This is a genomic window from Corynebacterium antarcticum (genome assembly GCF_016595285.2).
In the GTDB taxonomy this organism is placed as follows: Bacteria; Actinomycetota; Actinomycetes; order Mycobacteriales; family Mycobacteriaceae; genus Corynebacterium; species Corynebacterium antarcticum.
On the sequence record NZ_JAENIP020000004.1, the window covers coordinates 1 to 230,686 of the forward strand.

The 230,686-nt window shown below is 68.0% G+C and carries 196 protein-coding genes, 1 tRNA gene and 1 pseudogene (1 of these 198 cut by a window edge); 72 read left to right on the forward strand and 126 right to left on the reverse strand.

Annotated features, from left to right (window positions below; genetic code table 11):
* Together JIM95_RS09655 and JIM95_RS09660 are read right to left on the reverse strand one after the other, a co-directional pair.
* The coding region (locus JIM95_RS09655; protein ID WP_248702961.1) for a hypothetical protein at positions 1-684 on the reverse strand (684 nt) is incomplete at its 3' end.
* A gap of 763 nt (positions 685-1,447) precedes the next feature.
* Positions 1,448-2,974 carry an acetyl-CoA hydrolase/transferase family protein gene (locus tag JIM95_RS09660; protein ID WP_198739413.1) on the reverse strand — a complete coding sequence of 509 codons (1,527 nt, stop codon included), beginning with the start codon at positions 2,972-2,974 and terminating at the stop codon, positions 1,448-1,450.
* Between the two features lie 330 nt (positions 2,975-3,304).
* Between JIM95_RS09660 and dusB the strand changes: the two genes are divergently transcribed.
* Positions 3,305-4,468 carry a tRNA dihydrouridine synthase DusB gene (gene dusB / locus JIM95_RS09665; RefSeq protein WP_267164898.1) on the forward strand — a complete coding sequence of 388 codons (1,164 nt, stop codon included), beginning with the start codon at positions 3,305-3,307 and terminating at the stop codon, positions 4,466-4,468.
* A gap of 85 nt (positions 4,469-4,553) precedes the next feature.
* Positions 4,554-5,291 carry a phosphate signaling complex protein PhoU gene (gene phoU / locus JIM95_RS09670; RefSeq protein WP_200256718.1) on the forward strand — a complete coding sequence of 246 codons (738 nt, stop codon included), beginning with the start codon at positions 4,554-4,556 and terminating at the stop codon, positions 5,289-5,291.
* A gap of 88 nt (positions 5,292-5,379) precedes the next feature.
* Here phoU and pstB read toward each other — a convergent pair whose 3' ends face one another.
* The 5 genes from pstB to mshD all read right to left on the reverse strand — a co-directional run bounded on the left by pstB (position 5,380) and on the right by mshD (position 10,633).
* The gene (gene pstB / locus JIM95_RS09675) at positions 5,380-6,156 is read right to left on the reverse strand and encodes a phosphate ABC transporter ATP-binding protein PstB (RefSeq protein ID WP_198739411.1); all 777 of its coding nucleotides are present in this window, start codon (positions 6,154-6,156) and stop codon (positions 5,380-5,382) included.
* Between the two features lie 60 nt (positions 6,157-6,216).
* Positions 6,217-7,152, reverse strand: coding sequence for a phosphate ABC transporter permease PstA (pstA, locus tag JIM95_RS09680; RefSeq protein ID WP_200256717.1), 936 nt, complete (start codon positions 7,150-7,152; stop codon positions 6,217-6,219).
* Positions 7,152-8,219, reverse strand: a complete 1,068-nt coding sequence (gene pstC / locus JIM95_RS09685; protein ID WP_200256716.1) for a phosphate ABC transporter permease subunit PstC — start codon at positions 8,217-8,219, stop codon at positions 7,152-7,154. Before pstC ends, pstA begins: the two co-directional genes overlap by 1 nt.
* A 75-nt stretch (positions 8,220-8,294) precedes the next feature.
* A complete protein-coding gene (gene pstS / locus JIM95_RS09690; protein WP_200256764.1) occupies positions 8,295-9,407 on the reverse strand; it encodes a phosphate ABC transporter substrate-binding protein PstS in 1,113 nt (370 codons plus the stop codon).
* A 278-nt stretch (positions 9,408-9,685) separates the two neighbouring features.
* Complete coding sequence (mshD, locus tag JIM95_RS09695; RefSeq protein ID WP_200256715.1) at positions 9,686-10,633, reverse strand: mycothiol synthase; 948 nt, start codon at positions 10,631-10,633, stop codon at positions 9,686-9,688.
* 55 nt (positions 10,634-10,688) lie between these two features.
* Here mshD and JIM95_RS09700 point away from each other — a divergent pair, with 55 nt between their 5' ends.
* Complete coding sequence (locus tag JIM95_RS09700; RefSeq protein ID WP_200256714.1) at positions 10,689-11,468, forward strand: LmeA family phospholipid-binding protein; 780 nt, start codon at positions 10,689-10,691, stop codon at positions 11,466-11,468.
* A gap of 52 nt (positions 11,469-11,520) precedes the next feature.
* Positions 11,521-12,222 carry a heme-binding beta-barrel domain-containing protein gene (locus JIM95_RS09705; protein ID WP_200256713.1) on the forward strand — a complete coding sequence of 234 codons (702 nt, stop codon included), beginning with the start codon at positions 11,521-11,523 and terminating at the stop codon, positions 12,220-12,222.
* Positions 12,223-12,229: 7 nt separating this feature from the next.
* Here the strand turns inward: JIM95_RS09705 and JIM95_RS09710 are convergent, their stop codons facing one another.
* Positions 12,230-13,132, reverse strand: coding sequence for an aminodeoxychorismate lyase (locus JIM95_RS09710; protein WP_200256711.1), 903 nt, complete (start codon positions 13,130-13,132; stop codon positions 12,230-12,232).
* A 66-nt stretch (positions 13,133-13,198) separates the two neighbouring features.
* Between JIM95_RS09710 and ygfZ the strand changes: the two genes are divergently transcribed.
* Positions 13,199-14,308 (forward strand): CAF17-like 4Fe-4S cluster assembly/insertion protein YgfZ, encoded by a 1,110-nt coding sequence (gene ygfZ, locus JIM95_RS09715; RefSeq protein ID WP_200256709.1) that lies wholly within the window; start codon positions 13,199-13,201, stop codon positions 14,306-14,308.
* A 228-nt stretch (positions 14,309-14,536) separates the two neighbouring features.
* On the forward strand, positions 14,537-14,758 hold the full coding sequence (locus JIM95_RS09720; RefSeq protein ID WP_200256707.1) for a DUF3073 domain-containing protein: 222 nt from the start codon (positions 14,537-14,539) through the stop codon (positions 14,756-14,758).
* A 250-nt stretch (positions 14,759-15,008) separates the two neighbouring features.
* Here the strand turns inward: JIM95_RS09720 and purM are convergent, their stop codons facing one another.
* The 3 genes from purM to JIM95_RS09735 all read right to left on the reverse strand — a co-directional run bounded on the left by purM (position 15,009) and on the right by JIM95_RS09735 (position 18,230).
* The gene (gene purM, locus JIM95_RS09725; RefSeq protein ID WP_200256705.1) at positions 15,009-16,073 is read right to left on the reverse strand and encodes a phosphoribosylformylglycinamidine cyclo-ligase; all 1,065 of its coding nucleotides are present in this window, start codon (positions 16,071-16,073) and stop codon (positions 15,009-15,011) included.
* 144 nt (positions 16,074-16,217) lie between these two features.
* On the reverse strand, positions 16,218-17,735 hold the full coding sequence (gene purF / locus JIM95_RS09730; protein WP_200256762.1) for an amidophosphoribosyltransferase: 1,518 nt from the start codon (positions 17,733-17,735) through the stop codon (positions 16,218-16,220).
* A gap of 87 nt (positions 17,736-17,822) precedes the next feature.
* Entirely contained in the window at positions 17,823-18,230 is a 408-nt protein-coding gene (locus tag JIM95_RS09735) for a sterol carrier family protein (RefSeq protein WP_200256703.1), read from the reverse strand.
* Positions 18,231-18,390: 160 nt separating this feature from the next.
* Between JIM95_RS09735 and JIM95_RS09740 the strand changes: the two genes are divergently transcribed.
* Positions 18,391-19,356: an acyl-CoA thioesterase gene (locus tag JIM95_RS09740; protein WP_200256701.1), complete on the forward strand. Its 966-nt coding sequence runs from the start codon at positions 18,391-18,393 to the stop codon at positions 19,354-19,356.
* A 16-nt stretch (positions 19,357-19,372) separates the two neighbouring features.
* Here the strand turns inward: JIM95_RS09740 and trhA are convergent, their stop codons facing one another.
* Positions 19,373-20,056 (reverse strand): PAQR family membrane homeostasis protein TrhA, encoded by a 684-nt coding sequence (gene trhA / locus JIM95_RS09745; protein ID WP_234034447.1) that lies wholly within the window; start codon positions 20,054-20,056, stop codon positions 19,373-19,375.
* Positions 20,057-20,304: 248 nt separating this feature from the next.
* The gene (locus JIM95_RS09750; RefSeq protein ID WP_200256697.1) at positions 20,305-21,015 is read right to left on the reverse strand and encodes a DUF2334 domain-containing protein; all 711 of its coding nucleotides are present in this window, start codon (positions 21,013-21,015) and stop codon (positions 20,305-20,307) included.
* Positions 21,016-21,157: 142 nt separating this feature from the next.
* On the opposite strand from JIM95_RS09750, the gene JIM95_RS09755 reads away from it, so the two are divergent.
* Positions 21,158-21,445, forward strand: coding sequence for a hypothetical protein (locus tag JIM95_RS09755; RefSeq protein WP_200256695.1), 288 nt, complete (start codon positions 21,158-21,160; stop codon positions 21,443-21,445).
* Here the strand turns inward: JIM95_RS09755 and JIM95_RS09760 are convergent.
* The 12 genes from JIM95_RS09760 to JIM95_RS09815 form a co-directional block, all read right to left on the reverse strand.
* Positions 21,442-22,755, reverse strand: a complete 1,314-nt coding sequence (locus JIM95_RS09760) for a DUF2254 domain-containing protein (protein WP_200256693.1) — start codon at positions 22,753-22,755, stop codon at positions 21,442-21,444. The two genes, JIM95_RS09755 and JIM95_RS09760, sit on opposite strands and share 4 nt — an antisense overlap.
* Before the next feature lie 146 nt (positions 22,756-22,901).
* Positions 22,902-25,235 (reverse strand): phosphoribosylformylglycinamidine synthase subunit PurL, encoded by a 2,334-nt coding sequence (gene purL, locus JIM95_RS09765; protein ID WP_200256691.1) that lies wholly within the window; start codon positions 25,233-25,235, stop codon positions 22,902-22,904.
* Between the two features lie 37 nt (positions 25,236-25,272).
* Complete coding sequence (gene purQ / locus JIM95_RS09770; protein WP_200256690.1) at positions 25,273-25,944, reverse strand: phosphoribosylformylglycinamidine synthase subunit PurQ; 672 nt, start codon at positions 25,942-25,944, stop codon at positions 25,273-25,275.
* A gap of 5 nt (positions 25,945-25,949) precedes the next feature.
* Complete coding sequence (gene purS / locus JIM95_RS09775) at positions 25,950-26,189, reverse strand: phosphoribosylformylglycinamidine synthase subunit PurS (RefSeq protein ID WP_198736569.1); 240 nt, start codon at positions 26,187-26,189, stop codon at positions 25,950-25,952.
* Positions 26,190-26,436: 247 nt separating this feature from the next.
* Positions 26,437-26,892 (reverse strand): hypothetical protein, encoded by a 456-nt coding sequence (locus tag JIM95_RS09780; RefSeq protein WP_200256689.1) that lies wholly within the window; start codon positions 26,890-26,892, stop codon positions 26,437-26,439.
* Positions 26,802-30,038 (reverse strand): hypothetical protein, encoded by a 3,237-nt coding sequence (locus JIM95_RS09785; protein ID WP_200256688.1) that lies wholly within the window; start codon positions 30,036-30,038, stop codon positions 26,802-26,804. The genes JIM95_RS09780 and JIM95_RS09785 overlap by 91 nt, the downstream gene beginning before the upstream one ends.
* The gene (locus JIM95_RS09790) at positions 29,948-30,487 is read right to left on the reverse strand and encodes a hypothetical protein (RefSeq protein WP_200256687.1); all 540 of its coding nucleotides are present in this window, start codon (positions 30,485-30,487) and stop codon (positions 29,948-29,950) included. The genes JIM95_RS09785 and JIM95_RS09790 overlap by 91 nt, the downstream gene beginning before the upstream one ends.
* A 339-nt stretch (positions 30,488-30,826) precedes the next feature.
* The gene (locus JIM95_RS09795) at positions 30,827-31,699 is read right to left on the reverse strand and encodes a DUF4132 domain-containing protein (protein WP_200256686.1); all 873 of its coding nucleotides are present in this window, start codon (positions 31,697-31,699) and stop codon (positions 30,827-30,829) included.
* 144 nt (positions 31,700-31,843) lie between these two features.
* Positions 31,844-33,634, reverse strand: coding sequence for an alkaline phosphatase D family protein (locus tag JIM95_RS09800; protein WP_200256685.1), 1,791 nt, complete (start codon positions 33,632-33,634; stop codon positions 31,844-31,846).
* A gap of 273 nt (positions 33,635-33,907) precedes the next feature.
* Positions 33,908-34,387 carry a glutathione peroxidase gene (locus JIM95_RS09805; protein ID WP_200256683.1) on the reverse strand — a complete coding sequence of 160 codons (480 nt, stop codon included), beginning with the start codon at positions 34,385-34,387 and terminating at the stop codon, positions 33,908-33,910.
* Positions 34,388-34,398: 11 nt separating this feature from the next.
* A complete protein-coding gene (locus JIM95_RS09810; RefSeq protein WP_200256682.1) occupies positions 34,399-35,844 on the reverse strand; it encodes a cation:dicarboxylate symporter family transporter in 1,446 nt (481 codons plus the stop codon).
* Positions 35,845-36,168: 324 nt separating this feature from the next.
* The gene (locus JIM95_RS09815; protein WP_200256681.1) at positions 36,169-38,328 is read right to left on the reverse strand and encodes a S9 family peptidase; all 2,160 of its coding nucleotides are present in this window, start codon (positions 38,326-38,328) and stop codon (positions 36,169-36,171) included.
* Positions 38,329-38,742: 414 nt separating this feature from the next.
* On the opposite strand from JIM95_RS09815, the gene JIM95_RS09820 reads away from it, so the two are divergent.
* Positions 38,743-40,437 (forward strand): SLC13 family permease, encoded by a 1,695-nt coding sequence (locus tag JIM95_RS09820; protein WP_200256680.1) that lies wholly within the window; start codon positions 38,743-38,745, stop codon positions 40,435-40,437.
* Between the two features lie 117 nt (positions 40,438-40,554).
* Here the strand turns inward: JIM95_RS09820 and JIM95_RS09825 are convergent, their stop codons facing one another.
* The 10 genes from JIM95_RS09825 to purD all read right to left on the reverse strand — a co-directional run bounded on the left by JIM95_RS09825 (position 40,555) and on the right by purD (position 53,536).
* The gene (locus JIM95_RS09825) at positions 40,555-41,349 is read right to left on the reverse strand and encodes an ABC transporter ATP-binding protein (RefSeq protein WP_410170781.1); all 795 of its coding nucleotides are present in this window, start codon (positions 41,347-41,349) and stop codon (positions 40,555-40,557) included.
* Entirely contained in the window at positions 41,343-42,326 is a 984-nt protein-coding gene (locus JIM95_RS09830; protein WP_370625842.1) for a FecCD family ABC transporter permease, read from the reverse strand. Before JIM95_RS09830 ends, JIM95_RS09825 begins: the two co-directional genes overlap by 7 nt.
* A gap of 158 nt (positions 42,327-42,484) precedes the next feature.
* Positions 42,485-43,714, reverse strand: a complete 1,230-nt coding sequence (locus JIM95_RS09835) for an ABC transporter substrate-binding protein (RefSeq protein ID WP_200256670.1) — start codon at positions 43,712-43,714, stop codon at positions 42,485-42,487.
* 232 nt (positions 43,715-43,946) lie between these two features.
* Positions 43,947-44,840, reverse strand: a complete 894-nt coding sequence (locus JIM95_RS09840) for a phosphoribosylaminoimidazolesuccinocarboxamide synthase (protein WP_200256668.1) — start codon at positions 44,838-44,840, stop codon at positions 43,947-43,949.
* A gap of 11 nt (positions 44,841-44,851) precedes the next feature.
* Positions 44,852-47,278, reverse strand: coding sequence for a bifunctional lysylphosphatidylglycerol flippase/synthetase MprF (locus tag JIM95_RS11520; protein WP_200256666.1), 2,427 nt, complete (start codon positions 47,276-47,278; stop codon positions 44,852-44,854).
* A gap of 68 nt (positions 47,279-47,346) precedes the next feature.
* Complete coding sequence (locus JIM95_RS09850) at positions 47,347-48,612, reverse strand: alpha/beta hydrolase (protein ID WP_200256664.1); 1,266 nt, start codon at positions 48,610-48,612, stop codon at positions 47,347-47,349.
* 81 nt (positions 48,613-48,693) lie between these two features.
* The gene (purB, locus tag JIM95_RS09855; RefSeq protein WP_200256662.1) at positions 48,694-50,124 is read right to left on the reverse strand and encodes an adenylosuccinate lyase; all 1,431 of its coding nucleotides are present in this window, start codon (positions 50,122-50,124) and stop codon (positions 48,694-48,696) included.
* A 57-nt stretch (positions 50,125-50,181) separates the two neighbouring features.
* On the reverse strand, positions 50,182-50,844 hold the full coding sequence (locus JIM95_RS09860) for a potassium channel family protein (protein WP_200256660.1): 663 nt from the start codon (positions 50,842-50,844) through the stop codon (positions 50,182-50,184).
* The gene (locus tag JIM95_RS09865) at positions 50,837-52,219 is read right to left on the reverse strand and encodes a TrkH family potassium uptake protein (RefSeq protein WP_248113993.1); all 1,383 of its coding nucleotides are present in this window, start codon (positions 52,217-52,219) and stop codon (positions 50,837-50,839) included. Before JIM95_RS09865 ends, JIM95_RS09860 begins: the two co-directional genes overlap by 8 nt.
* 36 nt (positions 52,220-52,255) lie before the next feature.
* Positions 52,256-53,536, reverse strand: a complete 1,281-nt coding sequence (gene purD / locus JIM95_RS09870; RefSeq protein ID WP_200256658.1) for a phosphoribosylamine--glycine ligase — start codon at positions 53,534-53,536, stop codon at positions 52,256-52,258.
* 96 nt (positions 53,537-53,632) lie between these two features.
* On the opposite strand from purD, the gene JIM95_RS09875 reads away from it, so the two are divergent.
* The 4 genes from JIM95_RS09875 to JIM95_RS11530 are packed head-to-tail and all read left to right on the forward strand — an operon-like array spanning position 53,633 to position 55,905.
* On the forward strand, positions 53,633-54,058 hold the full coding sequence (locus JIM95_RS09875; protein WP_200256657.1) for an HIT family protein: 426 nt from the start codon (positions 53,633-53,635) through the stop codon (positions 54,056-54,058).
* Positions 54,055-54,867, forward strand: a complete 813-nt coding sequence (locus JIM95_RS09880; RefSeq protein WP_234034389.1) for an esterase/lipase family protein — start codon at positions 54,055-54,057, stop codon at positions 54,865-54,867. Before JIM95_RS09875 ends, JIM95_RS09880 begins: the two co-directional genes overlap by 4 nt.
* A gap of 10 nt (positions 54,868-54,877) precedes the next feature.
* Positions 54,878-55,603, forward strand: coding sequence for an esterase/lipase family protein (locus JIM95_RS11525; protein ID WP_248232587.1), 726 nt, complete (start codon positions 54,878-54,880; stop codon positions 55,601-55,603).
* A complete protein-coding gene (locus JIM95_RS11530; protein WP_248114035.1) occupies positions 55,600-55,905 on the forward strand; it encodes a 2Fe-2S iron-sulfur cluster-binding protein in 306 nt (101 codons plus the stop codon). Before JIM95_RS11525 ends, JIM95_RS11530 begins: the two co-directional genes overlap by 4 nt.
* Before the next feature lie 55 nt (positions 55,906-55,960).
* Here the strand turns inward: JIM95_RS11530 and JIM95_RS09895 are convergent, their stop codons facing one another.
* Entirely contained in the window at positions 55,961-57,346 is a 1,386-nt protein-coding gene (locus JIM95_RS09895; RefSeq protein WP_200256656.1) for a sensor histidine kinase, read from the reverse strand.
* Positions 57,343-58,053 (reverse strand): response regulator transcription factor, encoded by a 711-nt coding sequence (locus JIM95_RS09900; protein ID WP_200256655.1) that lies wholly within the window; start codon positions 58,051-58,053, stop codon positions 57,343-57,345. The genes JIM95_RS09895 and JIM95_RS09900 overlap by 4 nt, the downstream gene beginning before the upstream one ends.
* Before the next feature lie 542 nt (positions 58,054-58,595).
* On the opposite strand from JIM95_RS09900, the gene JIM95_RS09905 reads away from it, so the two are divergent.
* Positions 58,596-60,143 (forward strand): extracellular solute-binding protein, encoded by a 1,548-nt coding sequence (locus JIM95_RS09905; protein ID WP_200256654.1) that lies wholly within the window; start codon positions 58,596-58,598, stop codon positions 60,141-60,143.
* Positions 60,144-60,223: 80 nt separating this feature from the next.
* Here the strand turns inward: JIM95_RS09905 and JIM95_RS09910 are convergent, their stop codons facing one another.
* From JIM95_RS09910 to JIM95_RS09920, 3 genes are all read right to left on the reverse strand, one after another.
* The gene (locus tag JIM95_RS09910; RefSeq protein ID WP_200256647.1) at positions 60,224-60,982 is read right to left on the reverse strand and encodes a MerR family transcriptional regulator; all 759 of its coding nucleotides are present in this window, start codon (positions 60,980-60,982) and stop codon (positions 60,224-60,226) included.
* 51 nt (positions 60,983-61,033) lie between these two features.
* On the reverse strand, positions 61,034-62,773 hold the full coding sequence (locus JIM95_RS09915; protein ID WP_200256645.1) for a pyruvate dehydrogenase: 1,740 nt from the start codon (positions 62,771-62,773) through the stop codon (positions 61,034-61,036).
* 1,358 nt (positions 62,774-64,131) lie between these two features.
* Positions 64,132-64,204: transfer RNA gene (locus JIM95_RS09920), tRNA-Thr, on the reverse strand.
* Positions 64,205-64,382: 178 nt separating this feature from the next.
* Here JIM95_RS09920 and thrE point away from each other — a divergent pair.
* From thrE to otsB, 5 genes are all read left to right on the forward strand, one after another.
* Positions 64,383-65,981: a threonine/serine exporter ThrE gene (thrE, locus tag JIM95_RS09925; protein ID WP_248113984.1), complete on the forward strand. Its 1,599-nt coding sequence runs from the start codon at positions 64,383-64,385 to the stop codon at positions 65,979-65,981.
* A gap of 102 nt (positions 65,982-66,083) precedes the next feature.
* Positions 66,084-66,461: a hypothetical protein gene (locus tag JIM95_RS09930; RefSeq protein WP_200256642.1), complete on the forward strand. Its 378-nt coding sequence runs from the start codon at positions 66,084-66,086 to the stop codon at positions 66,459-66,461.
* A gap of 2 nt (positions 66,462-66,463) precedes the next feature.
* On the forward strand, positions 66,464-67,936 hold the full coding sequence (locus tag JIM95_RS09935; protein WP_248232584.1) for an alpha,alpha-trehalose-phosphate synthase (UDP-forming): 1,473 nt from the start codon (positions 66,464-66,466) through the stop codon (positions 67,934-67,936).
* Positions 67,936-68,427 carry a hypothetical protein gene (locus JIM95_RS09940; protein WP_200256640.1) on the forward strand — a complete coding sequence of 164 codons (492 nt, stop codon included), beginning with the start codon at positions 67,936-67,938 and terminating at the stop codon, positions 68,425-68,427. Before JIM95_RS09935 ends, JIM95_RS09940 begins: the two co-directional genes overlap by 1 nt.
* 31 nt (positions 68,428-68,458) lie before the next feature.
* On the forward strand, positions 68,459-69,220 hold the full coding sequence (gene otsB / locus JIM95_RS09945) for a trehalose-phosphatase (RefSeq protein ID WP_200256638.1): 762 nt from the start codon (positions 68,459-68,461) through the stop codon (positions 69,218-69,220).
* Positions 69,221-69,229: 9 nt separating this feature from the next.
* On the opposite strand, the gene JIM95_RS09950 is transcribed toward otsB, so the two are convergent.
* Positions 69,230-70,351 (reverse strand): LacI family DNA-binding transcriptional regulator, encoded by a 1,122-nt coding sequence (locus JIM95_RS09950; protein WP_200256637.1) that lies wholly within the window; start codon positions 70,349-70,351, stop codon positions 69,230-69,232.
* 122 nt (positions 70,352-70,473) lie between these two features.
* Here JIM95_RS09950 and JIM95_RS09955 point away from each other — a divergent pair, with 122 nt between their 5' ends.
* From JIM95_RS09955 to JIM95_RS09965, 3 genes are all read left to right on the forward strand, one after another.
* A complete protein-coding gene (locus JIM95_RS09955) occupies positions 70,474-71,568 on the forward strand; it encodes a metal ABC transporter solute-binding protein, Zn/Mn family (RefSeq protein ID WP_200256635.1) in 1,095 nt (364 codons plus the stop codon).
* A gap of 117 nt (positions 71,569-71,685) precedes the next feature.
* Positions 71,686-72,387, forward strand: a complete 702-nt coding sequence (locus JIM95_RS09960; protein WP_200256632.1) for a metal ABC transporter ATP-binding protein — start codon at positions 71,686-71,688, stop codon at positions 72,385-72,387.
* A gap of 37 nt (positions 72,388-72,424) precedes the next feature.
* On the forward strand, positions 72,425-73,351 hold the full coding sequence (locus JIM95_RS09965; protein ID WP_200256631.1) for a metal ABC transporter permease: 927 nt from the start codon (positions 72,425-72,427) through the stop codon (positions 73,349-73,351).
* A gap of 82 nt (positions 73,352-73,433) precedes the next feature.
* Here the strand turns inward: JIM95_RS09965 and rlmB are convergent, their stop codons facing one another.
* Genes rlmB through JIM95_RS09990 form a run of 5 tightly spaced genes read right to left on the reverse strand, consistent with a single transcriptional unit; the run spans position 73,434 to position 77,698 of the window.
* Positions 73,434-74,381: a 23S rRNA (guanosine(2251)-2'-O)-methyltransferase RlmB gene (gene rlmB / locus JIM95_RS09970; protein ID WP_200256629.1), complete on the reverse strand. Its 948-nt coding sequence runs from the start codon at positions 74,379-74,381 to the stop codon at positions 73,434-73,436.
* A gap of 15 nt (positions 74,382-74,396) precedes the next feature.
* The gene (gene cysS, locus JIM95_RS09975) at positions 74,397-75,800 is read right to left on the reverse strand and encodes a cysteine--tRNA ligase (RefSeq protein ID WP_200256627.1); all 1,404 of its coding nucleotides are present in this window, start codon (positions 75,798-75,800) and stop codon (positions 74,397-74,399) included.
* A gap of 51 nt (positions 75,801-75,851) precedes the next feature.
* Entirely contained in the window at positions 75,852-76,340 is a 489-nt protein-coding gene (gene ispF, locus JIM95_RS09980) for a 2-C-methyl-D-erythritol 2,4-cyclodiphosphate synthase (RefSeq protein WP_200256620.1), read from the reverse strand.
* Positions 76,333-77,088, reverse strand: a complete 756-nt coding sequence (ispD, locus tag JIM95_RS09985) for a 2-C-methyl-D-erythritol 4-phosphate cytidylyltransferase (RefSeq protein ID WP_410170780.1) — start codon at positions 77,086-77,088, stop codon at positions 76,333-76,335. Before ispD ends, ispF begins: the two co-directional genes overlap by 8 nt.
* Before the next feature lie 13 nt (positions 77,089-77,101).
* Positions 77,102-77,698, reverse strand: coding sequence for a CarD family transcriptional regulator (locus JIM95_RS09990; protein WP_200256617.1), 597 nt, complete (start codon positions 77,696-77,698; stop codon positions 77,102-77,104).
* A 312-nt stretch (positions 77,699-78,010) separates the two neighbouring features.
* On the opposite strand from JIM95_RS09990, the gene JIM95_RS09995 reads away from it, so the two are divergent.
* Together JIM95_RS09995 and radA are read left to right on the forward strand one after the other, a co-directional pair.
* Positions 78,011-78,586: a hypothetical protein gene (locus JIM95_RS09995; RefSeq protein WP_200256615.1), complete on the forward strand. Its 576-nt coding sequence runs from the start codon at positions 78,011-78,013 to the stop codon at positions 78,584-78,586.
* Positions 78,587-78,705: 119 nt separating this feature from the next.
* Positions 78,706-80,115 carry a DNA repair protein RadA gene (radA, locus tag JIM95_RS10000; protein ID WP_200256613.1) on the forward strand — a complete coding sequence of 470 codons (1,410 nt, stop codon included), beginning with the start codon at positions 78,706-78,708 and terminating at the stop codon, positions 80,113-80,115.
* An 11-nt stretch (positions 80,116-80,126) separates the two neighbouring features.
* Here radA and JIM95_RS10005 read toward each other — a convergent pair whose 3' ends face one another.
* Both JIM95_RS10005 and JIM95_RS10010 read right to left on the reverse strand, forming a co-directional pair.
* On the reverse strand, positions 80,127-80,873 hold the full coding sequence (locus JIM95_RS10005; protein WP_200256611.1) for a hypothetical protein: 747 nt from the start codon (positions 80,871-80,873) through the stop codon (positions 80,127-80,129).
* A 67-nt stretch (positions 80,874-80,940) separates the two neighbouring features.
* On the reverse strand, positions 80,941-81,588 hold the full coding sequence (locus JIM95_RS10010; RefSeq protein ID WP_198739354.1) for a carbonic anhydrase: 648 nt from the start codon (positions 81,586-81,588) through the stop codon (positions 80,941-80,943).
* A gap of 87 nt (positions 81,589-81,675) precedes the next feature.
* On the opposite strand from JIM95_RS10010, the gene JIM95_RS10015 reads away from it, so the two are divergent.
* Complete coding sequence (locus tag JIM95_RS10015; RefSeq protein ID WP_248702962.1) at positions 81,676-82,572, forward strand: HhH-GPD family protein; 897 nt, start codon at positions 81,676-81,678, stop codon at positions 82,570-82,572.
* On the opposite strand, the gene JIM95_RS10020 is transcribed toward JIM95_RS10015, so the two are convergent.
* The 3 genes from JIM95_RS10020 to JIM95_RS10030 all read right to left on the reverse strand — a co-directional run bounded on the left by JIM95_RS10020 (position 82,496) and on the right by JIM95_RS10030 (position 87,357).
* A complete protein-coding gene (locus JIM95_RS10020; RefSeq protein WP_198739454.1) occupies positions 82,496-83,821 on the reverse strand; it encodes a threonine/serine exporter family protein in 1,326 nt (441 codons plus the stop codon). The genes JIM95_RS10015 and JIM95_RS10020 overlap by 77 nt on opposite strands.
* Before the next feature lie 122 nt (positions 83,822-83,943).
* On the reverse strand, positions 83,944-84,114 hold the full coding sequence (locus tag JIM95_RS10025) for a DUF4236 domain-containing protein (protein ID WP_200253495.1): 171 nt from the start codon (positions 84,112-84,114) through the stop codon (positions 83,944-83,946).
* 450 nt (positions 84,115-84,564) lie between these two features.
* Entirely contained in the window at positions 84,565-87,357 is a 2,793-nt protein-coding gene (locus tag JIM95_RS10030) for an ATP-dependent Clp protease ATP-binding subunit (protein WP_200256605.1), read from the reverse strand.
* A 263-nt stretch (positions 87,358-87,620) separates the two neighbouring features.
* Between JIM95_RS10030 and JIM95_RS10035 the strand changes: the two genes are divergently transcribed.
* Complete coding sequence (locus JIM95_RS10035; protein WP_200256603.1) at positions 87,621-88,319, forward strand: Pr6Pr family membrane protein; 699 nt, start codon at positions 87,621-87,623, stop codon at positions 88,317-88,319.
* A 68-nt stretch (positions 88,320-88,387) separates the two neighbouring features.
* Here the strand turns inward: JIM95_RS10035 and lysS are convergent, their stop codons facing one another.
* The 14 genes from lysS to dacB all read right to left on the reverse strand — a co-directional run bounded on the left by lysS (position 88,388) and on the right by dacB (position 102,967).
* Positions 88,388-89,998 carry a lysine--tRNA ligase gene (lysS, locus tag JIM95_RS10040; RefSeq protein WP_248702963.1) on the reverse strand — a complete coding sequence of 537 codons (1,611 nt, stop codon included), beginning with the start codon at positions 89,996-89,998 and terminating at the stop codon, positions 88,388-88,390.
* Positions 89,999-90,048: 50 nt separating this feature from the next.
* The gene (locus JIM95_RS10045; protein ID WP_200256601.1) at positions 90,049-91,218 is read right to left on the reverse strand and encodes a globin domain-containing protein; all 1,170 of its coding nucleotides are present in this window, start codon (positions 91,216-91,218) and stop codon (positions 90,049-90,051) included.
* 64 nt (positions 91,219-91,282) lie between these two features.
* Positions 91,283-91,741, reverse strand: coding sequence for an RrF2 family transcriptional regulator (locus JIM95_RS10050; protein ID WP_200256599.1), 459 nt, complete (start codon positions 91,739-91,741; stop codon positions 91,283-91,285).
* A 209-nt stretch (positions 91,742-91,950) separates the two neighbouring features.
* Entirely contained in the window at positions 91,951-92,856 is a 906-nt protein-coding gene (locus JIM95_RS10055) for a DUF2520 domain-containing protein (RefSeq protein WP_200256597.1), read from the reverse strand.
* Complete coding sequence (locus JIM95_RS10060) at positions 92,853-94,226, reverse strand: DUF6779 domain-containing protein (RefSeq protein WP_200256595.1); 1,374 nt, start codon at positions 94,224-94,226, stop codon at positions 92,853-92,855. Before JIM95_RS10060 ends, JIM95_RS10055 begins: the two co-directional genes overlap by 4 nt.
* 83 nt (positions 94,227-94,309) lie before the next feature.
* Complete coding sequence (locus tag JIM95_RS10065; protein WP_200256593.1) at positions 94,310-94,783, reverse strand: DUF3180 domain-containing protein; 474 nt, start codon at positions 94,781-94,783, stop codon at positions 94,310-94,312.
* Entirely contained in the window at positions 94,780-95,277 is a 498-nt protein-coding gene (gene folK, locus JIM95_RS10070; RefSeq protein WP_200256591.1) for a 2-amino-4-hydroxy-6-hydroxymethyldihydropteridine diphosphokinase, read from the reverse strand. Before folK ends, JIM95_RS10065 begins: the two co-directional genes overlap by 4 nt.
* On the reverse strand, positions 95,277-95,663 hold the full coding sequence (gene folB, locus JIM95_RS10075; protein ID WP_200256589.1) for a dihydroneopterin aldolase: 387 nt from the start codon (positions 95,661-95,663) through the stop codon (positions 95,277-95,279). The genes folK and folB overlap by 1 nt, the downstream gene beginning before the upstream one ends.
* Complete coding sequence (gene folP, locus JIM95_RS10080) at positions 95,656-96,498, reverse strand: dihydropteroate synthase (protein ID WP_200256587.1); 843 nt, start codon at positions 96,496-96,498, stop codon at positions 95,656-95,658. Before folP ends, folB begins: the two co-directional genes overlap by 8 nt.
* Positions 96,499-96,569: 71 nt before the next feature.
* On the reverse strand, positions 96,570-97,148 hold the full coding sequence (folE, locus tag JIM95_RS10085) for a GTP cyclohydrolase I FolE (protein WP_200256585.1): 579 nt from the start codon (positions 97,146-97,148) through the stop codon (positions 96,570-96,572).
* On the reverse strand, positions 97,132-99,795 hold the full coding sequence (gene ftsH / locus JIM95_RS10090; protein ID WP_200256583.1) for an ATP-dependent zinc metalloprotease FtsH: 2,664 nt from the start codon (positions 99,793-99,795) through the stop codon (positions 97,132-97,134). The genes folE and ftsH overlap by 17 nt, the downstream gene beginning before the upstream one ends.
* A gap of 188 nt (positions 99,796-99,983) precedes the next feature.
* Complete coding sequence (gene hpt, locus JIM95_RS10095) at positions 99,984-100,568, reverse strand: hypoxanthine phosphoribosyltransferase (RefSeq protein WP_200256746.1); 585 nt, start codon at positions 100,566-100,568, stop codon at positions 99,984-99,986.
* Positions 100,569-100,632: 64 nt separating this feature from the next.
* Positions 100,633-101,649: a tRNA lysidine(34) synthetase TilS gene (tilS, locus tag JIM95_RS10100; RefSeq protein ID WP_200256575.1), complete on the reverse strand. Its 1,017-nt coding sequence runs from the start codon at positions 101,647-101,649 to the stop codon at positions 100,633-100,635.
* 7 nt (positions 101,650-101,656) lie between these two features.
* Positions 101,657-102,967 carry a D-alanyl-D-alanine carboxypeptidase/D-alanyl-D-alanine endopeptidase gene (gene dacB / locus JIM95_RS10105; RefSeq protein WP_200256562.1) on the reverse strand — a complete coding sequence of 437 codons (1,311 nt, stop codon included), beginning with the start codon at positions 102,965-102,967 and terminating at the stop codon, positions 101,657-101,659.
* 245 nt (positions 102,968-103,212) lie between these two features.
* On the opposite strand from dacB, the gene JIM95_RS10110 reads away from it, so the two are divergent.
* Together JIM95_RS10110 and JIM95_RS10115 are read left to right on the forward strand one after the other, a co-directional pair.
* Positions 103,213-103,689 (forward strand): inorganic diphosphatase, encoded by a 477-nt coding sequence (locus tag JIM95_RS10110; RefSeq protein WP_200256558.1) that lies wholly within the window; start codon positions 103,213-103,215, stop codon positions 103,687-103,689.
* Positions 103,690-103,716: 27 nt separating this feature from the next.
* The gene (locus JIM95_RS10115; protein WP_200256557.1) at positions 103,717-104,694 is read left to right on the forward strand and encodes a potassium channel family protein; all 978 of its coding nucleotides are present in this window, start codon (positions 103,717-103,719) and stop codon (positions 104,692-104,694) included.
* A 114-nt stretch (positions 104,695-104,808) separates the two neighbouring features.
* Here JIM95_RS10115 and JIM95_RS10120 read toward each other — a convergent pair whose 3' ends face one another.
* Positions 104,809-105,612 carry an ABC transporter permease gene (locus JIM95_RS10120; protein ID WP_200256556.1) on the reverse strand — a complete coding sequence of 268 codons (804 nt, stop codon included), beginning with the start codon at positions 105,610-105,612 and terminating at the stop codon, positions 104,809-104,811.
* Positions 105,613-105,810: 198 nt separating this feature from the next.
* Between JIM95_RS10120 and JIM95_RS10125 the strand changes: the two genes are divergently transcribed.
* The 3 genes from JIM95_RS10125 to JIM95_RS10135 all read left to right on the forward strand — a co-directional run bounded on the left by JIM95_RS10125 (position 105,811) and on the right by JIM95_RS10135 (position 110,567).
* Complete coding sequence (locus JIM95_RS10125; RefSeq protein ID WP_200256554.1) at positions 105,811-106,110, forward strand: rhodanese-like domain-containing protein; 300 nt, start codon at positions 105,811-105,813, stop codon at positions 106,108-106,110.
* Positions 106,111-106,197: 87 nt separating this feature from the next.
* Entirely contained in the window at positions 106,198-106,644 is a 447-nt protein-coding gene (locus JIM95_RS10130; protein ID WP_200256552.1) for a MarR family winged helix-turn-helix transcriptional regulator, read from the forward strand.
* Positions 106,645-106,682: 38 nt separating this feature from the next.
* Positions 106,683-110,567, forward strand: coding sequence for a Pls/PosA family non-ribosomal peptide synthetase (locus JIM95_RS10135; protein ID WP_200256550.1), 3,885 nt, complete (start codon positions 106,683-106,685; stop codon positions 110,565-110,567).
* A 33-nt stretch (positions 110,568-110,600) separates the two neighbouring features.
* Here the strand turns inward: JIM95_RS10135 and ppk2 are convergent, their stop codons facing one another.
* The 6 genes from ppk2 to JIM95_RS10165 all read right to left on the reverse strand — a co-directional run bounded on the left by ppk2 (position 110,601) and on the right by JIM95_RS10165 (position 116,026).
* Positions 110,601-111,500, reverse strand: coding sequence for a polyphosphate kinase 2 (ppk2, locus tag JIM95_RS10140; protein ID WP_200256548.1), 900 nt, complete (start codon positions 111,498-111,500; stop codon positions 110,601-110,603).
* A 229-nt stretch (positions 111,501-111,729) separates the two neighbouring features.
* The gene (locus JIM95_RS10145) at positions 111,730-111,882 is read right to left on the reverse strand and encodes a hypothetical protein (protein WP_200256546.1); all 153 of its coding nucleotides are present in this window, start codon (positions 111,880-111,882) and stop codon (positions 111,730-111,732) included.
* Between the two features lie 38 nt (positions 111,883-111,920).
* Complete coding sequence (locus JIM95_RS10150; protein WP_200256544.1) at positions 111,921-112,106, reverse strand: hypothetical protein; 186 nt, start codon at positions 112,104-112,106, stop codon at positions 111,921-111,923.
* Between the two features lie 1,563 nt (positions 112,107-113,669).
* The gene (gene panC / locus JIM95_RS10155; protein WP_200256542.1) at positions 113,670-114,704 is read right to left on the reverse strand and encodes a pantoate--beta-alanine ligase; all 1,035 of its coding nucleotides are present in this window, start codon (positions 114,702-114,704) and stop codon (positions 113,670-113,672) included.
* Between the two features lie 62 nt (positions 114,705-114,766).
* Positions 114,767-115,150: a GntR family transcriptional regulator gene (locus tag JIM95_RS10160; RefSeq protein ID WP_200256540.1), complete on the reverse strand. Its 384-nt coding sequence runs from the start codon at positions 115,148-115,150 to the stop codon at positions 114,767-114,769.
* A gap of 6 nt (positions 115,151-115,156) precedes the next feature.
* Positions 115,157-116,026, reverse strand: coding sequence for a hypothetical protein (locus JIM95_RS10165; protein WP_200256536.1), 870 nt, complete (start codon positions 116,024-116,026; stop codon positions 115,157-115,159).
* A 157-nt stretch (positions 116,027-116,183) separates the two neighbouring features.
* Between JIM95_RS10165 and JIM95_RS10170 the strand changes: the two genes are divergently transcribed.
* On the forward strand, positions 116,184-116,660 hold the full coding sequence (locus tag JIM95_RS10170; protein ID WP_200256534.1) for a hypothetical protein: 477 nt from the start codon (positions 116,184-116,186) through the stop codon (positions 116,658-116,660).
* Positions 116,661-116,761: 101 nt separating this feature from the next.
* Here JIM95_RS10170 and groL read toward each other — a convergent pair whose 3' ends face one another.
* A complete protein-coding gene (gene groL / locus JIM95_RS10175) occupies positions 116,762-118,405 on the reverse strand; it encodes a chaperonin GroEL (protein WP_200256532.1) in 1,644 nt (547 codons plus the stop codon).
* A 204-nt stretch (positions 118,406-118,609) separates the two neighbouring features.
* On the opposite strand from groL, the gene JIM95_RS10180 reads away from it, so the two are divergent.
* The 9 genes from JIM95_RS10180 (at position 118,610) to JIM95_RS10220 (ending at position 128,491) form a co-directional block, all read left to right on the forward strand.
* Positions 118,610-119,974 carry a dipeptidase gene (locus tag JIM95_RS10180; RefSeq protein ID WP_200256525.1) on the forward strand — a complete coding sequence of 455 codons (1,365 nt, stop codon included), beginning with the start codon at positions 118,610-118,612 and terminating at the stop codon, positions 119,972-119,974.
* A 420-nt stretch (positions 119,975-120,394) separates the two neighbouring features.
* Entirely contained in the window at positions 120,395-121,006 is a 612-nt protein-coding gene (locus JIM95_RS10185; RefSeq protein WP_200256518.1) for an acetyl-CoA acetyltransferase, read from the forward strand.
* A 317-nt stretch (positions 121,007-121,323) separates the two neighbouring features.
* The gene (locus tag JIM95_RS10190; RefSeq protein WP_200256744.1) at positions 121,324-124,275 is read left to right on the forward strand and encodes a Na+/H+ antiporter subunit A; all 2,952 of its coding nucleotides are present in this window, start codon (positions 121,324-121,326) and stop codon (positions 124,273-124,275) included.
* Positions 124,272-124,754 (forward strand): Na(+)/H(+) antiporter subunit C, encoded by a 483-nt coding sequence (locus JIM95_RS10195; protein ID WP_200256516.1) that lies wholly within the window; start codon positions 124,272-124,274, stop codon positions 124,752-124,754. The genes JIM95_RS10190 and JIM95_RS10195 overlap by 4 nt, the downstream gene beginning before the upstream one ends.
* Positions 124,754-126,505 carry a Na+/H+ antiporter subunit D gene (locus tag JIM95_RS10200; RefSeq protein ID WP_200256515.1) on the forward strand — a complete coding sequence of 584 codons (1,752 nt, stop codon included), beginning with the start codon at positions 124,754-124,756 and terminating at the stop codon, positions 126,503-126,505. Before JIM95_RS10195 ends, JIM95_RS10200 begins: the two co-directional genes overlap by 1 nt.
* Positions 126,505-127,017: a Na+/H+ antiporter subunit E gene (locus tag JIM95_RS10205; RefSeq protein WP_200256513.1), complete on the forward strand. Its 513-nt coding sequence runs from the start codon at positions 126,505-126,507 to the stop codon at positions 127,015-127,017. The genes JIM95_RS10200 and JIM95_RS10205 overlap by 1 nt, the downstream gene beginning before the upstream one ends.
* The gene (locus JIM95_RS10210; protein ID WP_200256511.1) at positions 127,017-127,295 is read left to right on the forward strand and encodes a monovalent cation/H+ antiporter complex subunit F; all 279 of its coding nucleotides are present in this window, start codon (positions 127,017-127,019) and stop codon (positions 127,293-127,295) included. The genes JIM95_RS10205 and JIM95_RS10210 overlap by 1 nt, the downstream gene beginning before the upstream one ends.
* Positions 127,292-127,657: a monovalent cation/H(+) antiporter subunit G gene (locus tag JIM95_RS10215; protein ID WP_200256509.1), complete on the forward strand. Its 366-nt coding sequence runs from the start codon at positions 127,292-127,294 to the stop codon at positions 127,655-127,657. Before JIM95_RS10210 ends, JIM95_RS10215 begins: the two co-directional genes overlap by 4 nt.
* 198 nt (positions 127,658-127,855) lie before the next feature.
* Positions 127,856-128,491: a CAP domain-containing protein gene (locus JIM95_RS10220; RefSeq protein ID WP_200256507.1), complete on the forward strand. Its 636-nt coding sequence runs from the start codon at positions 127,856-127,858 to the stop codon at positions 128,489-128,491.
* A gap of 88 nt (positions 128,492-128,579) precedes the next feature.
* On the opposite strand, the gene JIM95_RS10225 is transcribed toward JIM95_RS10220, so the two are convergent.
* The 4 genes from JIM95_RS10225 to JIM95_RS10240 all read right to left on the reverse strand — a co-directional run bounded on the left by JIM95_RS10225 (position 128,580) and on the right by JIM95_RS10240 (position 131,143).
* Complete coding sequence (locus JIM95_RS10225; RefSeq protein WP_200256505.1) at positions 128,580-128,783, reverse strand: hypothetical protein; 204 nt, start codon at positions 128,781-128,783, stop codon at positions 128,580-128,582.
* A 244-nt stretch (positions 128,784-129,027) separates the two neighbouring features.
* Positions 129,028-130,158 (reverse strand): glutamate--cysteine ligase, encoded by a 1,131-nt coding sequence (locus tag JIM95_RS10230; RefSeq protein ID WP_200256503.1) that lies wholly within the window; start codon positions 130,156-130,158, stop codon positions 129,028-129,030.
* 41 nt (positions 130,159-130,199) lie between these two features.
* Entirely contained in the window at positions 130,200-130,877 is a 678-nt protein-coding gene (locus JIM95_RS10235; protein ID WP_200256501.1) for a LytR C-terminal domain-containing protein, read from the reverse strand.
* Between the two features lie 11 nt (positions 130,878-130,888).
* The gene (locus JIM95_RS10240; RefSeq protein ID WP_200256499.1) at positions 130,889-131,143 is read right to left on the reverse strand and encodes a DUF3263 domain-containing protein; all 255 of its coding nucleotides are present in this window, start codon (positions 131,141-131,143) and stop codon (positions 130,889-130,891) included.
* 35 nt (positions 131,144-131,178) lie between these two features.
* Between JIM95_RS10240 and JIM95_RS10245 the strand changes: the two genes are divergently transcribed.
* Positions 131,179-131,862: a peptide deformylase gene (locus JIM95_RS10245; RefSeq protein WP_200256497.1), complete on the forward strand. Its 684-nt coding sequence runs from the start codon at positions 131,179-131,181 to the stop codon at positions 131,860-131,862.
* Between the two features lie 2 nt (positions 131,863-131,864).
* A complete protein-coding gene (locus JIM95_RS10250; protein WP_410170779.1) occupies positions 131,865-132,866 on the forward strand; it encodes an N-acetylglutamate synthase, CG3035 family in 1,002 nt (333 codons plus the stop codon).
* Here JIM95_RS10250 and JIM95_RS10255 read toward each other — a convergent pair.
* Positions 132,850-133,383: an RDD family protein gene (locus tag JIM95_RS10255; RefSeq protein WP_200256495.1), complete on the reverse strand. Its 534-nt coding sequence runs from the start codon at positions 133,381-133,383 to the stop codon at positions 132,850-132,852. The two genes, JIM95_RS10250 and JIM95_RS10255, sit on opposite strands and share 17 nt — an antisense overlap.
* Before the next feature lie 178 nt (positions 133,384-133,561).
* Here JIM95_RS10255 and JIM95_RS10260 point away from each other — a divergent pair, with 178 nt between their 5' ends.
* Both JIM95_RS10260 and JIM95_RS10265 read left to right on the forward strand, forming a co-directional pair.
* Entirely contained in the window at positions 133,562-134,368 is an 807-nt protein-coding gene (locus JIM95_RS10260) for an exodeoxyribonuclease III (protein ID WP_200256493.1), read from the forward strand.
* 5 nt (positions 134,369-134,373) lie between these two features.
* On the forward strand, positions 134,374-135,855 hold the full coding sequence (locus tag JIM95_RS10265) for a phospholipase D-like domain-containing protein (RefSeq protein WP_200256490.1): 1,482 nt from the start codon (positions 134,374-134,376) through the stop codon (positions 135,853-135,855).
* Here JIM95_RS10265 and JIM95_RS10270 read toward each other — a convergent pair.
* Entirely contained in the window at positions 135,836-137,056 is a 1,221-nt protein-coding gene (locus JIM95_RS10270; protein ID WP_200256488.1) for a multidrug effflux MFS transporter, read from the reverse strand. The two genes, JIM95_RS10265 and JIM95_RS10270, sit on opposite strands and share 20 nt — an antisense overlap.
* A 533-nt stretch (positions 137,057-137,589) precedes the next feature.
* On the opposite strand from JIM95_RS10270, the gene thiC reads away from it, so the two are divergent.
* The 3 genes from thiC (at position 137,590) to JIM95_RS10285 (ending at position 139,865) form a co-directional block, all read left to right on the forward strand.
* The gene (gene thiC, locus JIM95_RS10275) at positions 137,590-139,293 is read left to right on the forward strand and encodes a phosphomethylpyrimidine synthase ThiC (RefSeq protein ID WP_200256486.1); all 1,704 of its coding nucleotides are present in this window, start codon (positions 137,590-137,592) and stop codon (positions 139,291-139,293) included.
* Positions 139,294-139,429: 136 nt separating this feature from the next.
* Positions 139,430-139,630, forward strand: coding sequence for a hypothetical protein (locus JIM95_RS10280; RefSeq protein ID WP_200256484.1), 201 nt, complete (start codon positions 139,430-139,432; stop codon positions 139,628-139,630).
* Positions 139,623-139,865, forward strand: coding sequence for a hypothetical protein (locus JIM95_RS10285; protein ID WP_200256482.1), 243 nt, complete (start codon positions 139,623-139,625; stop codon positions 139,863-139,865). The genes JIM95_RS10280 and JIM95_RS10285 overlap by 8 nt, the downstream gene beginning before the upstream one ends.
* Positions 139,866-140,335: 470 nt before the next feature.
* Here JIM95_RS10285 and JIM95_RS10290 read toward each other — a convergent pair whose 3' ends face one another.
* From JIM95_RS10290 to JIM95_RS10325, 8 genes are all read right to left on the reverse strand, one after another.
* Complete coding sequence (locus JIM95_RS10290; RefSeq protein ID WP_200256480.1) at positions 140,336-140,536, reverse strand: hypothetical protein; 201 nt, start codon at positions 140,534-140,536, stop codon at positions 140,336-140,338.
* Positions 140,537-140,673: 137 nt separating this feature from the next.
* Complete coding sequence (locus JIM95_RS10295) at positions 140,674-141,438, reverse strand: multidrug ABC transporter permease (protein WP_200256478.1); 765 nt, start codon at positions 141,436-141,438, stop codon at positions 140,674-140,676.
* A 3-nt stretch (positions 141,439-141,441) separates the two neighbouring features.
* Entirely contained in the window at positions 141,442-142,428 is a 987-nt protein-coding gene (locus JIM95_RS10300; RefSeq protein ID WP_200256476.1) for an ABC transporter ATP-binding protein, read from the reverse strand.
* Between the two features lie 450 nt (positions 142,429-142,878).
* Complete coding sequence (gene thiG / locus JIM95_RS10305; protein WP_200256474.1) at positions 142,879-143,643, reverse strand: thiazole synthase; 765 nt, start codon at positions 143,641-143,643, stop codon at positions 142,879-142,881.
* Between the two features lie 2 nt (positions 143,644-143,645).
* Positions 143,646-143,891: a sulfur carrier protein ThiS gene (gene thiS, locus JIM95_RS10310; RefSeq protein WP_200256472.1), complete on the reverse strand. Its 246-nt coding sequence runs from the start codon at positions 143,889-143,891 to the stop codon at positions 143,646-143,648.
* A 9-nt stretch (positions 143,892-143,900) separates the two neighbouring features.
* A complete protein-coding gene (thiO, locus tag JIM95_RS10315) occupies positions 143,901-144,980 on the reverse strand; it encodes a glycine oxidase ThiO (protein ID WP_200256470.1) in 1,080 nt (359 codons plus the stop codon).
* A complete protein-coding gene (gene thiE, locus JIM95_RS10320) occupies positions 144,977-145,624 on the reverse strand; it encodes a thiamine phosphate synthase (protein WP_200256468.1) in 648 nt (215 codons plus the stop codon). Before thiE ends, thiO begins: the two co-directional genes overlap by 4 nt.
* On the reverse strand, positions 145,621-146,157 hold the full coding sequence (locus tag JIM95_RS10325; RefSeq protein WP_200256466.1) for an NUDIX hydrolase: 537 nt from the start codon (positions 146,155-146,157) through the stop codon (positions 145,621-145,623). Before JIM95_RS10325 ends, thiE begins: the two co-directional genes overlap by 4 nt.
* A 99-nt stretch (positions 146,158-146,256) precedes the next feature.
* Between JIM95_RS10325 and JIM95_RS10330 the strand changes: the two genes are divergently transcribed.
* From JIM95_RS10330 to JIM95_RS10340, 3 genes are read left to right on the forward strand one after another with little or no spacing between them, the layout of a single operon-like run.
* The gene (locus JIM95_RS10330; protein ID WP_200256463.1) at positions 146,257-147,693 is read left to right on the forward strand and encodes a hypothetical protein; all 1,437 of its coding nucleotides are present in this window, start codon (positions 146,257-146,259) and stop codon (positions 147,691-147,693) included.
* Entirely contained in the window at positions 147,693-148,718 is a 1,026-nt protein-coding gene (locus tag JIM95_RS10335) for a glutamate ABC transporter substrate-binding protein (RefSeq protein WP_200256461.1), read from the forward strand. The genes JIM95_RS10330 and JIM95_RS10335 overlap by 1 nt, the downstream gene beginning before the upstream one ends.
* 2 nt (positions 148,719-148,720) lie before the next feature.
* Entirely contained in the window at positions 148,721-151,111 is a 2,391-nt protein-coding gene (locus JIM95_RS10340) for a serine/threonine protein kinase (RefSeq protein WP_200256459.1), read from the forward strand.
* Between the two features lie 312 nt (positions 151,112-151,423).
* On the opposite strand, the gene JIM95_RS10345 is transcribed toward JIM95_RS10340, so the two are convergent.
* From JIM95_RS10345 to JIM95_RS10360, 4 genes are all read right to left on the reverse strand, one after another.
* Positions 151,424-152,515, reverse strand: coding sequence for a permease (locus JIM95_RS10345; RefSeq protein ID WP_200256457.1), 1,092 nt, complete (start codon positions 152,513-152,515; stop codon positions 151,424-151,426).
* Complete coding sequence (locus JIM95_RS10350) at positions 152,512-153,357, reverse strand: TIGR03943 family putative permease subunit (RefSeq protein WP_200256456.1); 846 nt, start codon at positions 153,355-153,357, stop codon at positions 152,512-152,514. The genes JIM95_RS10345 and JIM95_RS10350 overlap by 4 nt, the downstream gene beginning before the upstream one ends.
* A gap of 12 nt (positions 153,358-153,369) precedes the next feature.
* Complete coding sequence (phoA, locus tag JIM95_RS10355; RefSeq protein WP_200256455.1) at positions 153,370-156,633, reverse strand: alkaline phosphatase; 3,264 nt, start codon at positions 156,631-156,633, stop codon at positions 153,370-153,372.
* Between the two features lie 297 nt (positions 156,634-156,930).
* Positions 156,931-158,403: a helix-turn-helix transcriptional regulator gene (locus JIM95_RS10360; RefSeq protein ID WP_200256454.1), complete on the reverse strand. Its 1,473-nt coding sequence runs from the start codon at positions 158,401-158,403 to the stop codon at positions 156,931-156,933.
* Between the two features lie 245 nt (positions 158,404-158,648).
* Between JIM95_RS10360 and fepB the strand changes: the two genes are divergently transcribed.
* From fepB to JIM95_RS10385, 5 genes are all read left to right on the forward strand, one after another.
* A complete protein-coding gene (gene fepB / locus JIM95_RS10365) occupies positions 158,649-159,680 on the forward strand; it encodes a Fe2+-enterobactin ABC transporter substrate-binding protein (protein ID WP_200256453.1) in 1,032 nt (343 codons plus the stop codon).
* Positions 159,681-159,696: 16 nt separating this feature from the next.
* A complete protein-coding gene (locus JIM95_RS10370; protein ID WP_200256452.1) occupies positions 159,697-160,731 on the forward strand; it encodes a FecCD family ABC transporter permease in 1,035 nt (344 codons plus the stop codon).
* The gene (locus JIM95_RS10375; RefSeq protein WP_200256451.1) at positions 160,728-161,786 is read left to right on the forward strand and encodes a FecCD family ABC transporter permease; all 1,059 of its coding nucleotides are present in this window, start codon (positions 160,728-160,730) and stop codon (positions 161,784-161,786) included. Before JIM95_RS10370 ends, JIM95_RS10375 begins: the two co-directional genes overlap by 4 nt.
* A gap of 4 nt (positions 161,787-161,790) precedes the next feature.
* On the forward strand, positions 161,791-162,687 hold the full coding sequence (locus tag JIM95_RS10380; RefSeq protein ID WP_200256449.1) for an ABC transporter ATP-binding protein: 897 nt from the start codon (positions 161,791-161,793) through the stop codon (positions 162,685-162,687).
* A 74-nt stretch (positions 162,688-162,761) separates the two neighbouring features.
* Positions 162,762-163,670 (forward strand): siderophore-interacting protein, encoded by a 909-nt coding sequence (locus JIM95_RS10385; protein ID WP_200256447.1) that lies wholly within the window; start codon positions 162,762-162,764, stop codon positions 163,668-163,670.
* A 204-nt stretch (positions 163,671-163,874) separates the two neighbouring features.
* Here JIM95_RS10385 and JIM95_RS10390 read toward each other — a convergent pair whose 3' ends face one another.
* Both JIM95_RS10390 and pta read right to left on the reverse strand, forming a co-directional pair.
* Entirely contained in the window at positions 163,875-165,083 is a 1,209-nt protein-coding gene (locus tag JIM95_RS10390; RefSeq protein WP_200256445.1) for an acetate kinase, read from the reverse strand.
* A complete protein-coding gene (gene pta, locus JIM95_RS10395; RefSeq protein WP_410170881.1) occupies positions 165,083-166,459 on the reverse strand; it encodes a phosphate acetyltransferase in 1,377 nt (458 codons plus the stop codon). The genes JIM95_RS10390 and pta overlap by 1 nt, the downstream gene beginning before the upstream one ends.
* A 481-nt stretch (positions 166,460-166,940) precedes the next feature.
* Here pta and JIM95_RS10400 point away from each other — a divergent pair, with 481 nt between their 5' ends.
* Both JIM95_RS10400 and JIM95_RS10405 read left to right on the forward strand, forming a co-directional pair.
* Positions 166,941-168,305, forward strand: coding sequence for an FAD-dependent oxidoreductase (locus tag JIM95_RS10400; protein ID WP_200256441.1), 1,365 nt, complete (start codon positions 166,941-166,943; stop codon positions 168,303-168,305).
* 130 nt (positions 168,306-168,435) lie between these two features.
* Complete coding sequence (locus JIM95_RS10405; protein WP_200256439.1) at positions 168,436-168,942, forward strand: GNAT family N-acetyltransferase; 507 nt, start codon at positions 168,436-168,438, stop codon at positions 168,940-168,942.
* A 142-nt stretch (positions 168,943-169,084) separates the two neighbouring features.
* Here JIM95_RS10405 and JIM95_RS10410 read toward each other — a convergent pair whose 3' ends face one another.
* Together JIM95_RS10410 and purT are read right to left on the reverse strand one after the other, a co-directional pair.
* Positions 169,085-170,455 (reverse strand): glutamate decarboxylase, encoded by a 1,371-nt coding sequence (locus JIM95_RS10410; protein ID WP_200256437.1) that lies wholly within the window; start codon positions 170,453-170,455, stop codon positions 169,085-169,087.
* Positions 170,456-170,581: 126 nt separating this feature from the next.
* Complete coding sequence (purT, locus tag JIM95_RS10415; protein WP_200256435.1) at positions 170,582-171,808, reverse strand: formate-dependent phosphoribosylglycinamide formyltransferase; 1,227 nt, start codon at positions 171,806-171,808, stop codon at positions 170,582-170,584.
* 157 nt (positions 171,809-171,965) lie between these two features.
* Here purT and JIM95_RS10420 point away from each other — a divergent pair, with 157 nt between their 5' ends.
* The 3 genes from JIM95_RS10420 to JIM95_RS10430 all read left to right on the forward strand — a co-directional run bounded on the left by JIM95_RS10420 (position 171,966) and on the right by JIM95_RS10430 (position 175,010).
* Complete coding sequence (locus JIM95_RS10420) at positions 171,966-172,478, forward strand: phosphoribosyltransferase (protein ID WP_200256433.1); 513 nt, start codon at positions 171,966-171,968, stop codon at positions 172,476-172,478.
* A gap of 97 nt (positions 172,479-172,575) precedes the next feature.
* Complete coding sequence (locus JIM95_RS10425) at positions 172,576-173,436, forward strand: ABC transporter ATP-binding protein (RefSeq protein ID WP_200256431.1); 861 nt, start codon at positions 172,576-172,578, stop codon at positions 173,434-173,436.
* Positions 173,433-175,010 carry a hypothetical protein gene (locus JIM95_RS10430; RefSeq protein WP_200256429.1) on the forward strand — a complete coding sequence of 526 codons (1,578 nt, stop codon included), beginning with the start codon at positions 173,433-173,435 and terminating at the stop codon, positions 175,008-175,010. Before JIM95_RS10425 ends, JIM95_RS10430 begins: the two co-directional genes overlap by 4 nt.
* 59 nt (positions 175,011-175,069) lie before the next feature.
* Here JIM95_RS10430 and JIM95_RS10435 read toward each other — a convergent pair whose 3' ends face one another.
* Together JIM95_RS10435 and JIM95_RS10440 are read right to left on the reverse strand one after the other, a co-directional pair.
* A complete protein-coding gene (locus tag JIM95_RS10435; protein ID WP_200256427.1) occupies positions 175,070-175,504 on the reverse strand; it encodes a DoxX family protein in 435 nt (144 codons plus the stop codon).
* Between the two features lie 214 nt (positions 175,505-175,718).
* Positions 175,719-177,008: an adenylosuccinate synthase gene (locus JIM95_RS10440; protein ID WP_200256425.1), complete on the reverse strand. Its 1,290-nt coding sequence runs from the start codon at positions 177,006-177,008 to the stop codon at positions 175,719-175,721.
* A gap of 106 nt (positions 177,009-177,114) precedes the next feature.
* Here JIM95_RS10440 and JIM95_RS10445 point away from each other — a divergent pair, with 106 nt between their 5' ends.
* The gene (locus JIM95_RS10445) at positions 177,115-178,017 is read left to right on the forward strand and encodes a diacylglycerol kinase catalytic domain-containing protein (protein ID WP_200256423.1); all 903 of its coding nucleotides are present in this window, start codon (positions 177,115-177,117) and stop codon (positions 178,015-178,017) included.
* Positions 178,018-178,132: 115 nt separating this feature from the next.
* Here the strand turns inward: JIM95_RS10445 and JIM95_RS10450 are convergent, their stop codons facing one another.
* The 13 genes from JIM95_RS10450 to JIM95_RS10510 all read right to left on the reverse strand — a co-directional run bounded on the left by JIM95_RS10450 (position 178,133) and on the right by JIM95_RS10510 (position 200,164).
* Entirely contained in the window at positions 178,133-178,324 is a 192-nt protein-coding gene (locus JIM95_RS10450) for a hypothetical protein (RefSeq protein ID WP_200256421.1), read from the reverse strand.
* Positions 178,325-178,537: 213 nt separating this feature from the next.
* Positions 178,538-179,692 (reverse strand): FUSC family protein, encoded by a 1,155-nt coding sequence (locus tag JIM95_RS10455; RefSeq protein ID WP_200256420.1) that lies wholly within the window; start codon positions 179,690-179,692, stop codon positions 178,538-178,540.
* Positions 179,693-179,857: 165 nt separating this feature from the next.
* A complete protein-coding gene (locus tag JIM95_RS10460) occupies positions 179,858-180,649 on the reverse strand; it encodes an ABC transporter permease (RefSeq protein WP_200256419.1) in 792 nt (263 codons plus the stop codon).
* 3 nt (positions 180,650-180,652) lie between these two features.
* On the reverse strand, positions 180,653-181,723 hold the full coding sequence (locus JIM95_RS10465; RefSeq protein WP_200256418.1) for an ABC transporter substrate-binding protein: 1,071 nt from the start codon (positions 181,721-181,723) through the stop codon (positions 180,653-180,655).
* Complete coding sequence (locus tag JIM95_RS10470; protein WP_200256417.1) at positions 181,720-182,397, reverse strand: ABC transporter ATP-binding protein; 678 nt, start codon at positions 182,395-182,397, stop codon at positions 181,720-181,722. Before JIM95_RS10470 ends, JIM95_RS10465 begins: the two co-directional genes overlap by 4 nt.
* A 228-nt stretch (positions 182,398-182,625) precedes the next feature.
* Positions 182,626-183,660: a class II fructose-bisphosphate aldolase gene (fbaA, locus tag JIM95_RS10475; RefSeq protein ID WP_200256416.1), complete on the reverse strand. Its 1,035-nt coding sequence runs from the start codon at positions 183,658-183,660 to the stop codon at positions 182,626-182,628.
* 335 nt (positions 183,661-183,995) lie between these two features.
* Positions 183,996-185,195: a glycoside hydrolase family 76 protein gene (locus JIM95_RS10480; protein WP_200256415.1), complete on the reverse strand. Its 1,200-nt coding sequence runs from the start codon at positions 185,193-185,195 to the stop codon at positions 183,996-183,998.
* Between the two features lie 90 nt (positions 185,196-185,285).
* Positions 185,286-185,984 carry a TrmH family RNA methyltransferase gene (locus tag JIM95_RS10485; RefSeq protein WP_410170777.1) on the reverse strand — a complete coding sequence of 233 codons (699 nt, stop codon included), beginning with the start codon at positions 185,982-185,984 and terminating at the stop codon, positions 185,286-185,288.
* Positions 185,977-186,525 carry an orotate phosphoribosyltransferase gene (pyrE, locus tag JIM95_RS10490; RefSeq protein WP_200256413.1) on the reverse strand — a complete coding sequence of 183 codons (549 nt, stop codon included), beginning with the start codon at positions 186,523-186,525 and terminating at the stop codon, positions 185,977-185,979. Before pyrE ends, JIM95_RS10485 begins: the two co-directional genes overlap by 8 nt.
* Positions 186,526-186,531: 6 nt before the next feature.
* Positions 186,532-187,920, reverse strand: a complete 1,389-nt coding sequence (locus tag JIM95_RS10495) for a type III secretion system chaperone family protein (RefSeq protein WP_200256411.1) — start codon at positions 187,918-187,920, stop codon at positions 186,532-186,534.
* Positions 187,921-188,069: 149 nt separating this feature from the next.
* Complete coding sequence (locus tag JIM95_RS10500; RefSeq protein ID WP_200256409.1) at positions 188,070-196,619, reverse strand: DUF7507 domain-containing protein; 8,550 nt, start codon at positions 196,617-196,619, stop codon at positions 188,070-188,072.
* A gap of 691 nt (positions 196,620-197,310) precedes the next feature.
* The gene (locus JIM95_RS10505; RefSeq protein ID WP_200256407.1) at positions 197,311-198,144 is read right to left on the reverse strand and encodes a sulfurtransferase; all 834 of its coding nucleotides are present in this window, start codon (positions 198,142-198,144) and stop codon (positions 197,311-197,313) included.
* A 166-nt stretch (positions 198,145-198,310) separates the two neighbouring features.
* The gene (locus JIM95_RS10510) at positions 198,311-200,164 is read right to left on the reverse strand and encodes a pentapeptide repeat-containing protein (protein ID WP_200256406.1); all 1,854 of its coding nucleotides are present in this window, start codon (positions 200,162-200,164) and stop codon (positions 198,311-198,313) included.
* A 749-nt stretch (positions 200,165-200,913) separates the two neighbouring features.
* Here JIM95_RS10510 and JIM95_RS10515 point away from each other — a divergent pair.
* Positions 200,914-201,684, forward strand: a complete 771-nt coding sequence (locus JIM95_RS10515) for a hypothetical protein (protein WP_200256404.1) — start codon at positions 200,914-200,916, stop codon at positions 201,682-201,684.
* A gap of 266 nt (positions 201,685-201,950) precedes the next feature.
* Here the strand turns inward: JIM95_RS10515 and clpB are convergent, their stop codons facing one another.
* On the reverse strand, positions 201,951-204,512 hold the full coding sequence (clpB, locus tag JIM95_RS10520) for an ATP-dependent chaperone ClpB (RefSeq protein WP_200256402.1): 2,562 nt from the start codon (positions 204,510-204,512) through the stop codon (positions 201,951-201,953).
* Between the two features lie 376 nt (positions 204,513-204,888).
* On the opposite strand from clpB, the gene JIM95_RS10525 reads away from it, so the two are divergent.
* Both JIM95_RS10525 and JIM95_RS10530 read left to right on the forward strand, forming a co-directional pair.
* On the forward strand, positions 204,889-205,671 hold the full coding sequence (locus JIM95_RS10525) for an L-threonylcarbamoyladenylate synthase (protein ID WP_200256400.1): 783 nt from the start codon (positions 204,889-204,891) through the stop codon (positions 205,669-205,671).
* A 91-nt stretch (positions 205,672-205,762) separates the two neighbouring features.
* Positions 205,763-206,917 (forward strand): monooxygenase, encoded by a 1,155-nt coding sequence (locus JIM95_RS10530; RefSeq protein WP_200256393.1) that lies wholly within the window; start codon positions 205,763-205,765, stop codon positions 206,915-206,917.
* Between the two features lie 4 nt (positions 206,918-206,921).
* Here the strand turns inward: JIM95_RS10530 and JIM95_RS10535 are convergent, their stop codons facing one another.
* Positions 206,922-207,746 (reverse strand): carbon-nitrogen hydrolase family protein, encoded by an 825-nt coding sequence (locus JIM95_RS10535; RefSeq protein WP_200256392.1) that lies wholly within the window; start codon positions 207,744-207,746, stop codon positions 206,922-206,924.
* 191 nt (positions 207,747-207,937) lie between these two features.
* On the opposite strand from JIM95_RS10535, the gene JIM95_RS10540 reads away from it, so the two are divergent.
* Positions 207,938-208,198, forward strand: coding sequence for a hypothetical protein (locus JIM95_RS10540; RefSeq protein ID WP_200256390.1), 261 nt, complete (start codon positions 207,938-207,940; stop codon positions 208,196-208,198).
* Entirely contained in the window at positions 208,191-209,480 is a 1,290-nt protein-coding gene (locus JIM95_RS10545; protein ID WP_200256388.1) for an alpha/beta hydrolase, read from the forward strand. Before JIM95_RS10540 ends, JIM95_RS10545 begins: the two co-directional genes overlap by 8 nt.
* A 109-nt stretch (positions 209,481-209,589) precedes the next feature.
* Here the strand turns inward: JIM95_RS10545 and adhP are convergent, their stop codons facing one another.
* From adhP to dnaK, 7 genes are all read right to left on the reverse strand, one after another.
* Positions 209,590-210,624, reverse strand: a complete 1,035-nt coding sequence (adhP, locus tag JIM95_RS10550) for an alcohol dehydrogenase AdhP (RefSeq protein WP_200256387.1) — start codon at positions 210,622-210,624, stop codon at positions 209,590-209,592.
* A 196-nt stretch (positions 210,625-210,820) separates the two neighbouring features.
* On the reverse strand, positions 210,821-212,338 hold the full coding sequence (gene exaC / locus JIM95_RS10555; protein WP_200256386.1) for an acetaldehyde dehydrogenase ExaC: 1,518 nt from the start codon (positions 212,336-212,338) through the stop codon (positions 210,821-210,823).
* A gap of 407 nt (positions 212,339-212,745) precedes the next feature.
* Positions 212,746-213,201: a heat shock protein transcriptional repressor HspR gene (locus tag JIM95_RS10560; protein ID WP_200256385.1), complete on the reverse strand. Its 456-nt coding sequence runs from the start codon at positions 213,199-213,201 to the stop codon at positions 212,746-212,748.
* A gap of 111 nt (positions 213,202-213,312) precedes the next feature.
* Entirely contained in the window at positions 213,313-214,494 is a 1,182-nt protein-coding gene (gene dnaJ, locus JIM95_RS10565; RefSeq protein ID WP_200256384.1) for a molecular chaperone DnaJ, read from the reverse strand.
* Positions 214,495-214,616: 122 nt separating this feature from the next.
* Positions 214,617-215,300 carry a nucleotide exchange factor GrpE gene (grpE, locus tag JIM95_RS10570; RefSeq protein ID WP_200256383.1) on the reverse strand — a complete coding sequence of 228 codons (684 nt, stop codon included), beginning with the start codon at positions 215,298-215,300 and terminating at the stop codon, positions 214,617-214,619.
* On the reverse strand, positions 215,297-215,467 hold the full coding sequence (locus JIM95_RS10575) for a hypothetical protein (protein ID WP_200256382.1): 171 nt from the start codon (positions 215,465-215,467) through the stop codon (positions 215,297-215,299). Before JIM95_RS10575 ends, grpE begins: the two co-directional genes overlap by 4 nt.
* Positions 215,468-217,303: a molecular chaperone DnaK gene (gene dnaK / locus JIM95_RS10580; RefSeq protein ID WP_200256381.1), complete on the reverse strand. Its 1,836-nt coding sequence runs from the start codon at positions 217,301-217,303 to the stop codon at positions 215,468-215,470.
* Positions 217,304-218,182: 879 nt separating this feature from the next.
* On the opposite strand from dnaK, the gene JIM95_RS10585 reads away from it, so the two are divergent.
* Positions 218,183-221,659: a proline dehydrogenase family protein gene (locus JIM95_RS10585; RefSeq protein WP_200256377.1), complete on the forward strand. Its 3,477-nt coding sequence runs from the start codon at positions 218,183-218,185 to the stop codon at positions 221,657-221,659.
* A gap of 113 nt (positions 221,660-221,772) precedes the next feature.
* Positions 221,773-223,188 (forward strand): AI-2E family transporter, encoded by a 1,416-nt coding sequence (locus JIM95_RS10590; RefSeq protein ID WP_200256375.1) that lies wholly within the window; start codon positions 221,773-221,775, stop codon positions 223,186-223,188.
* A 67-nt stretch (positions 223,189-223,255) separates the two neighbouring features.
* On the opposite strand, the gene JIM95_RS10595 is transcribed toward JIM95_RS10590, so the two are convergent.
* The gene (locus tag JIM95_RS10595; protein WP_200256373.1) at positions 223,256-223,897 is read right to left on the reverse strand and encodes a nucleosidase; all 642 of its coding nucleotides are present in this window, start codon (positions 223,895-223,897) and stop codon (positions 223,256-223,258) included.
* A gap of 90 nt (positions 223,898-223,987) precedes the next feature.
* Between JIM95_RS10595 and JIM95_RS10600 the strand changes: the two genes are divergently transcribed.
* The 3 genes and pseudogenes from JIM95_RS10600 to JIM95_RS10610 all read left to right on the forward strand — a co-directional run bounded on the left by JIM95_RS10600 (position 223,988) and on the right by JIM95_RS10610 (position 225,678).
* Complete coding sequence (locus tag JIM95_RS10600; RefSeq protein WP_200256371.1) at positions 223,988-224,641, forward strand: hypothetical protein; 654 nt, start codon at positions 223,988-223,990, stop codon at positions 224,639-224,641.
* Positions 224,642-225,189: 548 nt separating this feature from the next.
* Positions 225,190-225,282 (forward strand): annotated as a pseudogene (locus JIM95_RS10605) (DUF3887 domain-containing protein); the annotation flags it as partial.
* Between the two features lie 30 nt (positions 225,283-225,312).
* A complete protein-coding gene (locus JIM95_RS10610; RefSeq protein ID WP_234034418.1) occupies positions 225,313-225,678 on the forward strand; it encodes a DUF3887 domain-containing protein in 366 nt (121 codons plus the stop codon).
* A 124-nt stretch (positions 225,679-225,802) separates the two neighbouring features.
* Here the strand turns inward: JIM95_RS10610 and JIM95_RS10615 are convergent, their stop codons facing one another.
* The 6 genes in view from JIM95_RS10615 to JIM95_RS10640 are tightly spaced (each overlapping or abutting the next) and all read right to left on the reverse strand, a layout consistent with a single transcriptional unit that may run on beyond the window.
* The gene (locus JIM95_RS10615) at positions 225,803-226,753 is read right to left on the reverse strand and encodes a sulfite exporter TauE/SafE family protein (RefSeq protein WP_200256366.1); all 951 of its coding nucleotides are present in this window, start codon (positions 226,751-226,753) and stop codon (positions 225,803-225,805) included.
* Positions 226,741-227,481, reverse strand: coding sequence for a sirohydrochlorin chelatase (locus JIM95_RS10620; RefSeq protein WP_200256364.1), 741 nt, complete (start codon positions 227,479-227,481; stop codon positions 226,741-226,743). Before JIM95_RS10620 ends, JIM95_RS10615 begins: the two co-directional genes overlap by 13 nt.
* On the reverse strand, positions 227,474-228,784 hold the full coding sequence (locus JIM95_RS10625; RefSeq protein ID WP_200256362.1) for a sulfate adenylyltransferase subunit 1: 1,311 nt from the start codon (positions 228,782-228,784) through the stop codon (positions 227,474-227,476). Before JIM95_RS10625 ends, JIM95_RS10620 begins: the two co-directional genes overlap by 8 nt.
* Entirely contained in the window at positions 228,784-229,737 is a 954-nt protein-coding gene (cysD, locus tag JIM95_RS10630; protein ID WP_232958464.1) for a sulfate adenylyltransferase subunit CysD, read from the reverse strand. Before cysD ends, JIM95_RS10625 begins: the two co-directional genes overlap by 1 nt.
* Positions 229,734-230,513 carry a phosphoadenylyl-sulfate reductase gene (locus JIM95_RS10635; RefSeq protein WP_248702964.1) on the reverse strand — a complete coding sequence of 260 codons (780 nt, stop codon included), beginning with the start codon at positions 230,511-230,513 and terminating at the stop codon, positions 229,734-229,736. The genes cysD and JIM95_RS10635 overlap by 4 nt, the downstream gene beginning before the upstream one ends.
* Positions 230,510-230,686, reverse strand: partial view of a hypothetical protein gene (locus JIM95_RS10640; RefSeq protein ID WP_248113870.1) — the 3' portion only. The gene runs 81 nt beyond the window's last position; the window shows 177 of its 258 coding nt (coding positions 82-258); its start codon lies beyond the right edge, outside the window; it ends in the stop codon at positions 230,510-230,512. The genes JIM95_RS10635 and JIM95_RS10640 overlap by 4 nt, the downstream gene beginning before the upstream one ends.

Genomic DNA, 230,686 nt, shown 5'->3' on the forward strand with positions numbered 1-230,686 from the left:
CATAAAATTCTGGTACAAGGAATTATTCCCCTGATAAAAAACAATAACCACATTCGATGGGGCAGATGGCGGATTCTTTTTAAACGCCTGATTAACTGCGCTAACGATCCGATCTCCAGTAGCTTTGTCATTTTCCTTTAGGAAAGAAAGGTTCTTCTCGATAACTGTATCGACGGTTTTTCCGCCAGGCGAATCACTGCCAAGCTTCCAGCTCACGTACTGCGTGATACCGTAGACATAATCCGAGTGGTAGTCCAATGTCGACCAGTCCAGCAGGCCATCAAGTTGAACCCGGTCATTTACCGGCTTACTCAGCTCTCGAGTAATCGCGATAGCTAGACCAACCTTCCGTGCCTGCTCCACCCCCAGAAGGCCCAAGGGGTGATTGACGTCGTCGATGCCGTACTGGGTCTTAACGTAAGACACCCTCGGAGTTTCGTTTACTTTGAACTTTCCAGGCGCCGCCGGCTCCAAGTCAACACAGTACACATGCTGGTCACTGTCAGAGACGCTTCTCCGTTCAAACGGTTTGCTAGACCAACCGACACCGCGCGATTGTTCCCTTAGGTAGACCTCCCACTTATTTTCATCCGCTCCAGCGGTTGCCGGTGCGACGACAAGTGCCGTCGCGATAAGGAATATCGCGAACAGCACCGCCCCCGCACGGCTCAGTTGTCTTGTCATTGATTCCTCTCGATTCATGAACGGTTGAGCCCAAGGCTCCTACCAACGTCAACCCGCCAAGAGCAGACCCAGCAGGCCAGCCACACGGCAGATCTATGTGACGATCGTAACCACCCCGGTACCAGATTGAAACCGACCACCCCCCAATTCCTTAAGGTTCCTCACATCTTTCAGCCTCTCATCAGATTCACCCTCCGCGACCAGCGAATTCAAGGAGGCGCACCGGAGGGGCTGCACATCACGACACCCGCAGCCACCCCCGCACACCCTCTACCCGCCCCGCCGCACCACCACCGCAACCCCATCACCGGAAGCGGGTAACAGCCCCCCACCTGCACCCATGCCCGGCCCCTCCTAGACAGAGATGACCCACACAACGCGGTCCCCCGTGGAGAACCCAGGCTTTCCGACCGCCATGGTTATCAGCGATCAAAATCGGTGTCGCCGAATTATTTTTGTTTCTGTCTAAATATTTCAGTTAGTTTCGGGATAGAGATAATCTCTTATGAAGGCTGCGATTCGATCTCATTTTTATTACTCCCTCAGGCTCGGGCGCGGACGATCGACGCCGCCTCCGTCAATCAGATTCCGTGGTAGTGCCCCGGAGAATCGACGGGCATTCAGTGGGATACATCACCGACACGACGGACGCCCCCGGGCCCCCATCCGATGGTTCGGTGGGCCCGGGGGCGTGCGTCCGGTCCCCGCGGTCACCGCGATCCCGACTGGCTCAGGCTCGCGGCGCACGGTTGTGTGCCGGTGGCTACTTCTTGGAGGTCTTCTTCATGGAGCCGGTCTCCAGGAAACGCTGGTGGAAGCTCAGGGCCTCGGAGAGGACGTGCGGGGTGTGCATCATCTTCTTCTCCTTGGCCAGGTGCAGCGCCTTGTCGTAGTACTCCTGGAGGAGCGGACGGTAGTCCGGGTGCGCCAGGGCGATCATCTTGTCCACACGCTGACGCGGTGCGAGGCCGCGGAGATCGGCGTAGCCGTACTCGGTGATGATGACCTTGACATCCTGCTCGGTGTGGTCGATGTGGGAGGCGAACGGCACGATGGCGGAGATGTCTCCACCCTTGGCCTCGGACGGGGTGATGAAGGAGGAGATGTAGCCGTTACGCGTGAAGTCCGCGGAACCGCCGACACCGTTCATCATCCGGGAGCCGGTGACATTGGTGGAGTTGACGTTGCCGTAGATGTCGGCCTCGACCAGTCCGTTGGTGCAGATGAGGCCGAGTCGACGGACGACCTCGGGGTGGTTGGAGACCGACTGCGGACGCAGGATGATGGTGTTGCGGTAGCGCTTGGCGTCCTCGTTCATCTTCTCGGCGTACTCGGGGGAGAGCGAGAACGACGTCGCGGAGGCGACGGTCATCTTGCCTGCGTCGATCAGGTCGACCATGCCGTCCTGGATGACCTCGGTGTAGGCCTTGATGTTCTCGAACTTGGAGTCGAGCAGACCCGCCATGACAGCGTTCGGGACGTTGCCGACACCGGACTGCATGACGTAGCCGTCGTAGGTCAGACGGCCGGCACGGACCTCGCCCTCGAGGAAGTCGAGGAAGTTGCCGGCGATCTTCTGCGAGATCTCGTCGGCGGGCTTGAAGGGGGCGTTGCGGTCGGGGGCGTCGGTCTCGACGACCGCGACAACCTTGTTCGGGTCGATGTCGATGTAGGTCTTGCCGATGCGCTGGCCGGCCTCGGTCAGCGGGATCGGGACGCGGTTCGGCAGGGACGGCATCCGCCAGATGTCGGCCATGCCCTCGAGCTCCACGGACTGCCAGGAGTTGACCTCGATGATGATCTTCTCGGCGGCGTCCAGGTACTCGACGTTGTTGCCGACGGAGGAGGACGGCACGATGTGGCCCTCATCGGTGATGCGGGTGGCCTCGACGATGGCCACGTTCATCTGACCGAAGAACCCCTGCTCGACGTACATGCCCGACTCGGACAGGTGGTAGTCGGCGTAGAAGGTGGTGCCGTCGTTGATCTTGTTCCGCAGGGTCGGGTCGGACTGGTAGGGGGTGCGGAACCGGATTGCGTCGGCCTCAGCCAGGATCCCGTCGCAGTCATCGGCGGTGGAGGCGCCGGTGAACAGATCGATCATGTAGCTGTTCCCCTTGGCGTGCTCCTCCTTGGCACGCTCGGCGATGGCCTTGGGGAGGGCCTTCGGGTAGCCGGCGCCGGTGAAGCCGGAGATACCGACCTTGTCTCCGTCGTTGACGAACTGGGCGGCCTCTTCGGCCGACATGATCTTGCCCTTGAGCTGAGCGTTTGCGATCCGGTCAGACATTAATTTCCTCCTGGGTGTCTGGCAGCCGACGAGCGGCATCCAGAGATGCGGTCTGCCGTGCGAACAGGGTGAAAGCTTGTGATCTCCCCGCTCCGCCGGCGTTTTAGTTACGTGGCCCACGATACATCGCCGCCCCCCACGTCGCCCCCATACTCCACTATTTTCCTGCTACAACCTGGATGATTGCACCCCCAAACCCCCCTCTGATGGCGTCGGATGGTGGCTCAGATCACTCCCGGCTGCCGCTCCCGGACACTCCCGTCCCGCTGTCCCGAGGTTCGGGGTGATTCCGGTTTGTCCCCAGGGGGTTCGACCGTCGACAATGGGCGCGTGACTGACGCTTCCGCCCCCGCCCTGACCATCGGCCCCCTGTCCCTCGGTTCCCCGGTGGTGCTCGCCCCGATGGCCGGGGTCACCAACGTCGCCTTCCGGACGCTGTGCCGGGAGCAGGAACGGTCGAAGATGGGCAGCGTCGCAGGTCTCTACGTGTGTGAGATGGTCACCGCCAGGGCGCTCGTGGAGGGTAACGAGAAGACCCTCCACATGACGACGTTCGCCCCGGACGAGAACCCGCGGTCCCTGCAGCTGTTCACCACGGACCCCGAATACACCTACCGGGCGGCCCGGATGATCGTGGACCGTGACATGGCGGACCACATCGACCTCAACTTCGGGTGCCCGGTACCGAAGGTCACCCGGCGGGGCGGAGGTGCCGCGCTCCCCTACAAACGACGGCTCTTCGGCAACATCGTCTCCGCGGCAGTCCGTGCGACCGAGGGCACGGACATACCCGTGACCGTCAAGTTCCGGGTCGGCATCGACGCCGAGCACCTCACGCACCTCGACGCCGGCCGGATCGCCGTGGATTCCGGTGCCCGGGCCGTCGCGCTCCACGGCAGGACAGCGGCCGAACGCTATTCCGGGCACGCGGACTGGTCGCGTATCGCCGAGCTCAAGGAGCACCTCTCCGACACGGACGTACCCGTGCTGGGCAACGGTGACATCTTCGCGGCGTCCGATGCGCGGAGGATGATGGACGAGACCGGCTGTAACGGCGTCGTCATCGGCCGGGGTTGTCTCGGCCGGCCCTGGTTGTTCGCGGAGTTGTCCGCCGAGTTGACCGGGCGTCCGCTCCCCCCGCAACCGACGCTCGGCGAGGTCGCGACGATCATCCGCAGGCACGCGGAGCTCCTCGTGGAGCACGACGGGGAGACCAAGGGATGCCGCGACCTGCGCAAGCACGTCGGCTGGTACTTCCGCGGCTACCCCGTCGGCGGTGACGTCCGACGGGCACTGGCCGGGGTGGCGTCCCTTGCGGAGCTGGACTCCCATCTCGAACCACTCTTCGGCTCGGACGCGCTGCCGGATGACGCGGACGGGCCCCGCGGCCGCCAGGGTTCACCCGGCAAGGTGGTTCTTCCCGAGGGCTGGCTCGATGATCCCGAGGATGAGACCGTTCCGGTCGGTGCCGACATCGACAACTCCGGCGGATAGCTTCTCCGCAGCGCACGGTTGACCGCGTTGGATCGGCCCACCGGTCGGCGGGCGGACCGGTGTCGATACCTCTATAGTGGCAGTTATGCGCACCTCATACCGGGAACACCTCGACGCCTTCGCCCATGACCTCATCATCATGTGTGACCAGGTCCATTCTGTCATGAGCAATGCGTCCGACGCCCTGCTCAAACAGGATCTGCAGTCCGCTGAGAAGGCCCTGTCCCTCATCGACGATCTCGAGGTGGTCCGACTCCGCTGCGAGGAACGCGCGGTGCAGCTGCTCGCCCTCGAGGGCCCGCTGGCGCGGGATCTCCGCCAGGTGGTCTCCTCCATCTACATCGTCGAGGACATGTACCGGATGGGTGTCCTGGCGAAGCACGTCGCCCGGACAGCCCGCCGTCGGCACCCGGAACCTGCGGTACCCGGGCCCCTGACCGGCTACTTCGAGGAGATGTCCCGCGTCACGCTGGAGATGAGCGCCAAGGTACGTGAGATCCTGATCGACCCGGACGTCGATGTCGCCCTCGTCTTCGGCGCCGATGACGACGCCGTCGACGACCTCCACGAGCACCTGTTCACTGTTCTGACGAAGCGGGACTGGCCGTACTCCACCACGGCGGCGGTGGACGTCACCCTGTTGAGCCGCTACTACGAGCGGTACGCGGACCACGCGGTGAATGTCGCCAGCCGTATCGTCTACCTGTCCACCGGTCTGATGCCGCGGGACTACATGGCGAAGCGCCGCGAGGATGAGGCGGAGGCCGACATCGAGCGCCGCTTCGAGGAACTGGAGCGGCGTTTCTCCCGGGGCGGTCACTGACGGTCCACGCTCACGGTCGACGTTGCACGACGAGAGACCCGGGCCACCCACATGACGGTGGGTGGCCCGGGTCTCTCGTCGGTCGGGGCTATCCGAAGCGACCGGAGATGTAGTCCTCGGTCTCCTTCTCCTGCGGATTCTCGAAGATCCGGTTGGTCGGGCCGACCTCGACGAGGCGACCCGGCTTGCCGGTGGCCTCGAGGGAGAAGAACGCCGTCTGGTCGGACACACGCGCGGCCTGCTGCATGTTGTGGGTCACGATGACGATGGTGTAGTCCTGCTTCAGCTCGTCGATGAGCTCCTCCACCGCGAGGGTGGAGATGGGGTCGAGGGCGGAGCAGGGCTCGTCCATCAGGAGGACGGCGGGTTCGACGGCGATGGCACGGGCGATGCACAGGCGCTGCTGCTGTCCACCGGAGAGGCCGGAACCGGGCTTGTCCAGGCGGTCCTTGACCTCCTCCCAGAGGTTCGCGCCGCGCAGGGAGCGCTCGGCGACCTCCTTGAGCTTGGTCTTGTTGCGCTCACCGGCGAGCTTGAGGCCGGCGACGACGTTCTCCTCGATGCTCATCGTCGGGAACGGGTTCGGCTTCTGGAAGACCATGCCGATGGTGCTGCGGACGGCGACCGGGTCGACGTTCGGTGCGTAGATGTCCTCACCGTCGAGGAGGATCTCACCCTTGACCGTCGCGCCCGGGGTGACTTCGTGCATCCGGTTGAGTGTGCGCAGCACCGTGGACTTGCCGCAGCCGGAGGGGCCGATGAACGCGGTGACCGCGTTCGGCGGCACTTTGAGGGAGACATTCTGCACGGCGTGGAAATCGCCGTAGTAGATGTTGACGTCCTTGAGATCGAGGCGCTTGGCCATTTTGTAGTGTGTCCTTCTGTTCCAGGATGTGCGGAGCTGGGTGCGGGGCCGGAGGCCGGGTTACTTCTTCTTTCCGGTGACCCGGATGGAGAGGATGCGGGCGGTGATGGTGAGTACCGCGATGAGGACGACGAGGGTGAGCGCCGCTCCCCACATCTTGTCGACGACGGCCGGCGAGGTACCGGCGCGGTACATGTCGAGCATCATCAGCGGGAGGGAGGACTGCGAGTTCCCGGTCGGGTCCCAGTTGATGCCCTGCGTCGATCCGACGAGGATCAGGACGGGGGCGGACTCACCCATGATCCGGGCGATGGCGAGCATGATGCCGGTGACGATGCCGGACCACGCGGTCGGCAGCACGATCTTGACGATGGTCTTCCACCGCGGCACACCCAGTGCGTAGGACGCCTCGCGGAGATCCTGGGGGACGATGCGGAGCATTTCCTCGGTCGTCCTCACGACGACGGGCACCATGAGGAGCACGAGGGCGAGGGACACGGCGAAACCGGACCGGTTGAACCCGAACAGGGCGATCCACACCGAGTAGATGAACAGCGCGGCGACGATCGAGGGGACACCGGTGAGGATGTCGACCATGAACGTGGTGATCCTCGAGAGCCTGTTGTTCGCGCCGTACTCGACGAGGTACACGGCGGTGAACACGCCGATCGGGATGGAGAACACGGAGGCGACGCCACACTGCACCAGGGTGCCGATGATGGCGTGGACCATGCCGCCGCCCGGCTCGGTGTAGAGCACACCGAGCTGCGACTTCGTCCACCAGTCGAGGGTGAGTGTGACCTTCAGGCCCTTGATGAGGACATCGGCGAGGATCCAGACGAGGGGGATCAGGGCGGTGACCATGCAGACCCGGATGATCCACTTGGAGACCGCGTTGGCGTTGCGCCGCGACGAGGAGAGCCTGGGGAAGGTGGGCGTTGTGCCGATGACGTCGTGCCCGGCTGCGTTGTCCTGGGAGAGGGAGGTTGCATTCATCAGGACATGCTCCTGTTCTTGATCACGGCGCGCGCACCTGCGTTGACCACGAAGGTCAGGAGGAACAGCACCAGGCCGGCCGCGATGTAGGCGCCCGCCTTGAGGTTGTCGTTGAATTCCGGGGCGGCGTTCGCGATGGCGGTGGCGAAGGTCGTACCGCCGTCGAACAGGGAGGCACGGAAGGCGGAGGACGGGGAGACCACGAGATAGAGGGCCATGGTCTCACCGAGGGCTCGGCCGAGGCCCAGCATGGATCCCGAGATGTAGCCGGAGAAACCGAAGGGGAGGACGGTCATCTTCACGACCTCCCAGCGGGTGGCGCCGAGGGCGAGGGCGGATTCCTTGTGCCCGGCCGGCGTCTGGACGAACACCTCGCGGGCGGTGGCTGCGATGACCGGCAGGATCATGATGGCGAGCACGACACCACCGGTGAGCACGTTGCGGGAGGTGGAGAATGCCGGGGAGTTGGCGTAGTGCCGGAAGAGGAAGAAGCTGTCCGCGTGGGCGTTGATCCACTCGAACACCCCACCGAGTGCCGGGCCGAGGACCGCGGCACCCCAGAGGCCGTAGACGATGGACGGGACCGCGGCGAGGAGATCGACGAGGAATCCGAGGGGCTTCCGCAGGCGTTCGGGCGCGTAGGCGGAGAGGTAGAGGGCGACGCCGAGGGCGACCGGCATCGCGAGGGCCAGGGCGACGAGCGAGACGGTCACCGTGACGGCGAGGAGGTTCGGGATACCGAACAGCATCGCGCTGGTGTCGCTGGTGTTCCAGTCACCGCCGTAGGTGAAGAATCCGGTGAGGCCCTCGGCGTTGTTCATCAGTGCGGGGACCGCACGCCAGAGCAGGAAGAAGCCGATGGCCGCGATCAGGACCGTGATGGTGGCCGCCGAGGTGGTGGCGATCCCCTTGAAGATCCGGTCGTTGCGCCGGTGTGCCGTGCCTGCTGCGTGGATTTTGTCGCTACCGGATCCGACCGGGGTGTCGGCGATGGTCGGTTCCACCGTGTCCGCGTCCCCTCGGGTACCCGGTCGGCTACGCCCCGAAGTGGAGAGTGGCTTCGTCATGTCTGATGTGTGTCCTCGTGAGATGTGAAGAAAGGGGCTCGTGCCCCGGGGTGACCGGGGCACGAGGTGGGGGTCTTACTGGATCGCGTCGACCGCGTCCTTGAGCTTCTTGGCGTAGTCACCGGAGACCGGGATGTAGCCCTGCTTCTCGAGGCGCTCGTTCTGCGTGTTCAGGGCGACGTTGAGGAAGTCCTTGACCATCTTGGAGGTCTCCTCGTCGTAGCCGGCGGAGCAGACGATCTCGTAGGTGGTCAGGACGAGCGGGTAGGCGCCCTCCTGCTTCATCTCGAACAGCTTCGTGGAGTCGACGACCATGTTGTGGCCCTCGGTCTTGTAGGTGAGGTTGTCCAGTGCCTTGCCGACGCTCTTCTCGTTGAGCTCGACGGCGCCCTCACCGAAGTCGATCTGGGCGATGTTCAGGCCCTGCTCGGTGGCGAAGCCGGCCTCGACGTAGGTGATGCCGCCGTCGGTCCTGGAGACCTCGGTCACGACACCGTTGGAGCCGTTGGCGCCGGCGCCGGTGGCGGAGGGGAAGGACTTGCCGGTGGTGTCCCACTCGCCCGGGGCGGAGGCCTTCAGGAACTTCTGGAAATTGTCGGAGGTACCGGACTCCTCGGAGCGGTAGACAACATTGATGGCGGTGTCGGGAAGATCGACGCCGTCATTCAGCTTGGCGATGGCCGGATCGTTCCAGGAGCTGATCCTGCCGCTGAAGATCTTGGCGATGACCTCGGGGGAGAGGACGATGTCGTCGCTGACGCCCTCCAGGTGGTAGGCGACGGCCACGGGGCCGATGACCAGGGGAAGGTGCCACGCCTCGTTGCCGCCACAGCGCTTCGCGGCGTCCGGGACCTGCTCATCGGAGAGCGGGGAGTCGGATCCACCGAAGGCGACCTGGCCGGCGATGAACTGCTTCTGGCCCGAACCGGAGCCGGAGGCGGTGTAGTTGAACTGGGCGCCGGGGACCTGCTGCTGGTACACGGTGCCGAAGAGGTCCATGGCCTTCTGCTGCGACGAGGCGCCCTCTGCCGACAGCGTTCCGGTGGTACCGGACAGGCCCTCGACTGCTGCGGAGCCTTCTCCGCCGCCGGTGACGGTGGTGTCAGCGGACTCGGAGCAGGCGGTCGCTGCGAGCGAGACGACGGCGATGCCACCGAGAAGGGCGGCGCGACGGGAACGGTTGCGGATCACTGTGGAATTCCTCCATGGGTGTGGTTGGGCTGTTCGCGGCAGCTTTCCCTGGTGATGCCGCGAAAAGAAACTTCACGGCGGAAAAAATGAACCACACCGTCCGGCCGGGGCAGGGGTGTGGTCCGCTTGCCTCATCCATGAAGCTAGAGGGTGCAGGTGTCCCGGCCGGGCCTTGTCGGTGAACAGGAGGTTAATTCGGACGGAAAGCTGCGGGAACTACCCCGGGGCTCCCCCATTGTTCCCAGGTCACCACTAATGTTGTCACCCCGTGTGCGCTACTCCGGCGAGCCGTAGGCGACATGACGTTCGCGCACGCCGAAACCGAGGCGTTCGTACGCGGCCACGGCGGCGGTGTTGTCCGCCTCCACGTAGAGGATCACCTCGTCGGCCCCCCTGTCCGCCAGGTGGTGGAGACCGGATGAGATCAGCGGCCCACCGAGGCCCCGCCCGCGGAACCCGTCGGCGAGGCCGACGACGTAGACCTCGCCGACCGATGTCCCCGTACCGTCCCCACCGTGCCATTTGGTCCAGTGGAACCCCGCCAGCTCAGGTGCCGGACCTCCGTCGCCGGAACCGTCCGCGCCACTCCAGAACAGCAGCACGCCCTCCGGGTCGAACCAGTCGGTGTCCTGGCCGCGGGCGAGCCGGTCGGCATCCCATCCGCCCTGCTCCGGGTGCCAGCTGAACGCCTCGTTGTTCACGCGCAGCCATTCACCGTCGACGTGGTCCGCACCGTAGACCCGGCGGGAGCGGTCCAGATCCATGACGTGGAAGCCCTCCCGCTCCACGGCCCCGGCGGCCGCGGCCAGATCCCGGCCCCCGACCCCCATCACCAGCAGCTCCCGGACCGGTTCGAGCCCCCGACTCCGGCACCATCCGACGGCCGGGGGGAGATTTCCGTGGGCCCAGACGGTGTCCACCCCCGCCCCGTTGACGAGGACCCGGTACAGGGCGGTGCCCACACCACGACGACGGTGTCCCGGTTCCACCATCAGCTCGGCCGTGGAACCGTCGGAGGCCGCCGCCCCGACGAGGTCCCCGTTACCGGTGCGGGCGATCACGTGCCGGTGACCCCGCTCGCCGCCGTCGTCGAGCCCGAGGAGGAACTGTTCCGAGAACGGTTCGATCCCGTCGTGAGCGGCGGCGGCGGAGTTGAGCCGCCGGATCTCCGCGGCGGGTGTGGGGGCGGCTGAATCGGTGGGTGTCGTCGTACTGATCTCCATGGGTTCCCAGGCTAGTGAAAACCCCGCGGGACCACGTGCGGTAAACCTTGGAGGTGTGAAACCATCCCTGCTTCGCCGACTTCTGCTGTCCGCGGTGGTACTCCTCGCCGTGCCCTGGGCCGTCGACACCGGCGCGGCGGTGCACGCCGAGCGACGGATCTCCGGGGAGATCCGCACGGATGAGGACCTCGACCAGAGCCCACGGGTGACGGTCGGCGGTCTCCCCTATCTCGGGGCGCTGGTGACGCACGTGGTGCCGATGGTCGTCGTCGAGGCGGGCGACGTACAGGTCGAGGGGATCGGTACGGCCAACCTGCGCACCGAGATCCGTGATCTCGAGCTCCCCCGCGACCGGGTGCTCAGCGGCGGGATCACCGGCGCCCCCGCATCGGTCATCGCCCGGACGGTGCGCCTCGACGGCGTCGCCCTCGGGACACGGATCGGGGTCACGGACCTCGACATCGCGCATCCGACCGACATCTCGCCCGCGGCGCAGCCTGCCACAGAGGCGCGCCTGACCGGTACACCACCCGGTTTCGACCGGCCGGTGACGGTCTACGTGCGGCTGCGGATCAAGGGTCCGGATCTGACGATGACCCCGTACCGGCTCGTGGGCGTCCCCGAGGACCGCGCGGACGAGATCCGCTCGATCTTCACCTGGCGGCTCCGGACGGAGGATCTCCCGCTGCCCACCCGGGTGGACAAGGTCTTCTGCTCCGGTGGCTCCATCTACCTGGAGTCCCGGCAACGGAACGTCGTGGTCGGAGAGACGCCGATCCTGCCGGTCGGCCCGGAACGGGAGGCGCTCCCGGGGACCGGGGCGCCGCTCACCTGACCGGGGACACCGGCGGGACACGGCGGTGGCCGGGCCGCTAGGCTTGGTGCCCATGGATGACTCGACGAAACCCACCCCGGACAGCCCCCGACCCGACACCCCCGCCGACGCAGCCGCCGCGGGACAGTCCGGCCCCGGCGCGCCACTGAACGGGAACGACGCCGTGTATCTGGCCGCGGAGCAGGCGCAACAGACCGCGGGCCGGAACATACCGGGTCTCGGTGATCTCCCGGTACCCGACGACACGGCCAACCTGCGCCAGGGCCCGAGCCTGCACGACGGACTCCTCGCGCTGCTGCCGTTGATCGGGGTGTGGCGTGGTGAGGGCCAGGCGGACACCGCCACCGATGGTCAGTACAACTTCGGCCAGCAGCTCACCTTCGCGCACGACGGCGAGAACTACATCTCCTACGAGTCGAGGATCTGGAAACTCGATGATGAGGGGAATCCCGCCGGTGCCGATCAGCGGGAGACCGGTTTCCTCCGGATCAGCGAGAAGGACGAGATCGAGCTGATCTGCTGCCACTCCACCGGCGTCGTGGAGATCCTGTACGGCGAGCCGATCACCGAGCGTGCCTGGCAGCTGGAGAGCGCCTCGACCATGGTGACGGCGACGGGTCCGACGACCCTCGGGCCGGGCAAGCGCCTCTACGGTCTGCTGCCCAACAACGATCTGGGATGGGTCGACGAGCGCCTCGTCGACGGCGCCCTGCATCCCCGGATGTCCGCCCAGCTCAAGCGCTTCATGGGCTGACTCCCGCTCAGCTGAGCGCAGCCGTCAACAGCTCCCGGACCCCGGCCACCGCGGCCGTCTCCGGGAGCTGTCTGTCGTTGATGCGGACCACCCTCACCGCGAGGCGCACGGAACTGCACAGCCACACGCTGTCGGCGGACAGCAGATCGGTGACGTCCACGGGTTCCTCGAGGCAGGTCCATCCGTGGGCCCCGGCGTAGCTGAAGAGCGCAGCCTGCGTGGTGCCGGGCAGCAGGTCCCGCCCCGGGGGCGGGGTTCGCAGCGTCTTCCCGGTCACCGTGACCACCGTCGACGTCGCCCCCTCCAGGACCCGCCCGTCGTCGGTGAAGATGACGTCGTCGAAGCCCTTGGCCGCCGCGTACCGGAGGGCCGCCATGTTCGCCGCGTAGTTCAGTGTCTTGGCGCCGGCGACCAGCCAGGGTGGCGTCTCGCCGTCACCGGCGCCCCGCTCCGGGAGCGTCGGGGTGACCGAGTATCCGCGCGGCGTCGTCAGCACGGACACCCCCTCGTCCCGCTGCCGGAGAACCTTCTCGGAGACGGGTTTGACGGTGATCCAGCCGGTCGGACGCCCCGTCGACTCGCGGCCCCGCGTGTACGTCCAGACGCACGCCGCCTCGCCGCCGCCGGCCTCCTCCCAGTCGGCGACGGCCTCCGCCGTCGCCCTCGCCCACTGCGCGGCGTTCGGCTCGGGGAGGCTCAGCATCCGCGCGGAGGCGACGAACCTGTCGAGGTGACGCTCCAGGTTCCGTGCCGAGCCGTCCCGGACCAGGAGGGTCTCGAAGATGCCGTCTCCTCTGGTCACACCCAGATCGTCGGCGTAGATCATCGCGAGTTCCGGGTTGTGGCGCCTGCTCGACCCCCCGGAGGGTTCCACGATGAGGATGACGGGACCGGGGCGAGTGCTGCTCATGCACACAGCCTATCGCTGAAGCGGCGACCTCCGGCGGAGGGCACCCGACCGGGTGCAGGTACTAGCATGCGTGGTGTGGACTCCGACAACAGCAGCTACCGCTCCATCCTCCTCGACCGCCCGGGGGCACAACCTGCACTCGGTCCCGATACCGCGGCCGACACCGCCGGCGTCGCCTGGCACTACGGCGGTCCGCTGGTGGAGCAACGCGCGGTGGAGGGCCCCGGCGCCCTGGTGGACCGGTCCCACCGCACCGTGATCGCGGTCAGTGGCCCCGATGCCGCCGACTACCTGAATAAACTGCTGTCACAGAAGCTCGACGACGTCGCCGACGGTTACAGCGCCGCGGCGCTCGACCTCGACGCGCAGGGCCGGATCCTCCACCACGCGGATCTGACGGTGTCCGACGGCGTGTTCCACCTGGATCTCCCCGCCGCCTCCGCGACGACCCTCGTGGAGTACCTGGAACGGATGAAGTTCTGGTCCGAGGTCGAGATCGAGGTGACCGATCTCGCGATCCTCACGGTCCTCGGCGCGACTCCCCCTCCGCCCCCGGAGGCCGCTTTCGTCCGGGACGTCGACTGGCGCGGCCCCGCCCGGAGGGACATCGCCGTCCCCCGCCCCCTGATCGGCACCGTCGTCGACTCTCTCTGCACCCCCGGGGACGGGGAGGACGGGCTGCGGCTCGCGGGACTGATGGCGTGGACCGCGGAACGGGTCAGGGCCCTCGAACCTGAGGTGGCCGCGGATCTCGACCCGCGGTCCATCCCCCACGAGATCCCCCACTGGATCGGTGGGGAGGGGCACCCGGGGGCCGTCCATCTGGTCAAGGGCTGCTACCGGGGGCAGGAGACCGTCTCCCGGGTCCACAACCTCGGACGCTCCCCGCGCTCCCTGGTGCTGCTCCACCTCGACGGCTCGGCACCTGAGCTCCCGGTCACCGGGGACCCGGTGGTCGATCGTGGTCGTACCGTCGGCAGGGTCGGCACCGTCGTCCACGACCGCGACTACGGCCCCATCGCGCTCGCGCTGGTCAAGCGGAGCGCGCAGAAGTCGGCGGGCCTCACCGTGGGTGACGGGGTCGCCGTGTCCGTGGATCCCGACTCCATCGAGCGGGAGCGGGGCGTGCAGCCCGGGCGGGCGGCGATCAACCGGCTCAAGGGGATCAGCGACTGAGGCCCTCCACCCGGGGTGGCGCCGCGGAAAGTCCCCTCGGCCGGCACCCGCGCGGACGTCGTGCTGACGCCACGGTGGGCGGGGTTGAACGGAAACCGAGGTCACGGGCCAAAAGCGGAAAAATCCCCCGGTTCCGGCTATCCTGTCTAACAGGAATACACTGAACTAGAAACACGCCCCGGGGCGGCGCATACGTGTGCGCCCCGATCACTCCAAGGGGGTCAGACCATGGGTCGCGGCCGTGCCAAGGCAAAACAAGCCAAGGTTGCTCGTCAACTGAAGTACAACATCCCGGACATGGACCTGGACTCGCTCCAGCGCGAACTGTCCGGACGGGATGAGGGGAGCCACCACTCCGAGGAGGACCACGGCGAAGACCCGTACGACCAGTGGGCCGACTGGTCCGAGGACGACGGCGCTGACGACGACAGCGCCTCCAGATGGCGCTGACCGGATGATGCGGGACCACCCCGGTGGTCCCCCTCTTTTTCTCTCCCGCACCCGGGCGCGTCGCATCTGAACCCGCCCTCCCCGCACCGGCAGGTGACGTGGAGGGCGGTTTTCGGCGATTCATGCACCAATCCACCACGGCACCGCCGGTCACGGGACTCCCCGGCCCGCACCCGAATGAGACGCCCCCGGGTCTCCCTCCGCGACGGAGGGACACCCCGGGGGCGCCGGGTTCACCGTTGGCGTGAAACTACTGGTAGCTGCCCTTCAGGAGCACCGGATCGGTGTCCGCCCCGGTGCGGGAGCGGACTGTGCCGAGCTCCCAGCAGTCGATGTGGCGGGCGGTGAGCATGGCCAGCGCCCGGTCCCTGTCCTGCGGGGCGACGACGGCGACCATGCCGACTCCCATGTTGAAGGTCTTCTCCATCTCGTCCTGCGGCACCTTGCCGAGGTCCGCGATGGTGCGGAAGATCTGCGGCGGGGCCCACGTTCCGCGGAACAGCTCGGCGGTGAGGCCCTCCGGGATGACGCGGGCCAGGTTGCCCGCCAGTCCGCCACCGGTGACGTGGCAGAAGGTGTGCACGTCGCATTCCGCGGCGAGGGCCAGGCAGTCCCGCGCGTAGATGCGGGTGGGCTCCAGCAGCTCCTCCCCCAGGGTCCGGCCGAGCTCCTCGATGTGCCCGTCGAGCGGCAGCGCGGCCTTCTCCAGCAGGACGTGGCGCGCCAGCGAGTAGCCGTTGGAGTGCAGCCCGGACGATGCCATGGCGATGACGACGTCGCCGGTCCGGACCCGTTCGGGACCGAGCACCCGGTCGGCCTCGACGACGCCGACGGCGGTGGCGGAGACGTCGTAGTGTCCGGGCTCCATGACACCGGGATGCTCCGCGGTCTCGCCGCCGAGCAGGGCACATCCGGCCTGGACGCATCCCTCGGCGATGCCCGACACGATCTGTGCCACGTGCTCGGGGACGACCTTGCCGATCGCGATGTAGTCCTGGAGGAACAGCGGCTCGGCACCGCAGACGACGAGATCGTCGACGCACATGGCGACGAGATCGATGCCGATGGTGTCGTGGACGTCCATCGCCTGGGCCACCGCGAGCTTGGTGCCCACGCCGTCGGACCCGGCTGCGAGGAGGGGGTTCTCGTACTTGCCGAGGGCGAACAGCCCGGCGAAACCGCCGATTCCCCCGCGCACCTCGGGCCGGGTGGCCCGACGGGCCAGCGGGGCGATGAGCTCCACCGCCCGGTCGCCGGCGGCTATGTCGACTCCGGCTGCGGCATAGGAGGCGCCTTGCTCGTCGTGTGGGCTCATGGTGTTTCGTCTCTCCTGGACTAGGTACGTACTCGGTGAAGGTGTGTGTATGCGGGTGGTGCACGGGGCCGGTCGCCGGCCGGTGGCGCATCACCTTTCCGGAGCCGATCGTAGAGGAAGCGGACCCGGGCGGGGGTGCACGGATCAGTTCAGCGCCGGTTCCCCCGCGGGGTTCTGCAGTCGCCGGACCAGATCCGCGTTGGGGTTCCCCTCGGGCAGGCCGAGCGGATAGTGCCCGTCGAAACAGGCGCAGCAGAGCTGGGTGTAGTCCTGCCTGGAGGCTTCGACCATGCGCTCGACGGAGACGTAGCCGAGAGAGTCCGCGCCGATCGCGGTGCGCACGGCGTCGATCATCTGCTCCTCGTTGTCTCCCTCGACGCAGTTCGCGAGGAGCTCACCCGGGCTGGCGAAGTCGATGCCGTAGAAACAGGGCCACTTGACGGGCGGGGACGCGATCCGGACGTGGACCTCACGGGCCCCGGCCTCCCGCAGCATGCGGATCAGCGCGCGCTGGGTGTTGCCACGGACGATGGAGTCGTCGACGACGACGAGCGAACGCCCGGCGATGACCTCGCGCAGGGGGTTGAGCTTCAACCGGATACCGAGCTGCCGGATCGTCTGGGAGGGCTGGATGAAGGTCCGGCCGACGTAGGCGTTCTTCATCAGACCCTGGGCGAACGGGATACCGGACGCCTCCGCGTAGCCGACAGCCGCCGGCGTGCCGGATTCGGGCACGGGCATGACGATGTCCGCGCCGTCAGCCGGGTGGTCCGCGGCCAGCAGTCGGCCGATCTCGACCCGGGTGGCGTTGACGTTGCGGCCCCTGATCGTGGAGTCGGGTCGGGCCAGGTAGACGTACTCGAAGACACAGCCCTTGTGGTTCACCGGGGCGAAGTGCTCGCTGCGGACCCCGGAGGCATCGATGGTGACCATCTCGCCCGGCTCGATGTCACGGACGAAGGACGCGCCGACGATGTCGAGGGCCGCGGTCTCGCTCGCGACGACCCAGCCGTTGTCCAGCCGGCCGAGCGACAACGGCCGGACGCCGTTGCGGTCGCGGGCCGCGTAGAGGGTGTTTCCGTCGGTGAACACGAGGCAGAAGGCACCCTCGATGCGCGGCAGCAGTTCCCGGGCGGAGTCCAGCATGGTGCGCCCCGACCCGATCCGGTGCGCGAGCAGTGCCGTCATCACATCGGAGTCACTCGGCGCGGTCTCCGGGTTGACGAGTTTCTTCGCCGCCGCCTCGTCGAGCAGCTGGAGGTAGTTGACGATGTTGCCGTTGTGCCCGAGGGCCACGTCCGTGTCGTCCTGGGCCATGCGGAACATGGGTTGGGCGTTCTCCCAGCAGGCGCCGCCCGCCGTGGAGTAGCGCGTGTGCCCGATCGCCAGGTCACCCTTGAGCGCCTCGAGGGACTGTTCGTCGAACACCTGCGACACGAGCCCGAGGTCCTTGAACACCACGATCTGGTCGCCGTCGCCGACGGCGATGCCCGCGGCCTCCTGGCCGCGGTGCTGCAACGCGTAGAGACCGTAGTAGGTGAGTTTCGCGACGTCCTCGCCGGGCGCCCACACCCCGAATACCCCGCATTCCTCGCGGGGTGGATTCTCCCCGTGGTCATCGAGATCGACCCTGCGGTTTCCGCTGGGCCTGTCGTCCGTCATCTCCGGCTTTTCACTGACTGCCACATCGCATCATGCTAGCCGTCGCGCCGTACAACCCCCAATAATCGGGGGCGTCGGTGCCGCCGCTCATTCCCCCGGGCGGGGAAGGTGGAGCACCGGCAGCCACCGGGTGATCTCGTGGGCCCTGGTCCCCGAGACCTCGATCCCGCGGCTGCCGCGCAGCTCATCGAGGGTGACCAGGCCGCAGGCGAGCCGGAGCCAGCTGTGGGGATCGCACTCGACCACGTTCGGCGGGGTGCCCCGCGTGTGCCGGAGCCCCTCGACGCACTGCACGGCGACGAACGGCGGGACCCGGACCTCCACGCTCTTGCCCGGCGCATCCGCCGCGAGCGCCCGTGCGGTCAGCCGGACGGCGTCGGCCAGTGCACCCCGGGACGGGCGGGGGACACCGGCATCGGGGTCCTCCGCGCGGATCCAGTCGGCGACGGCGGTGACGGCCGCGTGGACCGCCGCCGGGTCGGGTATCCTGGTCATGGTCTCCGACTCTAACGCGCGGGGCACAGCCCGCGCGACACACCCGGGGCGGGGACCGCACCCCCTCCCGGACGATGGAACGGCTTTTCCGCCGGGCGGCGTCGGGTGGTTAGAGTTCAGATAGCTCATCCGTCACCCGATCCGAGGACGAACACAACCCATGCCGACCCCCTCCCCCTCCGTCACGCTCCGCTTCCTGGCCAGCCCCACCGACGTCATCACCGCGGGTGCCCACGGTGTCGACGGTGGCCGGGTGCTGGAGTGGATCGACAAGGCCGCCTACGCGTGTGCGACCGCGTGGTCCGGCACGTACTGCGTGACCGCGTACGTCGGGCACATCCACTTCGCCCGTCCGATCCCCTCCGGCCACATGGTCGAGGTGCGTTCCCGGATCGCGATGACGGGGCGGAGTTCGATGCACATCATCAACGAGGTGTTCTCCGCCGATCCCCGCGAGGGCGTCTACACCCGCGCCTGCGACTGCCTGGTCATCTTCGTCGCGCGGGACGCGTCGACCGGGCGGTCGCAGAAGGTCCCGGAGTTCGTTCCGGGCACGGAGCACGAGAAGCAGGTGCACGCCGCGGCGTTGTCCCGCATCGAGCTGCGCAAGGCCATCGAGGAGGAGATGTCCAAGCAGACCTACGACGGTCCGAGCGAGGCACCGAGGATGATCACGCGATTTCTGGCGAAGCCGACGGACGTGAACTGGGGCGGCAAGGTGCACGGCGGCACCGCGATGGAGTGGATCAACGAGTCGGCGACCGCCTGCACGATGGAGTGGTCGGGCGAGTACACAGTCGCGGTCTACGCGGGCGGGATCCGGTTCTACCGTCCGATCAACATCGGCGATCTGATCGAGGTGGACACACGGCTGATGCGCACCGACGCCCGGTCCATGCAGACGTCGGTGCACCTGCGCGCCGGTTCACCGCGTGGGGGTCGGGGCAGCCTCGAGACGGCGATACACGCCACGGTGACCTACATCGGTGTCGACATCGACGGCAACCCCCTGCCCGCCCGGCAGTTCACGCCCCGCACGACGGAGGATATCCGGCTCGCCGAACACGCGGCGACCCTGCGGGAGCTGCGGGCGAAGTACCGCCCGCTGCCGCTGATCAGGCGCTGACGCCCGGGCGGACCCGTCAGGGGGCGGCCTGGGCGACGACGATCCACACGGCGACGAGATGCGCGACGGCAGCGATGACGGTCGCGAGGTGGAACCACTCGTGGTACCCCATCCAGCGCGCTTCGCGGCCCGGCCACTGGAAGGCGTAGATCAGCGCGCCGACGGTGTACACGATCCCGCCCGCGAACAGCAGCCACACGACGGCCGCCCCGGCTGACGTCCACAGTTGCGGGACGACCGGCACGATCAGCCACCCGAGAGCGAGATAGACCAGGACCCCGAGCCACCGCGGGTGGTCGATCCAGGCGAGGTTCATCACGACTGACAGGAGCGCACCACCCCAGGCGACGGCGAGCACCCACCTGGCGGTCTCCGGGGGCAGGGCGATCAGACAGAACGGAGTGTACGTCGCGGCGATGAACACGGCGATCGTGGAGTGGTCGGCCCGACGCCACCAGAGGACGGTGGAGGCCCGCTTCCACGGACCCAGGTGATACGCGGCGGAGACCCCGAAGAGTATGACGACGCCGACGGCGTACACCATCACACCGAGCGCCTGCCACCACGGCAGGCGGATCCAGGAGTAGGTGGCGAGGACGGAACCCGAAAACACGGCGAGGATCGCCGCGAAGAAGTGGATCCAGCCGCGACTGCCCGGGCGGGGACCCCGGTCCGTACGCCAGACCGTGCGGGCGATCATCCCGTCCGCCCTGACGGAGGCGGTGTTCCGTTCGATGATCTCCTCTTCGGTGGTACTGGTCTCCCCGTGCAGTGTCGAACGACGTCCGCCCCGGTGCATGTGAGTGCTCCTCGTGTTCGTCTCTTCATCGTGTGCGGGAAACGGCATCCCCCGGGCCGGACGCCAGGCGGACATCCGAGAGGTACCGGTCCAGAATCAACGCTACGCCGACGGGGTGGGCGGGCGCCAAACGTGCTGTTCCACGGTTCTCAGACCTTCGGGCCGTCCGCCAGGACATCCGAGATCCGGTTCGCCGGGGCGTACCCGGCGGCGAGCGCGGAGTGCACCACGGTCAGCAGACTGTCCCGGACATCGTCCTCCGCCAGCCTGCACGCCGCGGTGGACAACCGGATGCTGTGACCGGTGGCTATCTGGCGCGCACCGACCTTCCGGACGCTCCTGCGCCACCACCGCGCCGCGCCGAACCCCTCGCCGAATGCGAGAACCGGTACGGCCGCGACGTCCCCGGTGCGCAGATCCTGCACCCCGTTGAGATCGGACAGGACGGCGAAGCCGAGTTCCGGGAGGACGCGCCGGGTTCCCTCGGACAGGATCCACCTGGGGGGAGAGAACACGTCGGTCGTCAGATCCATGGCGGCCATCTGGCGGCACGCCGCGGTGAGCCGGAGCCGGGCCTCGTGGGCGGGGAGCTCGGCGAACTCGGAGCGCCTGCCCCGGACTGACTCGTCGAAACCGGCGAGCACGATCTCGGCGCCCTCGTCACGGCAGTCGTGGATGAACTCGAGCACGTCCGGGTGGCGGCGCAGCGCCCAGTCTCGGGAGCAGTGCGGGGCGACCCGCAGCGTCGGCCGTACACCGTGCGGGGTGAGTTCAGTCATCAGTTTCCGCGCGTCCCCGAGGTTCTCCGACCGGAGGGAGGAGAGGGACAGGGAGATCATCGGCCGGTTCATGTCGGCCATCGTCGCACACGGGCGTGAACCCCGGGTGAGACCGGAGTGAACAACGCGTTCCCTTTTCCCGCTGCCCGGGCTCCGGCGCGGTGGAGGTGGGGTATGGTCGGTCCCGACCGGAAGGGCGGACCACACCGACAGGAAGAAGGAAATGTCCCGGACCACCTACGCGATGAGCCTGTTGAACGACGTCGGGAGCCTCGGACTACCCGGTCTCGTCCTGATGCTGCTGTTCATCGCGATGCCCGTGACGGCCGTCCGGCTGGAGCTGCGGCGCAACTCGGACCCGTTCCGCCTGATCCTGGTCTTCTCCCTGGTCACCCTGCTTCCGGGCCTCGGTTTCCTGATCTGGTACGTGATCCACCGGCTGGAGCAGCTGCGGGACCTCCGGGATGCCGCGTCCACCGGGGACGGGCCCGACGCCGGGGACACCGACTAGTCCCCGAGGCTCTCCGCCCCGCGGGTGCTGCGCGCGCAGGCCTTCCGCGCCCGGTGGTACCGCAGCCGGATGTCCGCCAGGTCCCCGGAGTTGGCGACGGTCCGCCGGGCGTCGTCCCACACCAGGTCGGCGTGGTGCCGGAGATGGTCCAGGCGTTTCCCCGCGGTGACGATCCCGGCGACGTCACCCAACCGGTCGAGCAACCGGATGTACACCGCGGTACACCCTGTGGCGTTCTGCCTGAGCTGGTGGAACATCGTGTCGACGAGGCCCTCGAACGTGGTGACGGTGAACTCGACGCGCAGCATGCCGTCGCGGGCGATGACGCCCCGCGGCAGTTCCCGGTTCTCCAGGCGGGCGAGCGACTCCGCGAACCGGTCGATGACGCCCATCGCGGTGAACGGATCGTTCGTGCCGGGGCTGAGCGCCCGGACCCCGACCTCGAGGAGCTGGTTCACCGAGAACTCGAGGTCCTGCGAATCATCCCGGTTGGCACCGAGCAGCAGGCAGCCGGTGATGCCCTCGGGTGCCTCTCCCCCGTGCACCACACGGGCTATCTCCGAGCCGGTGAGGAGGTAGTCGCCCGGCCGGACGAGCAGCTGCACCACGCAGTCGTTCTCCTCGGCGATGTCCGCGAGCCGGGAGTAGTCGATCTGCTGGACGTACCCGCCACGGTCGGTGAACACCGCCGTCGCCCCGTCGAAGAACCCGTCGACGGCCCTCGGGAAGTCACCCTGTTCCTCGGCGAGCTCGGTGCCCCGCTCCAGCGCCAGCGACAGATCCCCGCTGAGCAGGTTGACCACCCGCGTCATGTTGATGGACTGCGCCATGTGGTTGATGTAGTAGACGAGGAACCCGACGCAGAGCGCGGCGTAGACCATCGCGACGCTGACGTTGTAGTGCGGGATGAACACCGTGTCCCCGTTGCCTGCCGACACGGCCCGCAGGCTCAGAAGCGAGAACGCGAACGTCGCGAGGAAGATACCCAGGGTGGCCTGGATACCACGGTCCGAGAGGAAACTGTGCAGCAGCCGGGGCCCCATCGTGGAGATCACCGACGACAGCGCGGCGATGGTGATGGAGAACAGCGTGCCCGCCACACCGATGGACATTCCCGTCATCGCGGACAGCAGACCCCGGGCGCCTGATTCGCCCCCGGCGTAGACGAACTCCAGGGAGCCCGGGACACCGAGATGACGCTCCAGCACGATCAGGGACTGCGCCAGCGCCACCGAGAACAGCACCATGACGGCGGGCAGGAACCAGAACAGGCCGAACGCGCGGACGAGGCGGTGCCGGAGGAAGCTCATGGGTGGAGTGTATCGGTCGTCCCGGGCGTCCCCGGTGCCCCGGTGCGCCCCGGGGCCGGTTCCGCCCCGGGGACGGGGCGGAAGAAGGTGGAGGGCCCGGTACCGCGCCAGCTGCGGTACCGGGCCCTCCACGAGGACTCCGTGGGCTACTCCACCACGGAGTTCGCTCCGACGGCGTGGCCGAAGATTCCGGGCAGCGTGGCCTGCCAGGCCTCGCGCAGCTCGGTGACCGAGACCTCGAGGTCGACCCCACCACTGACGCGGATGAGTGCGGCGTCGCCGAGTTCGGTGGTGGTGCCGAGCTTCGTGAACGGGACATCCCCGACACCGGCGCGACGCTCCAGTTCCTCGGCGTCACCGGGGGCGCAGGCGACGAGGACGCGGGACGCGGACTCGGAGAACAGCGCCACGAAGGGGTCGTCGTGGACGCCGGACAGGTCGATGTCCAGGCCGATGCCGGTGTCCCGGCGGGCGGTCATCGCGAGTTCCGCGAGCCCCTGGGCGAGCCCGCCCTCGGAGAGGTCGTGCGCGGCGGTGATGACCGGGGATGCTCCGTCGTCGACGGTCTGCGCCGAGAGGAGCCGGCACAGCGCGGCCTCGTCGGCGAGGTCCACGGCCGGGGGCATGCCGGCGAGCTGATCGTGGTTGACCTGCTGCCAGATGGAACCGCCGAACTCGTCGCGGGTCTCTCCGAGGAGGTAGAGCACCTCGCCGCCGTCGACGGTGCCGAGCTCGTGCCCGATGCGGCGTTCCACGTCGTCGATGACACCGAGGACACCGACGACGGGCGTCGGGAGGATCGGCTCGGTGCCGGTCTGGTTGTAGAAGCTGACGTTGCCGCCGGAGACCGGGATGCCGAGTTCGACGCAGCCGTCGGCCAGGCCGTGGACGGCCTCGCGGAACTGCCACATGACGTCGGGGTTCTCCGGGGAACCGAAGTTGAGGCAGTTCGTGACGGCGACGGGGCGGGCGCCGGTGACTGCGACGTTGCGGTACGCCTCGGCGAGTGCGAGGCGGGCACCGGTCTCCGGGTCGAGCTTGGTGTAGCGCCCGGAGGCGTCCGCCGAAACGGCGACGCCACGACCGGTGCTCTCGTCGATGCGCAGCACGCCGGAGTCGGCGTTGCGGGCGAGCACCGTGTTGCCGCGGACGTAGCGGTCGTACTGTTCGGTGATGAACGCGCGGGAGCACAGCGCCGGGGAGGAGATCATCCGCATCCAGGCGTCGTGGATCGCGGCGGCGTCAGTGGGCTTGTCCACCTCGACGGGCCGCTGGAGGTCGTCCTGCCAGTCGGGACGGGCGAAGGGTCGCTCGTAGACGGGCCCCTGGTGGGCGATGGTGTGCGCGGGGGCGTCGACGACGGTCTCCCCGCGGTGGGTGATCACGAGGTGGTCGTTGTCGGTGACCTCGCCGATCTCCGCGCAGGCGACGTCCCAGTGGGCGCAGATCTCGAGGAAGCGGTCGACGTTCTCGGGTGCGACGACGGCGCACATGCGTTCCTGCGACTCGGAGGAGAGGATCTCCGCGGCGGTCATGTTCTCGGCGCGCAGGGGTACGGCGTCGAGGTTGACGAGCATGCCGCCGTCGCCGGCGGCCGCGAGCTCACTGGTGGCGCAGGACAGACCCGCGCCTCCGAGGTCCTGGATGCCGACGACGACGCCGGCGCGGTAGAGGTCGAGACAGCACTCGATGAGGACCTTCTCGGCGAAGGGGTCGCCGACCTGAACGGCGGGGAGCTTGCGCTCCGCGCCTTCCTCGAAGGTGTCGGAGGCCAGCACGCTGACGCCGCCGATGCCGTCGAGACCGGTGCGGGAGCCGAACAGCATGACCTTGTTGCCCAGCCCGGAGGCGAAGGCGAGTTTGAGGTCCTCGGTCTTCAGGGTTCCCACGCACAGGGCGTTGACGAGGGGGTTGCCGGCGTAGGAGGCGTCGAAGACGGTCTCTCCACCGATGTTCGGCAGGCCGAGGCAGTTGCCGTAGAAGCTGATGCCGTCGACGACACCGGGCAGGACGCGGGCGGTGTCGGGGGCGTCGGCCGGGCCGAAGCGCAGCTGGTCCATGACGGCGATGGGGCGGGCGCCCATGGCCATGATGTCGCGGACGATGCCGCCGACGCCGGTGGCCGCGCCCTGGTGGGGCTCGACGTAGGAGGGGTGGTTGTGGGATTCGACGCGGAAGGTGACGGCGTGGCCGTCGCCGATGTCGACGACGCCGGCGTTCTCACCGATGCCGGCGAGGATCTTCGAGTTCATCTCGTCGGTCGTGGTCTCCCCGAAGTAGTGGAGGTGCACCTTGGAGGATTTGTAGGAGCAGTGTTCCGACCACATGACGGAGTACATGGCGAGCTCGGCGTCGGTGGGGCGGCGGCCGAGGATCTCCTTGATCCGGGCGTACTCGTCGTCCTTGAGCCCGAGGCTGGCGTAGGGCTGTTCGGCGTTCGGGTCGGCGGTGGCGGCGTCGACGGTGTCGTTGAAAGTCATGGTGTTTTTCTCCGGTGTCCTTCTCGTGGTGGCGCGGTCAGGCACCGATGTGGCTGATGGCGGACAGGAACAGTTCCAGGCCGTCGGTGGATGGTCCGGTGAGCTTCTCGACGGCGTGCTCCGGGTGCGGCATCAGGCCGACGACGCGGCCGTCAGCGCTGCTGACGCCGGCGATGGCGTTGACGGAGCCGTTGAAGTTGTCGGTGTAGCGGAACACCACGCGGCCCTCGTCCTCCAGCATCTTCACGGTCTCGGCATCGGCCTGGAAGCGGCCCTCGCCGTGCTTGGCGGGGATGAGGATCTTCTGCCCCTGTGCCAGCGTGCCGGTCCACGCGGTATCCGCGTTGGCGACCTCGAGATAGGTGTCCACGCAGTGGAAGTGCAGGCCCTCGTTGCGGGTCAGGGCCCCGGGGAGGAGGTGTGCCTCGGTGAGGATCTGGAAGCCGTTGCAGATCCCGAGCACCGGCATGCCCTTGTGCGCGGCGTCGACGACCGCACGCATGACGGGGGCCAGCGCGGAGATGGCGCCGCTGCGCAGGTAGTCACCGTAGGAGAATCCGCCCGGGACGACGACCGCGTCGACGCCCTTCAGGTCCTCGTCGGCGTGCCAGAGTTCGTGGACCTCGGCACCGGCGATGCGGGCCGCGCGGGCGGCGTCCACGTCATCGAGGGTTCCGGGGAAGGTGATGACACCGATTTTCGCAGCCACCGGGCTCACGCCTCCCCGCGGACGATGGTGAACGTCTCGATGACGGTGTTCGCGAGCAGGGTCTCCGCGAGGTGGTTCAGCTGCTCGTCGGTGACGGTGTCGTCCACCTCGAGCTCGAAGCGCTTGCCCTGGCGGACGTCCGCGACGCCGTCGATTCCGATTCGCCCCAGGGCACGGTGCACGGCCTGTCCCTGGGGATCGAGGATCTCTGCCTTCGGCATCACATTCACAACTACACGGGCCACGGTGTGTCAGCTCCCTATTTCACTGGTGTCAGGGGTGGTTCCGGTCCACGCGCCGTGGGCCGGGGATAACGGCCTCAAGACTACCGGCTGACGGGGGCGTTCACACAGCTGTCAGGGGGTGCCGCGCACGGTGGTGCACCACCGCCGCCGTCGACGGTGACGGGTCCGCGGCGGAAGCCGCCCCACCGGTGACGTGGGTCACCGGTGGGGGTGGACGGGGCGCGATGGACGCGGGCTGCCCCCTCGTCTACCGGCGCTTCCGGCGGTGGGGCGTGGTGCGGAGCTCCGTGTAGCCGGGTTCATCGCCACCCCGGATGCGCTCCCACACATCGAGGTAGAGCTCGGCCGGGGGAACGACCTGCGGACATCCGGGGATCATGCCGTGCACGCGGTCGTCCTCCCACAGAAGGTGGTGGGGGGCCTTCCACACGTCCATCGGGCGGTCGGGGCCGGACACCTCCATCCAGCCCCCGGGGAGGAACCTCGTCCGGGTGGCGCCCCTGCGCCTGGCCTCGATCACCAGTCCCCGCTGCTGCAGCTCGGTGGCGGCTGCGTCGATGTCCTTCCCGGTCCACCCGTTGAGTTCCCGGATGAGCCTGTCGTCGGGGGCGGTCAACGCGAGGAGCTCCAGCCAGTAGCGGGCGGCGTCCGTACCCAGTCCCCTGGTCTCCGCGACCGCCTGCACCAGGTGCGGGACGGCCACCACCGGATCCCACCGGCGCGGGTCCGGGGGAACCCACCGGCTTCGAGCCAGCTGATGAGGTCGTCCGTGCCGCCGCCGGCGACGACCCGGGCGAGAACGGGAACGGGCTGGTCGTCCACCAGCTCCCGGCTGTTGTCGGGCCCGGGGACGGGGACCAGCCGGTCCCATTCCCTCCGCCGGGCCTCGGGACATCCCCGCACCCAGTCCGCGGCCGCCCTCATCTGCCGGGCGATCCAGGCTGCCTCGTCGGCGCTGATGCGGCACTCGACCGCGATGGTGATCAGCAGGCCGAGATAGCTGTCCCGGACGCCGTCGTCGACGACGACCTCCCCGCCACGCAGCAGCCGGCGGATGTTCCGCTCCTCTGGGTCTGCCTGCCTCCCGACGAGAAGGTCCAGGTCCTCGTCGCTCAGTCGGACCGCGGGGTCGCCGAGAACGCGACCGATCGCGGCGATCACCGCGTCGGTGTCCGGGTGCCCGGCGGTGAATGCCGTGGGGTCGTCGGGGGCGACTGCGGCGGCGAGGATCGCCGCGCACTCCTCGGGCTCGAACTGGTCGATGATCTCGCGCGCCGTCTTCGACTGCTGCACGGTCAGTCCCAGCAGTGCGCGCTGCTCCTTCGTCTCCCGGTGGGTGGGGGGAAGGGGTGTGCCGAGGAGCCGGAACAGGACCCGGGCGGGTACGCCGCTCGCCCGGGCGATGGTGTCGACGCCGGTTTGAAGCGCGTCCCGGCGTTCCGCCGCGTCCCGGCGTTCCGCCGCGTCCCGGGGATCCTGCGCGTCGGCGGCGTCGAGTACGGCGGTGAGTGCGGCCGAGCCGAGGGAGGTGTCCTCACCGTCCCCGAGGTCGACCCCCATCCAGTGCCGCCTGTCCTCCGGCGCGAGCAGCACGATCCGGTCGCCCCGACCGGTGGATCCGGTGCAGTTGTGGTCGTACCGGTAGCTGATGACGACGCAGTCGTCGTGCCACCCCTCGTAGAGGGTCTCGGTGGAGTCCACGGCATCGGCCGGAACCTCGACGTAGCGCCAGGCGTTGCACACCAGCCCGGCCTTCAGCAGAGAACGGACGAACCCCACGGCCTCGTGGCGCAGCTCCGGCGACAGGCACGGTGCGGCGACCAGGGCGGCGAGCGCCCGCTCGTTGCCGATGAAGCCGATGCCCCAGTTGATGCGGTCCCATTCCTCGTATCCGTAGCTGTGCAGCTCATTCCGCCGGATGGCGCGCCCCAGCCCGGTGAGGAGTGCCCCGTAGTTGTTGAGCCCGCCACCACCGGTCCCCAGGTAGCCGTGGATGTAGGCGTCGAGCTCCTCGCTGATGTCGGGGACCCGGACCTGTCTGTCGACCGGGGGATGGATTCCGTTCATCGTCTGCGCCAGTTCCGCGCTGCGCCGCACGAGCCCGTCGACGGCGTCGATGATCACGGTGTCCCGGGTCCCGAGGCACTCGGCGATGAGTTCGCGCCGGTGACCGGGGGTGAGACCGTCGTCGAGCAGCGGGGCGACGTCGCCCGCGGTGACGGTGCGCAGCCTGGCGCTGAGGGTCTCATCGCGGGCGGAGAGGAAGTGGAGGCGGGTGTCCGGGAGATGGTCGAGGTAGCTGTGGCGGCCGCCCCCCTCGAGACTCAGCGGGAGTCTGCGTCCGGTGTCCGCGTCGATGAATCCGTCGGCGTAGTTGACGACGACTCCCCCGCCCGGGCGGGCGATCGCCGTGGTCGGGCTGAGCCGCCGGTCCCGGGGAATACGGAATGTCCCCAGCGGGCCGATGATGTGGTGGTACGGGCCGTGATCCACCGGGAAGTTCAGGTGCCAGCCGCCGCAGTGCCCGGTGAGGCTGTCCGTCGTGGTGTCGGTGATGACGGGCAGACAGGTGGCGTACTCCAGCCTGTGCACCGTGTCCCGGTCCGCGTCGGGGTCGTCGGGGAACTCCCACACCGCGGGCGGAAGAACACCCGGGTCGAGGTCGCCGACGGGGACGCCGAGTTCGGTGAGGCGTTCGGGCCAGGGACGCAGGTCGATCTCCCCGAGGCTCTCGCCGGTCCGGGGATCGAAGCGCGGGCAGGCGTTGTGCACCAGGGACCGCACGCCGACGACAGCCGACGGGGTGACCAGCACGGGTGACTGCCAGCGGTTCGCGGTGACGTCGCCGTCGGTGATCAACCCGTTCGCGGAGATCCGGCCGGCGTCGATCTCCCAGCTGGCCGCCCCCTCCACCGACGTGACGAGCTCCCAGGTGTCGTGTCCCTCACCGTCACCGCTCCAGAAGACACTCTCCTCGTGCGCGTACCGGGCTTTGTAGCTGACCCGGACGCGCCCGCCCACCGTCCGCACGCCGACGACCTCGCCGACCTCCCCGGGGACGCGCAGCTCGGACACGATGCCGTCGGCGTCGAGCACCACGACGAATCCGCCGCAGCTGACGGCGTGCAGCGGCCAGCTCTCGTGGATCCTCAGGGGGTCGAACTCCCAGTCACCGGGCACGGTGCGGCGGGTGTCGGTGTCGGCGGCGAGGGTGCGCACACGCTCCACCGCCGCCTCCAGGGCGGGGAAGGTGTACTCCACCGCCAGTCCCGAGCGGAGCGCCGTGGCGAGCTCCTCGGCCCGGTCGAAGGCGAAGATGCGCTCGATCACGTCGGGGTTGGACTCGTCGATCCTGGGGTCCCGCAGTCGTTTGACCGGCCCGTCGAGGAATCGCTCGAGCGCCTCGAAGCTCCCGGCGGCGGTTGCGCGCTCCGCCGCGAAGTCGGCCAACCGCATGTTCAGCAGCGCGGTCGCACCGGGGTGGCCGAGCACGGTGTCGGCGTGGTGCGTGAGGAAACCGGGATCGAGGCTCCGGGCGGCGACAGGGCCGAGAACCGGGTCGGCGGCGAGGTGGCCCAGATCTCTGCGCGGTTGTCCGGCGTCCTCGTGCTCCCCCTCCAGCCAGCACAGCCACGGTTCGTCCAGGGTGTCGGCCCGCACCGGGTCGTGGAAGGACCGGGGCGCGAAGTCCACTCCGGCGGCACACAGCGCGTCGAGGAACCACGACGCCGTCTCCGGGTACCGTCCGATGTGGCGGATCAGGGAGTCCCGTACGGAGTCGAAGAACTCCGCCGGCGCCCGACGCACGGCCGCGAGCCCGACCACGTTCCCGAGCAGCAGCTCATCCACCCGGTCGGGGTCAAGCCCCGCGGCGGCGCCGACGTCGCGGAGATCGCGGGCGAGATCGGCGTAGGGGGCTGGCCGGCGGCGGCGATCCGGGCGGTGTTGAGGTCGAGGAGGTGGTCGAAGGCGTCGCGGGGATCGGTGAAACGCCGGACGGCGGCCCCGGCTTCGGCGGTCATCGCGCGGGCCCCCACGATGCCCAGGGACGAGAACTCGGTGAATACGGCGCGGTGGCGGTCGGGATAGACGGGAATGTCGTGCGCGCGTTCGATCTCGCGGGCACGACCGAAGAACCGCAGGGCCGCGGCGTCGTTGCCGACGTCGTGGAGGATCCTCGCGATCTCCTCGAAAAGCGGCGGGACGAGGTGGGGGCCGACGCCGTGAGTTCGGCGGCGAGTTTCTCGAACCGCTTCTTCACGTCCCCCGGTCGCGAGTGCGCCACCCGGCGTGCCCATTCGACGTCACCCACGAGGTCCAGGGCGTGCCGGGTGTTGTCCGGGTCCACCAGGATCGGCCAGGCCGGGAAACCGATCACAGTCGGCCGCACCCGCCCTGCCGTGGTGGTGCGTGTGCGGGTGAAACCCTGGGTAGCCAGCGCGGTGTCTTCGGCCTCCAGCAGGGGCTCCGCGACGAGCCGCACGATGGTCCGGGCGGGCGAGGCGTAGGTCGCGGCCACCAGGGGGACCGACCGGGCGTCGACGGGCGGATCCGCTTCCGGTGGCAGGATCGCACCACGGCTGAGCTCCGGGGCGATGGCGTGCGGGGTGGACATCGCTTCTCTGTCGGTCATGGCCCTACCATCCGTCCGATTCGGTTTCCGGGGTGCTGCCGGCGTGGATGTACTCCGCCATGCGGATCGCCTCGGAGTAGGCGACCGGTCCGACGTACTCCGGGCTGATCACCCGTCCATCACGTTCGCAGTACAGGTGGTCGAGGTCCGCGCCGTCATCGGGACCGTCGGTCCGGAACTCGAGGACCGCGGTGGTCAGTTCGTCCGCTTCCCGTACCGTGACGCGGACACCGTCGAGACCGGCCACGAACCCGGCCTCCCGGGCGCGTTCGAGGAGCTCGGAGGTTTCCCCGTAGCTGCCGTCCGCGTAGGCCCCGAGGGAGGCCCGCAGCGTCTCCCCATCCCCGGGCCTGGGGTGGATCTCGCGGAACAGCTGTTCGGTGTTCTGGTGGATCCCCGACCCGACGGCGAGCTCGCGCCAGGCGGCGATTCCGGGTGTCTCGGCGGGGTGCGGGAAGTTCAGCGTCCCGGTGCCGGTGACGGCCAGGGTGACGGTCCCGCCGTCCCGACCGATCAGGTGCAGCCCGCGGTCATCGACGTCGTGCAGCAGACCGGTGACGGTGCCGGAGTGGATGAGGAGATCGCTCAGCCAGTGGCGCCAGGCGTTGTCCTCCCAGACGGCCGCGATCAGGGCGAGGGGGACCTCCCCGCCGTTCAGGAACCAGCCGAGGACCGTGGACCGGCATCTCTCCTCGTGCCGGACGAGCAGCTCGCGGGTCGCGCTGAGTGTGTCGAACGCCTCGGTCTTCCGCGCCTTGGCGGGGATTGTCTTCAGCGGTTTCCCGCGGGCGTTCCGGCAGCGGATCTCCCCGCCGTCCAGAGCCAGCTGGTAGCCGTCGGCGTCCATCCACTGCAGTTCAGGGGTACTGTCGCTCATGGGAATCCCTCAATCCGGGAAGATGCAGGGGCCGCACCGTGACGACACGTCCCCGGGACCGGGGACATGAAGGTTCCTCTGCGGAAAACACTACATCGGCAGCCCCCTGCGGTCACCGGTGTTTCGACCGCGGTTGCCCCCTTGTCACCCGAACGCCGAGCGGACCACGTCGACGGGGGCGTCCACCCGGTAGGCCCCGGGGTGTCCCGCCGCGGTGGCGTAGCTCTGCGCCCAGTAGGAGGGGGCATCGGGATCGAGGACCGTGGCGGTGTGGAACCAGTCGGCCTGGGTGCGCTCGGGCGTGACGTCGACGCAGAGGTAGCCGTGGTAGCGCAGGTCGATCCACTTGAACCAGGGATCGAGATCCCTCAGGGTCCGCTGCGCGGGCTCCATCGCGGGAGCCGTGACACCCTCGTACATGCGGTCCTTCGTGACGGTGTCGAAGACGGAGGCACCCGTGATCGACGGGGCGACGAATTCGGTCGCCGCGACCTCCCCGCCGCGCATCCGGCGGTAGGAGAAGGCGTCGCGGGGGATGTCGGCGGCCCACGAGGTGTGGATGTCGCCGGTGAGGAACAGCACGTCGGTCCGCCCGGCGCCGACGATGGCCTCGATGAGGCGCTGACGTTCCGCCATGTAGCCGTCCCACTGGTCCGTGTTCACCGCGAGTCCGCCCGGCGGGACCCCGAGTTGTTTGACCAGCCAGTCGTGGATGACGGGGTCGAGGGTGTCGGGGATGGTCAGGGGAGCGAACATCACCTCGTTGCCGATCATCTGCCACTGGGCGGTCGATGTGGTCACGGCGTCGGTGAGCCAGTCGAACTGGGTCTGCCCGAGCATGGAACGGGAGTCGTGTCCGACCGCACGGAGGAAATCCGGGTCGGTGACGTTCGCCAACCCCTGTTCGACCTGGACGTCCCGGTAGCTGCGCAGATCCGGGATGATCAGCTCCATGAGACTGCCCCACCGCAGGGTGCGGTAGAGATGGCGGTCGTCCGCGGCTCCCTGGGTGCGCACGGGCATCCACTCGAAGTAGGCGCGGGTGGCGGCGGACTTGAGTTCCGCGAACTCGGCTCCGGACCACCCGTTGTCCCCCGTCGCCCCCTCTCGCCAGGTGTTGTCGGCGAACTCGTGGTCGTCCCAGATGCAGACCATCGGTTTCGCGGCGTGCAGGTCGGCGAGGTGCGGGTCCCGGTGGTAGCAGCCCTGCCGGACCCGGTAGTCCGTGAGACTGACCGTCCGGTTCGGCGGCTGGACGGGTCGGACGACGGTCCCGTACGCCCCGGTGTAGCCACCGGTCTCGTACTCGTAGGTGTAGTCGCCGAGGTGCAGCACGAACTCGATGTCCTCACGCGCGGCCATGTCGCGGTAGCCGAGGAAGAACCCGGCCTCGTAGTTGGCGCAGCTGGTGACACCGAAACGGACGTTGGCGGTGCGGTCGAAGCGTCCCGGCGCGGTCCGTGTGCGTCCCGTCCGGGACACGGAACCGGTGGCGGGGCCGTCGAGGACCGTGAAGCGGTAGAAGTACGTCGTCGCGGGGGCCAGTCCGGTGACGTCAACCTTCACCGTGTGGTCGAATGCGGCGCTCGTGTGTTCGCTGCCGCTGCGGACGATGCGGCTGAACCCGGGGTCGAGGGCCACCTCCCACCTCACGGCGGTGGTGTCGCCGAGTCCGGATCCGGGGGTCGCCTCGGGTGTGGGGGTGACGCGGGTCCAGATGATGACGGCGTCCGGGAGCGGGTCACCGGACGCGACGGAGTGCGGGAAGGCGGAGCTGTCCGGGGCCGCCGGGTCGGCGTAGGCGACCGGCATCGTGGACGCGATGCGGGTTCCCGCGAGTGCCGCGCCGGCGAGGGCGGTGCTCCGGAGGAAGGCTCGGCGGTCGAGACCACGGATCTCGGCTCGACTGTGCGAAGGGCGTGCGGCGTGCGGCATTCTCGGGTCCCCTGGGCTGGTCCGGTGGGTGGCGGCCCCCGGGGAACTGGTCCGCCCGGGGTCACCGCAGCACGGTATCAATTTCCGGAAAACGGGACCGGCGGTGTTTGTGCGGTTCAGACCCATCCGCCGGGCCATGTCACCGGAACGTCCGCGGCATTTCACCGGGTTTTCACCGAACGGCCGGGTCGGGGACACCGCACGGGGGTGGGTGCGGGGCGGAGGTAGCGGGCGTGCGGCGACGGTGTCCGCACCCCGCCCGGGGCCCCGCGGTCAGATCGGGAGGTTCGCCTCGATCAGTTCGACGATCTCGTCGTCCTCCGGATCGGTGCGGGGATCGAAGCGCCCGAGGACCTCCCCCGCCTCATCGACGACGAACTTCTCGAAGTTCCACGAGATGTCCTCCCCACCGGTCTCCTTCTTGAGGAAGGTGTAGAGGGGGTGCTCGTTCTCCCCGTTGACGTCCGTCTTGGCGAGCAGCGGGAAGGACACGCCGTACATCGAGGAGCAGAACTCGGCGATCTCTCCGGCGTCGCCCGGTTCCTGCGCGCCGAACTGGTTGCAGGGGACACCGATGACGAAGAAGCCGCGCATGCGGAATTCGTCGTAGATGTCCTGCAGCCCCTCGTACTGTCCGGTCAGACCGCACTCGCTGGCGGTGTTGACGATGAGCAGGACGTGGCCCGCCCAGTCGGCCATGGTGGTGTCACGGCCGTCGAGGGTGGTCACGGGAATGTCGTGGAGGGAACTCATACCGTCCGAGTCTAGTGGCTCCGGTAGGCGTCCAGGTCCACCTGCGGGGTGGGCTGGAGCCGCTCCGTGGCGGGGTTGACCACGGTCGGGTTCTTCAGGTCGACGGTGTCGTCCACCTCGGACTCGATGTAGGGGATCTTCCCGTCGAGGACGTCGTGGACGCGCTGACTGTCGATCGTCCCGGTCCAGCGGCCGACCAGCAGGGTGGCCACGGCGTTGCCGGAGAAGTTGGTCAGCGCGCGGGCCTCGGACATGAACCGGTCGATGCCGACGATGATGCCGACACCGTCGAGGAGCTCGGGGCGGTGGGACTGGAGGCCGGCCGCGAGGGTGGCGATACCCGCACCGGAGACGCCCGCGGCGCCCTTGGACGCGATGATCATGAAGACGAGCAGGCTGATCTGCTCACCCATGGCGAGCGGCTTGTTCATCGCGTCGGAGATGAAGATCGACGCCATCGTGAGGTAGATCGCCGTGCCGTCGAGGTTGAAGGAGTAGCCGGTGGGGACGACGATGCCGACGGTGGGCTTCTCGACGCCGATGTGCTCCATCTTGCGCATGAGGTTCGGCAGGGCGGACTCGGAGGACGACGTCGCGACGATGAGCAGGTACTCGCGGGCCAGGTACTTCGCCAGCTTGAAGATGCTGAAGCCGCCGAAGACGCGGAGCACGGCGCCGAGGACTCCGAAGATGAAGATCACGCAGGTGATGTAGAACGCGATCATGAGGATCGCGAGCTGCTTGACCGCGTCGATGCCGGTGGCACCGACGACGCCGGCGATGGCGCCGAACGCGCCGATCGGGGCGAGCCAGAGGATCATCGTCAGCATCTTGAACACGAGCTTCTGCAGGTGCGCGATGCCGGCGAGGATCGGTTCCCCGGTGCGCCCGAGGGACTGGAGGGCGAAGCCGACGAGGAGGGCGATGAAGAGGGTCTGCAGGACGGAACCGGAGGTCAGTGCGGAGAAGATCGTCTCGGGGATGATCGACTGGATGAAGCCGATGGTGCCGCCGCCGTGCTCGGCCTTGGACGCGAAGCTCTGTCCCGCGTCCCGGGTGGCCTCGATGTTCAGACCGTCACCGGGCTGGATCAGGTTTCCGACGAGCAGGCCGATGCCGAGGGCGAAGGTGGACATCGTGATGAAGTAGGTGAGCGCGATGCCGCCGGCCTTGCCGACGGAGGCCGCCGCCCGGACGGAGCCGATGCCGAGAACGATGGTGCAGAAGATCACCGGGGAGATCATCATCTTGATCAGGGACACGAACATCGTGCCGACGACCTTGAAACCGGCGGCGGTCCCGGGGGCGATCAGACCGAAGGCGATGCCGGCGACCACTGCGACGATGACCGCGATGTAGAGCCAGTGGGTGCTGTCCTTCTTCGTCTTCGGCTCGGCGATCCGCGGGCCGGAGGAGGTGGGACCCTGCGCGACGGGCAGGGAACCGGATTGCGTCATGGGGAGTCCATTCATGAGCGGGGCCGGAGGCTGGCTCCGGCCCGTGGTGGGTTGGTACGTGGCCGGGGCGCGCCCGGCGATGTGGTGACAGTACGCCCACGACCACCCCGGAGCAACGCCCCCGGAACCGAATCTCCTACTCCCGTTGGGCACCGGCCGACCGGCACGATCTACGACCAGCTCAGGCCCGGCAGCAAAAACGCTGTATTCAGGGGGTATGTCCGAATCTACCCCTGTCCACCAACCCCCTCAATCACCCCCATGCGGGGCCGAAGCCCTCACGCCACCCGGGCATGAACGGACCTCGACACGCGTCACTGCGGGTCACTCGGTGCGGCCCGTCGCCTGGTTGATCAGCCACGCGTACTCGAACGCGGTCTGCCGCCAGCGCTCGTAGCGGCCGGAGACCCCGCCGTGCCCGGCGGACATCTCCGTGCGGAGCAGGAACTCGCCCGACGTCGCGGTGACGCGGAGCTTGGCGATCCACTTCGCCGGTTCGACGTAGAGCACCCGGGTGTCGTTCAGCGAGGCCACGGCGAGGATGTTCGGGTACGGCCCGGCCGTGATGTTCTCGTAGGGGGCGTAGGAGGCCATGTACTCGTACGCGGCCTTGTCGTGCAGCGGGTCCCCCCACTCCTCCCACTCGGTGACGGTGAGCGGCAGTTCCGGCATCAGCATGCTCGTCAGGGGGTCGACGAACGGCACGACCGCCTCGATGGCCCGGAACCGGTCGCCACCCATGTTCGCGACCGCCCCCATGAGCAGGCCGCCCGCGGATCCGCCGAGGGCGACGAGCTGGTCGCGGGTGGTCACCCGCCGGTCCAGGAGGTCGTCCGCGACGTCGATGAAGTCGGTGAAGGTGTTCTTCTTCGACATCGTCTTGCCGTTGTCGTACCAGAGGCGGCCCATCTCCCCGCCGCCGCGGATGTGGGCGAAGGCGGTGATCATGCCGCGGTCGAGCATCGACAGCCACGACACCGAGAAGCCGGGGTCCATGGAGGATTCATAGGACCCGTACCCGTAGAGCAGCGTCGGGTTCGGGCGGGTCAGGTCGAGATCGGTGCGGTGCAGGAGGGACACGGGGATCCGGGCGCCGTCGCGGGCCGTGACCCACAGGCGGGTCGTCGTGTAGTCCCGCGGGTCATAGCCGCCGCGGACCTCCTGTTCCTTCAGCAGCACCCGTTCGCCCGTCGCGACGGTGTAGTTGTACAGCTGCGCCGGGGTGACGAAGGAGGTGTAGCTGAGCCGGATGACGGGGGCGTCCCACTCGGGCTGCCCGCCGGCGCCGACACTGCTCAGTTCCTCGTCGAAGCGGATCTCCTCGAAGGTGCCGTACCCGTCGACGCCATCCAGCCGCATGACCGCGACCCGGCCGATGGCCCCGGCGCGGTAGGCCAGGACGATGAAGTCGCGGTAGGTGTCGACGCCCTCGATCCGGACGTCGTCACGGTGCGGCACCAGCTGGCGCAGCGAGCGCAGGTCCGTGAATTCACCGACGGCGCACTCCCCGACCGCGAAGTTCGGCCCGTCGGCGTTGTGGGTGACCAGCCAGCGGTCCTCACCCCCGATGACCGCGTGGTCGACGTCGTACTCGATTCCGTTCTCGCGTGGGAGCAGACACCGGAACTCACCCGTCGGGTCGTCCATGTCCAGCACCCAGGTCTCGCTCGTGGTCTTGGACCCGGTGCTGATGATCACGAATCTCTCACTGCGGGAGGTCCCGACGCCGGTCCAGAACCGTTCGTCCGGCTCGTGGAACACCCGTACGTCATGCTCCATCGGGGTACCCACCCTGTGCCGCCAGACGGAGTCCGGCCGCCAGGCCTCGTCGACACGCTGATAGAAGATGTAGTCCTCCCCCACCCACGTCGCACCGTAGGAGATGCCCTCCAGTCGGTCGTCGAGGAGCTGACCGGTCCGGAGGTCCTTGATCCGGAGGGTGAAGCGCTCGTCGCCGGTGGTGTCCACCGAGTAGGCGAGGTAGCGGCCTGAACGGGTCACACTCGACGCCCCGAGGGCGAAGAACTCGTGCCCCTCGGCGAGTTCGTTGGAGTCGAGGATGACCGTCTCCCCTTCGAGCGTGCCGTCCTCGGGGATGACCGGTGGCACCCAGGCGTCGGCCCCGGGTTCCGCGGGAACCCTGCAGGAGATGCCGTAGCTCGACCCCTCGACGGTCCGTCCGAAGTACCACCACCCGCCGGAACGGGTGGGGACGGACATGTCCGTCTCCTTCACACGGGATTTGATCTCGGTGAAGATGTTCTCCCGCAGAGCGTCCAGATCGGCGGTCATCACGTCGGTGTAGGCGTTCTCCGCACGCAGATGGGCGAGGGTCTCCTCCGATTCCTTGTCCCGCAGCCACTCGTAGTCGTCCACGAGGCGGTAACCGTGGTGCTCCCGGATGATCGGGTGCCGGGCCGCCAGCGGCGGCTGCGCGGTGTTCGTTTCGTCGGCTTGTCGTACTCCGGAATCTGCGGTGTCCATTGTGCCGATGCTACCCGCCGACCCCGTCGAACGCCGGCCCGGTTCCGCCCGCCCGACCAGTGGGCGCGGAGGATCACACCGCGTTCCCTTGTCAGCTGATCGACAGCATAAGCACAGGAAAATCAACCCCCCTTTAGCCACCCCCGACATTTCAGTTTTAGGTAGCACTGACCACCGGTTTCGCCACACCTCAGAGACCGGAGCCATACTGCAGAGTCGATTGTTACCTGTCAAACAGGCTCTCACGTTACATTTAGGTTGAACACCGTCTCGCCCCGGAAGCAGACGGAGTACCTGCACCGCGCCCCCGGAACCAGATGACGGCCCCGGTCCGGATGCCCGGTTCCGCTGTCGTAGTGGAACACCGACCACCCGCAGGCACCCGCTGTGACGCACACAGTTGAAAGAGGCACCATGTCCAAACCGATCGACAACATCGGCGACCACGAGTCCATCGTGTCGCACCCCTATCTCTCAGCGAAGTCACATGGTGACGTCGACCCGTTCGAACACCACGACATCGGTCCCGGCGCACCCGAGAAGTCCCCGGGGCAGCTGGCCGAACCCGCGGAGCGCAAGGAGGTGATCCGGCAGCGGGTGGGGCTCATCGCCGGTGTGGTCCTGGCTGCGCTGGTCTACTGGATCATGCCCCAGGAATCCACCACCCACGAGATGCGCTCCACCGCGGCCATCGCCGTCCTGATGGGCGCGTGGTGGATGACGGAGGCGATCCCGATCCCGATCACCGCGCTCCTGCCGCTGGTGCTGTTCCCGGCCTTCAACGTGGCCCAGATCAAGGAGTTCTCCGGCGCCTACACATCCTCGGTGATCTTCCTGTTCATGGGCGGGTTCATGCTGGCGCTCGCGATGCAGCGCTGGAATCTGCACCGGCGCATCTCCCTGCACATCGTCAAGATGATGGGGACCTCCTCCGCGACGATCATCCTCGGATTCATGATCGCCACGGGTTTCCTCTCCATGTGGGTGTCCAACACCGCGACCGCCGTGATGATGCTGCCCATCGGTGTCTCCGTGCTCACCCTGATCAACAACAGCCTCGACGCCGACAAGCGCCGCGAACTGGGCGAGGATCCCGCCGCCCTGGACGATTCCGAGGGCGGCCCGGCGGAGCCGCCGAAGACGAACTTCGGTATCGCCCTGATGCTGGGCATCGCCTACGCCGCGTCCATCGGCTCGCTGGGCACCATCATCGGTACCCCGCCGAACACGCTGCTCGCCGGCTACATGGCGGATCAGGGACATCCCATCGGTTTCGGTGAGTGGATGCTCGTCGGAGTGCCGCTCGCCGTCGTCCTCATGCTCGTCTGCTGGTTCGTCCTGGTGAAGGTGCTGTTCAAGCCCGAGGTCGACCACATCCCGGGCGGCCGGGAGATGATGAACCGGGAGCTCGAGGCCATGGGGTCGATGTCCACCGGTGAAAAGCTCGTCGGAGTCATCTTCGTTCTCGCCGCGGTGTCCTGGATCGGTATCCCGCTGCTGTTCAAGGGCTCGACCTTCGCGGACAACTTCAGCTCCGCCGTGATCGCCATGGTCGTCGGCATCCTGCTGTTCATCATCCCCGCGGACCTGAAGAAGGGCACACCGCTGCTCGACTGGCACACCGCCCTCGAGCTGCCCTGGGGCGTGCTCCTGCTCTTCGGTGGTGGACTGGCGCTGTCCAAGCAGTTCTCCGGCACCGGCCTCTCCGAGTGGATCGGTACCCGTGTCGGATACCTGGACAGCCTGCCGATCTTCCTGCTGATCCTCGTGGTCGCCGGTATCGTCCTGATCCTCACGGAGTTCACGTCCAACACCGCGACCGCGGCCACATTCCTTCCCGTCGTCGGTGGCGTCGCCGTCGGACTGGGCATGAACCAGATGTACCTGGCCATCCCGGTCGCGCTGGCAGCGACCTCCGCCTTCATGCTGCCCGTGGCCACCCCGCCGAACGCCATCGCCTACGGCTCCGGCTACGTGTCCATGAACAACATGGTCAAGACGGGTATCTGGCTGAACCTCATCGCCCTGGTCCTGATCACGGTCCTCGTGATGACCATCGGCGTGGCGGTGTTCGATCTCAATGTGCCGCTGACGACGACCGCGGGCTGATCCATCGCCGGTGCACGCCGACCGTGCGGCGGCCACCACGAGAACGGCACCCACCTCCCGGCCGGGGGTGGGTGCCGTTCTCTCGCTGCCCGGGCCGGAGATCGGCCGGCCCGGGGCTCAGACCGCGACCGGGGCGACCACGGGGACTCCACCGTGGTCGAGGATCTCCGCATCCACGCCGTACACCTCGGCCAGGAGCTCCGGGGTGAGAACCGTGCGGGGCTCCCCCTGTGCGACGACGCGACCGTCCTTCATCACCAGCAGTTCGCCGCAGAAGCGGGCCGCCAGGTTGATGTCGTGGATGGCCATGAGCACCACTGCACCGCTCTCCGCGGCCAGGCGTCTGATCATCTCCAGCAGGAACAGCTGGCGGTGCAGGTCGAGCGCGGACGTGGGCTCATCGAGCAGCATCACGTCGGGTCGTGCGACGAGCATCTGAGCCACCGCGGTGAGCTGACGCTGCCCACCGGACAGTTCGGAGATGTATCTGCCGGCGAGCTCTCCGATGGAGAGCTCCGTCATCGCCCGACCCGCCAGTTCCACGGCGGGGATGTCGATGCCCCGGACACTGCGGGCCCGACGTGCGGCGATCAGTACCGTCTCGAACGCCGTCAGTGCCGCGGTGTCAGGCAGGTCCTGAGGTACGTAGCCGACGATCCGGCGCAGGGAACGCCCGTCGCGTGTCACGCCGTCCACCCGCGCGCGGATGGTCCCCCCGACCGTCCCGTGGATGCCGGCGATGGACTTGATCAGCGTCGACTTACCGGATGCGTTCGGACCGAGGAGCCCGACGACATGCCCACCGGAAACGGGGGTCGCGGTGAAATCCTCGATGACGCGTCTGCGCCCGTACCCGACGGTGAGGCCGGACAGTTCGAGAACAACGCGGGAGCCACGGTTGTCGTTCACCACATCGACCTCCTCCGGGACATGATGATGGCGATGAAGCTCGGGACACCCACGAGTGCGGTGATGATGCCGATGGGGATGGCCACTCCCGGAACGATGATGAGGCTGACGGCGTGCGCCGCCGAGAGCATCAGCGCGCCCGCGGCGAGCGAGGCGGGGATGAAGTAGCGCTGATCCTCCCCCACCAGGGTGCGGGCGACATGCGGACCGACGAGACCGACGAATCCGATCACCCCGGAGAACGCGACCGTGGTGGCGGCGATCAGGGAGACCATGACGAGCACGACCACACGGAGCCGGGCGACGTTGACCCCCATCGCCGTCGCCCGCGCATCGCCGAGACGCAGGGCGGTCAACCGCCAGGACAGCACCCCGAAGATCGGGAGGGAGACGCCCAGCACGACAGCCATGATGGTGTTGCCCGCCCAGGTGGCGCGGGTCAGGGACCCCATCGTCCAGAAGACGATCTGCTGGAGTGCCTCGGTGGTGGCGCGGTACTGCATGAGAGCGAGCAGAGCCTGGAAGAGAAACACCAGGGCGATACCGAGAAGGATCATCGTCTCGGCACTCGCCCCCCTGACCACGCTGGCCACGACGATGAGACCGGTGGCCACGATGGCGGCCACCCACGCCGTCGCGGCCAGGTTGAACTGGGGTTGATCGATGATGACGACACCGAGGACGATCGCCGCTGCACCGCCGAACGCGGCCGCGGCCGACACCCCGAGGGTGAAGGGCTCGGCGAGGGGGTTCCCCAGGATGGTCTGCATCTGGGCACCTGCGAGTGAAAGTCCCATACCGACGAGAACGGCCATCACCGACATCGGCAGGCGCAGTCGCCAGAGGACGGTGCGTCCGGTCGAGTCGAGGGAATCCGGGTTGACCAGGCCGACAATGACGTCACGGACACTGAGGTCTATCGGCCCGACGATGGTGGAGATGATGAATGCACCGACGGCGAGCACGGTGAGGAGCGCTATGACGAACCACCGGAATCTGGCGGTTCTGCGGTGGTCGGCGACGATGTCGCCGACGCCCGGCGCGGTTGACGGGGACGGGGATGCGTGCACCCCGCCGGTAGGCGGTCCCGACGGGGTGACGGTTTTCCGGGAATTCACGTTTTCGGACGGTTCCGGGGTCAGTTGATCCCGATGAAGAACGTGCCGTCGGCCGGGAACGGGAGGTACTTGCTGTTCGCGTCATCCCAGTCCGCTGCGGGGTCGACATCCTCGAACTTATCCGGGTGAATCCACTTGGCGAACTGCTCGAGTGCGATGTAGTTGAAGGGAGAATCGTAGAACTGGTGCCAGACGCCGTAGAACCTGCCGTCTCCCGGGGCGTCGAGTTCGCTCAGGCCGGGTGTCTCCAGCAGACCCCTCAACGTGTCGCGGGAGGTCTCCTCGCTGACGCCGTAACCGAGATCGGCGTGGGGGACCGCCTGAGGCTTGTCGTTCTGCTTCGACCAGGTGCCGCCGGTGGCGATGATGATCTCCGGCTGCTCGTCGATGAGTTTCTCGGCGGTGATGTCACCGGACTCGGTGTCGATGATGTGGTCGGCGAGATTGTCGCCACCGGCGACGGTGATCATCTCACCGAGGTTGGCCTTGCCGAAGGTGGCGCAGCAGTCCTTCAGACCTGCGGCGCGCCAGAGGAACGTGGACGGTCGGGAGTCCGTCTCAGCCACCCGCTCCTTCACGCGGTCGACGACGGAGTTCCACTCCTTGTTGAACGAGGTGGCCGCGTCCTCCTTGCCGAGCAGTTCACCCAGCGCGGTGACCGAGACGGTGGTGTTCGTCATCGGGTGCTGACGGAAGTCGGTGACGATGTACTTGATTCCGGCGGCGTCGATCTTGTCGAGCATGCCGGTGGTCTTGGCCGCGGAGTAGTGGTCTGCGGTGATCACGAGGGCATCCGGTTGGTAGGACACGAGATTCTCCACCGTCACGTCACCCTTGGCGATGTTTCCGATCTCCGGGACCTCGCCGGCCCTGGGGTACGCCTCGACGAGGTTCTCGTAGTAGCCCGGGGCTCCGCTCTTCAGATCGGAGCCCATGGCGACAACCTTGTCCAACGGATCGTCCTTGTCGAGGATGGCGGTGGCGAACACGCCCCGGCCCTCACCGAGAATGATCCGCTCGGGGAGGGAATCGAAGGTGACGGTGCGTCCCTCGACGTCGGTGATGGTGATCCCACCGTCTGACGCCTCACGTGCTGAGGTGCTCTCCTTCTCCGACGAGGACTCCGTGGACTTGTCCGCGGAGCCGGCGGCCCCGTCCTTGGCGGCGTCATCGTCGGCACCGCCGCATCCGGCGAGGACGAGGGCTGCTGCGGCCAGTGCCGCGCCCGCTGACTTGATGTGCAACTTCATGGTTCTCCTGCTGGTGAGAGAAAACGGTTGCCGTCCCACTCTCTGACGGTGCGGGGCGGCAATTTTTGTACCGCATCATTATTACCAGCTGAGCCTCCCCTAAGGAAGGTGTGACTTAACTAATCAGGGAGAATGTGGCGTAGTAGACAATATTGTGGGGGTGTGACGGGAAGAGCCCCGCCGGGGCCGTTTTCAACGGTCCCCGGCGGGGCTCCGGGCATTGCCTGCCGGGTCAGACGCAGGATCCGATCCAGTTACCGAACTTCTCTCCGGACACCCGCTCATACGCCTCGATGTAGCGCTCCCGGGTGGCCTCGACGACACCACCGGGCAGTGGTGGCGGCTGTGTGTTCGAGGACTTGTCCCACCCGGACTTCGGGCCCGTGAGCCAGTTGCGGACGAACTGCTTGTCGAAACTGGGCTGGACCTTGCCCTCCTCGTAGTCGTCCGCGGGCCAGTACCGGGAGGAATCCGGGGTCAGCACCTCGTCGGCGAGCACGAGGCTGCCGTCCTCGTCGACACCGAACTCGAACTTGGTGTCCGCGAGGATCAGGTCGTGCTCGAGGGCGAGCTCGGCGGCACGGGTGTAGATGGCGAGCGTCGCGTCCCGGAGTTCCGTCGCACGGGCCTCACCGAGACGCTCGGCCACCTCCTCGAAGGTGACGTTCTCGTCGTGGTCCCCGAGTTCGGCCTTGGTCGCCGGGGTGAAGATCGGCTGCGGGAGTCGGGAGGATTCCCGCAGCCCCTCCGGAAGCTCGATCCCGCAGACCGACCCGGTCTCCTGGTACTCGGTCAGCGCCGAGCCGGTGAGATAGCCACGGGCCACGCACTCGAAGGGGATCATCTCCAGCTTCCGGCACACGAGAGCCCGGCCGAGGACCTCCTCCGGGATCCGCTCGTCGTCGATGGGGCCCGCGAGATGGTTCGGGAAATCGATGGCGTCGAAGAACCAGACGCTCATCGCCGTCAGGATGCGGCCCTTGTCGGGGATCTCCGTCTCGAGGATGTGGTCGTACGCGGAGATGCGGTCGGACACGACCATCAGCAGGTTGTCATCGTCGATCTCGTAGATCTCGCGGACCTTTCCCGCTGAGAGGTGGTTGTACTGGGAGAGTTCGGGGCGCATGTGGACACAGTCTAGCCCCGTGCCCATACCCGCGCCACGTGAACGGCCTGGCTGACCTCCATCTGTGGCACATAGCACCGTCCGACCGCGACCGCGATCGACGGCAACGCAAGTTCATCGCGGTAGCAGAGGTACCAGGACTCGTGTCGGGGATGGAACTTCGACTTGAACGCGGCCAGCGACTTGAACCCGTAGAGGGGCTCCAGGAACGCGCCGACGCGGTCCAGCACGGCCGCGACCCCACCTGTGTCCACCGCCCCCGTATGGGCGAGGGGGGCTCCCGACAGGGAGATCCACTCGAGTCCGTCCGACTGGGCCTGCAGCATGGTCTCGGCGATGAGGAACTCCACGACCGGTCGGAACCCCTCGGTGTCCCGACGCATGAAGTCCAGCATCCGCCCCACGACCTCGCCGTCGCGACGCACCGGCAACCAGCTCGTCACCCCGTGCACCCGGTTCTCCCCGTCGAGGGCGAGCATCAGTGCGACATCCGGGGCGACGATCTCATTGACGCCACCGAGGGTGAAACCCATCTCCGGCAGCGCCTTGTCCGCGACCCATTCCTCGCTCAGCTCGATGATCTGCTCCCGGATCCCGGGAGTGAGTTCATTCCACGATGTCCACTCCGCCCGGATCCCCTCTTTCCCGGCGCGGTTCCGCGCCGTGCGGACGTCCTGGAACTTCTTGCCCCGGAACTCGACCGCGGTGGTGTCGCAGACGGCTTCCGAGGCCACCTGCACCGCCTGGTAGTCCGCGGAAGCACGGGCCTCCGCGAACCCGGCGCGGACCGAGTACCAGGCGACCCGGCGGCCACGGCTGGCCGCGAAGTCCTCGAAGCGGCGGGCGAGATCCTGCGGGTCAGTGTCCCCCGTCACGACCGGTTCCCCGACGGTGACCGCCACGTCGGCGTGCACCCGGTAGGCCACGTATCCGTCATCGGTGAGGAAGTACCGGTTGCCGGGCCACATCGTCATCGCGGAGAGGTGGTCGCCGGTGCCCGACCCGAGCAACTCCGCCGCACGGGCACGACTGCGCACATCTCCCGGGTTCTCCGCGGAGGTCATTGCGGCGTACAACGCGACGGTGACCCCGGCCCAGAAGATGACACCGATCCAGACTGACAGCATCCAGCTCAGTGCCCCGACCGGAATGAGATTGTGGTCGATGTTGTCGCCGAGCACCGGTGGTATGTAGTGCGACAGCCAGGAGCGGAGGATCGACGGTAGCTCCGCTCGCGGGAGGAAGTCGTCCCGGAGGAGGAAGGCACCCAGGATCCACGCCATCCCGGTACCGAGGAGGAGCAGCAGGATCCTGCGGATCAGGGCGTGCACGGCACCCCGGTGCACACGGACCCGGAAGAGCCGACGGTAGCGGACCAGCAGTGCGAGGATGACGACCCACGGCAAAACGACACCGGCGAGACTCGACCAGGCGTACACGCCACCACCGAACTCCTCGAAGAGCGCCAGCATCTCGAGGGTCAGGACAACGACGGTCGCGGACAGGGTGAGCAGGGCGACCCCGAACGCGAGCCGCCGTCCGCGGGAGATCCCGAGGGCGATGACGGCCATGAGAATGACCGGAAGCTGGTTGAGCAGGAACGGACCGAGCCCCGACTCCCGTAGTTCATTCGTCGCCTCGGCGCAGGCCATCGAGTTCGGCTGGGCACCGCAGATCTCGAGGGCGTGACGCGGACTTATGCCCGGATCGAAGGTCAGGACCGCCACACCGGACAAGGGGCCCGCGGAATCGGGGTTGAGTCCCGCGACGAGGGGGCCGACCGCGACGGCGAGCATCGCGATCGCGAGCAGTGTCCGGCCCTCGCGGAAGGAGATGGATCCCAACCGGAGGGAACGCTCCACCAGCCACTGCCCGATGAGCAGCCCGATGATCACCGCCGCGAGACGCACGAAGTCCGCGACGATCCCGGAGTAGAGGAACAGGGTCAGGGAGAAAGCGAGGACGACGGCCCGGACCCTGCGCCGCCAGAGAGCCTTCATCCAGGCCGAGGCGAACGCCGCGGTTCCGAACGTCCAGGACACCGGCGTGAGGGTGTGCTGGCCGTCGAGGATCCCACCCCAGTGACTACCGGTGGCGACGACCGCCTGCGCCGCGGTGAGCCCGACGATCACCGCGAACGCCTGGATGACGACCGCGGCGATGGCGTACCGGTAACTACCCAGTCGCCTTTCGGCCAGCAGCCCCAGGGACACCAGCGCCAGTGAGCCGAGGACCACGGTCGACACCGTGGGTCCGGTCAGACCCGCGGTGAGTACCGCCCAGGGGTGGAGGCTCGGGGCGGCCGCGCCGAACGCGTCCTCCAACGCGTTGCCGTCACCTCTCCAGATGATGAACAGCAGCCAGTTGATGACGAGCGCGGTGAGGGTGACCGGTGCACCGACGAGGAGAGCTCCCGCCCAGTGGATGCCGGTCGACACACCACGTACGGCACTGCGTCCCACAGTCCGTGGCGTGTTCCGTCGTTCTGTTTCCCGTGTCACTCCGGTCATCGGTTCAGACCACCCCGCTGGGCCGCGAAGTCGAGGGTCTCCCGGAACGCGTTGCGCCAGGTCTTGTAGTCGTGGCTTCCGTGGACCGTCAGGAACTCGGTCTGCATCCCCGCGTCACTGGTCACCTTCTGCATCATCTTCAGGTCCTCTATCGCCTCGTGGTCGTCCTCACCGGCGACGAAACGTCCGGCGATCCCGGTGTAGGCGGTGGATCCCTCCCTGATGGCCTCGGCCAGCTGATCCGCGGGGTTCGCCCGGATGAAGGAGAGTTCGCTGCCGCCGAAGTACTCGTCGACGGTCTCCCTGTGGTTGCCGGTGCCGAGTTCAGCCTGCCCGGAGTAGTTGAGGAAGGCGCCGTAGGAGTCCGGATGGTTGACCAGAACCTGCAGCGAGCACGTCCCACCGTAGCTCAGTCCCCCGATCGTCCACCGGGACTGGTCGGGGTCGACCCGCAGTTTCTCCCGGATCCCCGCGGGGACGTCGACGGCGAGCCAGGTCTGGACCTGTCCCCGCTCACCGTTGATGCACAGCGGATTCGCGCCGAAGCTCCCGGTGCCGTCCACGCTGATCACGATCGGGGTGACGCCGCCGTGCCGGGCCTGGTAGTCCGCGAGGGTGTCACTGGCACCACCGGCGTTGAACCACTGGTCCGGGGCGCCGGGGTTCCCGGCGAGCAGCACGATGACCGGAAGCTTCACTTCGGGGTCGGAGAAGTACACCGGGGGGATCCAGGCGATCGCGTCGCGGTGCGTGAACTTCGATTCCGTCGCATCCAGCGGGAGGGTAACGAGTGCGGCGGCGTCATGGCCCTTGATCTGCGGGGCCCGGGTCAGATCCCGGAACTCCGGGTAGCTCATCTGCACCGCGACGGGGGACGGATCCAGGGACCGCAGCGTGGGATAGCTCTGGTAGATCTGGTTGACGACCGCCGCCGTGGCCGCCACCCCGAGAACCGCCGGGATGACCAGAATCAGCCGCCTGCCCTTCTGCAGCACCAGAGCGGCGACGACGAAGAACGCCACCGAACCGGCGAGATAGATCCGGAAGGGCAGCGAGTCCGGGAACGGCCGCCAGACGTGTTCGATGATCAGCCAGGAGCAAACGGTGAGCGCGAGGCCCGCGACGGCCGCCCACAGGGTCCGGCGCCTGAGTTCGGACCTGCGGGCCCCCACGGCCGCGAGGACACCGGCTGCCGTGAGGACGAAAACGGTCACCGCTACAGCGACGGGCCCCGTGAGCGGGATGGCGGGTAGTTCGATCATGCCGACGAATCTAGCGCGTCGAACCCCGAATGTGCTTGCGGGATCCTGTCAGTCAGCTGTGCGCCGGCGTCCCGGCGACTGTCAGAGGATCTCGCCCGGACGGTATGCGGCCGCCACGGGATACCGGTTGACCAGGTCCTGGATCCGGGTGAGGACCCTGGAGACCTGGCTCTCCGCGGCGCCGATGAACGCGTGCCGGTCGGCCAGCGCCTCGGTGAGCTGCGCCCGGTCGAGTGGGAGCCGGTCGTCCGCGGCGAGACGCTCGACCAGATCCTGCTCCCCGCCGTTCTCCCGCATGTTCAGGGCGCAGGCCACGGCGTTGTCCTTGATCACCTCGTGGGCGGTCTCCCGGCCGACGCCCGCGCGGACGGCGGCCATGAGGATGCGGGTGGTGGCCAGGAACGGCAGGTAGCGCTCGAGCTCGCGGTCGATCATCGCGGGGAAGGCGCCGAACTCGTCGAGTACGGTGAGGAAGGTCTCGAACTGTCCGTCGAGCGCGAAGAAGGCGTCGGGCAACGCGACCCGGCGGACGACGGAACAGAACACGTCGCCCTCGTTCCACTGCTGGCCGGACAGGTCCGCGAGCATGGTGAGGTAGCCGCGGAGGATGATCTGCAGCCCGCCGACCCGCTCGCAGGAGCGGGCGTTCATCTTGTGCGGCATGGCGGAGGAACCGACCTGCCCCTCCTTGAAGCCCTCGGTGACGGTCTCGTTACCGGCCATCAGCCGGATGGTGTGCGCCAGGGATGAGGGCCCGGCACCCAGCTGGACGAGGGCGGAGACCGCGTCGAAGTCGAGGGAACGCGGGTAGACCTGACCGACCGAGTCGAACACCCGGGAGAAGCCGAGGTGATCGGCGATCCGGGTCTCCAGGGAGGCGAGTTTCGTCTCGTTGCCGCCCATGAGGTCGAGCATGTCCTGGGCGGTTCCCATCGGGCCCTTGATGCCGCGCAGCGGGTAGCGGGCGAGCAGCCCCTCGGTGCGTTCGACGGCGACGAGCATCTCGTCCGCGGCGGAGGCGAACCGCTTGCCGAGGGTGGTGGCCTGGGCGGCGACGTTGTGGGAGCGTCCGGCCATGACGACCGACTGGTACTCCGCGGCGCGCTCCCCGAGACGTGCGATGACGGCGACAGCCTTGTCCCGGACGAGCTCGAGGGAGCGGTGGATCTGCAGCTGCTCGACGTTCTCGGTCAGGTCCCGGCTGGTCATGCCCTTGTGGATCTGCTCGTGTCCGGAGAGGGCGTTGAACTCCTCGATGCGGGCCTTCACGTCGTGGCGGGTGACGCGCTCTCGCTCGGCGATCGATTCCAGGTCGACCCGGTCGATGACCTTCTCGTAAGCGGCGATGGCATCCGCGGGGATGTCCACCCCGAGGTCCTTCTGGGCCTTCATGACCGCGATCCAGAGCTGGCGCTCCATGATGATCTTGGCTTCGGGGCTCCACAGGTTGGTGAGCTCGGTGGAGGCGTAGCGGGTGGACAGGACGTTGGCGATCTTCTTCTTTGCGGGCACGCGGCCATTATCGCACGCCGCGGCGCGACGGACGGGGGAACAACCGGTTCGGGTGGGTCAGCCCGCCGCGACGAACGCCTCCAGCACCTCGGGGTCTCCGGCCGCGATCACGAGGTCACCGGACCGGATGGTCTCATCGGTTCGCGCCACGACGAACCGGGCCCCGGGGTGCCGGACCGCGACGATGTGGATTCCCGGGGGTACGGCGCTGATCTGTTTCCCGAGCATCGACATCGGCGGGGCGAGCTTGACGACGGCGAAGTCCCGGTCGAACTCGGCGTACTCCTCGACGTTGCCCGTCATGAGGTGGGCGATCCGGCGCCCTGTGTCCCGTTCGGGCCGGATGACGTGGTGGACCCCGATCTGGGTGAGGATCTTCGCGTGCGCGTCACCGTCCGCCTTCGCCCATACGTTGGGGACACCGAGCTCGATGACGGCGGAGGCGGTGAGCAGGGAGGCCGCCATGTTGGATCCGATACCGACGACGGCACGCTGGCATTCGTGCACCGACAGCTGGCGCAGGGCCTCGATGTTGGTTGTGTTCGCGATGGTGGCGTGGGTGAGGATGCCGGCCGCGGTGGAGACCACGTCCTCCCGGTCGTCGACCCCGAGAACCTCGACGCCGGAGGCGACGAGCTCCTCCCCGAGGGCCATACCGAAACGCCCGAGGCCGAGGATGACGACGGGGGGCAGTGAGCGGCGTTGCAGGAAGCTAACCAATGTGGGGCCTTTCGACTGGATGTGAGTAGAGGATGCCGTTGCGGTTGCGGGCTGCGAGCGCCGCGACGAGCGTGATCGGGCCGATACGGCCGGCGTACATGAGCGGGACGAGAAGCAGCTGGCCCGCCGCGGGCAGGTCCGCTGTTATTCCGGTGGACAGGCCGACCGTGGCGAATGCGCTGACCACCTCGAAGACTATGCGGTTCGTCTCTATCTCGGGCGCGAGCAGCAGCATGACCCCGATGGAGCCGGCCACCGACACCCCGGCGAGGACGATGACGGTGAGCGCCTGCCGGATCGTCCGCTGCGGGATCCGGCGACTGTAGGCCGAGACGTGTTCCGCACCGCGGATCTCGGCCATGACGACGGCGACAAGGACGGCGACGGTGGTCACCTTCACGCCGCCGGCGGTACCACCTGAGCCACCGCCGACGAACATGAGTACGTCGGTGAGCAGCAGACTCGAAGGGTGGAACTCGCCGAGATCGACGGTGTTGAAGCCCGCGGTCCTGGTGGTCACCGACTGGAAGAACGAGTTGAGGAGCTTGTCCCTGACACCGAATTCGGCGAAGACCCCGCGCCATTCCAGCACTGCGTAACCGATCCAGCCGATCATGAGCAGGATCGTGGTGCCGGTCAAGGCGAATCGGGCCGTCAGCGACATCTGGGGCAACCTGGTGATGCCCTGGGACCGGCGACGTGTCCGCAGTGCGATCTCCAGCAGCACCGGGTAGCCGAGACCACCGATGATGATCGCCCCGGCGACGGGCAGCACGATTCCGCTGTCCCGGGCGTAGGGCACGAGGTTGTCGCTGCGCAGTCCGAAACCCGCGTTGTTGAACGCCGAGACCGCGTGGAATCCGCCCTCCCAGAGACTCGCCGCCCAGTCGAAACCGTAGGACCGGAAGCGGAGGGTCAGGAGGACGGCCACGATGAACTCGGCGACGAAGGTGAATGTGACTGTGGCGACGAGGAGGGTGCGGACGTCACCGAGGTGGATCCCGCGACCCTCCGCGGCGGCGTTGAGCCGCGACTTCACCCCGATCCGGCCGGCGACGACCCACGAGGTGAACGTCGCCAGGGTCATGATCCCGAGCCCGCCGAGCTGGATCAGGACGACGATGACCGCCTGCCCGAAATGGGACCAGTAGGTGGCGGTGTCAACGACGATCAGGCCGGTCAGGCACACCGCTGAGGTCGCGGTGAACAGTGCCGTCACGACATCTGCCCCACCGTCCCCGGCCCGGGCCGCGGGAAGGAGGAGCAGGAGGGTTCCGGAGGTAATCAGGACCGCGAATGCACCGGCCACGAGCCTGGCCGGGCTGAGGGGACCCCGTGGGGTACCCGAACCGCGTCTTTGGGGAGTTCTGCTCACGCCGTAGAACTCTAGACCCCCTCGGCCCGGAACGGGTCAGATCCGGATACGGCCCTCGACAGCGGGTCCGGCGATGTCCGACCGGTAGTGGCCGCCGGCCATCCTGATTCCCCGGAGGATGCCGTACGCCTCCTCCCGCGCGGCGGCCAGATCAGGGCCGGTCCCGACGATGGACAGCACCCGCCCACCAGCGGACACGAGCTCACCGTCGCTGTTGCGGGCCGTTCCGGCGTGCAGGACACCGTCGACGTCGGCCCCGGTGATGACATCCCCGGAACGGGGGGAAGCAGGGTAGCCCTCGGCCGCGAGAACAACGGTCAGTGCGTACCCGTCCCTCCAGCGGAGTGGCGGCTGCGCGGCCAGCGTGCCGTCGGCGACCGACCGCAGGAGCTCCGCGAGCGGGGTCTCGAGCAGCGCGAGGACAGCCTGGGTCTCGGGATCGCCGAAGCGGCAGTTGAACTCGACGACCGCCGGGCCGTCGGCTCCCCACGCGAGTCCCGCGTACAGCAGGCCCGAGTAGGGGCAGCCCCGGCGCGCCATCTCCCCGGCGACGGGTTCCACGACATCACGCACGATCTGTTCCACGGCACCGTCCGGCAACCACGGAAGCGGGGCGTAGGCACCCATTCCGCCGGTGTTCGGGCCCTCATCGTTGTCGCGCACCCGCTTGTGGTCCTGGGCGGGCAGGAGAGGGACGACGGTGGTGCCGTCGACGAGACAGAACAGGGACACCTCGGGCCCGTCGAGGAAACTCTCGAGGAGCACCGGGTTGCCGGAGGAATGGACGGAACGGACATGTGCCACGGCCTCGTCCCGGTCGCGGGTCACGACGACGCCCTTGCCACCGGCGAGTCCGTCGTCCTTGACCACCCAGACGGGTCCGAAACGGTCGATGGCGGCGTCGATCTCATCGTCGGAGGCACCGGGTTCCAGTGCCTCGGCGTGTGCGGTGGCGACACCCGCGGCGGCCATCACGTCCTTGGCGAAGGCCTTGGACCCCTCGATGCGGGCGGCCTCCCGCCCGGGGCCGAACACGGCGATCCCCGCGTCCCGCAGGGCGTCGGCGACGCCGGCCACGAGCGGGATCTCCGGACCGACGACCACGAGGTCGGCGCCGATGCGACCGGCGAGATCGGTGACCTGTGCCGGGTCATCGACCTTCAGCGGTGTGCCGTCGAGTTCGGTGTGTCGGGTCGCCAGGGGCTCCATTCCGGTGTTGCCCGGGGCGACGTGAAGTTCTGGTCCGATGGGGTCCTGTGCCAGGCCACGCAGCAGTGCATGCTCGCGGGCTCCGGATCCGATGACGAGGATTCGCATGAACTCCACCCTACCGTCGCGGGTTTCCGCCGGAGCGTGGAACCGTCGGAACCGGTGGGCGGCACGGTCGGCCCGGGGCCGCTACCCTTGGTTGGCATGAGCAGCGTATTCACGAAAATCATCAACGGCGAGATTCCCGGACGATTCGTCTGGCGCGACGACAGGGCAGTCGCCTTCCTCACCATCGAGCCCCTGACCTACGGGCACGTGCTGGTGGTCCCGGTCGAGGAGGTCGACCGCTGGACCGACCTGGACCAGCGGACCTGGGGGCACCTGAATGAGGTCGCGCAGATGGTGGGCGCGGTGATCCCCGAGTGCTTCGATGTTCCCCGGGCCGGCTACATCATCGCCGGCTTCGAGGTTCCGCACGCCCACATCCACGTGTTCCCCACCTCGAGCATGGCCGACTACGACTTCAAGCACGTGATCCCCGCCGATCAGACTGACCCGGCGGAGATGGACGCCGCCGCGGCGAAGCTCCGTGCCGCACTCGGCACCGACGACGACGGTCGTCCCGCTTGAGGGACCTCTCCGCCCGCCTGCCGCGACTGATCCCGGAACTGGACGTCTCCGTTCCGGTCGGTGCACGGCTGCGGGTCAGGGGATGGGTCGAGGACGACTGGCGTGCCCGCCCCACACCGGAGCGGCCCTGGCCGGTCATCCTCATCCACGGAACCACCGTCACCAGCGGTGACTTCGAGGATCTCACGACCCAGCTCCGGGCACTGGGGTGGGCGGTGTTCATCCCGGACTACGGCAACCGGGCCACGAACCGGATCGAGGATTCGGCGGAACAGGTAGGGGCCTACATCGATCAGGTCCTGCACGCGACTGGGGCGGACCGGGTGATCATCATCGGCCATTCGCAGGGCGGTGTGCTCGCCCGCTGGTGGATGCGGATGCTCGGCGGCGCCCGCCACGTCCGGCACCTCATCTGTCTGGCGAGCCCCAACCACGGCATCCGGGAGGCGGGCCTGCTCAGGCCGCTGGTGCTCACCGAACGGCAGGCCGAGCTGACCACCCGCGCGACGGAGACGGTGTTCGGTCCGGCCGGGCGTCAGCAGTTCACGGGATCGGCGTTTCTCACGGCGCTGAACGCCGACGGCGACACGGAGCCCGGGGTGAGCTACACCTGCGTCGCCACCCGGACGGATTCCACGGTCGTCCCCGCCGACTCGTGCTTCCTCGACGGGCCCGGGGTGGAGAACATCTGGCTGCAGGACCTCCACCCCCGGGCGGTGGTGTTGCACACGGAAATGCCGCGGAGCAGAATTGTGCGCACCCTCGTCGCGGAGACCCTCGAGTCGCTGCGACCCACCATCTCCAGTTGAAGGGGAGGCCGTGAACCTCGCTCTGCTCATACCCCGCCGGGGTGTCCTCCCGGAGCCACTCCCCCCGGTCGCCGGGGACGTCCCGGTGGTTCTGCTCCACGGAACCGTGAGTTCCCCGGGCAACTTCGCGCTCGTCGCCGCCCGCCTCAGGGACGAGGGCCGGAGGGTCATCGGCGTCGAGTACGGTCACCGCGGCACGGATCGGCTCGAGCTGTGTCTCCTCGACATCGTCACCACCCTCGAGCGCGAGCTCGAGCCGGGCCAGCGGTTCGACATCGTCGGCCATTCCCTCGGCGGCCTCATGGGCCTGCGCCTCGCGCATCTACCGGAGTTCGCCGGTCGCGTCCGTACCCTCGTCGGGTTGGGGGCGTGCTTCCGGGGCCAGCCGGTCGCATGGAACCCGCTGGTGCGGGCGCTCGTCACGGCCGTGACCGGCCCGTCCCTGGTCCAGCTGATGTGCGATGCGGAGATCGACGCCCCGATCCCCGACGGCCTCCGCGTGATCTCGATCGTCTCGGACAACGACCGCATCGTCGATCCCGCCTCCTCACAGGTGGGCGAGGTCCGGTGGGTGCGGGGCACCTCGCACGCCCTGCTGACGACGCACGCCGAGGAGGTCGCCCTGGCGCTGGCGGACGGGGCGGCCGAGCCGCACGACGTGCCCGCCCCGGGGGACGCCGACCAGGACCTCAGCGCGACGGGGCACGAGACATCGCAGCGGGTGGAGAACCTGTGACCGCGGCGTCCGTGGACCCCGCCGGTGGGATCCACACCGCCACCGTCGACGGGGTCGACCACCCATTCAGCTGGCCCGCGGAGCAGCTGCTCCTCGACGCCCTCCTCGACGCCGGCATCCCCGCGCCGTTCAGCTGCACGCAGGGCGAGTGCGGGGCCTGCCAGTGCACTCTCACCGGAGGTCCGGGTCACATGCTGGTCAACCACGTGCTGAGCGCCTACGACATCGGTGACGATCAGACGCTGGCCTGCCAGACGATCCGGGACGGAGACGGCCCCTACACCGCGGACTTCGATCTCTGACCGCGCCTCCGGCCCCGCACGGTCGTCGGGTGATCCCTGCCGGGGGACCGGCCGGTCAGTCAGGCTCGTTGAGCGGGAGTTCCACGGTGAACACCGAACCTTCACCCGGCGCGCTGCGCACGCTGACGGTTCCCCCGTGGGATTCGGTCAGTGACTTCACGATCGCGAGGCCCAGCCCGGAGCCACCGGATGCCCGGGACCGGGAGGCGTCGGCCCGGTAGAAACGTCCGAAGATCTGCCGGGTGTCCTCCTCCGTCATGCCGCAGCCGTCGTCGGCGACGGTGATCAGGACGGTACCTTCCCCGGTCGCGAGACCGACGGTGACACGGGCCTCGGGGCCGGCGTGGATCAGGGCGTTACCCACCAGGTTCCCGATGATCCGGTGCAGTCGTTGCCTGTCCCCCGCGACCACCGCGTCCTCGGTCGTGGTGTCCACCAGTCGGATGACGCGCTCCGGGTGCGCGACCCGCATCGTCGTCACGACATCGAGGCAGATCGGCCGAATGTCCACCGGAACCGGGTCCATGGGAGCCTCCTCCGCACGGGTGAGTGCCAGGAGATCCTCGACGAGGACCCCCATCCGGCCGGCCTCCTGCTCGATGCGGTCGAGCACCATGTCCGCGTCCCGGGTGGCCCCGGAGCGGTAGAGCTCGGCGAAGCCCCGGACCCCGGTCAACGGAGTGCGGAGTTCGTGGGAGGCGTCCCCGACGAAGCGGCGCATCTGCTCCTCTTTCCTGCGCGCCGAGTCGATGGACTCCTGCAGCCGGGTCAGCATCGTGTTGAGGGAGTCCGCGAGCTGTCCGACCTCGGTGGTCTTCGGCCACTCGGGGAGACGTCGGCTCAGGTCCCCGCCGGCGATGGCCACGGCGGTCGTCTCCACCTCACGGAGCGGACGGAACGCCCTCCGGACCATCCACTGGGCGATGCCGCCGACCGCCACGAGGACGACCACACCGATGATCAGCTGGAAGAACAGCAGGTACCGGAGCATAAGTGTCTCGAGAGCCAGGGAGTAGGCGACGATGGTCGTGACCCCGTCCCGGGTATCGGCGATGGCCCGCCACCGGGTGTCCTCGCCGGGGCCGGGTGTGGACCCCACCGTGACGGGATACCCGCCGGGTTGCACCCCCGCCAAGTCGGGGGCGCCCGGGTTGTCGTTGAAGGTCAGGCTCGAACCGTCCGGATAGATCTTCTCCAGGTAGAAGGAGCTGGGTAGGCGGGGGCCGTCCGGGGCGAGTCTCGGGATGTCCCTCCCCACCCAGCCACCGAGCGCACCCTCGAGCTGCTCGTCGATCTGCACGTAGATGTAGTCGCGCATCACTTCGGTGACGAACACGGCTGAGAGCCCGAGCCCGGTCGCGGTCATGAGCAGAACGATGACGATGAGATGGACCCGGAGCGACAGACGGACCCGCCACTCCCCGAAACCGGTCCGGGTCATGACCGTGGTGTACGCAGCACGTAGCCGACACCGCGGACCGTGTGGATGAGGTGCGGCGCGTCGGTGTCGATCTTGCGTCGCAGGTAGGAGATGTATGATTCAACGACGTTGCCGTCACCACCGAAGTCGTAGTGCCAGACGTTGTCGAGGATCTTCGCCTTGCTGAGGACGACCTCCGCGTTGAGCATCAGGTACCGGAGGAGGTTGAACTCGGTGGGGGACAGATCGACGATCCGGCCCGCCTTGGTCACTTCGTGGGTGTCGTCGTTGAGGGTGAGATCGGCGTAGCTCAGGGTCGCGTCCGAGGCCCCGTCGTCGAGCAGCCTGCCCCGGCGGAGGATGACCCGGAGCCGGGTGATGACCTCCTCCAGGGAGAACGGCTTGGTCACGTAGTCGTCCGCACCGATGGTGAGTCCGTGGATACGGTGTTCGACCGCGTCCTTGGCGGTCAGGTACAGCACGGGGCCGTCGAAGCCCTCCGCGCGCAGTTTCCCGAGCAGCTCGAAGCCGTCCATTCCGGGCATCATGACGTCGAGGATGAAGGCGTCCGGTTCGCAGGACCGCGCCGCCCGCAGCGCCTCCTGCCCCGATCCGGCGGTGACCACCGTGAATCCCTGGAACTTCAGGCTCACCGCCAGCAGTTCGACGATGTTCGGCTCATCATCGACGACGAGAACCGTCACCCGGGTGTCCTTCATGGATTCCATATCTCCCACCGCTCCCTTTCCTCTCCACCTGGCGGTACGCACTCCCCTCCACTACACACGCGACCCGTGTGTAATCACCGTGCCGCCGCTGTGACCCACCTGTGAATGCCGTGCCGGCGACTCAACCGTACGAGTTCCCCCGGAGAAATATACACCCCCACATCACCCCCGATTCCCCAGATTTCCCCAAACGGCAATTCCGTTAAGGCATTTCCATATACTGCTCACTCCGACCTGGAAATATCACCCCATCCGATGATTGATCGGACGGAAACGAATCATGGAAACACCCCCATCACCCCCGAAAAGGCGAATATTCAAGCATGGAAAAACGGGTAACGAAAAGATTACCAAAGGTGATCGGGGCTGAGGAAGTGGCCCCGGTCGCGCACACCCACACCAAGAGAAGCGGCGCCCCCACGCAGAACCGCCCCTCGAACTCGTTCACGTTCCGGCACGCACAGTGCCGGAACCGAGGAAAGGTTTCCCCACCCACGCGTCCATTCACCACACGTGTCGCCGTCACCACCATCGCAGCCGGCATGGCTATCGCCGGATTCTCCGCCGAGATCAGTCTCCTCATCCCCTCCCACTCGGACGACACCAGGGAACTCCGGGAGAACATCATCTCCGGTTTCGAGGCCGACAATCCCGGTGTCACGGTCGATCTCCAGGTCGGGTCCCGGGAGAACATCAACGACGTGATGCGCAACAACATCCAGGCGAACAAGACCCCGGACATCCTCAACATCGACTCCTTCACCGACCACGCCTCCGAGTATCCGCTCCACCCGGCCGAAGACGTCGTCTCCGCCGCGACACTCGAGAACATCCAGCCCTCCTTCCGTGAGAACGCGTCCATGGACGGCACCTGGTGGGGCCTGCCGCTCATCGCATCAGCCCGAGCACTGTTCTGCAACAGGGACCGCTTCGAGCGGGCCGGGATCTCCGTGCCGCCGGCCGACTGGAACGCACTCCGGGAACGCCGCGGACACCACCACGCTGCTGTTCAAGTACATCCGGAACCGGGGGCACCTCGACTGGGCCTCGGCCCTGTCGGTGATCAACCTGGTCATCATGGTCGTGCTCATCGGCTTCTACCTCTACTTCACCAAACCCATGAAGGGGGTCGACGACTGATGCCCGACGCAATCCGGAAACCAGTGACCGAGGAGGCCGTCGGCGGCACGACCGGACCGACGGAACCCCCGAAGGAGGCCCGCGCCTCGTGGTTCGCCCGGCACAGCGAGCAACCCGCCCCCGGCGCCCGGCCGCACACCGGCCTCCGGATCGTCGGTGGCCTGCTGATCCTGGCGGTGTTCATCCTCCCCTACGCGATCATGTTCGTCGGCTCCCTGAAATCCCGGGCGGAGGTGCTCGGTATCCCGCCGACCTACATTCCACGGGAATGGCGCTTCGACAACTACATCTCCATGTGGTCGACGCCCGAGACACCCGTGGGGATGAACGTGTTCTCCACGGTGCTCATCGCCGGAATCTCCACGTTGATCGTGTTGTGTGTGGCGATGCCCGCCGCGTACTACACCGCCCGGTTCCGGTTCCCGGGGCGCGGGGCCTTCCTCTTCGTCGTACTGCTGACCCAGATGTGCCCTCCGGCGCTCGTCGTGGCCGGGCTGTTCCGCGAGTTCCAGCTGCTCGGCATCGTCGACACGTACATCGCGATGATCCTGGTGAACTCGGCGTTCAACCTCGCGTTCTCGACCTGGATCATGCACTCCTTCTTCGCGTCGGTACCGAAGGAGATCGACGAGGCCGCGCAGATCGACGGCTGCGGCCTGTGGACGGTGCTGTTCAGGATCAACCTGCCGCTGGTGTGGCCCGGCATCGTGACCGCCGTGATCTCCACCTTCGTCGCCGCGTGGAACGAGTTCGCCGCGTCCCTGGTGATCCTCTCCTCCGCCGAGAAGCAGCCCCTCTCGGTCGCGCTGACCAAGTTCGTCGGCCAGTACGAGACGTCCTGGCAGTACGTCTTCGGGGTGTCGGTGATCGCGATCATCCCGGTGCTGATCCTGTTCGGGTTGATCGAGAAGCAGCTCGTCGGCGGACTGACCGCGGGGTCGATCAAGTGACCCGCTGAAAACCCGACGGACACGAGCGGGCCCCGGGGTGGTGATACGCCACCCCGGGGCCGCTTTCCCATGCGTGGAGGTCACTCCCAGGCGACGGTGTCCGGGTCAATCCCCTCCGCGCGGGCCTTCGCCTCGACGAGCTCAACCAGGTAATCGGCGGCGTCGCCGGTGTAGGCGGCGAAACGACCGTCCGCGACGTACATCCGGGCGAGGAGAATCTGCTTCGCCCGGGTGCACGGGTAGAACGTGTCCACCATCGCGGCGTGGCGCCCGACGAGCGCATCCGCCTCGGCGTCGCCCGGCGCCACTCCGCGGTCCCGGGCGTCGGCCAGGGCCGCCGCGAAGGCATCGGTCTCCGCCTTCACCCTGCGGAAGTCCTCGGCGTCCATCGTCTTCATCGAGTCCCGGGCGTGCGACCAGTCCCCGGTGTCGCCCCAACGCTCTTCTGCCTCGGCCTGCCAGTCAGGGTAATCCTCGCCGAATGTCGCCTTCTTGTCCTGCATTGTCACGGTGTCCCCTTCCAGGATCGAATCCACTGCCCGGACCATCCGGTGCAGGTGACCCATCCGTCGGACGAGGAGCTTCCGCTGGGTGAGCAGCCGGTCCCGCCTGTCCCCGGGTTCCGCCAGCAGAACGGCGATGTCCCGGAGCGGGACACCGGCCCGCCGGTAGATGAGGATGTCGAGGCCGCGGTCCAGGTCGGCGTCGGTGTACAGGCGGTAGTCGCCGGTCTCCGTGCGCCAACCCGGGCTGAGCAGTCCGATCTCGTCCCAGTGCCGCAGGGTCCGGGCGGTCACGCCCAGTTCCTCTGCGGCCCGTCCAATCGTGTAGTCGGTCACGGACACCACTCTCGGGGTTGCCGCGGCGTGAAGGTCAAGACCGGCCGGCGGTCAGGGTCGCGGGATGTTCCGGAGGTTGCTCATCGCGAGGTTGTACATCCGGCCCACGCCGCCGTCGAGGACCGTGCGGGCGGCCGCCTTGGAGAAGCCCATGACCTGCTCGAGGGTGATGTCCGGCGGGATGGACAGCGCGTTCGGATCGGTGACGATGTCGATGAGCACCGGCTCATCGAGGGCGAGTGCCGCTCCGAGTTCCGTACGCAGTTTCCTCGGATCGGTGATCCGGACCGATCGGATGCCGCAGGCCTCGGCGATCGCCGCGAAGTTGACCTCCTCGTGGTCCGTGGCGAACTCCGGGATACCCTCGACGAGCATCTCGAGCTTCACCATGCCGAGCGACGAGTTGTTGAACACGATGGTCTTGACGGGCAACTGGTGCAGCTTCACGGTGAGCAGCTCACCCATGAGCATCGCCAGCCCACCGTCGCCGGACATGGAGATCACCTGCCGATCGGGGGCGGCGGCCTGGGCACCGATGGCCTGCGGGAGGGCGTTGGCCATCGTGCCGTGGCGGAAGGAGCCGAGCAGCGTCCGGTTGCCGGTGGGGTTGTTGATGTAGCGGGCTGCCCACACGTTGCACATGCCGGTGTCGACGGTGAAGATCGCGTCCTCCGCGGCGAGTTCGTCGATGATGTCGGCGGCGTACTCGGGGTGGATCGGGGTGTGGTGCTCGATGTTGCTGGTGTACGCCTCGACGACGTGCTCGATCTTCTTGGCGTGCTCCTTGAGCATCTTGTCCAGGAAGGAGCGGTCGGTCTTCTCCTCGATCGAGGGGAGGATGTTCTCGATGGTGGCCTTGACGTCGCCGACGACGGGGTACTTCACCTCGGTGCGCCTGCCGATGTGGGCACCGTTGATGTCGACCTGCGCGACGTTCCCGCTGGGCAGGAAGTCGTTGTACGGGAAGTCCGTGCCGAGCAGGATCAGCAGGTCCGCCTCGTCGCAGGCGTCGAAGCAGGCCCCGTATCCGAGGAGACCGGACATGCCGACGTCGTAGGGGTTGTCGTGCTGGATGAACATCTTTCCGCCCAGCGCGTGGCCGACGGGGGCCTTGATCTTCTCGGCGAGGGCGAACACCTGCTCTCGGGCGCCGACGCAGCCGAACCCGCAGAACAGGGTGACGCTCCTGGCGTCGTTGATCGCCTGAACCAGCTTCGCGGCCTGTTCGGGGTGCGGGAAGACGATCGGGCGGTGCGCGGAGATGACGCTGTTCAGCTCCGGGGCGGGCACCGCGTCCTCGGTGGTGATGTCACCGGGGACGACGATGACGCTGACGCCCTGGCCCGCCATCGTGGACTGGATCGCGTTGTGCAGCACGCGGGCGCCCTGGGACGGGGAGTTGATCAGCTCGCAGTACCCGGAGCACTCCCCGAAGATCTGCGTCGGGTGGGTCTCCTGGAAGAAGTCGGAGCCGATCTGCAGCGACGGGATGTGGCTGGCTATCGCCAGCACCTTCGCCCCGTTGCGGTGCGAATCGTAGAGTCCCTGGATGAGGTGGGTGTTTCCCGGCCCGCAGGAAGCGGCGCACACGGCGAGTTCACCGGTGACGAGGGAGTGCGCGCCGGCGGCGAACGCACCCACCTCCTCGTTGCGTACGTGGATCCACTCGATGCTGCTGCGGCGGACCGCGTCGACGATCGGGTTGAGGCTGTCCCCGACGAGGCCGAAGATCCGGGTGACACCCTGCCGCTCCAGACTGGCGACGATCTGTTCGGCGAAACTCTGTGACATGTTCTGCTGTGCTCCTTATGTGTGCACCTTGTGGGTACCTGATTGGTTCACTGTCTTCATCCATGGTGAACCTCTCCACCGATTCCCGCCAGGTATCAGACCGGACGCAACCGCCCCGGAGGTCGCCCTCCCGCAGAACCGCCCGAAACACCACCTCTGAACTGCAGGGAAGACATCAGATCACACGGAAGGCCCCCAGAGCTTTTCGCCACATTCCGCCCTCCGGGCGGTCCGACAGCCCGGAGGGGAGTCAGACCGCCCGCCGGAAGAAAACCGACCGGATGGTCCAGTTAAGGATGCCGCACACCTTTCCCGCCATCCGGCGGAGGGCGTTTCTCACCGCCATCAGTTCCGGACCGCTCCTGACCGGCATCGACACTCGACCCCGCACACGGCTCCGCCGACCCTCCGCGGGGAACCCGGTGCCACCGCACACCAGACGCCGTGGATCATCGACGCCCCCACTCGTCATGGCCGGGTCGCTCCCGGGGCAGGTGCACCGGGTGACCGCTCCGGTCACCGTCGAATGTTCACCGTGGGCCCCACCTTGTTCGGCGCGGCCTCGCTGTCGGCCGTCGGAGCCGCGATAATGATGCCCGCGACGCTCCCTCTCATCCGGGTCACCTTCACGGACACCCGGGAACGCGACACAGCCATCGGGATCCGGGGCACGACCTCCGCACCGGGCACGGTCACCGGGACGCCCTGTTTTCCCTGCCGGCGCCGTTCACCCTGTCCGGCCCGGTCCTCGCGATCAAGCTCATCCTGGGGCACCCACCCCGATCCAATCATCACCGTCGCCGGCCCTTCACCGCGATCGTCACTGCGCTGCTGTTCCGACGGCGACAGCGACGGACGCCCGAACCACCGGTGGATTTTCCGGATCTTCCGACAGCCACCGTTCACCGGCGGTGTCCTGGCCACGGGGCCCGGAACACTCCTCCCGGCGGGGACCGATCCGCCGATCACGCGGCGCTTCCGACCGGTGTCCGGATACAGCCCACTTCGGGTGGGTGGACCCGTGGGGGCCGTCGCTCTGCCGACGGCCCCCGGCACCGGACTGCGGCGCACTACTCCGGCGGCCCGGGTTCCGCGCCTCATCGTCGGGGATCTTGTGTCCGACACGCCGCCGGAGAGCGCCGGGGCCGCCACCTGAAGATGCTCGCGGCGGAGGGACCGTGGCTGCACGACGCGCCCGGCCACCGCACCATGCCCGCCGAGCAGCGCACCGCGATGACCGAGGCCATTCGCGACCTCCACTGACGCACCGGGGTACCGGGGCTGTGGATGGTAGCAGACGGAAAACCGCGGCCCCACCCCGCCATGGGGTGCGATGCCGCGGTCGCCCGGTCTGATCGAGCTGGAGATGGGACTCGAACCCACAACCGCCGGTTTACAAGACCGGTGCGCTACCAATTGCGCCACTCCAGCAACGCCCCGGTGCATGTGTCCGGGGCACGCGAGGATGATACCGGACGAGTACCGGCCAAGTCCAAGACCTGCACCATCCGGCGCAGGTTCCGTGCCCGGACTCACCGGGGTATGCTGCTCCCGGTGCGCGACACCGCGCGTTCCCACCAGTCGTTTTTCCGAAGGATCAGTAGCCGACGTGTCCGACATCTTGACCAGGCTGCGGCTGTTCCGGTCCCGTCAGGGTCGTTTCGCGACGATCGACGAGGCCAAGGCCGCTCCCCCTCCCTCACCACTGGCTCCGATCGATCTCACCGACCCTGCGCAGGTCACCGCGGTCATGGACCTCGCCGCCAGGATCGGCGGTTACCTGCTGTATTCGGGGACCGGAAACCACGACACCCGTGCCCACGTCCACACCGTGTGCTCCGCCTACGGGCTGCACTACGTGCACGTCGACATCACCTTCAACACGATCCAGCTGTTCACTCAGATCGACACGGGTCAGAAGATTCCGATCACGGTGTTCCGGGTCGTGCCGAAGCTGGACCTGGACTTCTCCAAGCTCGCCGAGATCGACCGTCTGATCCGGTCCATCCAGGCCGGCGCGACTCCACCCAATGTCGCGGAACAGATCATGAACGACCTGACCTCGATGCCCCCGCCCTACGGGATCCGCACCGCTCTGGTCGGGTGGGCGGGACTGGCGGCCGCCGTCGCCGTTCTGCTCGGCGGTGGCTGGTTGGTCTCCGTGATCTCCTTCCTCACGGCCCTCGTCATCATGGCCGGGCACATCTGGCTGGAGAAGAAGGGCCTGCCGGAGTTCTACCGGAACATGTACGGCGGGTTCGTGGCCACCCTGCCCGCGGCCATGACCTACAACTGGGCGCTGGAGAACGGGATCAACCTCGCACCGGGACAGATCATCGCCTCGGGAATCATCGTGCTGCTCGCCGGTCTGACACTGGTGCAGGCCATCCAGGACGGCATCACCGGGGCCCCGGTGACGGCCTCGGCGCGGTTCTTCCAGACGATCATGCTCACCGGAGGAATCATCGCCGGAGTCGCCATCGGCATCCAGGCGTCGACGGCGCTAGGTGTGACGCTGCCCCCGCTCGAGGCCACGACCCCGGTCAACTTCGCATCCGTCTCCGCGAAGGTTCTCGCCGGCGCCGCCGCGTCGGCCGCATTCGCCGTGGCCGCGTTCGCAGAGTGGCCCTCGGTCTGGATTTCCGGACTGACCTCGCTGGCCGGCTCCGCCTGCTACTACTTCGTGCTGATCCCCCTCGGTATGAGCCCGGTCGTGGGACTCGGCATCACGGCGACGATCATCGGTCTCGCGGGCGGTCTGCTCGCCCGGCGGTTCCTCATCCCACCCCTGATCACGGCGGTCGCGGGCATCACGCCCCTGTTGCCGGGCCTGACGATCTACCGAGGCATGTACACCCTGCTCAATGAGCAGCTGGTGCAGGGATTCGGGAACATGGCGCTGGCACTGGCCATCGGTTCCTCCCTCGCCGCCGGTGTGGTTCTGGGAGAATGGGTCGCCCGGAAACTGCGCCGTCCACCACCGCTCAACCGGTACACCAGCTTCGCCCGACGCAGGGCCTCCTCCTTCCGGCATTCCAGGCCGGTGGAGACGACCGCCCGCGTCGTCCGGCGGACCGGATCCGCCGTGAACCGTCGCCAGCACCGGGCCCGGAAAGCGGCCCGCAGCGCGAATACGCGGCACCCGGGAATGCCCGGCGGTGCCGCCGGCGCCTCCGACCCGCGGATTCATCCCGACAATCGGAACTGAGCACACTCCGCGCCCGTCGGGGGTGACATGTTCCCGGCGCCGCCGTGGCGTAGGATGAGCTGTGCCCAGCCCCAGCCCCAGCCGACGATTCCAGGAGGATCAGTGCCGCCCAAGGTCACAGACACCCGCACCACCAACGCCGAGTCGCTGCACACCGTGGAGGAGAACACCGCGAAGGCGGCCCGTCGGATCGTCGCGACCTACTCCACCGATTTCTTCGACTGCGTCACCCTCGCATCCATGCTCGGCGTGGCTCCCGAACGCCTGAACTACCGTAAGATCGCCGCGGAACACGCTGAGGCCGCCGAAGCGGAGTCCGCCAAGAGCCGCAAGAAGACCACAAAGAAGACCACGGCCAAGAAGACCACCGCCAAGAAGACCACGAAGAAAACCGCCGCGAAGAAGACCACGGCAAAGAAGACCACCGCGAAGAAGACCACGAAGAAAACCGCCGCGAAGAAGACCACGAAGAAGGCCTGACCGTGACTGCCGCGCCACGTACCCCGGCGAAGGGCGGAAATGACTTCGTCGTTGTGGCGAACAGGCTGCCCGTCGATGTCACCGTCAACCCGGACGGAACGAGGAGTTTCACCCCGAGCCCCGGTGGCCTGGTCACCGCGTTGAGCCCGGTTCTCGAGCGCAACGCCGGCTGCTGGGTCGGCTGGCCGGGAACCGTGGACGGCGGAATGGAGCCGTTCCACACGGATTCCGGGATCCTCCTGCATCCGGTGACGCTCACCGCCACGGACTACGAGGAGTTCTACGAGGGATTCTCCAACGCCACCCTCTGGCCGCTCTACCACGACCTCATCGTGCCCCCCACCTACGACCGCGCCTGGTGGGAGACCTACCGGGAGGTCAACTACACCTTCGCCCGCGAGGCGGCGTCCGTCGCCGCCGAGGGGGCGACGGTGTGGGTGCAGGACTACCAGCTCCAGCTCGTTCCGGGCATTCTGCGGCAGCTCCGACCGGATCTGACGATCGGTTTCTTCCTGCACATCCCGTTCCCTCCGGCGGAGCTCTTCCGCCAGCTGCCCTGGCGCGAGGAGATCGTCCGCGGTCTGTTGGGATCCGATGTCATCGGCTTCCACCTGCCGCAGAACGCCGACAATTTCCTCTCCCTGGCGCGCTCCGTCGCGGGGGCCCCCGGGTCCCACACCGGACAGCCGGACAGCCTCAACGTGGAGGGGCGGGCATCGGTCCGCGGGATCACCGCGCACATCACCGCCCCCGACGGACGCCGGGTCGGGGTCGCCGCGTTCCCGATCTCCATCGACACCGCCTCGGTGATCGAGACTGCCGCACAGGTGGACTCCGCGGACATCCGCCACCGTCTCGGCGACCCCGGGACGATGATTCTCGGTGTGGACCGGCTCGACTACACGAAGGGCATTCTCCAGCGGCTTTCCGCCTACGAGGAACTGCTGGAGTCCGGTGCGCTCGAACCACACGACTCGGTGCTGCTGCAGATCGCGACGCCGTCGCGCGAGCGGCTGGAGCACTACCGCCGCACCCGCGCCAGGGTAGAGGAGGCCGTGGGCCGGATCAACGGCCGCTTCGCGGAGGTCGGCCGACCGGTCGTGCACTACCTCCACCGTTCCCTCGACAAGCAGCAGCTCTTCGGTTGCTACGTCGCCGCCGACATCATGCTCGTGACCCCCTTCAAGGACGGAATGAACCTGGTGGCCAAGGAGTACGTCGCCTGTCACGGAGACGGTTCGGGGGCCCTGGTTCTCAGTGAGTTCGCCGGCTCGGCCACCGAACTCAACCGGGCCTTCCTCTGTAATCCGCACGACGGGGACTCGGTGAAGCGACAGCTGATGACGGCGGTGACCATGCTCCGGGACGCCCCGGACGAAGCGGCCGAGCGGATGCTCACCATGCACCGCCAGGTCGTCGACCACGACGTGGATCTCTGGGCCCGGTCCTTCCTCGACACCCTGCGGAGCCACTGATGGGTACCCGGTTGCGCACCCCGACGGTGGTCGGTGTCCTCGGCGCCCTGCTCCTCACGGGATGTTCGCAGGGCCAGGCCCCGGTCGTCTCCTCGAACTGGCAGGTGACGAACGTGTACACCGACGCCGAGCATCCGAGCGTTCTCCCCGACACCCTCGCCGGGCGGGCGCACCTCGCCTTCGGGGACAGCACCGTCGTCGGGGACACCGGGTGCGCACCATTCACCGGATCCGTGGACTTCCTCGACGGGGACGGCGAGCGGGTGGCCGCGACGGACCCCACCGCAGAAACCTTCGAATTCCGGGATCTGCGCGTGCGCGAGGACAGCGGGTGCGAGGGCGCCGAGATCTTCTTCCACGAGGCTCTCCTCGGGGTTCTCGGCGCCGGGGCGCTCACCGTGTCCCGACCCCAGGACGGCGAGCTGCTGCTGACGGACGCCGATGATCCGGCGGTCGACAAGCGGGGCATCCGGCTGACCACCTCGAGCTGAACGGGACCACCGGCCGACGTACCATCGGGGCATGGACGACACCAGCCTCGACGCCAGACTCAGCTCCGTGATTCGGGCCCCCAGACTGCTCGTGATCTCCGATTTCGACGGCACGATCGCCGATTTCGCGGACGACCCGGAGAACGTGCCCGTCAACCGGGCCTCCATCGCGGCCCTCGAGGCACTGGGTGACCTCCCCGACACCGGGGCCGCCATCCTCTCCGGCCGGGATCTCGCGACCCTCCGGCGCCTGTCCGGGACCGACGACCGGGTCGAACTCGTCGGGAGCCACGGAGCGGAGAGCACCGGCGATCCGGTCGAGCCGACCGACGGGCAGCGCCGCCTCCTCGATGCAGTCGGCGAGCGCCTCAACGACCTCATCGTGGGGTATGCCGGTGCCGCGGTGGAGAGCAAACCCTTCCACCGGGTGCTGCACACCAGGCGGGTCCCCGACCGGGAACTGGGCGAGCGACTCCTCGACGAGGCCCGGCATCTGCGCCCGGAGGGGCTGCACGTGTCCACGGGGAAGTGCATCGTCGAGTTCTCCGCCGTGTCGGTGAACAAGGGCACCTGGATCGCCGCGGCCAGGAAGCGGGGCGGATGGGACGCCGTCGTGTTCCTCGGCGACGACGTCACCGACGAGGACGGGTTCCGGGTGCTGGAATCCGGTGACCTGGGGATCAAGGTCGGGGACGGGGACACCGCGGCCGTGGGTCGCGTCGCCGACACCGACGGCGTGCAGGCTGTCCTCGAGCGGCTCGCCGAGGCGCGTGCCGCCCACCTGGGCGGCTGAGCCGCCCGCTCAGTCCGTGGACCGGGGCGCCGCGACCGTGCCGCCGGGCCTGAACGTCGTTTCGAGCAGCTCACGCAGCGACTCCCCCGCGGGTGGCTCCTCGTCCGACAGCCGCTGTTCGATGAGCCGGAAGAGCATCCGTCCCGCCGCGGCCCCCTTCTCCCGGTTCGGCTGGATCACGGTGGTCAGATCCCGGGCCACGGCGGTGACGATTCCGTCGAATCCCGTGACCGACAGCCGGTCCGGTACGGAGATCCCGTGATCCGCGCAGTAGTCGAGGACACCGAGTGCCATGGAGTCGGTGGTGCAGAGCACGGCCGTGAGATCCGGGTGGGTCTCCAGGAGCTCCCGGGCGGCGTCGATGTTGTTCGCCCGGTCGTTGATGTGCCGCTCTATCACGGACACGGTGGCCGGATCGATGCCCGCCGAGGCGAAGACGTCCAGCGCCCCCAGAACCCGGGAGCGCTGCACGTGCAGGCCGGCGTTCCGCAGCCGTTCGGGTGACACCGGGCCGTCGTTCTTCCGCCGGTCGAGGCGGATCGAGAGAATCCCGATCCGCCGGTGTCCCGCGTCGATGAGGGCCTGCGCGGCGGGCGCGATCGCCGCACGGTCGTCGATACCGACGAACGGGAGCCCGGTCTCATCGGCGGGCTGGTCACAGATGACGAGCGGGAGCCTGCGGTTCCGGGCCGCCTGCAGGTACGGGTCGTCGGCCGCGACCGAGTAGACGACGAATCCGTCGATGACGGGCTGGTTCACGAGCTGGGCGGCCGCGGCGACATCGACGGAGCTGTCGGGGCCGACCGGGACCAGGGTGAGACAGGTGTTTCCTCCGTAGGAGGCCTCGGCCATCCCCGCGAGGAAGTCGACGGAGGCGAGATCCTCGAAGGCGTAGGTCAGGTGCTCGGTCAACAGCACACCGATGGCCCCCGCCCGGCGGGTCCGCAGCGATCGGGCCGTCGGGTGCGGACCCGGATAACCGCGCTGTTCCGCGGTGGCGAGAATCTTCTCCCGCAGGGCCGTGGAGAGCTGCTCCGGGCGGTTGTAGGCGTTGGAGACGGTTGTCCTCGACACCCCGAGTTCGGCGGCCAGAGACGCGAGCGTACCGCGCTGCCGATTACGTTTTGCCATGCTAGAAACCTAGCACCCAGGTTCACCGGGAGCCGATGCAGGCACGCACCGGCCACTGATCCGAGGTCAGTTAAATGATCATAAACTTGACAAAGGTTGTCATTTGTCTGAAACTGGGTTTCATGATCAACAGTAGCTTCCGTCCCCTCCTCCGCAATCTCCGGAACCACCCCGCCCGGACCGCAGGTGCGACACTCTTCGCGACCGGTATGGTCATGGCCACCGCCGGTTGCGCACCGGGAAACGAGAATCCCGCACCGGAGTCCACGACAGCGGCGCAACAGTCCGGTGAAACCGCGGCCCCTGACAGCGGCGACAAACTCAACATCGTCACCTCCACCCAGATCTGGGCCGACGTCGCGGACATGGTCGTCTCCGACCAGGACGCCGACATCCGGGCCATCATCGTCGGCGATTCCGTGGATCCCCACTCGTTCGAACCGACGGCGGCCGACATGGCACTGGCCCAGGAGGCCGACCTGATCGTGGTCGGTGGCGGCGGATACGATTCCTGGTTGTACCGCAACATGGATGAGTCGATCATCATCCACGCCCTCCCCCTCACCGTGCACGACCACGACCACGGGCACGATCACGAGCACGATCACGATCACGAGCACGATCACGACCACGACCACGGACATGATCACGAGCACGACCACGGGCACGATCACGACCACGACCACGGACATGATCACGGCGATCTCGTGAATGAGCACATCTGGTACGACCCGCACGCCGTCGAGGAGGTCGGCGCCGAGCTCGCCGAACGGGTCTCCGAACTGCGTCCCGACGCGAAGGTCGACACCGACAAGCTGGAGGAGAAGCTCTCCGCGCTCGAGGGTGAGATGGACTCCCTCCCGGCGGTCCGCGTCGCCCAGACCGAACCCATCGCGGACTACATCGTGGAGCACTCCCCCCTGACCGAGGCCACTCCCGAGGGCTACCGGACGGCCACCCTCAAGGAATCCGAGCCCACCGCCGCCGACTACGCCGCCTTCACCGAGGCACTGAAGAACGGTGAGATCGACCTCCTGATCTTCAACCCGCAGACCGCCACCGATTCGACCGAACGTCTCCGTGACGAGGCCCGGGGACTCGGTATCCCGGTGGTGGAGGTCTTCGAGACCCCGTCACGCGGCGAGAACTTCTTCGACTTCTTCAGCGGTGCCGTCGAGCGTCTGAAGACCGGCGCGGACCAGGTCAGGAAGAACTGATTCCCGACCGCCCCCGCTCCACCCTGTAGCCTTCCACACGGAGTCATCTTCCGCGTGGAAGGCTCAACTGCTGTCCGGGACGCCCTCCCGGACCTCTGATCAGAAAGAACCACGATCATGGTCCTCACCTTCACCGGCGCCGCCGTCGACCCGCTCTTCTCGGATCTGAATCTGACGGTCGAGCCCGGCGAGTTCCTGGCGGTTCTCGGGCCCAACGGCGCCGGGAAGTCGACGCTGCTGCACACGGTCACCGGGACCCGCAGGCTCACCCGCGGCACGGTCTCGGTGGACGCGCGGACCGGGTTCATCCCCCAGCAGCGGATGTTCTCCCCCGATCTCCCCCTCCGCGCCCGGGACCTCGTGAACCTGTCCGCCGCACACGGTGTGGTCAGGCGGCGTCGGGTGAGGCGCGGGGCCGTCGAGGAACTGCTCCGGGAGGTCGGGGCGACGGGGATCGCGGACCGGCGGGTGGGCAACCTGTCGGGCGGCCAGCAGCAGCTGGTGCGCCAGGCGCAGGCGCTGGCCAACGATCCCCAACTCCTGCTCTGCGACGAGCCACTGCTCTCCCTCGACATGGGTGTGCAGCAACGCACCGTGGACCTCATCGACCGCCGGCGCCGGGAGGCCGGGACGGCGGTCGTCTTCGTCACCCACTCCATCAACCCGGTCCTGCGGGTCGTTGACAGGGTGCTCTACCTCGCCCCGTACGGGCACGTGCTCGGGGACGTGTCCGAGGTGATGCGCTCCGAGACGCTCTCCGAGCTCTACGGCACGCGCGTCGAGGTCGCAGAGGTCAACGGCCGACTCATCGTCCTCTGACCCGACCCACCGATCCCAACCGACCCGAGGAACAACCATGGACATGACCCAGTTCATCACCGACACGCGCTACCTGCTCGGCGTCGACTTCGTGCGGGACTCCCTGATCGCCGCGGGACTGCTCGGCATCCTCTCCGGGATCATGGCCCCGCTGATCGTGCTGCGCCGGATGTCCTTCGCCGTTCACGGCACGAGCGAACTCGCCCTCATGGGCGCCTCGGCCGCGCTCCTGCTCAGCGTCAATGTCGGTGTCGGTGCCGTGGTGGGCTCCATCGTGGCGGCCATCGTTCTCGCGTTGCTCGGCATGCGCCAGCAGGACACGGCCGTCGGCGTGGTCCTGAGTTTCGGCATGGGACTGTCCGTGCTGTTCATCCATCTGTACCCGGGGCGGTCATCCAACGCCTTCGCGTTGCTCACCGGACAGATCGTCGGCGTGCAGTCGAGCTCGGTGTGGCTGCTGGCCGGAATCACGGCCCTGGTCGTCGGGTGCGTCGTGCTGTTCTGGCGGCCGATCCTTTTCGCCTCCGCGGACCCGCAGATGGCCGCCGCGGCCGGTGTCAACGTGCACCTGGTCGCGGTCGGATTCGCGGTCCTCGTCGGGCTCTCCGCCGCGGAGGGGGTGCAGATCGTCGGTGCTCTGCTGGTGATCTCCCTGCTGATCACGCCGGGGGCCGCGGCCGCGCAGGTCACGTCGAGTCCGGTGCGCGCGGTCGTGCTGTCGACCGTGTTCGCCGAGGTGGCCGCGCTCGGTGGTTTCGTCATCTCGCTCGCGCCCGGGCTACCGGTGAGCGTTTTCGTCACCACCATCTCGTTCGTGATCTACCTCGTCTGTCGTCTCATCGGGTACCTACGGGGCCGGACGGCGCAGCGGGACGAGGACGCCCTCCGGCTCCGCACCCAGGGGGGACTGCAGGAGATCGGTGACCACGCCCCGGAGCCGACGCGGACCGAGCCGACGGTCTAGCGGCCACCGCGCATGAGTGAGAAACGGCCCCACCGTGACACCGGTGGGGCCGTTTCTCGTGTCCGTCACGGACGGTGTTGCGTCACCTCAGCTGCGCACGACGCTGACGGGCGAACTCACTGAGCACGACGCCCGCGGCGACGGACGCGTTGAGTGATTCCACCCAGTCGGCCATGGGCACGGACAGGGTGACGTCGCAGGTCTCGCCGACGAGGCGGGAGATGCCCTTGCCCTCGCTGCCGACCACGACGACCGTGGGGCCGGTCCCGTCGTAGGTGTCGAGGGTGTGGTCCCCTCCGGCGTCGAGGCCGACGACCTGGTAGCCGGCCTTCTGGAACTGCTTGAGGGTCCGGGTCAGGTTGGTGGCCTTCGCGACCGGGAGGCGGGCCGCGGTGCCCGCGGAGGTCCGCCAGGCGACGGCGGTGACCGACGCCGAGCGGCGCTCCGGGATGACGACGCCGTGGCCACCGAACGCCGCGACGGAGCGGATGACCGCGCCGAGGTTGCGGGGGTCGGTGACGTTGTCGAGGCAGACGATGAGGCCGGGCTCGCCCCTCTCGTTGACCCGGTCGATGAGGTCCTCGACCGTCGAGTAGCGGAACGGCGGCATCTGCAGACCGATGCCCTGGTGCATGCCGTTGCCGGTCATGTGGTCCAGGTCGGTGCGCGGCACCTCGATGATGGAGATGCCGCGGTGGCCGGCGAGCTGCACGGCCTCCGTCAGACGCTCGTCGCTCTCGGTGCCGAGGGCCACGTAGAGGGCGTTGGCCGGGGCCTTGGCGCGCAGGCACTCGACGACGGGGTTGCGCCCCACGACGAGCTCGGTGGTCTCCTCCTTGACGTGGCGGCCGCGTGCGCGGCGCTCCGCCTCCTTCTTCCGCTTGTGCGCGGGGTGGTAGGTGCGGTCCTCCGCCTTCGGGGTGGGGCCTTTGCCCCGGAGACCACGACGGCGTTGGCCACCGGATCCGACCTGGGGGTTCTTCTTGTCGGTCTTGCGCACCGCTCCGGTGCGCTTGGAATTTCCAGCCATGGTGCTTCAGGGGCCTTACTTGTCGTCGGTGTTGGTGCGCAGCGACCACTGTGGGCCGTCGGCGGTGTCGGTGATCTCGATGCCCGCCGCCGTCAGGCGGTCACGCACCTCATCTGCTGTGGCCCAGTCCTTGGCCGCTCGGGCGGCGGTACGGCGGTCGAGTTCAGCCCGGATCAGGGTGTCCAGGGCCTTTCCCGCCGCGTCGTCGGTGCCGGCGGACGCGGTCCGGGAGGCGGTCCAGGTATCGGACTGGGGGTCGACACCGAGGATGGCCATCATCGCACGGATCTGACCCGCGAGGCGAACCGCCTCATCCCGGTCCCCCGCGGCGAGTGCGCTGTTCCCGGCGCGGACCGCGTTGTGCACCTCGGCGAGGGCGGCGGGAACGCCGAGATCGTCGTCCATCGCGGCGGCGAAACGGTCGGTCCAGGTGGTGCGCTCGACGGGACCGACCCGGTCGAGGAATGACTCGATGCGGCGGTAGCCGGTTGCGGCGTCGGCGAGGGTCTGCTCGGAGTACTCGAGCATGGACCGGTAGTGGGCGCTGCCGAGGTAGTAGCGGAGCTCGACGGGGCGGACGAGGGTGAGGACGTGCGGGACGGAGAGCACGTTGCCGAGGGATTTGCTCATCTTCTCCCCCGCCATGGTGACCCAGCCGTTGTGCATCCAGTAGCGGGCGAAGCCGTCGCCGGCCGCGGTCGCCTGGGCGGCCTCGTTCTCGTGGTGCGGGAACTTCAGATCCAGGCCACCGCCGTGGATGTCGAACTCCCCGCCGAGGTATTTGGTGGCCATGGCCGAGCACTCGAGATGCCAACCGGGACGTCCGTCACCCCACGGCGTCGGCCAGGACGGTTCGCCCGGCTTCGCCGCCTTCCACATGGTGAAGTCGCGCGGATCCCGCTTCCCGGTGCCCGCCGATTCGCCCTGGTCGAGTTCGTCGAGGCGCTGCCCGGAGATCCTCCCGTACCCCTCGATGGTGGTCGGTGAGCAGTACACGTTGCCGTCCGCTGCGTAGCCGTGGCCGGCGTCGATGATCCGCTGCATGTAGTCGACCATCTCGGTGACGTGGCCCGTCGCCCGTGGCTCGAGGGACGGGGGCCGTACACCGAGCTGGTCGTAGGCCCAGGTGAAGGCGCGCTCGTGGGTGGCGGCCCATTCCCACCAGGGGCGACCGGCCTCGGCGGCCTTGGTGATGATCTTGTCGTCGATGTCGGTGACGTTGCGCAGGAACGCCACGTCGAGACCCTTGGCCTCGAGCCAGTTGCGGAGGATGTCGAACGCGACACCGCTGCGGACGTGGCCGATGTGCGGAACCGACTGGACCGTCGCACCACACAGGTACACCGAGGCGTGCCCGGGGCGCAGGGGCACGAAGTCGCGGAGGGTACGGGTCGCTGAGTCATAGATTCGCAGAGTCACGGCACCCATCCTATCTGCCGCACCCCCGATTCCGGGCGGTGGGACGACGGCTCAGACCGCAGGGTACACCAACGCGGTGGCGACGGCGGCACGCCCCTCACCGCGTCCGGTGAAGCCCATGTGGTCGGTCGTGGTGGCGGAGATGTTGACCGGGGCGCCGAGGATTCCGGCGACGGCGTCCCGGGCCTCGTCCCGTCGCGGGCCCATCTTCGGCGTGTTCCCGATCAGCTGCACCGCCACGTTGCCGATCGCCCAGCCGTTGGACTCGAGGAGCTCCCGTGCCTCACGGAGCAGCCGGGCACCGGAGACTCCGTCGTACTCGGCGCGGCCCACCCCCACGAAGGATCCGAGGTCCCCGAGACCCGCCGCGGACAGCAGTGCGTCGACGAGCGCGTGGGCGACGACGTCCCCGTCGGAGTGCCCCTCACAGCCGTCGGCGTCCTCGAACCGCAGGCAGGCGATCCAGCAGTCCCTGCCGGCCTCGATCTGGTGAGCGTCGGTGCCGATGCCGACGCGCGGGATGATGGGGCTCTCAGTCACCGGGTACCTCGAAGATGGTCGGTTCGGCCTCGTCGGTGATGTGCCGGGCGAGGATCATGTCCATGGGGGTGGTCACCTTCAGCGCCATGGGATCGCCCTTGACGCAGGTGACGGTGTGTCCCGCCCATTCCATCAGGGAGGCGTCGTCGGTGGCGGTGAAGCCGGGGTCCTCCGAGCTGAAGTAGGCGATGTTCGCCGCCCGCAGTGAGGCGAGGTCGAAGCCCTGCGGGGTCTGGACGGCGCGGAGATCGGAGCGGGGCGGGGTGTCCACGACCCGGTCTCCGTCGACGACCTTGATGGTGTCGGTCACCGGGAGCACCGGGATCACCGCGACCTCACCGCGGCGCACGCGGTGGACCACCCGGGCGATGAGCCCGGGTGGGGTGAGCGCGCGGGCGGCGTCGTGGATGACGACGACACCGTCGTCGGCGTCGATGGCCCGGAGTCCGGCCCAGACGGAGTCCGCGCGCTCCCCGCCCCCGTGGACCAGACGGACGGGCAGGGTCGGGTCATCGAGGAGTCCCGCACGCTCGAGGATGGTGCGGGCGTAATCCGCCATGTCCGGGCTGACCAGGACGATCACGTCATCGACGACCCCTGAGGTGGCCATGGCCCGGACGCTGCGCTCCACGAGGGTCATGCCGCGCAGCGGAACGAACGCCTTCGGGACCGGGGCACCCAATCGGGTGCCCCGCCCGGCGGCCGCGAGCAACGTGGTCACCCGACGGTCATCGGCTGAAGCTGACACTCCGCGCTACGGCCTAGTCGTCGTCGGCGTCGAGGTCGACGTCGTCGAGGTTGATGCCCGGGACATCATCGTCCGCCTTCTTCACGACGTCGGAGTCGTCCCCGGCACCGGCCGCGTTGTGCCTCTCGATGGTCGCCTCCATCTGGGCCTCCAGGTCGTCGGCCTTGGCCTCATCGACGCCCTCGGCGAGCGCGAGCTCACCGACGAGCACCTGCCGCGCCTTGGCGAGCATCCGCTTCTCACCCGCAGACAGGCCACGGTCCTGGTCGCGGCGCCAGAGATCGCGGACCACCTCGGCGACCTTGTTCACGTCGCCCGAGGCGAGCCGTTCCTGGTTCGCCTTGTAGCGGCGGGACCAGTTGCCCGCTTCCTCGACATCGGTCTCGCGCAACACACCGAAGACCTTCTGCAGGCCCTCTTCACCGACGACGTCACGGACTCCGACGAGCTCGGCGTTCTTCGTGGGGACCTTGACGGTGAGGTCGGACTGGTGGATCTGCAGGACCAGATAGTCGAGCACCTCGCCGCCGATCTCCCGGCTCTCGATAGCCTCGATCACGGCAGCGCCGTGATGCGGGTAGACGACGGTGTCGCCGACCTTGAAATCCATGCCCACTTGATGCACCTTCCTGCGCCCACCGGCGCCACGGTGAATAGTCACTGTTGCGGGGCTGATTCTAGCATGCCCCCAACCAGCTGTTTTCCCCGAACACCCGGAGCAGTGGGGTGCACTGGCCGGTCACGGAAACACTTGACCCACCCACGGACCGGACACGGGGATGACAGTTGACGCAATCAAAGGATTGCCCCCGCGCTCCCCCTCCTCAGATCCCTTGAACTGTGTGGAGAGTCTGAACAGCAGCTAGAGTGAGGGCAACAACTGCCTTACCCGAAAGCCTTCCGATGGAGGACACTGAAAGTGATGACCACCAAGACCGTGAAAGGCGCGGCAGCGGCCCTAGTCTCCGTTGCGGCGGCACTGACCTTGGGCGCCTGCAGCTCCGGCCAGATCTCCCAGACAGCCAGCCAGGTCGCCGCGGTTGACGGTGCCCGCGCGGACACCCCGGACGGCAAGATGGGTGTCCGCGACGTCACCGTGGAGGTCGACGGGACCTCGACCGCGTCCCTCCGGTTCACCCTGGTGAATCAGGACACCGACATGTCGGTCCACTCCCTGAAGAGCGCCACCGTCGACGGCGAGAAGGTGAGCCTGCGGGGAGACACCGAGCTCAACCGTGACTGCTCCATCGTCGCCGGGTCCCGGGCGCACCTGGACACCCTGCCCGAGGTCGGCGACGGTATCTGCATCACCCAGGTGGTCACCGCGGTCAGGGACAAGGGGTTCCCACCGGGCGGCAACGCCGATGTCGTATTCACCTTCGACGACGGCCAGACCATCGACGTCACCGCGACCATCTCCGCCCCCACCCTCACACCGGCCGACATCGACCGGCCCGAGGGGAAGGGCGACGGCCACGAGGGGCATTCCGGGCACTGACCCCTGATCCCCTTCACGAAACGGCCACTCCCTGAAGCGGGAGTGGCCGTTTTCGCGCCCCCACCCGGTTCGAACACCCTTTCGCAGCCGTGTCGGGCCCACGCGTTAGGGTGGTTCCCATGGCGAAGAAACCCCGCAGCGTGCACACCTGCTCAGAGTGCGGCTACAGCACACCGAAGTGGTTGGGACGCTGCCCGGACTGCGGCGGGTGGGGCACCCTCACCGAGTCCCGGGCAGCGGCGGGCGGGGCCGGTGCCGCGGTCGGCGGGAACCTCCCGACCGGACTGACCCCGACGTCGCCCGCGGTACCGATCAGCCGTATCGACCCGGCGACCGCGACGACGGTGTCCACCGGTATCGGCGAACTCGACCGGGTGCTCGGCGACGGCATCGTCCCGGGCTCCGTGGTGCTTCTCGCGGGCGAACCCGGCGTGGGCAAGTCGACGCTCCTGCTGGAGGTGGCCGCCCGCTGGGCGGCCCAGCCCTCCGCGAAGGCCGGCCCGGACGATCTGTCCGCCGACACCCGGACGGCCCTCTACATCACCGCCGAGGAATCCGCGGGCCAGGTACGGATGCGCGCCCAACGCACCGGGGGCCTCCAACCGACGCTGTACCTCGCCGCGGAATCGGATCTCGACGTCGTGTTCGGTCACGTCGAGCAGCTCAAGCCGAGTCTGCTCATCGTGGATTCCGTCCAGACCATGCACGTCAGCGGGGTCGAGGGGGTGTCGGGCGGTGTCGCCCAGTCCCGCGCCACCACCGCCGCACTGACCACCCTCGCTAAGACCTCCGGCATCCCCGTGCTTCTCGTCGGTCACGTCACCAAGGACGGGTCCGTCGCCGGCCCGAGGGTGCTCGAGCACCTGGTCGATGTGGTCCTGACCTTCGAGGGTGACCGGCATTCCTCGCTGCGGATGCTGCGCGGCATCAAGAACCGGTTCGGGGCCACCGACGAGGTCGGGTGTTTCGAGCAGACAGGGGACGGGATCCGGGAGGTGGAGGACCCCTCGGGACTGTTCCTGTCCCACCGTGACTCCACCCCCGACGGGACCGCGGTGACGGTCGCGATGGACGGGGTCCGTCCGATACTCGCGGAGGTCCAGTCCCTCCTGGTGCCGACCCAGTCGAAGAATCCCCGACGGGCCGTCACCGGCCTCGACGCGACCCGGGTTCCGATGGTGCTCGCGGTTCTCTCGGCGCGGGCCGGTCGGCCGTCCTTCGACCGGGAGGTCTACATCGCGACCGTGGGAGGGATGAAGGTCGGGGAACCGGCGGCGGATCTCGCGGTCGCACTCGCCACCGTGTCCGCGATGGACGGTCGTCCGATAGCACCCAAGACCGTGGTGCTGGGTGAGATCGGTCTGGCCGGGGAGATCCGGCGGGTCCCGGATCTACGGCGGCGACTGCAGGAGGCCGCGCGCCTGGGCTACGTGTCCGCGATCGTGCCGGCCGGGGACGACCTCAGTGTTCCGGGGATGCGGATAACGCGGGTGGGCACCATCGGGGAGGCGATCGCCGCGCTCGGCTGAGCGCCGCGGCGTCACATCAGGTTGAACGGGTGCGCATCCGAGTGGTTGCCGCCGATGAGGGTGTGCAGGTAGTAGCCGCCGGCCGGCACCTGTGTCCGGTCCCCGCAGCTGCCCGGTGCGGAATTGGTCCGGGACCAGACGGCCTCGTAGTAGCGCTCCTCCCCCGCGGGGAACGTCCGCTCGGTGACATCCACGGCGGGGTTGCAGTCGACGTCGGACCAGACCCGGCGGTTGGTGGCCAGGTCGTACACCTCGAAGCGGAGGACGTTCTCCCCGAGATCGATCTCGCAGTCGGCGGCGGTGGGGTTCTTCACCGCCATGTAGAAGCTGGGCTGGGCGTCGGGCGCGTACGCGGCCTGATCGGAGGTCGCGGTGACGATGAGGTCACTGAGCTCGCAGGTCTTCTTCCGCTCGGACGGAGCCTGCTCCGTCGTCGTCGGCGCGGTGGAGTCCGACCCGGCGTACGGCTTGTCCTTCTTCGACTCGTCGGCGGACCGTTTCCCCGTGGTCGCGGCCGTCGAGGTTCCGCCGTCGGTGGTGGAGCCGGTGGACGTCCGGGAGGTCTCCGTGGCCGCCGTCTCCCGGGTGGAGGTGGTGGTCCCCGTTCCCTCCGCCGCGGTCGGCTGCGGGTCGTCCCCGCCGGCGAGCGCCATGATCAGCCACCCGACCAGGAACACGACGATGAGCAGCACGACACCCGCCGCCACCCGGCGACGGATGTAGATCTCTCTGGGCAGTCGACGGTTTCTGTTGTCCACGAGCCTGAGTCTATGCGGACCCGGGCCGCACAGGTGTCAGTCCTGCGGCGTGTCCCCGCTTGTTTTGTCAGTCGTCGTTGACACCGATGGTGACCACGGGCTCCGCCATCCCGTCGGACAGCCGGTACCGGACACCGACGATGCCGCACGTCCCCTTCGACACCCGGGCCTTGATCTCGGGTGACCGGGACAGGACCTGGTCGACCGTCTCGGCCACGTGGTGCGCCTCGAACTCCTCGATGGTGCGGCGTCCCGCCGCCCGGGCGTCGAGGATCGAGGGGCTGACCTTCTCGATGAGCACGCGCTGGAACCCACCGGGGATCTCGTGCCCGTCCAGTGCCGCCATCGTCGCCCCGACGGCACCGCAGGACTCGTGCCCGAGGACGACGACGAGCGGGACGTGGAGGGATTCCACCGCGTACTCCAGCGAGCCGAGGACCGCGAGGTCGATGATCTCGCCCGCGGTGCGGATGACGAAGACGTCGCCGAGACCCTGGTCGAAGATGAGCTCCACGGGTACCCGCGAGTCGGAGCAGGCGAGGACCACGGCCAACGGTTCCTGCCCCTGGGTGAGCTGACTGCGGCGCAGGGCGTCCTGGTTCGGGCGTTCCACCGAGAAGTTCATGAAACGACGGTTGCCCTCCATCAACGCGGCCCACACGGCCTTCGGGTTTCGGGGGGTCCGGTCTTCATCCGGTGAAAGGGTGTTCGTCATGACTCAATTGTGCACCGTCGGGATCCGCCGCGGGACATAATGGACGATGTGTGACCGGGGCCCGGAACCCGATAGACTCCTGCCCTTGTGATCACCCGAACCCTCCTGCGCTGGTACGACGCCAACCGGCGTGACCTCGTCTGGCGCACCCCCTCGACGGGGGCATGGGGGGTGCTGCTGTCCGAGGTGATGAGCCAGCAGACCCCGGTCCGCCGGGTGGAACCGATCTGGTGCGAGTGGATGCGCCGCTGGCCGACCCCGGCGGACCTGGCGGCCGCCGGCACCGATGAGGTACTGCGGGCCTGGGGGCGGCTCGGCTATCCCCGGCGGGCCCTGCGCCTGCAGGAGTGCGCGGCGGTGATCGCCACCCGGCACGGTGGCCGGGTCCCCGACGACGTCGATGAGCTGCTCGCACTCCCCGGGATCGGTGACTACACCGCGCGGGCCGTGGCCGCGTTCGCGTACGGGAGACCCGTTCCGGTGGTGGACACCAATGTTCGACGGGTGTACCGGCGGCTGGTGGAAGGGCGTTTTCTCCCCGGAACCCCACGACGTCGCGACCTCGACGACGTCGAATCGATACTGCCCCCCGATCCTGAGCTGGTCCCCCGGTTCTCGGTGGCGCTGATGGAGCTCGGGGCCCTGGTGTGCACCGCGGCACGCCCGGACTGCAACGCGTGCCCGGTGCGGGCGGAGTGCGCGTGGCAGCGGGCCGGATGCCCCGCACCCACCGGGGACGAGCTGGGGGCGGCGAAGAAGCGGGTGCAGAAGTTCGCGGGCACGGACCGCCAGGTGCGGGGGAAGATCATGGCGGTGCTGCGGGACGCGGACGGGCCGGTCGAACGCCGCGAGGTGGACGCCGTGTGGCCCGATGAAGCCCAACGCGCCCGCGCGCTGCTCAGTCTCCTCAGCGACGGTCTCGCCGAGGAGTACGGGGAAGGTCGGATAGGTCTGCCCCGCCGGGGTGCTCCGCCGGATCGGTGAGCTGCTTGTGCAGGTCTATGGTCCGACCGTAAGCCCAGTCCGGGTCCGTGAGCATCCGGGCGAGCGCCAGCCCCGCCGCTATGCAGACGACGACCAGCGCAGCCGAGGCGGCCGCCGACATCGCGAGGTCCATGTCCCCTGTGTTCAACGCATACATCGAGGTGTACATGGCGACACCGGGGATCATGATGACCGAGGCCGGCACCGTCACGGTGATCCGCGGGACCCGGGCGGACCGGTGGATCAGCGCGGCGATGACGCCGACGAGCACACCTGCGATGAAGGCCGCGAGGTGCTGCGGCACGTGGTGGAACACGAGCACGAGCCGGGCCATGTTCGCGACCGTCGCGACGGAAGCCCCGAGCAGCACCATGCGGCGCGAGCAGTTGAACAGCAACGCGAACCCCGCGACGCCCAGGAAGCTCGCTGCGGCGGCCGCCACCCACCACGCCGGGGACGGTGGCCCGGGGCTCGCGGGCAGTGGGTTGAGTCCGGTGACGAGACTGACCATCCCGACGGAGATCGTCGCGGTGACGATGACGCTCACCGCATAGGTCAACCGGGAGATGCCCGCGGTGATGTCGAAACGGGTCAGGTCCAACAGCGCCGAGAACAGCGGGAACCCCGGGATGAGGAACAGGACCGCGGCGACGTATCCCGCGGCGAAGGAGGTCGTGTCGGTGTCCGCGATCATCCCGATCAGCGCGGTGACCGCCCAGTACACCAGACACGCCACGGCGCCAGCCGCGGACACGGTACCGAGCTGGTTGAAGTGGCGGCGACCGAGGGACACCCGGACGAACTGCCCGCACGCCGCCGAGACCGCGACAACCGCGGCCTCACTGGCGGGATAGCGGTTGAGCACCGCGAAGGAGGCGCAGGCGACACCCGCCGCCAGGGCGAGCAGCAGGCGGGACCAGCGTTTGACCACGGTGCGTTCGATGACGTCGAGCCGGTGGTTGAGCTCCGCCACCGTGAACCGGCGGTGCATGTGGTGGGTGAGGTCCTCCAGGGCCTCGATCCGGGAGGCGTCGACCGAAGGCTCGTGGTGGTTCGCGACGACGGTGCGGAACATGTCGCCGCGGTGGAACGTGCACGTGATCGTGTTGACGGACACGATGGCGTCCAGCCGGTCGAAACCGAGGGACCGGGCGGCCCGCTTCATCGCGCGCAGCACCCGGTACCCGCCGGTCCCCGCGGCCGTCATCATCAGGCCGAGTCTGAGGACCGCGTCGGCCTCCCGTCCCATCTGCTGCTGGAGCTGCATCAGCTGCTGCAGTTCACCGTCCGATCGGCTGCCGTCCGGCACAACCAGTCACCTTCCTCACGTCTCACCGGGTCTTCCGTGGATCGTCCCGTCACCGGGCGGGCTCAGCGCCAGCGCCCGCGCCAGTTGAGTCCGCCCGGGAGCCGGAGCGAGACCCGGCCCCGGGAGTTGACCGTGAGCGGACCGAACCGCTTGGACACGGACGCCCCGGATCCCGAGAGATTGAGCCACGTGCCCTTGCCGAGTGATTTGCGTCGACGGTAGTTCAGCCCCACTGGTTCTCCTGCGTGCTCGATTGGTGGGCATGTCCGATCGGACATACCCGGGTGTTCCACGGTCCGTCTGTACCGGATTCTCCGGTGGGAACACCGCGCCACCCGATTCTACGACCACCCGGGGCGCCACCCGCGACCGGCCTGATCCGCCGGTGCGATTCACCGGGAACGACCGCACCCGGGGCGGCGGGAGAATCCTGCCCTCCGGCGCACACGTGACACCACGGGCTCGGGGAGCTCGTCACGGCCCCGAGCCCGTCGCACGCCCGTGATCGATCGCACGGTGGAGCTCGCCCTCCCTCCGTTCCGGGTCCGGTCGGGGCTGGTGGGCGGAACCGCCTCGCGGCCGATTCCCCCGACAGTCCGGGATCCGCACGTCGAACACGGAGCAGGGCCCCGCCCGGAGTCCGTGACTCCGGGCGGGGCCCTGCCGTGGTGCGTCAGCGGCAGCTAGACGGTGCCCGCGGGCGCCTGCCCGCCGCCGGCCCCGGTGTCGCCGTCGTCATCACCGCCGGGGGCGGAGTTCCGCCCCTTGTTCTGATCCGGGTGGTCCGGGTTCTCGACGTGCTCGGCGGACTCGATGACGTTCTCCGACTCGATCTCCCGGGCGGAGTCGCCCTCGGGGACGTCCCCGTCGGCGGCGTCGGAGACGTCCTTGATGGCCTCGGCTGCCTCGACGCTGATCTCACTGAACTTCTCGTCCTCCGGCAGCGGCTTCGGCCGCGGGGTGAACGTGAAGGTGGCGTCGGTCGCCTTGGATTCGCCGTCCCAGTTCTCGACGTCGACGGTGACGATCTCGCCGGCGCCGAGCTCGCCGAACAGGATCTTCTCGGACAGGGTGTCCTCGATCTCCCGCTGGATCGTGCGGCGCAGCGGACGGGCACCGAGCACCGGGTCGAAACCGCGCTTGGCCAGCAGTCGCTTGGCCTTGTCGGTGAGCTCGAGATCCATGTCCTTGGCGTGCAGCGCCTTGGTGACGCGGGCGGCGATGAGGTCGACCATCTCGACGATCTGTTCCTCGGTGAGCTGGTGGAACACCACGACATCGTCGATACGGTTGAGGAACTCGGGGCGGAAGTGCTTCTTCAGCTCGTCGTTGACCTTCTGCTTCATCCGCTCGTACTGGCCCTCGACCCCCATCGCACCGCTGCCGGAGAAGCCCATTCCGACGGCCTTGGAGATGTCCTGGGTCCCCAGATTCGAGGTGAAGATGAGGACCGTGTTCTTGAAGTCGACGACCCGGCCCTGACCGTCGGTGAGACGGCCCTCCTCCAGCACCTGCAGGAGGGTGTTGTAGATCTCCTTGTGTGCCTTCTCGATCTCGTCGAAGAGCACGACGGAGAACGGCTTGCGGCGCACCTTCTCGGTGAGCTGGCCGCCCTCCTCGTAGCCGACGTACCCGGGGGGTGCACCGAAGAGGCGGGAGGCGGTGAAGCGGTCGTGGAACTCGCCCATGTCGATCTGGATGAGGGCGTCATCCTCACCGAACAGGAAGTTCGCCAGCGCCTTGGACAGCTCCGTCTTGCCGACGCCGGACGGGCCAGCGAAGATGAACGAACCGCTGGGGCGCTTGGGGTCCTTCAGTCCGGCACGGGTGCGCCGGATCGCCCGGGAGACGGACTTGACGGCGTCATCCTGGCCGATGATCCGCTTGTGCAGCTCATCCTCCATGCGCAGCAGCCGGGAGGACTCCTCTTCGGTGAGCTTGAACACGGGGATCCCGGTCCAGTTGCCCAGCACCTCGGCAATCTGTTCCTCACCGACCTCGGCGACCTCCTCGAGGTCGCCGGAGCGCCACTGCTTCTCCTTCTCCGCGCGTTCTTCCCCGAGCTTGCGCTCCTTGTCGCGCAGACCGGCGGCCTTCTCGAAGTCCTGCTCGTCGATGGCCGCCTCCTTCTCGCGGCGCACGTCGTTGATGCGCTCGTCGATCTCGCGCAGCCCCTCGGGCGCGGTCATCCGCTTGATGCGCATGCGGGCGCCCGCCTCGTCGATGAGGTCGACCGCCTTGTCGGGCAGGAAGCGGTCGTTGATGTAGCGGTCCGAGAGGTTCGCCGCGGCGGCGAGCGCACCGTCCGTGATGGAGACCCGGTGGTGCGCCTCATAGCGGTCGCGCAGTCCCTTGAGGATCTCGATGGTCATCTCGACACTCGGCTCGGGAACCTGGACGGGCTGGAAGCGGCGCTCGAGGGCGGCGTCCTTCTCGATGTGCTTGCGGTACTCGTCGAGCGTGGTCGCACCGATGGTCTGCAGTTCGCCGCGGGCCAGCTTCGGCTTGAGCAGGCTGGCCGCGTCGATCGCGCCTTCCGCGGCACCCGCGCCGACGAGGGTGTGGATCTCATCGATGAACAGGATGATGTCGCCGCGCTGGTTTATCTCCTTGAGCACCTTCTTCAGGCGCTCCTCGAAGTCACCGCGGTAGCGGGAACCGGCGACGAGGGAACCGAGGTCGAGCGAGTAGACCTGCTTGTCCTTCAGGGTCTCCGGGACCTTGCCGTTGACGATGTCCAGTGCCAGTCCCTCGACGACGGCGGTCTTGCCGACACCGGGCTCGCCGATGAGCACCGGGTTGTTCTTCGTCCGACGGGAGAGGACCTGCATGATCCGCTCGATCTCCTTCTCGCGACCGACGACCGGATCGAGCTTGCCCTCCTTCGCCGCGATGGTCAGGTTGCGGCCGAACTGGTCGAGGACCAGCGAATTCGAGCGCTCTCCGGCCGGACCGCCCGTGCGGCCCGTGGGATTGGCGCCCGCACCGACGGCTTCCGGCCCGCTGGGACCCCCCTCGGGGGAATCACCCTGGCTGCCCTCGTACCCGGACAGCAGCTGGATGACCTGCTGGCGGACACGCGGCAGGTCGGCGCCCAGCTTGACCAGCACCTGGGCGGCGACGCCCTCGCCCTCCCGGATGAGACCGAGGAGCAGGAACTCGGTACCGATGTACTTGTGGCCCATCTGCAGTCCCTCGCGGAGCGAGAGCTCGAGGACCTTCTTGGCCCGCGGGGTGAAGGGGATGTGACCGGTGTGCGGCTGGGTGCCGTGACCGATGATCTCCTCGACCTCCTGGCGGACGGCGTCCAGTGAGATACCCATGGACTCGAGCGCCTTCGCCGCGACGCCCTCGCCCTCGTGGATCAGTCCCAGGAGGATGTGCTCGGTGCCGATGTAATTGTGGTTCAGCATCCGCGCCTCCTCCTGAGCCAGGACGATGACGCGGCGGGCGCGGTCGGTAAACCTCTCGAACATATCTCTCCCCTGGAATCGCTGGGTGTTAGTGCCACCACTGTAACCTGCGTACGGGCGCCGACATTCCGCCCATCCTGCGATGGTGCGCCCCAGGCGGCGCAACTCAACGGGGAACGTGAACCGGACCGCAGGTGAGACAGTATTTTCGCACCTCCACGATCCGCTGTACGCCGGTAGCGAACACGGCCCGGGAGCACCGTTTCCGGACGGATTCCGGGTCAACCCGTCGATTGCCGCTCACGGTGTGTTGTAAGGTCAGCCAAATGACATCCTCAGTGATCCGGTTCCTGGGACTCGTGGCGGCGCTCCTCGGCGTGAGTGCCGCTGCCGTCGGTGGCTACGGCGCGGCCACCACCCCATTCACCGACTACCCCGAGTTCGGAGCCACCGGCGAGAAACTCCTCGCCTACTACTCGTACTTCACCCTGTGGTCGAACATCATCGGTGCCGCGGCGGGCCTCTCCTACGCGTTCTGGTTCGTCCGGGGCCGCGACGGCGGCTGGCTGGGGGCCGTGCTCAGGCTGGACGCGACGATCATGCTCATGGCGACGGGGCTGGTGTACCACCTGCTGATCGCGGACGGCTCGCCGAACACCGGCACCCAGGCGTTCACCGCACCCATCATCCACGGCATCATGCCGGTCCTGCTCCCGGTGATCTGGCTGCTCCACATGGCGCAGCGGAAACGACCGGACGTGCGAACGCGCACCCTGCTCGGTGCGCTGATCATCCCGGCGGTCTGGACGGCCTGGACGTTCTGGCGGGCGCAGGCCACCGGTGGCTACTACCCCTACGACTTCATGAACGCCACGGAGATCGGTCTAGCCAGGTCGGTGACCACGACCGCGGTGATCTACGTGATCTTCATCGTGTTCATGCTGGTTCTCGGGCTGATCGAGCGGCTCGTGATCCCGCGGCTGCGGCCGACGCGGTACTTCGAACTGCCGGAGGGCCGGGGCTGAGCCCGGAAACCGGAGACGGCCCGGCACCCTCCCACGGGAGACGCCGGGCCGTTCGTCGTGGCGGGGTGCTACTGCCTGGGCTCGGGCTTGACCATCGGGAACAGGATCGTCTCCCGGATCCCGAGACCGGTCAGCGCCATGAGCAGCCGGTCGATGCCCATGCCGCATCCGGCGGTCGGGGGCATGCCCTGCTCCATCGCGGTGAGGAAGTCCTCGTCGAGGACCATCGCCTCGTCGTCGCCGTCGGCGGCGAGTCGGGCCTGGTCGACGAAGCGCTCCCGCTGGATGACGGGGTCGATGAGTTCGGAGTAGCCGGTGGCCAGTTCGAAGCCGCGGACGTAGAGGTCCCACTTCTCGGTGACCCCGGGCTTGTCGCGGTGCTGGCGGGTCAGCGGGGAGGTCTCGACGGGGAAGTCGCGGACGAAGACGGGGCCGTGGAGCTGGTCCTCGCAGAGCACCTCCCAGATCTCCTCGACGAGCTTGCCGTGGCCCCAGCCGGCGTTCTGCGGGACCTGCAGGCCGATCACCTCCGCGATGGCCTTCAGCTCATCGACGGTGCTGTCCACGGTGACCTCGGGCTGCCCGGGGTACTTCCGGGCGAGCGCCTCGTTGAGCGAGGGGTACATCTCGAGGGTCTGCCACGTCTCCCCGCCGAGGTCGTACTCCGTGCCGTCGGCGAGGGTGACCGTGGTGGAGCCGATCACCTCGGTGGCGACGGCCTGGATGAGATTCTTGATGGTCTCCGCGCCGTCGTCGTATGTGCCCCACGCCTGGTAGGTCTCCAGCATGGCGAACTCGGGACTGTGGGAGGAGTCGACGCCCTCGTTGCGGAAGTTACGGTTGACCTCGAAGACGCGGTCGATGCCGCCGACGACGCAGCGCTTGAGGTAGAGCTCCGGCGCGATGCGCAGGTAGAGGTCGATGTCGAGGGCGTTGGAGTGGGTCTGGAAGGGGCGGGCGGCGGCGCCGCCGTGCAGGGTCTGCAGCATCGGGGTCTCGACCTCGAGGAAGCCCTCGTCCTCCAGGTGGTGGCGCAGTGCGCGCATGACCCTGATCCGGGTCAGCGCGTTCTCCCGGGCCGCGGGACGCATGATCAGGTCGGTGTAGCGGTGCCGGACGCGGGTGTCCTCGCTCAGGTCCTTGTGGGCGACGGGCAGCGGGCGCAGCGACTTCGAGGCCATCTGCCACTCCGAGGCCATGACGGAGAGCTCGCCGCGTCGGGAGGAGATGACCCGGCCGGTGACGGAGACGAAGTCGCCGAGGTCGACGTCGCTCTTCCAGCCCGCGAGCGCCTCCTCACCGATCTCCGCGAGGGAGAGCATGGCCTGCACCTGGGTGCCGTCGCCGTCCTGGATGCTGGCGAAGCAGAGCTTTCCGGTGTTGCGCACGAAGATGACCCGGCCCGCGACGGAGACGATGTCGTCGGTCTCCTGCCCCTTCTCGAGGTAGGTGACGCCGTCCTCGCGTTCGACGGCCGCGGCCTCGTCGGCGTCCCCGGGGAGAACCCGGTAGCGGTCCCGCAGATCCGCGATGGACGTGCTGCGCTTCACCTCCACCGGGTAGGCCTCGACGCCGGCGTCGAGCAGCCGGCTCCGCTTCTCACGGCGGATGCGGAGCTGCTCCGGGACGTCATCGGCGTCGGGCGTGGTCACGGTGGGGTTCTTCTTCGTGTCAGTCACATCCCGCCAGCGTAGTCGATACGTGTGCGCCGATCACCTCCCGGGCGTCGCTAGCTGATGAGCCAGTCGTTCGGGGAGAACAGCTCGAAGTGCACCGCCTTCGGCGCGCGGTCGGCGGGCAGGGCCGCGATCTGGTCGCGCAGCGCCTGCAGGAAGCCGTTGCCGCCGCACAGGTACACGGTTGCGCCGGCGGGCAGGTGCTCCGCGATGTCGATCCGCTCGCCGGCGGAGCGGTAGCGGACCTCCATCGTGGCGCCGGGAATCTCGGCGACGTACGCGGCCATCTGCTCGCGCTGTGCGAAGTGCTCCTCGTCGACATCGGTGTGCAGGACGGTGACCGGACGGGACGAACCGGTCGTCGCGAGGTGGTGCAGCATGCCGGTCATCGGCGTGGATCCGATACCGGAGGACACGAGGACGACCGGATTGTCGGCGTCGTCGAGGACGAGGTCACCGGCGGGCAGGGTCGCCTGGATGGTGTCCCCGACGTCCACGCGGTCGCGGAGAAACCCGGAGACCTCGCCCTCGCGGCGGACCGCGATGGTCAGTTTCGTGGCGTCGCCGCCGATGATGGAGTACTGGCGCAGCTGACGGGCACCGTCATCCAGCTTCACCCCGACCGAGGTGTACTGACCCGGACGCGGGACCGAGAGGTCACCGCTCAGGGTGTAGACGGTCACGTCGCCGGAGAGGTCGTACTTCTCGGTGACGGTCACCTTGCGGAACACCTCCCCCGGCTCGACGCCGTCGGAGGCGTAGAGGTCCTCCTCGAAGTCGATCAACACGTCGGCCATGAGCCAGTAGACCTCGTCCCACGCGCCGGCGATCTCCGGGGTGATCGCGTCCCCCAGGACGTCGACGATGGCGGCGAAGAGGTTGTCGTGGACGATCTGGTACTGGTCGCGGGTCACGCCGAGGGAGACGTGCTTGTGGCCGATGCGGCCGAGCATCTCGACCGGGTCCGGGGCGTCGGGGTCGACGAGCATGGTGGCGAAGGTGGCGATCGACGCGGCGAGCGCCTTCGGCTGTTCACCGGCGGCCTGGTTGCCCCGGTTGAACAGGTCGCTGATCAGCTCCGGGTGCGCGGTGAACATCTTGTCGTAGAAGATCGGGGTGATCTCGTTGATGTGCGCGCCGATCACGGGCAGCGTCGCGCGGACGATGTCGGCGTTCTTCTCGGACAGCGTGCGGGAGGTGTCGGGCTGGGTGGTCACGAACATGAGCTGGTTGCTCCTCGGTTGATGATCCGTTGCGGCGTGGGGCGGCACGCCCGCGCGGGCGGGGTCAGTGGGAGTGCGGCAGACCCAGGGGGACGGCGCCCCGCCGGTCTCGTGCGGCGTCGGCGATGAGGTCCGCGACGCGGAGATCATCCAGGCTCCGGTAGAAGGCTTCCGTGGCGTCGGCGAGCCGGTGCCGCAACAGGCAGTCCCCCTCCAGGTACGGGCAGGGGGTCGGTGCCGAGCAGTCGATCACGGGTGATTTCGGTTCCAGCTCGCGGAGCAGGGCACCGACGCTGTGGGCCGGTGCCGACTCTGAGAGGAGAACCCCGCCGGACCGGCCGCGAATGCTGCGTACGACGCCCAGCTTGGCCAGTCGGGACACGACCTTGGCGACGTGGGTGTCGGGCGCCTCGATGGCGGCGGCCAGGTCGGCCACCGTCACACGGTCGGCACCGACTGCGGAGGCCTCCCCGAGACGCATGAGGGTCCGCAGGGCGAGATCGGAGAACCGGGTCAGTTGCACGTCTTGAGCCTATGCAAAATCGGCATCCGGGATTCGGGTTTACCATGGCGACGACATCCCGGTCTCCGCCGCCGGGAGAGGCGTCGCACAGGAAAAGCGGCGCCGAGCAGCCATGTTGGCGTGAAGCGCCACAGATCAGACGCCGAAATATGTGACGATCTGCACGAATAACCCCACCTAAAGAGGGACCCCAACCGGGGGTAATCCGGTCATTCCTCGCGTCCGTGATCGCCGCCGGAAGGCCGGTCCGCCCACAACTCGATGTCGATGTCCCCGAACGGGGTGAGCTCCGCGGTCCGCCGGGCCAGGTCACGGTAGCTCCGGGCCGTCGCACTGTCCGGGATCCCCAGATCGTGCTGCCGGCGGACCGTGTCCACGGACGCCCGGTAGACCGGCCCGGGCACGCTGTGGTCCGGATCCGCGAGTGCCACCTCGAGCACCCTGCGCGACGTCTGCCGGAGCAGCGCTCGCCCGATCCCCTCCTGCGGGCCGCCGCTGCGGAAGTATGCCTCGTCGATCATGGAACACGCGTCATCGACCACCGTCATCAGATGCTCCGTGGCGTGCTGCAGCCCGGCGGCGAACGCCGGTCGCTCGTTCTCCGGCACGGGGACGGGCCATCCACCGAGCTCGGCCACGAAAACCTCAGCCACGCCCTCCGGCGGACCGGGATCGGCTGTTATGAGCCACGGCACCGATTCCAGAGCGTCAGCGTCGCGGAGCACACCCGCCTTGTCCGGGGAGCCGACGGGGTACACGCACGGGTGGAGCGCCATCACCAGCGCCACCTCGTCGGCGAGGGGGCCGAGCGCCCGCGTGCCCTGGGAGGCGCACAGATGGGCGATCATCTGTGTGCCTCCCACGTGCGGGATCAGCTCCCCGACCGCGGCCGGGAGATCCTCGTCGGCCACACAGATGAGAACGAGTTCGCACCGCCGTAACGCCCCGATCTCCGTCGCCACCCCACCACCGGCCGGAAACCGGAACCGGATGTCGGTTCGCCGGGGGTCGACGGCGGCGACGACCCTGTGTCCGATGCCGGTCAACCGTTCGGCCAGTCCCGCAGCTATCCCGTCGGTTCCGTAGAACCCGATCCTCAGCCGCGGCGGAGTCACTGATCGTCGTCCGCGTTGTCGCGGAGATTCTCCAGTAGCTCGGCGACCGAGATGCCGCCGCCACGCTCGTCCCGGCGACGCCGTCCGTGTCGGGGGACCTCGGCGTCGTGCCCGGCGTCCCGACGTTCGTCCGGGGAACCGGCGGGCGGCGCAGCGTGCGGCGCGGACCGGGATGCCGAGTGCCCGGAGGCGTCCCAGGGAACCGTCCCCATGGCGCCGGTGTCGAAACCCTTGTCCCCGTGGGCTCCGTGGGCCCCGTGGGAACTGGAATCCGCACCGGTGGCGGCGGGCCACGGTGGCGCCTCCTCCGCCGCCGGTCCGGAGGCCGCGGCGGAGGAGGCGTGCTGTTCCGCGTCCCGGGAGCCGCCTGCGATCAGGTAGCTGGCGTCGGTGGGTACCCCACCTCCCGGCACGGACCCGCCGGTGATCAGGGGATTCGGCTTCAGGGCCGACGGTGAGGTCAACCAGGAGGGCCTGGACACGGGGGCGAAGGCCCCGGTGGTGTCCTCCTCGTCGACGGCGTCGTCAGCGGGTGAGTCACCATCCGGGGGGACGGTTGTGATCGTCGCATCCTCCGGGGCCCCGGCGGCGGGTTCCGGCTGGCGGGCCGCGGCCGCTGACGGTGAGTGTGATCCGGTGGCGGCCGGGACGTCGGCGTCCGCCGCACCGGCGGACCGGACCGGCGGGGTGACCGGAGCGTGATCCTCGGGGGCGACCTCCTCGACCTCCTCGACATCCCGGATGTCCCGGGGCTCCCCGTCCGCGGACACCTCCGACACCGCGGGTTCCGCGCGGACCGGGGCCTGTGCTTCCGCGGCGTCCACTCCGGGATAGCTGTGGCGCCCGGAGTCGTCCGCGGCCCGGGCCGGCCCGGCCAGCAGCTCCTGGATCCGACGGGCCTCGGCCTGCAGGGCGGCGGGTTCGTAGCTCCAGGTCTGCCCGCTGAGCTCCTCCAGCTGCGCCCGCATGGCCTCGAGTTGTTCACGGATCTCGGCGAGGGCGGTGTCCCGGTACTCGTCCAGGGATTCGAGGTAGCTCTGCTGGAGAATGTGTTCCTGCTCCCGGTGCACGGCGGTTTCGATCCGGAGGTCCTCCTCGTACTCCCGCTCCGCGAGCTCCCGCTCACGTTCCACCGCGGCGACCTGACCTCGGTAACGGGCGACGAGGATTATCCCGAGGACCGCGGCCCAGAGTGCCGCGACAACACTGATCTTCAACGCCACGTCGCTACCGGTGAACAGCATCACCACGACGGCGACCACCGCGAGCACAACCAGAACAACCAGCGCCACCTGCCAGATGTCGTTCTGCTGTCGACCCTGGTCCGGACCTGTCCCGGGGGCTGTCGCTGTCTCATCGGCGTCGTTCATGGATACCAATGTACTAAAGGACCCGGATCCGGCGTCCCAGGCACGCGAGCCCGGCGGAACCAGCGGGATACACTGATCCCCGGTCACGCGACGGCCGCGGGCTCACCGTCCGACGGTGGCGGCACCTCACAGCTCCGCTCGAGGATCACGCCGGCGACGGCCATGGCGAGCCCCCCGAGGAACGAGACGAGGACCCCGGGGAGATCGTCGGAGGCGGCGACCAAGGTGCCCGACCTCGGAACGACGTAGACCGACATCCCCAGATACGCCCCACCGACGACGCTTCCCGTCCAGGCCGAGGCCTTACCGATGACGAGCCACTGTGCGACGGTGATCGGGTTGAGCTGGCTCCTGTCGAGCCCTATCCGTCCCTTGTCCAGATGGACCCGGACGCGCCACGCAAGCACCCCGCACAGTCCGGCCATCAGCCACAGGGTGGCCGACGCGGTCACCGATATCGGAATGAAATTCACGTAGAAACGCCAGGTCAGTATCGCCGCGGCCCCGGCACAGAACAATGCCGTCGCAACGAGGAGCGGTATCTGGGTCGCCCTCACGACCGCCGCCCCTCCGGTCGCCGCACCCCGGCGACGTCCGCGGGCGGAAGCCGGTCGACCAGGGTGGCCACGGGCACCCCGGCGAGCACGGCACCGGGGTCGGCGGCGAGCCACGGCACCAGGACGAACGCCCGCTCATGGGCGTGGGGGTGCGGCAGCGTGAGGCGCTCGGTGTCACTGCGGATCTCGGATCCGTCCGCGGCGACGCACTGCACGATGTCGACGTCCAGGGTCCGGGGCCCCCACCGGAGCTCACGGACCCGACCGGCGGCGTTCTCGAGTGCCTGACAGCGGTCGAGCAGCTCCACGGGCGCGTCGGTGGTGTCGATGATGACGACCGCGTTGGCGAAATCCGGCTGATCGGTCACCCCCCAGGGGGCGGTGTCGTACACCGGCGAAGCGGAGACCGTCTCCGGGGCGAAGTGGCGCAGGACGCCGTCCACGGCGCGGGCCGCGTCGTCGAGATTGGCTCCGACTGACAGGACCGCGCGCATCAGGGCTGCCCCTGCCCCCGGCCGCCGCGGGAACGCCGCGCCACGACGGCCACGTCACCGAAGTCGAGCGGAATCGGTGCGTGTGGCTTGTGCACCGTCACCTCGATGGCGTAGAGCTGCGTGAATGTCCCCATCGCCGTGTCCGCGATCTCCGCGGCGACGGTCTCGATGAGGTCCCGGGGGCTGCCCGCGACGATCTTGTGCGCGAGCTGCGCGAGCTCGGAGTAGTCGACGGTGCGTTCCAGGTCGTCGCCGGCCGCGGCGGCGGTGAAGTCCAGCCAGCAGGTCAGGTCGACGATGAACTCCTGTCCCGCTGCCCGTTCCGCGGTCAGCACACCGTGCCTCCCGTGTACCTTCAGTCCCCTGAGTTCGATTCTGTCAGCCATGTTCGGGAGAAACCCGTCCTTCCAGTTGGTGTTCACTCGTGTCCCGGACAGCCCTCCGCCACGAGGCGGCGACGTCCACCGCGTCGCGGGAGACCGCGACGTCGTGGACCCGGACGGCCCAGGCGCCGTGGTGCGCGGAGAGCGTGGTGACCGCCGCTGTCGCGGGATCCGCGGACCCCGTCAGTCCCCGGTCGCTCCGTACCGCGGCGAGGAACCGTTTCCGGGACGCGCCCACGAGGACAGGGTAGGGCCCCGAGGTGAACTCCGGAAGCGCCGCGAGCAGCGCCCAGTTGTCCTCCGGGGTCTTCGCGAAGCCGAGACCGGGATCGATGATGATGTTGTGCGGGGCGATCCCCGTGGCCTGCGCCTCCCCGGCGAGGCCCTCGAGCCGGCGCCTCACGTCGGCGACCACGTCGCCGTCGGTGTGCGCGGCCCCCGAGGCGTCCCCGAAGCGGACCGTCTTCCAGTGCATGAGGCAGACCGGGAGCCCGGACTGCGCCATCACCCGGAACATGTCCGGGTCAGCCTGGCCGCCGGAGACGTCGTTGATCAGGGAGACGCCCGCCTCCACGGCGGCTGCGGCGACGCCGGCCCGCATCGTGTCCACCGACGTGGGGATCCCCTCTTCGGCGAGGGCACGGATCACCGGGGCGGTCCGGCGCAGTTCCACGTCCGGGTCGACCCGGACGGCGCCGGGGCGGGTCGACTCCCCGCCGACGTCGATGATGTCCGCTCCCAGTGCGACGAGCTCGCGGGCGTGCGCGACCGCCACCTCGGGGTCGAGGTAGCGGCCGCCGTCGGAGAAGGAGTCCTCCGTGACGTTGACGATGCCCATGACCAGGCACCGGTCCCGGACGGGGAGCCCGTCGGGCGACCGGCGGGGTGTCCGTGTGACGGCGCCCGCGTTCACTGCTTCGCCCGGATGAGGCTCAGCGCCTCGGCGCGGGACGCGGCGTTGTGCTGGAATCCGCCACGGACCGCCGAGGTCATGGTCGTGGCCCCGGGCTTGCGGATCCCGCGCATCGCCATGCACAGGTGTTCGCACTCGATCACGACGATGACCGCCTGCGGATCGAGCCGGTCGACCAGCGCATCGGCGATCTGCCGGGTGAGGCGTTCCTGGACCTGGGGACGCTTGGCGTAGAGATCCGCCAGCCGCGCGAGCTTGGACAGTCCGGTGACCCGCCCACTCTTCCCGGGGATGTAGCCGATGTGCGCCACCCCGAAGAACGGCACCAGATGGTGCTCACAGGTCGAGTAGATGGGGATGTCCCGCACGAGGACGAGTTCCTGGTGGTCCTCGTTGAAGGTCTTGGCGAGCACCTCGGAAGGGTCGGCGTGCAGTCCCGCGAAAACCTCGGCGTACGCCCGGGCGACGCGGCCGGGGGTCTCCTTCAGCCCCTCCCGGTCGGGGTCCTCCCCCACCGCGATGAGCAGTTCCCGTACCGCCGCGGCGGCGCGCTCCAGATCAATCCCGTCGCTCATCGTCGTCCTCCCTGGGCGGTTCGCTGGTGGTCTCCCCGAGGTCGATCACGTCCGTCGGGCTGGACGAGGGGGCCTCCGAGACGTTCCCGTCGCGATCGTCCGGCGCGTCGGAGCGGTCATCCCCCTCCTGCGCGTGTTCGGGCTGTTCGTGGTCGGGCAGCCGGAAACCGATCAGCTCACCGTCCCCGGGTGCGGCGAAGGTCTGCACCCCGTCCGTCCCGTTCTCCGGTTCGCCGGGGCCGTAGGAAGCCATCCCGGGGTGTTCCTCCGGTGCACGGCGTTCCGACGTTCCCCGACCCGCACCGGCCGCGTAGGGGTTGGGGCGGGATCCGTCGCGCGGCGGCCAGCCGGGGGCGGACCAGCCGGGCGGCGGCGGGGTTCCGCCGTAGGCGGGGGTGGAGGTGTCGGTGTCGACGGGATTCCCACCCCGGGGCGGCAGAGCGTGCCTGCCGGTGGGCGCGGCGCCTCCGTCGCCGGCTTCCCGGACGGGATCGACCGCGTGTGAGCCCGTCGCGTCACCGTAGCCGAAGCCCGTGTCGCCCGGCCGCTCCGGACCGGGGTTCCGGTTCTGCTGCGACTGTCCCCCGGTTTCCGGGCTCCCCTGCGGGGTCCGGTCCGGTCCGGGTCCGCTCTGGGCCGCGAGCTGCCGTTCACGGCGGGCGCGGGCGGCCTTCGACATCTCCAGCAGGGAGAACTTCTTCGGCGGTTCCTCTCCGCGTTCGATGGCGAGTTCCGTGGGGGTCTTCACCGGTTCATGGCCGAACTGGCGCGGGTAGTCGGTGTCCTCGCCCGTGAAGACCTCGAGCGGTTCCCGCGGGGTGATGTCGGTGAACAGCGCCTCCAGGTCGGGTCGGCGCAGGGTCTCCTTCTCCAGGAGTTTCCCGGCGAGCCGGTCGAGGGTCTCCCGGTTGTCCCGCAGGATGGCGTACGCCTCCCGGTGTGCCTTGTCGAGAAGATACCGGGTCTGCTGGTCGATCGTGGCGGCGACGGTCGGCGAGTAGTCGAGGCTGCCACCGGAGCCACGGCCGGAGAAGGGGTCGCCCTGTTCCTCGCCGTACTTCACGGTGCCGAGCTCCGGGGACATGCCGTACTCGGTGACCATCGCACGGGCGATCTTGGTGGCCTGCTCGATGTCGGAGGACGCACCGGTGGTGGGCTGGCCGAAGACGAGTTCCTCGGCCGCACGGCCACCCATCGAGAACACCAGCCGGGCGAACAGCTCGGAGCGGTTGTACATGCCCTTGTCGTCCTCGGCCGCGGTCATGGCGTGGCCACCGGTACGGCCGCGGGCGAGGATGGTGACCTTGTAGACGCGTTCGATGTCCTTCATCGCCCAGGCGGCGAGGGTGTGGCCGCCCTCGTGGTAGGCGGTGACCTTCTTCTCGTGCTCGGAGATGATCTTGCTGGAACGGCGCGGGCCGCCGACGACGCGGTCGGTTGCCTCCTCGAGGGCGTCGGCGGTGATGACGTTGCCGCCGATGCGCGCGGTCAGCAGCGCCGCCTCGTTGAGTACGTTGGCGAGATCGGCGCCGGACATGCCGGCGGTCCGCTTGGCCAGGGAATTCAGGTCCGCGTCCGGAGCCAGCGGCTTGCCCTTGGCGTGGACCTTGAGGATCATCTCGCGGCCCTTGAGGTCCGGGTTCGTGACCGGGATCTGGCGGTCGAAGCGGCCGGGGCGCAGGAGCGCGGGGTCGAGGATGTCGGGGCGGTTCGTGGCGGCGATGAGGATGACGCCCTCGCGGTCGCCGAAACCGTCCATCTCGACGAGCAGCTGGTTCAGGGTCTGCTCCCGTTCGTCGTGGCCGCCGCCCATGCCGGAGCCGCGCTGGCGTCCGACGGCGTCTATCTCGTCGACGAAGATGATGCAGGGGCTGTTCTCGCGGGCCTGCTTGAACAGGTCGCGGACGCGGGACGCACCGACGCCGACGAACATCTCCACGAAGTCCGAGCCGGAGATCGAGTAGAACGGGACGCCGGCCTCACCGGCGACGGCGCGGGCGAGCAGCGTCTTACCGGTTCCGGGCGGGCCGTACAGGAGGACGCCGCGCGGGATCTTCGCCCCCAGGGCCTCGTAGCGCGAGGGGTCCTGGAGGAAGTCCTTGATCTCGTGGAGTTCGTCGACGGCCTCGTCGGCACCGGCGACGTCCTCGAAGGTGTTGGTGGGCATGTCCTTGGTGAGCTGCTTGGCCCGGGATCCGCCGATGCCCAGCATGCCCATGCCGCCGCCCTGCATGCGGGAGAAGAAGAAGATCAGCAGACCGAAGACGATGAGCATCGGCAGCATGACGCTGAACATCGACCCGAGGAAGCTCTCGCGGGTGACCTTGGTGGTGAACTTCTCCGCGTCGGCCGCCTGCACCCTGTCGAAGATGACCGGGGTGGTCCGTGCCGGGTACTCGGCGATGATCTCGCTGATGCCGTCCTGCTCCTCGACGGTGATGTCCTCCTTGAGCTTCAGCCGGATCTGCTGCTCACGGTCGTCGATCTGGGCCTCGGCGACGTTGTGCTCGTCCAGCTGTGCCAGCGCGACGGAGGTGTCCACCTTGCGGTAGGCACGGGTGTCGTCGGTCAGCACGGTCATCACGTACAGGGCGACGAGGATGACGGCGGCGATCGCGCCGATCCTCAGCAGTTTCTTGTTATCCATTCACAAGCCAAGCCGGCGGACGGTCCCGACTGCTGTGTCGTGTCGTCGGGGCGCGGTCGCCGGGCCCTTTCTTTTCAAGTCGTTGCGGGGCACGGACAGCGTGCCGGTGGACGGGGCGCCGGAGAATCATTCCCGGCGCAGCTCACACACAGGGTACCCGGGCCGTGCCGGGCGACCGCCCGGCGCGGTCAGTCTGCGTAGACGCTCGGATGCAGGCTACCGACATAGGGCAGGTCACGGTAGCGCTCGGCGTAGTCGAGGCCGTAGCCGACGACGAATTCATTCGGGATGTCGAACCCGATGTCGGAGAAGTCGACCTTCGCCTTCACCGCCTCCGGCTTGCGGAGCAGGGAGATGACCTCGAGGGTCTTCGGTCCACGGCTCCTCAGGTTCTTGATCAGCCAGGAGAGCGTGAGCCCGGAGTCGATGATGTCCTCCACGATGAGGACGTTGCGGCCGGCGATGTTGCGGTCGAGGTCCTTCAGGATCCGGACGACGCCGGACGATGAACTGGCGTTGCCGTAGGAGGACACCGCCATGAACTCCATCTGGGAGGGGATCGTCAGCGCGCGGGCGAAATCGGTCATGAAGAAGACGGCCCCCTTGAGGACCCCGATGAGGATGAGGTCCTGCTCGTCGTCGGCGTGTTCGGCGGAGACCTTCGCCGCCATCTCCGCGACCCGGCGCTGCAGGTCGGCCTCGGTGACGAGGACCTTCTCCACGTCGGTTCCGTAGGGCCCGTCGGGGACAGGGTTGTTCTGCTGTTCGTGCATGGTGTGTCTCGACCCTTCGTCGTCGTTCGCTCGCGGCACGGTGAGCCCGGTCACAGAGTGTCCTTCAGCGCGTGCTCACAGTCAGAATGCCACCACGGCGCGCCACAACCAACCTGCGCCCGTCGGCGGTTCCACCCACCGCGACCGGCCCCTGCCCGTGCCAGTCACCGAGAAGCGCGTCGACGCCGGAGATTCCGCGGGTGCTGACGACCACCCCGTGGTCCCGGAGAAACCGGGCGATGATCCTGCGCCGCAGCGCCGGGTGCTCGGTCCCGACTCCGACGGGCAGAATGTCCGCCCCACTGTCCCCGGCACCGTCGCGGTGCCTGCGGAGCACGTCATCGGCGAGGCGGTCGAGCAGCTCGGAGTCCTGCGTCGCCTTGGCGGATGCCTCGGCGAGAGCGGGAGCCGGGTCTCCCCCGACGACTTCGGCGAGCGCCGGCAGGATCTCCCTCCGGAGCGCAACCCGGCGGAAGGCGGTGTCGCTGTTGTGCGGGTCGTGCCACGGCGTCAGGCCGAGCTCCCGGGCCGCGCCGACGGTGTCCGCGCGGCGGACGCCGAGGAAGGGGCGGATCAGCGGGACGGGGTTCTCCGCGTCCGCGGTTCCGGGGACGGTACCCTCCTCCGCCAGGCCGCCGGGGTTGCCGCGGAGCGCCGCGAGCAGCAGGGTCTCGGCACGGTCGTCGAGGGTGTGCCCGACCCACAGCGCGGTACCGAGACGGGCGGCGACGGCACCGAGGACCCGGTAGCGCGCGGCACGGGCCGCCGCCTCGGTCCCACCGGTGAACCCGGACGGGTCGACGACGGCGACCTCGGCGGTTCCCCCCATAGAACGCACCTGGGCGGCGGCGCGCTCCGCCTGCTCCCCACTCCCGGGCTGCAGCCCGTGGTCGACGCAGACCGCGTGCACGACCACCCCCTCGGCGCGGGCGGCCGCCGCGAGCATCAGGGAATCCGGCCCACCGGACACCCCGAGCACCGCGGCTCGGCCGGGGGCCTCGACCCGCCTGACCGCGTGGCGCAGGGTGAGAAAGTGCGGGCAGGTACGGGGAACCGGCACATCCCCGATCCGGGCGGGCACCCGCCGGTCACCCGGCCCGCAGCGTGGAGGCCAGGACGTCCAGGGCGTCCCTGGCCGGCAGGATCTCCGAGTCGTTGGAGATGAACGCGAAGGTGTAGACCCGACGGTCCGCGGACGTCACCGTGCCCGCGAGCGCGGAGGTGTCGGTGAGTGTCCCGGTCTTGGCCCGCACCCAGCCACGTCCCACGGACCCGTCGAAGCGGTTTGCCAGCGTCCCCGTCGCCGCCGCGACGGGGAGGGTGTCCAGCAGCGGCCGGAGCTCCGTGCCGCGCGCGGCGGCGGTGAGCAAGGCGTCGAGGAGCCCGGTCGTCGCCTCGTCCTCCCCGGACAGCCCCGACGTGTCGTCGAGTCGGGCACCGGTCACGTCGAACCCCTGCTCCCGGAGAATGTCGAGCACCGCCCGCCCGGCGCCCGCGGAGTCTGCGGGCAGCCCGCGGCTCAGCGCCAGCTCCCGGCCGAGGGCCTCTGCCGCGACGTTGTCGCTCGTCCGCATCATCAGTTCCAGCCGGTCGAGCAGCGGTGCCGAGGTGACCGATGCCAACACGCGGGCATCGTGGGGTGCCGTGGTGTAGCCGAAACGCCGGGCCCCCAGCCGCTCCCCCAGCGCCCGGGAGACGTCGACCGCCGGTTCGGCGCTACGTGGCCCGTGGGGGTTCGCGGGATCGACGAGTCCCCGGTTCATCATCACCGGTTCCATGGGGGCGATGTAGCCGGCCGCGATGTCGTCACGGAACCAGCCGGGGGCGAAGTCGTCAGCGGACCACCGGGACGTGTCCACGAAGACGTCCACCGGTCCGTCGCCCGGGAACTGCACCCGGACGGCCTCCGCGAGTTCGTCCAGTTTCTCCGCCCCCAGGTCGACGTCCCCCGCGCCGACGAGTACGGCGGTACCGGGTTCCGCGCCCTCGACGACGGAGGTCGTGACGGTGTGTTCCGGCCCGAACGTCAGCAGCGCCGCGGCCGCGGTGAGTAGTTTCACGGTGGATGCCGGACGCACCGGCTGGTCCGGCTCACGGCTCCAGATCACCTCACCGGTCGTCGCGTCGGTGACGGATCCGACGAGGTGCCCGAGGCGGGGATCGGCGGCGAAGGTGTCGAGGCGCGCGACCACTTCCGCCGCCGCCGGGTCGGCACCGGTGGAATCGCCGTCGGTCGGTACCGGGGTGAATACCTCGGTGGGGCGGGCGATCGTGAGCGGTGCCGCGTGGGTGAGCGCCCGGTCGGCCTCGGCCTTGAGCGCAGCGACGGTGGACACCCCACCCGCGGTCGCCACCACCAGGACGGCGGAGATCACCCACCACCCGTCCCTGCGCGCCATGACTTCCCTCTCCGAGCCTCGCCCGGCGTCGCACATCCGGGACGCCGGTCGTTTCCGTTGCGGGCCTGATCCTAGTGCACCGCACCGGGCCGGTGCACCGTCGAGGCTAGGATGGAGTGGTCACGGGTCCGGGTCCCCCCGCCCCGTTCTCCAGTCCACAGCAGTCGATCCTGCGTCACCTCACGCGGCACCTTCCCGGTCCGTGGTCGGGTGGATGCGGGGAAAGGAACACGGCAACACACGCCATGAGCATCGAAGTCACGATCGAGATCCCCAAGGGCTCCCGCAACAAGTACGAGGTCGACCACGAGACGGGCAAGGTCTACCTGGACCGCTACCTGTTCACCCCGATGGCGTACCCCGCCGACTACGGCTTCATCGACCACACCCTCGGTGAGGACGGCGACCCGATGGACGCGCTGGTGATCCTGCCCGAGCCGCTCCTCCCCGGTGTCATCGTCAAGGCCCGGACCGTCGGTGTGTTCAAGATGACGGACGAGGCCGGCGGCGACGACAAGCTGCTCTGCGTGCTGGATGATCCGCGCTTCGACCACCTGCAGGACATCGACGACGTGTCTTCCTTCGTGCGGGACGAGATCGAGCACTTCTTCGTCCACTACAAGGACCTCGAGCCCGGCAAAGAGGTCCAGGGCGCGGGCTGGGGCGACAAGGCGGAGGCGGAGAAGATCCTGCAGGCCTCCATCGAGCGCTACAAGGGCTAGAAACCCGGGCATGGCAGACTGTTCGTCATGCCCGCCACCCCAGACGAGAGCACCCGGACCACAGCGGACCCGGATCAGGGAGTGTCCTTCCCGGCCCGCCTGAAGTACGCCTACCTCGCGGTCTTCCACCCGGAGATCCCCGAGGACGCACCCGCGCAGCAGCGGTGGGAGGCGAAGGTCGAGGGGCCGATGATCATCGTCTCCATCCTGTTCCTGGTGCTGTTCATCTGGGCCTCGATCGGACGGGCCGACGCCCGCTGGACCCGCATCGCCGAGTACGGCATGTGGTTGACCTGGTGGGCATTCATCGTCGACTACGTCGCGCGGCTCTACCTCGCCGAGCGCCGGGTCCGCTGGTTCTGGCGGCACTTCCACGAGTTCCTCCTGGTCGTGCTGCCCTGGTTCCGGCCGCTTCGGCTGCTGCGGATCCTGCCGGTGATCTTCCTGGTTCAGCGGTTCTCGGCGTCGAACAAGCGGGTCACGGTCGCGGCCTACACCGGTGTCGCCTCGGTGCTGCTGATCCTGATCTCAGCGCTGTCCATCTACGACGTCGAGCACGGCAACGCCGACTCCCAGATCTCCACCTTCTTCGACGCCGTCTGGTGGTCCATCGTGACCGTGACGACGGTCGGCTACGGCGACATCACACCGGTGACCACCGCGGGGCGCTACATCGGCATCGGGGTGATGCTCGGTGGCATCGCGGTCGCCGGTGTCGTCACCGCGACATTCGCGTCGTGGCTGGTCCAGCAGGTCGAGGACGAGGACACCGCCGCGATGCAGGACCAGCAGCGGGTGGTCACCCGGGAGCTCAAGGGGCTGCGCCGAGAGGTCAGCCAGCTCCGGAGCCAGCTCAGCCGGATGACCGAACAGCAGGAGCAGCTGCTGCGGCACCTGGCCGCCGCCGGGGACCAGCCACCGGCCGCTCCCCCAAAACCTCCGGGGAAGGAACGGCGCTCCCGCGGAAAGCGGGGCTGGCCCCACCGGCACAAGGACTCCGATTAGTTGCCCCTCGTAGGGCCACGTGTACGGCGCACCCGTCGGTACCGGTCTACCGCGGGGACCGGCGAGGGCGGAAGGTGCGGCGGCCCGGACGCCTTGTCGGGGCCGGTGCGCAGGTCAGATCAGGCGCCACACCACGAGGTACTCGGTGATCGTCAGTGCCGCGGTGGCGACCGCGAGGATCGCGATGATCACGAACAGCTGCATGATCCCGGCCTCCATGGGCGTCGCACCACCCAGGACCATGCCGACGAAGGCACCGGGGATGGTGACCATGCCCACGGTCTTGGTCGTGTCGATGGTGGGCACGAGCGCGGCGCTCGCCGCGCGCTCGGCGACGAGCATCCGCGCCTGTCCGTCGGTGAATCCGAGCGAGAGCGCGGCCTCGACCTCGCCCCGCCCGGCGCGGAGCTCCTCGTGCACGCGGCGACCGGTCAGGGCGGAGACCGCCATCCCGTGCCCGATGAGGATGCCGGCGACGGGGATCACCGCGATCCCGCGCATGTCCAGGATCCCGGTCAGCAGCAGCGCACCGACCAGCAGGAACGGGCCGAGCCCCACCGGGACCGTGAGTATCAGGATCTCCCGGATCCGACGGCCCGGGGACAGTCGGGGGCGGTCCCTGCGCGGAACGTGCTGACCGACGCGGGCCACCCGGATGCGTCCGTGGGCTGTCTCCGCCGCGGTGAGCGTGATCGCGATGAGAAACAGCACGACCGCCCATGCACGACTCACCGCGAAGTCGAGGACGAGCCCCAGAATCAGCAGCTGGACCGTCGCCCGGACGGCCGCCCAGGGAATGACCGGCGCGTGTTCGGTCCGGCCGATCCTGGCCAGGACAGCGGCGATGATGACGAGGAGGATGAGGGCGACCACGAGTGGCCAGCCGAAGTTGAACATCGTCGAACGGGTTCCCTGCATGTACCCAGTCTATTGACCTCACGCGACACCGGACCGTTGACCGACGGAATCGGGCCGCGATGGCCCGGAGAGCCAGCCCCGTTCGGGTCCGTGATTCCGCCGGATGCACCGTGAACGCAGGTAAACTGCTGCTGTCCGGGGCGTGCCCGCGGGCGAAACCCGGACAGCAGCCGACACCCCCACATGAAGGATCGACACATGAAAACCGTTCTCCCCTCCGCCGTCCCGTCCGACGCCCAGCTCATCGACGTCCGGGAGGCCGACGAGTTCGCGGACGGTCACGCGACGGGTGCGGTCAACGTGCCGATGAGCGAGATCGTCGGTCGCCTCGACGAGATCGACCGGGATCGTGACCTCTACGTCATCTGCCTCTCGGGCGGCCGATCGGCCCGTGTCTGTGAGTACCTCGAGCATCGCGGCATCGACGCGATCAATGTCGAGGGTGGCACGTCGGCGTGGCGCGCCGCGGAGCTTCCCATGGAGATTCCCGGTACCTGACCCGCATCGCAGGGTCACGGCGACACGCAATGATGGATGTCTACCAACGTTTTACGTTCGCCATGTTGGAAAGCTAGTATCAACGGTATGGCAGCGACACCCCTTGTTCCCACAGCACTCCTCGAATCCCCCTCATTCCAGCTCGAGCGTCTCCGCAGACGCACCCGCGACGAGGTCGAGAGAGCCCTCGCCGACGAGAAGACCGGACTCCGTGAGTACTGGGTGCTCACCTGCCTGGTCGAGGAGTCGGCGGCCAGCCAGACCGCGCTGTGCGAACTCCTGGCCGTGGACGCCTCGGACATGGTCCGGCTGATCGACGGCCTCGAGAGGCACTCCTGGGTCAAGCGTGAACGCGACCAGAAGGACCGCCGCCGACAGATCGTCGCCGCGACGAAGAAGGGGCGGGCGGCCCAGAAGAAGCTCGCCGACATCGTGACCGACGCCGAGGACCGCGCCCTTGACGAGTCGACCTCGAAGCAGCTCAAACACCTGCGCAAGCTCGCGAAGGCGATCATCGCCCTCGACGCCGACTAGAACTCATCCCCAACCGGAAAGCGCCCAGCCCCCGCACCGTGTCACTGAAATCCGTACCCCGCCAATTCCTGCGCGCGGGCGAGGCACCGCCCCGCCGCACGCTCGTCGACATCCTCTCCCGCACCGCGGCCGCGCACCCCAACGCCGCGGCGATCGACGACGGAGAGGTGCTCACCTACGCCGAACTCATGGACGTCGTCCGCCGCAAGGCCGCCGACCTCCACGCCGCCGGTATCCGGCGGGGTGACCGCATCGGCGTCCGGCTGCCGAGCGGCGGCAGCGAGCTCTACACCACGATCCTCGCGGTTCTCACGGCAGGTGCCGCCTACGTCCCCGTCGACGCCGACGACCCGGACGAGCGTGCCGAAATGGTCTTCGGCGAGGCCCGCGTCAACGCGACCGTCACCGACGCCGGGCTGACGGTGCACCGCCGGACCGCCGGTGGGGACACCCGCCCGCCACGACCGGACGACGACGCGTGGATCATCTTCACCTCCGGATCCACCGGCCGCCCCAAGGGCGTCGCCGTCACGCACCGCTCGGCCGCCGCCTTCGTCGACGCCGAGGCACGGATGTTCCTCGCTGACGCCCCCGGCGGTCCGCTCGGTCCCGACGACCGGGTACTCGCCGGGCTCTCGGTCGCGTTCGACGCCTCCTGCGAGGAGATGTGGCTCGCCTGGGGTCACGGCGCCTGCCTCGTCCCCGCACCGCGCATGCTGGTGCGCTCGGGAATGGACCTAGGGCCGTGGCTGATCAGCCACGACATCACCGTCGTGTCCACCGTCCCGACCCTCGCCGGCCTGTGGCCCCCGGAGGCCCTCGACAACGTCCGCCTGCTCATCTTCGGCGGTGAGGCGTGTCCCGCCGAGCTCGTGCAGAGACTGGACACCGGCGACCGGGAGATCTGGAACACCTACGGGCCGACCGAGGCCACGGTCGTGGCCTGCGCGGCACGACTCCACGCCGACCGCGACGTCTCCATCGGGCTCCCCCTCGACGGCTGGGATCTCGTCGTGGTCGACGCCGATGGCGCCCCGGTCGCCCCGGGTCAGGTCGGTGAACTCGTCATCGGCGGCGTCGGCCTCGCCCGGTACCTCGACCCGGAGAAGGACCGGGAGAAGTACGCCCCCCTGCGCAGCGTGGGCTGGTCCCGGGCGTACCGCTCCGGCGACCACGTGCGTCTGGAGGAGGACGGGCTCTACTTCGTCGGCCGGGTGGACGACCAGGTCAAGATCGGCGGCCGCAGGATCGAACTCGGTGAGGTCGAGGCCGCGGTCGCCGCTCTGCCGGGCGTCCGCTCCTCCGCCGTCGTGGTGCAGACCACGGGCGCCGACTCCAAGGTCCTCGTGGCCTACCTCTCGCGCGAGGATGACGCGGTCGACTTCGACACGGAGACCGCGACGGCCCGTCTCGCGGAAGGCATGCCCGCGGCCCTCGTCCCCAGACTCTGCGTGCTCGATGAGCTGCCTGTCCGAACATCGGGCAAGGTGGACAAGGCCGCGCTCCCGTGGCCGCTGCCCGGCGCGGTGACGGACACCTCCGCGATGACCCCGACCGAGGCCTGGCTCGCGGAGCTGTGGGTGGACGTACTCGGCGCGGCGGTGGCTGATCCGGACGCGGACTTCTTCGCGCTCGGTGGTACGTCGCTCGCCGCGGCGACGCTGGTCGGCCGGATCCGGGAACGGTTCCCGACCATCTCCGTGCGGGAACTCTACGACCATCCGCGGCTCGGTGCGCTCGCACACCGCCTCGACGAACGTCCGGACAACGACTCCGGCGTGGCCGGGAAACAGCCCGCCCACCCCGTTCCGGCCCGCACACGTGTCCTCCAGCACCTGATCCAGGTCCCGGTGATGACGCTCCAGGCCGCGCAGTGGGTGGCCTGGCTGCTCGTGGGCAACAATCTCGCGGCCGCGGCCGGGGCCTGGTGGGCGAAGCCCGCCCCCTGGTGGCTGGTCCTGCTCCTCCTCACCGTCTTCGTGACCCCGGTCGGCAGGCTTCCGATGGGTGCCTTCGCCGCGCGCCTGCTCACCCGCGGCATAGTGCCGGGCAATTACGCCCGCGGCGGACGCAAGCACCTGCGGCTGTGGACGGCGGACCGGATCCAGGACGCGTGCGGCGCCCGGGACATCGCCGGGGCGACGTGGATCACCAGCTACGCCCGTCTGCTCGGAGCAACCGTGGGGAGGGACGTGCACCTCCACACCCTCCCCCCGGTCACGGGCCTGCTCACCCTCGGTGACCACTGCTGCATCGAACCGGAGACCGATCTCTCGGGTATGTGGGTCGACGGAGACACGGTCCACGTCGGCCGGATCACCGTGGAGGCGGACGCCCGCGTCGGTGCCCGTTCCACTCTGCTGCCCGGGGCCGTCATCGGGGCCGGCGCACACGTCGAGTCCGGGTCCTGCGTGACCGGGGACAAGAAGGTCAAGGCCGGGGCCCGCTGGGCTGGTTCGCCGGCCGCGAAGGTCGGCCGTGCGAAGCAGCGTTTCCCGGAGGAGCACCCGGACCGGCGCCCGTGGTGGGTGCCGGTCTACGGGGCGACGTCGCTGGCGCTGAGCCTCATGCCGGTGCTCTCCGTCGGGGCGGGCGCCGCTGTCGTCGCCTGGCTGGCGACCATCCTCGGTTCCAGCACCACGTCGACTGTCGCCGCAGGTGTCATCCTCGCGCCGCTCGGTGCGCTCATCGCCTTCGGACTGATCGTGGTCCTCACACTCGTCGGCGTACGTCTGATGTCGATCCGACTGGACACAGGGGTTCATCCGGTACGTTCCCGGATCGGCTGGCAGCTGTGGGCCACGGAACGACTCATGGACGCGGCCCGCACCCACCTCTTCCCGCTCTACGCCTCGCGGTTGACCCCGGCGTGGCTGCGCGCACTCGGCGCGAGCGTCGGCAGGGACACCGAGATCTCCACGGCCGTCCTGGTGCCCGCGTTCACGGAGATCAGGGACGGCGCTTTCCTCGCCGACGACACGATGGTCGGCGGCTACGAACTGGGCGGCGGATGGATGCTCGCCGGAAGAACCAGGATCGGCAAGCGCAGCTTCCTCGGCAACTCCGGGATCGCCGGGGCGGGTCGCAAACTGGCGAAGAACTCACTCGTCGCCGTGCTCTCCCAGACACCGAAGAAGGCGCGCGCCGGATCGAACTGGCTCGGGTCCCCGCCGGAGCGGCTGCGCCGTGTCACGGTCGACGCCGGCGGCGAGGCCCGGACCTACCAGCCCACCGCGCGACTGAAGCGCGCCCGCGGCCTCGTGGAGACCATGCGGCTGCTCGCCCCCATGACCTCCGGGGTTCTCGCCGCGGGCACGCTGCTGGCCTTGCAGTGGTTGTACACGCAGCCGGACGCACCGTTCGCCGGTGCGGCACTGGCCTGGCTGTGCGGTGGGCTCGTCCTCATGGCCGCCGGGCTGGGGGCCGCGGCGATCACCGTGGCGGTGAAGTGGCTGTGTGTCGGGAGAATCCGGCCCAGCGAGCATCCCCTGTGGTCCCGCTTCGTGTGGCTCAACGAGCTCCAGGACGCGTTCGTCGAGGCGGTTGCCGCCCCGTGGTTCCTGAACCCGAATCAGGGCGCCCAGCCGCTGGTGTGGTTCCTCCGCGCGATCGGTGCCCGGATCGGCCGGGGGACCTGGATCGAGTCCTACTGGCTGCCCGAGGCGGACCTCGTGGAGGTCGGGGACGGGGCGACGATCGGACCGGGCTGCGTGGTGCAGACGCACCTCTTCCAGGACCGGGTGATGAGTCTCGACACCGTGTGGATCGGGCCCGGGGCGGTCCTGGGACCGCACTCCGTGATCCTCCCCGCGGCTTCCCTCGGGGAGGGCACCACCATCGGCCCCGCGTCCCTGGTACTACGCGGAGACCGGGTTCCCGGCCACACGGTGTGGCACGGAAACCCGGTCGAGCCCCGGGGCTGAGCGCCCACGGGGTGGGGTACGGGGGTCGGGCGTTCAGTCGCCGATCTGGTCCCGCCCGCGGAGAACGATCTTCGGATCCGGCTCACCGACGAGTTCGTGGTCCTTGCCGGTGTACTCGAACTTCGACAGTACATAGCGCATCGCGTTGATGCGGGCCCGCTTCTTGTCGTTCGACTTGATGGTGATCCACGGTGACTCGTCGGTGTCCGTGTACCGGAACTGCTCCTCCTTGGCGCGGGTGTAGTCCGGCCACTTGTCCAGGGACGCGAGGTCCATCGGGGAGAGCTTCCACTGCCGGACCGGGTCGACCTGGCGGATGGCGAAGCGGGTGCGCTGTTCCTTCTGGGTGACCGAGAACCAGAACTTGGTCAGTGAGATCCCGGATCCCATGATCATGTTCTCCAGCATCGGCACCTCGCGGAGGAACTCGGCGTGCTGGGACTCCGTGCAGAAACCCATGACGCGCTCGACACCTGAGCGGTTGTACCAGGAGCGGTCGAAGAACACGATCTCCCCCGCTGACGGGAAGTGCTCGATGTAGCGCTGGAAGTACCACGAGGTCGACTCTCGCGGGGAGGGCTTCTCCAGCGCGACGGTGCGCGCACCGCGCGGGTTGAGGTGCTCGTTGAAACGCTTGATGGTTCCGCCCTTGCCCGCGGCGTCACGTCCCTCGAAGAGGATGATGTGGCGTTGCCCGGTGTCCTTCGTCCAGTTCTGCCATTTGAGCAGCTCGATCTGGAGGGCACGCTTGATGTGCTCGTACTCGTGCCGGGACATCCGCTCGTCGTACGGGTAGTTCTCCCGCCATGTCTCCACGGGCGCACCGTCGGGCCTGATGAGGACGGGATCGTCATCGTCTGAATCATCGACGATGTAGCCTTCGGTGGCGGCCAGGTCGACGACGGGGAGTTCCTGCTCGGAAGTTTCAGCCATAGGGTCAGTTTAACGCCGCGAGTGGGAGTACGCGGATGAATCGTGGACTCACCACGCCGACGGGGGGACAGCGGGTGGACATCTCATCTGACACCGTCCGACGCGGCGGACCTGCAGGTACCTGAAAACGTGATAACCCGGCACCGTGCAAAGCACGGTGCCGGGTTATCGGCTCCCCGAGATCATGGATCAGCGGGGGAGGTTCACTCCGTCAGGAGTGAAGAGGCGATCAGAAAGCGCCGAGGATGCTCTTCAGGCCACCGGCGACCTCAGCGAAGGGCTTGAGAACGTCGATGAGCTGAACGACCGGGTTCCACTCGTTGGCGAAGAAGAGGCCGGAAGCGAGGGAGAAGAGGTCGGAAGCGAGGGAGAAGTTTGCCATTTTGGGCTCCTAGAGAGTTATGAGTTGGGGGAGTGCGATTAGTTGACGTACTCGATGATCGGCTGGCCGGCGCTCATGGCGGCGGTGCCGAGGCTCATGTCGACGGCGGTGAAGCCACGGAGGGCGGCCCAGAGCTCGACGATGGCGGCGGGCATGTTGCCGAAGACCTTGACGAAGCCGCCGACGATGTCACTGAAAGCGCCGAGCTGATTAGCGATGTCCATGTTGTTCTCCTTGAGAGGAACCAGCCTGGAGCTGGTAGTAGATTCCAGTTGCTGACGCCCTCAGGACGTCATGGACTCATTTAAGCACACCCAGTGCGGGAGTCAACATCTTTCTGAACGACAGTCCCCCCGGCTCCGGGACGACTCCGGAACCGGGTACCCACATCCGGGGCATACATTCGGACGCACGACCTGCACTTTTTCATCTATAATTGCTAGCTGGCGTGAACTAAGAGAGAAAAACACGGGTAAACGCGTTTTCAGGGTAACGAAGACGCACACCGGCCAGATAGAGTCCGGAATTCCCTGAGAAAATCTCAACCGCTCTTAAATTGCCCCTATCCGGGGGGTTTTCGCCGGATAGGGGCCCCGTCACATCAAGCACAACAGCCTCAACCACTATGTGTGGGACCGCGTGCACCGCTCCACCGACACCTAACGGTGTTCTCCGCGGAGAGCCCCAGCGGACCGCTATCGGTCGACAGGCCCAGCCCCCCGTCGACTGTCCGGGAGTGACCGACAGGAAGTGGCGCTCCTCCCGGGATACACGAATCGTCGGTTCCGGCTGTGGATGACGGCTGTTCCCGCGGCATCCGGCTCGGTACCGAGGCCGGGCCCGACCGGAAGAGACCGCCCGGAAGCTGGGCCCCTCTTCTTTTGGGTGAGAACCGGAGCGAATCCTGCACACAACCGGAGACAACTGACCGTGCACTGCCCACCGCCCCGGAAAGCCCCGGGCTCGTGGTCTTTTCCGCGAACGCCGTGCGTTCCGCCCGGTTCCCGACTGTCGTCCGGTGTCGAATCCACCGGCGTCACTCCGTGCCCGCCCTCCGCAAGCTCTGGAACGAGAGACCTTCGACAGACCCTCGCAGCGGGCACGTCTCTGTTCCACGGGAGAACACGCGCCCTCCGGCAGGTCCCGAGTGGATCTCCATCACGGACTCCCGCAGGCAATCCCCTACCGCGTTCACCCGGACCGGATCCCCTCCGGCACCGGCACACCGGGCGGAAGGTCACAGGACGCGACACAGGTCACCTCGCGGCCGGGGACCTCCTCAGGGATACCTCTATATAGATGCCTCTATATAGCCTCTATATAACGGCGTACCTTCATATGTGTCTCGCGCTACCGGGGGAGCCTGACGTACACCCGGTGGCGACAGATCAGGCGGGGCCACGGGCGGACGAACCTGATCCCGGGATCGGCGTACACCGACCGGCCCCTCGTCCCGTGCGGACACCACAGATCGGCCGTGAAGAGGTGCCGTCCGTGCCCGCAGACAAGTCCGATCGAATCCGCTCAACCGGGATGAGACTGTGACAGGACGGCAACCGGACACGAACCGACCGCAGGACCCTGCCTCGGACGGCCCGGCCACTGAGGGGATACAGGAGGAATCGTGCGCACAATTCACCGGCGGTGAACATACAGCCGGTCCCGCATCCCCGCTCCCCGGGTGGGGCCGGCGGCGGAGATCAGTGTGGCCGCAGGGAGTGTTCTCTACTACCGATGGACCCCGCCGCGGCTTCTCCGGGTGCCCCGTGGACGGGTGATGGCGATTCTCACCCGCGGGGCTCTCCGGATTCACCCCGGCGGGACGACCGCATCTCCTGCACCTGTTCCCTGAGCCTCCGGAGTTCCGCCATCTCCTCATCGCTGAGCTCGGCATCGAGACCCGCGGCATGGAGGGCGGCCTGGGCGATCTCCTTCTCCCTGCGGGCCTGCAGATCGCCGAGGATGACGCCGACATTGTCCAGCAGCCGGACTCCTCCGACGCGGGCCGCGACGAGCAGGCGGGCCTCCCCTTCCCCGACGTCGTCGGGCAGCGGGGCCAACCTGCCGTCGCGGAGCTCGAGGTAGTCGACCTCGACCCCGGGTACGGAGTCCAATACGGAGCGGGCGCCCGTGAGCACCGCGTCCACGCCCTGATCGCCGCAGTGCGCGCCCAGCGTGAGCGCGGCGGAGAGGGCGACGGCGGCCTGCCGCGAGGCGTCATCGAGTCGGATGTTCCGGGAGCTCATGGCCAACCCGTCGTTCTCCCGGATGACGGGGACGGAATGCAGCTGGACGGGCAGGTTGAGATCCGTGACGAGCTGCTGCATGAGAACGAGCTGCTGGTAGTCCTTCTCCCCGAACACGGCGTCGGAGCAGTTGGTCACGTTGAACAGCTTCAGGCAGACGGTCAGCGCACCATCGAAGTGGCCGGGACGCGAGGCGCCCTCCAGTTCCTCGGCCAGCGGCCCGGCGGAGACGGTGGTCCGGAACCCGTTGGGGTACATCTCACGCACGGACGGGGCGAACACCAGCTCCACGCCGAGTTCCCGCAGCTTCTCCACGTCAGTGTCCAGGGTCCGTGGGTAGGAGTCCAGGTCGGCCTCGTCCCCGAACTGCAGCGGGTTGACGAATATGGAGACCACGACCACGGCCCTCGGGAAGGATTGCGCGGCCCGGACGAGTTCCAGGTGGCCTTCGTGAAGCGCGCCCATCGTGGGAACGAGGACGACCGGCCGCGCGGTCGCGCGCAGCGCGCGGGTGACGCGGCCGATCTCCGCGACCGAGGTGTGCACGGTGGTTTCGCCCGGGGTGTATCCGGCCATGGGTTCTCCTTGGGACTGACGGGTGCGGTGAACTGGCAATCGTCAATCCTAACGCTCCCGGCTCACCCTGCAGGCCACGCCTCCGCTATCCGCCGCTGCACCTCATCCAGCGGGATGCCCGCCGCAACAGCACCGGCGACCAGGGCCGCGACATTGGCGGCGAGCGGATCGGCTGACCCGGCGGCGACGCCCTTCGGCGCGCCCGCCGCTATCCGGGTGCCAGCGCCGCGGCGGGTGGTCACAGTGCCCGCGGCCTCGAGGTCCCGGTAGGCACGTGCGACCGTGCCCGGGGCGACCCCGAGGTCCCGCGCCAGTTGGCGCAACGGTGGTAGCCGGTCCCCCTCGCCGAGCTCCCCGACCGCGATGAGCCGGAGAACCTCCCGCTGCACCTGTGCGTAGACCGGCGTCGGGTCATCCAGTCGAACGGTTATCCCCTGCTGTCCCATGGCGCGTCACCGTGCTTCCGGAGCTCGCCCGGCCAGCGCCGCACCGACCTGCCCCACGGCGTACACGGCGGAACAGACAAGCAATCCACCGGCTGTCGCAATCGCCCACAGGAAGGTCGGCGTGCCCGCGCAGTCGGGGTACGCGGAGAGCATCCGGAAGGCGATCGGGGCGCCCGTGACCGCCGCGGTGAAGGTGAGCGTGCAGGTGACGGTGTGCCCGGCGATCCTGCGGAATGATGCATCGGCCTCCAGATCGGGCAGGACAGGGCGTTTCGTCGCGAGAATGAGCGCTCCGAGCCCGATGAGTGTGCAGATCGCGAGGACGATGAGCAGCGGTAACGAGTACCAGCTTCCGGGCCACGGAGACGATGAGATGACATGGAGTCCGTCGTCCATGTCACAGAACACCGTGAGGGCCCGTCCCTGTCGCCCGAGGTCATCGGGAGATCCGGCGAGGGTTCCGGTGACGAGGACCACTACAGTGACGACGACCGTGGTGAGCGCCACCGTCAGGTCCGTGGTCCCGGCGGTGGAACGGAGTGTTCTGGTGGCCAGCGGCGCCTGACGACGCGCGCCCTGTCGCGGCCGGATGGTGGCCACCGCCAGCGCCGAGGTGGTGAGGACGACGACAGCGAACACCATCGGGGCCAACACCAGCCCCAGACCGAGCCCGGTGACGAGAAGGATCCCCAGCAGTGCGATGATCGATCCGACCACCACCCCACCCATGATCCACCGACGGTAGCGCTCCAGGACCGGGGATTCGATCGCGACGGCGTCTCCGTCTGGGACTCCGCGCCTCCGCACGAAGCGGATCGACACAGCGCCGGCGATGCCTCCGAGAATGGCGACGACGAGGGGAAGGACGGGTGTCATGGTGGACTCCTTCGAGTTTTGTACCAATTGTATGACACAAATAAGACTATGTGGGGCCGTTATTTGTGTCAATGGGTCGATACAAGCTGCAATCCCCGCACATCCCCCCGGTAGCGTGGGACACAGGCCCGACACCGAACGAAGGGGTACCTCCGACATGATCCTCCGACGGACACCACTGATACTCGCAGTCTGCTCCGCAACCCTCCTCGTGACGGCAGCCTCCTGCTCCCCGCCGAACGAGCGGGAGTCGACCGACCCCTCGGCACACCTCGCCCCCAGACCGGCGGACGCACCGATCCTCGGCGAGGTATCCGCATCCGGTGAGTGCGACCCGGAGGTCATCGACATCGACCACCGGAAACCGTCGGCCGACATCACCTACAACGGGAGACCCGGGGACCGGATCGACATCCGGATCGTCCATGAGCCGGAACCCGGAGAGAAGCAGAACACCGACCACGAGATAAGACTCGACGAGGGGGCCACGGGATGGCAGATACCCAGCGGCATCCCCAACGCCACCATCCACGAGATCGTCGTGACCGCCGTGGGTGGGACCGGAATGACCGGTGAGTGCCGCATCCCGGTCAACGGCATCGACGGCGACGACACCCCCGCCCCGAACACCTGACCCCACGGAACGACAGAGGCCCGGCCCCACACTGTTGTGTGGGGCCGGGCCTCTTCTCAGCCTTCGTCCGGTGACGGACTCACCGGAGGGGTGTCAGGGGATCAGAATCCGCCCATGCCACCCATTGCGTCGGCGTCGGGCATACCCTGGCCGGCCGGCTGCGGCTTGTCGGCGACGACAGCCTCGGTGGTGAGGAACAGCGCCGCGATGGATGCCGCGTTCTGCAGTGCGGAGCGGGTCACCTTGACCGGGTCGTTGATACCGGCCTCCATGAGGTTGACGTACTCGCCGGTGGCGGCGTTCAGGCCTTCACCCACCTTGAGGGAGGCGACCTTGTCGGCGACAACACCGGGCTCGTGGCCCGCGTTGAAGGCGATCTGCTTCAGCGGGGCCGAGAGGGCGGAACGGACGATCTTCACGCCGGTCGCCTCATCGCCGACCAGACCGAGATCATCGTCGAGCACGTGGGCGGCCTGGATGAGGGCAACGCCACCACCGGCGACGATGCCCTCTTCGACGGCGGCCTTGGCGTTGCGCACGGCGTCCTCGATGCGGTGCTTGCGCTCCTTCAGCTCGACCTCGGTCGCGGCACCGACCTTGATGACGGCGACGCCGCCGGCGAGCTTCGCGAGGCGCTCCTGCAGCTTCTCCCGGTCGTACTCGGAGTCGGAGTTCTCGATCTCGGCGCGGATCTGGTTGACCCGGCCCTCGATCTGGGCGCTGTCGCCGGCACCCTCGACGATGGTGGTCTCGTCCTTGGTGACGACGACCTTGCGGGCACGGCCCAGCAGCGGAATGTCCGCACTCTCGAGGGAGAGGCCGACCTCCTCGGAGATGACCTGGCCACCGGTGAGGATGGCCATGTCCTGCAGCTGTGCCTTACGGCGGTCGCCGAAGCCGGGGGCCTTGACGGCGACGGACTTGAAGGTGCCGCGGATCTTGTTGACGACCAGGGTGGACAGGGCCTCGCCCTCGACGTCCTCGGCGATGATCAGGAGCGGCTTGCCGGCCTGCATGACCTTCTCCAGCAGCGGCAGGAGATCCTTGATGTTGCCGATCTTCGCGGAAACCAGGAGGATGTACGGATCCTCGAGGACGGCCTCCTGGCGCTCCATGTCGGTGGCGAAGTAACCGGAGATGTAGCCCTTGTCGAAGCGCATGCCCTCGGTGACGTCGAGCTCGACGCCGAAGGTGTTGGACTCCTCGACGGTGATGACGGATTCCTTGTTCAGCTTGCCGCCGCCCACGGCGTACATGGCCTGGGCGATCTTGGCGCCGATGGCGGGATCGGCGGCGGAAATGCCGGCGGTCGCGGCGATCTGCTCCTCGGTCTCGATCTCCTTGGCGGTGGAGAGCAACTCCTCGGTGACCTTCTTGACGGCCTGCTCGATGCCGCGCTTGATGCCCATCGGGTTGGAGCCGGCGGCGACGTTGCGCAGCCCCTCGCGGACGAGGGCCTGGGCGAGCACGGTGGCGGTGGTGGTGCCGTCACCCGCGACGTCGTCGGTCTTCTTGGCGACCTCCTTGACCAGCTCGGCACCGATCTTCTCGTACGGATCCTCGAGCTCGATCTCGCGGGCGATGGTCACGCCGTCGTTGGTGATGGTCGGCGCGCCCCAGGACTTCTCCAGGACGACGTTGCGTCCCTTCGGGCCGAGGGTGACCTTGACGGCGTCAGCGAGGGTGTTCAGGCCCTTTTCGAGGCCACGGCGTGCTTCCTCATCAAAAGCGATGATCTTTGCCATGTGTTGTGTGCTCCTTGGTTTTTCATCGGACGACACTCACGTCAAGTATCTGCGGGCGCCCGCGACGGCACGGTCGGTGAGTGTTGGGTCCAACCTCACCCGCAGGTGTACATAAATTCTGGCACTCTCCAGTATCAAGTGCTAGGTCCGTTTCTAGCAGTCGGGGCGTGCGAGTGCAAGAACCGGGGCCCTACACTTGGACCCATGACTCCCTCCACCCCCACCACAGCTGAAGTGACCGCCGCGATCGAGGCCCAGCAGGCCCGCATTCTCGCCGACCTGACCGAACTCGTCTCCCACAGTTCCGTGCACGCGGAACCCGGCTGCGAACAGGCCAACGCGGATGCCGCGGCCTGGGTCGTCCGATCCCTGGAGGAGGTCGGCCTCGAGGTGGACACCCACCTCACCACCGACGGATCGACCGCGGTGATCGGCCGCCGCGCCGCCCGTGACGGACGCCCCACGGTCCTGCTCTACTCGCACTACGACGTGGTTCCCGCCGGGGACCCGGCCGCCTGGACCTCGGATCCGTTCACGCTCACCGAACGGGACGGTCGCTGGTACGGGCGCGGCACCGCGGACTGCAAGGGCAACGTCGTCATGCATCTCGCGGCCCTGCGCGCGCTCGGGGAACTCGGCGATCCCGGCGTCGGCGTCACCGTCGTCATCGAGGGCTCCGAGGAACGCGGTGGCGAAGGCCTGGACCACCTCATCGAGGAACACCCCGAGTACTTCACCGCGGACGCCATCATCATCGCGGACACCGGAAACGTCGCCGAGGGGGTGCCCACACTCACCACCTCCCTACGCGGCGGCGCGCAGGTCCGCGTCACGGTGAACACCCTCAGGTCGGCCGTGCACTCCGGCGGATTCGGCGGCCCCGCACCGGACGCCGTCGCCGCGCTGATCCGCATCCTCGACTCACTGCGCGACGAATCGGGACGCGTCGCGATCAGGGGCACCGACAACAACGCCGCCTGGGACGGAATCTCCTATGACGCGGAGGCCTTCCGCGCGGACGCTGGAGTCCTCGAGGGAGTGGAGATCATCGGCGACGGAACCGACATAGCCGATCAGCTGTGGGCACGCCCCGCCGTCACGGTGACGGGATTCACCTCCACGCCGGTATCCGAGGCCGTCAACGCCATCCCGGCGACGGCGACCGCACAGCTCAATCTGCGGACGCCCTACGGCGCCTCCGGCACAGCGACGGCCGAGGCTCTGCGAGACCACCTGATCGACGCCGCCCCATGGGGCGTGCAGGTCGAGGTCGACATCCAGGAGGTCAACGAGCCCTTCGCCACAGACACCTCAGGCCCGGCCGCGCAGGCACTGGCCGACGCACTGTCGAAGGCATTCGGGGACAGGGAGACGGCGTACTGCGGCTCCGGCGGCTCCATCCCCCTGACCACCGCCCTGCAGCGGGCGGTGCCGGGCGCCGAGATCGCCCTGTTCGGCGTCGAGGAACCCCTGTGCACCATCCACTCGGCCGACGAGTCCGTGTCCCCGGAGGAACTGAAGCGCTGCGCGGTGGCGGAGACACTGTTCCTGCTCGGCTACACGCTCTAGATCCCCGGAGTTCATCACACCGCACATTCCACCCAGTGGGACGTGCGGGGTGACGTCTTCCCGGAACCACACCGTCACCAGCGGAATATGGAGGTGATGTCGACCAACGGGCACACCCCGACAACACCCCCACCCTCCCACATTCCGGAACATTTCTTGACCCGGATGTGGGAAACCCCTAATCTCGACGTTGTGACGCACATCATTCGACTAACGCGAGTAGCAGAGGCTACGTACCCCGGTGAAGGATAGGGACTGACCCCTTCACCCGGGGCAGTAGTCGTTATCCTCCCAGTCGCTTGACAAGCGTCGGTCCATTTCCACAGACCAGACAGATCCGTCACACCACCACAGGCCCTCCCCGGACACCCCGGAAGGTACGAGGCCGGTGCCGGATCAGGATCTTCCAGAGGACCGACGATGCACACGACGAACACCACCACCGACACCCGTACCGGCAACGGGGAACAGTCGATCCACACGCTGCACACCCAGCACCCGCCCCAGGCCACCCCCGTCCAGATCAGCCGCCCGACCCCCTTCAACCTGCGCGATCCCCTGCGTGAGTGCACGGACGACCCCTTCCGCGCCCGATTCGGACAGAGCCTGCCGACCGGACTGCGCGAGGAAGCCGCGGGTATGGACTGGCGCACATTCACCGAGACCTACTGCCCCACCCCGGACCTGCGGATCGACAACCTCTCGCACACGTCGCTCCGCGACGACCGACGACGGTTCAGCGCCACCCTGACATCCTCCCGCCCGGGCCGTGGCGGCGTCACACACTCACCCCGCGAGATCACCGCCATGGGGGCGATCTCGGCCTGCACCAACCTGTTGGCCGATACCGGACGCCGCGTCGAGATCCTGACCTTCCGGCAGCGGGACATCTTCAACGGAACCGCTGTCTTCCTCGAGGTCTGCCACAACAACACCAGGTGCTGGGTCCTGGGCTTCGGTGGAACCCCGGACGCCGCCATCGCCACCGCGATGAGCCGCGCCGCCCACCGCCTGCACCGCGAAGAGAGCTGAAGCAGAAACACGCTTCCCCCGCACACCGACCCAACGATCGTATCTCTCCCGTACCGGACAGCTCCTGGGGTTGTGTCGATCAGGTGGACACCTTCGTCCGCGGATCCGCGGGATGGGCCACCACACCAACGCCGGACTGACGTGGGACCGGGTCCTGCGCCCCGGGAAAACGGCGGCTTTCCGATCGCGACTGTTCTTCGGTCCACCGGACCACGACCTCGGCGGGTGACGGGACAGGAGACGGGGAGCCTGCCGGGTAGACTGACGAACTGACCCGATCATCCCCGCCCAGCCCGGAGAAGTCACAGACCATGGACGTGCTCATCGTGTTGGCCGCGCTCGCCGCGGCAACCGTCACCGCTCCGGTGCTGATCACGAAACTCGGGCGGCCGGCCTTCGGGGTCCTCGCCCTCGTCCCCGCGGGGGCGTTCGTCTGGACCGCCCGAGGCTGGTTCGAGGGCGACTTCGCCCCCGAGGCGGCGCCACACGCCGTCCGGATCCCGTGGATGTCCGCCGCGCACCTGGACATCACGCTGCGCATGGATTCGCTCGCGGCGCTCTTCGCCCTGATCATCCTCGGTATCGGTGCGCTCATCCTCTGCTACTGCTGGGGTTACTTCGACTCCAACCCGAGACGCCTGTCCGTCTTCGGGGCGAAGATGGTCGCTTTCACGACGGTGATGTACGGGCTGGTCACCGCGGACAATCTTCTGCTGCTGTACGTCTTCTGGGAGCTCACCTCGGTCCTGTCGTTCCTGCTCGTGGGTTACTACGGCGAGCGGGCGTCGTCGCGGCGGGCCGCGGGCCAGGCGCTGATGGTAACGACACTCGGTGGCCTCGCGATGCTCGTGGGCATCATTCTGCTGGGCACGACATCGGGGATCTGGGATCTGTCCACGCTCATCGGGTCCGGTCCCCCGGTCGCGTCGACGGCCACGAGTGCCGCCGTGGTCCTCATCCTCACCGGTGCCCTGTCCAAATCGGCCATTGCCCCGATGCACTTCTGGCTGCCGGGTGCGATGGCCGCGCCGACCCCTGTGTCGGCCTATCTCCACTCGGCTGCGATGGTGAAGGCCGGCATCTACCTCGTGGCACGACTGTCCCCGGAGTTGAACCAGATCGGATCCTGGCATCTCGTGGTCATCCCGTCCGGACTGCTGACGATGCTGATGGCCGGGTGGATGGCCCTACGCCAGGTCGACCTCAAGCTCATCCTGGCGTACGGCACCGTCAGTCAGCTGGGCTTCATCATCGCCGTGGTCGGCATCGGTTCGCCGGGTGCACTCCTCGCGGGGCTCGCCCTGACGGTGTCCCACGCCCTGTTCAAGGCGACGTTGTTCATGATCGTCGGGGCCATCGACCGGACCACGGGGACCCGGGACATCCGGGAGTTGTCCGGGCTGGGACGGGACCGGCCGGCGCTGGTCGTCCTCGCCACGGCTGCGGCCGCGTCCATGGCGGGTGTGCCGGGCACCGTGGGCTTCGTGGCCAAGGAGGCCACCGTGACCACGCTTCTCGACGAGGAGCTGCTCACCGGCATGCCGGGTAACCTCCTGCTGACCGGTGTGGTGGCGGGGAGCATGCTCACGGTGGCCTACTCGCTGTACTTTCTCCACGGTGCCTTCGCCACGAAGGCACCCGGGCACGCGACCGGCGGCGGGACGTCCACGGCGGTGTCGGGGGCTGACGCGATCATCGCACCGCTGTGGATCCCGCCCGCCCTGCTCGCCATGGCGGGCATCGTGCTGGGGCTCACCCCAAAGCCACTGGACGCCGTGCTCAACAGCTACGCGGGTGCATCGACGCACCTCGCACTGTGGCACGGATGGACGCTCCCCCTGCTCATCAGCGCGACCATCCTCGGCTGCGGGATCCTGCTGCACTGGCAGCGGAAGGTGGTCAGTCGACTGCACTTCAGCCGCCCCGCGCTGGGCAACGCGAACCTGGCCTATGACACGGTCCTCGACACGCTACGGAGGATCTCCCTCCGGATCACCGCCACCACTCAACGAGGTTCGCTGCCCGTCAACGAGGCGGTCATCCTCACCACCCTGGTGGTCCTTCCACTGACGATGCTCGTCACCGGGGCACGGACAGACATCCGGATGGAACTGTGGGATTCTCCCGTTCAGGGCCTGGTGGTCGTGATCATCGTGATCGCCGCGATCGCCGCGACCGTGATGGACAACCGGCTGTCCGCGCTGATCCTCGTCGGGATGACCGGCTACGGGGTGGCGGTCATCTTCGCGCTCCACGGCGCACCCGATCTGGCGCTCACCCAGCTGCTCGTGGAGACCGTCTCGGTGGTGGTTTTCGTGCTCGTCCTGCGGAAACTGCCCGCCAGCACGGACGGTCGCGGGCAGGAGGCGGATCACACGCGCCTTCGTGCCTGGCTCGCGGTCTCGGTGGGGCTGACCGTGTCGGTCCTGGGCGCCTTCGCGATGAACGCCCGGAGCACCCTGCCGGTGTCCATCCACATCCCGGACCTCGCCTCCCGCATCGGGCACGGATCCAACGCGGTCAACGTGCTGCTGGTCGACATCCGGGCGTGGGACACCTTCGGCGAGATCTCCGTTCTCGTCGTCGTCGCCACCGGGGTCGCCTCCCTGGTCTACCGCACGCGCAGCTTCTCCCGGGTGTCGCGCCGCCCGACACTCCGCACCGAGACACCGAGCTGGCTGGCCGCACCGAACGAGGACGCCAAGGCCCGGAACCGGTCCTTCATGATGGAGGTGGCCACCCGCATCCTCTTCCCCTCGATGATCACGCTGTCGCTCTACTTCTTCTTCGCCGGACACAACGCCCCGGGCGGCGGCTTCGCGGGCGGCCTGGTCGCCGCCCTCGCGTTCATGCTCCGGTATCTCGCCGGCGGGCGCGAGGAACTCGAGGAGGCCCTTCCCGTCGACGCATCGCGTGTGCTCGGTACCGGCCTGATCCTGTCGTCCGGGGCGGTGATCGCCCCGATGATCCTCGGTCGGCCATCGTTGTCCTCCGCCAACACCGACATCGAGCTCCCGCTCATCGGTACGGTGCACGTCGTCTCCCCGGTGATCTTCGATGCCGGCGTCTATCTCATAGTGATCGGCCTCGTGCTCCACATCCTCCGTTCCCTGGGCGCCCAGCTCGACATCGACGAGGAGCAGCGCCGGCGACGGGCCAGGGAACGGGCCCGCCGCCTCGCCCGCCGCAGGTCGGCACCGCAGTCCGGGGATTCCGCTGCCGGTACCGCCGACCGCGTCCCCGCCACCGGAAGGAAGAGCAGACCATGATCGCGAACCTCTTTCTGCTCATCGCCTGCGGTGTCCTGATCTCCTGCGGGGTCTACCTGCTGCTGGAGCGGGCGATGACCAAGATGTTGCTCGGTCTGATCCTGCTGGGCAACGGGGCGAACCTGCTCATGCTCACCGCCGGCGGGGGCGCGGGTGCCCCACCGATCGCGGGCCGGGACTCGACGCTGTCCGGCACCGACGCCGACCCACTGGCGCAGGGGATGATCCTCACCGCGATCGTCATCTCGATGGCGATGACCGCGTTCATCCTCGCTCTCGCGTTCCGCCAGTACCGCTACCGAACCGCCGACCTCATCGGCGACGACACCGAGGACACCGCTATCGCGCACCGCCCGGACACCGCGTCCGCGGCACCGGACCACGACGCCTCCGCGGACCCGGAGACCGGTCGTGCGACCGGGCAGGGCGACGATTTCGGCCCCGACAGTTTCGAGCGTCCCGTCAAGGAGGACACGTGATGAACCTCCCCGACGCCTCGACCATCGCATCCGTCGTCCCCTACCTCATCCCTCTGCCGGTCGTCCTCCCGGCGGTCGCCGCCGCGGTCTGTCTCCTCGCGGGCCGCCATCCGCGGGTCCAACGGGCCGTGACCGCCACGGCGCTGACCGTCCTGATCGTCCTGTGCACGACGCTCGTCGCCCTCGTCGACCGCGCCGGGATCCAGACCCTGCAGGTGGGCGGTTGGGACGCTCCGGTGGGTATCACGCTCGTGGCCGACCGGCTGGCCGCACTGCTGCTCGCGGTGTCCTCCCTGGTGTTGTTCTCCGTCCTCCGGTACGCCATCGGGCAGGGTGTCCGCGACGGAACCGACGATGAGCCGGTCGGCGTGTTCCTTCCGGCGTACCTGCTGCTCACCATGGGCGTGAACATGGCGTTCCTCGCCGGGGACATGTTCAACCTCTACGTCGGCTTCGAGGTGCTGCTCGTCGCCAGTTACGTCCTGCTCACCATCGGCGCGTCCCCCGCCCGCGTCCGCGCGGGCGTGAGTTACGTGATGGTGTCCATGCTCTCCTCATTCGTGTTCCTCATCGCCCTCGCACTCATATACGCCGCGGTCGGGACGATGAACATGGCGCAGATCTCCGTCCGGATGGAGTCGGTCCCGGAGGGGACGAGGGCCGCCATCTTCGCGGTCCTGCTCGTGGCCTTCGGCATCAAGGCCGCGGTCTTCCCGCTGTACTCCTGGCTCCCGGATTCGTATCCGACCGCGCCGGCCCTGGTGACGGCCGTGTTCGCCGGTCTGCTGACGAAGGTCGGTGTCTACTCCATCATCCGGGTGCGTTCGGTCGTGTTCACCGACGGTCGCCTCGACGGGGTGCTGATGTGGGCGGCGCTGTTGACGATGCTGGTGGGGATCCTCGGTGCGATGGCCCAGAACGACATCAAGCGACTTCTGTCGTTCACCCTGGTGAGCCACATCGGGTACATGATCATGGGGGTGTCACTGGGGACCGCCAACGGGCTCTCGGGGGCGATCTTCTACACCGTCCACCACATCCTCGTGCAGACGGCGCTCTTCCTCGTCGTCGGTCTGATCGAGCGTCAGGCCGGGTCCTCATCTCTCCGCAGGCTGGGTTCGCTGGCCTACATGTCACCGCTGCTCGCCGCGCTGTACCTGATCCCCGCCCTCAACCTCGGTGGAATCCCGCCGTTCTCGGGATTCCTGGGGAAGATCATCCTCGTCGAGGCCGCCGCCGGACACGGTGGGAGGATGGCCTGGCTCCTGATCGCCGGCGCCGTGGTCACCTCCCTCCTGACCCTCTACACGATGACCATCGTGTGGTCGAAGGCCTTCTGGCGGGACCGCTCGGACGCCCCCGACGGGGCGACGGCCCTCGCCGCCACCGGTCCCCTCGCCGGCGCACGGCGGGAGATCGACCTGACCGAGCGTGCCGACGTCGGCGGGATGCCCTTCGGAATGGTGGCGCCGACCGTCCTGCTGGTCGCCGCGTCACTCGCCGTCAGTGTGCTCGCCGGACCGATTTCGGCGGTCACGGGCCGCTCGGCGGAATCCGCCCAGGATGTCGCCGTCTACCGCCGTGCGGTGCTCGGCCCCGGATACCTCAACCCCGGGCGGACCCTGATTCCCGGCCAGTCCGGTCCGGCCACCGATGACCGCTACCGGGTGAAGGACGGAATCGAGGAACGTCGCAGTCCCGGGGATGCCGCAGCGGTGGAGACGACCGCCCCGAAGCGGGGTGATCGCTGATGTTCGCCGGAATCCGTCGGCGTTTCCGCCCCCAGTCCGTCCTCTGGCTCACGTTCATGTGGGCGCTGCTGTGGGGTGAATTCTCGGCGGCGAACCTCGTAGCGGGACTGGGGGTCGCCCTCGCGGTGACCCTGCTGCTCCCACTGCCGTCGATACCCGGCTCGGGTTCGGGTGTCCGTTTCCGGGCGCTGCTGCGGCTCTGCGGGAGATTCACGGTGGATCTGGTCGCCAGTTCGGTGAAGGTGGCGACCATTGCCCTGCGGCCTGCACCGGTGCCCCCGGGAGCGATCGTCGTGGTGCCGATGCGGGTTCAGGAGGATCTGGTGTTCTCCTTCGCGGTGACCCTGATCAACCTCCAGCCCGGAGGTACCGTGACCGACCTCGACATAGCCGACCGGAAACTCACCATGCACCTGATCGACGGCTCCTCGACGAAGGCGATCGATCGGGAGATCGCCCGGATCGGGGAACTCGAACGCCGGCTCATCCACATCTTCGAAAGGAACGGCTGATGGACCCGTCGGTCTACAACACCCTGCTCCTCGTACCGGCGTCCCTGCTGGCGGCGGCATTCGTCGTGGCCGGTTGGCGGATGCTGGTCGGTCCGAACTCCCTCGACCGGGTGCTGAGCCTCGATGCGGTGGTGGCGATGATCCAGTGCGCGCTCGCCGTGTACATCTGCCGGACACTCGACACCACGGTGACCAACGCGATGATCGTGGTGGCACTGCTGGGGTTCATCTCCACGGTCGCGATTACCCGCTTCCGGAAACGGGACGGTGCGCAGTGACCGGATTCATCCTCGACACGATCTCACTCATCCTGCTCTTCCTCGGCTCGGTCCTGGCACTGTCCGCCGCGGTCGGGCTCGCCCGATTCCGGGACACGATGACGCGGCTCCACGCGGTGACGAAACCACAGACACTCGGCCTGATCCTCGCCGTCAGTGGGGCGATTCTGCGGGTACTCGGGGCGAGCGAACTGGATGCTGAGGCCGCCGGTGATCTGGGTGTCCTCGTTCTCATCATCGCCTTCACCCTCATCACGGCACCGGTGATCGGGCAGCGGGTCGGGCGACTCGCACGGAAAGAGGGTCTGTACGACGCCTCCGCCCTGTCCCGGGACGACACCGGGACACTGGACCGCAACTAGGCCTGGGAACATCCCTCCCGCGCCGGTCATCCGTTGTGTCGCTGCACCGCCCGACAGCTTCGGAAATGATACGATCGGGTCATCCCCTCCGCTACCGGAACGTCGTTCCCCGGTGGGACGAATCACCGGACGGAGACGCCGGAGGGGAGGCCTACCGTGGGCCCCGGATCCCGACAACACCCGAGGAGCATCGTGGACATGAACAGAAAACTCATCTCGACCGCCGCGGCGACCGCGCTCTGTGCGACACTTCTGGCCGCACCCGTCGCGGCCGCCGGTCCGGAGAAGGACATCGCCGATTTCGTCGCCCAGGCCATGGGCCGTAACGGGACCCCCGGATCCTTCTCGGGACCCCGGCCCGGCCCCATGCCGCAGCCCAACCCGACACCGACCCCCACGCCCGATCCCCAGCCGACCCCGGACCCGACTCCGCCACCGACACCGGATCCGGGCACCCGGGAACTCCTCGAGCAGCGTAGCGGCGAGATCGTCGACGCCATCAATGCCGAACGCGGCAATCGTGGACTGGACAAGCTCACCGTCAACGGGGACGTCACCGCGCTGGCGAAGAGCATCTCGGACGCCGCGGCCGCCTCGAACAGTCTGACCGTCGACCCGGAGTTCATCAAGGCCGGTCACGGCTACTCCCTGGCCGCATACCCCGGGCTGGACAACCCCCGGTTCGCCGCGGACATCGTCAAACTGTGGATGGACAACGAGGGGCAGCGCTCCATACTCATGAAGCCCGGCATCAGCGAGATCGGTGTCGCCGTGTCCCGGAATGACGCGTCGAAATACGAGAACTTCATCTCCGTGGTGGTCCGCTGGACCTAGACCCCCGGTCGCGACGGGAGGGGTGCACCACCGGAAGGATCCGGTGGTGCACCCCTCATCGGATTCCCGCGGGTGTCCCCGGCCCCGATCAGTGACGTCTGGGCGCCACAGGGGACAGAACGGCCTCAACCCCTGCGGTCACGAATGCCGTGAGTACCAGTGCGCAACCGCCGAGGACCGCCGACATCTGCCAGTCGGGGGCGAGGAACAGGCCGCCGGTGACGGCCACGAGCAGACCCACGAAACCGATGAGAACTGCGTTCGAATAGGGGCTGATGCGGGCGTCGCTCACGATGGTGCTTTCCCGCCGCACGATGGCGACGTTGTCCGAATGTATCCGTTCATTTCTGAACTCTTTTACATTGAGTAAATGTAGATCAATTCGGACTCGAGCAAAAACCAGGAAAACTACGCCCCCTCGGGAAAAGGGCACATGAACTGCGGTTTTCAGCGAATGACGGAATCCCTCTGTGGGGCCCGGCGTGTCCGATCAGACATCCGTCCGGCCGGAGTGAATGCGTTCACACACCGGCGGGTCAGGGCCGGCCGTTGACCAGTTCGGTGCAGGTCAGATCGACGACGTCACGCCAGTCGCCCGTCTTCTCCATCAGTTCCCGCTGACGCCGGTAGGCCGCGCCCTTGTCGATGATCTCGTGGACCATGTCGAGTTCAGCCGCGCAGCCCAGCTCGCCGGCGAGCGGCTCCAGAACACCGACGATCCGCCGGATGTCATCGACCACGCTCACCGTGTCGGTGTTCCGGGAACAGATGATCTCGGCCTCCATCCCGTACCGGGCGGCACGCCACTTGTTCTCGCGGACGTGCCAGGGCTGGAGTGACGGTAGCGTCTCCCCGGCCTCGAAGGCGCGGTCGTAGTACACCACGAGGCAGTGCGTGAGCGCGGTGAGCGCAGCCAACTCCCGGAGATTGCTCGGCGCATCGGACACGCGGACCTCGATGGTGCCCCACTTCGCCGAGGGACGGATGTCGAAGTGCATGGAGCCCGTGTGGTCGATGACCCCGGACTTGTCCTGCTGCCGCAGGTACTCGGTCCACTGGCTCCAGGTGTTGAACCCGTAGGGCGCACCGGCGGTGGGCAGCTGCTGGTAGAGCATCGTCCGGTTGGACGCGTACCCGGTGTCCAACCCGTTCCACCCGGGGGATCCGGCACTCAGCGCCAGGAGGTGTGGGTAGTTGGTCATCAGGGCGTTGATGATCGGCCAGACCTTCGCCTCGTGGTTGACGCCGACGTGCACGTGCAGGCCCCAGATCAGCATCTGCCGTCCCCAGTACCGGGTCCGCCGGATGATCTCGGTGTAGGGGCTCTTGTCGGAGACCTCCTGCTCCCGCCAGTCGGAGAAGGGATGCGATCCGGCGGACCACAGTCGGACACCCATCTCGTCGGCGCACTCCCGGAGGGAGTCGAGTCCGGAGCCGAGTTCCGCGACGGCCTCGGGGACCGTGTGACAGACCCCGGTGACCATCTCCACGGTGTTCTTCAGGAACTCGGGCTCGAGCTGCAGGTCAGGGCGGCGTGAGGACATGAGCTTGATCATGTCCGCCGCCCGTGGGGTGAGGTCGCGGGTCTCCGGGTCGATGAGCCCGATCTCCCACTCCACCCCGAGTGTCGGTTCCGGGGAACGGTTGAAGTTCATGTGATCAGCCATGTCGGCTCCTTGGGGGACGGAACGGAAGAAGAGATACCCGTCTAGAGGTTGACGTCACCCGTGAGAACGACGACGACACCACCGGAGGGCGCGGACCCGAGTTCCGGGGTCCGCGGATTCGCGGGAATACCGAGTGCGGCGCCGACTTCGCGGGCCGCGGCTTCTTCCGTCGGGTTTCCGGCGGTGTAGTAGACGGCGGAGGCCGGGAGGTAGGTTTCCGCGAGGTTGCCGACCTCACCGACCTTCCAGCCCTGTCCGGTGAGCTTGTCGGCGACGCGGTTGGCGAGGCCCTGGATCGTCGAGTTGTTGAGCGTGTGCACGGTCACCGTCCGCGGATCGCCGGCGGGAGCCGGCGGCGCGGCGGGCTGCGCGGGTGCCGCTGCCCCGGGATCGGCCGCGGGTGTGGCGGGAGCAGGCTGCGGAACCGTCTCCCCCCGTGGCGTGGTGGCGGGCGCGGCCGGACTGACCTCCGTGCTGGTGGCAGCGGTCGGACCGGCCCCCTCGCCTGCGACTGGGGTGGTGTCGGAGTCGTCCCCACGGAGACCGGCGAACAGCGCCCAGGCCGCGAGTAGCACGGCGACAGCCGCGAGGATCATCGCGAGGCCCCGGAGCGGCAGTTGCCGCGCCTCACTCACCGGTGCGGAGGCAGCGGCGGCGGTGGCGTCTTCGGGGTGACCGTCGTGGGCCAGGTACTCGTCATCGTGTTTGTTGGGGGACACAGAGAGTGATCTTAGCCGCTTTTCGCTCTCCGCCGTGATTCGGCTCGCTGGTTTCTCATCCTCCGGAGCCTGGCGACGAGGATGGGATGAGCCGCCGCGGCGGCGGGATCGTCGAGGAGCCTGTTGAGTCGCTGATGGTAACGCACCGCACTGATCCCCAGGGTACGGGTTATCGCCTCCTCCCTGGCACCCGGCGAACGGGGGGCGGTCTCCGCGAATTCCAGCAGCCGGGCGTCGAACTCGGACAACGGTGAGGAGGCGGACATGGCTCCAGTCTAGAGGTGAACTAAACTCCTGGGGTATGACTGTCCGACCCATCGTTATCCACGGCGACCCGGTGCTGCACAACCCGACCGCACCGGTCACCGAGTCCCCCGCGGAACTGCAGGAACTCATCCACGACATGTACGAGACCATGGACGTAGCCCACGGTGTCGGTCTCGCGGCGAACCAGATCGGCGTCGGTAAGCGGCTGTTCGTCTACAGCTGCCCCGACATCGAGGGACCGAACGGTTCGGAGAAGCCGAAGGAGGAGATCGAGGCCAATGGTGGGCCGGTCCGCCGCGGCTGCGTGATCAACCCGGTGCTCGAGACCTCCGAGATCCCGCTGTCCATGCCGCGCGACGACGGCGAGGACGACGAGGGTTGTCTGTCCGTCCCAGGCGAGACGTTCCCTACGGGCCGGGCCGACTGGGCCCGCGTCACCGGAACCGACGCCGAGGGCAATGAGATCAGCATCGAGGGTTACGGACTGTTCGCCCGGTGCCTGCAGCACGAGGTCGGTCATCTCGACGGGTTCCTCTACACCGACACCCTCATCGGTCGGCACCGGCGTGCGGCGAAGAAGACCATCAAGCGCAACGGATGGACCGAGGCGGGACTGACCTGGATGCCCGGCGCGGACGAGGATCCGTTCGGACACGATGACCCAGCCCCGGCCGAGGACCCCGACATCCCGCCCGCACTGCGCAAGAACACGGACTGACCGTGCCGCGACGTGCCCCGCACCCCGGCGACCGGGTGATCGTCCGGCGCCGTATCCCGGACACCCCCGGACACCTGACCGATGTCATCGGGCACGTCGTCTCCCTGGACCCGCTGGTGGTGCGCCCCCAGTCCGTCGGCGGGCTACCCTCCGACGCCGAGGCCGTGACGATCCCGGATGAACTCATCCAGGTGTGCAAGGTCCTGCCACCGCGCCGGGTCCGCAACAGCGACATCCGGGCGGTGGAGACCGCGACCGCGGCCGCGTTCCCCGGCATCGAGCACCGCTGGTGCGGCCAGTGGCTTCTGCGCGCGGGCGACGGCATCACCGAACGCTCCAATTCCGCCGCCCCACTCGGCCGCTCCGCCGGGCTGAGCGAGGTCCCGCTCCGCGAGATCGAGGCCTTCTACGCCGAACACGATCTCCCGGTGCGGATCCTCATCCCCGACCGGATCGGGAACCCGGCGCGGACGGTCTGCGTGGGCCCCGCGTGGCGCACGGGCCCGGACATCGTCGTGATGACCCGCCCGCTCCACGACCTTCCGGTTCCCGACCTGCCCGACGGAGTGACGCACAGGGTCGATGACCAGCCCGATGAGGAGTGGCTGGCGCTCTACCACTTCCGGGGCCGACCACTTCCCGAGCATGCGCTGAACCTCCTGCGCACGCGCATCGACGGCCACATGGGTTTCGGCAGGTTGCTCGACGCGACCGGGCGGACCCTCGCCATCACCAGGGGCACGATCACGGAGTCCGGCGACGGGCGGACCTGGCTGGGGTACTCCGCTGTCGAGGTCGTCGCCGATCATCGCCGTCGCGGGCTCGGCACCCAGCTCGGGACCGCGATGCTGCACTGGGGGGCGCGGAACGGGGCGGAGATGGCGTACCTGCAGGTACTCGCCGCCAACACCGCCGGGATCGGGCTCTACGACAAACTGGGGTTCATCGAACACCACCGGCACCGCTACGCGGAACTCGACCCGCGGGTCATTCCCGGACGATGACCCGGGTGCGGGCGAAGCGGTCGTGCGGCCCCATGCCGTAGGCGTCGAGCTTCGCCGATCCGGCCAACCACATGCCGACCGCGAGCGCGGCGACCGGCCCCGCGACGGGGATCGCGGGAATGAGGAGCCACAGGTTGCGCCGCGCGGCCTGACCCACCCCGACCGGGCAGTCCGCGGACCCCGTGACCCGGAGACCGAACATCCTCTTTCCCGGACCACCACCGCTAGTGTCCCCGAGAACCTGCCAGAGCCAGAACGGCAGCGGCCCGGCCAGCAACGCGAGGTACCAGAGCGCGTTTCCGGTGCCGATGGCGACGGTCGCGGTGAGAATCAGGTACAGGGCGGAGAAGATCGCGGCGTCCAACGCCAACGCCGCCGCCCGCGAGCGGACCGGGGCGTTGAGCAGGTCCCGGGGCCCGCTGTTCAGCCCCGGGGTGAAGGCGCTGAACCGTTCCATCTGGTCGTGTTCCACCGGCACGGTGAACGGGGTCCGGATCACGGCTCCCGTCCGCTGCACGCGATCCACGACCTCCGGGATCCGGATCCTAGCCCGGGGCCGGGGGACGTCATCTCTGCGACCTGCAGGGGATGTGCCGTCGGGGAAAGTCATCGTGTCGCCCACCTCTCTCACCTGATGAACGCGCCACCATCCCGCCAGGTTCCCGGCGAGCCCGTTCACAGCTAACCTCGTGTGTATGCGCATCGCCACGTTCAACGTCAATTCGGCCCGGACCCGGGCCGACCGGATGGTCGACTTCCTGACGCGTCACGACGTGGACGTCCTGGCGGTCCAGGAGACGAAGTGCCGGGACGACCAGTTCCCCCACCTGCCCTTCGAGCAGGCCGGGTACGAGGTCGCCCACGTCGGCTACGGCCAGTGGAACGGTGTCGCCCTAATCTCCCGGATCGGTCTCGAGGACGTCGCCGACCATTTTCCCGGGCAACCCGGATTCGCCAAGAAGGTGGACGACGAGCAGGCGGTGGAGGCACGCGCGGTCGGCGCGACGTGTGGCGGCGTCCGGGTGTGGAGCCTGTACGTCCCGAACGGCCGCGAGATCGCCGACCGCCACTACGAGTACAAGCTCCGCTGGCTCGATGCGCTCTCGGCACACGTCCGCGGGGTGCTCGCCGAGGATCCCGCGGCGAAACTGCTGTGCACCGGCGACTTCAACATCGCCCCCACCGACGCGGACGTGTGGGACCGTCGCTTCTTCGACGGGAAGACCCACGTCACCGAGCCGGAGCGGGCGTTCTTCCAGCAGTTCACTGAATCCGGTCTGGTGGAGACGACGAGGCGGTTCACGCCCGGTGAATACACCTACTGGGACTACAAGGCGATGCGCTTCGGCCGGGACGAGGGCATGCGGATCGACTTCCATCTGGCCAGCACCGCCCTGGCGGAGACCGCGCGGGCGGGATTCATCGACAGAGAGGAACGCGCCGGTGACGGTGCCTCCGATCACGCCCCCGTGGTCGTGGACTACGCCGTCGACGGGGACTAGACCGGATGACCGATGTCCTCTCCTCACTGACGTCACTCGAATGGTGGCGGTCCGCGGGTCTCGTGCTCGACTACGTCGTCAAGATCATCGCCGTCGGCACCGTCGCCCAGGACCGGAAACCCAGCTCATCCTCCGCGTGGCTGCTCGCGATCCTCTTCGTCCCGGTCATCGGACTGCCCCTGTTCCTGATGATGGGCAGCCCCTACATCAACCGACGCCGTCACCGGATCCAGATGGAGGCGCAGGCGATGGTGGGGACACCGATGGCGGAGGCCCCGGCGATCCCGGAGGGCGCCGAGCTCTCCGACGAGGTCGCGTCGGTGGTGCGGCTGAACGACACGCTGACCGACCTCCCCGCGGTGCATTCCCGGTTCCACGGCCTCTACCCCGACTACCACGGGTCCATCGCCGCGATGGCGGAGGCGGTCGACGCCGCGGAGTACACGGTCCACGCCCAGATCTACATCGTCGCGTGGGATGAGACCACGGACGTGTTCTTCAGCGCCTGCCGCCGCGCCGCCGCCCGCGGAGTCGCGGTCCGCCTGCTGTTCGACCAGGTGGGCAGCTGGAAGTACCCCGGCTACCGGAAACTCGGCCGGCGCCTGACCGAGGCGGGAATCGACTGGCACCTCACCATGCCCCTGAAGCCGTTCCACTGGCGGTTCCGCCGCCCCGATCTGCGCAACCACCGCAAGCTCCTGATCATCGACGGGCACACCGGTTTCATCGGCTCCCAGAACATGATCGAACCCGGCTACCTGTCCCGCAGAAACCACCGTTCCGGCCGGGAGTGGGTGGACATCATGGTCAAGCTCTCGGGGCCCGTCGTCGAGGCGATGGAGATGATCTTCGCCGTCGACTGGTACCAGGAGACGGACACCATCATCGAACTCCCCGCGAGGTCGGACACCGGTCCGCGCGCCGGTGACGAGATCGTGCAGCTCGTCCCCTCGGGGCCGGGCTACGCCACCGAACCCAATCTGCGGTTGTTCAACTCGATGGTGCACCACGCCAAGGAACACCTGATCCTGTGCAGCCCCTACTTCATCCCGGACGACTCGCTCATGGAGGCGATCCTCACGGCCTGCTACCGTGGGGTCCGGGTCGATCTGCTGGTCAACGAGGTCTCCGACCAGTTCATGGTCGGCCACGCCCAGGCCAGCTACTACAAGATGCTCATGGAGGCCGGGGTGCACATCCACCGCTACCCGGCTCCGATGATCCTGCACACCAAGTTCGCGCTCGCAGACCCGGAGGGCGACACCATCGGTGTCCTCGGGTCCTCCAACATGGACATGCGCAGTTTCGGCCTGAACTACGAGGTGACCCTCATGGTGGTCTCCGGGGAGATCTCCAGGGAGCTCACCGAACTCGCCGCGGTCTACCTCGACCGGTGCACGGAACTCACCCAGGAACAGTGGTCGCGGCGGGGACTCGGCAAGCGCTACCTGGACAACGCGATGCGGCTCACGGCTGCCCTCCAGTGACCCTCCGCGTGAGGGCACCGGCGACCAGGGTGCCGCACAGTGAAAGGCCGACGCTCACGGTCACCACGAGTCCGAGCGCCACCACGGGGTCACCACCCAGTCCGACCAGAGGGCTCACCGCACCGGCGACCAGGAACTGGCAGAACCCCATGACCGCCGACCCGAGTCCGGCGTGGGACCGGACCGTGGACACCCCGAGGGCGGTGGCGTTGCCGAAGATCCCGGGCATGTGCCCGAGTGCTGTGAACAGTGCCGCCAGCACCACCGGAAGGTGACCTCCGGACAGCAGGGCGTCGACCAGCAGAACCAGCCCGCAACAGAGCACGACATACCCCGCCACCCGCAGGACCGACGCGGGCTCGAACCGTCGGACCAGGCGGGAATTGACCAGAGACCCGGTGACGAGCGCGACGGAGTTCACCGCGAACACGATCGAGTAGGTCCGGGGGCTCATCCCGAAATGGTCGATGAAGACGAGTGGGCCTGCGGCGATGTAGCCGAAGAGCACGCCGGCGGCCGCCGCGAAACTCACGGTGTAGGCGGTGAACAACCTGGTGGACGCGACCACGCGCACACCATGGGTGAACGTGGTCCAGCCCTTTCCGCCACCCGCGACCCTGGGTCTGGATTCGCCGACGACCAGCAGCGCGACGGTCACCTGCACACCGGCGATCGCGGCGAGGATCCAGAACAGGCCCCTCCATCCGATCGGCTCGACCAGGAGGCCACCCATCAGGGGAGCTATGACGGGCGCGATCCCCATCATCGCCATGAGCAGCGAGTACGCCTGCGCGGCACGACGCCCCTCCGCGAGATCCGCGACGATGGCCCGCGCCAGCACCACGCACGCCCCGTTCGCGAGCCCCATCACCGCACGGACAGCCACCAGGACGCCGACGGACGGGGCGAGTGCGGAGGCGATGGCGCACACGACGGAGAGAACGGTCGCCGCGATGAGCGGCGGGCGCCGCCCGGTCACGTCGGACAGCGGCCCGGTGATGAGCTGCCCCACCGCCATGCCGACCATGAACGTGGTCAGCGTCAGCTGCGCCCAGACGGTCGTCGCGCCGAGATCGTCGCGCAGCGTCGGCAGGGCGGGCAGGTACATGTCGATGGCGAAGGGCCCCGCCGAGATCATCAGTGCCAGGGCGGCGAGCAGCCCCGCCCCCAGTTCCGGGCGCGGGGAGGGAACACGTCTCATACCGTCAGTCTCTTCCGTCCGTCCCGGTTCTCGTCACCGCGACAGTCTAACGCCGTACGCTGTGCGGTCGAACTCCCCTCCGGCCGGGGCCGGGCAAGCCTCCGACCTCGGTCTGCGGCGACGGTGGTGGAGCGCCGGTGATCAACCTGGCTGGCGACAGCGGACCCCGCACAGGACAATTCAGTGCCGCGTGGTGATCGGACAGCGGAGGAACCGACCCGGTTCCACAGCCCCCGGGCCCCATCCCGCAACGGAATCGACCGGACCGTTTCCGGATCCAGAGCCTCCGGGCACCGCCGTGCCCTTCCCCGGCTCCCCCGCTCCACCTGCGATTGATCCGTTCCACGTCCCTCACCTCCGAACTCGCCCAATCCGCCGCGATGTCGCCTGACGCTTGTTAGACTCGTGCGCACAACCTGTCAACCGCGGGAGCGTGGCCCGAACCACGCTGAGAGGGCACCTGAATCATCAGGGGGTGCCGACCGTTTCGAACCTGTCCGGATAATGCCGGCGTAGGGAGAGGAAATACAGCCATGCGCTCACGTACGCCCAGCGTCAACCCGAAGACCGCACCTCCGACCGAGGGGCAGGTCACCACGGGTCCGATCTACCGGAGCGAGAAGGTCTACGAGGAGATCGACTTCGAGGGCACCACCCTGCGGGTTCCGGCCCGCCGGATCAACCTGACCAACGGGGAACACTTCGACGTCTACGACACCTCAGGTATCTACACCCACACCGATCCGGAGCTGAACCTGAAGGAGGGGCTGGCCAAGACCCGCGACTCCTGGCCCCACCCCGATGCCGTACCCGCCTCCGACGAGCACCCGGAGCTGAAGGTGCGCACGCAGCTGGCGTGGGCCCGCGCCGGGATCATCACCCCCGAGATGGCGTTCATCGCCCACCGCGAGGGCTTCGATCCCGAGGTCGTGCGTGAGGAGGTCGCCGCCGGCCGGGCGGTGATCTGCGCGAACCACAACCACCCCGAGATCGAACCGATGATCATCGGCAAGAAGTTCGCGGTGAAGGTCAACGCCAACATGGGCAACTCCGCGGTGACCTCCTCCATCGCGGAGGAGGTGGAGAAGATGGTGTGGGCGACCCGCTGGGGAGCGGACACCATCATGGATCTGTCCACCGGGCGGGACATCCACGAGACCCGCGAGTGGATCCTGCGCAACTCCCCCGTCCCGGTCGGTACCGTCCCCATCTACGAGGCGCTGGAGAAGGTCAAGGGCGATCCCACCAAGCTGACCTGGGAGATCTACCGGGACACCGTGATCGAGCAGTGTGAACAGGGCGTGGACTACATGACCGTGCACGCGGGCGTCCTGCTGCGCTATGTTCCACTCGCCGCGAACCGGGTCACCGGGATCGTGAGCCGGGGTGGATCGATCATGGCGGCGTGGTGCCTCAACCGGCACGAGGAGTCCTTCCTGTACACGCACTTCGTGGAGCTGTGCGACATTCTCGCGAAGTACGACGTCACCTTCTCCCTCGGCGACGGACTGCGCCCGGGATCGATCGCGGACGCGAACGACGAGGCGCAACTCGCGGAGCTGCGCACGCTGGGCGAGTTGACGAAGGTGGCGAAGGAGCGCGGCTGCCAGGTGATGATCGAGGGCCCCGGTCACGTCCCCATGCACAAGATCGCGGTCAACGTGGAGTGGGAGGAGCAGTGGTGCGAGGAGGCCCCCTTCTACACACTCGGCCCTCTGGCAACCGACATCGCCCCCGGCTACGACCACATCACCTCGGCGATCGGCGCCGCTATCATCGGCCAGGCCGGTACCGCGATGCTCTGCTACGTCACCCCGAAGGAACACCTCGGACTGCCCAACCGGGATGACGTGAAGATCGGTGTGATCACCTACAAGATCGCCGCCCACGCAGCGGACCTGGGCAAGGGGCATCCCCGCGCCCAGGAACGGGACGACGCCCTGTCGACCGCACGCTTCGAGTTCCGGTGGCACGACCAGTTCGCGCTCGCGCTCGATCCGGACACCGCCCTCGACTTCCACGACGAGACCCTGCCCGCGGAACCGGCGAAGACGGCCCACTTCTGCTCGATGTGCGGTCCGAAATTCTGTTCCATGCGGATCTCCCAGGACGTGCGCGAGTACGCGAAGCAGCACGGGCTGGACAGCGTGGAGGCCATCGAGGCCGGTATGCAGGAGAAGTCGAGGGAGTTCGCCGAAGCGGGCGGACGCGTCTATCTGCCGATCAGCGCGACGTAGCGACGGGCGGGATCCGGGGCGCCACCTCCGGCGCACCGATCCGGGCTTCTCGAACAGATGGGGGTAACCCCGTCCGGTGACTGTGGTGGAATAATTCAGGTAAACGACCAGAGCAATCGAGGAGGGAGCTGCCACCATGGCCATCACGATCAGGAAGACCAACAATGCAGAACTCCAGAAGCGTCGACGAGAGTTGACCGACAACCTCGAAGCTCGCATGACGTACCGGGATTACCGTGATCTGGCGCGATTGGGTCTGTTGTCGCCCGAGGACATGCAGGTCTACGAGGAGCTCCAGAAAACGGAGTTCCTCCTCGGCACGCAGCGTCGTGGATAGCACCGAGTTCTATACCTGGGCCGAGAGGTTCTTCCAAGAGCGCGAAGAGCTCCTCGTGCGGGTTCTACCCTTCACACCGAAAAGCGTGGTCGAGGTCAACGAGGATGAGTTGACGGCCAGCGGTGTTTTAGAGGTGGAACTGGCCTACAGCGGCCCGGCCCTCCCCGTGGACCCGGAATCGACCTGCCCCGGCAGCGATCTGTACAGTGCCAAGATCACCTACCAGGCAGTCTAGACCGTTCTGCTACCTTTCCGGTCATCGAGAACTCCTCATTCCAGATCCGTGCAGCCAAATCTCCGGCCGTGAGATTCGAGTATGAGCGAAACAAGACCTCAGTACCTGCCGCTCATATCCATGTCCACCGGGTCGGTGGTCTGTTGAGCCCGGGGCTCATGCGGAACGGGAAGAAAGGGGTCCGCAACGGCGACCGGCAGTCACTTCATCTCCCCGTGGGCGGCCACCGATTCCGACCTTCGATGGAAGATTTCCTCTATTTCACAGTCAACGAATGTGGCTTCCGCGCAAAAGAAAATTGGGAGGCCACGTTGCTTTCCACGCGCCGAGAGTGGCTCGACACGCAGTGCAGAGCGGCTGTCCGCGACTCCCCCGAAGTAGCTGTCGACGCTCTGAAACAACTCGGCCACACGATCACACCGCCAGAGACACCGCAGGGTCTTCCCCAACGACATGACGGCTGGTGAACGTCACCGACGTCGGATACTCCAGCGCCGGTAGCCCTCCCCGCAGAAGCCGAGGAGTCCGGCGACACAGATGATGAAGGGTAGCGCGGCCCACCTGCCGTCGGGCACGGTGAACAGGATGGCACCCAGTCCGATGACGCACAGCACGAGCACCAGGATCTGTGCGGTGAGCGCACGGTCGGACATCGTCCTGATCTTGTCCACGGTCGTTACCGTCCTCTCAGTCGTCGTGTCTCCACCCTGCCGCTGTCACGTGGGTGCACCTCCACGATAGAAGATGACCCGCTGTGGGCGGCACGCGTGTGCCGCCCACAGCGGGTCATGAGCGCCCGGAATCAGGGTCAGGCGTCGCGCACATTCACCAGGACGGTGGCGATGACGAGCAGACCGAGCGCCCAGGCAGCGAAGTACCAGACGCTTCCGGTGACACCCCAGGGAGCTTCCGTCGCCTGGTTCTGCACGAAGGCGTTGAAGTTGTTGAAGGGGGCGAACTTGTAGATGTCCTCGCCGACCTTCGGAATCGCCACGTTGATGATCCCCTCCAGCGCGAAATACCAGAGGAAGAGGATCGCGATCGCTCCGGCGGTCTGACGGACGATCCACCCGATGGACTGGGAGAACACCATCAGCAGCGCCGCACTGAGCGGGTACGTCCACATGATGCGTCGGGATTGCTCTCCTCCCCAGATGTCCAGGGTGGCTGCGGAGGCGTCGGTGGCGACGAGCTTGGCGATATAGAAGGCCCCGAGCACGCCTATGTATGTCAGCGCTGAGGCGATGACGGTGTACAGCAGGAGTTTCGCGATGACGACCGGTGTCCGGTTCGGGCACGCCTGGAACGTCGACTGAACGACCGAGTGCCGGTACTCCCCGGTGACGACCATGACCGACTGGATCATGAGGACGAGGAAGCCGAAGGATGCGATCCCCGTGACGAGGATTTCCGGCGGGAGGAAGGCATCCTCCTGCCCGTCGAGTCTCTGCGTGCCGAAGACGAAGAGCGCGGAGGTACCGATGCTGAAGAACAGGAAGAGTACCGACGTCCACCAGAAGGCCTTCGTGGAATAGAGCTTGATCCACTCTGCGGCGAGAATTCTCGGAAACATGTGTCAGTTCTCCTCGTTCAGCTTCTGCTCGGTGGGTTCCGTCGTCGATCCGGGGATCTGGGGCTGCTCGGGAGCTTCACCCGTCTGATACTGCTGGGCGTGTCCGGTCATCTGGAGGAACGCCTCCTCGAGGGACGCCTTACGCTCCGTGAGCTCGGTGACCATGATTCCGGTGGAGTAGGCCAGAGCACCGATGAAGTCGGTGGTCCTCTCGTCGATGATGAGCTGGGGCCGCTTCTCCTGGTCGATGTCCTCCCGGTACGGGATGTTCTCCTCTTCGAGGACCTGGGTGAACTCCTTGTACTGTTCCGTACGCATGACCACCGAGGTCTTCGAGGACTCCTTGATGAAGTCGTACGTGGAGGAATCGGAGACGAGCTTTCCGCGACCGATGACGATGAGATGATCCGCCGTCAGCGCCATCTCGGACAGCATGTGGGAACTGACCAGCACGGTCCGTCCCTCAGCCGCGAGAGCCTTCAGGAAGTCACGCACCCACCGGATGCCCTCCGGGTCCAGGCCGTTGACCGGCTCGTCGAGGAGCAGTACTCCGGGATCACCCAGCAGCGCCGTCGCGAGACCGAGGCGCTGCCCCATGCCCAACGAGAATCCACCGGTCTTCTTGCCCGCCACATCAGACAGTCCGACCAGGCCGAGGACCTCGTCGACCCGGCTCTTCGGGATCCCGTTGGATTTCGCGATCCACTTCAGGTGGTTCGCGGCACTACGGTTCGGGTGGGTCGCCTTTGCGTCGAGGAGCGCTCCGACCTCCCGGAGCGGGTTCTTCAACTTGCGGTAGGGGACACCGTTGATGGTCGCGGTACCCGCGGTGGGCTTGTCGAGCCCGAGAATCATCCGCATCGTCGTCGACTTACCCGCACCGTTCGGTCCGAGGAAACCTGTGACCACCCCCGGGTTGACCGAGAAGGTAAGGTCATCGACGGCACGGACCTGGCGGTACCTCTTGGTCAGGCCGGAAACTTCAATCATGCCCACTAGTGTGGCACAGGACGCGGGAGCCGGTGCGGGCAGCCCCTAGATGCCCCCAAGTTCACACCCGACACCATGAGCCCCACCAGGTCACACCTCCCGGGCCCGGAAACCCCGGAACCCGGGCGGGGACGGCACTTCCGGGCGGGCCACCGGCTCAGACCGTCGGGAGGTACCGGGCCCCGGACCCCATTCCACGTCCAGCTCAGGGGGAATTGTCCGGGGGAACCGGTCGGGTCCGCCGATCGGGGGACGACTGCTGCCTCCCCCGGTCACATCCCGGCGAATTCCGACGGTCACCGCCCGCCCCGCAGGTGGAGTTCAGGCTCCGGGGCCCCTCGGTCGCGGCCGTTTCCCGGGGGTTCCGGCGCCCCGCGTCTCCGCACCACCGATACACGGGGCGCCACCCGGTTCGGCCTCCCACCGGTGACCGGAACCGTGACGGAACCGTCAGACGGGTGATTCGGTCGGCGAGGACGCCTGCGACCAGAATCGCTTCGGGATGCGGCCGGCGGTGCGTGCGAGGTGTCCGGATTCGACGGCGAGTTTCATGGCCCGCGCCATGGTGACGGGATCATCTGCCCGAGTGACCGCTGTGGCGAGGAGAACGGCGGAGCAACCGAGCTCCATCGCGCGGGCGGCGTCGGAGGCGGTGCCGATGCCCGCGTCGCAGATCACCGGGACACCGGCGGCGGAGGTGATCATCTCCAGGTTGTGTTCGTTGCGGATCCCCAGCCCGGTACCGATCGGTGCGGCCAGCGGCATCACCGCGGCGCACCCGGCCTCCTCCAACTGGCGGCAGAGGATGGGGTCGTCGTTGGTGTAGGGCAGCACGACGAAGCCGTCGTCGACGAGTTGCTCGGCGGCGTCGAGGAGCTCCACACCGTCGGGCAGGAGGGTCCGGTCGTCGGCGATGACCTCGAGCTTGATCCAGTTGGTGTCCAGTGCTTCCCGGGCGAGCCGGGCGGTGAGGACGGCCTCGGCGGCGGTCCGGCAGCCCGCGGTGTTCGGCAGGACGGTGATGCCCAGATCGTCGAGCAGGGCAAGCAGTCCGGTGTGCCCGCCGGCGTCGACCCGGCGCATCGCGACGGTGGTCATCGCCGTGCCGGAGGCGACGAGCGCCTCGCGGAGGACCTGCTGGTTGGCTGCTCCACCGGTACCCATGATCAGACGTGAGGTGAGGGTCTTGCCGGCGATGACCAGTTGCTCGGACACCTCTACCCTCCCTGAACGGCGGTGAAGATGTCGATCTGCGCCGCTTCCAGCTGTCCGACGGTCTCGTCCCAGCGGGCCGCCGGGACGACCAGCCCGTTGACGGCGACGGCGAAGCCGCGGTCGGATTCGGAGCGTTCGCGGACGAGCTGGCGGATGGTGGTCTCCGGTCCGAGCTCGCGGGCCTGCCCGTTGACTGTGACCGTTCTCGGTCCGTGACCACCGGGTGTGCGTTCGGTGAACTGACTCATGAGGTGCTCCTAGAGGGTCGGTCGGTCCGGTCGGGTGAGCCGGGTGATGTCGAGTGGTGTGCCGTGGACCTCGGCGAGGACGGCGTCCGCGGTGACGGCGGAGAGCAGGATCCCGTTGCGCCCGTGTCCGCAGGCGGCGATGACGCGGCCGTCGCCGACGGGACCGATGACCGGGACGTTGTCGGGGCTGTAGGGCCTAAGTCCGGCGATCACCTCGTCGAACACGTAGTCGTCGACTCCGGGGAAGACGAGTGCCGCGTCGTCGAGCAGCTGCCGGATCCCACCCGCCGTGGGTGCGGTGTCGTGGCCGTGCTCGTATTCGGTGGCGCCGACGGCCACGCCCCACGCGCGGGGCACGAGGTACAGGGGCCGGCCGTGCACACGGGCGCGGATCGTGCGGGCCGGGGCGGGCTGCGATCCGGGTTGCCGGCGCAGGCGCACGACCTCGCCCTTCACCTCACGGACGTCGAGCCCGAGCAGTTCACGCGCACCGGCGCCCGCCGCGACGACGACACGCTCGCCGGGCACGGAGTCAGGATCGGTGACCGTCTGTTCCACCCGCCGGACGCCGAGCCGTTCGCAGGCCTCGGTCAGCCGTTGGAGCAGGACACGGTTGTCGACGGCGTGTTCCTCCGGGCACAGGATCCCGGCGCGCAGTCCGCGGCGCAGCGCGGACTCGAGCTGCCGCATTTCGCGGCGGCTGATCCGGCTGAGTCGCCCCGGGTAGTGCGATTCCACGAATCCGAAGGTGCGCTCGATGTCGGTCGCGTCCGCGTCGTCGGCGCCGGTGAGGATCGTGCCCGTTCCGGTGACGATGTCGTCCGCACCGCCGTCGGCGAGGTCGCTGAGCAGGCGTTCCCAGGAGTCGAGGGACGCGACCCCGAGGTGGAGCATCGCCTCCTCGCCCGGCCAGGCTTCGGTGAGTCCGCCGAGCATGCCGCCGGCAACCCAGCCTGCCCCGTCGCGGGGGCTCGCCGCGGGTGCGTACAGCGTGACGTCGGCTCCGGCGTGAGCCAGTCGGAAGGCACAGGCCAGTCCGATGACGGATCCGCCGATGACGCTGACGGGAGTGCCGTGGATGGAGGTCACCGACCGTCCACCGCCGTCCTGAGGGCGCGGGTCGCCGCCGCCGGGTCGTCGGCGTCCGCGATGGCGCGGACCACGACGAGCCGCCGGGCGCCGGCCGCGGCCACGTCGCCCGCGTTCCCGGGATCGATGCCGCCGATCGCGAACCAGGGTCGGGTTGTTCCGGTGGACGCCGCGTAGCGGACCAGATCGAGGCCCGTCGCCGCGCGGCCCGGCTTCGTGGGTGTGGCCCACACCGGGCCGGTGCAGAAATAGTCGACGTCGGGGTCCGCGATGGCGGCATCTACCTGACCGGGATCGTGGCAGGACCTGCCGATGATGACGTCGGGGCCGACGATCTGTCGGGCGGTGGCGACGGGGAGATCCCGCTGCCCGAGGTGGAGGACGTCGGCACCGGCGGCGCGGGCGATGTCGGCCCGGTCATTCACCGCGAGCAGGGTGCCGTACCGGTCGCAGACCTCACGGAGGGCCGCGAGGAGGTCGAGTTCCTCGGCGGCCTCGATCCGGGGGTTCTTCTGCCGGAGCTGGATGATGTCCACTCCGGCGCGGCAGGCGCTCTCGGCGAGCTCGAGGAGCCCGGAGGTTCCGTCGTCGCGGAAGCGGGCGTCGGTCACGAGGTAGAGGCGTGACTCATCGATGGTCTTCACCGGTCATCTCCCAGGAGTCGGTCGAGTTCCTCCCGCAGTCGCGGCCAGGCGGCGGCGAAGGCGGGCATCAGGTTGAGGTCTGTGATCCGGTCGAGGGCGACCCACCGCAGTTCGACGGATTCCCGGTTCACCCGGGTGGGCAGTGGCTGGCCGACCCGTCCGATGACGGTGGTGTAGGTCCACCCGCCCGCGAGTTCCGGGCGTTCCGGGTCCGCACGGTGGGGCCCCGCGGTGGTCAACTCTCCGAGGACCTCCACGCGGTCGGTGTCGATGGCGCACTCCTCCTCCGTCTCCCGGAGGGCTGCTTCCGCGGCCGACTCGTGGGAGTCGCGGGCTCCTCCGGGTAGCGCCCAGGTGTCCCCGTCAGCGGTCCATTCAGCGCGGTGCTGCATGAGGACGCGGAGTGGAGTACTCCCCGTTCCTCCGGGAGAATCGGAACCGTCCGCGACGAGCAGTAGTCCGGCGGCACCGTGAACTCCCCAGCAGCGCGCGCCCCGGGGACCGGCGGACCAACCATTTCCGTCACCTTTCATAGCCCCCAACATTAGTCCCGCGGCCACCTCCGGGGGTGACCGGTCGGTGGCATCAGCACAGCAGCAGTGAAAGCCGCGAAGGTCGGTTATTCTTGTGAAATGACCGGCGCCCCTCAGTCCTCCGTGATCCCGGAGGACACCCAGGACCACTGGTTGGACCGGGTCAGCGGAATGGACCGGCAGCGTCGCCGGCATCCGCTGTTCGCCTTCGCCCAGGACACCTTCGGCCAGCCCTTCCACTGGCTACGCAGGACGTTCGGTTTCCTGCGCACCTCCCCGGGCAAGATGACGGCGATGACCCTGATCATCACGGTCGCCATCTTCGCCGCCGGTTTCTCCATGTCCCAGTCGTCGGCGGTCCGGAAGGACGCCCTCGGGACGTTGATCACCACCACGGAACCGACGTCCTACGCGGCACACAACCTCTACACCTCACTCTCGGTGGCGGACACCGCCGCGACCACCGGTTTCGCGCAGGCGGGTGTGGAATCGCCGCAGACCCGGCAGACGTACAACGACTCGGTCCGGCGGGCGAGCATCGCCGCGTCCAGGGCCGCCGCGGGAGTCGCCGATCTGGACAGCAGATCGGGCCAGCTCATCTCCCAGATCCAACGCCAGTTGCCGGTGTACACGGGGTTGGTGGAGACCGCGCGGACGAACAGCCGGGCGGGAAACCCGGTGGGTGCCGCGTACCTGGCGGAGGCCTCCGCCCTCATGCGCACCGAGATCCTCCCCGCCGCAGCGGAGTTGTTCGAGCAGACGTCGGAGGAGGTCCGCCAGCAGCAGTCGCAGCTGACCGAACCGCAGTGGGTCCCCCTGTCGGGATTGGCCGCCGCCATCCTGCTGCTGCTGCTCGGGCAACGGTGGCTGGCGGTCCGCACGCGGCGCTGGCTGAACAAGGGCTTCGTCACGGCGACGATCCTGATGACCGTCGCCCTGTTGTGGGTCGGTGGCGCGAACCTCGTCACCTGGAACGCCGGTACCAGGGGCTTCGAGGAGGCCTCGCAGCCGCTCGAGTCGCTGACCAACGCCCGCATCGCCGCGCAGAAGGCCCGGACCGAGGAGACCCTGGCGCTCGTGCGGCGGCAGAGTTCCAGCGGGAAGGCCGGTTTCCTCACCGCGACCCGGGCCATAGACCAGGCGCTGGACGCCTACGAGAATTCCGTGTTGAGCAAGGCGGACGTCAACTCCGCGAACGCCGAGATCGCCCGGCAGTCGCTCGTCTACTGGCGTAGCGCCCACTCCTCCCTCACCGAGGATCAGGCCGCCGGAAACTATCCGGCTGCACTGGAGACCGCCCTCGGTGTCCACGGCGTGGAGCGCTCCCCCGGTGACGGCACCGCGGCGAGCGCCTTCGATTCGCTGGATTCCGCCCTGTCCTCACTCATCGACGATGCCCGGGCCTCCCTGCGCAGCTACATCGCCGACGGGCTGAACGCGACGACCCGGGTGTCCTCCATGGTGCTTCTGCTGAGCCTGCTGGCGATGGTCGCCACGGCGGCGGGCATCCGACCCCGACTCCAGGAGTACCTGTGATGCGTCACCGTCGTTCGATCTCCGCGGCCGTGTTCCTCGCCACCGCCCTCACCACGGCCTCGTGTGCCCAGCCGAATCACGACGAGCCCCAGCCGGCGTGGGTTTCCGCGACCGACTCGTCCCTCCCGCTCCCGCCCGGTGCGACGGTGGAGGAGGCGGGCAGCATCCCCGGAAAACCCATCCTGGTCGAGGGACTGCTGGGTTCCCGGCGCCCCGGGAACGAGAGTGTCGAGGAACGGGTGCCCGAGATCCTCAGACGCGGCCGGTTGATCGTGGGGGTCGACCAGTCGCAGAACCTCCTGAGCTTCCGCGATGCGACGACCGGGGAACTGGAGGGCTTCGAGGTCGATCTCGCCCGGGAGATGGCCCGGGACATCTTCGGTGACCCGTCGCGGGTGGATTTCCGCTTCGTCGACTCCTCCGACAGGGTCCTGGCTCTCGAGGCGGGAACCGTGGACATCGTGGTCCGCTCCCTGACGATCACCCGGAGCCGGCAGGACCAGATCGCGTTCTCCACTCCGTACTTCACGGCACGGACCCGGATTCTCGCGATGGAGTCGTCGAACATCTCCTCGCTGGCTGATCTGGAGGGGCGCACGGTGTGCGTCACCAACGGTTCGACGGCGGCCGAACGGACCCGATCGCTCGCCCCGGAGGCGGATCTTCTCCTGGTCCGGAACTGGGCCGACTGCCTCGTCGCGGTGCAGCAGTACCAGGCTGACGCGGTGATATCGGACGACGCGATCCTCTCCGGCATCGCCGAGCAGGACCCCTACACGCGTCTCGTCGGCCCGCCCCTCGGCGAGGAACACTACGGGGTCGGCATCGCCTCCCCCGGGTACCGGCACGACACGGACGGCCTGATCCGGCAGGTGAATTCCACCATCGAGCGGGTCCGCGAGGACGGCACCTGGTGGCGCCTGTACAACCGGTGGTTCGGCCCGTACCAGTCCACCGACGGGCCCCCACCTCTCGACTACCGGCCCGAACCTGACAGGGAAACCCAGCAGGAGGATGAGTCATAGCGATGGCCGAGTACGAGATGGGCACCGAGGCGGTCCCCTACAATCCCTTCGAGGACGATGACCTGGAGGACGACGACACGATCCACGCGCTGCTCGACGACCTCGGGAGCATGCGTGATGACGCCGCCACCCTGACGGCGACCTCCCCCGCGGCCGCCACCGGCACGGCTCCCGCGCCGGGTCCCGCCGGCACGACGACATCGTCGTCGGCGTCGCCTGCGGAGGACGCCGGGACCAGGTCCCGGCAGCAGGCGCTGTCGACGTTCCGGGAGCGCCGTTCGTCCACGCGCAGGAGCCGATTCGTCGCCGACGGGATGGTGCAGCTGCCCTTCATCCGCCTCCGGGACCCCATGGAGGCGATCACGGATCCGGCGGACGACATCGCCAGGGGCATCGAGCCCCCCTCCCTGTCCCCCGGGGACATGGTCGCCGGGCAGTATGAGGTCGCGGGAGTGCTCGCGCACGGCGGAATGGGGTGGGTCTATCTCGCGCAGGACCGGAACGTCTCCGGGCGGTGGGTCGTGCTGAAGGGGATGATCTCCGATCCGGACAACCGGCACCGGTCCGTCGCCGAGGCCGAACGTGAGTTCCTCGCCGACATCACCCACCCGGGGATCGTCAAGATCTTCAATTTCATCGACGACCCGCACAGCGACACGAGTTTCATCGTCATGGAGTACGTCGGTGGCCCGTCCCTCCGCGGCCGCCGGCGACGGCAGTCGGGGGGTGTCTTCGACGTCGCTCTCGCCATCGGTTACATCCTGGAGATCCTGCCCGCCCTCGACTACCTCCATTCCCGTGGTGTCGTCTACAACGATCTCAAGCCCGACAACATCATCGTCACCGAGGACCAGGTCAAGCTCATCGACCTCGGCGCGGTCAGCGGCATCGGTGCCTTCGGGTTCATCTACGGCACCCGCGGGTTCCAGGCCCCCGAGGTCCCCACCCAGGGCCCCAGTGTGGCCAGCGACATCTACACCATCGGCCGCACCCTCGCCGCCATGACCTGTAACCTCCCGGTCGTCGACGACGCCTACGCCCCGGGCATCCCCTCCCCCGCCGGGGAGCCGGTGCTCCGCAGGCATCTGTCGTTCTACCGCCTGCTGCTCCGTGCGACCCACGAGGATCCGGCCCGTCGGTTCCGCGATGTCACCGAACTGTCCACCCAGCTCTACGGGGTGCTCCGGGAGATCCTCGCGATCCGTGACGGCAAACAGTTCCCGGCGCAGCACTCCCTGTTCTCCCCGCAGCGTACGACGTTCGGAACCAAGCACCAGGTGTTCCGCACCGACCAACTCATCGACGGCATCGAGCGGGAGGTCCGGATCACCGCGCCCGAGGTGGTCGCCGCACTCCCCGTCCCCCTCATCGATCGCAGCGACGTCGGCGCGGGCCTGTTGTCCGGATCGTCGTACGCGGAACCGCTCGAGGCACTGGAGACCATGCGCCAGGCGATGCAGACCGAGGAGTACTCGGCATCCGCGGAGATCCCGCTCGGCGTCGTCCGGGCCCTTCTCGATCTGGGTTTCACCCTCGAGGCGAAGCAGTGGCTGGATTCCCTGTCGGAGCGCCTCGGCCTGGACTGGCGGCACCAGTGGTACTCGGGGGTCACCGACCTGCTGCTGGATGATTACGTGGCCGCGCAGGACCACTTCAACAACGTGCTCAACATCGTCCCCGGCGAGGCCGCGCCGAAGCTCGCCCTCGCGGCGGTCGACGAGATGCTCCTGCAGCAGTTCGGGTACACCCACCGCCCACTGCTGGACCAGGACGCCATCCACACCGCGGCGCACTCCGCCGGTACCGATGCGGCGCTCCACATGGACGTGCTGTCGACGCTCGGGGAGAGCTGGTCCCACCTGACCTCCGATCCGGTCGCCCTCCGGTTCCACTCGATGCGCCTCTACGCGCTGGTGTGGGCGACGAACCCGACGACGGTGTCCTCCGCTTTCGGTATGGCCCGCCAGCTCATGGCGGAGAAGCAGGTCGAACTAGCGGTGAACGCCCTCGACAAGGTTCCCCAGCCTTCCCGGCACCACCGGATGGCCAAGTTGACCACGATCCTGCTGCTGGTCTCCGGGGATCCGGCCAAGCTCACCGAATCGAGGATCCGGCGCGCGGCCCGCCGCCTGGAGGAGATCCCGAACAACGAACCACGTCTCCTGCAGATCAGGATCGGTGTGATCAGCGCGGGGCTGAACTGGCTGCGGTCGACCGGCCTGGACTGTTCCGCCAGCCCCAACACCCTGTTCGGTTTCCCGTTCTCCCAGCGGGGACTGCGTGCGGCTCTGGCCGACACCCTGCGCAGTCAGGCGCGGATGGCTCCGTTCGCGCGGCACCGGTACAGCCTCGTCGACATGGCGAATGCGGTGCGCCCGCCGACCTGGTTCTGACCGCACCTCTCCCCACGGTTCCCGGGGTGTGACCGCGGTGTGGCGCCTCCGGACGATGGTGCGTGCGGCGGTGCCGGTTCAGCAGCGGGCGTGGCGTCGGGACGTCCGGCGGAGCTCGTCCCGCACCGCCTCACTCAGCGCGTCCGGGACGGTGACGGGTCCGGCCGTGGGGAAACCCGCGCCGTCGCCGTGCGGAAGAGAACGCGGCGTGCCGGTTCCGGGGTACGCCTGTCTCCGTCGGGTGGACCCGCTGTGACCGGTGGTGCCACGGGATCTTCCGCGTCACCGGACGTCCCGGAAAACGATGCCGCCTCACAGGACCCCGAAGATGACCGTGCCCACCGCGACCGCGGACAGGACACCGCAGATCAGGACCATGGGGACGAACCGGAGGACGAACCGCGGCCCGAATGCACCGGCCTGCATGGAGATCAGCTTGATGTCGACCATGGGGCCCACGACGAGGAACGCGAGTTGCGCGGTCGGGGAGACCGCGGTGAACGACGCGGCGACGAAGGCGTCCGCCTCGGAGCAGAGGGAGAGCAGGATCGCGAGTCCCACCATGACGAGGACGGCGAGCAGCGGGGTCTGCGAGATGTCGGCGAACCAGGAGGCGGGGACGGTGACCTTGATCAGTGCCGCGACCATCGCGCCCAGGACGAGGAATCCCCCGGCCTGGGTGAGGTCGTGGAGTGCGGTCATCTGGAACCGGCGCCACTGCCAGCTCCGCTTCCCGGACCCGGTGGCGTCGTGCGTGCAGTGGTCGTCGGCGCAGCCGCCGAAACCGGCGCCGTCCGGAGCGGTGACCCGGATCTCGTCGTCGCGGCCGAGGATGATCCACAGCCAGCCCGCGGTGAGAACCGCGAGGAATGAGGCGATGAACCGGGCCCAGGCCATCTCCGGCAGGGCGTTGAACGCCACCGCCGTGGAGACGATGACCACCGGGTTGAGCGCCGGGGAGGCGAGCATGAACACGAGCGCCGCGGCCCTGGACACCCCGTTGCGCATGAAGGACTGGGCGACGGGCACGGAGGCGCACTCACATCCGGGCAGGGCGATGGCGACGGAGCCGGCGACGGGCACGGCGAGGAAACTGTTGCGCGGGATGATGCGCTGCAGGAAACCGGGTGGCGCGAACGCCGCGATCACCGCGGACACGGTGACCCCGAGCACGAGGAACGGCAGCGCCTGGATCGCCACGGCGACCGTGATCGCGGCCCAGGATTCGACGGCGCCACCCATGTTCCAGAGCGGGTCGACGGCGCTGGTCGGGCCGGTGCCGAACTGGGTCCACAGCACGACGATGAGCCCGAGTGCGGTGAATTCCCAGAGCGCGAGCTGCCTGGGGGTGACGCGGCCGGCCCGGCCGGTGTCCGCGGCTTTCGGTGTGGCGGTGGTGCTCACAGGTACGGGATCCTCGGTTCCTTGGTCTCGGTGATCGATTCTGGGTCGAGGACGAGATGCGAGGTGGAGGCGTCGGTGTCGACGGTGCCGACCACCTCGACCCACGTGTCGTCGGGCAGGTCCGTGCCGCCGGCGAGTGTGGCGGAGTAGGCGACGGCGTCGGCGGCACAGCAGAAGATCTTGTAGCGGTTGACCACCACCTTCTGTCCGTCGGCGGAGGATTCCCGCCCGCTGTCGTCGAAGCTGGCCGCCCCACCGTGGGAGATGAATCCGAGGACCTTGATTCGCTTCCCCCCGAGGTCCGCCAGGTCGCCGTAGGAGTACCGGTTGTGGAGGTCGTCGAGGTTGAGTTCGTTGACCCCGCTGTCGGACAGCGGCTCGAAGGTGACTCCCCCGCGGGCGGTGACCACCCTGCCCCCGTTTCCGGCGAGTGCCGCGTCGCGTTCGGTGCCGCTGGCGGTGTTGTCGAGCATCGCCGCACCGAGCGGGGAGGGCGCCCCGATGACGACGAGCAGGAACGGTACGAACACGAGCCAGGCGATCGGTGAGACCGTCGCACGCCCACCGCCCCCGTGGTTCTCCCGCCGCGCCCCGAGCCAGAGGACCGAGATCGCGAGCGCCGTGACGAGGATCCCGACGGTGAGCGTCAGCGGCTGCCAGAACGTTCTGATGTAGGTGGATATCCGGCCGCTCACGAGCATCGCGAGGACGAGCGCCCCGGTCAGCAGCCACAGGACCGCGATGATCTGGGCCGCGAAACCCGGACCGGTCGCCGGGCCACCGTCGATGCGCTCATCGTGATCGTGGCCGTGTTGATCGGTCCGGTCCGGGCTTCTGTCCATGTCGTTTCCCTTCTAGCCCCGGGCGTTGGTGCGTCGACGTCCGGTGACGAAAGCGGTGACGGCGATGAGGATGACCAGGGCGAGGAACCCGAGGGCGATCCACATCTTCGTGGAGGAGCTGGTGGGGGTTCCGGATGTCTCCTGTGCCTCCGTCGAGGTGTCGGGGGAGCCGGTTTCGGTGGCCTCCCAGCGTCCGGCGAGGTTGATGCCGGCGCCGTCGGTGTCCAGGTCGAGGGCGTTGGCGATGACGTAGTGGATGTCGGTCTGGTCGATCTGCCCGACGACATTGGCGGCCCCGGGGCCTTCGGCGGCTACCCGCAGCTGGGCCCCGGTGTGGGTCTGGGAGCCGAGTGCCTCTTCGTCGTCGTTGGACTTGGCGGTGGCGTAGTTGACGGTCATCTCGTCGCCGTCGGCGGTGACCAGCTTGGTGGTGCGGCCGGCGGTCGCCCGGTCGTTCGAGGTGATCTGCGAGGTGTGGGCGTGGTCGGCGGTGGTGATGATGAGGGTCGGTTCGCCGGATTCCCGGACCCAGTCGCGGGCCGCCCGGATCGCGTCATCGAGCTGCTGCGCCTCGCCGATCTGGCCGCAGATGTCTGCGTCGTGGTCGGCCTTGTCGACGGACGCGGACTCGATCTGGACGAGGAATCCGTTGTCATTGCGCAGCAGGTCGAGCGCCTTGGTGGTCATCTGCGCGAGGGTGGGCACCTCGTCGCCGCGCTCGGGGTTCTCGGTGCAGCGCACACCCTGTCCGACGGCGGGTTCGACGGTCGGGATGCTCTGCTCCCAGACCCGGGGCAGGTTGCCCTCGGCGAAGATACCGAGGACCGGAGCGTCCTGGTCGGCCTCCTTGACGGCGTCGAGTTCGTCGGCGGAGGTGACGACGGTGAAGCCCTGGTTGCGGGCGTTGTCGAGGACGGAGTCACCCTTGGTCCAGGTGTGTCCGTCCCAGTCGCCGCCGGTCTGGACGGTCTGCTCGAGGTACTTCGCGCCGCCGCCGAGGGTGATGTCGGCCCGGGTGTCGATGAGTTGTTCGGAGATGGAGCCGAGGCCGCCGTACTCGCGGAACTGCTTCTCGAATCCCTCGCCCTGGCAGGTCTTGTTGTTCTTGTCGTATTCCGGTCCGTAGCACTTGCGGTTGAGTGCGTGGCTGCCGACCGCCGCCGGGGTGGCGTCCTGGATCTCGGCGGTGGTGACGTTGCCGGTCTTCAGCCCCCTGGCCTTGGCCATTTCGATGATGTTGGGCACCGGGGTGCCGTCGACCCTGATGCCGAGTCCACCGTTGTAGGTCTTGGTGCCGGTGGCCCAGCCGGTGGCCGACGCCGCGGAATCGGTGACGTAGGTGGGACCGCCGAGCTCGGGGTCGAGCGCGAACGTCGTGTAGTAACCGGTATAGGGCAGCGCATCGATCCCGGGCAGCCGCCCGTTCGCTCCGTGGAGGTAGTTGCGGGCCGAGGTGATCTCGCTGTCCCCCATGCCGTCGCCGATGAACAGGATCACGTTCTTCGCCTTCTCGTCGTCGAGGCCCTGTCCCTCCTTCGCGAACTGGGCGCAGTCGCCCGGGCCGGAGACGAATCCGTCGTCACCGACTTTGTAACAGGTGGCGAGGGGGTCCGCCGGCGCGTTGCGGTCTTCTGTTCCGGCCCTGTAGGAGGTGGCGGATTTCTCGGTGGGATCGGACGCCTCGATGGTGGGGACGTCGTTGATCCGCAGGGCATTGGCGACGGTGAAGAAGAGATCGGTCTGGTCGGTCTGTCCGATCACGTTCTCCTCACCGGGGCCGTAGGCGGCGACGCGGAGCTGCGAGCCGTTGTGCTGCTGGGATGCCTTCGGGTTGTCCGCGAGCTCCTGCAGCGGGAGGCTGCCGTAGGCGATGGTCTGCGAGGAGCCTTCCCCGGTGCGCAGACGTGTGGTCGCGGCGACGGAGTCCTGTCCGTCGTAGATGATCTCGGTGGAGTGCGCGTGGTCGGCGGTGACGACGACGAGGGTGTCGCCGTCCTTCTTCGCGAAGTCGAGCGCCGCCTTCACGGTCTCATCGAGGCGTTCGACCTCGCCGATCATGCCGCAGGCGTCGGCGGCGTGGGAGCGCTTGTCGATGGAGGCGGACTCGACCTGGAGCAGGAAGCCCTTGTCCGACTCCGGATCATCGAGGAGCTCGATGGCCTTCGTCGTCATGTCGACGAGTTCGGGCTGCCCCTCGGTGTCCTGCGCCTCGCACTCCAGGGGGCGGCCGGAGCCGCCGTCGGGGGTTGCCTTGGAGGGGGCGTAGCGGGTGATCATGTTTCCGTCGTCGAACAGTCCGAGTACCGGGGCGTCCTGGTCGGCCGCGGTGACGGAGTCGAGTTCCGCTGCGGTGCGGACGACGGTGAAGCCGTTGTCAGCGGCGTTGTCCAGCACCGTTTTTCCGGCGGTCCAGGTGGTCCTGGCGGGCAGGAACGGTGATGTGCCCTCCCCCTCGTGGATGACCTCCTGGTCGAATGCCGCCAGGCCACCACCGAGGGTGAGGTCGGGGCGGGCGTCGACGATCTGTTCAGCGATGGACCCGAGGCCGCCGTTGTGCCGGTACTGGGCGGCGAACGCCTCCCCCTGGCAGACCTTGGAGTTCTCCTCCTCCTGCGGGCCGTAGCACTTCCGGTTGAAGGCGTGGGCGACGAATGCGGCCGGGGTGGCGTCCTCGATCTCCGAGGTGCTGACGTTGCCGGTGCGCAACCCGGCCTTCTTGGCCTTCTCGAGGAGGTTCTCCACCGGCTTCTGCTCGAGGTCGACGCCGATGGCGCCGTTGTAGGTCTTGATGCCCGTCGTCCAGGAGGTCGCCGATGCCGCGGAGTCGGTGACGTAGTTGAAGGAGCCGTCCCGGTCCACGGAGTGGTGGGTGTAGGCACCGGTGGAGGTGAAGGCGTCAAGCCCCTCGAAACGGCCGGCGGCACCCTTGAGATAGTTGCGGGCGGCGGTGATCTCCTGCTGCCCCATGCCGTCACCGATGATGAGGATGACGTTCCTGGCGTGATTCTCGGTCCGTTTCTGCCCGACGGTTCCGAACTGGGCGCACTCGCCGGGTTTCAGTGCGCGGACCGTTCCGTCCTCGGCGATGGGACTGCACTTCTCCGGGCCGTTGTACTGACCTCCCGGTCCGGTGACCGGAGCTTTCTCAGCGGCGGGGACCCGCTCGGGGTCTGCACCCGCGCTGACGGGGAGGACGACTGCGAGGGCCGCGGTGAGGAGGGCCCCCACGACGGCGCGTGTCGCTTGTTTCTGTGTTCGGCTTTCCTTGGCGGTCATGTGTCAGGCTTTCCGTGTCGGAGATGGCGGAACTGAGGGACGATGCGGATCTCTCGTCGTTTCGGGACTCCATCAGTCGACCACCCCAGGGTTAACCGACCGTAAAAGGCACGGGACCCGGGTACCCAACATCGCGTGAACAGCAGCAGAATGCACGCCCCGGAGGACCACCATCGGAACACTGTTGAAAACAGTACCCGATAATTCTCCGTTCGGCCACGGCCCGGGCCCCGGCGCGCACCGTGACCGGCGTGAATCGTTACGCGCCGAGTCCCGACGGGGACGGTGGCTACGGGGTCATGCGCCCCGGGACCGGGGAGCAACCGACGGCCCGGAACGGGCGGGGACCACGACGGGTTCGTCCGCCAGTACGGGCCCCGGCCGGGCACCGGTCAATTGCGCGTACCGCTTGGGGGTCATACCGTGCTCGGCGAAAAATGCCCTGGTGAACGCCGCGGCGTGGGAATACCGGAGGGTGCGCGCCGTTTCCGTGGGACTCCTCCCCTGCGCCAGGAGTATGCGGGCGAGGTTCATCCGACGGACATAGCTGTGACGCTGACGACTGACCCCATCATCCCGGACACACACCTGCTGACCGGATCGGTCGCCCTCGCCGGCAGGTGGCTCCTCACGGACACCGGGGACACTCCGGAAGATGTCGTCGTGACGGGCTCCCTCGACCGTTATGTGCGTGTGCGTGGAGACCGCCGTTCGAAGCAGTTCCACGGGAGCGAAGCCGGAGAAATCGACGACGGTGGGCACCCGTGCCGCACCGGCGGACCCGTTGCCGTCGGGGTACCGGAACCCGAGCGGGAGCAGTAGTGTGCCCGCCTCCATCGCCACATGGACCGCGACGCCGGCGGGAAGCACCACCCCCTGGCCCTCCACGATGCCGATGGTGCACCGATCAGTGGTGACGGTGGCCCGCCCGGTGACCAACCAGACGACGATGTCCCCACCATTGATGTTGAGCCAGGTCTCATTTTCCGGCACACCGGGGTCGTCCAACCTGATCTCACCGACGGAAGCCCGTCCGCCTCCGGAGAGTGCGGCGACCGGAGTGGTCCCCGTCTCGGCACGGTAGGCACGGATGAGTTCACTCGCACCCGGGTATCCGGTGGCATGGGCCGCGAACTGCAGGCCACGACCACGCGCGATGAGGGCGACGGCCTCGTTGAGCCGGACCCGGGTGATCCACCGGCTGACGCTCAACGTGGTTTCCGCGCGGAATCTCCGCTGCAGTGTCCGCACGGACACACCGGCGATGTCCGCGAGTTGCGCAACACTGTGGTTGACGGAGAGATCAGCCATGACCGTCCCCGCCACGGCGGTCGCCTCCGCCGAGATCGGTTGCGGAGCCACGGGCACCGGCACCGCATCGGACTGAGCGGCGATGATCTCCGCGACGAGACACCGCAGGAAGTCGGTGCGTTCCACATCGGGCCTCAGATACCCCAGGTTCTGGGCGAACTCGAACAGAAGACGCAGCCGGAGCTGTTCCGGCAGAGCGGCGACAGCGGTTCGGATGGACACCGCGACCGCCAGCTCTCCCGGAAGCTCGACGGGGATGACCACAGCGTCCTCGCCACCACGGATCCGGTAGCGCAGACCGGCCGCGATGAGCATCACCTGTCCGGCCGACAACCGGGTCGTCCCCACCGCCGTGTCCACACCGGCGGTTCCGGCGTAGACCCACACGATGAGCGCGCGTCTGGCACAGCGGGAGGACCCCTCGACCGACCCTCCACGGAGCCGCTGCTGGACCGTCATCGTCCCCTCCTCTCCCCGTCCGTCGCCGAATCCACCACCAGCTGCGGTACGACCCCACGACGATGTTAAACACTTGACGCCTCGAGCCGACCGAAGCCCGACACCCCATCCTAAGGTTAGGCCAACCTTCAGTTCACCTCCCGCCGTCCGTCCCCCGTGCCGACACATTTCCCGTCGCCGGTACGGGAGACGGTGGGTGAGGACCAATTCGACAACGACAGGGGTGTGATCAACCGATGGTGAAGATGGCCAGGCACACGACCACCGTGCTCACCGTGGCGGCACTGGGTGTGGCCACCATGACCGGATGCTCCGGAGGGGACGGGTCCACGACGCCCGACACGACACAGGCGGCCCCGGGCACGACAGACAGCTCCGGGGCATCGGCCGCGGAGACGGCGGCGGCGTTCCCCCGCACGGTGACCGACGCCAGGGGCGAGGTCACCATCGAGGAGAAGCCGCAGCGCATCGTCTCGACGTCGCCGTCGATGACCGGGACGCTGCTGGCGCTGGGGGTTCCGGTCGTGGCCACCGCCGCGGCACCCGTCACGGATCTGACCGACGACGACGGATTCTTCATGCAGTGGGCCGAGATCGCCCACGAGCGTGGGGTGGAGGTCGCGTACCCGCGTCTCGACATCAATCTGGACGCCGTCGACTCCTTCGATCCGGATCTGATCATCGGTTCGGTCGTCGGCGGGGACGCCGTGAACGACGAGTACGCGCAGCTGCAGGACATAACGACGACGGTGATGGTCGACTACCTCGACATGTCCTGGCAGGAGCAGACCCGCATGCTGGGGGAGGTCACGGGCACCGGGGAGAAGGCCGAGGAACTCATCGCCGACTACGAGGAGAAGGTGGAGCGGGCCGCGGCCGAGATCACCCCGCCCGCCGAGCCCGCGGTCGTGGGCTTCTACCGCGCGGCGGAGGGGCTCGCGGTTCCGGGTCCGGACACCCAGCACGGCCAGATCCTGCAGGACCTGGGCATCACCGTCACCGACGTCCCCGAGGAGACGTCGACGAAGGTGCGGCCCGACATGCGCATGGTCAGCCGGGAGAACATGGCTGCGGCGCTCGCCGACGTCGGCAGCGTCTTCCTCATGCAGACGGGAACCGAGACACCGGTTGCCGCGTTCTCCGGGGACCCGCTGGTTTCCACGGCCCCCGCCGTCGAGAACGCCAACGTCTTCGTCTTCGGCGAGTACTCCTGGCGCCTGGACTACTACTCGGCTCTGCTCACCATCGACTCCCTCGTCGAACAGCTGACCGGCTAGTTCAGCACAGTCCACCATGCCGATCCCCCTCCCGTACGAACGCCCCCGTACCCGCCGTGGCCGCATGTGGGCCGTGATCTGCGGAAGCTTCACCGTCGTGTTCGCCGCTACCCTCGCCGGGCTGTTCACCGGTTCGCATCCGGTTGAGCCGTCCGTGGTCATCGGTGCCGTCACCGCCTTCGACCCGACGGACCCCGACCATCTCATCGTCGTGAGATCGCGCCTTCCCCGGATCGCGCTGGGGTTGGTCGTGGGCCTGTGCCTCGGGCTCGTCGGAGGACTCGTCCAGGCACTGACGCGGAATCCGCTCGCCGATCCCGGCATCCTCGGGATCAACGCGGGGGCGTCCCTGGCCGTGTGCGTCGCCATCGGGTACGTCGGAGTCACCGACGTGTCCGGGTACGTGTGGTGGGCCTTCGCCGGGGCGGGCGTCGTGTCCGTGGTGGTCTATCTGCTGGGTTCGGTGACCGGGGACGCAGCCTCCCCGGCGCGGCTCGCGCTCGCGGGGGCGGCGATCACCATGGCGTTGAGTTCGGTCATCTCGATGATCCTGCTCAGCAACTACACCATCTTCGAGCACTTCCGGTTCTGGGCGATCGGTTCTCTCCAGGGCAGGGGCCCGGATGTACTGACGGCCGTGCTGCCGTTCGTCGCTGTCGGCTGCGCGCTGGCTCTCCTGCTGGCCCGCCCCCTCAACGCCATGGGTCTGGGGGACGAGTCCGCGGTGGGCCTCGGTGTGCGGATCGGTCTGGTCCGTCTGACCACAGCGGTGGCGGTGGTCATGCTGGCAGGCGCGGCGACCGCCGCGGCCGGACCGATCTCCTTCGTGGGTCTGGCCGCGCCGCACCTCGCCCGAAGACTGACCGGACCGGACAACCGGGTTCTCATCCCGGCGATCATGGCGATCGGACCGGCTCTGCTGGTGGCCACGGATGTCGCCGGCAAGGTGGTCATCGCCCCCGCGGAACTGCAGACGGGTATCGCCACCGCGCTGCTCGGCGGGCCGGTGTTCATCGCGCTGGTGCGCTCGCGGAAGGCGGTGGCCCTGTGAGTCCGTCAGAGCGGAGGATCAGTGGCTCGGAGATCCACGCCGTACGCATCGGACCGGTGTCGGTCACCTACTCCCAGAGGGGCGCCGTCGTCGGTGTCCTCGGGCTGGTCGTCCTCGCCGCCGTCATCCTCTTCGCCCTGATGTCCGTCCGTGCCGATCTCTCGCCCGAACAGACCCTGCGGGCCGTCGTCGGCGACGGTGACGCGCGGTCGATCCGGTCCGTCCGGTCGCGGGCGCTGCCCCGGGCGCTGACGGCGGTGTGCGTCGGTGGTCTGCTCAGCGTGTCCGGCGCGGTGTTCCAGTCCCTGAGCCGCAATGTCCTGGGCTCCCCGGACATCATCGGTTTCACCGCGGGTGCCGCCACCGCCGCGGGCCTGACCATCCTGTTCGTGTCCCCCGACGTGCTGCCCGTCGCGCTCGCCGCAGCGACAGGTGGCCTGCTCACGGCGGCGATCGTCTACACGCTCGCCCGGACCCGTGGATCAGCGAACGGGATCCGGCTGGTCCTCGTCGGAATCGGTGTCGCCGCGACGGTGTCGGCGGTCCTGGACCTCATGCTGCTGACCGCGGACATCCGTCTCGCGACACAGGTGCAGGACTGGCGCGCCGGATCGCTGTCCGGCCGCGGCTGGGAGCACGCCCGCTCGGTGCTTCTCGCGACGGTCGTCCTCATCCCCGGTCTGGCGGTGCTGCGGCGCGGTGTGGACGCCATCGAACTCGGTGACTCCACGGCATCCGGCCTCGGTGTGCCGGTGGAACGCACCCGGTTCACCGCGATCATCCTCGCGACGCTGGCGGCGTGCACCGCGACCGCCGTCGCCGGCCCGATCGCGTTCATCGCGCTGGCCGGTCCCCACATCGCACGATTCATCACCCGTGTCCCCGGGGTCACGATCCTGCACTCCTTCGTCACGGGCGCGGTGCTGCTCCTGCTCGCCGACCACGCGACCCAGCACATCGACATCGGCCTGCGTGCCCCGGTCGGCCTGATCACCGGTGTTCTCGGCGGCGGGTACCTCCTGATACTGCTCACCCGATCATCGACGAGGACGTGACACGATGACCCACACGCCACACCACCTCCGGGCCATCGGCGAGCCGGAGCATCAGCCGGCCCACGGTCGGGACACGGACCCGCCGGAGCCGGTGCGCCTCGCGCTGGAGAACGTGACCGTCGGCTACGGTAGGGACGCCATCATCCGCGACCTCAGTCTGGACCTCCCCCACCGGGAGTTCACCGCGATCATCGGTCCCAACGGATGCGGCAAATCGACGCTGCTGAAGACCTTCTCCCGGATGCTGAAACCCACCCGGGGTCGTGTCCTCGTCGACGGTACGGACATGTCCCGGATGCCGACGAAACGTATCGCCCGGGCCGTCAGTGTACTCCCCCAGTCCCCGATCCACCCTCAGGGCATCACCGTCGCCGATCTCGTCAGCAGGGGCCGCTACCCGCACCAGCACATCCTGTCCCAGTTCTCCGCCGCCGATGAACGCGCGGTCGACGACGCCCTCGTCCACACCGGGCTCGCGGATCTCGCCGGGGAACACCTCGACGAGCTCTCCGGCGGGCAGCGGCAACGGGCCTGGATCGCGATGGTGCTGGCCCAGGACACGAGGGTGATGCTGCTCGACGAGCCGACCACGTTCCTCGACGTCTCCACGCAGACCGACGTCCTCGATCTGTGCGCCACCCTGCACTCGCGGGGCCGGACACTCGTCGCGGTCCTGCACGACCTGAACATGGCCGCCCGCTACGCGACCCACATCATCGCCATGAAGAGCGGTCGCGTCGTCACCCGGGGCCATCCCGACGACGTGTTCACCCTCGACATGCTCCGCGAGGTCTTCGACCTCGACGCCCGCATCCTGCGGGATCCGGACACCGGCAGGCCCCTCATCGTGCCCCGCACCCGCCGCGGCGGCGCAGGAGGCGGTCCGCCGACGAGCCACTGATCGACCCCGCACGACACCACCGAGACCACCGAGACCACCGAGACGATCCAGAGAAGATTCGAGGATGGAAGTCCATGACGAGCAACCCCGACGATGCCGCGGCCCCCGCCACGGCACCGGCGACCCCGGGCGCCGCGAACAGGTTCTACACCGGGCGGCCCCCGGTCCACCTGCGCGACAGTGAGCACGACCGCGACATCGACGACCACACCGCGGTGATCACCTCGGTGTCCGAACCCTGCCCGTCCATCGTGCGGATCACGGCGAGAATATCCGGAGCGGGCACCAATCCGGCGTGGAGGAGCGCCAACGTCGCGATACGGCTGTATCTGTCGGAACGGTACGGCAACCACACCCGCGTCTACACGGTGCGCGACTTCCTGGAGGACACCGGGGAAGTGGTCGTCGACATCGTCCAGCACGAGCACGACTCGCCGATGATGCTGTTCAGCCGCGACGCCCACGTCGGCATGGAGTTCTCGCTCACCGGCCCCAGGGTGCACTTCACCATCCCACCCCGCGAGCAGGACGAACCTGTCGCACTGTTCGCGGACGCCACCGCCATTCCCGCGCTCGTCAGCATCTTCGACCGCACCGACGGGAAACTCCCCGGCGAGCTCTATCTCGTCGCCGGGGACAGGGCCGCCGTCAACGAGATCACGCTCCCCGGTGATCTCCGACTGACCCACATCGACCCGGAGGACACAGGAGATCCCCAGCCGTTGTACACGTGCGCGAGGGCACTGGAGAATCCCACCTCGTACGTCGTGTGGGCGGCCGGGGAGCGCGCGGAGATGGCCTCGATCCGCAGCTACTTCCGCGACGAGGTCGGCATGGACAAGTCCCGGGTCAGCGTCGCCGGATACTGGTGCATCGGTGTCGGCAACGACGAGATCGACCGGGCGCGCAAGAAGTTCTACGAGAGGAAGCGCGCCGAGGGCGCGAAGCTGGAGGACTTCAACGACCTCGACGTCGGCATCTGAGGCCCCGGGCCGGCGCCGGGAGAGGCGACGGTCCGGTCGTCGGACGCCCGATCATCCGGCCGGGCGGGGCGGGCGGTGCGGCCGGGGTACACGTGTGGCGCGCCCGGGAACGCCGGTTCCCACCCCGCCGCACCGTCGTGGCACCGGGTCCGTGACATGACGGGTGGACGGGGACAGTCAAGCGTCCCCGTCCACCCCGACCACTCAGCGGCTGCGGTTGGCCAGCTCGACCGCGTAGCGGGCGATGGCCAGCTCCTCGTTCGTCGGGATGACGAAGATCTTGACCGGGGAGTCGTCGGTGGAGATCTGCCGGGCGGCGCTGCTGCGCTCGGCGTTGCGCTCCGGATCGATACGGATGCCGAAGTTCTCCAGGTTCGCCATAGCGTCCGCACGGACGTTCGCGGCGTTCTCCCCGACGCCGGCGGTGAACGTGATCGCGTCGACCCGGCCGAGGGCGATCATGTAGCTGCCGATGTAGCGGCGCAGCTGGTGGATGTAGACGTTGTAGGCGAGGAACGCGTCCTCGTTGTGCTCCTCGATGAGCTCACCGAGCGCGCGGAAGTCGTTGACCCCGGAGATGCCCTTCACACCGGAGTCACGGTTGAGCAGGCGGTCGATCTCGTCGATGGACATGCCCGCGGAGCGGTGCAGGTGGAAGACGATGCCGGGATCTATGTCGCCGGAGCGGGTTCCCATGACGAGGCCCGCGAGCGGGGTCATGCCCATGGAGGTGTCGATCGCACGGCCGCCGCGGACCGCGGTGGCCGATGCCCCGTTGCCCAGGTGCAGAGTGATCTGGTTGACCTCCCCGGCGGGCATACCGAGCATCTCCGGGACATGCCTGGAGACGTACTCGTGGCTGGTGCCGTGGAAACCGTAGCGGCGGATACCGTGCTCCGCTGCGACGTCCTTGTTGATCGCGTAGAGCGCGGCCGCGGGCGGCATGGAGTGGTAGAAGCCGGTGTCGAACACCGCGACGTGCGGGACGTCCGGGAGGATCCGGCGCGCGACCTCGATGCCGTTGATGTTCGCCGGGTTGTGCAGGGGTGCGAGCGGGATCAGGTCCCGGATCATGCCGAGGATCTCGTCGGTGATGATCTCCGGCGAGGAGAACAGGATGCCACCGTGGACGACACGGTGCCCGACGGCGGTGATCTCCACCTCGGCGGGGCCGCAGCCCTGTTCGTTCATCAGCTCGAACGCCATGTCCAGACCGACGTTGTGGTCCGGGATCGGCGCGGTGGTGGTGTAGGTCTCCCCCGCGTACTTCAGGGTGACGCGCCCCTCCGGTTCGCCGATCTGCTCGACGAGTCCGGAGGCGAAGGGTTCGTCGGTGGCGTGCCGCTGCGGGTCCACCAGCTGGAACTTGATGGAGGACGACCCCGAGTTGAGGACGAGTGCGAGGTCGGACATTACTTGGCTCCTGCCTGGATCGCGGTGATGGCGACGGTGTTGACGATGTCACGCACGGTCGCGCCACGGGAGAGGTCGTTGACGGGCTTCTTCAGGCCCTGCAGCACGGGGCCGACCGCGAGGGCGTCGGCGGTGCGCTGGACCGCCTTGTAGGCGATGTTCCCGGCCTCGAGGTCGGGGAACACGAGGACGTTGGCCCGGCCGGCGACGGTGGACTCGGGCATCTTCTTCTTCGCCACCCCGGCATCGACGGCGGCATCGAACTGCAGGGGTCCGTCGACGGCGACCGACGGATCGAGTTCCCGGGCGGCGGCGACGGCCTGGGTCGCGCGGTCGACGTCCTCGCCGCTTCCGGAGCTGCCGGTGGAGTAGGACAGGACGGCGACCTTCGGGTCGATGCCGAACTGTGCGGCGGTACGTGCGGAGACCACGGCGATCTCACCGAGCTCTGCGGCGGTGGGGTTGGGCATGACGGCGCAGTCACCGAAGGACCACAGCCTGCCCTGCAGCACCATGAGGAAGATCGAGGACACGAAGCTCACACCCGGCGCGGTCTTGATGATCTGGAGCGACGGCTTGATGGTGTGCGCGGTGGTGTGCGCGGCACCGGAGACCATGCCGTCGGCGCGGCCGGTGTGGATCATCATGGTGGCGTAGTAGGAGATGTCCCGCATGGTCTCGCGCGCCTGCTCGAGGGTGACGCCCTTGGCCTTGCGCAGCTCGGCGAATTCCTCGGCGAACACCTCGGCGTCGGGGTCGGTCAGGTGGTCGACCAGGTGTGCGGCGGAGAGGTCGAGTCCGAGATCCGCGGCGCGGCGCCGGACGTCCTCGACGTCGCCGAGGATCGTCAGCTCGCAGACGTCCTCCGCCAGCAGCTGGTGGGCTGCGGTCAGGATCCGGTCGTCCTCGCCCTCGGGGAGGACGATGTGCGTGCGCTTCGCGCGCGCCTGACCGAGAAGCCAGTGCTCGAAGAGCGCGGGGCTCATCACCGGCTCCGGGGCGGCGGCACGCAAACCGGACGCGGTGGCGTCCAGCGCGGCTCCGTCCGCCGGGTCGGTGAGCGTGACGACGCTGGCGCCGTGGGCCTCGGCCTCGGCGACCGCGAGGTCCGCGAGCGTCGAGTCCGGGCCGGTGACGATGAGCAGCGGCACCCCGAGGGCTGCGGCACACCGGGAGTCGAAGTCAATGCTTCCGGTTCCGACGAACAGCGCGGCGCCGGACCCCAGCGGATCTGACCCGATGACAGCGGACACCGACACCTCCCCGTCGATCAAGGGCCGAACCTCCAGACCCAGGTGCTCTGCGAGGGGGGCGGTGTCGATCCCGTTGAGGTTGCGGCCGGCTGCGGTGAGCAGCACCGGGCGGGGGGAGGAAATCACGTGGAGTCCTTTCTGTGTGTCGCGCTGGCGCATGCGGCCACAGCGTGACGCGTCATGCGGCCGGGACACCTGCATTGTGGCACAGGCTGGCTTCTGTCGTTGTCTGTGATTCACTACATAGTTTAGACACGGAAATCCGGCCGAACACCCGGAACCGGCGACCCGGACACCACCGGAACGACGTCTCACCCGAAAACCTCCGGGAACGCCCCTGTACACAGCCCCGCGGGGCCCCGGCGTGAAGTTCCACACCCCCAACCACGGGGGCGACCCCGGTCGAATCCCCGCCCACGGAGGTCCCGTTCCGGACGTCGGAACACGCCTGGACGGAAACTGGACGGGAAAACGTGACCCGGACCACCGACATGGGTGCGCGTGAAGGATATCCTGGCATGATTCCGCACCGACCGCGTACAGTAGTCAGAGCTGTCTATTTTCCGTTCTGTCCTCGACGATTTCACCAAGGATGTCCACTGATATGTCTCGTCCCCTCCGGGTAGCCGTGATCGGAGCCGGCCCAGCCGGCATCTACGCCTCCGATCTGCTGATGAAGTCCGACACCGATGTCGCCATCGACCTCTACGAGCGCATGCCCGCGCCGTTCGGTCTGATCCGCTACGGTGTCGCCCCCGATCACCCGCGCATCAAGGGCATCGTGATGTCACTGCACAAGGTGCTGGACAAGCCGGAGCTGCGCCTCCTCGGCAACGTCGACATCGGCAGTGACGTCACCGCCGAGGAACTGAAGGAGTACTACGACGCCGTGGTCTTCTCCACGGGCGCGACGGGCGACCGGGATCTCGACATCCCGGGCTCCGACCTCCCCGAGCACTACGGCGCCGGAGAGTTCGTCGGTTTCTACGACGGCAACCCCGACTTCTCCCGCGAGTGGAACCTGTCCGCGAAATCCGTAGCCGTCGTCGGCGTCGGCAACGTCGCACTAGACATCGCCCGCGTCCTCGCCAAGACCGGTGATGAACTCCACGTCACCGAGATCCCGGACAACGTCTACGAGTGCCTGAAGAACAATCAGGCCACCGAGGTCCACGTCTTCGGTCGCCGCGGTCCCGCCCAGGCGAAGTTCACCCCGCTGGAGCTCAAGGAGCTCGACCACTCCGACACCATCGAGGTCGTCGTCGATCCCGAGGACATCGACTACGACGAGGCCTCCATCGAGGCCCGCCGCAACTCGAAGACCACCGACCTCGTCTGCTCCGTCATCGAGCAGTACGCGATCCGCGATCCGAAGGGTGCTCCGCACAAGCTGTTCATCCACTTCTTCGAGTCCCCGGTCGAGATCATCGGCGAGGACGGCCACGTCGTCGGGTTCACCACCGAACGCACCGAACTCGACGGAACCGGCAATGTCCGCGGCACCGGCAGGTACACCACCTGGGACGTCCAGGCCGTCTACCGTGCCGTGGGCTACCGCTCCGATCCCGTGACCGGCATCCCGTTCGACACCTCCCGCAACGTCATCCCGAACGACGGCGGACACGTCCTCGACCCGGAGTCCGGCGCACCGATCGCCGGCTACTACACGACGGGCTGGATCAAGCGCGGCCCGGTGGGACTCATCGGCAACACCAAGGGCGACGCCAAGGAGACCACCGAGATGCTGCTGGCCGACTGGGCGAACGGCACCCTGGCTCCGGCCGCCAACCCGGACGAGGATGCCGTCCTCGAGTTCCTCAGCGGCAGGGGCATCGAGTACACGACGTGGGACGGCTGGCACCGGCTCGACGCCGCGGAGCGCAGGGCCGGCGAGGCCGAGGGCCGCGAGCGCAAGAAGATCGTCGAGTGGGACGACATGGTCGCCCACGCCAGGGCGAAGCAGGACTAGCCCCACGCACCCGGGGTTTCTCCGCCTCCGTCCCCCGCCCGTGGCCTCCACGGTGGGACGGGGGCTTCCGGTGTCCGGGGCACCCCACCGGGACTGGGGTGCCCCGGACAGCTGACAGTATGCTTGAGGGATGAACACCTACTTCACCGTGTCCAATCTGAACCAGATGAGCGCCCTCGAGGTGCACCGGATCTACAAGCTACGGGTGGATGTCTTCGTCAACGAGCAGCAGTGCCCCTACGCTGAGATCGACGACACCGACGCCCTGCCGGACACCCTCCACATCCGGGCCAACGACCGTGCCGGTGCACTGGCCGGCTACGCCCGCATCCATCCGGACACCGGTGCCGGGTTCCGGGCGAAGTGCGGTGGCGGGGTCGACATCGGGGACGAGCGTGTCCTCTGGCAGTTCGGGCGGTTCTGCCTGGCCCCCGGGGCACGTGGCACCGGGTTGGGCGCCGAGATCATGAAGGACGCACTGAAGCTCGCGAAGGAGCAGAACCCGGGCGCCGACGTCGCGTTGACCGCGCAGACCGCACTCCGGGACTACTACGAGAGCTACGGGTTCCGGGTCTGCGGTGACGAATTCGACTGGGACGGAATGACGCATCTGCCGATGCTGCGCCCCGCACACTGATCCACGATCCACTCCACACACCGTGGGCACGGGCACCTCGACGTCGTGGTGCGGGATCAACCGGACCCGTCACACGACCGCACCATCACCCCCGCCCCGGGACCATGGTCGTCCGAGGTGACCTGGGCGGGGGCTTTGACGCCTAGTGCGCGAAAGACCGTTCCCCGGACACCGGCCCGGCATCACGGATGCGCCCGAGCGCGCGATCCACGGAGTCGAGGAAGGACTCCGCCATGTCCCGGGAGAAGCCCTCCCTCACGACGACACGGAGAATGGGATCCTGCTCCGCGCCCTCCGGCGGCGGATAGGCCGGTACCTGCCACCCGTCGCACCGCAGCTCATGGGAGACCTGATAGGCACTGACATCACGGTAGCGCCAGGTCAGAACAGGAATGGCGGAGCCGTCGGAGACGACCTCGGCGGCGGAATCCCCGCCCAGTTCCCGCGCCAACCAGGTGGCCGTGTCGCGGAGCGCCGTCATGACCTCGGTGTATCCGCGGCGTCCGAGGCGGAGAAGATTGTAGTACTGACCGACGATCTGGTTTCCGGGACGGGAGAAATTCAGCGTGAAGGTGGGCATGTCCCCGCCGAGGTAGTCGACGTGGAACACCAGCTCCTCGGGGAGGTGCTCCGCACCCCTCCACACACAGAACCCGATGCCGGGGTAGGTGAGCCCGAACTTGTGGCCCGAGACGTTGATGCTGACGACGCGTGACTGACGGAAGTCCCACTCGAGGTCGGGGTCGAGGAAGGGAGCCACGAAGCCACCGGAGGCCGCGTCGACGTGGACGGGTATGTCCGGTCCCCCTGCCGCGGCCAGCGAGTCCAGTGCCGCACAGATTCCGACGACGTCCTCGTATTCACCCGTGTACGTGGTGCCGAGAATCGCCACGGCACCGATCGTGGTCCCGTCACATGCGGCGGCGACCTCATCGGGCTTCACGCAGTAGTCGCCCGGGGACATCGACACATAGCGGGGTGTGACATCGAAATAGCGGCAGAACTTCTCCCACACGACCTGCACGTTAGTTCCGAGGACCAGTGTGGGGCGCTCGGTGACGTCCCCGGGGTCGACACCGAGCTGCGCGGCACGACGGGCCCGCCACCGCCACTTCATGGCGAGGCCCGCGAGCATGACCGCCTCCGAGGACCCGATGGATGAGGTGCCGATCGCACCGGTACCGGTGGGGCCGTGGAACAGATCCGAGATGATGGCGACGCAGCGTTCCTCGATGCGCGAGGTCGAGGGGTACTCGTCCTTGTCTATGGAGTTCTTGTCGAACGCCTCGGCCATGAGCTTCTCGGCCTGCGGCTCCATCCACGTGGTGACGAACGTCGCGAGATTGAGCCTGGCGTTGCCGTCTAGCATCATCTCGTCGTGGATGAGACGGTAGGTGGCGTCGGGATCCATGGGATCGTCCGGAAGCCGGTGGGAGGGAACCTCACCGGCGCCGAAACGGCCCGCGTAGGCGGGGGTCACTGTACGGTCGTCGTGGTCGTCGTTGTCTGCCATACGCAAATTCTATACAGCGGTCATCGTTTCGTGCAGCAGATGAGCGTTCCGGCGGCACCGGGCGGGCACCCCGGACGGGCCGCCACCCCGAGGGCGGGAATGCACCGTGGAACCGAGGGGCCGTGTTCAGTGGGTCGGCCCCCCCGGTGCGTGCACCTCGATGGCGGAGGCCGCCGCGGTGGCGCGCTCGCGGGCGGTGCCGGTGTCCTCCGCGGTGGCCAGTGCGACGCCCATCCGGCGGCGGGTGAACGCCTCCGGTTTACCGAAGATCCGGACGTCGGCCTCGGCGACGGCGAGCGCGGCGCCGAGGCCGCTGTAGCTCACGGCCGGGGCATCGACACCGCCGTAGATGACGGCGGAGGCGCCCGGTGAGATGAGGGTGACGTCGATCGGCAGACCGAGGATCGCGCGGGCGTGGAGTTCGAACTCGGAGAACCGCTGGGACGCCATGGTGACCATGCCGGTGTCGTGGGGCCGGGGCGAGACCTCCGAGAAGTAGACGTCGTCCCCGAGAACGAAGAGCTCCACGCCGAACACCCCCCGCCCCCCGAGGGCGTTGGTGATGCGCGCGGCGACGGAGCGGGCGTTGTCCGCCGCGGCGGGGCTCATCCGCATCGGCTGCCAGGACTCGACGTAGTCGCCGTCCTGCTGGCGGTGGCCGATGGGCTCGCAGAACCAGGTCGCCGGTTGTCCGGTCGCCGGGTCCGTCGAGCGCACGGTGAGCAGCGTGATCTCGTAGTCGAACTCGACGAACCCCTCGACGATGACACGGTCTCCCGCGACCCTCGCCCCGGCCCGGGCGTACTCCCAGGCACGGTCGACCTCGTCGGCGGCGCGGATCACGCTCTGGCCCTTCCCGGAGGAACTCATGACGGGCTTTACCACGCACGGGAAACCCATCTCCCCGACCGCCTCGACGAACTCCGCGTGGGTGGAGGCGAACGCGTAGGAGCTGGTGGGCAGACCGAGTTCCTCGGCCGCCAGGCGGCGGATACCCTCGCGGTTCATGGTGAGCCGGGTGGCGCGCGCGGTGGGGACGACAGTCGCGAGGCCCTCCTCCTCGATCTCGGCGAGGGCGTCGGTGGCCAGCGCCTCGATCTCGGGTACGATGAAGTGCGGGCGGACCTCGTCGACGAGTGCCCTGACGGCCGCCGCGTCGGTCATGTCCAGGGTGTGGTGGGCGTGGGCGACCTGGCCCGCGGGCGCGCCCTCGTACCGGTCCGCCGTGTGCACCTCGACACCGAGGCGCTGGAAGGCGATGGTGACCTCTTTACCGAGCTCCCCGGCCCCCAGCAGGAGGACCCGGGTGGCTGAGCCGGTCTGCGGTGTTCCGATCATCTCTGGGGTGTACATCTACCGTGTCCTCACGTTTTTCTTCGGGCGCTTCTCGTGGTGCAGTATCGCACAGGGGCGGGCGCCGCGGGAGAGATGGTGCGCTCCCGGCTCCCGTGCCGGTCGCCCACCGGAACACGGTACGGCATCCGCGGACCGGAACCGCTACCATCGACCCATGGCCTACCATGCAGACTCGACCGATCTCGAGACCAAGGAAATTCTGACCTGGGAGGGCTTCGGTGCCGCGTCCCGGGAACTCGCCCAGATCGTGGTGGACAGCGACTTCGACCCGGAGATCATCATCGCCGTCGCCCGCGGCGGCCTCCTTCCGGCCGGGGCGCTGAGCTACGCGATGGGGGTGAAGCTCGCCGACACGATGAACGTCGAGTTCTACACCGACGTCCACGAGACCCTCCCCGACCCGGTGCTGCTGGAGCCCCTGCTGGACACCTCCGCCATCGTCGGCAGGAAGCTGCTCGTCGTCGACGATGTCGCCGATTCGGGACGGACCCTGGCCCTCGTCCTCGAGATCCTGGAGAAGGCCGGCGCGGAGTGTCGTTCCGCCGTGCTGTACGGCAAGTCCCAGTCGGTGATCCGGCCCGACTTCGTCTGGAAGCACACCGACGAGTGGATCGTGTTCCCGTGGTCGGCCGAGCAGCCCGTGGTCCCGTCGACCGAAGAGGACTAGCCGGTTGCGGCGGGTGGCTCGCGCCATCCGTCAGCCCACGGGTTGATTCTGGTGGAAACCCTTGCGGCCACGCTCCGGCGGGACGCACACTGTTTCCATGACTCTTCCCGACGATTCAGCCCATCTCGATCCCCTCAACCCGGATCCGACGTCTGTGGCGCTCGCCTGGCGCGGTATCACCAAGCGGTTCGGGGACAAGCCCGCCGTCGCCGATCTCTCCCTCGACATCCCCCACGGGAGTTTCTACGGGATCGTCGGCCCGAACGGCGCCGGGAAGACGACGGCGATCACCATCGCCACAGGTCTGCTCCGCCCGGACACGGGTGCGACCTGGGTGTGCGGCGCCGATGTCTGGGGTGGCGGTGCTCTCGAGGCGAAGCGGTCCTACGGTCTGCTCGCCGACGGCCTGCCGACGTTCGACCGGCTCAGCGCATCCGAGTACCTCGAGTTCCTCGGTCGGCTGCGGGGGATGGACCCGGAGACCATCGCCGAGCGTGCCCACGGCCTGCTGGACGCCCTGGACCTGACCGACGCCGGGGAGAAACTCATCGTCGACTATTCGGCGGGCATGACGAAGAAGATCCTGCTCGCGGGTGCCCTGCTGCACCGGCCACAGATCCTGATCCTGGATGAGCCCTTCGAGGCCGTCGATCCGGTGTCGGGGCGGGTGATCCGCTCGATCCTCAACGCCTTCGTGCGCGGCGGCGGAACCGTCGTGATGAGTTCCCACGTCATGGAGCTCGTGGAGTCCATCTGCGACCACGTCGCGCTGATCGCCGGTGGCCGGGTGGTCGCCTCCGGGACCGTCGATGACGTCCGGGGCGCCGGATCGCTGGGTGACGCTTTCATCGACCTCGTCGGCGGTGGCGAGCTCGACGAGGGGACCCTCGGTTGGCTCGGTTCGACCCCGTCCGCGGACGGGACCGGAGCCGCGGGTGACGCGGGTGATGCCCGGTGACCCGCACCCTGCTCCGGCTCCACCGCACCCTGCGGAAGCGCTCCCTGAAGGCGCAGCGATCGCAGTGGTTCATGATCATCTTCATCTGGATCTACGGTCTGACGGGAGCCCTGTCTCTCGGCGGGTTGACCCTCGCCGAGCAGCTGGACGGGAACCAGGCCGCGCTCTCCCTGTCCCTCGGGGTGGGTGTGCTGGCGTACTGGGTCCTCGCGTTCATCTATCCGTCCAGCGAGAACCAGCTGACCCCCGGCTGGTTCGCGCCGCTGCCGGTGGCGGCCGCGGATCTGCTGCCGGGGTTCATTCTGGCCGCACTCCTCCAGTCCCGCGGCTACCTCGTGGTCCTCAACTCGTTGATCACGTTCGGCTTCGGCACCGCCGGACTGGTACTCACCGGACACGCGTGGGTGATTCCGTTCTGGTTCCTGGCCGTGGTCGCCGCTCTCGGGTTGAGCATCTGCGGCGCTGAGGCGTGGATGGTTCTCGGCGTGCTGTCCGGTGGCCGCTCCCGACGGGAGAAGCTGTCCATGGCCGGCGGCGTGGGATTCATCGTCATCATCATCGGCTTCAATCTGGTGGTGAACTCGACGATCGGTGTGGACACCGCGAGGATCACCCGGATCCTCGGCTACACCCCCTTCGGTGGAGCGGGTGGCGCCGCGGGCAGTCTGGCCGACGGTGCCTGGGGGACAGCGGTCCTCCAGGCGCTCATCGGCATCGTCCTGCTTCCCGTGCTCTGGGGCGCCTGGCGCCGGGCGCTCACCAGATCGTTCACCCAGGTGACCGAGAGTTCCTCGGGCTCCCGGTCCCGGTCGCGGGGGCGGCTGATGCTGCCCGGGGTACCGGCGACGGTCGGTGGGGCCGTCTACTCGCGGGGACTGATGTACTGGACGCGGGACTCGCGGCTGCTCTACAACCTGGTCTCGCTGCCGTTGTTCTCGGTGTTCTTCCTGGTTCTCGGGACCACCAACGAGGACAGCCCCGTGGAGTGGTTCGGCGCGTACATGATGGCCGCGGCGGCGACCCAGTACGTCGCCAACGCCTACGGCTACGACGGCCCGGCGAACTGGGTGCACATGACCGCCGGTGTCCCGGCGCGGGTGATGGTGCGGGCCCGGGCCGCGGTGGCGGCGACCATCTCCGTCCCCGCGGTGGTGCTCTACGACACCGCGCTCGGGGTGCTCAGCGGATTCTCCTCGCTGTGGGTGCTGACGACGGTGACGACGATCGGTGCCATCCCCGCGGCGCTCGGCTTCGGGTCACTGCTCAGCGTATTCAATCCGTTCCCCGCGTCACGACCCGGGACGAACCCGATGAAGGACCGGTCGGGGTACTCCGGTGCCGCGTTCATCGCGGCATTCGGTGGTCTGCTCGGTGTCTGGCTGCCCCTGGTGCCGGGGATCATCATGATGGTGATCGGCCGGGGCGACGGCGTCGGTTCGCTGTTGTTCCTCGGCGGGACCTCCTGGATCATCATCATCAACGCCGTCGTGTACGTGGTGGGAACCCGGGTGTCGGCCCGGAAGCTGGACAGCTCGTGGCCGGAGATCTTCGGGAAGGTCCGCAGATACGCCTGAGGACGAAGGGGCCCCGATCCGTCACCGGATCGGGGCCCTCACTTTTGGGTGCGCCTTCGTCAGATGCGGTCGGTGGGAGTGCCACGTCCCGCACGCCCGAGTGTGGCATCCAGGCTGTAGCGTCCCGCGCCGGTCACGGCGAGTGCGACACCGATGGCAGACAGCATGAGGGTGTACTCGATGCCGCCGTCGGTGTTGAAGAATCCGTTGGCCAGGTGCACCGTGACCATCGCGCCCGCCATGACGACGGCGGCGGCGATCGCCGCGATGCGGGTCGCGACACCTGCGATGAGCGCGAGTCCACCGAGGAGCTCGACGATGACGGCGATCCACGCCATGATTTCGGGGGCGGGAAGGCTCGACATGTTCGCGAATGCGGCGCCGGTCTGGCCGGGGCCCATCAGGAAGAGCTTCTGGAAGCCGTGCGCGGTGAGGATACCGCCGAAGACGAGGCGGATGATCAGCAGGCCGATATCGGTCGGGGTACGGGTCATGGTTGCTCCTTGATCGGTTGTCCCATCGGGGTATCCCGGGATGGGTGATGCTGCTCTCGGCACATCTTGTTGACACAACCACAAAATATCGGGGTCTATTCCCGCCCCCAGCAGTCCCCTGAAAAAATACCCTGTGACCAGCCGTTCTCACCGACCCCTGACACCGAGGAACCCCGTACCCACAGGTACGGGGTTCGCTTCAGCGGAGTGCGGCTCAGGCCTCCATCACGTCGTTGATCACGATGGTCTGGTCCCGGCCCGGACCGACACCGACGTAGGAGATGCGGCACCCGGACAGCTCCTCCAGGCGGTTGAGGTAGTCCTGCGCGCGCTGCGGCAGCTCCCCGAAGGTCCGGCAGCCGGTGATGTCCTCCTCCCACGCTGGCATCGTCTCGTAGATGGGCTCGGCGTGGTGGAAGTCGGACTGGCTGGTCGGCATCTCGTCGAAACGGGTGCCGTCCACGTCGTAGGCGACGCAGATCGGGATCTCACCGATACCGGTCAGCACGTCGAGCTTGGTCACGAACAGGTCCGTGAATCCGTTGACCCGGCTGGCGTAGCGCGCGACGACGGAGTCGTACCAGCCGCAGCGGCGCTTGCGGCCGGTGTTCACGCCGACCTCGCCACCGGTGGTCTGCAGGAACTCGCCCCACTTGTCGAACAGCTCCGTCGGGAACGGGCCGGCGCCGACGCGGGTGGTGTAGGCCTTGATGATGCCCAGGGAGGAGGTGATGCGGGTCGGGCCGATGCCGGACCCGACACACGCCCCACCGGCACTCGGGTTCGAGGACGTCACGAAGGGGTAGGTGCCGTGGTCGACGTCGAGCATCGTCGCCTGGCCACCCTCCATGAGCACGTGCTTGCCCTCGTCGAGGGCGCGGTTCAGTTCGAGTTCGGCCTCGATGACCATCGGCTCGAGCCGGTCGGCGTAGGACAGGAAGTAGTCGACGATCCGCTCCGGGTCGATGGCCTTGCGGTTGTACATCTTGACCAGGATCTGGTTCTTCACGTCCAGCGCCGAGGTGACCTTCTGGCGCAGGATCGACTCATCGAAGATGTCCTGCACGCGGATACCGACGCGGGAGACCTTGTCCGCGTAGGTCGGGCCGATCCCGCGCCCCGTGGTGCCGATGGCGCGCTTACCCAGGAACCGCTCCTGCACCCGGTCGAGGACCTGGTGGTACGGCGCGACGACGTGGGCGTTGGCGGAGATCCGCAGCCGGGAGGCGTTCGCCCCACGGGCCTCGAGGCCGTCGATCTCGTCGAACAGGGCCTCCAGGTTGATCACCACTCCGTTTCCCAGGACGGGGACGGCGTTCTCGCTCAGGACACCCGCGGGCAGGAGCTTCAGCTCGTACTTCTCACCACCGACGACGACGGTGTGACCGGCGTTGTTCCCGCCGTTCGGCTTGACCACGTAATCGACCTGGCACCCGAGGATGTCGGTGGCCTTGCCCTTACCCTCGTCGCCCCACTGGGCGCCCACTACAACAATTGCGGCCATGTTCTAACACGCCTCTTCCGATAGCTCGACAGCTTCGCCGCGGCGAGCGCGGCACAGACGTCTCACAATCTTACCCCTCACGTCCACGCGCGTATCATCTTTGACCATGCGAGTGCTCTTCCTGGCCTGTGGCGGCTCCGACGGTCTTCCGGTCAACCGTTCCCTGCTCGACGACGTCCGGGGGCTCCACGGCGTCGACACCCTCGAGGTGCTGGAGCTCCCCGATGTCCCGACACGCAGGGATCTCACCCCCCTGGACGAGGCGGCGCGCGCCGTTCTCCCCGTCGATCCCACCCCGGGCCTGGACGAGATCGCCAAGCGCCCCGACGTCGACCACCTCGGGACCCCGGAACGTGCCCCCCAGCAGCCGGAGGAGGTACTGCGGGTGGTCGTCTGCGGTACGGATGCGGCCCTGTCGGCGGTGCTGACCCGGTTGATGCGCTCGGACCGGATGTGGGTCGAGGTCGGATACGTTCCGGTCGATCCCGGTTCCCCGGCCGCGGCCAATTTCGGGCTCCCCTCCGATCCCCTCGACGCCCTCGCCCTCGCACTGGGCGGGCACGTCCATCCGGCTCCGCTGATCCGGGACGATTCCGCGGTCGCGGTCGCCGGCAGCGCCACGGTCTCCTGTTTCGACCCCGCGGCGGAGATGACCGGCGAGGTCATCGTCGACGACGACACCCTGCTCAACCACCGGGCGGGCCGCAGAGCACCCCGCACCGGCCGCTACGGCGCCCGGCTCGTCCCCATGCTCGACGCCCCGGGAATCGCCGCTGTGGTCGCCGACACCCCCCTCGAGCCGGTGCCCGGCGGCGTCACCGACCGGATCCTCCGGCGGACGCGGCCGTCGGGGACGGTGGATCCCACCACCCTGCTTACGGGCCGGGCGCTGCAGGCCGGCGGACCGGACCTGCGGATCACGGTGGACGGAGTCTCCCGGCCCCGCCCCGCGGAACGGGTGACTTTCTACCGGCACCTGCGGGACCTGCAGATCGTCCGGCAGCCCTGACCTGCACCACACTCGGCGGCGGGGTTGCACCGTCACCCCGGTCCCGGAACCGCCGTGACCCGGGGACACCGCCGACAACCCGGAGTCCGGGCCTCGCGGCGGCACCCCCCGGCACTCAGGAGGCCGGATCCCCCTGCTTTTTCGCACGGGCGATGACGGCGACGAGCACAATCGCCGTACTGACCGCCAGAGCGGCGAATCCGCCGGTGAGCTGCCAGCCGTTGACCAGCAGGTTGGTGATGAGGACGAGCACCAGTGCGGCGGAGGCCGCCCACACGGGACGTGACTGGAGGACACTTCGGTCCATGATCGTTCCACTTGCCTCTCTCCCCTGCACGGGGCACGGTGAGATCTTTCTGACCCCGACAATAATCGGGCCGCCCCCGGCTTTCGAGGGTTTCATTCCCGCTGCCGAATGACCGATGTCGGGGTATCGCGCTCCGGAACCCTGTGCGGCCGCCGTCCCGTCGGCCCAGGACGGCGATCGGGCTCTCCCGGTGCCCCGCGCGGCCGTGCGGAGCTACACCTCGGGATCGACGTGCGGGTGCGCGCTGGTCGGTGCCAGCGCGGCCTGCGCCGACTTGCGGGACATGCCGCAGATCTGGAGAAGGTCGACGATGATCGAGCGGGACTGGCCGAGGATCATCTGCGCGGACAGCACCTTCCGGTCGGCGACCTCCGGTCCGGTCATCGCACCCAGTACGCGGAGCCGGCGGACGAGCTGCGGGATCCGCTCGGATGTGCCGACCCGCTCGCCGCGGTCGAACAGGTCCCCGAGTGCCGTCATGATGTCCGCGATCTCCTCGAGGACCGCGATCTGCCGGGCACTGACGTCGTCCCCGTCCTCGGTGAGCACGAGCGCCCGGCGCGCGAGCACCCGCGTGTTCCGCATGGCGTTGTCCACCGGATTGAGGATCCTCATGAGCGACTTCACCCGACGCCGGTTCCGCCAGTGCAGCGGGGAGACCGTCGCCGCCTCCCGGCCGGTCTTCGCGGCGGCGATCAGGTTGTTGATGTTCGCCTGGGTGCCGCGCGCCTCCTGCAGCGCGGCGTTGATCCCCTTCGTGTCGCCGTCCTCCAGGTCGACGGCGACCTCCTTGAGGACGTGCCCGGCGATGGTGAGGATGGTGGCGATCTCCTGCCGTCCCCCGCGCAGCGGGGAGTTCGGGATCAGCGCGATGACGATGATGCCGACGGTGCCACCGATGAACGCGTCGAGCATCCGGTCGATCCCGCCCGAGGTCCCGGGCGGGAAGATCGTGGCGATGAGCACGACGCCGATGGCCGCCTGCGTGGACACGAGGGGGGATTTGTCCACGAGCACGGCCACCGTCAGCGCGAGGAGCACGATGAACGTCATCTGCCAGGTGCCGGTGCCGAGCCAGGTGACCAGGAGGTCACCGATCCCGACACCGAGGGGCACGCCGATGTTGAGCTCCACCGCACGCCGTAGGCGGTCGCCGCCGGTGAGCCCGATGACGATGATCGCGGCCATCGGCGCGAAGAACACCGACTCGTGGCCGAAGAGATTCACCGCGACCCACCAGGACAGACCCGCGGCTATGCCGCCCTGCAGGATCGAGACCCAGCTGAGCCGCAGTCGTTGGACACCGGGGCGCAGCAGCTCCTTCACCGCGGCTGCCGGATTGGGCACGGAGGATGTTCGCCTGGCCATCTGTTCAGGATAGTTTCTTTCGGGTCAACGGTGTCTCGGTCGGATCCCGTCGGATGCGGCTACCGTGGGGCGGACGACGGGACCGGTCGTGGAACGGCCGGTTGTACTCTACGCCACCGCGCCACCGGCCGCACGACCGCTGACCGGACACCGGCGCCCGCGCCGTCAGACCGCCGCACCGGACGCGGCGCGGTAGCTGTTGGCCCGCTCCCGCAACGGCTGGACCACCGACCTGTCGAGGACGAAGGTGACGGCTGTGAGCACCACCGCGTAGGCGAAGATGATCGGCGTGTCGATGTTGATCTGCGCCATGCGCACGGCACCGCCGACACCGGATGCGGTCGAGAGGAGTTCCGCCATGACCGTGACCCGGATCCCCTGCCCCAGCGCCACCGTCGTCGCCGCCAGGACCGGGGGCGCGACCATCGGGTGGATCACCCGTGTGACGACCGCCGTGCGGGTGAGACCGAAGACGCGGGCCATCTCGACGAGATCGTGGTCGATGCCCCGGATCGCCTCCTCCGTCGTCGCGGCGATCAGCGGTGTCGTCACGAGCGCGACGACGAGCACCGCGACCCACCCGTTGGCGCCCAACCAGGTGAGTCCCAGGATCACGAGAATGATCGGCGGGGTGGCCAGGAGCACCTGGAGCAGGGGCTGGCCGAACCAGGAGGCCCGGATCCACACCCCTCCCAGAACACCCCACACGAGACCGACGACGACGCCGCAGAGGAGTCCTCCCGCGGCCCGCGCCATGGTCAGGCCGAGTGCCACCCAGAAATCCGCGTCCGCGATGAGCCCGCCCAGCGCCCGGGCGGTGCGTACCGGACCCGGCAGAACGTACTCGAGCTGACCGATGCTCACGGCGTGCCAGCAGAGGAGCAGTGCGACGGCACCCGCGAGGATCCAGGCGGCCTCGTGACGCGTACCTGTCGGCGGGGTCGTGTCCGGGCTCATCGCCTACTCGGCGTAGAAGCGGTCATCCGGGAGGGTTCCGCCGTAGACGTCCGGGTTGACGGTGGCGAGGACCTCCAGGAACTCCTCGTACTGCTCCCGCGACTCCGACGCGGGGACGACCTCGAGGTTGAGGCGCGGGATGATGTCCCGGACGAGCGGCTCGGGCATCTCGTACTGTTCGGCGATCGCCCTGATCGTGGCATCGTCACCGTCGTTGACCTTGGCGGTGGTGTCGGCGACCTCCTCGAGGACCGCCGCCGGGAGCTCCGGATGGGCGTCGACGAGCTCGCCGGGCATGATCAGGCCGGCCATGGGGAACCGGGCCGGCCCGCCGGTGGCCTTGCCGTACTCCTCCTGGAGGTTGAGGACGCGTTTGAGGTTCTTCCCGGAATCCGCGGTCTTCTTCAGCGCGACGGTGGCGAGGTGCTCCGGCAGCACGGCCCAGTCGACCTCCCCCTTGGCGAGCATACCGACCGCCTGACGCGGATCGTTCACCGGCACGTAGGTGATGTCGGTTTCCTTGTCCAGGCCGTTCTCCGCCAGGAGGTAGCTGAACACGAGGTCGACCATCTCCCCCGGCATGACGACCGCCACCTTCTGTCCCTTCAGTCCGTCCCAGTTGCCCTCCTCGGCGGTGTCGGGCCCGAGGACGTAGAGCATCCCCCACACGACCTGACCGATGAGTCGGACGTCGACCCCTTTGTTGTAGAGGTTCGCGGCGGTGTACGCGGGGGTGGCCGCCACCTGGGCGTCGCCCTGCATCATCGCGGCGCGCAGCTGGTCGACGCTGTCCCAGTAGTCGACGTCGACCTCGTCGGCGTACTCCTGAAGCTCACCGTCCCTGTCGAAGTTGATCATCGGCGCGCCGAACGCCATGGTGCTGTGCAGGTAGGCGCGCAGGCGCGGGATCTTCTCCCGGTCGGTCTCCGTGGCGCCCCCGGATGCCGCGGTGGCCGCGGACATCGAGGATGCGCCGACGTCGCCGGTGGGTTCCGGGTCCGATGAGCAGCCGGCGAGCGTGAGCGCGGCCAGTGCGGCGACCGCCGTGACGCGTGTCCTGATTGTGTGGCTCATTGTGTTCCGCTTCCTTCTGTGGTCGGTGGATGAGGTCGTACGGGGATCTCCCCCGGAGGATCGAAGTCCAGGCGCACGGTGGACACCTCGGCGATCTCGTCGGGGTCGTGGGTCACCCAGACGGTGACGGTGTCCCGGGTGATCACGTCGAGCAGCAGTCGGCGCAGGCGTCGGGCGAGCGGCTTGTCGAGTGCCGCGAACGGTTCGTCGACGAGCAGGAGTGCGGGTTCGGTCGCCATCGCGCGGGCCACGGAGACCCGCTGCCGCATCCCGCCCGACATCGCGTCCGGCGGCAGCTCCGCCGCGTCGCCGAGACCGACCCGGTCGAGCCAGGAATCGGCCGTCGCCACGCGTTTCCCGCGTGGCAGGTCCGGGAGCACGAGCTCGACGTTGGCCCGGGCCGTCAACCACGGCAGCAGACGCGGCTCCTGGAACACCATCCCGATCCGCCCCTCGGGCCTGGTGATCTCTCCCGAGAAGTCCGTGGTGAGTCCGGAGATGACTCGCAGCAGGGTGGTCTTCCCGCATCCCGAGGGGCCGGACACGCCGAGCACCTCCCCGGGGCGTACGGTCAGGCTCAGATCGTCGATGAGGACGCTACCGCGGCGGGCCACCGTCACCCCGGACAGGCGCAGGCAGCCGCCGCGGGGTCGGGTGCGGGCCGGTGCACTCAACGCTCGTCCCCTTCCGTCCGTGGCCGGGTTCACCCCTCAGACGCTACCCGGGGGACCGCGCGGATGTAAGGGTAGGGTCACCGAACTGTCGCGGGCGTGAGGCGAATCACCCGTATGCGTGGTCGACCACGGAAACACGCGAAACCCCGCCCGAACGGATGTCGCCGTTCGGGCGGGGTTTCGCGGAGACGGGTTCAGAACGCCCGTCCGGGTGCTACGTCAGAAGTGTCACTTGGAGACGGTGGTGCCGACGGAGTGCAGATCCTGGCAGGTCTCGATGACGCGCTCGGACATGCCCTGCTCAGCCTTCTTCAGGTAGGAGCGGGGGTCGTAGACCTTCTTGTTTCCGACCTCGCCGTCGATCTTCAGCACACCGTCGTAGTTGCCGAACATGTGGCCGACGATCGGGCGGGTGAACGCGTACTGCGTGTCGGTGTCGACGTTCATCTTGATGACGCCGTAACGCAGGGCCTCCTCGATCTTCTCCTTCTCGGAGCCGGAGCCGCCGTGGAAGACGAAGTCGAAGGGCATGGCGTTCTCGTCCAGACCGAGCTTCTTCGCGGCGGTGCGCTGCCCCTCCAACAGCACCTCCGGACGCAGCTTCACGTTGCCGGGCTTGTACACGCCGTGAACGTTGCCGAAGGTGGCGGCGAGCAGGTAGCGACCCTTCTCACCGGTGCCGATGGCGTCGACGGTCTTGGCGAAGTCCTCGGGCGAGGTGTAGAGCTGCGCACCGGCCTTGGCCTCGATACCGTCCTCTTCACCGCCGACGACACCGATCTCCAGCTCCAGGATGATGTGGGCCTTGCGGGCCTTCTCCAGCAGCTCCTGGGCGATCTCGAGGTTCTCGTCGATCGGGATGGCGGAGCCGTCCCACATGTGGGACTGGAACAGCGGGGCCTCGCCGCGGTCGACGCGCTCCTGCGAGATGGCGATCAGCGGACGCACGTAGGTGTCCAGCTTCTCCTTCTGGCAGTGGTCGGTGTGCAGGGCGACGTTGATGCCGTAGTTCTTGGCGGCCTCGTGGGCGTAGGCCGCGAGGCCGACGGCACCCTTGACCATGTTCTTGACGGCCAGGCCGGAACCGAACTCCGCACCACCGGTGGAGAACTGGATGATGCCGTCGGACTCCGCCTCGGCGAAGCCCTTGAGCGCTGCGTTGATGGTCTCCGAGGAGGTGCAGTTGATGGCCGGGAAGGCGAAGCCTTCCTTCTTGGCCTTGTCCAGCATCTGGGCGTAGACCTCTGGGGTTGCGATGGGCATGTGCTCTCCTTTACGTGGTGCGACGTTCTCTGTGTCGACCGCACCGTGGGGCCACGACCGCGGTGCCGCGGTCCGCGACCGCCGGTGCGGTCGTCCTGCCCTCAATTATGCCCCCACCGGCGATTTCTCGCCGCCCCTCCGTGCCCGATTTTGTGTTTTCATGCCCGTTTGCCTGTTTTCGGTCGTGTGTTTCAGGCAAATTCGCAGGTAGTGAGACTGACGCCCACCCCCCGTCCGGGACGTGAGATCGACCACTGTCCGAACAGGCGACCGGGCGGGCACGTCCTCCGGTATCCCGCGGGCAGATCACGCCCCTCCATCGACCCCGGTGCACCTCAGCCGTTGTACGTGTACCCGGCCGCCGACACCCTCGCCGCGGCCTCCATGAGCATCCACCCGGACAGCTGAACGGACAGATCCCGCTCCGGGATCTCGGAACTGCGGACCGCGCCGGCGATCGAGGTGCCCACCACGCCTGCGTTGCGGGGCAGATTCGCGTCCGTCGTCCAGTCCGCCCCGAACACGGGCAGCCCGTCGATCTCGAGCCGGTGCCTCCACACCGACTCCGCGGACGCGAGCACCAGGCGCGCGGCGATCTTGCGGGTCGCCCTATTCAGCGGGGTATCCTCCGACAGGCGGAGGGCGACCTCCGCGAGGTAGCGCACCAGAATTCCCTTGAACAGGCCGCCGTCCCCGCCACCCGTGTGGGCGTCGATCACCCCGGCGGGCGTCGCCATGTCCTTGGCCACCGCGTGCACCAGCTCACGCAGGCGCGTGACCCAGAGCATGAGATGTTCCACCTTTTCCGCGTCGTCGATCCCGGTGATCGGCTGCCCGGGTTCGAGACCCGCACGTTCGCGCAGCTTCTCGGAGATCTCGAGACACGCCCCCAGGGTGACACCCTGGCAGTAGGGATGGACGTCGCGGACGATCTCCGGACCGTGCATCCTCAACCGGACCCCGTCCATGACCAGCCCCTGCTCGTTGATGAGGTTGTCGAAGATCCAGTCGGTGAGGCCGATCGCCCGCTCGAGGCGCTCCGTCCGAGCCATCATGATCGCGGCCGGACCGTTGGTGGGGACGTTGTAGAACGTCTCGTTCGTCCGCCACGGCAGGACGCCGGTGAGATTGTCCGCGCCGGCGATGATGTTGCTCTCCAGCGGCCTGATCGCCTTCGGCACGCGGAACTTCTTCACCTCCTTGACACGCGCACCGGCCAACGCGAGCCACGCCTTGTCGTCGTAGTACCGGTTCGCGGTGAGCCCGCGCAGATTCCGGATCCTTATCCCGCGCAGGGTCCGCCGGATCCGCTGTTGCCGGGCCGGGGTGGGGCGCCGGACGGCAGCATCGACGAGGCAGTCCAGGTAGTGCGCCTGCCACCAGTAGTGCCACCGGAGGAAGACCTTGTCACGCGTGGTCGGGGGCCACGCGACGACGGCCAGGTTGGTGCGGGGAAGCAGCCACAGCCGACTCGCGTGCCGCTCATCGATCGCGGCTTCAGCGAGATCAGCACGGTGGGCCCATTTTTCTTGCACGTTCAGGTTCATCTCTCCCGGTCAGCGGGATGTTACTTATCCCACTCCAGAAACAGTACCCGCCCCGGTGTTTCTACCAGGCCCGTGCGCCTACCAGGCCCGGCGCAGATCGGCGTGCTGAGTGACCCACCTGTGCATCGCGATTCCGGCCGCGACCCCCGCATTGATCGAGCGCGTCGACCCGAACTGCGCGATGGAGCAGGTCATGACAGCGCCCCGCCGGGCGGCCTCGGTGACACCCGGGCCCTCTTGGCCGAACAGCAGCAGGCACCGCTCCGGCAGCCGGGCGGTTTCGAGCGGTACCGATCCGGGTGTGTTATCGACGGCGACGACGGTGATGTCCCGTTCCGCGGCCCACTTCAGGAGGGTGTCGACGTCCGGGTGGTGCAGCAGGTGCTGGTACCGGTCGGTCACCATCGCACCCCGCCGGTTCCACCGGCGCCGACCGACGATGTGCACGGTGTCCACGGCGAAGGCGTTGGCGGTGCGCACGACGGTCCCGATGTTCGCGTCGTTCTCGAAGTTCTCGATCGCGACGTGCAGTGGGTGCCTGCGGGTGTCGATGTCCGCGACGATCGCATCCCGGGTCAGGTACCGGTAGGCGTCGACGACGTTGCGGCGGTCGCCCTCCGCGAGGAGTTCCTGATCGAATCGTGGATCATCCGGCGTCGGTTCACCAGGGTGTTCCTCGGGCCAGGGGCCGACGCCGACCCGCCCGGCCCCCCACTCGGTCGGGCCGGGCGGGTCGGCGTCGTGTTCTCCCCGCGGGTCGGTCAGCCCCTCACTCAAGGCCGAGATCCGACAGGCCGAGCAGGTAGCGGTACTCGAGTCCGGCGTCGGCGATGACCTTGTCCGCACCGGTGGCACGGTCGACGACCGTGGCGACCCCCACGACCTCGGCACCCGCCTCGCGCAGCGCCTCCACTGCGGTGAGCGGCGAATTGCCGGTCGTGGTGGTGTCCTCGACGACGAGCACCTTCTTGCCGACGATGTCCGGGCCCTCGATCCGACGCTGCATGCCGTGCTTCTTCGTCTCCTTGCGGACGACGAATGCGTCTATCGCCCGCCCCTCGGCGTGCATGACGGCGGTGGCCACGGGGTCCGCTCCGAGCGTCAGGCCGCCGACCGCGACGTAGTCCCAGTCCGCGGTGAGTTCACGCAGCAGCTGGCCGATCAGCCTCGACGCCCGGTAGTGCAGCGTGGCCCTCCGGAGGTCCACGTAGTAGTCGGCCTCCCTGCCGGATGAGAGGGTCACCCGGCCGTGGACGACGGCGAGTTCCTTGACCAGTTCAGCGAGTTCTCCACGGGCTTCGGCGGACGAAGGGGTCACGGGTGTTCAGCGCTCCTCGGGGGTAGTCGGTTTTTCGGTGTCCGGGGCTTCGGCGTCGGCCCCGGAGTCGGTGAAGATGCTCGGACCGGTTCGGAAGGTCCGCGGAACGCGCACCCCGCCGGGTTGGGGGGCCGCGTCCCGTCCGTCGGCGATGGCGTCGATCTCATCACCACCGACGGCTCGCGGTTCAACGATACCGCGCTGCTCGGGACGGAACCGGCTGGGCAGTTCCACCGGCTCGTCCGGGCGGTGCACCGGCGGCTGTGCGGGCGACACCTCCGGTCCCTCCACCTCTTCCGCATCCGCTCCGGAATGAACCGGCGACAGGTGGGGCGGAGGAAGTGGCCGGGAGGGATCCAGTCCCTCGGTCTCCCGCAGAGTGGTGGAACCGGGGCGCGGCGGAAGTGTGCACGCGGCGTCAGCCAACAGTGCCATCGGCTCGAGTGCAGCCTCCCAGTCCTCCGGGGAACTTCGCCGGACGAGTTGCGCGATCACCCAGCGCGACTCCGTCCAGATCATCGTCACCGCGGCGGGGAGCGCCTCCATCGCGGCGGTGACCCGCTCGTCGACGAACCGGCGTGCGACATCGGGCTCCGCGCAGAACACCGCGAAGTCCCCGAGTCGGAAGGAACTGTCCCGGTCATCCGCGGTGCGGGTCATCTCGACGACGACCGCACTCCCGGTGACGCGCCGGAACGCGAGGACGGTCTCCGGACCCAGGTCCACCAGGTGGAACTCATGGCCGGAGGTCATGCCGCTGACGACGTCCCTGGCCGCGGCGCCGGTACCGGCGGGACCGAAGCTCCATTCGTCGGTGAGGAACGCGTCGCTCCTGCTGTAGTCGTAGCCGTTGGCCGCAGCCCACCGGCGCCGGTTCCGGCGCGCGGAGCCGGGCAGGTGCAGACCGCCGTGGTTCGCCACCCCGGGACCGGGAACCCGGGACCTTGCGGTGGTGCCGTCAACGTGATCCTCACGCGCGTCCGCTGAATCCTCCGGATCACCGACTCCGCTCAGCCGGTCGTCCCGTTCCTCCGGGGTCAGGACCGGCACGTCGCGCAGCTGATCCTCGACCTCCACGTCGATGACGTCCCCGTAATCCCCGGCGTCACCGGGTTCGCTGTCCACCGGGTCCATCGCCTCAGCGCGGTCCGGTTCGGGAGCATGCTGAGGCAACGGGGTTTTTTCGTCGGGTTCCCGGATCGCCTCCGCACCGGCGGCGGACGTGGCGAGGTCGTCCCCGGGGATGTCGGTGTCGGGGACGACGCCGGAGGCCTCGCCGTCATCGACGCCGTCCGCCCGACGCGCGAGCGCGTCCCGACGGTTCGCGGCGAGCGCCAGGGCGACGGCGCCGGCGGCGGATGCACCGGCGAGCAGGAGGAGAGTTTCGCTTAACATTTGGCTCCGAGTCTAGCGCCCGCACGCCCGGCCCCGCGTACATCGGTCACGGTGTCCGGTGACGGATCCCGCCGATCACCGTCGGGTCCCCGAAACGACGGGACCCGCCCACCTCCTGGTGGAGGTGGGCGGGTCACTGTCGGACGGTGCTACTGCTCGTCGCGGCGCCTGCGGCGGTCCGCGGCCACCAGGCCGAACCCGGCCAGCGCGAGTACGCCGCCCACGCCGAGCGCCACCAGCACGTTGGCTCCGGTCACCGGCAGCCCCTTGGTGGTGCCGCCACCGTTCGCCGCGCCGTCCGTGGCACCCGAGGTACCAGACGCTCCATCGGAGGTACCCGACGTGCCGCCCGGTGTGTCGGACGACGGACCCGGCTGCGACGACGGGGCGACCGGTGCCGTCGGATTCTGCGGGCCGGTGGTCGGCTCACCGCCGGGAATCGGGATCGGGATGATTCCGCCACCGGAGGAACCCGGAATCGGGGCCCCGGTGTTCCCTCCACCGGACGAGGAACCGGGGATCGGGATCGGAATCGGGATGATTCCGCCACCGGAGGAGCCCGGGAAACCGGTACCCCTCTCCACCTTCACCTCGGCGGAATCGGTGTCCGAGACGGTGCGGTCGTCCCGGTCCGGGTCCATCGATTCGGGGATGGTCCCCGTCACCGTGGCCGGACCGCCGTAGGTCCCGGTCGCCGCATCCTTCTCCGTGATCACGTGGGGCGCCGAGGTGCACGTCATCGACTCGCCGGGGGCGAGCGTCGTGGCGGGGCAGCTGACGCCGGCGACCGTGGCGTCCAGGACGGTGACACCCGTCAGGGGGACCGTGCCGGTGTTGGTCACCGTGTAGGTGAAGGTGACGGTGTCCCCGACCCGGTAGGTGTCCTTCGGGTCGACGACGTCCTTGCTCAGGGTGATCGCCGCGTCACGCTTCAGCGTCACGGTGGCGGTGGACTCGTTGCCCTGGACGGGGCGTCCGCCGACCGAACCGGCCGCTGTCGCGGTGTTGACGAGGTCGCCGCTCGCCGCGAGATCGGCGTCGGTGACGGTGATCTCCGCGGTGCAGGACTTCTCCTCACCCGCCGGCAACGTCAGTCCGTCACCGGTGAGCGCCGCGGCATCCCCGCAGTCGAGGGTGACCCCGCGGTCGGTCAGCCACCGGTCGGTGATCTTCAGATCCTCGATCGCGGCGTTGCCTTCGTTGCGGACCGACACCGTGAAGGTGACGGTGTCGCCCGGTGCGACGGGCCCGGTAGGCTCGGCGGACTTGGCGACGACGAGGCGCGGATCGGCCGCGGGGACCGACACCCCCGACTCCTCCGAGGTGACGTTGATTCCCTTCGTCGGGGTCACGCCGTTGACGGTCGCCGTGTTCACCACGGTGCCGGCCTCAGCCTGCTCCGGGGTGACGGTGTAGGCACCGGAGGTGCACACACGCGTCTCGCCGGGCTTGAGCGGCGTGGAGTTGTCACAGGTGATCTCCACACCCGCGGCGGCGAGCTGGGCGTCCTCCACGACGATGTCCCGCAGGGAGACGGCGCCCGTGTTGGTCACGGCGAACTCGTAGGTGATCTCGTCACCGGCACGGTAGACCATGCCCTCTTCGTAGCCGACGACGCTCTTCGCGACGGTCAGACCCGAGCGGGCGCTCACCGGCGTCGTGGCCTTCGCGGTGAGTTCACCGATCTCGAAGTCACCGAATCCTCCGGTGACCGTCGCGGTGTTGACGATGCCGCTCTCCGCGTCGACCTGTTCCTGGGTGACGGTGGTCTCGGCGGTGCATTCCACGACCTGGCCGACGTCGAGGCGTGACCCGTTGGTCCAGGTCTCGCCGTCGAGGACGCACGTCAGTTCGGCGTCGCCGAGCATCGGGTCGCTGAGTCGGACGTTCTCGACCGGGGTGCCACCGCTGTTGCGCACGCGGATCGTCCAGGTGATCGTGTCGCCTGCCTCGACCCCCTCCTCAGCGGAGGAGGACTTGGCGATGACGAGTCCCGGGACACCCGTGTCGACGGTGACACTGTCGGTCGCCTCGACGGGCGTACCGGCGCGGGTTTCACCCCGGACGGTCGCGGTGTTGAGCAGAACCCCCTTGCGGGCGGTCTCCTCGTCGACCTCGAGTGCGTCGGCCCTGCAGTCCATGCTCTCGCCGCGACCGAGCTCGGTCTCCGGACAGCTGATGTTCTTCAGCTTCGGATCGTCCAGCGTGATTCCGGTGACGGCCACGGTCCCGGTGTTGGTGACGGTGAAGCCGTAGACCACCTCGGAACCGGGGGTGTACTGGCGGTCAGGCTCAGCGACCTTCTTCTCCAGGGTGAGTTCCGGCCGGACATCCAACGGTGTGGTCACCGCGGAGGAGCCGGACACGTTGCGACCGTGGAAGTCGCCCACGACGGTGGCCACGTTGACCAGTGTGCCGTCGGCGGCCGTTTCCAGATCGTCCTGCGTGATCCTGACGGTGGCCGTGCACGTCACCCGTTCAGCGATGGCGAGGGTGACACCGCCGGAGGTGATGTCACCGTGGTCACCGCACTCGAGGACCGCGTTTCGTCCGTCGAGCATCGGGTCGGACAGGGTGACCCCGTCGACCGGGGTACCACCGGAGTTGGTGACGGCGATCATGTAGGTGAGGTCTTCACCGACCTTGAGCGGCCTGGAGCGGTCTGCGGTCTTGAGTACCGTGATGCCCGGCTCCCCGACGGTCACCGTGGCGGTGGCTTCCCGGGAATCCACGTTCTCACCGGTGGGGGTGGCGGCGTGGGCGGTGGCGGTGTTGGTGAAGGTTCCGTCGGTGTCTGTCCGTGCGGTATCGATGTCCCCGGGGGTGAGGACATGTCCCGCTGCTGAACAGTCGGTCGATTCGTCAGGTCGGAGCGTGGTCGCGTCACAGTTCACGTCACCGAGCGCGACGTCTTCGACCGTGATCCGGTCAAGTGTCACCTTTCCGGTGTTGGTCACGGTGAAGCTGTAGTCAATGGTGTCCCCGGCGACATAGGCCTCTTTCTCGTCGATCACATTCTTGGTGAGTGTGAGGTCCGCCGGGAGGGCGACCGGGACCACGGCCGTATCCGGTCCGGCGGTCACCATCCGGCCGTTGAAGGTACCTTCCGCACCGACGGTGTTGGAGACGGAGCCCTCCTTGTATGCGGCGTCGACGGCGGTCTGATCGAGGGTGATGCGGGCGGTGCACACGGCGGTGCTCCTGCTGTCCATGCTGATGCCGGTGCCGTCGACGAGCCCCGGGTTTCCGGGGCAGGTGATGCTGCCGTTGCTGTCGGCCACGAGTTGGTCGGTCAGGGTGACGTTCTCCAGCGCGGTGGTTCCGTCGTTGGATACGGTGATCTTCCACTCGACGTCCTGGGTTCCGCTGATCTCCGTGGTGATGTTCTCCTTCTTCACCGTAAGGTGCGGGAGACCGACGTTGACGGTGGCGTCCGAGCCATCCGGATCAGCGACCGCCCGTCCCTTGGTCGGCGTCAGTGCGGAGACGTCGACGTGGTTGACCAGCTTGTCTTTGCCGCCGCTGACGTCATCGTCGGTGATCTCGTACTCGTCTGATTCACAGACGATGTCGCTGCCGGGGTCCAGGGACTCCAGATCGGTGGCGGCACAGTTCAGGTTCACACCGGCCTGCTCGAGCATGGGGTCGGTGACGGTGATGTTCTTCAACGTGACGTCACCGGTGTTCCGGATGACGAACCGGTAGCGGATCCTGTCACCGGAGGTGTACTCCGGTTTCGGGTCGATGACCGACTTGGTGATCGTCATGCCGGCGAGGTCGCTGACCTCGACCTCGGCTGTCGCGGTCGGGCTGTCGTCCCAGGTGCCGTAGCGTCCACTGGTTCCGGCGGTGTTGACGAGGGTAGTCTCCGCGTCGATGTCCGCCTGGGTGATCTCGTCCCGCCCGGTGCAGACGATCTGCCCGCCGTTCGGCGCGAGCGTGACCCCGGCAGCCGGAACAGCCGGGCTGCACTCGAGATCCACTCCCCGCGCCTCGAGCACCTCGTCGGTCACGGTGACGTCGTTCAGTGGGGTGTCTCCGGTGTTGGTGACGGTGATCGTCCAGATGACGGGATCGCCTGTGCGGAGTTTCTTCCCGGCCGGGATGTCGTTGGTCTTCTCGATCGCGATTCCGGGTTCACCGGCCACGAGGGTGAGGGTGGAATCATCCTCGACCGTGGCGTCGTCACCGGGCTTCCTGCCACTCACCGTCGCGGTGTTGTCGATCTTCTTCGCCGCGGCATCGGCCTCGGTGACGACGTACGCCTCCGTGGCGGAGCACGTGACCTCCTGGCCGGGGGTGAGCAAGGTCGGGCAGTCGTTCGGGGTGTTCCCGAGAAGCGGATCGGTGACGGTGACGTCGTGGAGAGTCAGCGATCCTTCGTTGCGGAGCGTGAACCGGTAGGAGATCTGGTCACCGGCGATGTACGGCTCGTGCCGGTCCTCGACGGACTTCTCTATCGAGATCGCCGCGTCGTCGGGGAGGGTGACGGTGACGGTGTCCTCGACGGGGCCGACCGGAGTCCCCCTGTAGTCGGCGGTGACGGTCACGTGGTTGGTCAGGGGCTGCCGGGCGTCGATGTTCTCCTGGGTCACCGTGTGTGTGGCGGTGCAGGCGTAGGAGTCGCCCGGATCGAGGGTCGCGCCATCGGCGGAGAGCAGATCCCCGCGTGCCGCCGCGGCGTCAATCGGGTAGAGCGAGCCTGTGGCGTTCTTGAGGACACAGCTGATGTCCAGAGCGCCGGCGCTCCAGTCATCCGCCAGCCTGACATGGTTCAGAACCGCGTTGCCTGTGTTCTCACCGGTGATGGTGAACGAGGCCTCGTCCTTGGCGACGAGTGCCGCGGTGTCGCCTCCGTTGACGCTCTTGTCGACGGTGATCGCGGGCCGCGGACTGAACAGGCCGAAGTCGATGTTGTCGATGAGATCCCGTCGGTTCGCGGGAACGGTGAGGTCGGTGACCTCACTGCTACCGTTGTTGGCCGGATTCCGGCCGGACTGGGTGACCTCCATCCCTTCCGGTACGTCGATCCGGACCGTGTATTTTCCGGGGACGAGATTGTCGAAGTCGTAGTTTCCCCGGTCATCGGTCACCGCTGTGGCGATGACGGTGTCTCCGTCGAGGAGGGTGACCGTGACGCCTTCTCGGGGGTCGTCACCGGCGACTCTTCCGCCGGTGTTCTCGACATCGTCGTACACGGTTCCGGTGATCTGCCCGGAGTAGACCTCGGCGCGGACCGGGTCCGGTGCTGGAATCGGCGGATTCGATGTGCCGTCTGCGGGCAGAACGGTCATCCCCATCCTGTTTACGTAGATGTCCCGGTTGTGGTTTCCCTCAGTTTGGAGGACGACCTTGATCTGGGAAGAATCACCCGAGTTCAACTCTCCTCCCCGGTACTTCAATGCCGTGATCCGCTTGCCGCCGGGCGCATGCTGTTCCTCGATGGCCTCGGTGCTGAGCAACTTCCAGGTGGTCCCGGTGCTCGGATCGGCGTCGACAGGCCGTCCACCGTCCTGGCGTGAGAAGGCACCACAGGCGGCACGCTCGTCGTCGTGGGTCGCCGATTCGGGACACGCTGATACGGTTGCCGGATCGTCGGTGGTGTAGTAGATCTCCACTTCCGGTTGTCCCCCGGCGAGTCGTGCCGCGGACTTCAGGGTATATGTACCGTGATATCTGCTGCCTCGCTCATCGCCGTCGTACGGTAGAACATCGATGTACTCAAATGCCGGGTAGGACAACGCACTGTCGTTCGACACCGTCGTGATGAACGCGACGTCCGAGTTGAGTGGGACCTCATCTTCCACCACGGATTTGTCCGCGCTGAGGACATCGATCCGAGGCACGAGAATCGTGCCCCTGATCGAGTTCCCGTTCCAGGGGTAGTACGCCTCCGGATCGACGTATCCCCTGTCGATCCAGCTGTCTTCCGCCCCGGCGGAAGGGTCCTTCAGGTGTCCCATACCGGTACCGAAGGATTCCACCAGGATGGGGAACTCCTGTCCGGGAAGTGCCCAGGCGGGGGTCTCAACCTCTGCCGAGAACACCGGTGGTTCATTGTTCCGCCAGACGAGCCAGTCGGACTCCCGTTTCACGCGTTCCGCGAAACCGACGGGCAGAGCGGGATCGTTCAGTGGGTCACCGGAGGTGTTCTCCTTGTCACCGAACAGCCAGGAACGTTCAAGGTAGTGGTCTTTGCTTACCCCGCAGTCGTTGTAGTCCTGGGACAGTTCCGTCCTACGGACGTAGGTCACCCCCGGGGGGAGATCGTCAGCATCGACGTTGAGACACTTTGACAGGAATACGCGGGTGTAGAAGCGATTGGGTTCTCCATTCTCGTCGGTCCCGTTGAGCGCAGATGTGACACCATCCGTGAAGTTGATTCTCGGGTAGGAACGGACCTCGACCGATTGCCTGCCCCGTCCGGGTGTGTTCTTCTTCTTGGTACGGTCCGGACCGTACCACCCGGGCATATTCATCTGTCCTACGGATACCGTCGGTTTCGTCGACTGGTAGATGACGTCACTGACCGCGGGCGAGTATTCCCCATCACCGGACGCCACCCGCATGTAGTTCCGTGTCACATAGTATCGACCACCGTTGATCTTCTCTTCATTTCCGGCGATCTTATCCGGGTTGAATCCCGCGGCATCGTAGGTGAGGGCTGTCGGTTTGGTGAAGATCCCGTCACCATCGATCTCGATGAGGAACCCACTGATGTCGCGGTAATCGGTTCCCGGGCCGAACACATCCGCGAGTCGCCAGGACCCCAGAGCCTCGTCACCGGGGAGAATGAAGTTGTCCTTCGAGCAGTCCGGTTCACCGTTGCCGTCCCCGACGAGGTCCCTGTTCGTGAAGTACACCCGAGCATTCGGATACACCTCATTCAGCCGAGGTGTGCTCTTCGTGCTCCAGCCGACGTGGATCCTCTTGTCACCCCCGAAGATCTGATAGCCGGGTTTCCATGCAACACAGATCCGCGGGTTGTCCCGGCCCTGCAGAGGATTGATCTTGAGCTGGACAGGTGCCTGACGGAGTGCAGCCCTTTTACCGGTGGCTTCGTCCACCGGACCACGACCGTAGTTCTGGTCGACCTTGGTCGAGATGCAGTCCTCGCCCTCAGCACACTCGTATTGACTGAGATTCAGCGTGTGCCTGACCCAGTTGTTGTTGGGGTAGTTCCTGTTTGACCCTTTTTTGAGTCCCGCTTCAGTGTTTTCGGTGGAGAAGTCTTTGCCCATGTTTGATCCGGGATCGACTTCGTCGTCACCGAAGTCGGCGTTTCCGGCGAATTCGGGAAACGCCGACTCTTCTCCAGAGGGTCCCCTGACCTTCGTGGGGTTGTGTTCATCGTCGATCGCGAGGAACTTCGAGGAGATCTCTATGCCGTCCTCCCTGGGCAGGTCCTCCGTGGGGATGAAGAATCGGAAGGAGGGATACCGGGAATAGGAGACGCTGGGAAGGAAGTAGGATCCGCTGATCTCACCGACGACGTAGGGACCCCCGTCGTCCAGATCCGCGGGAACTGGATCACTCCCGTCGAAGGAGGTCAGTACCTGACCGGGATCCACTCCCTCTGGGAGCGAATCCGCGTCGAGAACATACTTCAAAAGCTGTTTCGGGAGCTTCGCCCCGTTCTTGCCATTCAGACCCGCCCCGCTGTATCCGGGGTAGTAGAGATGGGTGATGCCGGGTTGCGCGCTGATCGCCCGGTAGGACCTGCCGTTGATGACCACGTCGGAAGGTGCGACACTGGTGGCCGCGACAATGAGGTCGAACCGCTCGACCCTGAGGATGTTCAGGTCCTTGTCTGAATCGAGGGACACCGGTTCAGTGGAGATCGGGGGAATGGCGGCGTCATCGCCGGAAACGACCGGCGTCACTGTGCCAACCAGGTGGAACCTCCCCTTCAACCTGTAGGTCTCCGTATAATCGAAGGGACTCGCACTGACATTGACCGGTACCGTCACCGAATAAGGTTCACTGTTTTCGAAGGTGACCTCCACCTCACTTGATGAGATGGGCCTGATTACAACTCCATTCTGTCCCGTGGTCGTCACGATCCGGGTGGGTATGTTCCGCATCGATGCGCGCTCACCGGTTTGGACATCGATCCAGTTCAGGTTGATGCGAAACGTTGCGGGGCCATTCGATGCCGTCTTGCTCAGCGTGAGAGAGTACTGCGCGGAGTCACCGGCACATACGTTTCCGTCGGTCGTCGTCTCATCGGACTCCTCCTCGGGAAAACCGTGTTTCACGTTGATGCCGCAGGGGTACGAAACATCAGACCCCTGCCCTTTTCCTGCGGAGACCTGGGTGAGGGCCACACCGAGAGCCGAGCCGTTCTCCCCGGCGACGACGGTATTTCCTTCCGGTAATGCTGTAGCCGCGAGAGGTGCGACCACCGGTGCGTCGACATCCGAGGGCTCGAGAAGCAAATCGGGAACTTCGGGGACATCACCGTCTCCGGCCGTTGGATCACCGTCGCCAGCGGGGACTGCCTGAGGTTCGGAAGTTCCGGATTCAGGCACATCTGTTCCTGAATCCGGAACTTCCGTCCTTTCATCTACGGCAGCCGACGGACCGGCGGTCTCCGCCTGCTCCGCTTCGGATCTGGCGGGCATCGCGAGTAGCGCGAGCATCACGCAGATGACCGCGATCAGAGCGGCGATGCTCCGCCCGGCGTGACGAATGGGCATGCTTGGCCCCGGTGACCCAGCGGACGATTGGTGCAGCGTTGACACAGATAAGACCCCTTATCCTGATCGAGTGGGACTCCCGGGAGGCGGATTTTTCGGTCGCGGAACGAGGAAGAAAACAGACAGGAGTCCCTTATTTAAGGATCACCTTATCCACAGGAACGCCACAGTTGCCAACCCCAATACCCCGCAAAACAATATTTCTCCCCCCGGAACAACTGTGAAGTCGGGAGATCCGGAAAACGCGACCACCTGCACCGGGTATCTCAGAAAACCCCGGGAAAAGACCACTTCCGTTCACTCGTCTCCACCAGGATCACCGATTCCCGATATACAGACAGCCCGACATGTGGAGAAACAAGCGCCCCAATCAGCACCACGGCAGACACTGCTTTTTCTCCCCTGGGATGAACGAACTCCACACTCCCGACAGCCACCACGCCGGTGACTCCACCTGCGCCCCACCGCGCAGTTCCAATCGCTTCGCGTGCCCCGATCCCTTTCATTCCGGCATCTGGAGAACCGCTGAACCGCTGCCGTTTCCATCCGGAAATGACCCGCCCCCCCGATTCCACCCGGGGGAGCGCAGGTCTGACATGCTGCCGTCCCCAACCCATGCACAATCCGGACACGAAAAGTACCCCACCCGATCAGCGGGGATCGGGTGGGGCACTCAGATTCCCGGGGAGAATCAGACCGTGGTCGCCACGGGGTTGGACGGCGTCGCGCACCACTGCGACCAGCCACCGCTGTACACCGCGGCCCCGGGTATACCGGCATGATGCATCGCCTCGACCGCCAGTGCGGAGTGAAGCCCCGATCCCGAGTAGATGATCACCTTGGTCGGATCATCCATTCCGACGGCCTCGAACTCCGCACGGATCTCCTCCGGACTGCGCAGAGTGTGGTCCTCGTGGGTAAGTCGGCGGGTCGGGAGGTTCACCGCTCCCGGGATGTGGCCGGCCTTGAGGTCGAGGCGCTCCTTGCGACCCTGGAACCGGTTCTCCTCCCGGACATCGAGCAGCAGGCCGTCGAAATTCTTCACCTCATCAATGGTCGCCACGGGCAGCTGTCCCGGATTCACCCGGAGTGTGCACTTCTGCGGCAGGTTTCCCGGACCGCCGGCGTGCCTGCGCCCCTCCCTGATCCACGCCGCGAGACCGCCGTCGAGGATCCGGACGTCCGGCACACCGGCCCAGGTGAGGATCCACCATGCACGCGCCGCCATGAGGCCGCGACCGCCGTCGTAGACGACGACGCGGTGCTTGTCATTCAGGCCCCACCGCTCGAACCATTTCTGGAGAATAACCGGGTCCGGCAACGGGTTCCGACCCAGTTTGCTCGACGGCGCCGCCGCCAACGCACGCGCCGGATCACAGAAGATCGAGTTCGGGATGTGCTTGCCGCGGTAGTACTCGAAGCCGGCGTCCTCGGGGCCGGGCAACCACATCGACGCCAGGAGCGTCGTCTTGATTCCGGCCTGCATTCCATCGGCGAGTTCAGTTGGCGTGATCAGAAGGCTCATGCACCCCAGGGTAGTCAAGTTCCGGCGTCGGGGGATGGGGTGCGGAGGTGGAGCCGGGCCAGCGTAGAACCACAAATAGTGAAGTACGGGGTACCACGGGTGGAGGTGGCGGAATCTGCCTGATCGTGGGCCCGGCGCTCAGACCGCGGGAGCCGCCGCTAGAGCGCTAGCCGTCATCCTCCGGTGTCTCCTCCGGCTCCGGATCATCAACCAGTTTCATGCCGTGAGCCTCCGGATCGAAGCCCTCGGGGAATACCGTGGAGGAGGTGTAGGTGGCGCCAGCCCACAGGGTTTTGGAGTCAAAGGAGCAGGAAGCAACCAACGATCCGTCATTTGCAACCGCCGCGAGTTTCGCACCATCCAAACGTGCCCCCACAAGATCTGCCCCTTCCAAACTCCCCCCTACCAAATCCACACCCCCCAAATTCGCTTCCACCAAGTCTGTGCTTTTCAAACACGCCCCCCTGAGATACGTTCCCTCCAAAGTCGCTCCCATCAAGTTGGCACCCTCCAGATTCGCCCATGTCAAGTTCGCGCGATCCAAACGTGCTGTTTGCAAGTTTGCGCCCTGAAAACACGACCTGACCATGATCACGCCTGTCAGCTCTGCTTCCCTCAGATTGGCCCGCTTCAAGCACGCTTTCACCATATTTGCACCACTCAATCGCGCTCCCATCAGGTTCACACCATCCATGCTTGCCCACCAGAGATTCGCACCATCTAAACGCGCCCCCCACATATTCGCACGCTCCAGATGCGCCCATCTCAGGTCTACACATGGCAGATACGCCGTCCTCTGGATCGTTCTCCACTCATCAGACTCGACCCAAGCTTTTTCTGAGTCAGTTTCCATGGGACCAGGCAAAGCGATTCCCGCGAAATCTATTCCTGCGAAAGAAAACTCTTGAGCAGATCTCAGACCTCTCCTGCGCGCGTCGAAGAGCCTATCTCTAAACCGAAGGGCATTCCGACTCTCCGGTTCTGTATAAGTGTGGGATTCAATGGAAGCGTAGTCTTTCATCGCTAGGTCGAAGAGCTCCTGCCTCCGGCGCAGACCTTCAGCTTTGAGCTGTTCCATCCGCTGCTCCCTGTCGTCAGGTTTCCGGGATTCAACCTCGGCACATTCTCCTTCTATGAGGGCATTCCAGTCATCGATCTGGAACATCAACTCGGAGATTGCGGCTGCGCGCACGACTTCACTCTCGTTGGCCAGGTGTTCAATGGAGGTCTGCAGCTTCTTCGACATGTCCATGCGCTGCTGAACGGAGAGTTGTCGACTCTCCCGCAGTGACTCGGATTCCAGTCGATCGTTCTGTCGCCTGTCCTCCCGCTCCTGCTGTTCGATGGAACGGCGTTGGGTGGCCCAGACAGAGAATGCCACGCCACCTGCGGCGAAGAAGCCCGCAGCCAGCTGTACCGTCTTTTCGAGGTCCGAGACCAGTATCGCCCGCAGTCCCGCGGCGAGAGCGAGGACCGCCAGAAGCACGAAGAGAAGTTCCGGGAAAGACACCTTCCTCACCGAGACAGCGGTACCTGACCGCTCGTCTGCCGTTTCGCGCGTCACTTCGGGGACACGGTCCGTGAACCACACTCTCAACCACAACAGGATCGCCACCACAGCAAGCCCGATGAGTATCCACTGCCACCAGGACCCCTCACTGAGCTTTACCCAGAGCTTGCCCCAGCCCTCCCCAACGAGAGCCACCGGGAGAGTGATGAAGACGAGAATGGCGGCGATCTGCTGCCTGTCCCCCAGGGTCCGCCATCTGGGGACACCTTCGGAAGGTTCGGCACCGCCGCGGTCAGCCGGCTTATGCGGCACCTTCGCCTCGTCTTCACCGCGTACGTGGGGTCGATCCAGCAGCCAGATCACCAGCCGGAACGGTAGCAGCGCCACGCGGAACAACATGGCGACCAGCCAGATGATTCCCCGGATCACAACCGGGAGATCCTCCGGTATCCCGCTGAAACTCCAGAAACCTCCACGAGATTGCGTGGCATTCGGAGCATCTACGTCCATACCGGTATTCTTCCGGCCTTTTTCTCCCATGAACTCCAGAGTAAATGTTCTGACACAGAACAGAACAGCAGGGAGAATTGAAGCCTGCCCCCTGGGGGTTTCGCCTCTCAAACAGCTTGCGTCCCCGCGCCGACGCGCGCCCCCATGTGCCGCACGCCAGTTCGCCTTCGTATTCGTTGCGCTACCGATCACGGCGAAATCCGGTGCCCATTCACATCAAACAGGTCGGCAGACGAGCGTCCGGGACACCGTGCGGCACGCCTCGAAAAGACACATCATTCTCTAAAAAAGGATAGGGTAGCCCCATTGCTTCACCACCGACCGCAGCGATCGGACCGCAGAAGTTCCCCGACACCAACCGGGAAACCTCCGTACCGCGATTCCGGTTCGCACAGAGAGGCCACCAAACCCATCACGACATTCACCGGTATCCCCATGCGAACGGTGGCGAGTTCTCTCATCGCCCTGTCGCTCCTGATCACCGGATGCTCGGGCGCGCCGCAGGAGTCCACCGAGGCCCCTGCGTCGACAGCGGTCGGCTCCGACGCCACCGCAGTTGAATCCGTGCCCGTCGCGGAAATCACCAACCCCGACTACGTCCGCCCGCCGACTCCGACGATGATCGCCCGGGGCCCGACGGAGGCGTCGACAAGAAGTTCAGGTCCACATTCAGCAAACAGCTGAACTACCTCACTCCCGATGGAAGCACCGTACCTATCGTCGCGCTGGGCACCGTCACCGATGAATAGATGCTCTACGCCTATTCGGTACTGGACTTCTATCTGAACAGTCTGGGCACGGCGGTCGCCAACCGGATGGCGGAGAATGATGCCGTGCTGATGATGCCGGACGGTGGGGACGGCGACAGTGCCATCGATGACTCGGCGCTGACGGGTCAACCGCTGTACGCGATGGAGGTCGCGAACCCGGGATCGGCCTGGTACACCGGCAACGACTACAAACACCGGGACGTCACGCTGGAGGAGATCTTCCACATGGTGCACGACACCGGAATAGGGACGACATACAACCCCCAGGCCGCCCCCACGGTGAGCAGGACCATCGCGGACGCGACGAAAAATGCCCTCCCCACGGACGAGAAGGACTGGGGGACCTCGGGACTCTGGGGATTCGACAGCGCAGACTGGCTGAAGGAGCTGAATCAAAAGGACTCGATCGAACAGGAGTACATGGCCTCGGTGATCGACAGCTACTACGGCATGTGGGACGCCTACCCGGAGGGCGACCGGGGTATGTGGAGGATCTACGTGGCGAAGACGAGATCCGACATCAAGGCGAAGGACCCTGTCGGGTACGCCGCGATCACCGCGTTCCTGCCCGCGGACTACACGGTGTTCTTCCGCGTCGGCCCCACCTTCGACAGCACCTTCGAGATGCTCCCCCGGGCGCCCTACGGCGCGAAATCGCGGTATCTCACCTCCGTGGCGCTCACCGGCGACCGGGGCACCGGGCTGGTGGGCAATGACCGGGACAACGTCCTCATGGGGCAACTCCGGTGACAGCAGCATCGACGGCGGGGACGGTACCGATGTCGTGCAGTTCCACGGGCCGGCAGACGGGTACGAGATCACCGACGACGGCGCGACCGTCACGGTCAGGGACCGGGAGCCTGGATGGGACGGACACGCTGACCGGTGTGGAGGTTCTCCGGTTCACCGACCGGGGTGTCCCGACCGCGGGCTGACCCCGCCGAACGCCTACCCCGGATGCACCGATGCCCCGCCGGCCCCTGTGGGGCGGGCGGGGCATCACATACGGCGTTTGGTCAGCGTACCGGAGCGACCTCCAGCGTCTCGCCGTCCTCGGCGAGGGTGACCTGCACGGTGTCGCCGTCGACGATGGTGCCTGCGAGGAGTTCCTTCGCCAACTTGTCGCCGATGGCCTGCTGGATCAGGCGGCGCAGCGGGCGGGCACCGTAGGCCGGGTCGTAGCCGTGCTCAGCGAGCCACGCCTTCGCCGGGTCGTCGACCTCAAGGACGAGGCGGCGGGCGGCGAGTCGGGCGGCAAGCTGCCGGACCTGGATTTCCACGATGTGGGTGAGCTGTTCCTCCGAGAGCCGGTTGAACGTGACCACATCATCGAGGCGGTTGACGAACTCGGGCTTGAAGGTGTGCTTCACCGCCTCCATCATCTGTTCCTTCGTGCCACCCGCACCCAGGTTGGAGGTGAGGATGAGCAGCGTGTTCCGGAAGTCCACGGTACGGCCCTGGCCGTCGGTCAGCCGGCCCTCGTCGAGGACCTGGAGCAGCACGTCGAACACGTCCGGGTGCGCCTTCTCCACCTCGTCGAACAGCACGACGGTGTACGGGCGGCGGCGGACGGCCTCGGTGAGCTGGCCGCCGGCGTCGTAGCCGACGTATCCGGGGGGCGCACCGACGAGCCGGGCGACGGAGTGCTTCTCGCCGTACTCGGACATGTCGATGCGGACCATGGCGCGCTCATCGTCGAAGAGGAACTCGGCCAGTGATTTCGCCAGCTCCGTCTTGCCGACACCGGTCGGGCCGAGGAAGAGGAACGAGCCGGTGGGACGGTTCGGGTCGGCGACTCCGGCGCGGGAGCGGCGCACGGCGTCACTGACGGCCTCGACGGCCTCGGGCTGACCGACGACACGGTTCTCCAGGACACTCTCCATGGCGAGCAGTTTCTCGGTCTCACCCTGCATCATCTTGCCGGCGGGGATACCGGTCCACGCGGAAACGACCTCAGCGATGACGTCGGGCGTGACCTCCTCGGTGAGCAGCTGGTTCTCCCCCGGATTGTCCACGCTCTTCTCCGCTTCGGCGACCTCCTTCTCCAACTCCGGGATGCGTCCGTAGCGCAGTTCGGCGACACGACCGTAGTCGCCGTCGCGTTCGGCGATCTCGGATTCCTGACGCAGGCGCTCCAGTTCCTCCTTCGCGCCACGGACCTTGTCGATGGCGGACTTCTCATTGGTCCAGCGGGCCTTCAGTTCGTTCAGTTTCTCGCGTTCATCGGCGAGTTCCTGGCGGAGCTTGTCCAACCGGTCCTTCGACGCGGCGTCCTTCTCCTTGGACAGGGCCATCTCCTCGATCTCGAGGCGGCGGACGACGCGCTCGAGTGCGTCGATCTCCTGCGGGGAGGAGTCGATCTCCATCCGCAGGCGGGACGCGGCCTCGTCGACGAGGTCGATGGCCTTGTCGGGGAGGAAGCGGGAGGTGATGTACCGGTCGGACAGGGTCGCGGCGGCGACGAGGGCGGAGTCCTGGATGCGGACGCCGTGGTGCACCTCGTAGCGTTCCTTCAGCCCACGGAGGATGCCGATGGCGTCCTCGACGGAGGGCTCACCGACGTAGACCTGCTGGAAACGGCGCTCGAGTGCGGCGTCCTTCTCCACGTACTTGCGGTACTCCTCGAGGGTGGTGGCACCGACGAGACGCAGTTCACCGCGGGCGAGCATGGGTTTGATCATGTTGCCGGCGTCCATGGCGGAGTCGCCGGTGGCTCCGGCGCCGACGATGGTGTGCAGCTCGTCGATGAAGGTGATGATCTGCCCGTCGGAGTTCTTGATCTCGTCGAGCACCGCCTTGAGGCGCTCCTCGAACTCGCCGCGGTACTTCGCGCCGGCGACCATGGATCCGAGGTCGAGGCTGATCAGGGATTTCCCGCGCAGGGACTCGGGGACGTCACCGGCGACGACGCGGCGGGCCAGACCCTCCACGATGGCGGTCTTGCCCACGCCGGGTTCGCCGATCAGCACCGGGTTGTTCTTGGTGCGTCGGGACAGGACCTGCACGACTCGGCGGATCTCGGAGTCACGGCCGATGACGGGGTCGATCTTGCCTTCACGGGCGAGCTTGGTCAGGTCGGTGGAGTACTTCTCCAGGGCCTGGAACTGACCCTCGGGATCCTCGGTGGTGACCTTGGTGGAGCCACGCACTGTGGTGAAGGCGCCCTTGATGGCGTCATAGGTCGCGCCGTGCTTCTTCAGCAGGTCGGCGGCCTCGCCGGCGCCGCGGGCGATTCCGGCGAGCAGTACCTCGGTGGAGACGTATTCGTCGCCGAGTTCGCCGGTGAGCTCCTGGGCAGCGGTGAGCGCGTTGAGGGCGTCCCGGTTGAAGTTCGGGTTCGCCAGGTTCGCGCCCTGGGCCTTCGGGTAACCGGCGACGAGGGTCCTCGCCTCGGCGAGGACGGCATCGGGGTCGGTGCCCGCGGCCTTGAGGACCGGGGCGGCGATGCCGTCGGTCTGGTCGAGGATGGCGACGAGCAGGTGGGCGGGCCGGATGTCCGGGTTGCCGTTGGCGGAGGCGGCCTGCAGGGCGGCCTGCATCGCCTGCTGGGTCTTGGTGGTGGGGGTGAAAGAACTCATGTTCTCCGTCTGTCCCTTCTTCTTACGTGTCGTTCTGTCGTGAGCTGTTCTGCCGCCGGTCACCCTGGTCTTGCCCCGGGGACCGGCCTTTCACTCCGTACAACGTCACAAGGGTTGAGTCTGTTCCACTCAACTCAAACTTTTTTCAGCTCGCCACCTTTATAGTCGAGGACTCAACTTTGTGCCGTCCGCCCCCTACCCGCCTGCAGTCCACTCCACGGAGGCGGGGCACAAGCACCCTCCCCCGATCCCCCACGTTGCCCACCGGACGTCAATCCCATATAGTAGGAATCACATTCCACATATTGAAACACCGGCGCGGTCGTGACCACCATCGCGCCCATCGCAGTGGCCCGAAGAAAGGACACCGAAGAAAATGGCAGAAGCAACGCCCAAAACCCAGTGGACCGGTGAGGTCATCCCCGAGGCCTTCGAGGCGATCTCCGCCGACGGCGGTCTGATCGTCTGCGCCACCAAGGTCGGCTACATCCTCATGGCCACCGACGGCGAGGGCCTGGAGCGTAAATTCGACGCCAAGCAGCGCAAGCGGAACAAGCCGGCCGTGGTCCTGTGTGCCAGCATCGATGAGCTGAAGGAACTGGCCCAGGTCAACGACGAGATCATCGCGTTCTACGAGCGCCACTGGGAGCAGGACATCCTGCTGGGCTGCATCCTGCCCTGGCGTGAGGACGCCATCGCGAAGATGCCCGACGACACCGTGCGCGAGCTGGCCCGCGACGGCCGCGGCACCAGCTGCTTCGTCATCCGCTTCGGCCGTCCCGCCGAGCAGATCGCGGCGAAGAACTGGGAGCAGGGCAAGGTCACCTTCGCCTCCTCCGCGAACCCCTCCGGCATCGGCAACCGCGGCCAGGTCGCGTTCATCGGCGAGCGCATCGAGTCCAAGGCCGACTACATCGTCGCCGCCGACGACTACGTCGCCTCGATCCAGCCCGACAAGGACGAGGACTCCCGCCACGAGCAGGGCGTCATGGTCTCCCTGGTGGACAAGGACGGCAACCTCGTCCCCGAGCAGAAGGGCGAGCGCTCCGTCACCCCGTGCCCGGTCCTGATCCGCAACGGTCTGGACGGCGACCGCATCATGAACAACCTCTCCGAGTTCTTCCTGAGCTGGGACTACCGCCAGGGCGAGTACTACTAGGTCACCCCGCACACACTCCCCGCACCACGGATCCCACCGAAAATGGGTGACCGGTGCGGGGACACGTGTTTTCTGGGGCACAATGACACGTGTGCACCATGAGACCCTGAAGCCGGTGGCGATCCGGCTGCGCATCCACGCGGAGAGCTTCCGCGAGGGGGTCAACGCGCGTTTCTTCCGGGAGCACCCGAGCGACCGGGAGCTGTTCCCGGTCGACAGTCACGACGTGCACGCGGATCTGCCGACTGTGCTCGACTGGGTCCTGACCAACACCCCCGTCGACGGCTCCCTCCCCGAGCGGGTGCGCGCCATTCTCGCGCAACTGGGACGGGAGAACCGGCGATACCGGATGCCCACGGCGCACTACGCGTCGCTGGCCGGCGCCGCGCGGGAGGAGGCGGGACGGATCATCGCGAACCTCCCGCCGGAACTCGTCGCCGGCGCCGATACCGCGATCGCCAGATGCTTCGGGGTGCTGGCGGAGGCGGCCGTGGAATGCGACGTCGCCGGAGTCCCGGATTCCTGGCCCGCCGAGGTAGTCGAGGTCGAGCGGAGGTGCGCCCGGGTGTCCGTCGTCCGGCTGATCGCGCAGTCACCGCTATCCTATGCCTCGGGGCAGTATCTTCCCGTCACCAGCGACACGACAACCCGCGGGCTGTGGCGGCACCTGTCGCCGTCGATCCCGGCCAACGACTTCGGCCAGGTGGAGTTCCACGTCTTCGCGGACCGCGACGACACCATCGGGCGTCTCCTCGCGTTCCCGGAACCCGGTGACCGCTGGCGGATCGGTTCTCCGCTCGGTGTGCTGTCGGCCGACGGGTCACGCGACATCCTGATGGTCGCGCACTCCACGGGCCTCGCCCCGGTGCGCGCACTCATCCTGGACATGCTGATGCGCGGGACAAACCGCCGGGTGCACCTGTTCTTCGGGGCGGACAGCCCCGGCGAACTCTACGATCTCCGGGGACTCTGGCAGCTGGTCGCGGGAGCGCCGTGGCTGTCGGTCACCCCGGTGGTCACCCGGGAGATCGACCCGTGGTGGGTGCGGCCCACCGAGCACTCGACCGCCCCGCGCGGCCTGCACATGCGGCAGACCGGCTCCCTCGCGGAGGTGGTCCCCGGCTACGGCACCTGGGAGGATCGGGACGTGCTCATCGCCGGCCCTGACGACATCGTGACCGACGTCGCCGCAGCGATGCGGGCGGCGGGCACCCCGGCGGAGAACATCCGGCACGATCCGGTGTGATTCCTCAGAACCGCCGTTTCGCGCCGAGCACGGGGATCGACCTCCGGGTCTTCTCCACCGTGTCGGCGTAGATGTCGGCGTAGATGATGTCCTCGCCGTAACCGGCCTCGACGATGCGCAGTCCGTCCGGACCGATGATCGCCGAGTGACCGATCCCGGTCGGCCCGTCGTTCTCCCCGGCGGAATCCTCCCCGCCGGGGCGCGCCTGCCCCGCGGCCAGCACGTAGCAGGTCGAATCCAGCGCGCGGGCCCCGGTGAGCACCCGCCACTGCTGCAGTTTCCCCGGGCCGTCCGACCACGAGGTGGGCAGGACGATCACCTGGACCCCCTCGTTCTCCGCGAGTGCGGTGAACTGCTCCGGGAAACGGACGTCGTAGCAGACGGCGAGTCCGACGGTGAGACCGCCGACGTCGACCGCGACCAGTTCGTCTCCGGGACGGACGGTGTCCGATTCGCGGAAACCGAAGGCGTCGTAGCAGTGGATCTTGTGGTACCCGAGGTGGTGTCCCCCGCCGGTGAGCAGCGCGGTGTTGTGCACCCGGTTGACGGTCTTTCCGTCGACCTCGACGGTGTCGGCCGGTGTGAACATGCCGACCACGACCGTGACCCCGAGTTCCTCGGCGAGCTCACGCACCGCCGTAGCGAAGGGCCCGTCGACCGGCTCCGCCACGGTGTCGAGGCGTCCCGTCTTGAACGCACGCATCGTCGCCTCGGGGAAGACGATGAGTTCGGCACCTTCCCCCGCTGCGGTACGGGCGTGCCGGAGAACGGCGTCGAGGTTCGCATCGACGTCGCCGGTGGACTGCATCTGGACCAGAGCTGCTCGCATGGGTCCACGATAGGGGTTTCCGCGGCCGTTCGCCGCGGTTCGGCCCGACACCGCGCCTCCGGTGGATCGGACACTCCCCGACCGTGTTGTCCACAGCCCGACCCGGGCGGTCGCGCGTCGGCGCCCCGGATCACCGACTCTGTGCCTGACCACCCCGTGTCCACCGCCGCCCGAGCGAAAGGCCCCTCCACGTGAACCGCATCTTCTTCTCCGAGGACGCGACCCGTCCGCTGCGGGCGCCCGACGATCCACGGGTATCTCTCCCCGAACTACCCCCTGGCTCGATGACTGCCGCGGTGCTGTCACGGTTGGTGGATTCCTGGTCCCGGGTGCTCGGCGAGACGTCGGCGGAGATGACCGAACTCCGATCCGGTGTCCGGACCCTGGTCTCCCGACTCCGGGAGTCCGACGCCTCCGGCGCCGGGGATCTCGACGGGATCGGCCATGTCTAGTCGCCTGCTGCCACTGCCCTGGTCGCGGACCCTCGCGACAGTCGCGATCGATCTCGACCGGGGCAGGTCGGTGATCGTCCGCTCGAACGACACCAACAGACGACAGTGGGCCACGTCCGCACACCGGGGGTTGCGCGGCTCCTCCTTCGCCGCGGCGGAGGGCAGGGAGGAGCGCGTCTCCGCGCTGCGGGACGCCACCGCGGAACTCATCGGGACCGCCGTCTCCGTTCTCTCCCGGGTCGCCTCTCTCCAGTCCGCGCTGGAGGACGAGTACGACCGCATCCTCGAGGTCGCCCGGGCCAGAGGGCTCGCGGAGGTGGCGGGCGTGGTCATCGCGCTCACGGACGACCTGCTCGAGGAGTCCGAGGTATTCAATCTCATGCTGGGCCGGATAAGACGTGAGGGGCTCCTCCTCGACCGGCACTGCGCGACCCGCCTCGAGCTGCTCCTTCCCCTGACTCCGTTCGACGAGCGGAGGAAGCGGTGCATGGCGGCCCTGGAGGACGTGTACACACCGGCCCCGGCGCGGTTGCCGCTTCCGGCCACCCCGGACATCTCCGTTGCCCACCTGCACGAGCTCAACATGGCCGATGCGGACGACGGACTCAGGGAGCTCGCGGACCGGTTCCCGGGCATGGTCGTCCTGGAGGCCGGGGACGGGCATCTGGTCGCCGCGTTCGGTGACATCGACTCCGCCGAATCCGTGATCACGATGGTGTCCGGCGTCGGTTCCGGCGACCCGGAGTCGATGGCGGGAGCCCTCGACCGGGGGCGTGACCTCCACCGGGAGGTGGGTGGCGCGGTCATCGTGTGGAACGGGTACCGGCCCCCGGCAACGGTCATCGACGGCGGGCAGGACATCTCGGCGCGGCTGGGCGCGGCGGAGCTCCGGACCTTCATGCACTCGCTCACCGAACGCCGCGGTTCGTCGGTGCACCGGACCGTGGTGGCCCACAGCTACGGATCCCTGGTGACCGGGCTGGCCGCCGCGGGAAGCAGCGGAGGACTCGACGCGGACGCCATCATGTTTCTCGGGAGTCCGGGAACCGGGGTGACCGGGGTGGACGAGCTGCAGCTGAACTCCCCGGATCCCCGGATCCTCGCAGCCAGGAGCCCCACTGATCCGATCGGCCTCGTGAATTCCGCTGTCGCGGGCGTGCACGGACGGGATCCCGCGAGCGCCGGTTTCGGTGCCGAGGTGATTCCCGCGGAAGGCGGCCACAGTGACTACTTCGGGGATCCGGCCGTACTCGATGCGTTGCGGCGGGTGCGGTCGCGCTGAGGGACGGTGGGGGATGAATGGGCCCGGCCCCGGGCGCACCCACGATGGGGCGGCCCGGGACCGGGGGGTGGTGACCCGGATCAGCTCAGATCCGGGTGACCGTGTCCACTCAGTAGCGGATGGCCATGCGGCCGTCGATCCTGCCCTTGCGCAGGTCCTCGAAGACACTGTTCACGTCGTCGAGCTTGCACTCGGCGATGGTGGGCTTGACCAGGCCGCGGGCGTAGAAGTCCAGGGCCTCCTCGAGATCCTGGCGGGTACCCACGAGGGAACCGCGGATCGTGAGCGCCTTGAAGACGATGTCGAAGATGCGGGCGGGGAACTCTCCCGGGGGCAGGCCGTTGAACACGATGGTTCCGCCCTTGCGCGCCATGTTGATGGCCTGCCCGAAGGCGGCCTCGTGGACGGCGGTGACCAGCACGCCGTGGGCACCGGTACCGGTGAACTCCATGACGGCCTCGGCCGGATCCTTCTCCCGGGCGTTGATGGTGAACTCCGCGCCGTGCTTCTTGGCCAGTTCGAGCTTCTCGTCGGCGATGTCGACCGCGATGACGCGCATGCCCATGGCCACGGCGTACTGGACGGCGATGTGGCCGAGACCACCGACGCCGGAGATCACGACGTACTGACCGGGGCGGGTCTCGGTCATCTTCAGGCCCTTGTAGACCGTGACGCCGGCGCAGAGGATCGGGGAGACCTCGAGCGGATCGGCGCCCTCCGGGATCCGGGCGCAGTAGCGGGTGTCGACGAGCATGTACTCGCCGAAGGAACCGTCGACGGTGTATCCGCCGTACTCGGCGTCGTTGCACAGCGTCTCCCAGCCGGTGCGGCACTGCTCACAGGTACCGCAGGCGGACCAGAGCCAGACGTTGCCGACGATGTCACCGAGTTCCACGTCGTGCTCGCCGGGTCCGAGTTTGACCACTTCACCGACGCCCTCGTGGCCGGGAACGAAGGGCAGTGGGGGCTTGACCGGCCAGTCGCCCTCGGCGGCGTGCAGGTCGGTGTGGCAGATGCCGGAGGCCTGGAGTTTGACCAGGGCCTGGTTGCGGCCGGGCTCCGGGAGGTCGACCTCGCGGACGGTGACCTCGGGGCCGAACTCGTCGACGACGGCGGCGGTGAACTTTTCGGGTGCGTGACTCATGTGGAAATCCTCCTGTGGGGGTGGACGCGGTGGTCCGTTTGCAATTCAGCCAATTGGCAACTATTTTCAACAATGGGGGAACATGCCTCCGGTCAGGCCACACCGTGCGGGGCACCGTGTGAACCTGACCGGAAATGATGGCGGAGACGTGCTCGCGGTACCGGACCGGTCATCGACCGGCCGGGACCGCGCGGACTCAGAAGAGCCCGGTGGGCTTGGTGTCGTAGGACACCAGCATGTTCTTGGTTCGGGTGTAGTGGGCCATCATCATGGCGTGATTCTCACGCCCGATGCCGGACTCCTTGTACCCGCCGAACGCGGCGTGCGCCGGGTAGGAGTGGTAGTTGTTCACCCACACACGGCCCGCATGGATCGCACGCCCGGCGCGGTAGGCGGTGTTGTTGTCGCGGGTCCAGACACCGGCACCGAGGCCGTAGTTGGTGTCGTTGGCGATGCGCATCGCGTCGTCGAAGTCGGTGAACGTCGTGACACCTAGGACCGGTCCGAAGATCTCCTCCCGGAAGCACGACATCGTGTTGTCGCCGCGGAAGATCGTCGGCTGGATGTAGTAGCCGTTCAGACCGTCGATCCTGGCGACCCCGCCACCGGTGAGCACCTCAGCACCCTCCTGGGGGCCGGAGGAGAGGTAGCCGGTGATCTTCTGCATCTGCTCCTCGGAGGCCTGCGCGCCGAGCATGGTGTCGGTGTCCAGCGGATTGCCCATCCGGACCTTCTCGACCTTGGCGACGACCAGCTCCATGAGCTCGTCGATGATCGATTCCTGCACCAGTGCACGGGAGGGACAGGTGCAGACCTCGCCCTGGTTGAGCGCGAACATGGCCATGCCCTCGACCGCCTTGTCCAGGAAGTCGTCCTTCCTGTCCAGAACGTCGGCGAAGAACACGTTCGGGGACTTGCCGCCGAGCTCCAGGGTCACCGAGATGATCTTGTCCGCCGCGGCCTTGTTGATGAGGCGGCCGACCTCCGTGGATCCGGTGAACGCGATCTTCGCGATCCGGTCGGAGCCCGACAGGGCGGCACCGGCGTCCGACCCGAGACCGTTGACCACGTTCACGACACCGGCGGGGAGGATGTCGGCGATGACCTCCATCAGGTGCATGATCGAGATGGGGGTCTGCTCGGCGGGCTTGAGCACGACGCAGTTGCCCGCGGCCAGCGCCGGGGCGAGCTTCCAGGTCGCCATCAGGATGGGGAAGTTCCAGGGGATGATCTGCCCGACGACGCCCAGCGGCTCCTGGAAATGGTAGGCCACGGTGTTGTCGTCGATCTCGGACAGTCGGCCCTCCGCCGTGCGGGTGACGCCGGCGAAGTACCGGAAGTGGTCGACCGCGAGCGGCAGGTCAGCGGCGAGGGACTCGCGCACCGGCTTGCCGTTGTCCCAGGTCTCGATGACGGCGAGCTCCTCCAGGTGCTCCTCGATCCGGTCGGCGATCCGGTGCAGGATCAGGGCCCGCTCCGCGGGCGGGGTGCTGCCCCAGCCCGGCGCCGCCGCATGGGCAGCGTCGAGCGCCTTCTCGATGTCCGCGGCCTTGCCTGCGGCGAAGCGGGTGTAGACCTCACCGGTGATCGGACTGATGTTGTCCAGGTACTCGCCGTCGACCGGGGCGACCCACTCGCCACCGATGAAGTTGTCGTAGCGCTCCCTGGGGGAGACGATGGAACCCTCGGTTCCGGGATTGGCGTAGACAGTCATTGGGATCCTCACTTGTTCGGCGATGGCGGCCGGCCCCCGACACTCACGCGGGGAATGAATCTCCACCGGCGTGAGTCGGAGGATCCGACCGTGCAGTGGATCCCACACTAGCCACATTTCTCTGTGTCCCACATCACTAAATGCGCTAACGGACACAGTGAGGCGGGACACAACATCGCCACCAGAGCCAGAACTCCTCGCCGACTAGCCATTTCTTCACATTTTGCGAAAGATGCCAATACAGTCGTTGCAAATACCCCATCTGGGGGTGTTAATGACGTTTCTCACGCCTTTTTCAGGAATTCCGTGTCGCCGTTTTTACCGCTTCGGATGGGGCATTCAGCCCCCGAAACGAAACCGGGACCGCAGCCGGACGGCGGTCCGGTGCGGTCCCGGTTCCCGGTACCTCAGGAGTGACGGTTGCGCCGTTTCCGTCGCGGCTCCCAGATGACGACCGCGGTGGACTCGGGAACCTCGACGAGCTCGCCCCTGGTCCGGGGCGCCCTACGTTCCCGCTCGAGCGCCTCACTCAACCGCTGGTTGTCGGATCTGAGGGTCTCCACCTCCCGGCGCAGACGCTCATTGGACTGGGTCAGGTCGATGATCGCCTTGATGCCCGCGAGGTTCACCCCCTCCTGTTGGCTCAGGCGCTGGATCTCCCTGAGGAGCGCGACGTCGGAGCGGGAGTAGCGGCGCCCCCCGCCGCGGGTGCGCATCGGGGTCACCAACCCCATACGGTCGTAGGTGCGGAGGGTCTGCGCGTGCATTCCCGCGAGCTCCGCAGCCACCGAGATGACGAAAACCTCTTCGTGCTCCGGGGAGGTGCCGTCCCGGGACTGGAACCGCCGGTCACTGTGCGGCATCGCTCCCTCACCTCCTCGTGTGGGTGTGTCGTGGCCGGCCCGGTCTGGTACCGGTCCGGGTGCCGGGTCGGTGCGGATGCGTCTCCGGCATCCGACCGACCCACGCGTCGTCTACGCCGATCCCGCCCAGTTCGCGCGGGGATCGAATCCGGATTCCTTCTCCGCCTGCGCGTAGGCGCGCAGGGCGCTGGTCGCCGCGGGCCCGAGATTCTCCGGGACCGTGACCTTCACCGTGACCATGAGGTCGCCCTTCGTCCCGTCGCGTTTCGGGATACCGCGGCCACGGACCCGCAGGGTCCGGCCGTCGGGGGTTCCGGCGGGAACCTTCACGCGGACGGGTGAGTCGAGGGTCGGAACGGTGATCGTGTCGCCGAGTGCCAGCTCCGCGAACGAGACCGGTATCTCGACCTCGAGGGTGGTTCCGGACCTCGTGAACACCTTGTCCCTGCGGACGTGGACCGTGACGAAGAGGTCTCCCGACGGCCTCCCGTTGGGACCGGCCTCCCCCTGGCCCGCGAGCCGCACCTTCTGGCCGTCGATGACCCCGGCGGGTACCCGGACGGTGATGGACCGGGTGCGGTTGACGGTTCCGGTTCCGGAGCAGTCCGGACACGGATCGGAGATGGTCTGACCGTTGCCGCCACAATCCTGGCACGGGGCGGAGAACCCGAAAGCGCCGCGGTTCTCGCTCGTGAACCCGGTTCCGCTGCAGCTGTCGCAGCGGCTGGTCTTCCCGGAGCGGGAGCCCGAGCCGTGGCACCGCGTGCACGGTGCCGGACCCTTGAGCTCTACGGGGATCGTCGCCCCTTGCGCAGCTTCCCGGAAATCAAGTGTGATGTCAGTTTCGACGTCGGCCCCCCGCGACGGTTGAGCTGCGTGGCGAGGACCGTGGCCGCGGTTGAAAAAGCCACCGAAGATATCACCCAGACCCCCTTCCGCAGTAAATCCTCCATCTCCTCCGAAGAGATCCGAGACGTCGAAGTCCCCCTGCGTCTGGCGAAACCCGCCCGGAAAGCCGGACCCCGCTTTTCCGCCGAAGCCGCGCAGTCCTCCGGACGCGAGCATGGCCTTCATCTCGTCGTATTCCCTGCGCTTCTTCTCGTCACCGACGACGTCGTAGGCCTCGGCGATACGCTTGAAGCGTTCTTCCGCGTTCTTGTCACCGGGATGGTTGTCCGGGTGGTTGTCCCGGGCGAGTTTGCGGTACGCCCGCTTGATCTCCTCGGCTGATGCGGACGAGGAGACACCCAGGTCCGCGTAGTAGTTCTTCTCAGCCCATTCACGCTCGGCCATTGGGCATCTCCTCCCTCCGCGTCATGCACGGGTTCAAGGTCATTCTAGTTGTTCGGTGGTGTCCGGGGTCCGCCGCAGCGGGCCGGACACCGGGGCGGTGTCGCCACCGCCCCGCCGCCACGTCACTCCGTGGCGGTGTCGTCGCCGTCCCCGGCGGCGTCGGCCTCGGGGGCGGATTCCCGGGGATCGGTGATGATCACCATCGCGGTGCGCAGCAGCCGGTCCCCCATCGCGAAACCACGGCGCAGGACCGTCCCGACGACCTTGTCGTCACCGTCGGACAGATCCTGGACGGCCTCGTGCCGCTCAGGGTCGAACTCGTCGCCCTCGGCGCCGAACTCCGCGACGTCGAGCCGGTTGAGCACCCCGCGGAGTTTGTCGTTGACGGACTTCAGGGGGCCGGTGAGGTCGCCGTGCCGTTCCGCGAGCTCGAGATCGTCGATGACGTCGAGCAGCTGGTTGACGACGGATGCCTTCGCGGAGGCGATGACCGCCTGCCGGTCACGTTCGGTGCGGCGCCGGTAGTTGGCGTACTCCGCGGTGACCCGCTGCAGGTCCTCGGTCCTCTCGGCGAGTTCCGCCGAGAGATCCGGTTCCCCGTCCGCCGCGGCTTCCGCGTCCCCGGCGGCCTCGTCGGCCGCGACGCTGGCGAGTGCCTCATCGAGTTCGGCGTCGGCGGCTTCCGCGTCAGCGGCAGCCTCGGCGTCGGCCACGGCCGACTCCGCGCTCTCCGGGGACGTGGCCTCCGGATCGGTCGCGGCCGGGTCGCCGGGGTTGTCCGGCATTGCTCCTTCGTCCTGGCTCACTGGGTCGCCTCCTCGTCGCTGTCGTCGTTCTCGCTGTCGATGACGGCCTGCTCCTCGTGCACCGCGCGCTCGTGGGCGGTGTCCGCGGCCTCCCGGAGATCGTTGGCCACGGCGTCACCCTCGAGAACCTCGTCCGGGTTCTTGTCGGTACCGATCGGTTCGGTCATCTACTTCTTCTCCTCGTCGTCCTCGTCCACGACCTCGGCGTCCACGACGTCCGAGTCGGCGTCACCGGCGTCGGCCTGGGTGGCTCCCGCCGCGGCCTCGGCCTCGTAGATGGCCTTGCCCATCTCCTGGGACTCGGTCGACAGCTTCTCGACGGCCGTCTTGATGGCCTCGATGTCCTCGCCCTTGAGCGCCTCCTCGACCTCCTTGGCGGCTGCCTCGACCTTCTCCTTGGTGTCCTCGCCGATCTTGTCGGAGGAGTCCTCCATGAACTTGCGGGTCTGGTAGACCATGGACTCCGCGGAGTTCCGGACCTCCTGCTCCTCGCGGCGCTTCTTGTCCTCCTCGGCGTGGGCCTCGGCGTCCTTGATCATCCGGTCGATCTCCTCCTGGGACAGGCCGGAGCCGTCCTGGATCTTGATCGTGTTCTCCTTGCCGGTGCCCTTGTCCTTCGCGGTGACGTGGACGATGCCGTTGGCGTCGATGTCGAAGGTGACCTCGATCTGCGGGACGCCGCGGGGTGCCGGCGCGATACCGGAGAGCTGGAAGGAACCGAGCAGCTTGTTGTGCGCGGCGATCTGGCGCTCACCCTGGTAGATCTGGATGCCGACCTCGGGCTGGTTGTCCTCGGCGGTGGTGAAGGTCATGGACTTCTTGGCCGGGATGGTGGTGTTGCGCTCGATGAGCGTGGTCATCACGCCGCCCTTGGTCTCGATGCCGAGGCTCAGCGGGGTGACGTCGAGGAGCAGCACGTCCTTGACCTCACCGCGCAGCACGCCGGCCTGCAGGGCGGCGCCCACGGCGACAACCTCGTCCGGGTTGACGCCCTTGTTGGGCTCGCGTCCGCCGGTCAGTTCCTTGACCAGGTCGACGACGGCGGGCATACGGGTGGAACCGCCGACGAGGACGACGTGGTCGACGTCGTTGATGGAGATGTCGGCGTCCTTGATGACCTGGTTGAAGGGCTTCTTGGTGCGGTCGAGCAGGTCGGAGGTGATGCGCTGGAATTCGGTGCGGGACAGGGTCTCGTCGAGGAACAGCGGGTTCTTCTCGGAGTCGACCGTGATGTAGGGCAGGTTGATGGAGGCCTGCTGGGAGCTGGAGAGCTCGATCTTGGCCTTCTCGGCGGCCTCACGCAGACGCTGCAGGGCCATCTTGTCCTTGGTCAGGTCGATGCCGTGGGCGGACTTGAACTTCTCGACGAGCCAGTCGACGATGCGCTGGTCCCAGTCGTCACCACCGAGGTCGTTGTCGCCGGAGGTCGCCTGGACCTCGACGACGCCGTCGCCGATCTCGAGCAGGGAGACGTCGAAGGTACCGCCACCGAGGTCGAAGACCAGGATGGTCTGTTCCTTGTCACCCTTCTCCAGGCCGTAGGCGAGGGCCGCGGCGGTGGGCTCGTTGACGATGCGCAGGACGTTGAGCCCGGCGATCTGGCCAGCCTCCTTGGTGGCCTGGCGCTGCGCGTCCTCGAAGTAGGCGGGGACGGTGATGACGGCGTCGGTGACGTCCTCACCCAGGTAGGCCTCCGCGTCGCGCTTCAGCTTCATCAGGATGCGGGCGGAGATCTCCTGCGGGGTGTAGCTCTTGTCGTCGATGTCGACGCTCCAGTCCTCGCCGATGTGGCGCTTGACGGAGCGGATGGTGCGGTCGACGTTGGTCACGGCCTGGTTCTTGGCCGACTGTCCGACGAGAACCTCGCCGTTCTTGGCGAAGGCGACGACGGACGGGGTGGTGCGGGAACCCTCGGCGTTGGCGATGACGGTGGGGTCGCCACCCTCAAGAACGGAAACAACCGAGTTCGTGGTTCCGAGGTCGATACCTACTGCGCGTCCCATGTGATGGTTCTCCTTTGTGTGTCTGTGTCGTCTATCGGCGGTTGACTGCCCCCGACTCAACTTCCGGAGAAGATGTTAACAATCTCCTTGAGTGCGGGCCACTCAACCTCTTCACCCATCACAACGGCCCTCGGTGCAAAGTTGTTCCCGGTACGCTCAACTTTTTGAAAGTGATCTGGAACACAGTCCCAAAAATACCCATTACCTGGCCTTTTGTCGAAGCCCGGCGGAGGAGACGCGCCAAAATCCCCGCACCAACCCTCCCACGGCATCCCGGAATCCGGCCCGCATCGGCCATCCGCGCGCCGACATCCGGGACCGCCACGCGGTGTTTCCACACCTCCCGGATGCCACGGCCGGCCACGTCGGGCCCCGTTGAGCCGCCCCGCCGCGGCCACAGCGCGGGCGGGTGGACGATTCCCACACTCCACCGACCGCGTATCCCGGTTTCACGGAAGCCCTTCCCCCCGAACCGGGTGGCCACCTAGGATGGGGACACAGTCTCCGGCGGGGGAACGCACGGGATGCACGACCTCCCTCCCCGAGTCGGACCCGGCCCGGTACCCGAGCAGAAAGGCGGTGCGCGGCAGTGGTTTCACACACCCCGTCCGTTCGGCCGCCCACGCACGGGGCCTCCACCACCGCTCAGGCGTGCGGCGGTCGCCGCCGCCCCGTCGGTGACCGCCCGCCGGTCTGACCCCGCCCCACCCGATCACCCACATCGGGCCCCGGTTTCCCCGGACGAACCTCTGACGGCGGTCCGCACCACCGCAGTTCCCCGACACAGCGGGGCCCGACTCCCCGAGTCACCCACCGGCCCGCCGCACCGACGGCCGTCGGAACGCCGGTGACCGTCCACGAAAGCGAGTACACCCACTCATGTCCCTCCCCCACGCGCCCACCAACACCGGCGATGTCGAGAAGGTCAGCTCCGCCGCGATCACCCGTGCCGAGACGTGGCTCAACGCCACCGGCTCGGACGAGTCGCGGAAGGAGGCGAAATCCACCGAACAGCTCGCCGCGCTGGTGCACGACACCGACGGAATCGACTTCACGATGGGCTTCGTCGACCGGGTCGCCCGCCCCGAGGACAACCACGTCTCCGCCCGCGAGCTGGCCAATCTCGCCAGCCCGCTCAAGGGGCGCGGCACGGTCCCCGACTTCGTCGGGCCGGTCGACCGTGGCCTGGTCACCGCCGGGTCGATCGTCGCGCCCTGGCTTCCGGACATCGTCATGCCGATCGCCCGCAAGCGACTGCGTCAGATGGTGGGCCATCTGGTTCTCGACGCCGAGGGTTCGGCCCTGAACAAGCTGCTCGACCGGTCCCGCGAGCAGGGATTCCGCCTGAACCTCAACCTCCTGGGTGAGGCCGTCCTCGGCGACCGGGAGGCGGAGTCCCGCCTCAACCGGACCCTTGATCTGCTGGACAATCCACGCGTCGACTACGTCTCCATCAAGGCATCCTCGGTGTGCGCGCAGCTCAACCCGTGGGACATCGAGGGCAACACCGCGCGACTGAAGGAGACCCTGCGGCCGCTGTACCGCAGGGCACTGTCCCGGGACCCGCACCCCTTCATCAACCTGGACATGGAGGAGTACAGGGACCTGCGCCTGACGATCCGCCTGTTCACCGAGCTACTGTCCGAGGAGGAGTTCCTGCCGCTGGAGGCGGGCATCGTCCTGCAGGCCTACCTGCCCGACACTCTCGGCGCGCTGCAGGAACTGGCGGAGTTCGCCACCCGGCGCCGCGCCGTGGGCGGGGCGAAGATAAAGATCCGCCTGGTCAAGGGTGCGAATCTGTCGATGGAGCGCGTCGAGGCCGAGATCCACGACTGGAAGCAGACACCGTACCTGACCAAGGCCGAGGTCGACGCCAACTACATCCGGCTCCTCGACTGGATCCTCCAGCCCGAACACGCCGACAACGTCCGCATCGGTGTGGCGTCGCACAACCTCTACACCGTCGCCCTCGCCCACGAACTCGCCGTGGAACGCGGCGTGGAGCACCAGCTCGACGTGGAGATGCTCCAGGGCATGGCCCCGTCCCAGGCCCGCGCTGTACGGGACGTGGTCGGGGACCTGATCCTCTACACACCTGTCGTACACGACGAGGACTTCGACGTCGCGGTGAGTTACCTGGTCCGCCGCCTCGAGGAGAACGGAGCGAAGCAGAACTTCCTCTACGCGCTGTTCGCCCCGGAGATCACCGGCGACGACGGACTCACGCCGATGCAGAGCCAGCGCCAGCGGTTCCGGTCGTCGGTCGCGGAGCGCTGGTCCACCGCGGCCGGCCCGCGCCGGACCCAGGACCGCACCGCCGAAGCCGCGGAGAACGTTGGCACGTCCTCGGGCTCCGTGCCCGGCCACTTCATCGGCGAACCGGACACCGACCCCTCCCTGCCCGCGAACCGCGAGTGGGCCATCGAGGCGCTGGACCGGGACCCGGGCGAAGTGGAGTCCGATGTCGTGACATCGGTGGACGACATCGATGCCGCCGTGGCCCGGGCCGCGGACGCGGGCCGCGAATGGGGCTCGAGAACCGGTGCCGAGCGCGCGGAGCTGCTGGACCGGGCAGCCGGGGCGCTCGCGAACGCCCGCGGCGAGCTGATCACCGTGATGACGCACGAGGCCGGCAAGACCGTCGCCGAGGCGGACCCGGAGATCTCCGAGGCCATCGACTTCGCCCGCTACTACGCGGAGTCCGCACGCGCCCTGGACCGCGTGCGCGGGGTCCGTTTCGAGCCGTACCGCGTCGTGGTGGTCACTCCCCCGTGGAACTTCCCCGTCGCCATCCCGATGGGGGGTGTGTTCGCGGCACTCGCCGCGGGCGCCGCCGTCATCATCAAACCCGCACCCCAGGTGGTGCGCTGCGCGGAGATCGCCGTCGCCGCGCTGCGTGCGGCGGGGATCGGTGAGGATCTGCTCCAGCTGGTCAACGCCGACGAGGACGAGGCAGGCAAGCGTCTGGTGAGCCACCCGGACGTGGACTCCGTCATCCTCACCGGCGCATCGGAGACCGCGAAACTGTTCCGCAGCTGGAAGCCGCGCATGGTCATCAACGCGGAGACCAGCGGCAAGAACGCCATCATCGTCACCCCGTCAGCGGACCCCGATCTCGCGGTCGCGGACGTCTACCGGAGCGCGTTCGGACACGCCGGGCAGAAGTGCTCGGCGGCGTCGCTGGTGATCCTGGTGGGCTCGGTGGGCAGGTCGAAGCGTTTCCTCAACCAGCTGGTCGACGCCGTCGAGTCTCTCCACGTCGGCTACGGCACCGACATCTCGACGACGATGAACGGCCTCATCGAACCTCCCGGCGAGAAACTCGAACGCGGCCTGACGCAGCTCGACGAGGGTGAGCGGTGGCTGGTCAAGCCGCGGCCGCTGGACGACAGCGGCCGACTGTGGTCACCGGGCCTGCGCGACGGTGTCGAACCGGGGTCCTGGTTCCACACCCACGAGTGCTTCGGACCGGTCCTCGGCATCATGCGGGCGGAGTCCCTCGAGGAGGCCGTCGAGTGGCAGAACTCCACCGGTTTCGCACTGACCGGCGGGCTGCACTCGCTGGACACCGACGAGATCGCCTACTGGCGCGAGCACGTCGAGGTGGGCAACGCCTACATCAACCGCGGCATCACCGGAGCCATCGTCGAGCGGCAGTCGTTCGGCGGCTGGAAGAATTCCTCCCTCGGCTCCGGGGCGAAGGCGGGCGGTCCGAACTACATCGGGCAGCAGGGCACCTGGTCCGAGGGGGACCTCAACGAGCTGCACTCCGGGTCGGTCAGCACGCCGATCGCCCAGACGCTGCGCGAGTTCAAGGCGCAGCTCGGCCCGACGCTCACCCCGGCGGACAACCACTGGCTGCGTCGCTCCGCGGAGGCGGACGCCTACGCGTGGCAGACGGAGTTCGGCGTGGAACACGACCGCACCGCGCTCCTCGCCGAATCGAACGTCTTCCGTTACCGGCCGCTCCTGCAGCCGCTGCGGGTGCGCGTCGGATCCGGGGCCGCGGTACGGGACCTGCTCCGGATGAAGCTCGCGAGTCAGATCACCGGGACGGACATCGACGTGTCCGCGGCGGCCGCGACCGCCGCGGAGCTCGGTGCCCTCGGCGCCGGGATCCGGGCCCTGTCCGACGAGGACTTCGCCGCGGAGATCGCGACCACTGCCTCCGCCCGGATCCGTGCCCTGGGCGAGGTGCCCGACGAGCTCTACCGGGCGGCCGCCGAATCGGGCTCCGTGATCCTCGATCAGCCCGTGCTGGCCGACGGCCGTCGGGAGCTGCTGCCGTTCCTCCTCGAGCAGGCGATCTCCACCACCGAGCACCGCTTCGGGTACATCAGGGGCCTGTCCAACTGACCGGAACCCGACCGGAGGGGAGCCCCACCCGTCGACCGGACGGCTCCCCTCCCTCAGTTCGAGGTCACCGGACTACCAGAGGGCCGGTCTCTGTGGCATAGTTTCCAACCACTATGAGCGAACATCACAACCCCCGGGTCCCGGGGAACTCCGACGATTCCATCTCTGAGCTGGAGTCCACCACGTCGAGCAGGTCCTCCGCTTCGACGTCATCCGAAGACACCATCTTCAACGCCATCAACCGCGACACCGACCACACGGCGTCGGTCGTCGGCGAACGGTCCGCGGACCCGGTTTCCGCGGAGGATCCCGATCGGCTCGATCGGGCCGTCATCATCGGCCGGGACGGCCGCTGGGTCGCCGGCTGGGCCCTGCGGTTCATCATCGTGGCCGTCGCCAGCTGCATCGCGTGGCTCGGACTCGGAATCATCTGGACCGGTGTCCTGCCGATCCTGCTCGCGATCCTGCTGTGCACGGTGCTGTGGCCGCCGGTGCGCTGGCTGAAGGAACACGGCGTTCCGGGCAGCCTCTCATCCCTGCTGGTTCTCGTCGGTGCCCTCTGCGCCATCGGTGGGGTCTTCGCGGCGATGGCTCCGCGGGTCGCCGAACAGTCGAAACTGCTGTTCAAGCAGAGTGTCACCGGTCTGGAGAAGCTCCAGGTCCGACTCGGTGAGCCCCCGTTCAACATCAACACCGACCAGATCGACGGTGTCCTAGACGAGATCTCCGCGAAGCTCCAGGACGGCGCCTCGGGCCTGCTCTCGGGCGGGGTGGCGAACAAACTGGCGTCCGGTGTCTTCGCGGGTGTGTCCACCGCGACCTCCGTCGTCGTCACCATGGCACTGATGCTGGTGCTGACGTTCTTCTTCCTGAAGGACGGATACACCTTCCTGCCGTGGGTGCGCCGCAACGTCGGCAGGTCCGCCGGATGGCATCTCACCGAGGTGCTCACCCGCACCTGGAACACGCTGTCCGGGTTCATCCGCGCCCAGGCCCTCGTATCCCTCATCGACGCGATCTTCATCGGCGTCGGCCTCGTGGTCCTCGGTGTCCCGCTGGCGCTCGTGCTCGCCGTGATCACCTTCTTCGGTGGGTTCATCCCGATCGTCGGTGCCATCTCCGCCGGTGCGATCGCCGTGCTGGTCGCACTGGTCTCCAACGGCCTGACCACCGCCATCTTCGTCCTGATCCTGATCGTCGCGGTCCAGCAGATCGAGGGCAACATCCTCTCCCCCCTGCTGCAGAGCAAGGCCATGAACCTGCACCCCGTGATCGTGCTGCTGTCCATCACGGTCGGTGGCGGACTGTTCGGCATCGTCGGCGCGTTCCTCGCGGTTCCCGCCGCGGCGACCATCGCCGTGTGGCTGCGTTACCACGCGGAGATCGTGAGCCTGCGTTCCGGCGAGCGGACGATCGACGAGATCGAGACAGAGACCGCGGCCGGATCGAAGGCGCTGATCAACATGGGCCCGGCCATCCGGTCGATGCGCCGACGCCTCAGCCGTAAGGGCGGCACCGCGGGCGAGTAGGCTCCGCACCACAGAGGAGAGTGCCCCGCACCGGTCACCGGTGCGGGGCACTTTTCCGTGCATCAGGTCAGGGACGGGTGACCGGGACCGGGACCGCCTGCACGAGGGCGCCCGCATCGGCGAGGGTGTGCAGGGCATCGTTCAGCTGGCGGGAGCCCTCCGCCACGGCGTCGGCCCACGTGCCGACGGATTCCTCGTTCGCGCCGTCGCTGATCTGCTTGAGCAGGGTCACTGGGATGCCGTAGCGGTGACCGATCCGGGCGAAACAGTAACCCTCCATCTCCACGAGCTCCGCGCGCTCAGCGAGCCGGGTCCGGATGACGGTGTCGGCGATGAAACTGTCGCCCGTCGCGAGTCGGGCGGTGGGCAGCAGCCCGGACGTGTGCAGGGTCAGCGCATTGATCTCCGGCCTGCCGTCGATCTCCTCCAGCAGTTCGGAGGAGAAGTCGTGCTTGTACACCTCGCGCACCTCGTACACACCGTTCGGGCCGTCGATGAGCCCCCCGCAGGTCCCGAGGTTGATGATCGCGCTGGGCACCCGCCCGTCGAGACGCGCCTCGGTCAGTACCTCGGTCAGGCCGATCGCCGCGCGCAGGACGCCCACGCCCGTGACGAGCACGGGCAGGTCGGTGTCGATGGCCTGCGTCTCGCTGTCGGTGGCGAAGACGAGGAGGGGCCGGCCGTTGGTGATTGATCCGCGAAGTTCCATGCCCCACACTCTAAGGCACGGAAAGGACCCGGTGCGGTGCGGTTAGAATCGACCGGTGTGCCGCGGACCTGCGGTACGGGAAGGACAGACATGTACCCCGTCAAGAGGATCGCCGTCGTCGGTGCCGGACCGGTCGGCATCCAGACCGCCGAACTGCTCGTCGGGTGCGGCTGCAACATCTACGTCGACCTTTTCGAACGCGTCCCGGCCCCCTTCGGCCTGATCCGCTACGGGCTGTCCGAACACGCCCCGGGGGACACCCTCACCGAGAAGCCCACCGCCCCGGCGACACCGCACCTGAAGCTCTTCGGCAACGTGTCCGTCGGCGCTGACATCACGGTCGCCGAGCTCCGCCGCCACTACGGTGCCGTCGTGGTCTCCCCCGACGTGGCCTCCGGCGGGGGCTTCTCCGCCACGCGGGAGGCGGGACGCCTGACCCCCGGTGTCTACACCACGGGCATGGAGGACCCGCTGACCGCGGCGCGGGTCGTCACCACCCGGATCGCGACCGATGCCTGGGTCGGGACGCTGGGCACGCCGCTGCTCGCGGACGCGGGCCGGATCCGCGAGCTGCTCGACGCACGCGACGTGGCCTACACCTCGTGGGAGGGCTGGTGGCTGCCGGAGACGACGATCGCGGGCCCACCCACCGCAGCTGCACTCGCGTCCGCGGCGACGCTGGCCGGCTCCATCGACTGGGACGGCATCGCCCGACTCGCCCGAGGCGTGCCGATCTGCGAGTGACCGGTCCCCCTCCGGGACCGCGGAATCCCGCCCGTTCCCGGGACTGCGACGTGATCACCGCTCTCCGGGTCTTCGCGTGTCGGTCTATTGCAACTGCGCCGACCCCGGGATGCCCGAGGTGGTGGCCCCGCATCACGGGTCCAGCCACCGGGGAGTCCATCCCGGCCGCTGCACCCCGTCACCCACTGCAGGATGTGTGCGACACGTCGATCCGGTGCACCTGTCTTACGCTCCACCGCACGTGTGCCCGCGTCCCATAGTCCGACCGCACCTCTCACCGTGACCGTGTCCCGCCACCGTAACCGTGTAAAGATTTCCTTGACACCTCCGGGATGTAAAGATAACCTTTACACATGTCGGAACCACTGAACACCACCACACTGGCCACGCTGCTCACCCAGGTCGTGTCCCTGCTCGCCACGGAACTCCGGGAGATCGACACCCCCGGCACCGAAAGAATCCCGAGAAACACCCCACCCCGGGACGTCACCCACTCCCTGGCCACGGCACACACCATGCAGCTGCTGTCCACCGAGGCACTGGGGACACTGGTCCACGCGGCCCGGGAACGGGGCACCACGTGGCAGAGCATCGGAAACGCCCTCGGCATCAGCCGGCAGGCGGCGTTCCAGAGGTTCGGCAACCCCATCGACCCACGGACAGGAAACCCCATGAACAAACCCACCCCGACCCAACAGCAGGAGGCGGTCACCCGCGCCGTGACCTTCCTCGACGTCCTCACGGCCCACGACTGGGAGGGCGCGGCGCACCTGCTCGGCCCGAAACTCGGCGACGAACTCGACGCGAAATCCCTGGCGGATGCCTGGGCCCAGGTCGTGGCACTCGGCGGCGAACTCGAGGCCCGCCACCCGGCGCAGACGGTGAGCCTCGCCGACGAGGTCCTCGTCGTCGAACAGCTCCTCGACTTCGAGGCGGCTGATCTCGTGGGACGGATCAGTTACAACCGGGAGGGCGAGATGGTCGGACTGTGGTTCCTCCCCGCCGACCAGGCGCTCAGCAAGGATCAGTCCCGCTGATGTAACCGCTGTTCGTCACCGCAGACTGTGTATGGAGGAGGTCAGCCGCCGCCCCGTTGAATCCGGGCGACGGGTGACCTCCTCCACTTCACCGCGTCCGCGACCCCGGGACACCGGCATGGCCTCAGCTGGCCGTCCCGGCCCCCACGCATCCCCGTTCCACGGGGCCGGGGACCTCCGGGGCGGCCTCATCCATGACCCGGACCCTGGTCTGTTTCCGCATCCGACGTACGCCGCAACAGGTCAGGCCCACGCCGAGGGCCAGCAGCACCCCTTCGACGGTGGGGAGCACCCACGTCGCGGTGTCGAGGGCACCGATCACCCGGGGTGCGTTGACGAGCATGAGCGCCGTGCCGACCGCCCCGCCGAGCAGACCGGGCTGCATGCGGCTGACGAGCCACGCCGCGAACGGCGCTGCGATCACACCGCCGACGAGCAGTGCGGCGACGGCGGGCAGGTGGGCGAGCAGCTCCTCCCGCATGCCGATCGCGAACCCGGTGGTCGCGGCGGCGGTCACCAGGAACTCGGAGGTGTTCACGGTTCCGACGACCCGGCGCGGTTCGGCGTGCCGGAGGCTCATCAGGGTCGAGGCGGTGACAGGTCCCCAGCCGCCCCCGCCGGAGGCGTCGATGAATCCGCCGGTCAGGCCCAGGAGTCCGAGGACCCGTCCCCGGCGGCGGGTGTCCGTGGCGACCGCGTGGTGCGGGGCGCCGCGGGAGAAGCGCAGCAGGAGGTGCAGCCCGATGGCGGTGAGGATTCCCGCCGTGACGGGGGCTGCGGCAGCGGTGGAGAGGTTCGACAGGACGTAGGCCCCGAGAAACGCGCCGACCGCGCCCGGGACGCCGAGGCGCAGTGCGAGCCGCCAGTCGACGTTGCCGAAGCGCCAGTGGCTGATTCCGGAGGCCAGGGTCGTCCCGAGTTCCGCGGTGTGCACCACGGCGGACGCCTGCGCGGGGCCGAGGCCGGCGGCGAGGATGAGCATGGTCGTCGACGTCGCGCCGAAGCCCATGCCGAGTGCACCGTCGACGAGCTGCGCGATGGCACCGGCCAGGGCGATGAGGATCAGGGTACGCATGCCGGTGTCCGGTCGCTGTTCAGGGCGTCGGAGTATCGGGTGGCGACGATTCCGGCGAGGTCGGGGCTGAGCGGGGCACTGACCGAGATGTCCGGGCCCCCGGGGCGGGTGGCGGGCAGGCGGTCGGTCAGCCGGTCGAGCAGCAGACCGCGTGTGACGAACAACGGGAGGACGTGCAGCGAACCGGCGGCGCGGGCGCGGTCGAGGACCGCGTCCGGCCCGCCCCCCGGACCGGTGGCCGCGATGACGTCGATGCGGCGATTGGTCCGCTCGGCGAGCTCCGCCCCGAGTCGCGTCAGGTCAGCGGTGGCCCGCGCACTGGATGTTCCCACCGGGTGGAGGACGGTGTCGCGGTGGTCCGGGCGGTCCACCGTGAGACGCTCCGCGAGAACGTCGACGAGATCCGGGCCGGTACCGAGCCCGTCCGCGAGGGTGATCCGTAGCCCGGAAACTGCCGTGGCCGCGCGCACCGCCTCGGGGACGTCGGTCGTCGCGTGGAACGCGCGGGTGAACAGCAGCGGCACGACGACGGCCTCCCGGACGCCCTCGACGGCGAGCCGGAGGGCGACGTCCGGCAGGGTGGGCGTCGACAGGTCCAGGTGCGCCGGGTGCGCGGGCAGGTCCAGGAGGTCACCGGCGGCCGCGCTCAGTGCGGCGATACCGGCGTCGGCGTGGGGGTGCCGGGATCCGTGGGACAGGGTGATCAGTGCGGGACGCGGGTCAGTCACGGCCACCACCGCCGCCGGTGCCGTCGACCAGGCCGGCGGCGAGGGTGTCCCCGGAGGCGGGGTCGATGAGCAGGAGGGAACCGACGGCACCGCGGGCGGTGAAACCGTCGACGGGCAGGGCCTCGGCGACCTGGATCTCGGCGCGCACGATGTCGTTGAGGGCGAGTTCGTCCGGGGCGTCCCGCACCACGTCGTCCACCGGGGCGTCGATGTCGATGCCCGCGGTGATCCGGGTGACCCGGCCCCGGACCAGGGACGTGCCGTAGCGCAGCTTGAGCAGCTGGCCCGGGCGGACGGCTTTCTCGGCCAGGCCGACGAGTGTGGCGGTGAACTCGCGGACGTCGTCGGGCCGGTCGGCGCCGGCGATGAGGTCACCGCGGGTGAGGTCGATGTCGTCGGCCAGGCGCAGCACGACGGAGTCGCCGGGCAGCGCGAGCTCCGCCTCCCCGTCCGGGGTGTCGATGCCGGTGACCGTCGTGGTGCGCCCCGAGCCGAGATACACCGTGTCGCCGGGTCGGATCTGTCCGGCGGTCACCCGGCCCGCGTAGCCGCGGTAGTCGGTGGCGTGATCGCGGATGACGGTCTGTACGGGGAACCGGAACCCCAGCTCACCGACCTCGGGGCCGGCGGGCACTGTCTCCAGGATCTCGAGGACGGTGGGGCCGGTGTACCAGTCGGTGTTGGCGCCGCGCTCGACGACGTTGTCCCCCAGCAGCGCGGAGGTGGGAACCACGAAGGTGCCGGTCACACCGAGGCGGTCGGCGAGGGCCGTGAACTCGGCTTCGATGGCGCGGTACACGGACTCGTCGAATCCGACGAGATCGATCTTGTTCACCGCGAGGACCACAGTGTCCACGCCGAGCAGGGCCGCGGCGGTGAGGTGGCGGCGGGTCTGGGTGACGATGCCGTTGCGCGCGTCGACGAGCAGCACGACGACGCGGGAGGTGGACACACCCGTGACGGTGTTGCGGGTGTACTGCACGTGGCCCGGGGTGTCGGCGAGGATGAAGGTGCGCTTCGCGGTGGCGAAGTAACGGTAGGCGACGTCGATGGTGATGCCCTGCTCGCGTTCGGCGCGCAGTCCGTCGACCAGCAGGGAGAGATCGACGTGTTCCAGGCCCTTGGCCCGGGACGTCGCCTCGACGGCGGCGAGCTGATCGGCGAGCACCGATTTCGTGTCGTGCAGGAGACGACCGACGAAGGTCGATTTGCCGTCGTCGACACTGCCCGCGGTGCACAGCCGGAGGGTCTGGCGGTCGTGCAGCGCCTCGGTCGGGGCGGGGGCGGTGAGGGTGCTGGTCATCAGAAGTAGCCTTCCTTCTTGCGGTCCTCCATGGCGGATTCGCTCAGGCGGTCATCGGCGCGGGTGGCGCCACGTTCGGTGAGGGTGGAGGCGGCGATCTCGGCGATCACGGCGTCGACGGTGTCGGCGTCGGAGTCGACGGCGCCGGTGCAGGACATGTCGCCGACGGTGCGGAACCGCACGCGGCGGGTCTCCGGGGTCTCGCCCTTGCGGGGGCCGCCCCATTCACCGGCGGTCAGCCACATGCCGTCGCGGTTGAACACCTCGCGGTCGTGGGCGAAGTAGATCGGCGGGAGCTCGATGTTCCGGGCGCCGATGTACTCCCAGATGTCGGCCTCGGTGAAGTTGGAGATGGGGAACACTCGGATGTTCTCACCGGGCAGGTGGCCGCCGTTGTAGAGGTTCCACAGTTCGGGCCGCTGGCGGCGCGGGTCCCAGCCACCGAAGCTGTCGCGGACGGAGAAGATGCGCTCCTTGGCACGCGCCCGTTCCTCGTCACGGCGGGCACCGCCGAGCACGGCGTCGTAGCCCTGTTCGGCGATGGTCTCCACGAGGGGGACGGTCTGGAGGGGGTTGCGGGTGCCGTCGGGGCGTTCGCTGAGCTCACCCCGGTCGATCCAGTCCTGCACCTTCGCGACGCGCAGCCGAGCGCCGGTGCGTTCGACGAGGCGGTCGCGGAACTCGAGGACCTCGGGGAAGTTGTGGCCGGTGTCGACGTGCAGCAGTTCGAACGGAACGGGCGCGGGCGCGAAGGCGCGGCGGGCCAGTTCGTGGACGACGACGGAGTCCTTGCCCCCGGAGAACAGCAGCGCGACCTTGTCGAACTGTCCGGCGACCTCGCGGAGGATCTGGATGGCCTCGTTCTCCAGGTCCCTCAGGTGCGGTGACAGCGGCGAGTCGGTGCCCCGGTCGGTACGGGCGTCGGGCGTGGTGTCGGTGAGGGTTGTGGTCATGTGTGGAGTCCGCATTCTGTCTTGTTCTGTCCGGCCCAGCGGCCGGCCCGGGGGTCTTCGCCTTCGGCGACGGGCAGGGTGCAGGTGGCGCATCCGATGGACGGACAGCCACGGGTGGTCAGGGGATGCCGGATGAGGTCGTGCTCGACGATGTAGTGTTCGGTCTCCTCGAGTGACCAGGTCACCAGGGGCGAGATCTTGAGCCGGCCGGTTCTGTCGAGGGTGACGGCCGGGGTGTCGGCGCGCAGCGGGGAGTCGGCGCGGCGCAGTCCGGTGACCCATCCGACGTAGCCGCTCATCGCGGCGGCGAGTGGCTCGACCTTGCGCATTCGGCAGCAGGCCGTGGGGTTGCGGCGGTAGAGCGCGGGTCCGTAGGTGGCGTCCTGCTCGGCGCGGGTGAGGATCGGGGTCGCGGTGACCAGCGGGAGCTCGTACCGGCGGCGGACCCCGTCGGCGACGTCGAGGGTCTCGTCGAAGTGGTAACCGGTGTCGAGGAACAGCAGGTCAGCGTCGGGCAGATACCGGGAGGCCAGCTCGGCGAGGACCGTGTTCTCCATGGACATGGTGACGGCGACGGGGCCGTCAACGTGCTCGGCGACGGTCGCGAGGATCGTCTCCGCGTCAGCGTCGTACAGGGCGTCGGCGTGCGTGTCGACGAAGGCGGCGAGTTCGGCGCGGGTCCCGGGGTCGAGCGGTGCGGTGGTCGCCGCCCCGGCCGGTGAGACCTCTGGGTCGCGGTGGGCGCGGGGGCGGGCGAAGCGGCTGAGGTCGGTCACGGTACCCGCACCCCCGGTGTGTGTCCGTGGTGCTCGAGGGACGCCGCGAGCGCCTCCGCGGTGGAGGGCGCGGGCGCGGGCCGGTTGGCCGGGTCGTTGCGGCCGTGGAACATGACGGAGAACACCCGCCGACATTCCTGGCAGGCCCACGCGAAGTCGGTCTCCTCGTCGGG

Coding starts and splice junctions, on each gene's coding strand:
- JIM95_RS09660 (WP_198739413.1), bottom strand. CDS start 2,974: ATGTCTGACCGGATCGCAAACGCTCAGCTCAAGGGCAAGATCATGTCG.
- phoU (WP_200256718.1), top strand. CDS start 4,554: ATGCGCACCTCATACCGGGAACACCTCGACGCCTTCGCCCATGACCTC.
- pstB (WP_198739411.1), bottom strand. CDS start 6,156: ATGGCCAAGCGCCTCGATCTCAAGGACGTCAACATCTACTACGGCGAT.
- pstA (WP_200256717.1), bottom strand. CDS start 7,152: ATGAATGCAACCTCCCTCTCCCAGGACAACGCAGCCGGGCACGACGTC.
- pstC (WP_200256716.1), bottom strand. CDS start 8,219: ATGACGAAGCCACTCTCCACTTCGGGGCGTAGCCGACCGGGTACCCGA.
- mshD (WP_200256715.1), bottom strand. CDS start 10,633: ATGGAGATCAGTACGACGACACCCACCGATTCAGCCGCCCCCACACCC.
- JIM95_RS09705 (WP_200256713.1), top strand. CDS start 11,521: ATGGATGACTCGACGAAACCCACCCCGGACAGCCCCCGACCCGACACC.
- JIM95_RS09710 (WP_200256711.1), bottom strand. CDS start 13,132: ATGAGCAGCACTCGCCCCGGTCCCGTCATCCTCATCGTGGAACCCTCC.
- ygfZ (WP_200256709.1), top strand. CDS start 13,199: ATGCGTGGTGTGGACTCCGACAACAGCAGCTACCGCTCCATCCTCCTC.
- JIM95_RS09720 (WP_200256707.1), top strand. CDS start 14,537: ATGGGTCGCGGCCGTGCCAAGGCAAAACAAGCCAAGGTTGCTCGTCAA.
- purM (WP_200256705.1), bottom strand. CDS start 16,073: ATGAGCCCACACGACGAGCAAGGCGCCTCCTATGCCGCAGCCGGAGTC.
- purF (WP_200256762.1), bottom strand. CDS start 17,735: ATGACGGACGACAGGCCCAGCGGAAACCGCAGGGTCGATCTCGATGAC.
- JIM95_RS09735 (WP_200256703.1), bottom strand. CDS start 18,230: ATGACCAGGATACCCGACCCGGCGGCGGTCCACGCGGCCGTCACCGCC.
- JIM95_RS09740 (WP_200256701.1), top strand. CDS start 18,391: ATGCCGACCCCCTCCCCCTCCGTCACGCTCCGCTTCCTGGCCAGCCCC.
- trhA (WP_234034447.1), bottom strand. CDS start 20,056: ATGATCGCCCGCACGGTCTGGCGTACGGACCGGGGTCCCCGCCCGGGC.
- JIM95_RS09750 (WP_200256697.1), bottom strand. CDS start 21,015: ATGGCCGACATGAACCGGCCGATGATCTCCCTGTCCCTCTCCTCCCTC.
- JIM95_RS09755 (WP_200256695.1), top strand. CDS start 21,158: ATGTCCCGGACCACCTACGCGATGAGCCTGTTGAACGACGTCGGGAGC.
- JIM95_RS09760 (WP_200256693.1), bottom strand. CDS start 22,755: ATGAGCTTCCTCCGGCACCGCCTCGTCCGCGCGTTCGGCCTGTTCTGG.
- purL (WP_200256691.1), bottom strand. CDS start 25,235: ATGACTTTCAACGACACCGTCGACGCCGCCACCGCCGACCCGAACGCC.
- JIM95_RS09790 (WP_200256687.1), bottom strand. CDS start 30,487: ATGGGCACGCCGGGTGGCGCACTCGCGACCGGGGGACGTGAAGAAGCG.
- JIM95_RS09795 (WP_200256686.1), bottom strand. CDS start 31,699: ATGAGCGACAGTACCCCTGAACTGCAGTGGATGGACGCCGACGGCTAC.
- JIM95_RS09800 (WP_200256685.1), bottom strand. CDS start 33,634: ATGCCGCACGCCGCACGCCCTTCGCACAGTCGAGCCGAGATCCGTGGT.
- JIM95_RS09805 (WP_200256683.1), bottom strand. CDS start 34,387: ATGAGTTCCCTCCACGACATTCCCGTGACCACCCTCGACGGCCGTGAC.
- JIM95_RS09810 (WP_200256682.1), bottom strand. CDS start 35,844: ATGACGCAATCCGGTTCCCTGCCCGTCGCGCAGGGTCCCACCTCCTCC.
- JIM95_RS09815 (WP_200256681.1), bottom strand. CDS start 38,328: ATGGACACCGCAGATTCCGGAGTACGACAAGCCGACGAAACGAACACC.
- JIM95_RS09820 (WP_200256680.1), top strand. CDS start 38,743: ATGTCCAAACCGATCGACAACATCGGCGACCACGAGTCCATCGTGTCG.
- JIM95_RS09835 (WP_200256670.1), bottom strand. CDS start 43,714: ATGAAGTTGCACATCAAGTCAGCGGGCGCGGCACTGGCCGCAGCAGCC.
- JIM95_RS09840 (WP_200256668.1), bottom strand. CDS start 44,840: ATGCGCCCCGAACTCTCCCAGTACAACCACCTCTCAGCGGGAAAGGTC.
- JIM95_RS09850 (WP_200256664.1), bottom strand. CDS start 48,612: ATGATCGAACTACCCGCCATCCCGCTCACGGGGCCCGTCGCTGTAGCG.
- purD (WP_200256658.1), bottom strand. CDS start 53,536: ATGCGAATCCTCGTCATCGGATCCGGAGCCCGCGAGCATGCACTGCTG.
- JIM95_RS09875 (WP_200256657.1), top strand. CDS start 53,633: ATGAGCAGCGTATTCACGAAAATCATCAACGGCGAGATTCCCGGACGA.
- JIM95_RS09895 (WP_200256656.1), bottom strand. CDS start 57,346: ATGACCCGGACCGGTTTCGGGGAGTGGCGGGTCCGTCTGTCGCTCCGG.
- JIM95_RS09900 (WP_200256655.1), bottom strand. CDS start 58,053: ATGGAATCCATGAAGGACACCCGGGTGACGGTTCTCGTCGTCGATGAT.
- JIM95_RS09905 (WP_200256654.1), top strand. CDS start 58,596: ATGGCTATCGCCGGATTCTCCGCCGAGATCAGTCTCCTCATCCCCTCC.
- JIM95_RS09915 (WP_200256645.1), bottom strand. CDS start 62,773: ATGTCACAGAGTTTCGCCGAACAGATCGTCGCCAGTCTGGAGCGGCAG.
- JIM95_RS09940 (WP_200256640.1), top strand. CDS start 67,936: ATGGGTACCCGGTTGCGCACCCCGACGGTGGTCGGTGTCCTCGGCGCC.
- otsB (WP_200256638.1), top strand. CDS start 68,459: ATGGACGACACCAGCCTCGACGCCAGACTCAGCTCCGTGATTCGGGCC.
- JIM95_RS09950 (WP_200256637.1), bottom strand. CDS start 70,351: ATGGCAAAACGTAATCGGCAGCGCGGTACGCTCGCGTCTCTGGCCGCC.
- JIM95_RS09955 (WP_200256635.1), top strand. CDS start 70,474: ATGATCAACAGTAGCTTCCGTCCCCTCCTCCGCAATCTCCGGAACCAC.
- JIM95_RS09960 (WP_200256632.1), top strand. CDS start 71,686: ATGGTCCTCACCTTCACCGGCGCCGCCGTCGACCCGCTCTTCTCGGAT.
- JIM95_RS09965 (WP_200256631.1), top strand. CDS start 72,425: ATGGACATGACCCAGTTCATCACCGACACGCGCTACCTGCTCGGCGTC.
- rlmB (WP_200256629.1), bottom strand. CDS start 74,381: ATGGCTGGAAATTCCAAGCGCACCGGAGCGGTGCGCAAGACCGACAAG.
- JIM95_RS09990 (WP_200256617.1), bottom strand. CDS start 77,698: ATGGATTTCAAGGTCGGCGACACCGTCGTCTACCCGCATCACGGCGCT.
- JIM95_RS09995 (WP_200256615.1), top strand. CDS start 78,011: ATGACCACCAAGACCGTGAAAGGCGCGGCAGCGGCCCTAGTCTCCGTT.
- radA (WP_200256613.1), top strand. CDS start 78,706: ATGGCGAAGAAACCCCGCAGCGTGCACACCTGCTCAGAGTGCGGCTAC.
- JIM95_RS10010 (WP_198739354.1), bottom strand. CDS start 81,588: ATGACGAACACCCTTTCACCGGATGAAGACCGGACCCCCCGAAACCCG.
- JIM95_RS10020 (WP_198739454.1), bottom strand. CDS start 83,821: ATGGGACGGGAGGCCGACGCGGTCCTCAGACTCGGCCTGATGATGACG.
- JIM95_RS10030 (WP_200256605.1), bottom strand. CDS start 87,357: ATGTTCGAGAGGTTTACCGACCGCGCCCGCCGCGTCATCGTCCTGGCT.
- JIM95_RS10035 (WP_200256603.1), top strand. CDS start 87,621: ATGACATCCTCAGTGATCCGGTTCCTGGGACTCGTGGCGGCGCTCCTC.
- JIM95_RS10045 (WP_200256601.1), bottom strand. CDS start 91,218: ATGTTCGTGACCACCCAGCCCGACACCTCCCGCACGCTGTCCGAGAAG.
- JIM95_RS10060 (WP_200256595.1), bottom strand. CDS start 94,226: ATGAACGACGCCGATGAGACAGCGACAGCCCCCGGGACAGGTCCGGAC.
- folK (WP_200256591.1), bottom strand. CDS start 95,277: ATGCGCGCGGTCCTGTCAGTCGGAGCCAATCTCGACGACGCGGCCCGC.
- folB (WP_200256589.1), bottom strand. CDS start 95,663: ATGGCTGACAGAATCGAACTCAGGGGACTGAAGGTACACGGGAGGCAC.
- folP (WP_200256587.1), bottom strand. CDS start 96,498: ATGGGCATCGTCAACGTCACGGAGGACTCCTTCTCCGACGGCGGCCGC.
- folE (WP_200256585.1), bottom strand. CDS start 97,148: ATGAGCGACGGGATTGATCTGGAGCGCGCCGCCGCGGCGGTACGGGAA.
- ftsH (WP_200256583.1), bottom strand. CDS start 99,795: ATGGATAACAAGAAACTGCTGAGGATCGGCGCGATCGCCGCCGTCATC.
- hpt (WP_200256746.1), bottom strand. CDS start 100,568: ATGCACGAACAGCAGAACAACCCTGTCCCCGACGGGCCCTACGGAACC.
- dacB (WP_200256562.1), bottom strand. CDS start 102,967: ATGGCGCGCAGGGACGGGTGGTGGGTGATCTCCGCCGTCCTGGTGGTG.
- JIM95_RS10110 (WP_200256558.1), top strand. CDS start 103,213: ATGAGCATCGAAGTCACGATCGAGATCCCCAAGGGCTCCCGCAACAAG.
- JIM95_RS10115 (WP_200256557.1), top strand. CDS start 103,717: ATGCCCGCCACCCCAGACGAGAGCACCCGGACCACAGCGGACCCGGAT.
- JIM95_RS10120 (WP_200256556.1), bottom strand. CDS start 105,612: ATGCAGGGAACCCGTTCGACGATGTTCAACTTCGGCTGGCCACTCGTG.
- JIM95_RS10125 (WP_200256554.1), top strand. CDS start 105,811: ATGAAAACCGTTCTCCCCTCCGCCGTCCCGTCCGACGCCCAGCTCATC.
- JIM95_RS10130 (WP_200256552.1), top strand. CDS start 106,198: ATGGCAGCGACACCCCTTGTTCCCACAGCACTCCTCGAATCCCCCTCA.
- ppk2 (WP_200256548.1), bottom strand. CDS start 111,500: ATGGCTGAAACTTCCGAGCAGGAACTCCCCGTCGTCGACCTGGCCGCC.
- JIM95_RS10145 (WP_200256546.1), bottom strand. CDS start 111,882: ATGGCAAACTTCTCCCTCGCTTCCGACCTCTTCTCCCTCGCTTCCGGC.
- JIM95_RS10150 (WP_200256544.1), bottom strand. CDS start 112,106: ATGGACATCGCTAATCAGCTCGGCGCTTTCAGTGACATCGTCGGCGGC.
- panC (WP_200256542.1), bottom strand. CDS start 114,704: ATGGCCGGATACACCCCGGGCGAAACCACCGTGCACACCTCGGTCGCG.
- JIM95_RS10160 (WP_200256540.1), bottom strand. CDS start 115,150: ATGGGACAGCAGGGGATAACCGTTCGACTGGATGACCCGACGCCGGTC.
- JIM95_RS10165 (WP_200256536.1), bottom strand. CDS start 116,026: ATGACACCCGTCCTTCCCCTCGTCGTCGCCATTCTCGGAGGCATCGCC.
- JIM95_RS10170 (WP_200256534.1), top strand. CDS start 116,184: ATGATCCTCCGACGGACACCACTGATACTCGCAGTCTGCTCCGCAACC.
- groL (WP_200256532.1), bottom strand. CDS start 118,405: ATGGCAAAGATCATCGCTTTTGATGAGGAAGCACGCCGTGGCCTCGAA.
- JIM95_RS10180 (WP_200256525.1), top strand. CDS start 118,610: ATGACTCCCTCCACCCCCACCACAGCTGAAGTGACCGCCGCGATCGAG.
- JIM95_RS10185 (WP_200256518.1), top strand. CDS start 120,395: ATGCACACGACGAACACCACCACCGACACCCGTACCGGCAACGGGGAA.
- JIM95_RS10195 (WP_200256516.1), top strand. CDS start 124,272: ATGATCGCGAACCTCTTTCTGCTCATCGCCTGCGGTGTCCTGATCTCC.
- JIM95_RS10200 (WP_200256515.1), top strand. CDS start 124,754: ATGAACCTCCCCGACGCCTCGACCATCGCATCCGTCGTCCCCTACCTC.
- JIM95_RS10205 (WP_200256513.1), top strand. CDS start 126,505: ATGTTCGCCGGAATCCGTCGGCGTTTCCGCCCCCAGTCCGTCCTCTGG.
- JIM95_RS10210 (WP_200256511.1), top strand. CDS start 127,017: ATGGACCCGTCGGTCTACAACACCCTGCTCCTCGTACCGGCGTCCCTG.
- JIM95_RS10220 (WP_200256507.1), top strand. CDS start 127,856: ATGAACAGAAAACTCATCTCGACCGCCGCGGCGACCGCGCTCTGTGCG.
- JIM95_RS10230 (WP_200256503.1), bottom strand. CDS start 130,158: ATGGCTGATCACATGAACTTCAACCGTTCCCCGGAACCGACACTCGGG.
- JIM95_RS10240 (WP_200256499.1), bottom strand. CDS start 131,143: ATGTCCGCCTCCTCACCGTTGTCCGAGTTCGACGCCCGGCTGCTGGAA.
- JIM95_RS10245 (WP_200256497.1), top strand. CDS start 131,179: ATGACTGTCCGACCCATCGTTATCCACGGCGACCCGGTGCTGCACAAC.
- JIM95_RS10260 (WP_200256493.1), top strand. CDS start 133,562: ATGCGCATCGCCACGTTCAACGTCAATTCGGCCCGGACCCGGGCCGAC.
- JIM95_RS10265 (WP_200256490.1), top strand. CDS start 134,374: ATGACCGATGTCCTCTCCTCACTGACGTCACTCGAATGGTGGCGGTCC.
- JIM95_RS10270 (WP_200256488.1), bottom strand. CDS start 137,056: ATGAGACGTGTTCCCTCCCCGCGCCCGGAACTGGGGGCGGGGCTGCTC.
- thiC (WP_200256486.1), top strand. CDS start 137,590: ATGCGCTCACGTACGCCCAGCGTCAACCCGAAGACCGCACCTCCGACC.
- JIM95_RS10280 (WP_200256484.1), top strand. CDS start 139,430: ATGGCCATCACGATCAGGAAGACCAACAATGCAGAACTCCAGAAGCGT.
- JIM95_RS10295 (WP_200256478.1), bottom strand. CDS start 141,438: ATGTTTCCGAGAATTCTCGCCGCAGAGTGGATCAAGCTCTATTCCACG.
- JIM95_RS10300 (WP_200256476.1), bottom strand. CDS start 142,428: ATGATTGAAGTTTCCGGCCTGACCAAGAGGTACCGCCAGGTCCGTGCC.
- thiS (WP_200256472.1), bottom strand. CDS start 143,891: ATGAGTCAGTTCACCGAACGCACACCCGGTGGTCACGGACCGAGAACG.
- JIM95_RS10325 (WP_200256466.1), bottom strand. CDS start 146,157: ATGAAAGGTGACGGAAATGGTTGGTCCGCCGGTCCCCGGGGCGCGCGC.
- JIM95_RS10330 (WP_200256463.1), top strand. CDS start 146,257: ATGACCGGCGCCCCTCAGTCCTCCGTGATCCCGGAGGACACCCAGGAC.
- JIM95_RS10335 (WP_200256461.1), top strand. CDS start 147,693: ATGCGTCACCGTCGTTCGATCTCCGCGGCCGTGTTCCTCGCCACCGCC.
- JIM95_RS10340 (WP_200256459.1), top strand. CDS start 148,721: ATGGCCGAGTACGAGATGGGCACCGAGGCGGTCCCCTACAATCCCTTC.
- JIM95_RS10350 (WP_200256456.1), bottom strand. CDS start 153,357: ATGGACAGAAGCCCGGACCGGACCGATCAACACGGCCACGATCACGAT.
- phoA (WP_200256455.1), bottom strand. CDS start 156,633: ATGACCGCCAAGGAAAGCCGAACACAGAAACAAGCGACACGCGCCGTC.
- JIM95_RS10360 (WP_200256454.1), bottom strand. CDS start 158,403: ATGACGGTCCAGCAGCGGCTCCGTGGAGGGTCGGTCGAGGGGTCCTCC.
- fepB (WP_200256453.1), top strand. CDS start 158,649: ATGGCCAGGCACACGACCACCGTGCTCACCGTGGCGGCACTGGGTGTG.
- JIM95_RS10370 (WP_200256452.1), top strand. CDS start 159,697: ATGCCGATCCCCCTCCCGTACGAACGCCCCCGTACCCGCCGTGGCCGC.
- JIM95_RS10380 (WP_200256449.1), top strand. CDS start 161,791: ATGACCCACACGCCACACCACCTCCGGGCCATCGGCGAGCCGGAGCAT.
- JIM95_RS10385 (WP_200256447.1), top strand. CDS start 162,762: ATGACGAGCAACCCCGACGATGCCGCGGCCCCCGCCACGGCACCGGCG.
- JIM95_RS10390 (WP_200256445.1), bottom strand. CDS start 165,083: ATGTCCGACCTCGCACTCGTCCTCAACTCGGGGTCGTCCTCCATCAAG.
- JIM95_RS10400 (WP_200256441.1), top strand. CDS start 166,941: ATGTCTCGTCCCCTCCGGGTAGCCGTGATCGGAGCCGGCCCAGCCGGC.
- JIM95_RS10405 (WP_200256439.1), top strand. CDS start 168,436: ATGAACACCTACTTCACCGTGTCCAATCTGAACCAGATGAGCGCCCTC.
- JIM95_RS10410 (WP_200256437.1), bottom strand. CDS start 170,455: ATGGCAGACAACGACGACCACGACGACCGTACAGTGACCCCCGCCTAC.
- purT (WP_200256435.1), bottom strand. CDS start 171,808: ATGTACACCCCAGAGATGATCGGAACACCGCAGACCGGCTCAGCCACC.
- JIM95_RS10420 (WP_200256433.1), top strand. CDS start 171,966: ATGGCCTACCATGCAGACTCGACCGATCTCGAGACCAAGGAAATTCTG.
- JIM95_RS10425 (WP_200256431.1), top strand. CDS start 172,576: ATGACTCTTCCCGACGATTCAGCCCATCTCGATCCCCTCAACCCGGAT.
- JIM95_RS10435 (WP_200256427.1), bottom strand. CDS start 175,504: ATGACCCGTACCCCGACCGATATCGGCCTGCTGATCATCCGCCTCGTC.
- JIM95_RS10440 (WP_200256425.1), bottom strand. CDS start 177,008: ATGGCCGCAATTGTTGTAGTGGGCGCCCAGTGGGGCGACGAGGGTAAG.
- JIM95_RS10445 (WP_200256423.1), top strand. CDS start 177,115: ATGCGAGTGCTCTTCCTGGCCTGTGGCGGCTCCGACGGTCTTCCGGTC.
- JIM95_RS10450 (WP_200256421.1), bottom strand. CDS start 178,324: ATGGACCGAAGTGTCCTCCAGTCACGTCCCGTGTGGGCGGCCTCCGCC.
- JIM95_RS10455 (WP_200256420.1), bottom strand. CDS start 179,692: ATGGCCAGGCGAACATCCTCCGTGCCCAATCCGGCAGCCGCGGTGAAG.
- JIM95_RS10460 (WP_200256419.1), bottom strand. CDS start 180,649: ATGAGCCCGGACACGACCCCGCCGACAGGTACGCGTCACGAGGCCGCC.
- JIM95_RS10465 (WP_200256418.1), bottom strand. CDS start 181,723: ATGAGCCACACAATCAGGACACGCGTCACGGCGGTCGCCGCACTGGCC.
- fbaA (WP_200256416.1), bottom strand. CDS start 183,660: ATGCCCATCGCAACCCCAGAGGTCTACGCCCAGATGCTGGACAAGGCC.
- JIM95_RS10495 (WP_200256411.1), bottom strand. CDS start 187,920: ATGTTAAGCGAAACTCTCCTCCTGCTCGCCGGTGCATCCGCCGCCGGC.
- JIM95_RS10500 (WP_200256409.1), bottom strand. CDS start 196,619: ATGCCCATTCGTCACGCCGGGCGGAGCATCGCCGCTCTGATCGCGGTC.
- JIM95_RS10505 (WP_200256407.1), bottom strand. CDS start 198,144: ATGAGCCTTCTGATCACGCCAACTGAACTCGCCGATGGAATGCAGGCC.
- JIM95_RS10510 (WP_200256406.1), bottom strand. CDS start 200,164: ATGGACGTAGATGCTCCGAATGCCACGCAATCTCGTGGAGGTTTCTGG.
- JIM95_RS10515 (WP_200256404.1), top strand. CDS start 200,914: ATGCTCTACGCCTATTCGGTACTGGACTTCTATCTGAACAGTCTGGGC.
- clpB (WP_200256402.1), bottom strand. CDS start 204,512: ATGAGTTCTTTCACCCCCACCACCAAGACCCAGCAGGCGATGCAGGCC.
- JIM95_RS10525 (WP_200256400.1), top strand. CDS start 204,889: ATGGCAGAAGCAACGCCCAAAACCCAGTGGACCGGTGAGGTCATCCCC.
- JIM95_RS10535 (WP_200256392.1), bottom strand. CDS start 207,746: ATGCGAGCAGCTCTGGTCCAGATGCAGTCCACCGGCGACGTCGATGCG.
- JIM95_RS10545 (WP_200256388.1), top strand. CDS start 208,191: ATGTCTAGTCGCCTGCTGCCACTGCCCTGGTCGCGGACCCTCGCGACA.
- adhP (WP_200256387.1), bottom strand. CDS start 210,624: ATGAGTCACGCACCCGAAAAGTTCACCGCCGCCGTCGTCGACGAGTTC.
- exaC (WP_200256386.1), bottom strand. CDS start 212,338: ATGACTGTCTACGCCAATCCCGGAACCGAGGGTTCCATCGTCTCCCCC.
- JIM95_RS10560 (WP_200256385.1), bottom strand. CDS start 213,201: ATGCCGCACAGTGACCGGCGGTTCCAGTCCCGGGACGGCACCTCCCCG.
- dnaJ (WP_200256384.1), bottom strand. CDS start 214,494: ATGGCCGAGCGTGAATGGGCTGAGAAGAACTACTACGCGGACCTGGGT.
- JIM95_RS10575 (WP_200256382.1), bottom strand. CDS start 215,467: ATGACCGAACCGATCGGTACCGACAAGAACCCGGACGAGGTTCTCGAG.
- dnaK (WP_200256381.1), bottom strand. CDS start 217,303: ATGGGACGCGCAGTAGGTATCGACCTCGGAACCACGAACTCGGTTGTT.
- JIM95_RS10585 (WP_200256377.1), top strand. CDS start 218,183: ATGTCCCTCCCCCACGCGCCCACCAACACCGGCGATGTCGAGAAGGTC.
- JIM95_RS10590 (WP_200256375.1), top strand. CDS start 221,773: ATGAGCGAACATCACAACCCCCGGGTCCCGGGGAACTCCGACGATTCC.
- JIM95_RS10595 (WP_200256373.1), bottom strand. CDS start 223,897: ATGGAACTTCGCGGATCAATCACCAACGGCCGGCCCCTCCTCGTCTTC.
- JIM95_RS10600 (WP_200256371.1), top strand. CDS start 223,988: ATGTACCCCGTCAAGAGGATCGCCGTCGTCGGTGCCGGACCGGTCGGC.
- JIM95_RS10610 (WP_234034418.1), top strand. CDS start 225,313: ATGAACAAACCCACCCCGACCCAACAGCAGGAGGCGGTCACCCGCGCC.
- JIM95_RS10615 (WP_200256366.1), bottom strand. CDS start 226,753: ATGCGTACCCTGATCCTCATCGCCCTGGCCGGTGCCATCGCGCAGCTC.
- JIM95_RS10625 (WP_200256362.1), bottom strand. CDS start 228,784: ATGACCAGCACCCTCACCGCCCCCGCCCCGACCGAGGCGCTGCACGAC.
- cysD (WP_232958464.1), bottom strand. CDS start 229,737: ATGACCACAACCCTCACCGACACCACGCCCGACGCCCGTACCGACCGG.